This window comes from Photorhabdus luminescens subsp. luminescens (genome assembly GCF_001083805.1).
Taxonomy (GTDB): Bacteria; Pseudomonadota; Gammaproteobacteria; order Enterobacterales; family Enterobacteriaceae; genus Photorhabdus; species Photorhabdus luminescens.
The window spans coordinates 1-180,906 of sequence record NZ_JXSK01000010.1 but is presented as its reverse complement, the minus strand read 5'-3'; the positions used below and the strand labels follow the sequence as shown (position 1 = coordinate 180,906).

At 43.0% G+C, this 180,906-nt stretch carries 154 protein-coding genes, 4 tRNA genes, 2 rRNA genes and 8 pseudogenes; 63 read left to right on the top strand and 105 right to left on the bottom strand.

Annotated elements, in window-relative coordinates; translation table 11 throughout:
* From TI10_RS20535 to pepQ, 7 genes are all read right to left on the bottom strand, one after another.
* A 23S ribosomal RNA gene (locus TI10_RS20535) occupies positions 1-967 on the bottom strand; the annotation flags it as partial.
* Positions 968-1,157: 190 nt separating this feature from the next.
* Positions 1,158-1,233: transfer RNA gene (locus TI10_RS20530), tRNA-Glu, on the bottom strand.
* A gap of 82 nt (positions 1,234-1,315) precedes the next feature.
* Positions 1,316-2,860, bottom strand: a 16S ribosomal RNA gene (locus TI10_RS20525).
* A 376-nt stretch (positions 2,861-3,236) separates the two neighbouring features.
* Complete coding sequence (hemG, locus tag TI10_RS20520; RefSeq protein ID WP_049585184.1) at positions 3,237-3,773, bottom strand: menaquinone-dependent protoporphyrinogen IX dehydrogenase; 537 nt, start codon at positions 3,771-3,773, stop codon at positions 3,237-3,239.
* Positions 3,774-3,796: 23 nt separating this feature from the next.
* A complete protein-coding gene (trkH, locus tag TI10_RS20515; RefSeq protein WP_049585183.1) occupies positions 3,797-5,248 on the bottom strand; it encodes a Trk system potassium transporter TrkH in 1,452 nt (483 codons plus the stop codon).
* 37 nt (positions 5,249-5,285) lie between these two features.
* Positions 5,286-5,897: an IMPACT family protein gene (locus TI10_RS20510; RefSeq protein WP_049585182.1), complete on the bottom strand. Its 612-nt coding sequence runs from the start codon at positions 5,895-5,897 to the stop codon at positions 5,286-5,288.
* Positions 5,897-7,231 carry a Xaa-Pro dipeptidase gene (gene pepQ, locus TI10_RS20505; protein ID WP_049585181.1) on the bottom strand — a complete coding sequence of 445 codons (1,335 nt, stop codon included), beginning with the start codon at positions 7,229-7,231 and terminating at the stop codon, positions 5,897-5,899. The genes TI10_RS20510 and pepQ overlap by 1 nt, the downstream gene beginning before the upstream one ends.
* Positions 7,232-7,506: 275 nt before the next feature.
* On the opposite strand from pepQ, the gene fadB reads away from it, so the two are divergent.
* Together fadB and fadA are read left to right on the top strand one after the other, a co-directional pair.
* Positions 7,507-9,693, top strand: a complete 2,187-nt coding sequence (gene fadB / locus TI10_RS20500; protein WP_049585180.1) for a fatty acid oxidation complex subunit alpha FadB — start codon at positions 7,507-7,509, stop codon at positions 9,691-9,693.
* 11 nt (positions 9,694-9,704) lie between these two features.
* A complete protein-coding gene (fadA, locus tag TI10_RS20495) occupies positions 9,705-10,871 on the top strand; it encodes an acetyl-CoA C-acyltransferase FadA (RefSeq protein WP_049585179.1) in 1,167 nt (388 codons plus the stop codon).
* Between the two features lie 205 nt (positions 10,872-11,076).
* Here the strand turns inward: fadA and fre are convergent, their stop codons facing one another.
* Together fre and ubiD are read right to left on the bottom strand one after the other, a co-directional pair.
* Positions 11,077-11,778: an NAD(P)H-flavin reductase gene (gene fre / locus TI10_RS20490; RefSeq protein WP_049585178.1), complete on the bottom strand. Its 702-nt coding sequence runs from the start codon at positions 11,776-11,778 to the stop codon at positions 11,077-11,079.
* 10 nt (positions 11,779-11,788) lie between these two features.
* Positions 11,789-13,261, bottom strand: coding sequence for a 4-hydroxy-3-polyprenylbenzoate decarboxylase (gene ubiD / locus TI10_RS20485; protein WP_049585177.1), 1,473 nt, complete (start codon positions 13,259-13,261; stop codon positions 11,789-11,791).
* A gap of 600 nt (positions 13,262-13,861) precedes the next feature.
* Between ubiD and rfaH the strand changes: the two genes are divergently transcribed.
* The gene (gene rfaH, locus TI10_RS20480) at positions 13,862-14,350 is read left to right on the top strand and encodes a transcription/translation regulatory transformer protein RfaH (RefSeq protein WP_049585176.1); all 489 of its coding nucleotides are present in this window, start codon (positions 13,862-13,864) and stop codon (positions 14,348-14,350) included.
* Positions 14,351-14,409: 59 nt separating this feature from the next.
* Here rfaH and hemB read toward each other — a convergent pair whose 3' ends face one another.
* The 11 genes from hemB to udp all read right to left on the bottom strand — a co-directional run bounded on the left by hemB (position 14,410) and on the right by udp (position 23,951).
* Positions 14,410-15,414: a porphobilinogen synthase gene (gene hemB, locus TI10_RS20475; protein WP_049585175.1), complete on the bottom strand. Its 1,005-nt coding sequence runs from the start codon at positions 15,412-15,414 to the stop codon at positions 14,410-14,412.
* A 109-nt stretch (positions 15,415-15,523) separates the two neighbouring features.
* Positions 15,524-16,306, bottom strand: coding sequence for a Sec-independent protein translocase subunit TatC (gene tatC / locus TI10_RS20470; protein WP_049585174.1), 783 nt, complete (start codon positions 16,304-16,306; stop codon positions 15,524-15,526).
* A gap of 21 nt (positions 16,307-16,327) precedes the next feature.
* Positions 16,328-16,771 carry a Sec-independent protein translocase protein TatB gene (gene tatB / locus TI10_RS20465; RefSeq protein WP_049585173.1) on the bottom strand — a complete coding sequence of 148 codons (444 nt, stop codon included), beginning with the start codon at positions 16,769-16,771 and terminating at the stop codon, positions 16,328-16,330.
* A 3-nt stretch (positions 16,772-16,774) separates the two neighbouring features.
* Positions 16,775-17,035 (bottom strand): Sec-independent protein translocase subunit TatA, encoded by a 261-nt coding sequence (gene tatA, locus TI10_RS20460; protein WP_011148500.1) that lies wholly within the window; start codon positions 17,033-17,035, stop codon positions 16,775-16,777.
* Between the two features lie 101 nt (positions 17,036-17,136).
* Positions 17,137-18,774, bottom strand: a complete 1,638-nt coding sequence (gene ubiB, locus TI10_RS20455; protein WP_049585172.1) for a ubiquinone biosynthesis regulatory protein kinase UbiB — start codon at positions 18,772-18,774, stop codon at positions 17,137-17,139.
* Positions 18,761-19,411, bottom strand: coding sequence for a ubiquinone biosynthesis protein UbiJ (gene ubiJ / locus TI10_RS20450; protein WP_049585171.1), 651 nt, complete (start codon positions 19,409-19,411; stop codon positions 18,761-18,763). The genes ubiB and ubiJ overlap by 14 nt, the downstream gene beginning before the upstream one ends.
* A gap of 1 nt (position 19,412) precedes the next feature.
* Complete coding sequence (ubiE, locus tag TI10_RS20445; protein ID WP_049585170.1) at positions 19,413-20,168, bottom strand: bifunctional demethylmenaquinone methyltransferase/2-methoxy-6-polyprenyl-1,4-benzoquinol methylase UbiE; 756 nt, start codon at positions 20,166-20,168, stop codon at positions 19,413-19,415.
* A 72-nt stretch (positions 20,169-20,240) separates the two neighbouring features.
* Positions 20,241-21,551 (bottom strand): DNA recombination protein RmuC, encoded by a 1,311-nt coding sequence (gene rmuC, locus TI10_RS20440; RefSeq protein ID WP_387555358.1) that lies wholly within the window; start codon positions 21,549-21,551, stop codon positions 20,241-20,243.
* A 150-nt stretch (positions 21,552-21,701) separates the two neighbouring features.
* Positions 21,702-22,238 (bottom strand): DedA family protein, encoded by a 537-nt coding sequence (locus tag TI10_RS20435; RefSeq protein ID WP_387555350.1) that lies wholly within the window; start codon positions 22,236-22,238, stop codon positions 21,702-21,704.
* 80 nt (positions 22,239-22,318) lie between these two features.
* Positions 22,319-23,101, bottom strand: coding sequence for a tyrosine-protein phosphatase (locus TI10_RS20430; RefSeq protein ID WP_049585192.1), 783 nt, complete (start codon positions 23,099-23,101; stop codon positions 22,319-22,321).
* A 94-nt stretch (positions 23,102-23,195) separates the two neighbouring features.
* On the bottom strand, positions 23,196-23,951 hold the full coding sequence (gene udp, locus TI10_RS20425) for a uridine phosphorylase (protein WP_049585169.1): 756 nt from the start codon (positions 23,949-23,951) through the stop codon (positions 23,196-23,198).
* 700 nt (positions 23,952-24,651) lie between these two features.
* On the opposite strand from udp, the gene pcp reads away from it, so the two are divergent.
* The gene (gene pcp / locus TI10_RS20420) at positions 24,652-25,308 is read left to right on the top strand and encodes a pyroglutamyl-peptidase I (protein WP_049585168.1); all 657 of its coding nucleotides are present in this window, start codon (positions 24,652-24,654) and stop codon (positions 25,306-25,308) included.
* Between the two features lie 244 nt (positions 25,309-25,552).
* Here pcp and TI10_RS20415 read toward each other — a convergent pair whose 3' ends face one another.
* Both TI10_RS20415 and metE read right to left on the bottom strand, forming a co-directional pair.
* On the bottom strand, positions 25,553-26,386 hold the full coding sequence (locus TI10_RS20415) for an intradiol ring-cleavage dioxygenase (RefSeq protein ID WP_049585167.1): 834 nt from the start codon (positions 26,384-26,386) through the stop codon (positions 25,553-25,555).
* Positions 26,387-26,627: 241 nt separating this feature from the next.
* Positions 26,628-28,904, bottom strand: coding sequence for a 5-methyltetrahydropteroyltriglutamate--homocysteine S-methyltransferase (metE, locus tag TI10_RS20410; RefSeq protein ID WP_049585166.1), 2,277 nt, complete (start codon positions 28,902-28,904; stop codon positions 26,628-26,630).
* Between the two features lie 108 nt (positions 28,905-29,012).
* Between metE and metR the strand changes: the two genes are divergently transcribed.
* Complete coding sequence (metR, locus tag TI10_RS20405; protein WP_049585165.1) at positions 29,013-29,969, top strand: HTH-type transcriptional regulator MetR; 957 nt, start codon at positions 29,013-29,015, stop codon at positions 29,967-29,969.
* A gap of 225 nt (positions 29,970-30,194) precedes the next feature.
* Here metR and TI10_RS20400 read toward each other — a convergent pair whose 3' ends face one another.
* The 4 genes from TI10_RS20400 to TI10_RS20385 all read right to left on the bottom strand — a co-directional run bounded on the left by TI10_RS20400 (position 30,195) and on the right by TI10_RS20385 (position 35,885).
* Positions 30,195-31,844, bottom strand: coding sequence for a Na+/H+ antiporter (locus TI10_RS20400; protein ID WP_049585164.1), 1,650 nt, complete (start codon positions 31,842-31,844; stop codon positions 30,195-30,197).
* Positions 31,845-32,116: 272 nt separating this feature from the next.
* Entirely contained in the window at positions 32,117-33,463 is a 1,347-nt protein-coding gene (locus TI10_RS20395; RefSeq protein ID WP_049585163.1) for an NCS2 family permease, read from the bottom strand.
* 388 nt (positions 33,464-33,851) lie between these two features.
* Positions 33,852-35,024 carry an MFS transporter gene (locus TI10_RS20390; protein WP_139180514.1) on the bottom strand — a complete coding sequence of 391 codons (1,173 nt, stop codon included), beginning with the start codon at positions 35,022-35,024 and terminating at the stop codon, positions 33,852-33,854.
* Between the two features lie 108 nt (positions 35,025-35,132).
* A complete protein-coding gene (locus TI10_RS20385; RefSeq protein WP_049585161.1) occupies positions 35,133-35,885 on the bottom strand; it encodes a sulfite exporter TauE/SafE family protein in 753 nt (250 codons plus the stop codon).
* 247 nt (positions 35,886-36,132) lie between these two features.
* Between TI10_RS20385 and TI10_RS24670 the strand changes: the two are divergent.
* Positions 36,133-36,258, top strand: a pseudogene (locus TI10_RS24670) (IS1595 family transposase); the annotation flags it as partial.
* Positions 36,259-36,365: 107 nt separating this feature from the next.
* Positions 36,366-37,373, top strand: a complete 1,008-nt coding sequence (locus TI10_RS20380; RefSeq protein WP_049585160.1) for a hypothetical protein — start codon at positions 36,366-36,368, stop codon at positions 37,371-37,373.
* A gap of 186 nt (positions 37,374-37,559) precedes the next feature.
* Here the strand turns inward: TI10_RS20380 and TI10_RS20375 are convergent, their stop codons facing one another.
* The 3 genes from TI10_RS20375 to TI10_RS20370 form a co-directional block, all read right to left on the bottom strand.
* A complete protein-coding gene (locus TI10_RS20375; RefSeq protein WP_244161675.1) occupies positions 37,560-38,375 on the bottom strand; it encodes a DNA cytosine methyltransferase in 816 nt (271 codons plus the stop codon).
* Positions 38,342-38,659, bottom strand: a complete 318-nt coding sequence (locus TI10_RS26250) for a toxin-antitoxin system HicB family antitoxin (RefSeq protein ID WP_244161673.1) — start codon at positions 38,657-38,659, stop codon at positions 38,342-38,344. Before TI10_RS26250 ends, TI10_RS20375 begins: the two co-directional genes overlap by 34 nt.
* A 246-nt stretch (positions 38,660-38,905) precedes the next feature.
* Entirely contained in the window at positions 38,906-39,382 is a 477-nt protein-coding gene (locus TI10_RS20370; RefSeq protein WP_049585191.1) for a very short patch repair endonuclease, read from the bottom strand.
* A gap of 172 nt (positions 39,383-39,554) precedes the next feature.
* Between TI10_RS20370 and TI10_RS20365 the strand changes: the two are divergent.
* From TI10_RS20365 to TI10_RS26820, 10 genes and pseudogenes are all read left to right on the top strand, one after another.
* A pseudogene (locus TI10_RS20365) lies at positions 39,555-39,745 on the top strand (IS256 family transposase); the annotation flags it as partial.
* Between the two features lie 1,301 nt (positions 39,746-41,046).
* Positions 41,047-41,553 (top strand): hypothetical protein, encoded by a 507-nt coding sequence (locus TI10_RS25295; protein WP_155416500.1) that lies wholly within the window; start codon positions 41,047-41,049, stop codon positions 41,551-41,553.
* Between the two features lie 552 nt (positions 41,554-42,105).
* Positions 42,106-42,627, top strand: coding sequence for a ferric citrate uptake sigma factor FecI (fecI, locus tag TI10_RS20355; protein ID WP_049585158.1), 522 nt, complete (start codon positions 42,106-42,108; stop codon positions 42,625-42,627).
* 1 nt (position 42,628) lies between these two features.
* Positions 42,629-43,594, top strand: coding sequence for a ferric citrate uptake sigma factor regulator FecR (fecR, locus tag TI10_RS20350; RefSeq protein ID WP_049585157.1), 966 nt, complete (start codon positions 42,629-42,631; stop codon positions 43,592-43,594).
* An 85-nt stretch (positions 43,595-43,679) separates the two neighbouring features.
* Positions 43,680-46,040 carry a TonB-dependent Fe(3+) dicitrate receptor FecA gene (gene fecA, locus TI10_RS20345; RefSeq protein ID WP_049585156.1) on the top strand — a complete coding sequence of 787 codons (2,361 nt, stop codon included), beginning with the start codon at positions 43,680-43,682 and terminating at the stop codon, positions 46,038-46,040.
* A 59-nt stretch (positions 46,041-46,099) separates the two neighbouring features.
* Positions 46,100-47,008, top strand: a complete 909-nt coding sequence (locus TI10_RS20340) for a Fe(3+) dicitrate ABC transporter substrate-binding protein FecB (RefSeq protein WP_049585155.1) — start codon at positions 46,100-46,102, stop codon at positions 47,006-47,008.
* Complete coding sequence (gene fecC / locus TI10_RS20335; protein WP_049585154.1) at positions 47,005-48,003, top strand: iron-dicitrate ABC transporter permease FecC; 999 nt, start codon at positions 47,005-47,007, stop codon at positions 48,001-48,003. The genes TI10_RS20340 and fecC overlap by 4 nt, the downstream gene beginning before the upstream one ends.
* Positions 48,000-48,956 carry a Fe(3+) dicitrate ABC transporter permease subunit FecD gene (gene fecD, locus TI10_RS20330; RefSeq protein WP_049585153.1) on the top strand — a complete coding sequence of 319 codons (957 nt, stop codon included), beginning with the start codon at positions 48,000-48,002 and terminating at the stop codon, positions 48,954-48,956. Before fecC ends, fecD begins: the two co-directional genes overlap by 4 nt.
* Entirely contained in the window at positions 48,957-49,724 is a 768-nt protein-coding gene (fecE, locus tag TI10_RS20325; RefSeq protein ID WP_049585152.1) for a Fe(3+) dicitrate ABC transporter ATP-binding protein FecE, read from the top strand.
* 50 nt (positions 49,725-49,774) lie between these two features.
* A pseudogene (locus TI10_RS26820) lies at positions 49,775-49,879 on the top strand (IS982 family transposase); the annotation flags it as partial.
* A gap of 28 nt (positions 49,880-49,907) precedes the next feature.
* Here the strand turns inward: TI10_RS26820 and TI10_RS20320 are convergent.
* Positions 49,908-50,303 (bottom strand): DUF1240 domain-containing protein, encoded by a 396-nt coding sequence (locus TI10_RS20320; RefSeq protein WP_049585151.1) that lies wholly within the window; start codon positions 50,301-50,303, stop codon positions 49,908-49,910.
* Positions 50,300-51,184 (bottom strand): hypothetical protein, encoded by an 885-nt coding sequence (locus TI10_RS20315; protein ID WP_074524952.1) that lies wholly within the window; start codon positions 51,182-51,184, stop codon positions 50,300-50,302. Before TI10_RS20315 ends, TI10_RS20320 begins: the two co-directional genes overlap by 4 nt.
* Positions 51,185-51,648: 464 nt before the next feature.
* On the opposite strand from TI10_RS20315, the gene TI10_RS20310 reads away from it, so the two are divergent.
* The 3 genes from TI10_RS20310 (at position 51,649) to TI10_RS20300 (ending at position 58,627) form a co-directional block, all read left to right on the top strand.
* The gene (locus tag TI10_RS20310; RefSeq protein WP_049585150.1) at positions 51,649-54,960 is read left to right on the top strand and encodes a DEAD/DEAH box helicase; all 3,312 of its coding nucleotides are present in this window, start codon (positions 51,649-51,651) and stop codon (positions 54,958-54,960) included.
* Between the two features lie 167 nt (positions 54,961-55,127).
* Complete coding sequence (locus TI10_RS20305) at positions 55,128-57,230, top strand: RecQ family ATP-dependent DNA helicase (RefSeq protein WP_049585149.1); 2,103 nt, start codon at positions 55,128-55,130, stop codon at positions 57,228-57,230.
* A complete protein-coding gene (locus tag TI10_RS20300; protein ID WP_049585148.1) occupies positions 57,227-58,627 on the top strand; it encodes a DNA-processing protein DprA in 1,401 nt (466 codons plus the stop codon). The genes TI10_RS20305 and TI10_RS20300 overlap by 4 nt, the downstream gene beginning before the upstream one ends.
* Positions 58,628-58,805: 178 nt before the next feature.
* On the opposite strand, the pseudogene TI10_RS20295 reads toward TI10_RS20300, so the two are convergent.
* Positions 58,806-59,643 (bottom strand): annotated as a pseudogene (locus TI10_RS20295) (IS256 family transposase); the annotation flags it as partial.
* Here TI10_RS20295 and TI10_RS26745 point away from each other — a divergent pair.
* The 3 genes from TI10_RS26745 to TI10_RS20285 all read left to right on the top strand — a co-directional run bounded on the left by TI10_RS26745 (position 59,576) and on the right by TI10_RS20285 (position 63,025).
* Complete coding sequence (locus TI10_RS26745; RefSeq protein ID WP_367889018.1) at positions 59,576-59,830, top strand: O-methyltransferase; 255 nt, start codon at positions 59,576-59,578, stop codon at positions 59,828-59,830. The pseudogene TI10_RS20295 and the gene TI10_RS26745 sit on opposite strands and share 68 nt — an antisense overlap.
* A gap of 304 nt (positions 59,831-60,134) precedes the next feature.
* Entirely contained in the window at positions 60,135-61,250 is a 1,116-nt protein-coding gene (locus TI10_RS20290) for a DNA cytosine methyltransferase (RefSeq protein WP_049585147.1), read from the top strand.
* Positions 61,251-61,255: 5 nt separating this feature from the next.
* Positions 61,256-63,025, top strand: a complete 1,770-nt coding sequence (locus TI10_RS20285) for an ATP-binding protein (RefSeq protein WP_049585146.1) — start codon at positions 61,256-61,258, stop codon at positions 63,023-63,025.
* Between the two features lie 3 nt (positions 63,026-63,028).
* On the opposite strand, the gene TI10_RS20280 is transcribed toward TI10_RS20285, so the two are convergent.
* From TI10_RS20280 to TI10_RS20265, 6 genes and pseudogenes are all read right to left on the bottom strand, one after another.
* Entirely contained in the window at positions 63,029-63,511 is a 483-nt protein-coding gene (locus tag TI10_RS20280; protein ID WP_053093486.1) for a very short patch repair endonuclease, read from the bottom strand.
* Positions 63,512-63,598: 87 nt separating this feature from the next.
* Complete coding sequence (locus tag TI10_RS25290; RefSeq protein WP_155416499.1) at positions 63,599-63,763, bottom strand: hypothetical protein; 165 nt, start codon at positions 63,761-63,763, stop codon at positions 63,599-63,601.
* A gap of 167 nt (positions 63,764-63,930) precedes the next feature.
* Positions 63,931-64,367: pseudogene (locus tag TI10_RS20275) on the bottom strand (tyrosine-type recombinase/integrase); the annotation flags it as partial.
* Positions 64,355-64,645: pseudogene (locus TI10_RS26245) on the bottom strand (IS982 family transposase); the annotation flags it as partial. The pseudogenes TI10_RS20275 and TI10_RS26245, both read right to left, overlap by 13 nt.
* Positions 64,646-64,728: 83 nt before the next feature.
* A complete protein-coding gene (locus tag TI10_RS20270) occupies positions 64,729-65,145 on the bottom strand; it encodes a tyrosine-type recombinase/integrase (RefSeq protein ID WP_049585144.1) in 417 nt (138 codons plus the stop codon).
* Positions 65,146-65,309: 164 nt separating this feature from the next.
* Positions 65,310-65,394, bottom strand: a tRNA-Leu gene (locus TI10_RS20265).
* Between the two features lie 406 nt (positions 65,395-65,800).
* On the opposite strand from TI10_RS20265, the gene ampH reads away from it, so the two are divergent.
* Positions 65,801-67,018 carry a D-alanyl-D-alanine-carboxypeptidase/endopeptidase AmpH gene (ampH, locus tag TI10_RS20260; RefSeq protein ID WP_049585143.1) on the top strand — a complete coding sequence of 406 codons (1,218 nt, stop codon included), beginning with the start codon at positions 65,801-65,803 and terminating at the stop codon, positions 67,016-67,018.
* Positions 67,019-67,103: 85 nt separating this feature from the next.
* On the opposite strand, the gene lptG is transcribed toward ampH, so the two are convergent.
* Entirely contained in the window at positions 67,104-68,180 is a 1,077-nt protein-coding gene (lptG, locus tag TI10_RS20255; protein ID WP_049585142.1) for an LPS export ABC transporter permease LptG, read from the bottom strand.
* Positions 68,180-69,280 (bottom strand): LPS export ABC transporter permease LptF, encoded by a 1,101-nt coding sequence (lptF, locus tag TI10_RS20250; protein ID WP_049585141.1) that lies wholly within the window; start codon positions 69,278-69,280, stop codon positions 68,180-68,182. The genes lptG and lptF overlap by 1 nt, the downstream gene beginning before the upstream one ends.
* A gap of 286 nt (positions 69,281-69,566) precedes the next feature.
* On the opposite strand from lptF, the gene pepA reads away from it, so the two are divergent.
* The 8 genes from pepA to TI10_RS20210 all read left to right on the top strand — a co-directional run bounded on the left by pepA (position 69,567) and on the right by TI10_RS20210 (position 81,683).
* Positions 69,567-71,087 (top strand): leucyl aminopeptidase, encoded by a 1,521-nt coding sequence (gene pepA, locus TI10_RS20245; RefSeq protein ID WP_049585140.1) that lies wholly within the window; start codon positions 69,567-69,569, stop codon positions 71,085-71,087.
* A gap of 66 nt (positions 71,088-71,153) precedes the next feature.
* Positions 71,154-71,603 (top strand): DNA polymerase III subunit chi, encoded by a 450-nt coding sequence (locus TI10_RS20240; protein WP_049585139.1) that lies wholly within the window; start codon positions 71,154-71,156, stop codon positions 71,601-71,603.
* A 13-nt stretch (positions 71,604-71,616) separates the two neighbouring features.
* Positions 71,617-74,514 carry a valine--tRNA ligase gene (locus tag TI10_RS20235; protein WP_049585138.1) on the top strand — a complete coding sequence of 966 codons (2,898 nt, stop codon included), beginning with the start codon at positions 71,617-71,619 and terminating at the stop codon, positions 74,512-74,514.
* A gap of 494 nt (positions 74,515-75,008) precedes the next feature.
* Positions 75,009-75,782, top strand: coding sequence for an amino acid ABC transporter substrate-binding protein (locus TI10_RS20230; RefSeq protein WP_049585137.1), 774 nt, complete (start codon positions 75,009-75,011; stop codon positions 75,780-75,782).
* 395 nt (positions 75,783-76,177) lie between these two features.
* On the top strand, positions 76,178-76,879 hold the full coding sequence (locus TI10_RS20225) for an amino acid ABC transporter permease (RefSeq protein ID WP_036782460.1): 702 nt from the start codon (positions 76,178-76,180) through the stop codon (positions 76,877-76,879).
* Positions 76,857-77,621 (top strand): amino acid ABC transporter ATP-binding protein, encoded by a 765-nt coding sequence (locus tag TI10_RS20220; protein WP_049585136.1) that lies wholly within the window; start codon positions 76,857-76,859, stop codon positions 77,619-77,621. The genes TI10_RS20225 and TI10_RS20220 overlap by 23 nt, the downstream gene beginning before the upstream one ends.
* Positions 77,622-77,708: 87 nt before the next feature.
* On the top strand, positions 77,709-78,482 hold the full coding sequence (locus tag TI10_RS20215; protein ID WP_049585135.1) for an amino acid ABC transporter substrate-binding protein: 774 nt from the start codon (positions 77,709-77,711) through the stop codon (positions 78,480-78,482).
* A gap of 393 nt (positions 78,483-78,875) precedes the next feature.
* Entirely contained in the window at positions 78,876-81,683 is a 2,808-nt protein-coding gene (locus tag TI10_RS20210) for an RHS repeat-associated core domain-containing protein (protein ID WP_049585134.1), read from the top strand.
* Between the two features lie 116 nt (positions 81,684-81,799).
* Here TI10_RS20210 and rraB read toward each other — a convergent pair whose 3' ends face one another.
* On the bottom strand, positions 81,800-82,207 hold the full coding sequence (rraB, locus tag TI10_RS20205) for a ribonuclease E inhibitor RraB (protein ID WP_049585133.1): 408 nt from the start codon (positions 82,205-82,207) through the stop codon (positions 81,800-81,802).
* 164 nt (positions 82,208-82,371) lie between these two features.
* On the opposite strand from rraB, the gene argF reads away from it, so the two are divergent.
* From argF to pyrB, 3 genes are all read left to right on the top strand, one after another.
* Positions 82,372-83,388 carry an ornithine carbamoyltransferase gene (argF, locus tag TI10_RS20200; RefSeq protein WP_049585132.1) on the top strand — a complete coding sequence of 339 codons (1,017 nt, stop codon included), beginning with the start codon at positions 82,372-82,374 and terminating at the stop codon, positions 83,386-83,388.
* A gap of 127 nt (positions 83,389-83,515) precedes the next feature.
* Entirely contained in the window at positions 83,516-83,692 is a 177-nt protein-coding gene (locus TI10_RS26240; protein ID WP_244161670.1) for a hypothetical protein, read from the top strand.
* A gap of 3 nt (positions 83,693-83,695) precedes the next feature.
* Positions 83,696-84,619 carry an aspartate carbamoyltransferase gene (gene pyrB / locus TI10_RS20190; protein WP_049585131.1) on the top strand — a complete coding sequence of 308 codons (924 nt, stop codon included), beginning with the start codon at positions 83,696-83,698 and terminating at the stop codon, positions 84,617-84,619.
* Between the two features lie 308 nt (positions 84,620-84,927).
* Here the strand turns inward: pyrB and TI10_RS26740 are convergent.
* Positions 84,928-85,131 (bottom strand): annotated as a pseudogene (locus TI10_RS26740) (DUF819 family protein); the annotation flags it as partial.
* Positions 85,132-85,724: 593 nt separating this feature from the next.
* On the opposite strand from TI10_RS26740, the gene pyrI reads away from it, so the two are divergent.
* The 4 genes from pyrI (at position 85,725) to nrdG (ending at position 89,541) form a co-directional block, all read left to right on the top strand.
* Positions 85,725-86,189: an aspartate carbamoyltransferase regulatory subunit gene (pyrI, locus tag TI10_RS20185; protein WP_049585130.1), complete on the top strand. Its 465-nt coding sequence runs from the start codon at positions 85,725-85,727 to the stop codon at positions 86,187-86,189.
* 92 nt (positions 86,190-86,281) lie between these two features.
* Positions 86,282-86,668, top strand: a complete 387-nt coding sequence (gene ridA / locus TI10_RS20180; protein WP_011148578.1) for a 2-iminobutanoate/2-iminopropanoate deaminase — start codon at positions 86,282-86,284, stop codon at positions 86,666-86,668.
* A gap of 250 nt (positions 86,669-86,918) precedes the next feature.
* Entirely contained in the window at positions 86,919-89,072 is a 2,154-nt protein-coding gene (gene nrdD / locus TI10_RS20175) for an anaerobic ribonucleoside-triphosphate reductase (protein WP_049585129.1), read from the top strand.
* A 4-nt stretch (positions 89,073-89,076) separates the two neighbouring features.
* Complete coding sequence (gene nrdG / locus TI10_RS20170; protein ID WP_049585128.1) at positions 89,077-89,541, top strand: anaerobic ribonucleoside-triphosphate reductase-activating protein; 465 nt, start codon at positions 89,077-89,079, stop codon at positions 89,539-89,541.
* A 2-nt stretch (positions 89,542-89,543) separates the two neighbouring features.
* Here the strand turns inward: nrdG and TI10_RS20165 are convergent, their stop codons facing one another.
* Together TI10_RS20165 and bhsA are read right to left on the bottom strand one after the other, a co-directional pair.
* Positions 89,544-89,975 (bottom strand): YhbP family protein, encoded by a 432-nt coding sequence (locus TI10_RS20165; RefSeq protein ID WP_049585127.1) that lies wholly within the window; start codon positions 89,973-89,975, stop codon positions 89,544-89,546.
* A 123-nt stretch (positions 89,976-90,098) separates the two neighbouring features.
* Entirely contained in the window at positions 90,099-90,350 is a 252-nt protein-coding gene (bhsA, locus tag TI10_RS20160; RefSeq protein ID WP_049585126.1) for a multiple stress resistance protein BhsA, read from the bottom strand.
* Positions 90,351-90,624: 274 nt separating this feature from the next.
* On the opposite strand from bhsA, the gene TI10_RS20155 reads away from it, so the two are divergent.
* The gene (locus TI10_RS20155) at positions 90,625-90,939 is read left to right on the top strand and encodes a GIY-YIG nuclease family protein (RefSeq protein ID WP_049585125.1); all 315 of its coding nucleotides are present in this window, start codon (positions 90,625-90,627) and stop codon (positions 90,937-90,939) included.
* Here the strand turns inward: TI10_RS20155 and TI10_RS20150 are convergent.
* On the bottom strand, positions 90,908-91,411 hold the full coding sequence (locus TI10_RS20150) for a GNAT family N-acetyltransferase (RefSeq protein ID WP_049585124.1): 504 nt from the start codon (positions 91,409-91,411) through the stop codon (positions 90,908-90,910). The genes TI10_RS20155 and TI10_RS20150 overlap by 32 nt on opposite strands.
* Positions 91,405-91,701: a hypothetical protein gene (locus TI10_RS20145; RefSeq protein WP_049585123.1), complete on the bottom strand. Its 297-nt coding sequence runs from the start codon at positions 91,699-91,701 to the stop codon at positions 91,405-91,407. The genes TI10_RS20150 and TI10_RS20145 overlap by 7 nt, the downstream gene beginning before the upstream one ends.
* A 620-nt stretch (positions 91,702-92,321) precedes the next feature.
* On the opposite strand from TI10_RS20145, the gene TI10_RS20140 reads away from it, so the two are divergent.
* The 7 genes from TI10_RS20140 to TI10_RS20110 all read left to right on the top strand — a co-directional run bounded on the left by TI10_RS20140 (position 92,322) and on the right by TI10_RS20110 (position 102,606).
* A complete protein-coding gene (locus TI10_RS20140; RefSeq protein ID WP_049585122.1) occupies positions 92,322-93,266 on the top strand; it encodes a prenyltransferase in 945 nt (314 codons plus the stop codon).
* A 20-nt stretch (positions 93,267-93,286) separates the two neighbouring features.
* Positions 93,287-95,791: a phosphotransferase gene (locus TI10_RS20135; protein ID WP_049585121.1), complete on the top strand. Its 2,505-nt coding sequence runs from the start codon at positions 93,287-93,289 to the stop codon at positions 95,789-95,791.
* A 287-nt stretch (positions 95,792-96,078) separates the two neighbouring features.
* Positions 96,079-98,823 carry a phosphoenolpyruvate synthase gene (locus TI10_RS20130; protein WP_049585120.1) on the top strand — a complete coding sequence of 915 codons (2,745 nt, stop codon included), beginning with the start codon at positions 96,079-96,081 and terminating at the stop codon, positions 98,821-98,823.
* Positions 98,816-99,871, top strand: a complete 1,056-nt coding sequence (locus tag TI10_RS20125; protein ID WP_049585119.1) for a hypothetical protein — start codon at positions 98,816-98,818, stop codon at positions 99,869-99,871. Before TI10_RS20130 ends, TI10_RS20125 begins: the two co-directional genes overlap by 8 nt.
* Positions 99,868-101,454 carry a fatty acid CoA ligase family protein gene (locus TI10_RS20120; RefSeq protein ID WP_049585118.1) on the top strand — a complete coding sequence of 529 codons (1,587 nt, stop codon included), beginning with the start codon at positions 99,868-99,870 and terminating at the stop codon, positions 101,452-101,454. Before TI10_RS20125 ends, TI10_RS20120 begins: the two co-directional genes overlap by 4 nt.
* The gene (locus tag TI10_RS20115) at positions 101,451-102,074 is read left to right on the top strand and encodes a CDP-alcohol phosphatidyltransferase family protein (RefSeq protein WP_049585117.1); all 624 of its coding nucleotides are present in this window, start codon (positions 101,451-101,453) and stop codon (positions 102,072-102,074) included. Before TI10_RS20120 ends, TI10_RS20115 begins: the two co-directional genes overlap by 4 nt.
* The gene (locus TI10_RS20110) at positions 102,064-102,606 is read left to right on the top strand and encodes a CDP-archaeol synthase (RefSeq protein WP_049585116.1); all 543 of its coding nucleotides are present in this window, start codon (positions 102,064-102,066) and stop codon (positions 102,604-102,606) included. Before TI10_RS20115 ends, TI10_RS20110 begins: the two co-directional genes overlap by 11 nt.
* Positions 102,607-102,703: 97 nt before the next feature.
* On the opposite strand, the gene TI10_RS20105 is transcribed toward TI10_RS20110, so the two are convergent.
* The 3 genes from TI10_RS20105 to TI10_RS20095 are packed head-to-tail and all read right to left on the bottom strand — an operon-like array spanning position 102,704 to position 105,973.
* A complete protein-coding gene (locus TI10_RS20105) occupies positions 102,704-103,849 on the bottom strand; it encodes an ABC transporter permease (protein ID WP_049585115.1) in 1,146 nt (381 codons plus the stop codon).
* Positions 103,849-104,994, bottom strand: a complete 1,146-nt coding sequence (locus TI10_RS20100; RefSeq protein WP_049585114.1) for an ABC transporter permease — start codon at positions 104,992-104,994, stop codon at positions 103,849-103,851. Before TI10_RS20100 ends, TI10_RS20105 begins: the two co-directional genes overlap by 1 nt.
* 7 nt (positions 104,995-105,001) lie before the next feature.
* Positions 105,002-105,973: an HlyD family secretion protein gene (locus tag TI10_RS20095; protein WP_049585113.1), complete on the bottom strand. Its 972-nt coding sequence runs from the start codon at positions 105,971-105,973 to the stop codon at positions 105,002-105,004.
* Positions 105,974-106,208: 235 nt separating this feature from the next.
* Between TI10_RS20095 and TI10_RS20090 the strand changes: the two genes are divergently transcribed.
* From TI10_RS20090 to TI10_RS20070, 5 genes and pseudogenes are all read left to right on the top strand, one after another.
* A complete protein-coding gene (locus TI10_RS20090; protein WP_049585112.1) occupies positions 106,209-107,906 on the top strand; it encodes a sensor histidine kinase in 1,698 nt (565 codons plus the stop codon).
* A 2-nt stretch (positions 107,907-107,908) separates the two neighbouring features.
* Positions 107,909-108,624: pseudogene (gene btsR / locus TI10_RS20085) on the top strand (two-component system response regulator BtsR).
* Between the two features lie 170 nt (positions 108,625-108,794).
* The gene (locus TI10_RS20080) at positions 108,795-110,597 is read left to right on the top strand and encodes a carbon starvation CstA family protein (protein ID WP_049585111.1); all 1,803 of its coding nucleotides are present in this window, start codon (positions 108,795-108,797) and stop codon (positions 110,595-110,597) included.
* 121 nt (positions 110,598-110,718) lie between these two features.
* Complete coding sequence (locus tag TI10_RS20075; RefSeq protein ID WP_049585110.1) at positions 110,719-111,000, top strand: AbrB/MazE/SpoVT family DNA-binding domain-containing protein; 282 nt, start codon at positions 110,719-110,721, stop codon at positions 110,998-111,000.
* The gene (locus TI10_RS20070; RefSeq protein ID WP_336431744.1) at positions 110,990-111,367 is read left to right on the top strand and encodes a type II toxin-antitoxin system PemK/MazF family toxin; all 378 of its coding nucleotides are present in this window, start codon (positions 110,990-110,992) and stop codon (positions 111,365-111,367) included. Before TI10_RS20075 ends, TI10_RS20070 begins: the two co-directional genes overlap by 11 nt.
* An 86-nt stretch (positions 111,368-111,453) precedes the next feature.
* On the opposite strand, the gene TI10_RS20065 is transcribed toward TI10_RS20070, so the two are convergent.
* The 17 genes from TI10_RS20065 to rlmE form a co-directional block, all read right to left on the bottom strand.
* Positions 111,454-113,355 (bottom strand): DEAD/DEAH family ATP-dependent RNA helicase, encoded by a 1,902-nt coding sequence (locus TI10_RS20065; protein WP_049585108.1) that lies wholly within the window; start codon positions 113,353-113,355, stop codon positions 111,454-111,456.
* The gene (gene yrbN / locus TI10_RS26735; protein WP_350385507.1) at positions 113,345-113,419 is read right to left on the bottom strand and encodes a protein YrbN; all 75 of its coding nucleotides are present in this window, start codon (positions 113,417-113,419) and stop codon (positions 113,345-113,347) included. The genes TI10_RS20065 and yrbN overlap by 11 nt, the downstream gene beginning before the upstream one ends.
* A gap of 107 nt (positions 113,420-113,526) precedes the next feature.
* Positions 113,527-114,411, bottom strand: coding sequence for a lipoprotein NlpI (nlpI, locus tag TI10_RS20060; RefSeq protein ID WP_049585107.1), 885 nt, complete (start codon positions 114,409-114,411; stop codon positions 113,527-113,529).
* 124 nt (positions 114,412-114,535) lie between these two features.
* Complete coding sequence (gene pnp, locus TI10_RS20055; RefSeq protein ID WP_049585106.1) at positions 114,536-116,665, bottom strand: polyribonucleotide nucleotidyltransferase; 2,130 nt, start codon at positions 116,663-116,665, stop codon at positions 114,536-114,538.
* 247 nt (positions 116,666-116,912) lie between these two features.
* Entirely contained in the window at positions 116,913-117,182 is a 270-nt protein-coding gene (gene rpsO / locus TI10_RS20050; protein ID WP_015836102.1) for a 30S ribosomal protein S15, read from the bottom strand.
* Between the two features lie 124 nt (positions 117,183-117,306).
* On the bottom strand, positions 117,307-118,254 hold the full coding sequence (gene truB, locus TI10_RS20045) for a tRNA pseudouridine(55) synthase TruB (RefSeq protein ID WP_049585105.1): 948 nt from the start codon (positions 118,252-118,254) through the stop codon (positions 117,307-117,309).
* Positions 118,254-118,664, bottom strand: coding sequence for a 30S ribosome-binding factor RbfA (rbfA, locus tag TI10_RS20040; protein ID WP_049585104.1), 411 nt, complete (start codon positions 118,662-118,664; stop codon positions 118,254-118,256). The genes truB and rbfA overlap by 1 nt, the downstream gene beginning before the upstream one ends.
* A gap of 68 nt (positions 118,665-118,732) precedes the next feature.
* Positions 118,733-121,462, bottom strand: coding sequence for a translation initiation factor IF-2 (infB, locus tag TI10_RS20035; RefSeq protein ID WP_049585103.1), 2,730 nt, complete (start codon positions 121,460-121,462; stop codon positions 118,733-118,735).
* 24 nt (positions 121,463-121,486) lie between these two features.
* Positions 121,487-122,995, bottom strand: coding sequence for a transcription termination factor NusA (gene nusA / locus TI10_RS20030; protein ID WP_049585102.1), 1,509 nt, complete (start codon positions 122,993-122,995; stop codon positions 121,487-121,489).
* 21 nt (positions 122,996-123,016) lie between these two features.
* Positions 123,017-123,469 (bottom strand): ribosome maturation factor RimP, encoded by a 453-nt coding sequence (gene rimP, locus TI10_RS20025; protein ID WP_049585101.1) that lies wholly within the window; start codon positions 123,467-123,469, stop codon positions 123,017-123,019.
* Positions 123,470-123,680: 211 nt separating this feature from the next.
* Positions 123,681-123,757, bottom strand: a tRNA-Met gene (locus TI10_RS20020).
* A gap of 58 nt (positions 123,758-123,815) precedes the next feature.
* Positions 123,816-123,904 (bottom strand) — tRNA-Leu (locus tag TI10_RS20015).
* A 56-nt stretch (positions 123,905-123,960) separates the two neighbouring features.
* Positions 123,961-124,299, bottom strand: a complete 339-nt coding sequence (gene secG, locus TI10_RS20010) for a preprotein translocase subunit SecG (RefSeq protein WP_049585100.1) — start codon at positions 124,297-124,299, stop codon at positions 123,961-123,963.
* 176 nt (positions 124,300-124,475) lie between these two features.
* A complete protein-coding gene (gene glmM, locus TI10_RS20005) occupies positions 124,476-125,813 on the bottom strand; it encodes a phosphoglucosamine mutase (RefSeq protein WP_049585099.1) in 1,338 nt (445 codons plus the stop codon).
* Entirely contained in the window at positions 125,810-126,655 is an 846-nt protein-coding gene (gene folP / locus TI10_RS20000; protein ID WP_049585098.1) for a dihydropteroate synthase, read from the bottom strand. Before folP ends, glmM begins: the two co-directional genes overlap by 4 nt.
* A gap of 84 nt (positions 126,656-126,739) precedes the next feature.
* Entirely contained in the window at positions 126,740-128,692 is a 1,953-nt protein-coding gene (ftsH, locus tag TI10_RS19995; RefSeq protein ID WP_139180516.1) for an ATP-dependent zinc metalloprotease FtsH, read from the bottom strand.
* Positions 128,693-128,749: 57 nt separating this feature from the next.
* Positions 128,750-129,379, bottom strand: coding sequence for a 23S rRNA (uridine(2552)-2'-O)-methyltransferase RlmE (rlmE, locus tag TI10_RS19990; RefSeq protein WP_049585096.1), 630 nt, complete (start codon positions 129,377-129,379; stop codon positions 128,750-128,752).
* Between the two features lie 140 nt (positions 129,380-129,519).
* On the opposite strand from rlmE, the gene yhbY reads away from it, so the two are divergent.
* Entirely contained in the window at positions 129,520-129,813 is a 294-nt protein-coding gene (gene yhbY / locus TI10_RS19985) for a ribosome assembly RNA-binding protein YhbY (protein ID WP_049585095.1), read from the top strand.
* Positions 129,814-129,946: 133 nt separating this feature from the next.
* Here yhbY and greA read toward each other — a convergent pair whose 3' ends face one another.
* Positions 129,947-130,423, bottom strand: coding sequence for a transcription elongation factor GreA (gene greA / locus TI10_RS19980; protein ID WP_049585094.1), 477 nt, complete (start codon positions 130,421-130,423; stop codon positions 129,947-129,949).
* Positions 130,424-130,684: 261 nt separating this feature from the next.
* Between greA and dacB the strand changes: the two genes are divergently transcribed.
* The gene (gene dacB / locus TI10_RS19975; protein ID WP_049585093.1) at positions 130,685-132,133 is read left to right on the top strand and encodes a serine-type D-Ala-D-Ala carboxypeptidase; all 1,449 of its coding nucleotides are present in this window, start codon (positions 130,685-130,687) and stop codon (positions 132,131-132,133) included.
* Between the two features lie 57 nt (positions 132,134-132,190).
* Here the strand turns inward: dacB and cgtA are convergent, their stop codons facing one another.
* From cgtA to rplU, 3 genes are all read right to left on the bottom strand, one after another.
* Complete coding sequence (gene cgtA / locus TI10_RS19970) at positions 132,191-133,366, bottom strand: Obg family GTPase CgtA (RefSeq protein ID WP_049585092.1); 1,176 nt, start codon at positions 133,364-133,366, stop codon at positions 132,191-132,193.
* A 127-nt stretch (positions 133,367-133,493) separates the two neighbouring features.
* Positions 133,494-133,751 carry a 50S ribosomal protein L27 gene (rpmA, locus tag TI10_RS19965; protein ID WP_011148617.1) on the bottom strand — a complete coding sequence of 86 codons (258 nt, stop codon included), beginning with the start codon at positions 133,749-133,751 and terminating at the stop codon, positions 133,494-133,496.
* A gap of 19 nt (positions 133,752-133,770) precedes the next feature.
* A complete protein-coding gene (gene rplU / locus TI10_RS19960) occupies positions 133,771-134,079 on the bottom strand; it encodes a 50S ribosomal protein L21 (protein WP_011148618.1) in 309 nt (102 codons plus the stop codon).
* Between the two features lie 251 nt (positions 134,080-134,330).
* Here rplU and ispB point away from each other — a divergent pair, with 251 nt between their 5' ends.
* Positions 134,331-135,302, top strand: a complete 972-nt coding sequence (ispB, locus tag TI10_RS19955; RefSeq protein WP_049585091.1) for an octaprenyl diphosphate synthase — start codon at positions 134,331-134,333, stop codon at positions 135,300-135,302.
* 21 nt (positions 135,303-135,323) lie between these two features.
* Here the strand turns inward: ispB and TI10_RS19950 are convergent, their stop codons facing one another.
* The gene (locus TI10_RS19950) at positions 135,324-135,704 is read right to left on the bottom strand and encodes a DNA-binding protein (RefSeq protein WP_049585090.1); all 381 of its coding nucleotides are present in this window, start codon (positions 135,702-135,704) and stop codon (positions 135,324-135,326) included.
* 76 nt (positions 135,705-135,780) lie between these two features.
* Positions 135,781-136,128: a DNA-binding protein gene (locus TI10_RS19945; RefSeq protein ID WP_049585089.1), complete on the bottom strand. Its 348-nt coding sequence runs from the start codon at positions 136,126-136,128 to the stop codon at positions 135,781-135,783.
* Between the two features lie 185 nt (positions 136,129-136,313).
* Between TI10_RS19945 and TI10_RS19940 the strand changes: the two genes are divergently transcribed.
* Positions 136,314-136,580: a helix-turn-helix domain-containing protein gene (locus tag TI10_RS19940; protein WP_011148622.1), complete on the top strand. Its 267-nt coding sequence runs from the start codon at positions 136,314-136,316 to the stop codon at positions 136,578-136,580.
* A gap of 102 nt (positions 136,581-136,682) precedes the next feature.
* Here the strand turns inward: TI10_RS19940 and mdh are convergent, their stop codons facing one another.
* Complete coding sequence (gene mdh / locus TI10_RS19935; protein WP_049585088.1) at positions 136,683-137,621, bottom strand: malate dehydrogenase; 939 nt, start codon at positions 137,619-137,621, stop codon at positions 136,683-136,685.
* 456 nt (positions 137,622-138,077) lie between these two features.
* Between mdh and argR the strand changes: the two genes are divergently transcribed.
* Positions 138,078-138,548: a transcriptional regulator ArgR gene (argR, locus tag TI10_RS19930; RefSeq protein ID WP_036776550.1), complete on the top strand. Its 471-nt coding sequence runs from the start codon at positions 138,078-138,080 to the stop codon at positions 138,546-138,548.
* Positions 138,549-138,593: 45 nt separating this feature from the next.
* On the opposite strand, the gene mpl is transcribed toward argR, so the two are convergent.
* Positions 138,594-139,964: a UDP-N-acetylmuramate:L-alanyl-gamma-D-glutamyl-meso-diaminopimelate ligase gene (gene mpl, locus TI10_RS19925; protein WP_049585087.1), complete on the bottom strand. Its 1,371-nt coding sequence runs from the start codon at positions 139,962-139,964 to the stop codon at positions 138,594-138,596.
* A 165-nt stretch (positions 139,965-140,129) separates the two neighbouring features.
* On the opposite strand from mpl, the gene fbp reads away from it, so the two are divergent.
* A complete protein-coding gene (gene fbp / locus TI10_RS19920; protein ID WP_049585086.1) occupies positions 140,130-141,134 on the top strand; it encodes a class 1 fructose-bisphosphatase in 1,005 nt (334 codons plus the stop codon).
* A gap of 343 nt (positions 141,135-141,477) precedes the next feature.
* On the opposite strand, the gene TI10_RS19910 is transcribed toward fbp, so the two are convergent.
* Both TI10_RS19910 and TI10_RS19905 read right to left on the bottom strand, forming a co-directional pair.
* A complete protein-coding gene (locus TI10_RS19910; RefSeq protein WP_049585084.1) occupies positions 141,478-141,777 on the bottom strand; it encodes a helix-turn-helix domain-containing protein in 300 nt (99 codons plus the stop codon).
* A complete protein-coding gene (locus TI10_RS19905) occupies positions 141,764-142,144 on the bottom strand; it encodes a type II toxin-antitoxin system RelE/ParE family toxin (RefSeq protein WP_049585083.1) in 381 nt (126 codons plus the stop codon). Before TI10_RS19905 ends, TI10_RS19910 begins: the two co-directional genes overlap by 14 nt.
* Positions 142,145-142,698: 554 nt before the next feature.
* On the opposite strand from TI10_RS19905, the gene ppa reads away from it, so the two are divergent.
* Positions 142,699-143,229: an inorganic diphosphatase gene (gene ppa, locus TI10_RS19895; protein ID WP_049585081.1), complete on the top strand. Its 531-nt coding sequence runs from the start codon at positions 142,699-142,701 to the stop codon at positions 143,227-143,229.
* A gap of 101 nt (positions 143,230-143,330) precedes the next feature.
* Here ppa and TI10_RS19890 read toward each other — a convergent pair whose 3' ends face one another.
* The 3 genes from TI10_RS19890 to tamA are packed head-to-tail and all read right to left on the bottom strand — an operon-like array spanning position 143,331 to position 149,193.
* Positions 143,331-143,678 (bottom strand): gamma-glutamylcyclotransferase family protein, encoded by a 348-nt coding sequence (locus TI10_RS19890; RefSeq protein WP_049585080.1) that lies wholly within the window; start codon positions 143,676-143,678, stop codon positions 143,331-143,333.
* Between the two features lie 2 nt (positions 143,679-143,680).
* Positions 143,681-147,454 carry an autotransporter assembly complex protein TamB gene (gene tamB, locus TI10_RS19885; RefSeq protein ID WP_049585079.1) on the bottom strand — a complete coding sequence of 1,258 codons (3,774 nt, stop codon included), beginning with the start codon at positions 147,452-147,454 and terminating at the stop codon, positions 143,681-143,683.
* Entirely contained in the window at positions 147,451-149,193 is a 1,743-nt protein-coding gene (gene tamA, locus TI10_RS19880) for an autotransporter assembly complex protein TamA (RefSeq protein WP_049585078.1), read from the bottom strand. The genes tamB and tamA overlap by 4 nt, the downstream gene beginning before the upstream one ends.
* Positions 149,194-149,307: 114 nt before the next feature.
* Between tamA and msrA the strand changes: the two genes are divergently transcribed.
* Both msrA and TI10_RS19870 read left to right on the top strand, forming a co-directional pair.
* Positions 149,308-149,955, top strand: a complete 648-nt coding sequence (msrA, locus tag TI10_RS19875; protein WP_049585077.1) for a peptide-methionine (S)-S-oxide reductase MsrA — start codon at positions 149,308-149,310, stop codon at positions 149,953-149,955.
* A gap of 155 nt (positions 149,956-150,110) precedes the next feature.
* Positions 150,111-151,442, top strand: coding sequence for a hemolysin family protein (locus tag TI10_RS19870; protein ID WP_049585076.1), 1,332 nt, complete (start codon positions 150,111-150,113; stop codon positions 151,440-151,442).
* A gap of 115 nt (positions 151,443-151,557) precedes the next feature.
* On the opposite strand, the gene TI10_RS19865 is transcribed toward TI10_RS19870, so the two are convergent.
* Positions 151,558-151,764, bottom strand: coding sequence for a DUF1107 domain-containing protein (locus TI10_RS19865; RefSeq protein ID WP_011148633.1), 207 nt, complete (start codon positions 151,762-151,764; stop codon positions 151,558-151,560).
* A gap of 290 nt (positions 151,765-152,054) precedes the next feature.
* Between TI10_RS19865 and TI10_RS19860 the strand changes: the two genes are divergently transcribed.
* A complete protein-coding gene (locus tag TI10_RS19860) occupies positions 152,055-152,609 on the top strand; it encodes a YtfJ family protein (RefSeq protein WP_049585075.1) in 555 nt (184 codons plus the stop codon).
* 95 nt (positions 152,610-152,704) lie between these two features.
* On the opposite strand, the gene cysQ is transcribed toward TI10_RS19860, so the two are convergent.
* The 4 genes from cysQ to TI10_RS19840 form a co-directional block, all read right to left on the bottom strand.
* The gene (gene cysQ, locus TI10_RS19855) at positions 152,705-153,448 is read right to left on the bottom strand and encodes a 3'(2'),5'-bisphosphate nucleotidase CysQ (protein WP_049585074.1); all 744 of its coding nucleotides are present in this window, start codon (positions 153,446-153,448) and stop codon (positions 152,705-152,707) included.
* A gap of 118 nt (positions 153,449-153,566) precedes the next feature.
* Positions 153,567-154,940, bottom strand: a complete 1,374-nt coding sequence (locus TI10_RS19850) for an MFS transporter (protein ID WP_049585073.1) — start codon at positions 154,938-154,940, stop codon at positions 153,567-153,569.
* Positions 154,941-155,062: 122 nt separating this feature from the next.
* On the bottom strand, positions 155,063-156,166 hold the full coding sequence (locus TI10_RS19845; protein WP_049585072.1) for a hypothetical protein: 1,104 nt from the start codon (positions 156,164-156,166) through the stop codon (positions 155,063-155,065).
* A 568-nt stretch (positions 156,167-156,734) separates the two neighbouring features.
* Positions 156,735-157,355 carry a peptidylprolyl isomerase gene (locus TI10_RS19840; RefSeq protein WP_049585071.1) on the bottom strand — a complete coding sequence of 207 codons (621 nt, stop codon included), beginning with the start codon at positions 157,353-157,355 and terminating at the stop codon, positions 156,735-156,737.
* Between the two features lie 271 nt (positions 157,356-157,626).
* On the opposite strand from TI10_RS19840, the gene TI10_RS19835 reads away from it, so the two are divergent.
* On the top strand, positions 157,627-158,343 hold the full coding sequence (locus TI10_RS19835; protein WP_049585070.1) for a helix-turn-helix domain-containing protein: 717 nt from the start codon (positions 157,627-157,629) through the stop codon (positions 158,341-158,343).
* A 36-nt stretch (positions 158,344-158,379) separates the two neighbouring features.
* On the opposite strand, the gene TI10_RS19830 is transcribed toward TI10_RS19835, so the two are convergent.
* From TI10_RS19830 to TI10_RS19730, 21 genes are all read right to left on the bottom strand, one after another.
* Complete coding sequence (locus tag TI10_RS19830) at positions 158,380-159,741, bottom strand: ATP-grasp domain-containing protein (protein ID WP_244161669.1); 1,362 nt, start codon at positions 159,739-159,741, stop codon at positions 158,380-158,382.
* Positions 159,686-160,816 (bottom strand): MFS transporter, encoded by a 1,131-nt coding sequence (locus TI10_RS19825; protein ID WP_244161668.1) that lies wholly within the window; start codon positions 160,814-160,816, stop codon positions 159,686-159,688. The genes TI10_RS19830 and TI10_RS19825 overlap by 56 nt, the downstream gene beginning before the upstream one ends.
* Before the next feature lie 181 nt (positions 160,817-160,997).
* On the bottom strand, positions 160,998-162,695 hold the full coding sequence (locus TI10_RS19820; protein WP_049585067.1) for a carbamoyltransferase family protein: 1,698 nt from the start codon (positions 162,693-162,695) through the stop codon (positions 160,998-161,000).
* Positions 162,696-162,718: 23 nt separating this feature from the next.
* Complete coding sequence (locus tag TI10_RS19815; protein WP_049585066.1) at positions 162,719-163,522, bottom strand: dimethylarginine dimethylaminohydrolase family protein; 804 nt, start codon at positions 163,520-163,522, stop codon at positions 162,719-162,721.
* Complete coding sequence (gene argG, locus TI10_RS19810) at positions 163,519-164,709, bottom strand: argininosuccinate synthase (RefSeq protein ID WP_049585065.1); 1,191 nt, start codon at positions 164,707-164,709, stop codon at positions 163,519-163,521. The genes TI10_RS19815 and argG overlap by 4 nt, the downstream gene beginning before the upstream one ends.
* Positions 164,699-165,727 carry a PLP-dependent cysteine synthase family protein gene (locus TI10_RS19805; RefSeq protein WP_049585187.1) on the bottom strand — a complete coding sequence of 343 codons (1,029 nt, stop codon included), beginning with the start codon at positions 165,725-165,727 and terminating at the stop codon, positions 164,699-164,701. Before TI10_RS19805 ends, argG begins: the two co-directional genes overlap by 11 nt.
* Before the next feature lie 833 nt (positions 165,728-166,560).
* Entirely contained in the window at positions 166,561-167,013 is a 453-nt protein-coding gene (gene rplI, locus TI10_RS19800; protein ID WP_049585064.1) for a 50S ribosomal protein L9, read from the bottom strand.
* 38 nt (positions 167,014-167,051) lie between these two features.
* Complete coding sequence (gene rpsR / locus TI10_RS19795) at positions 167,052-167,279, bottom strand: 30S ribosomal protein S18 (RefSeq protein WP_000135199.1); 228 nt, start codon at positions 167,277-167,279, stop codon at positions 167,052-167,054.
* A 4-nt stretch (positions 167,280-167,283) separates the two neighbouring features.
* Positions 167,284-167,601, bottom strand: a complete 318-nt coding sequence (priB, locus tag TI10_RS19790; protein WP_049585063.1) for a primosomal replication protein N — start codon at positions 167,599-167,601, stop codon at positions 167,284-167,286.
* 5 nt (positions 167,602-167,606) lie between these two features.
* Positions 167,607-168,002, bottom strand: coding sequence for a 30S ribosomal protein S6 (gene rpsF, locus TI10_RS19785; RefSeq protein ID WP_049585062.1), 396 nt, complete (start codon positions 168,000-168,002; stop codon positions 167,607-167,609).
* Between the two features lie 180 nt (positions 168,003-168,182).
* Positions 168,183-168,917 carry a 23S rRNA (guanosine(2251)-2'-O)-methyltransferase RlmB gene (gene rlmB, locus TI10_RS19780; protein ID WP_049585061.1) on the bottom strand — a complete coding sequence of 245 codons (735 nt, stop codon included), beginning with the start codon at positions 168,915-168,917 and terminating at the stop codon, positions 168,183-168,185.
* A 121-nt stretch (positions 168,918-169,038) separates the two neighbouring features.
* On the bottom strand, positions 169,039-171,480 hold the full coding sequence (rnr, locus tag TI10_RS19775; RefSeq protein WP_049585186.1) for a ribonuclease R: 2,442 nt from the start codon (positions 171,478-171,480) through the stop codon (positions 169,039-169,041).
* Between the two features lie 44 nt (positions 171,481-171,524).
* On the bottom strand, positions 171,525-171,950 hold the full coding sequence (gene nsrR / locus TI10_RS19770; protein ID WP_049585060.1) for a nitric oxide-sensing transcriptional repressor NsrR: 426 nt from the start codon (positions 171,948-171,950) through the stop codon (positions 171,525-171,527).
* A 190-nt stretch (positions 171,951-172,140) separates the two neighbouring features.
* Positions 172,141-173,439, bottom strand: a complete 1,299-nt coding sequence (locus TI10_RS19765; RefSeq protein ID WP_049585185.1) for an adenylosuccinate synthase — start codon at positions 173,437-173,439, stop codon at positions 172,141-172,143.
* Between the two features lie 272 nt (positions 173,440-173,711).
* Positions 173,712-174,722 carry a protease modulator HflC gene (gene hflC, locus TI10_RS19760; protein ID WP_049585059.1) on the bottom strand — a complete coding sequence of 337 codons (1,011 nt, stop codon included), beginning with the start codon at positions 174,720-174,722 and terminating at the stop codon, positions 173,712-173,714.
* 5 nt (positions 174,723-174,727) lie between these two features.
* Positions 174,728-175,948: an FtsH protease activity modulator HflK gene (gene hflK / locus TI10_RS19755; protein WP_049585058.1), complete on the bottom strand. Its 1,221-nt coding sequence runs from the start codon at positions 175,946-175,948 to the stop codon at positions 174,728-174,730.
* Between the two features lie 105 nt (positions 175,949-176,053).
* A complete protein-coding gene (gene hflX, locus TI10_RS19750; RefSeq protein WP_049585057.1) occupies positions 176,054-177,334 on the bottom strand; it encodes a ribosome rescue GTPase HflX in 1,281 nt (426 codons plus the stop codon).
* Positions 177,335-177,430: 96 nt separating this feature from the next.
* Positions 177,431-177,739 carry an RNA chaperone Hfq gene (gene hfq / locus TI10_RS19745; protein WP_049585056.1) on the bottom strand — a complete coding sequence of 103 codons (309 nt, stop codon included), beginning with the start codon at positions 177,737-177,739 and terminating at the stop codon, positions 177,431-177,433.
* A 110-nt stretch (positions 177,740-177,849) separates the two neighbouring features.
* Positions 177,850-178,791, bottom strand: coding sequence for a tRNA (adenosine(37)-N6)-dimethylallyltransferase MiaA (gene miaA / locus TI10_RS19740; protein ID WP_049585055.1), 942 nt, complete (start codon positions 178,789-178,791; stop codon positions 177,850-177,852).
* On the bottom strand, positions 178,784-180,685 hold the full coding sequence (mutL, locus tag TI10_RS19735) for a DNA mismatch repair endonuclease MutL (protein WP_049585054.1): 1,902 nt from the start codon (positions 180,683-180,685) through the stop codon (positions 178,784-178,786). Before mutL ends, miaA begins: the two co-directional genes overlap by 8 nt.
* 9 nt (positions 180,686-180,694) lie before the next feature.
* Positions 180,695-180,906: N-acetylmuramoyl-L-alanine amidase (locus TI10_RS19730; RefSeq protein ID WP_049585053.1), on the bottom strand; the 212-nt coding region annotated here is incomplete at its 5' end.

Here is a 180,906-nt window from a genome sequence, read left to right as displayed (position 1 = left end):
GACGTTAGCACCCGCCGTGTGTCTCCCGTGATGACATTCTTCGGTATTCGCAGTTTGCATCGGGTTGGTAAGCCGGGATGGCCCCCTAGCCGAAACAGTGCTCTACCCCGAAGATGAACTCACGAGGCGCTACCTAAATAGCTTTCGGGGAGAACCAGCTATCTCCCGGTTTGATTGGCCTTTCACCCCCAGCCACAAGTCATTCGCTAATTTTTCAACATTAGTCGGTTCGGTCCTCCAGTTAGTGTTACCCAACCTTCAACCTGCCCATGGCTAGCTCACCGGGTTTCGGGTCTATACCCTGCAACTCATTTCGCCCAGTTAAGACTCGGTTTCCCTGCGGCTCCCCTATTCGGTTAACCTTGCTACAGAATATAAGTCGCTGACCCATTATACAAAAGGTACGCAGTCACCCTGATTCATCAAGGCTCCCACTGCTTGTACGTACACGGTTTCAGGTTCTCTTTCACTCCCCTCGCCGGGGTTCTTTTCGCCTTTCCCTCACGGTACTGGTTCACTATCGGTCAGTCAGGAGTATTTAGCCTTGGAGGATGGTCCCCCCCTCTTCAGACAGGATTTCTCGTGTCCCGCCTTACTCATCGAACTCACAACCACGCCATCTTCGAGTACGGGGCTGTCACCCTCTCTCGCCGGCCTTTCCAGACCGTTCCTCTGATGCTGTGGCTGATGCTGGTTCTGGGCTCCTCCCCGTTCGCTCGCCGCTACTGGGGGAATCTCGGTTGATTTCTTTTCCTCGGGGTACTGAGATGTTTCAGTTCCCCCGGTTCGCCTCATTAACCTATGGATTCAGTTAATGATAGTGCAACGCATTGCACTGGGTTTCCCCATTCGGACATCGCCGGCTATATCGCTTCATATCAGCTTACCGACGCTTTTCGCAGATTAGCGCGTCCTTCATCGCCTCTGACTGCCTAGGCATCCACCGTGTACGCTTAGTCGCTTAACCTCACAACCCGAAACTGTCTCGGACTGTGCAGCTTGAGAGACTCCTCAATAATACCTCGGCGATATTATCGAGTGTTTCAATTTTTCAGCTTGTTCCAGATTGTTAAAGAGCTTATATCGCTAAACCGATTCCGAAAATCCGCTTAAAGATACCTTAACGACAACGCCTTTCACCCGTCATCTTCGCAAGCTGGCGTCCCCTAGGGGATTCGAACCCCTGTTACCGCCGTGAAAGGGCGGTGTCCTAGGCCTCTAGACGAAGGGGACCCGATGGTCAGCTTCGCAGGCGCGCTTGCACTTTACTTTCATCAGACAATCTGTGTGAGCACTGCACTCAACCTATCTCAGGTAAGGAGGTGATCCAACCGCAGGTTCCCCTACGGTTACCTTGTTACGACTTCACCCCAGTCATGAGCCACAAAGTGGTCAGCGCCCTCCTTGCGGTTAAGCTACCGACTTCTTTTGCAACCCACTCCCATGGTGTGACGGGCGGTGTGTACAAGGCCCGGGAACGTATTCACCGTAGCATGCTGATCTACGATTACTAGCGATTCCGACTTCATGGAGTCGAGTTGCAGACTCCAATCCGGACTACGACAGACTTTGTGTGTTCCGCTTGCTCTCGCGAGGTCGCTTCACTTTGTATCCGCCATTGTAGCACGTGTGTAGCCCTACTCGTCAGGGCCATGATGACTTGACGTCATCCCCACCTTCCTCCGGTTTATCACCGGCAGTCTCCTTTGAGTTCCCGCCTTCACGCGCTGGCAACAAAGGATAAGGGTTGCGCTCGTTGCGGGACTTAACCCAACATTTCACAACACGAGCTGACGACAGCCATGCAGCACCTGTCTCAGAGCTCCCGAAGGCACAACCTCATCTCTGAGGTCTTCTCTGGATGTCAAGAGTAGGTAAGGTTCTTCGCGTTGCATCGAATTAAACCACATGCTCCACCGCTTGTGCGGGCCCCCGTCAATTCATTTGAGTTTTAACCTTGCGGCCGTACTCCCCAGGCGGTCGATTTAACGCGTTAGCTTCGGAAGCCACAGCTCAAGGCCACAACCTCCAAATCGACATCGTTTACAGCGTGGACTACCAGGGTATCTAATCCTGTTTGCTCCCCACGCTTTCGCACCTGAGCGTCAGTCTTCGTCCAGGGGGCCGCCTTCGCCACCGGTATTCCTCCACATCTCTACGCATTTCACCGCTACACATGGAATTCTACCCCCCTCTACGAGACTCCAGCCAACCAGTCTTAGATGCCATTCCCAGGTTGAGCCCGGGGATTTCACATCTAACTTAATTGACCGCCTGCGTGCGCTTTACGCCCAGTCATTCCGATTAACGCTTGCACCCTCCGTATTACCGCGGCTGCTGGCACGGAGTTAGCCGGTGCTTCTTCTGCGGGTAACGTCAAAATCCGGCTCTGTTCAAGCTGAACCCTTCCTCCCCGCTGAAAGTACTTTACAACCCGAAGGCCTTCTTCATACACGCGGCATGGCTGCATCAGGCTTGCGCCCATTGTGCAATATTCCCCACTGCTGCCTCCCGTAGGAGTCTGGGCCGTGTCTCAGTCCCAGTGTGGCTGGTCATCCTCTCAGACCAGCTAGGGATCGTCGCCTAGGTAGGCCTTTACCCTACCTACTAGCTAATCCCATCTGGGTTCATCCGACGGCGTGAGGCCCTTTCAGGTCCCCCACTTTGGTCTCGCGACATTATGCGGTATTAGCCACCGTTTCCAGTGGTTATCCCCCGCCCTCGGGCAGATCCCCAGACATTACTCACCCGTCCGCCGCTCGTCAGCAAAAGCGCAAGCGCTTTCCTGTTACCGCTCGACTTGCATGTGTTAGGCCTGCCGCCAGCGTTCAATCTGAGCCATGATCAAACTCTTCAATTAAAAGCTTGATGCTCAAAGAATTGTACTGTTAGTTCGTAATGAATTAACTGTTGTTCACTCTTCAAGACTTTAAAACGTATTTTTTTGTGATACGGTCTTGTGAGTGCCCACACAGATTGTCTGATTAATTGTTAAAGAGCAGGCCGAATCAAAAATTGACATTCTCGTTCAGCCGGGCTGCGTATATTACGCTGTTCGCCCGCAGAGTCAAGCGCTTATTGACTTTCCTCTGCCCGACCTCACAATGTTTATCAGCGTTGTGTCGGTCAGTGGTGGCGCATTATAGGGAGTTCTTTGACGCTGGCAAGTCTTTATTGAAAAAAAATGGCCGTTCGCAGTTTTTTTCAACAATACACTGATAAAAAGAACAAATCAGTTATTTTTCACTCACCATTTTAAGGAAATCGTCAGTAAAACGATCGACTTGTTGCCAGTCGGTATATTCAATCTCTTTAGTTGTATCAATTTCCCCACCAGTCATCTTCATAATCATTTTCACCATTATCCGATCTAACCAATGATAACGAGGATAAAGTAATGCGCCAGCAAAAACACCACACAAATCCGGCTTCCACGGGGTATTAAACAGAAATTTACGAACATACACATTCGTTTCTGGTGTACATTTCTCTGGCTTCCTTGCTGTCAGATTTACACCAAAAAATGCGGTTGGCATTTTATTAAGTTGTTGTTGATGACAGATTGCAAATTTTTTCAGTGCCGAACTGAAATGACCATATCTGATCGAAGCTCCAATCATAACTTTGTCATAAGATTCCAAATTGATCGTTTTTACTGTTGATAAATCTCTGAGTTCGCATACCTCCCCTGATTTGCGTAGATTTTCAGCAATGCGGGTAATGATTTTCTTAGTCTGCCCATCCCGACTGGAATAAAGTAACAAATAATTCATAGCTATATCCCTCTCCCAATAGACTATTCGCGCCAGAAGGTTGGTGTAAATAAAACTAATAAAGTGAATACTTCCAAGCGACCAAACAACATCGTTATAACTAATATCCATTTGGCTGCCGGATTCATTGCAGTGAAGTTATCCGCAACAACACCCAACCCAGGCCCTAGATTATTTAGTGTAGCGGCTATTGCAGAAAACGCAGAAAGCTCATCTACACCAGTTGCGATAAGTAATAACAAACTGATGATAAATACCAAAGCATAAGCAGAGAAGAATCCCCAAACAGCTTCAATAATCCGTTCAGGTAATGCCCTTCGTCCTAACTTAAGGGTATAAACCGCATTTGGATGAACCAATCTCTTCAATTCACGGGAACCTTGCAGGAATAGTAATAAGATACGAATCACCTTCAATCCTCCCCCCGTCGACCCCGCACAACCGCCAATAAAAGCGGAACACAATAGTAGTATTGGCAAAAACGATGGCCAACGAGCAAAGCTATCTGTGCTGAACCCTGCTGTTGTCGCCATTGAAACAACTTGGAAAAAAGCTTGGTTTAACGTCTCTATCCCCGACTTATAAACAGCGTGATGCCATAAGATCAAAGTGCAAATAATAACAAGCACTAATTGAATGGAGATAAACATACGGAATTCAGGGTCCCGCCAATATACTGTCAGGCTACGTCCCGTTAATACCGCGAAATGCAAACCAAAGTTACAACCAGAAATCAACAGAAAAATCGCAATAATGGTATTTATCGCGGGGCTATTGAAATAACCAATGCTTGCGTCATGTGTAGAAAATCCACCAATTGCGATAGTTGAAAAACTGTGAGAAATGGCATCAAAAACTGACATCCCCGCAGCCCATAATGCTAAAGCGCAGGCGATTGTCAGCAACACATAAATCAACCATAAAGTTTTTGCCGTTTCAGCAATTCGCGGGCGCATTTTATTATCTTTCAAAGGGCCAGGCATTTCAGCCCGATAGAGTTGCATTCCCCCAACCCCAAGTAGAGGCAGTATTGCAACGGCTAGCACAATAATCCCCATACCGCCTAACCATTGCAGCATCTGCCGGTAGAAAAGAATCGCTTTAGGCAAGGAATCAAGCCCAATCAGTGTCGTAGCACCCGTTGTTGTTAAACCAGAGAAAGATTCAAAAAATGCATCTGTAATAGAAAGATTTGGCTGTTCAGAAAAGATGAAAGGTAAAGCCCCGACACTACCAAGTACTATCCAAAATAAGGCAACGATAAGAAACCCTTCCCGGGGCTTTAATTCATGTTTTTGTTCCCGATTTGGTATCCAAAGCATCAAACCGATAATTAAGGCAAAAATAAATGTCTGACTAAATGCACGCCCAGCGCCATCACGATAGATAAGTGCTACCAATCCTGGAATTATCATGGTGACAGAGAAAAGAATGACAAGCAGCCCAACAATACGGGTTATGGCACGAAAATGCATTCAGCTGGTTCCTTAGAAATCCAGTTACAGAGAATATTTACAGATCAGGTGTTAAATGCAATACACCACGACTTAGATCACGTAATTTATCACCGACTTCCCCCACTAAGGTAGTTGGAAGTGAAATTCGCAAAGTAACATTCTCTGCATACTCACTGGAAATAATTTGCCCTGATGATTTCTGTAATAACTGTTCAATCATAGAGATATGGGCATATTCACACTGCAAGGAACAAAGTTTCTGTGGAACCTTATATTTTGTTTCCAGCAATTTCAACGCCTGTTGGACACCACTTCCATATGCCCTTACTAACCCACCAGTACCTAATTTTATTCCACCAAAATAACGGACAACCACCGCAGTTATTTCACCAATATTATTTCCCATAAGCTGGGATAGCATCGGCTTACCTGCGGTCCCTGAAGGCTCGCCATCATCTGAAAAACCCAACTGTTGTGAATTATCCGGCGCCCCAGCAACAAATGCCCAACAGTGATGGCGAGCATCAGGGTACTGAGCTTTGATTTGCTGGATAAATTCCTTAGCCTCATCCACCCCGCAAGTATGCTCCAGCAAGGTAATAAAGCGACTTTTTTTAATCTCTTCAGTAAAACTCACTGAAGCTGCGGGTATCAAATAAGGCTTCATTATGGCAATTGAAGATCCCTAGTCATGTTTTCCACTTTATTTTCATGGATCACAATATTGTCTTCAATACGAATACCACCAAAAGGTTTAAGCGTCCCAATTTTATTCCAGTCAAAATGTTTGCTGAACTCACTTTCACGCCAAGGTGAAAGTAGCGATTCGATGAAATAAAGACCTGGCTCAATGGTCAACACCATTCGGGGTTCCAAAATACGGGTGCAACGCAGATAAGGATACATATCCGGGGCTGCTAAATGTGTACCTATATCATCCTGCATAAACCCTGCCGCATCATGGACCTGTAATCCAAGAGGATGACCAATGCCATGTGGGAAGAATGGCGTTGTCAGCCCTTTTTCAACCATGACTTCTTCACTGACATCTTTCACAATACCATGTTTTTTCAATAACTTAGCAATTCTATGATGCATCTGAATATGGTATTCAGTATAGCGAACTCCTACCTTAATTGTACTGATTAACGCTTTCTGTTCAGCATCCATGTCTTTAATTAGAGAGGAAAATTCATTATTACTTTTTGCTGAATAAGTGCGGGTAATATCTGCTGCATAACCATTATATTCAGCACCGGCATCAATTAGGAAACTACGTATCTCCGAAGGTGCGTTGTGCTGCAATACAGTGTAATGCAAAACGGCGGCATTCTCATTCATAGCAATAATATTGTCATAAGGGACATCTGTATCACGATGACCTGTCGCCGTAAGATAAGAGATATTAATATCAAATTCACTCATCCCAGCCTGAAATGCTTCATGAGCTGCCAAATGTCCAACAATAGCCGTTTTTTGTGCTTCACGCATACAGGCCAGTTCATAATCTGTTTTATATGAACGATAAAAATGTAAATAATCAAGAACGGCCTTTGGATTAATATTGTGTTCGGAGAAACCAATCTCTTTTGCTCTTTGTGGAGAGCAACCGATATAAGCAACATTCTGTTTCACATAAGTACTTAACGCTGAATTGATATCTCCAGCATTTGCCAGATGAATTATTTCAACTTCTTTAGTCCAGTAACTGGTCGGTAGCGGTTCTACACTGTGCCAATAATCTACCGGTGAGTAAAACCATAATTTAGGCTTATTAATACCATCCACCCACAACCAGCAGTTAGGCACTTTAGTTACTGGAACCCAAGCTTTGAAGTGAGCGTTAACTTTAAAAGGGTAGTCTCTATCATCAAGAAAAATACGCTGTAACTCACCTGAGTGAATAAGCAAAGCATCAAATTGATTACGGGCCAATGCTTCACAGGTACGTTGCTGCAATGTAGAGATATGTTCGTGGTACAGAGATACCAACTTTTCCATTTCAATTGACCTTTTTTTATTTTATGGGCTTAACCATTAGCTTATCACAGCCATTGATATTTGCAGGTACCACGCAAAAAACCTCTCAATTTATCGGCCCCCGCTAACACCTTATTTATCAAAATATAAAAACAATTATTGTCAATGAGATACAAATCTCACTTGTGATCACCCTTGCAAAAAACTAATCACTCATTTGCATTTACTTAACATAATACCCACAATCAAACCCATCTGGTCATACCAGATGGTATGCGCTCATTTAGGAGAACGACATGCTCTATCAAAGTGAAACAATTCAAGTAAGCTGGCTGAAAGATGGCATTGCTGAACTGGTTTTCAATGCCCCAGTCGCTATTAATAAATTAGATACTAAAACCGTTGCCTCTCTCGATAAGGCTGTTGCCAGCCTGGAGCAACAAACGGGACTGAAAGGCGTTTTATTACGCTCTGAAAAAGCTGCATTTATTGTTGGCGCAGATATTACTGAATTCCTCTCTTTATTCGATTCACCTGTAGAAAAACTGCAAGAATGGCTTAACTTTTCAAATAGCATTTTTAACCGGATAGAAGATTTACCTGTACCAACCATTTCAGCAATAAACGGTTATGCTCTTGGTGGTGGATGTGAATGTGTTCTGTCTACGGATTTCCGTGTAGCCTCCCCAGATGTACGTATTGGACTGCCAGAAACCAAACTTGGTATTATGCCCGGTTTTGGTGGCTCAGTTCGTCTTCCACGCCTGATCGGGACTGATAATGCGCTGGATATCATTGCCGCAGGTAAAGACATTGGCGCAGAAGAAGCCTTGAAAAACGGTTTGATTGATGCTGTTGTTCCCAAAGAAAAACTGGTTGATTCCGCAGTCTCAATGCTAGAACAAGCAATTGCAGGGAACCTTGACTGGAAAGCCGCACGCCAGCCGAAATTAGAGCCTTTGAAACTCAATGAAATTGAACGAGGCATGAGTTTTAGTGTGGCAAAAGGTATGGTGATGAAAGTCGCCGGTCCTCATTATCCAGCGCCTATCACCGCAGTTAAATCCATAGAAAAAGCCGCTACATTTGGTCGTGATGAAGCGCTGAAAATAGAAACCGACAACTTCATTCCTTTAGCACAGACAAATGTTGCCCGTGCTTTAGTGGGTATTTTTCTTAATGACCAGTATGTAAAAGGACTGGCAAAGAAACATCTGAAAGAAGTCGTAACACCTGAGTATGCCGCAGTCCTAGGTGCTGGAATTATGGGTGGTGGTATAGCCTATCAATCTGCCCGCAAAGGGATTCCTGTCATGATGAAAGACATCAGCCAGCAAGCCCTTGAATTAGGTATGAATGAAGCTGCGAAACTTCTAAACAAACAGTTTGAACGTGGCCGCCTAGATGCCATAAAAATGGCAAGAACCCTCTCTTCTATTCAGCCGACCTTAAATTATGCCGGTATCGAACAGGCTCAAATCGTGGTTGAAGCCGTTGTAGAGAATCCAAAGATCAAAGCGGCTGTACTATCAGAAACTGAAACTCTGGTTAATGAAGACTGTGTTCTGGCATCCAATACATCAACAATTCCGATTTCAGAATTAGCAAAATCCCTAAAACGCCCAGAAAACTTCTGTGGTATGCATTTCTTCAATCCGGTGCACCGCATGCCGTTGGTTGAAGTGATTCGCGGTGAAAAAACGTCTGAAAAGACAATTTCAACCGTAGTCGCCTATGCCAGCAAAATGGGTAAAACCCCGATCGTCGTTAACGACTGTCCAGGGTTCTTTGTAAACCGGGTACTGCTTCCTTATCTCCTTGGCTTCGGTCTGCTATTACGTGATGGTGGTGATTTCCGCCAAATAGACAAAATCATGGAGAAAGAGTTTGGCTGGCCAATGGGTCCTGCTTATCTCATTGATGTTATTGGTCTTGATACTGCACATCATGCTCAATCAGTCATGGCCCAAGGGTTCCCAGATCGTATGCAGCGTGACTATAAAGATGCCATTGACACTTTATACGACAATCAACGTTACGGGCAGAAAAACGGTCTTGGTTTCTACAAGTACACTCAAGATAAGAAAGGTAAGCCTAAAAAAGAGCAGGACGAGCAAACAGACCAATTGCTGGCGGCTATCTGCCAACAGAAGAATAATTTCTCCAGTGAAGAGATCATTGCTCGCACTATGATCCCGATGATCAACGAAGTTGTCCGCTGTTTGGAAGAAGGTGTCATTGCCAGCCCGGCAGAAGCTGATATGGCTCTGGTTTATGGCCTTGGTTTCCCTCCATTCCACGGTGGTGTTTTCCGTTACCTGGAAACAATGGGAACAGCAGCCTACGTAAAAATGGCCGAAAATTATGCTCACCTCGGTGCTCTTTACCAGGTCCCGCCTGGTCTGAAAGCCAAAGCTGAACGTAATGAAAGTTATTACCCTACAGCAGCAACGATTGCTGTCAGCACCGGAAAAACAGCGTGAGGTCTGGAAACATGGAAAATGTAGTCATTATTGATGGCATCCGCACCCCAATGGGGCGCTCAAAAGGTGGTGCATTCCGTCAGGTCCGGGCTGAAGATCTCTCCGCTCACCTGATGAAAGAGCTATTTAAACGTAATCCGGCAATACAGAAACATGAAATCGACGATATCTACTGGGGCTGCGTCCAACAAACTCTAGAGCAAGGTTTCAACATTGCCCGTAATGCAGCTTTACTGGCTGATATCCCTCACTCTGTACCAGCTGTGACTGTTAACCGGCTATGCGGTTCATCAATGCAAGCGCTACATGATGGCGCTCGTATGATCATGACCGGAGAAGCTAATGTCACACTGATTGGTGGTGTAGAGCACATGGGCCATGTTCCAATGACTCATGGCGTGGATTTCCATCCTAAAATGAGTCGGAGCGTTGCCAAAGCCGCAGGAGTCATGGGCTTAACCGCTGAAATGTTGGCAAAGATTCACCATATCAGCCGTGAAATGCAAGATGAATTTGCCCTTCGTTCACACCAACGTGCAACACAGGCAACGCAATCGGGCGCATTCTCCAATGAGATATCAGCAATTTATGGTCACGATGCCGATGGCATATTGAAACTGTTTGATTACGATGAGGTGATCCGCTCGGATGCTAATATGAAAGATCTAGCCGCACTGCGCCCTGTATTCGATCCAGTAACAGGCTCAGTCACAGCAGGCAGCTCTTCTGCTTTATCCGATGGCGCATCTGCCATGTTGATAACTAGTGAAAGTTATGCCAAGAATCTGGGCCTGAAACCTCGTGCCCGTATCCGTTCTATGGCAGCTGTTGGTTGCGATCCTTCTATTATGGGGTATGGCCCGGTCCCTGCTACACAAATGGCGCTCAAGAAAGCAGGTTTAGAACTGGGTGATATCGGCGTGATTGAACTAAACGAAGCATTTGCTGCTCAGTCACTTGCCTGCCTGAAAGGTCTGAATTTGCTGGATAGTATGGATGACAAAGTTAACCTGAATGGTGGCGCAATTGCTCTGGGTCATCCTTTAGGCTGCTCAGGCGCTCGCATCACAACAACGTTGTTGAACTTAATGGAACGCCGCGATGTTCAGTTTGGCCTAGCAACCATGTGTATCGGTTTAGGCCAAGGTATCGCCACCATTATAGAAAGAATGGATTAAGAACTTATCTATACCTAATAGATTTCGAGTTGCAGCGCGGCGGCAAGTGAATGAATCCCCAGGAGCATAGAAAACTATGTAACCGGGGTGAGTGAGTGCAGCCAACAAAGAGGCAACTTGAAAGATGACGGGTATATAAGAATTATTATAACTGAGTCGTTGTTGCCGTAATTCCCGCCTGTCAGGGGCGGGTTTTTTTATTATTCTAAATGAATTCGAAAGCATCACCATACATGCTGTCAGCAGAAGCATCACGCTCACTACAAAAGCGCTCGCGAGCAATTTTTGCCATTTCGAATCGCCCTGCAATGTAGATATCATAATTGGCCAAACTACCAAAATCCTCTAGTACTGCTTTAAGCACTGTTCCTGTACGTCCACACCAACCATTATCTGACTGTTCAACAACTGGAATAACCTTCAAATTAGGATAGCGTTCTGTAAGTAACCGTAATTCAGCAAGATCATATAAATGTTGTGATTCTCTGCCCCCCCAATACATAGAGATATGACGTTTTGGTTGTTCTTCCAACGCTGTCAATAATATTGAACGGGTGTAAGAAAACCCCGTACCGCCAGCAATTAATAACAACGGATTAGCGCTGCTTTTACGGAACCAAGCTTTGCCATGAGGGATATCAATATTGATCACTTTCTGATCCAGAATTCTATCCATCACAGCCATTGCATACAAATTCAGTTCAGAAGCACCAATATGTAATTCAATAAACTCCTTTTCTGAAGGCGTTGACGCCATTGAAAACGGACGTTTATCTCTCTCATCCATTACCACCATCAGATACTGACCGGCGCGGAATAAGAACGGAGAATCGGGAAGCAACCGTACCCGATAAACCGTATCAGTAATAGCCTCTACAGAGGTTACTTTACAGCTCAGTGTTGTCATGCGTTCCCTCTTATGGTCCTAAAATATCTAATTCATCCCAGATTTTGTCGACGCGGGTACGCACTTCTTCACTCATCACAATAGGGCGTCCCCATTCTCTCTGCGTCTCTCCCGGCCACTTATTCGTTGCATCCATTCCCATTTTCGAACCTAATCCTGAAACTGGCGACGCAAAATCGAGATAATCTATCGGAGTATTCTCCATTAACACTGTATCTCTTGCCGGGTCCATTCGCGTAGTGATTGCCCAAATCACATCGTTCCAGTCTCTAGCATTGATATCATCATCACAAACAATAACAAACTTTGTATACATAAATTGCCGTAGATATGACCAAACCCCCATCATGACCCGTTTGGCATGACCCGGATATTGTTTCTTCATAGTCACGACGGCGAGACGATAGGAACAACCTTCAGGAGGCAAATAAAAATCGACAATTTCAGGAAACTGTTTTTGTAAAATCGGTACCAGCACTTCATTCAATGCACCCCCTAACACAGCAGGTTCATCTGGCGGACGGCCAGTATAAGTCGAATGATAAATAGCATCATGACGCTGAGTAATATGCGTCACAGTGAACACCGGGAACATATCGACTTCATTATAATAGCCCGTATGATCACCATATGGCCCTTCTGGAGCTAACTCGCCAGGCTCAATATACCCTTCCAATACGATCTCAGCACTTGCTGGTACCTCCAAGTTACTTGAAAGGCATTTCACAACTTCTGTTTTATATCCTCTTAATAACCCAGCAAATGCATATTCCGATAATGTATCAGGGACTGGCGTCACAGCCCCCAATATTGTCGCTGGATCAGCACCCAAGGCAACAGCCACCGGGAAACGCTCTCCTGGATGTGCCTGACGCCACTCCTGAAAATCAAGCGCACCACCACGATGAGATAACCAGCGCATAATGAGTTTATTTTTACCCAGTACCTGCTGGCGATAGATACCAAGATTTTGCCGCTCTTTATTCGGGCCACGAGTTACTGTCAGCCCCCAAGTAATCAATGGCGCAGCATCCTCTGGCCAACAGTGCATGATAGGAATACGGGTTAAATCCACATCGTCACCAACCGAAACATGTTCCTGACAAGGCGCAGTATTAAGCCGTTTAGTTGGCATATTAAGGACTTGCTTAAATTTCGGTAGCTTATCCAGGAAATCACGAAAACCTTTCGGAGGATCGGGTTCTTTCAAAAAAGCTAGCAGCTTACCTACATCATGCAAAGCCTTAACATCTTTCTGCCCCATCCCCATAGCAACACGTTCAGCAGTACCGAACAAATTACACAATACAGGCATCGAATAACCTTTGGGATTTTCAAACAACAAGGCAGGCCCACCAGCGCGAAGGGTACGATCTGCAATCTCAGTCATCTCCAAATAAGGATCAACTTCAAAGCTGATGCGTTTCAACTCACCTTTATGCTCCAATAAGGTTAGAAAATCTCTTAAGTCACGGTATTTCATACTATTCATTTATGCCGGGTTTTAAGGGGGAAAACATTATAAGCCATCCCACTCAGCTTTTTTGTGTTTTTTTCAGAAGACTACAAATTAAACCAATAAGTTACTAAAAAGCAACGGGGTTAATTCAACCTTGCGACCTCAAATTCAAATACAACGAAATGGCCCCCAATAAGTTAATATTTGAGCATCAAGTTACTCAGAAAAATATTTACCGTATTGGAACATCTTGATGTCTCCACTCTCACCACAGAAATAATGCCACACTATCTCTACCTCTGGATTCATCGCACAAAATGCAGCCAATCTCTTACCTCGGCTTTCCCAATGATTACTAAATAGCTATCAAATTTTGCAATTATTCAACAGAAATACTGATATCTTTCTTTTATTAATATTGACCGAACAAATAACAACCAATTTTATATTAATTACTTTATATGTCACTTACCAAGATATTATTCATCACTTTTTTACTGAAAAACATCGGACACACCATTACAATAAATATGTATCATTAAACAATTATCACTAAGATAATGCCTGTAATGCCCTTTTCTATTTTGCTATGCTTAATAGTCATTGGATCAAGGTTAAATAAAGATGGAAAACTGGTACCTCATCTACTGTAAACGTGGGCAAATTTTACGAGCAATAGAAAATCTGGAACGACAGGATGTTGCTTGCCTAACTCCTACCGCGAGAATTGAAAAAATAACCCGTGGTAAACGTACTGTGAATATAGAGCCACTTTTTCCTAATTATCTGTTTGTTCAGTTTGATCCTGAAGTTATTCATACTACAACGATCAATTCAACACGCGGTGTTAGCCATTTTGTCCGTTTCGGTGTGCACCCTGCTATCGTACCGGAAACGCTGATTAAAGAAATCGTCTCCGCAACTGAGCAAGAATATGTATCACCAGATACACCTATGGCTGGTGATACCGTATTAATCACCGAAGGAATTTTTGAAGGACTGCAAGCTATCTACAACGAACCAGATGGAGAAACCCGTTCTATTCTGTTACTTAATATTCTAAATAAACAATTACCTAAAGCGCTTGATAATAAGCAGTTTGTGAAAATTTAACCAAACAAAAAAACGGGCAAAATTTACATTCTGCCCGTTTTAATCAAACTTTAGTATTTCTATTTATTTAACTGTTGAGCAACTCGTTTTGCAAAATAGGTCAGTACGCCATCTGCTCCTGCGCGTTTGAAGCATAACAGAGACTCTATAATTACCTCTTCCTGTAACCAACCATTCTGAATAGCAGCCATATGCATAGCATATTCGCCAGATACTTGATAAGCAAAGGTTGGTACACCGAATGTGTCTTTTACCCTACGGATAACATCCAAGTAAGGCATGCCCGGTTTTACCATTACCGTGTCAGCACCTTCCTGCAAATCCTGAGCAATCTCCTGCAATGCTTCATCGCTGTTCGCAGGGTCCATCTGATAGGTTTTTTTATTACCCCCTTTCAGATTACGATTTGAACCGATTGCATCACGGAATGGGCCGTAATAACTAGAAGCATACTTAGCGGAGTAAGCCATAATTTGAGTATTTACATGTCCTTCCGCTTCAAACAATTCTCGGATTGCACCAATACGCCCATCCATCATATCGCTCGGGGCAATAATCTCTGCACCTGCCTCTGCATGTGATAATGCCTGTTTGACCAAGATCTCTTTGGTTATATCATTCATCACATAACCATCCTGATCGATGATCCCATCCTGACCATGTGTCGTGAATGGATCTAATGCCACATCAGTCAGCAACCCTAGTTCAGGAACGGCATCTTTCAGTGCGCGAACCGTACGCTGAATCAATCCATCAGGGTTATAAGCTTCTTCCGCATCCAAAGATTTTTTATCTGCTTCAATAACGGGGAACAGAGACAACACAGGAATCCCCAATTGAGCAATCTCTTCAGCTTCTTTTAGCAAAAGATCTATTGTCAGACGATACACCCCTGGCATAGAAGGCACTTCTTGACGACGATTAGTGCCCTCCATCACAAATACAGGATAGATTAAGTCATTAACAGTTAATTGATTTTCAGCAACCAGACGGCGGGAAAAATCATGACAGCGCAACCGGCGCATACGTCGACCAGGGAAAGTTCCTGGAAATGTATAGCTCATATAGCTCTCCTAACTCAAACCCAGCGCACTCGCGCTGGGTTAATTAATATGCTATCGCTTCGTGCTCATTATCTTAGCACTACAGAACAACATGTTAAGATTACTATTATTACTTTTCCGTATTCGCTTCCGGCGCTTCCTGCTCATCTTCCTCTGAACGATCCCCTAATTTCCGCTGTCTGGTATAAAAACGGGAGAGCAAAATTCCCAGTTCAAACAGCAGATACATAGGAATAGCCAGCAAGGTTTGAGAGAAAACATCCGGCGGCGTTAACAACATGCCAACGACAAAAGAACCGACCAAAATATACGGACGCTTCTTCTTCAACGATTCAGGTGTGACTACCCCACTCCAGCACAATAAAATAATGGCAACGGGGACTTCAAAAGAGACGCCAAAGGCCATAAACAGCGCCATAACAAAGCTTAAGTAGTTGCTGATATCCGTTGCAATCAGCACCCCTTCAGGCGCCGTTTTAGCGAAGAATCCAAAAGCGATCGGAAATACAACAAAATAAGCAAACGCCATCCCCAAATAAAACAACAGGCTACTGGAAACAAGCAAAGGGATCATCAAACGGCGTTCATGTTTATATAACGCGGGTGCGATAAATGCCCATACCTGATAGAGAACCATAGGCGCAGATACGAATATCGACACCATAATGGTCAGTTTTATTGGCGTAAAAAAGGGAGAAGCAACATCTGTCGCTATCATACTGGCACCTTGAGGCAACTGCTTAATCAAAGGCGCAGAGATCATCTGATAGATGTCGTTAGAAAAATAAACCAATGCTAAAAAAACCACTAATACAGTAAGTAAACTGTTTAGAATTCGCTTACGCAGTTCAATAAGGTGACTGATAAGTGGTTGGGTATCATCAACAGCCATGTTTTAGTGTTCACCATTAACTTAATCAGAAGTTTTCTTCTTCGTTGCAGAAGCCGCTTGATCATCTACTGGAGCAGAAGGCTCAGATGCAATCACAACCTGAGACGCTGTCGGTTTTTGTGCTACCTCATTCATTTCCGATGCTTTCATACTCCCCGCATCAGGTTCATTTTGGTATGCTTTTTTCAAAGACTCAGCAGCTTCTTTTAGCTCATCCATCGAAGCTTTTAGTTCCGGGGATAAATTCTGCAACCCCGCTTCTTCTTGAACTTTTTTCAGGCTTTCTTGAAGCTCCTGCAATTTCAGCTCTTGGGCCAGCTCATTTTGGACGTTAGCAGCTAAAGAGCGCAATGCCCTAATCCAACCAGCAACTGTTTTTACTGCCACCGGTAGCCGTTCTGGCCCCAAAACCACCAAGCCAATGACCATAACCAGCAGCAGCTCACCAAAACCAATGTCAAACACGGTTTATACCTGCTCTTTGTTTTTGCTCTCAGATGTTTCAGATTGAGCTACAGATTGTTTTTCAGTAATGTTTTTAGTCTCAAAATCGGCATCGCTACTGGTTTTTTGAGCCTGTTGAGGCTGATTATCATCCCCTATCGCCTTTTTAAAACCTTTAATAGATGCCCCAAGATCAGAACCTAAAGTACGGAGTTTATTCGTGCCGAACAGCAGCACCACAATGACCGCAATGATAAGTAATTGCCAAATGCTTATACCGCCCATTCTGATTTACCTCTATTTAACAGGAATTATTTTAATAGCTCATTATACATACGACGAGCTATAACCGACCTTCAAAAAAATTTGTCCTAAAACAAATCTTACTAAATTTTACTCAGCCGACACCAGCCAAACAACCACGAAACGGTACCCGCGCCTATAAACAACCAAGGAATATTTGCCAAGTCAGACAGCAAAAACAAGCTCCCGCAGAGAAACAATGTCGCACCAACACCCAGTAAATACTGTGACTGCCGCTGTTTTATCTGTTGCCCTTTCAAATGACCTGATAACTTCTCAATACTCACCTGCAAATGTTTATGCTGCTGAAGACTGTCATACACTAATTCAGGTAGTTCTGGCAACTTTTCTGCCCAATAAGGCGCCTTTTCTTTCAACGCCCGGATAACAGCAGGCAATCCAACCTGACTATGCAACCACTCCTCCAGAAACGGTTTTGCTGTTTTCCACAAATCAAGCTGTGGATAAAGCTGCCGTCCTAATCCCTCTACATACAAAAGTGTCTTTTGCAAAAGGACTAACTGAGGCTGCACTGCCATATTAAAACGACGTGCAGTATTAAATAGATTCAGAAGTACATGACCAAACGAAATTTCCGCAAGCGGCTTCTCAAATATTGGCTCACAAACCGTACGGATTGCAAATTCAAAATCTTCAACATTGGTATCGCTAGGAACCCAGCCTGAATCCACATGCAATTCAGCAACTTTCCGGTAATCACGATTAAAGAAAGCAATAAAATTCTCAGCCAGATAACGTTTGTCATCTTTATTAAGAGAACCAACAATACCGTAATCAATACCAATATAAAACGGGTCTTCAGGATGCTCATAGCTGACAAAAATATTTCCCGGATGCATATCCGCATGGAAGAAGCTATCGCGAAAAACCTGCGTAAAAAAGACCTGTACTCCCCGTTCAGCCAGCAATTTCATATTGGTATTCTGCGCTTCTAATGCTTCAATATCAGAAACAGGGATACCATAAACTCGCTCCATCACTAGAACATTTTCACGGCAATAATCAGCATAAATTTCCGGCACATAAAGCGTTGAACTATTTTCAAAATTACGACGGAGTTGGATTGCATTAGCCGCTTCACGCAGCAAATTCAGTTCATCAATTAACGTCTTCTCATATTCCCGCACAACTTCACGAGGACGTAAACGGCGTCCATCGGGTAATAACATCGGTACCCAATTAGCCAGACGATACATTAACCGGATGTCCGCTTTGATAATCGGCAGAATATCAGGACGAATGACTTTGATAACAATTTCCTGTCCATTCTCTTTTAACCGAGCAGTGTGGACCTGAGCAATTGAAGCAGAGGCCAGGGCAATAGGTTCAAAATCATCAAACCAAGTTTCCAGTGGTCCCCCTAAAGCAGTTTCAATATATTGACGCGCCAGAGCGCCATCAAAAGAGGCAACTCGGTCTTGCAACAATGCCAATTGATCTGCTATTGCGGGAGGAAACAGATCACGTCGCGTTGAAAGCATCTGTCCAAATTTAATCCAAACTGGCCCTAATTCCTGTAAGGCAAGTCGTAGTCTCTCTCCCAGTAGTTTATCTTTATGTCTATTCGGGATCCAAAACAATAAATAACGACCAAAACGAAGAGGCCAGGTTAAGCGAATCCGAGGAATTAGTTCATCCAATCCGTAAGAAAGAAAAACCCGTATGATCAAATAAAGGCGCCTTAATTCACCTGGAGTCATATTTTCCCTCTAATACTGCCAATCGTTGTTCTATTTGCTCAATATCTTTGCCCAACATGCTAACTTCTTCACTGAAATAAGCCACTTCAAGCTGATTTGGGGCCAGTTTCCATTCTTCTGTTAACGCTTCCGCCAGATAATTTTTCTGGCATTCCAGTGAACCTGAAACAAACTGAAATCCTTTGTTAAGGATTTGATTAATACTTTCGGCAGCGATATCCCCGAAATAAGGAGAAAGATAATGGGCCAAATCCCATTCAACCATATCTAACAACGCAGCCCATTGCTGAACAACCTGCATATCCCCTTCAATAACCATTTCACCGCTATTAAGCAACCTGGAAAGTTGTTGGCGATCCCGTAGCTTAAGCAAAGCAGAAAAGTGAGTTTTAACCGTGCAATCGGCAGATTCGCCCCATTGGCTTAATACGTCCACCTGTTTCTCACTAAATACCAATGTGAGTGGTGTATTCATCTCTTTTAATTCGATCGACAAAACTTTGTCTACCAGCCGCATACGGGCTGGCCTTAACACGGGTTCACGGTACAACAGGTAATTCAACGATGTTTCCATCACTGCGGTTAAAACCGGCATAAGTGTGGAATTAATAGCTATACTCAGTGATGGTCTTTCCATCTCAGAATTTAAAACCTCTGTGTAATGCAACAATGCCGCCAGTCATATTGGTATAAGTCACCTGTTCAAAACCAGCCTCTTCCATCATCGTTTTAAGCGTTTCCTGATCAGGATGCATACGGATGGATTCCGCCAGATAACGATAACTGTCAGCATCCTGCACAAAAACCTGCCCAATTTTTGGTAATACATGGAAAGAATAAGCATCATACGCTTTACTTAACGGTGTAAATAAAGGTTTAGAAAATTCAAGCACCAATAAACGTCCACCCGGCTTCAACACCCGAAACATAGAACTCAGGGCTTTTTCTTTTTCAGTAACATTGCGCAAACCAAAAGAGATAGTGATGCAATTAAAATAGTTATCAGGGAAAGGCAACGCTTCCGCATTGGCCTGCACATAGCTGACATTACCAACAACACCAGCATCACGTAATTTCTCACGCCCAACCTTAAGCATGGATTCATTGATATCAGCAAGAACAACTTCACCTTTTTCACCCACTATACGAGAAAATTTGGCGGTCAAATCCCCGGTACCACCAGCTAAATCAAGTATCCTCTGCCCCCGGCGCACACCACTAGCATCAATAGCCACACGCTTCCAGATACGATGGATGCCAAACGACATTAAATCATTCATTAAATCGTATTTTGTCGCAACGGAATGAAACACATCAGCCACCATGCCTGCTTTTTCATCCTTTGCTACAGTACGGAAACCAAAATGTGTGGTTTGTTTCGTTTGGTCTACCATGTTATTTGCCCATTTTTTATTCAAAGCGTTATAAAAGTGTATCAGCCTTTCAGATAAAACCCTATCCTGGTATTAATCATTAGCACAGAATGGTTGGCTAGCTTTATCAACCAGTTCAGGATCAACCGGACGCTTTACCTCAACACCTAAATTACGAAAACTCTCCGCCTGACTTATCAGGTTGCCACGCCCCTCGGTCAGCTTTTTCATTGCCTGTCGGTAACTAAGCTGGGCCTTATCCAAGCTTTGCCCTAAACCTTGCATATCCTCGACAAACAAGCGCATTTTATCGTACATACGGGCGGCCTTATCTGCGATTAAACGCGCATTCTGGCTTTGATACTCATAGCGCCACAAATTATTAATAGTACGTACAGCAACTAACAATGTTGATGGGCTAACTAGCATAATATTGTGTTTAAGTGCTTCATCAAGCAGCTCAGGCGCCTTGTTAAGCGCAACCAGATAAGCGGCTTCAACCGGAATAAACATCAATACATAGTCCAACGATTTCAACCCGGGCAACTGTTGATAATCTTTGCGGCTCAAACCACGAATATGGCCTTTAATTGAATTAATATGTTCTTGAAGGGCTAACTCCTGCTGATGCCGATCGCTGCTGTTAAAATAACGCTCATAAGCGACCAGCGACATTTTGGCATCAATGACCACATCTTTCCCTTGCGGCAAATGAACAATAACATCAGGTTGGAAACGTCGGTTACCCTCTACCTTGATATTTACCTGAGTACAAAACTCATGCCCTTCTCGTAAACCAGAAGCTTCCAGAACACGGGATAACACAACTTCTCCCCAATCGCCTTGAATTTTATTATTACCTTTAAGGGCATTTGTCAGATTGATAGCTTCCTGCGCCATCTGGGCATTCAGTTGCTGTAAATTACGGATTTCATGTGCAAGAGTATGGCGTTCACGGGTTTCCTGACCAAAACTTTCCTGTACCTGCCGATAAAGGCCATCAAGCTGTTCACGAAATGGCGCTAAAAGAGTATTGAGACTTTGCCGATTTTGTTCATCAGTACGGCGCCCCGTTTGTTCAAAAATGCGATTAGCCAAATTCTCAAATTGAGTATTCAAACGTAGTTCACTGTTGATCAGCAACCGCTGCTTCTCTTCAGCCGCAAGGCGACCCTCTTCCAAACGTGTTGTCACTTCGCGCAATTCAGATTCTTGCACGCTATTAACTTCTCTCTGAGCCCGCAATTCCTGGTTCAATTGTTCACATTCACCCCTCCAATAAGCGGATTGTTCAAGTTTTTCATTGGCAACGGCAAGCTGGCTGTCCAATTTCCGTAATTCCAACTCTTGCTGTTGAATACGTTGATGAACGGAGAACCAAACGAGAATACCACCGCCCAACAGGCCGCCAAATGCACCTATCAACGTATATAACAACTGGATACCCACCGGTATTTCCTCTATCTCATGCTTTGACCAGATAAACTAAATTGCCACTGTATAGATGTCCAGAATGATTTATACAGATAATTCAGTCTGCGAAGCCGCTCCCAATTAACTCACCCATTGCACTAACCATTGCAAACCAAACGCGCCTGGAGCTAATACGCCAAAAGACCAGATAAGTGCGGAACAGATGTTAGCTATCTGGAAATAACGCAATGGCATGGCGCAAATACCCGCGACTAATGGCACAATCGCCCGGAACGGCCCAAAGAATCGACCAAAGAAAATGCTCCAAATACCCCAACGTTCAAAGAAACGGTGTACTCGTGTCAGTAGTTGTGGTTTACGGGAAATCGGCCAAATTTTACCAACATCACCCTTAAAATAGGCACCTACAATATAAGATATCCAATCGCCCAAAAAAGCCCCTATTGCGGCTGCCAACCAAATTGGCCAGAAATTAAGACCACTTTCACCTATTAATGCACCCAATCCAAGCAATATGATTGTTGCAGGTAATAGCAAGGAGAAAAAAGCCAGAGATTCACCAAAAGCAAGCAAGAAAACAATCGGCATGATCCAAGTATCGTGAGCTTTAACAAAAGCGATTACCAGATCAACTATTTCATGAAGACTCAAATTCATATTCCTGTATCGATTAATACTACATTTAATACTACATTCAATTTAACCATTGCTGTATTAACCAGAATTAAACCAACCTTTTATTCAAGGAAATAACCTTGTAATTTCTTACGAGCAGCAAAATCAAGGCCAAGATCTTTTTCCAGCCATATATCTACACTGCCATAATGTTGGTTAATACTGTTTAATGCCGTCATTAAAAACTCTTCTCTCACGGAATAAACATAAGCGAATTTATCAACTACATCATCACTCATGATTTTCGCATGCTCATTTAATAAATATTCACGGTAAGGAGCCAAAGTAGAGTGAGTCACTAAATAATCTTCCATTACCGTATTCAAATCAGCCCCCAAAGCAAACAATACCAAAGCAGAACCTACACCGGTTCTGTCTTTACCTACCGCGCAATGCTGGACTATTCCACCTTTTTCCGGTTGTTGCAGTAATTTAACTAATGTCTTATAGGCTGAATTTTTCAGAGGCAGTAATTCATAAAGACGGAACATAAATGTCTGCGGATCAAATTGTTCCAACGTCTCTGACGTCAATTTTTCCAGATTCGCATTCACTTCATCAGATAATGGATTGGCCGGAGCATGATGATAATTAGCGCCATTCCATACCAAATCGGGCTTATCTGCTATCTCACTAGTATCACGATAATCTATGATTTGAAAGAGATTTTTATTCACTAAGAGAGATTGGTCTTTTTCTGTTAAGCGATCCAGAGAACCAGAGCGGAAAAGCAAACCTGATTTGATTTTTCCACCACTCGCTACTTTTTTGCCGCCTAAATCACGAAAATTAATCCCTCCATTGAGGGGAAGCATTGATGGATGCAATAAAGATGTTGTGATCATAATGACTTTTAATGAGTTGTCAGGTATTAAAACATTAACAGATTTCTCTTTAAAATAAGAGTGAGCCGGAATATTCCGGCCCAAAAAGTATGATTTACAACAAACGGCGAGCAGCTTCTACTACAATACCCAACGCGTTACTTTCTGTTTTCTCAAGTAATTCAACATTAGGAATCTCCTGCTGAGTACGGTTAACAATAACACCAGCGACCATACCCGCACGCAGCCCTTGGCTTGCACACATTGTTAATAAAGTTGCCGATTCCATTTCATAATTCATGACCCCCATCGCCTGCCATTCAGCCATTGAACCTTTGAAACGGCTCACAACTCGGCCAGAATAGGTATCATAACGCTCCTGACCGGGATAAAAAGTATCGGAAGAGGCCGTTACCCCGACATGTACCGTTGCCCCCAAATCTTTTGCTGCTTCGTACAAAGCAGTCGTACATTCAAAATCGGCAACCGCCGGGAATTCCATCGGAGCAAAATGCAGGCTGGCGCCATCCAAACGAACAGCAGCAGTAGTCACCAACACGTCACCAACATTGATATTTTCCTGAATTGCGCCTGTTGTGCCGATACGTAAAAAAGTACGCACACCCAATTGCGCTAATTCTTCAACAGCGATAGAGGTTGATGGACCACCGATACCCGTAGAGCACACAATGACAGCTTTACCATCAATTTCTGCCCGCCATGACGTAAATTCACGTAAAGAAGCAAGATGAACTGGGTTATTCATCAATCTTGCGATTTTTTCCACACGTTTCGGATCACCCGGAACAATAGCTAAAGTTGCGCCTTGCAGGTCGCTTTTGGTCAGACCTAAGTGAAATACATCAGACATATCAGACTCCTCAGCAAGAAGAATTTATAATGAAATTAGTTGAGATCTACTTTATTGAGCATTTAGACATCTTTTAGTGATAAATGTCACTTCAAAGTAATATAAAAAAGAAAAACGCACATTATTTTGTGACAAAAATCACAAAATAACCATAAAACGGGTGAAAAACAGAGCGTTTTCTTCCGTCCATAAACTAACTTGAATGAGTACATATTATGGAAAAAACCATCCATTGTTTAGTTATATTTAAAACATGACGAAAAAAATATATCACAGATTATCTCATCGAAATATTTTCTCCCTGAGAGTTAATAAGGGCTAATATCTATCGCATCATAAATAAAAATTTATCTTTTCATAACCCAGTTATAAAACAAAATATTTCCAATAAACTATCAACTTAACCAAATATAAATCACCGTCGTTATTAAAATATTCTCTTAACATTTACAAATCAACAACGCAATAAATTAGACTATTTTTAAAATAAATTTTTCTTATGATGAACATATTAAAAAATTAACTATATTTTACTTCTATAACTAATAAATAATTTTTCTTGCTTATTTACCAATATATTACAATTATATTTTCAACAAAAATAAAACAATTACCAAATATAAATATCACAGTTATCTTTTTATAGGATGCATATTGCTTAGATATATTAAACTCTTTCCACCATATAAGGGCACTGTCTATGAAGACACAAAAAACAGTTTTAATTACCGGTTTCGAGCCTTTCGACAAAGAAAAGATTAATCCATCGTGGGAAGCAGCTAAACAATTACAAGGGCGAGAATTATGTGGTGCCCGCGTTGAAGCGCGTCAGCTTCCATGCGTGTTCGACGTCTCTCTGGCTTGTCTGTATGCTGCTATTGATGATGTGCAGCCTGATCTGGTCATTGCCGTAGGACAGGCAGGCGGTAGACCAAATATTACCGTGGAACGCGTGGCAATTAATATCAATGATGCGAGCATTCCTGATAATCAAGGCAATCAGCCTATCAATACCCCCATAGTCGCAACAGGTCCTGCCGCCTACTTCGCCACTTTACCGATCAATGCGATAGTCAAGGGTTTACATGACGCTGGAGTCCCTGCCTCCATTTCACAAACCGCAGGCACCTTCGTCTGTAATCATGTCATGTATGGCTTGTTGCATCATTTGGCATGCGTCAATCCTGAAATACGCGGTGGTGTTATCCATATTCCTTATCTGCCTGAGCAAGCAGTTCGGTATTCAGGTACTCCGAGTATGGCCCTGGAAACAGTTATAACCGCGCTGGAAATTGCTATCGATGAAGCATTAAAAAACAGTGAAGATATCGCCATTAATGGAGGCGCAACGCATTAATTTGACATTCTGCTTGCGAGACTGAAAGCTTTTCTCTGAGAAAATGACAGGCACAGAAAATATGATCTACTGATAATATCCATCAACCAGTAAAGATAATCCTCTCTGTGCCTGAACAATATCCATATGTAAATATCAAGTACCTGATACTTTATTAAATTATTTATCAGCATACCATTTACATAGGTTACTTTATAATTTAGACTGTTATTATATTGAAATTTAGTTTATTCCACAAAACCGATCATACCGTATGGGAATATAAATCATCTTTAGTTATGAAATTAGATATATTTTCCAAGTCTATCGATAGAACTATTTCACCCAGTATTCCACGGTTAATATCAGACTCATCTATTTTTGTTACTTTTATTTCTGAAAGATGACCATTCATCTCTTTAAAATATTTATCTTCATGATTTTTGGTTCTAATTACCCTCCGTTTTGAATACAGATCATATTTATAAACCTCTGCATTAATTTCTTCTGGAAAATACATTTGACCAACAAAAGCAAAATGCTCTTTGTCAGTGATATCTGTACTCAATTTTCTGATTGCAATATGAATATGAGTCGCTCTACCCGCATAAAACCCAGGATAAATAGTCGTAAAATTAACTATCCCATTCTTATCAGATGGTTGAGCTCCTCTTAGAAAATTTTTATCATCGGTTCTATTGCTAGAACCTATTCCATCAACATTAGGTTCTATATCAGGACTGATATAACTCCAACCAGAATATTTTCCCCGACTATTACAATGCCAGATATCAACAAATAAACTTTCAACCGGTTTACATGTTTTTTTATCCATAACAGTAATTTTCAATAAAAAAGGTATTCCTAACTCTGAATCGGTAATATCCCTTCTTACAATTTTGTCATTGCGGAAATACGGCCCTGATATCTGCTCTGGCGCAAGCGTACATACGCCTATTCCAATTTGTGGGGATAACTTTGCTTCCGCACGAGCTAAACTCATCGGGGCAAGTGCAGCAGTCGCCGTAATAGCAGCGCTACTTTTTAAAAAATTTCTTCGAGAGCTACTTTTCTTACCTTGCAACTTATTAACATCCATATAATCCTCTCTTTAATTATTAAGTTTCTATTACAATGCTTCCATCTTGTTACTACCCGGGTTATTTTGTTAATAAAATGTATTTTTTCAAATACCAATATGGCATATATAAGTTACTAAAAGTTTGGTAATAGAAAAGATCCGCGCGAAGCCGCATCACTATGCGTTACTGCAAAAGAAAGATTATTTTTTGGAAAATGCCCATCACCAATTAATAGTGACAGGCAAATTATGGGATGAGTTATTTCACTGACTCACGGAGGAGTTTAGCCGCTTGTACCATGTTTGCCAGTGACTGGCGAGTTTCCGTCCAACCACGGGTTTTCAGGCCACAATCCGGGTTAACCCACAAGCGTTCAACCGGAATACGATCAGCCGCTTTACGTAACAGTGCTTCAATCCATTCAACACTAGGTACGTTAGGTGAATGAATGTCATAAACACCCGGCCCGATCTCATTCGGATAAGAGAAGTTTTCAAATGAATCCAACAGCTCCATATCTGAACGGGAAGTTTCAATGGTAATCACGTCCGCATCTAACGCTGCGATGGAAGGCATGATGTCATTGAACTCGCAATAACACATATGAGTGTGAATCTGTGTGTCATCTTTAGCAATTGCAGCATTCAATTTAAATGCTTCTACCGCCCAATCAAGATAGGACTGCCACTCTTCCCGGCGCAGTGGTAAACCTTCCCGCAATGCTGGCTCATCAATCTGGATGATACCAATACCCGCTTCTTGCAAATCGTCCACTTCATCACGCAGTGCCAATGCAATCTGCTTAGCAATTGTCTCACGGCTGACATCTTCTCTTGGGAATGACCAACAGAGAATTGTCACTGGCCCAGTTAACATCCCTTTGACAGGTTTTTCCGTCAGCGATTGAGCATATTTAGCCCATTCTACAGTGATCGCTTCTGGACGGCTGACGTCACCAATAATCACTGGCGGCTTAACACAGCGGGAGCCATAGCTCTGAACCCAGCCATTCTGCGTAAAGACAAAACCGTCGAGGTGTTCACCGAAGTATTCCACCATGTCGTTACGTTCAGCTTCGCCATGAACCAATACATCTAATCCCAAACGTTCTTGTTCGTTAATTGCCTGCTTAATATGTTGACAGATATTGGTACGATAGCTGGCGCCATCTACCCGACCTTTTTTGAAATCCAAACGCAAGCCGCGAATTTCCGTCGTTTGCGGGAATGATCCAATTGTTGTTGTCGGCCACAATGGCAAGTTATAGCGCTGGCGCTGTATTTCCGCACGCTGTGGGTATGGCAGATTACGCTCGCTGTCCTGTGGATTAATTGCGGCAAGGCGCTCAGTCACAGCCTGATTATTTACCCGTTTAGATTCACGACGGGCACGGATTGGCGCACTGTAAGCATCCAATTCCGCTTGTTTACCGCCTTCCGGCTGATTCAATGCCGCAGCCAGCAAGGCTAACTCCTCACATTTCTGCAATGCGAACGCAAACCAGCTTTTCACCTCTGCATCAAGCGCAGTCTCATCACTCAGATCGATAGGGCTATGCAGAAGAGAACAGGAAGAACCGATCCACAGTGTACGGCTATCTACCAATGGCTTAATCAACTGATATTTGGTAGTTAAATCAGCACGCCATACATTACGACCATTAATTACGCCAAGGGAAAGCACCCACTCTTTTGGCAGTGATTCATTCAGTTGCGCGATATCATCCTGACCAGCAACCAGATCCACATGTAGCCCTTGTACCGGCAAGGATTTGATCGTTTCTAGATTGTGACCGATGCTATCGAAATAGGTAGTCAACAATAATTTAACCTGCCCTTGAAGGGCCTGATAAGCAACCGGATAAGCTGCTAACCACTCTGCTGGCAGTTCCAGTACCAGCGCAGGTTCATCAATCTGAACCCATTCGATACCACGTTTAGCTAACTCAGCTAATACTTGCTGATAAACAGGAAGGATATCTTCCAATAAAGAGAGACGATCAAATGCTTGGCCTTTCACTTTACCTAGCCACAGGTAAGTCACCGGCCCCAGTAAAACGGGCTTCACCTGATGACCCAGAGCCAACGCTTCATCCACTTCTTCTAGTAACTGAGTCCAACTCAGTTTAAATTCCTGCCCTTGCTGAAATTCTGGCACGATATAGTGGTAGTTAGTATTAAACCATTTAGTCATTTCCGCAGCGGCGGCAGGTTCACCCGTCGGCGCACGACCGCGAGCAATACGGAATAGTGTATCTAGATCAATCGCGCCATCTGGATTCTGGTGACGCGGCGGCACATTACCGAGTAGTAAACTGGTGGTTAGAACATGATCATACCAAGCGAAATCGCCAACCGGCACTAAATCAACACCAGCCTGCTTCTGTTGCTCCCAGTGACGGGCACGTAATTCACGGCCAGTTTCCAATAATTCTTGCTGAGAAATTTTCCCTGCCCAATAATTTTCCTGAGCCTTTTTGAGTTCTCTTTTCAAACCGATACGTGGAAAGCCAAGTGTGTGATTAATAATCGTCATTTCATTATCCCGTCATTTTTAGCCGTCTAGATGTTTACACATCCATAATCAACAGGTAAGGTATAAACCACAAGCGCAATTTATTCATTATCATCCTGAAGGTTTCTCATGATCGAAATAAAACATCTAAAAACATTACAATCATTGAGTCATTGCGGTTCATTAGCGGCGGCAGCCAATCACCTGCATCAGACACAATCCGCTTTGTCTCATCAGTTCAGCGATCTTGAACATCGCCTTGGCTTTCGGTTGTTCATTCGTAAAAGTCAACCGCTTCGCTTCACGCCACAGGGTGAAATTTTATTACGACTGGCAGAACAAGTGCTCCCTCTGGTTCAAAATGCACTGCGCGAATGTAAAGAACCGGGCCAAACCAATCTACGTATCGCTATTGAGTGCCATAGTTGTATTCAATGGCTGACACCGGCCCTCAAGCATTTCCGAGAAACCTGGCCGCAAGTCAATGTAGATTTCAAATCCGGCGTCACTTTTGATCCACAGCCTGCACTACTACAACGGGAATTAGATGTCGTTTTGACGTCAGATATTCTCCCGGAGAGTCATTTGCACTACACACCGCTATTTGATTATGAGGTCAAACTGGTTGTCGCTCCGGATCATCCTCTGGCAAATAAATTGCATATCCAGCCAAAAGATTTAATTGATGAAACATTGATGATCTACCCCGTTCAGCGTCAGCGATTCGATATCTGGCGGCGTTTCTTGCAACCAGCGGGGGTTGCCCCTACATTGAAAAATGTGGATAACACTCTGTTACTGATTCAAATGGTCGCTGCCCGTATGGGAATCGCGGCTCTGCCACATTGGGTTGTTGAAACATTTGAAAGGCAAGAGTTAGTAGTAACTAAAACATTGGGAGAAGGTTTATGGAGCAGGCTGTACGCTGCCGTCCGTGAAGGCGAACAGTATCAGCCTGAGACTGACGCATTTATTCACTCCGCACGCCAGCACGCGATAGATAATCTGCCATTCGTAAAAGGCATTGCAAAATTAAACGTTGATGACCCCAGAACAACGCCGCAACCAACCCCCCACCAATGGTAAATTTTACCCGCCATGCCGCCGGAACCAACATATTATTCATCATTGTCAGGAGGTTCCGGTATCTATGTCTATGAATCTATGTCTATAAATCTATGGTGGAAAAAGAATGCCGCCAGCCAGAAACGAGCAAACACCATAAATCAACCTGACAGGCGAGATATCCACCAATCAGGTTGAATAAAGCGGCTGACAAAATTGTCGTGACAACCAACAAATTACAGGATATCAGTGTTCTTTCTGTACCAATAGAGCTTCCAGTAAATCCAAATCATGCAGCAAGGTTTGAAGTGTCTCATTGCTGATCTTTCTGGTTGCACGCAGATGATACAACTCACCGCGTTCCGCCCTTAATGCGGTCAGACGAAAACGACGTTCCAAATCTTCCACTAGCAGATTATGTTCCATCTCATCCTGCCCCACAGTACGACGACGCAAATAGCCAATTACCCTGGAAGCAACTTCAGTAATAACCTCAGCATCCAATTGCTCTTCGGGACTAGCAGAAAGACGCTCTTCCATCTTATTCATACTGACAATCGCCACTTCCGCCATAGCTGCCCGCGCCATTCGTACCTCACTGATATCAGCCTCTTTATCGCAGGTTTGCATTCCCCGTAACAGGAATGGCAAAGAGAGAACCCCAATTAACAGCGAGAACAGGATGACCCCCGCGGCAATAAAGATAAGCTGATAACGGGCCGGGAATGGCGTACCATCCGCCAGAAACAGAGGAACAGACAGTGCTCCAGCAAGTGTGATGGCGCCACGGACGCCGGCAAAAGATGCCAGCCATAATTCACGAGTGGTATAAGTCGCAAAATTCAGCGGATTTTTTTTCATAAAGGCTTTGCTAATATTCTTCATCAGCCATAACCAACAGAAACGCAGCAGTAATAGTGCCCCATAAATCACTGCAACCGCGGCGAACAGCATCCAGGTTTCAACGGTTGGATCAATTTCTGCCTGTACAACGGAAGTTTGCCAGATCCCCGGTAATTGCAGACCCAACATGATAAACACCAAGCCATTAAACACGAACGCCAGCATCGACCAGACACTATCAGCGCGTAAACGCATCGCTAATGGCGCATTACGGATAACTCCAGATTTACTGATAGTCATACCCGCGGCAACCGCAGCCAAGATACCGGAAACACCAATATGTTCCGCAATCAAATAAGAAGCAAACGGCAGCAGCAACATGAAAACAATTTGGGTTGCCGGATCGCCACCGCTCCAACGATTCATTAAACGCAGGGATTTACTGTACAACCAGGTTACTGCAATACCGGATAATAAACCGCCAATAGCAACTTTGAAGAATTCTATGGTCATGCCAGTAACAGAAAACGCCATCGTTCCCATTGCTATCGCTACAGCGAATTTTAAGGCTACCAGGCCGGAAGCATCATTCATTAACGCTTCCCCTTCCATCACATTCATCATGCGCTTAGGCATGCGCCTTTTTCCAACAATGGATGATAAAGCCACCGCATCTGTTGGCGATAACACAGCAGCAAGGGCAAAAGCAGCAATTAACGGAATGCCAGGCATTAACCAGTAAATCAGATAACCAATACCGACAACAGTCACCAGCACCAATACCAGCATCAGTATGAAAATTTCCCGCCCGTACTGGAAAAACTCTCTGGTTGGCATTTTCCAGCCATCAACGAATAACAAAGGAGGAATTAGCAGAACGAGAAACAGCTCAGGATTAAAAGTAACATGTAAGCCAAAGTGCGGCCAAGCCAGCAACGCTCCCATTGCAATCTGCATTAACGGCAGAGGTATGCGGAACGGAATCACCTTAGTCAGAACACCAGAAACTGAAACCACCAAAATCAAGATCAGAATAGTAAAGAATATTTCCATGTTGCCCTTACAATTTACCTAAGAACCGTTGGTATACAGATTGAAACTCTTTTTCTTCCCGTTAACACAAAACAGTGAGAATAAATCTTAATACTAAAGTAACTGAATCAATCGAAAAAGGTAGATACACACGGAGCCGTATCCAAAAGAATTGCAGGAATATTGTAAACTAATCAGATAAATAGAGGGGAAAATAATTAAGAATTTAAAAGTAATCGCAAGAAACAGCAAAGTGCGCAGGGGTGATCAGACCTTACGCACTTTTTAATCAATCAAATAGCCCAATCACTAGCATAAAATGCTACTAAAGCGATCGTAATTACCACTGTACCGATATTCAATTGGCGCCATTCACCGGAACAGATACGACCAACAACCAAAGAACTGAAACCCAACATAATACCGGTTACAATATTGCAGGTCAGAACAATAAAGACTGCACAAAGCATACCGGACATCGCCCCGACAAAATCATTGAAATCCAGTTTTCTGACATTACTCAACATCAGTAGACCAACATACATCAGCGCCGGCGCAGTGGCATACGCCGGTACAAGATATGAAAGTGGAGAAAAGAACAAAATTAACAGGAACAGGATACCGACCACCGTTGCGGTTAAACCTGTTTTACCGCCTGCTGCGGTACCTGCGGCTGATTCGATATATACCGCAGCCGGAGAAGCACCGATAGCACCGGCAAAAATACTACTAACAGAATCGGCAGTCAGCGCTTTACTGCCATTAATAATCTGTCCACCTTTATCCAACAGATTCCCTTGCCCTGCTACCGCACGGATAGTACCGGTCGCATCAAACACCGCAGTCATTACCAGCGCCAACACACTGGGTAACACAATTGGCTGCAAAGCCCCCATAATATCCATACTAAAAATCAGGGACAGGCCGTCATCTCCCAGACTCGGTACCTTAAAAAACCCTTGATATTTCACTGCCGGATCAAAAATCAGCCCAATAACAGAAATCACAATGATTACCAACAGTACACCGCCGGGGACTTTCAACTTTTCCAGACCAAAAATAACAGCCAGCCCAAGCAGAGTCATCACAACCGGAAAAGAGGTGAACGCCCCCAGAGCAACAGGCAAACCTTCCAATGGGTTCTTAATGACCAGACCAACACCGTTTGACGCAATCAATAACAAAAACAAGCCAATACCAATCCCTGCTCCATGCGCAATACCCATTGGTATATTGCGTAAAATCCAAGAACGAATACCGGTAACAGAAATCACCGTAAACAAGCACCCCATCAGAAATACCGCGCCGAGTACAACCGGAATAGTGATTTGCTGTCCTAAAACCAAACTAAAAGCGGTAAATGCAGTTAACGAAATTGCACAACCAATTGCCATTGGCAAATTAACCCATAGCCCCATTAACAAAGAACCAAAACCGGCAACCAAACAAGTCGCAATAAAGACAGCAGTATGGGGAAACCCTGCCTGCCCTAACATTCCCGGTACAACGATGACTGAATAAACCATCGCCAAGAAAGTTGTGAGCCCTGCCAGAATTTCACGGCGTACCGTTGTGCCACGTTCAGTCAACTTAAAATACTTATCCAGTTTGCATTTAACTGGTGCCTGAGTGCCAGACATGTCGTTCCCCTGCATTATGTTCATGGTACTTCTTCCACTTTCTAATCAAACGAAAACGATTACTTCGCTTAATAACACAACAACATTGCACCAATCGGTTCAACAAATCACAAAAGCAATCGTTTGGCTTTTAGAATAGAAAGCAGTGAGAAAATTTGAGGCGAAAGATTATCCAGTGATCATCGTGTCGAAATCAATAGCTAACCGTATTATTTAGCTAAGTATCAGAAGAATGACTTCTGGAGATTAAACCTTTTACGATAATTAATCGCAATGTTTCAATCTTAGGATTTCACTTACTAACGACTTGATAATAAATAAGATTCACTCAATGCTGACTGCTATTCACAGCCAGTTTTTACGCCTGTACAACTATCAACTGAATATTTCAGCTTTTATCACTTTGCAGGTTAAACCGATCCATTGTTGAAATCATAAACAGTGCTGCAATGATAACAAGTAGAACGGGTAAACCTGATGGCGTCACTGAACTCGCAATACCGGCAAGCAATGGTCCAAACAAACTCCCAATCCCCCACAACATAGCCGCGGCGGCATTAGCCACTATCAGATCATTTCCTGAAAAATACTGACCAATTTGAACCAATGCAATGGTGTAGATAGCCCCGGCAGTTGCCCCCAAAACAATCAACAGGGGCCAAATAAGGTAATGATGCGCAATAGCAAACGGCAATAACGCGCTTACTCCAAGCGTTGCTACACCACAAATCTGGTACAAACACATACGATCCATATGATCCGCCAGCCAACCAAACGGAAGCTGCATCAATGCATCACCACCAAGAACGACACTTATCATCAGTGCAGCTACCGCTTCGGTATACCCACAACTCATTCCGTAGATGGGTAACATAGAAAGAATGGTGCCGTCGAAAAAGGAAAAAAACAGCACACCACCACAGATCGCCGGAGCAACCTTCACAAATTGAACAATAGAGAAATTGGGCTTCTCATTATATTTCGGCAACTTATCGCCTTTTTTCTGATCTACCATGACAAAAAGCACCAGTGAAAAGATATGGATCAGAGTACAAATCAGTATCGGCGTTTTATCTGCAACACCATAAAAAGCAATGATAGAAGGGCCAAGCAACTGGCTGATAGTAAAAACCGTCGTATAAACAGCCAGTACCCTACCTCGTTTATTCTCTTCAGAGAGTTCATTAATCCAAGTTTCACCCAAGCAGATCATTAACCCATTAGCAACACCAGTAATTAGCCGCAGAGGAAAAAGCAACTCCATCGGCAACGAACCCACAAGAGGGAGCAAACTGCCGGCAGAAACCCCAGTTGCAATCATCATGACACGTTTTTTACCTACCAGAGATACAATTTTCTGGACGACCGGAGCACTCAAAAGCACTCCCAATGCCGGAGCCGCAGAAATTAAACCAATGTACAACTCATCAATACCTTGGCTATTCAAGCGTAACGCTATCATTGGGATCGTCAAACCAATGACAATGCCAATAACAGCAACACTCGTGGTAATAGTAAAAATAGCAAAAAAATTATTATCTCTATAATCACGGCTGTTCATTTTATTTATATCCATCCAGCAAAAATAGAGAGAATAAATATGAAATAAACTGAAAACAACAAATTAATAATATTATATGGAATATATTAATTCTGATTAGTGATTATTTTAAAGAGTAAATATATAACGATATATCAACATTAACCCGGAAGCCAGCACAATAACATTGATAAACCTCAAGAATGTTTCTCTGGAGATTTTCAGTGTCACCTGGCGGCCAAAATAGATTCCCAACAACATGGCTGGAATAAATACCAGTATCAATAACAAAAATGAGGTGTCCAGATAAATACCCATGACAACAAAAATAATCACTCTCGTCATAGTACTAAAACCAATCACCGTCGTCTGAGTGATCCTGAAAATTTCCTTATCTGATATCCGCCCGGTTAGATAAATTGCATAAAGAAAACCGCCACTACCAAATAGCGCACTGAAAATACCGCCACCCAAGCCAAATGGAATAGCGGCTTTAGCAGGGAATTGACAGTAGGTTTTACTGAAAAATAGCGAATAAATTGAATAAAAAACAACAAATAACCCCAATACCAGAACTAAAGCATCAGGTCGAGCCATCAATAAAATAGCGGCGCCAATCAAGCTACCGATAATCATTAATGGAATAATTAACTTAATCTCACTAAACTCTGATTTTTTACCCTCTCTGGTAATATTAATCACTGCGGCGGTTAAATCTATCAACGCGAGCATAGGAACAATTTTCGCTACAGGAATATAAAATGCCAGAATTGGACTAGCAATAAGTGCAGAACCAAACCCAGCCATACCAAAAACCAGATAAGCAAAGAAAACGACAAAAATGCAAATAATCAGATCAGACCATGCCAGTAGATGTAACATTTCTATTTCCCTGAAAATAGTTTTCAAACTAAAGTGATCGTTTTCCCGATACTAATAGTTTTTACTATCATTTGTCAGGTCTGTCTGCAAAAAATGGGACGCTAGTTAAAGATGTACTTATGCACATATGGCGATGGTATGGTCCTGTAGAAAAATAATATGTTTAAATTATAATCAATTTAAAATATTTCCTAACAATAAATAATTGGGGCTGCCCTAGATAAGTAATTTGATCTAGGATATCCAAATGAGAAAAAGTCGGATTAGCCAATACAAGCAAAAACATCTTCAGGAACTCTTTGTGGCGGGGGCTACAGCCCGCACTACGGCAGAGTTAGTGGGTGTCAACAAAACGACTTCAGCTCTTTGGTATCTTGCTCTATTTAATGGATTTTTAATCACTTTATTATAACTTGTGACCACGGCACATGTCGTTGTAATCTAATGGTATATATGGATAGAAAAAATATTAGATGAAAAATGATAGAGCGCCAAATTTTTGAGACCTTATTAACTAAGGCAACAGAAAAACTCACTCAAGACTTGAGATCATCAAACGAGCATCATAATTCAAAAAAATTTGAGCAAAGAGTCAGAGAGGTTTTAGGAGAGATATTAACGGACATGGGGTTATTTGTAGATATGAATCCGCCTGCACAAGAGTTTCCAGACATAATTATTGGAAACTTTGGTGTAGAAGTAAAATATTCAGATAATAATACATGGAGATCAATAGCAAATAGCATTTTCGAAGGGAGTCGTAAGCAAGGAGTAGATTATGTATATCTACTTTTTGGAAAAATTGGTGGAGAACCAGAAGCTAAATGGGGGCATTACGAAGAATGTATCATGCATGTAAGAACGTCTCATGTTCCAAGATTTGAAGTGGAAATTAATGCCAAAGAACCACTATTCGATAAGCTCAATATAAGCTATAACGACTTCAGGATTTTAAGTCCGGAAGAAAAAATGCCCTTCATTAGAAAGTATGCAAAAAATAAGTTAAAGCCCGGTGAAAGGCTTTGGTGGATTGATGATCAACCTGATGAAAGAACTCTACCATTGGAAGTAAGGCTATATACAAAACTTTCTCAGCCGGAGAAACGAAAGTATCGAGCAGAATCAGCAGTACTTTGTCCACAAATTGTTAAATCTAGCCGAGTATCGGGAAAATACGATGATGTGACAATGTTTCTTCTAACATATTATGGCATATTGTGTAATCAAGCTAGAGATTTATTTTCTGCTGGAAGTGTCGCAATGAGATCGTCGCCAGAAAGAGGTGGAAATTATATAGAAAGGGCATTAAAAGATATAGAGGTCGAAATGCTTCGAGCGTTTTATGAATTAGAAGATGCCTTATTTGAAGAGTATTGGGGAGTCATTCTTCCCAAAGAAGAAAGAATTAAGTACTGGTTAAAACTGGCAGATACCTATGCTGTAGGATGGAGACCATCAGAAACTCTATTTATAACTGCTAAATATTGAGTCTTTACAACAATACCATGACTGATAACAAATAACAGTCATGGTATTCTAAATATACCCGTCATCTTTCAAGTTGCCTCTTTGTTGGCTGCACTCACTCACCCCGGTCACAGAGTTATCTATGCTCCCGGGGATTCGCTCCCTTGCCGTCACGAAGCATCTTGAAATCCATTAGGTATATATTGTTTATAATTTATCGAGATATTCTTCAACAGCTTGCGCTAAATGCCAAGCTAAAACCGGTGGAACAGCGTTTCCAACCTGTCTTTCGGTTTCCCTCAAGTTCGATTCGAAAACAAAATTATCAGGAAATGACTGGAGACGTGCAGCCTCTCGCATCGAAATACGACGATCTAATTTATAATGGAACTGAATATTACCATGACATTCCGCTCTTATAGTCTGAGATGGCTTATCTTCCTTTAAACGTCTACTTCCTTGATCTGGGCTTTTTTTAGCCTTACTCCAAATATGATTAAGATTGCGATCTTCATCAACGGTTTCTAAATCATGAATCGCATCATAACAAGTCAACCATTCGTTTTTATGGAGAATATCAACAGGTTCTTTGAATAAAGGGTTTCCATGTAATGTTCCAACAATAAAAACTCGCTCTCTCGTTTGGGGTACACCAAAATTGGCTGAATTATATAGTTTATAACTAACATTATAACCCAATTCACTGAAATCCTTTATAACACGGGCTAAAGATTCTTCGTTATACTTCATGAGTAGCCCTTTGACATTTTCAGCAATAAAAATCTTTGGTCGTGAGCGTTTAACAGCGTCGACCATAGCAAGATATAAACCGCTGCGCTTTCCGTCTACGCCAGCTCTTTTACCATTGATAGATATATCTTGGCAGGGGAAACCTCCTATCAGTACATCACATTCTGTAGGGGTTGAATCGATAAGTTCCCATATGTCGCCTTCAACGATATCATGAGAAAAGTTTTTCTTATATGTTTTTACTGCATTGGGGTTGAATTCATTAGCCCAAATAATTTCAAATTTTGTTTTTTATATTCTTTATTCAAGACAGAAAAACCGCCACAGAAGCCTAAATCCATTCCGCCACAACCAGCAAAAAGCGAAACCAATTTATATTTTTCTTTTTGAAAGATATCACTATTCGATGCTAATGCCATCGATATTTTATTTTCAATCCATGCTGCTAAACTTACACCTTGCGCCTCAGCTAAAGCTTTCCATATTTCCTTTTGAGATGGAGTAATCCGTAAATGGATTTTCTCACTTTTAATTTCTGGTGTAATGCTTGTTGTCATTTCTTCACTCTCGTTCTCATCGGCCTTAACCTGATCTTTTATACATGATAAACAAAACCTGATGTGTGCACAACATAAGTTGTCAATAATTTTTTTATTTTTATCTTATTGTTTTTATAGTTTTTTTGTTTATTTAAGTGGGCGTAAAATCGTATAAAAAACGCCATAATGAAGGGTGAAGTGAGAGCTTAATGAGTCAAAGAAAGGAGAGAGGGATGATTTCTCGATCTTCACTGTTTAGGTTTGCTAGCATAACGACTGCATAAGTTTAATCCCTTGATAGTCTATCTCGCAATTTCTAATACCTGTAAAAATCCACTCTTCAATACAATCCTGCAAAATAATGCTGTCCAGTTTTTTCTTCCCTAACAATGCACACTCCCATACAACCAGAACCCTATAACCAAGATTGTTTAAATTAGATATAACACGCATATCCCTTTCTATATTATTTTTGAGCTTTTTGGTCCAATATTCACTTGTAGATTTTGGCGGCCTAAACATGTGGCACGAATGACGGTGCCAAAAACAGCCATTAACAAGTATGGCGGCCTTATGCTCGACACACACAAAATCTGGTTTGCCATATATTTTTTCACATTGGGAGATGTGATTAATCTCAAGATTGTTTAGGATTTTTCCGACAATGATTTCTGGCTTTGTGCTTTTTGAGTGTATAGACCTCATGATATGCGAGCGTTTAATTTTTGATATCGCTTTCATTCCATTTTCCTCCTTAACAAAAGCAAATAGAATTATAACATGTTTCACAAACTAAATTTACCTCCCCTTTATACTATCTAAAAATATCTGACCTCTTTTTTGAGACTGTAATTTAAATTGTGTAATTGCCTGTTTCTGATATATCCCTTCCGACAACGGAGACAGGCAAATTATGGACGAAAAGAAACTTAAAGCTCTCGCTGCCGAATTGACTAAAGGCCTCAAAACTGAAGCCGATCTTAATCAGTTTTCCCGCATGCTCACTAAGCTGACCATCGAAACGGCCTGAATGCTGAACTGACTGACCATCCTGGCTATGAGAAAAATGCGCCAAAATCCCGCTCTAATCAATGGCACCGTTATCAACAAAGCGGTTTTCCTCGCACTGAGTATCAATAGGACTTCAAGACATCCTCATTGCGTGTGTGGACGGCCACTTATAATCAGGTGGCAATTACACAGAATAATGTACAGACTCTTCAACGATTAAAGCAGGATAAAGCAAGTTTAAACTGACGTATTTAAGGTATCACAGAGTTGTATAACAAATGCAATATAATAACGCTGCAAGTAACCCAATTTATATTCGATTAAATCATTTATATGGGGATTTTGTTATGCTTATTTTTTATCATCGATTATTTAACTGGTTTATGAAGAAATTTATTCTCCGATTGAAAACGTTATTAAAACGCTTCATCTTGAAAAACAGATTAACGGATTCATATTTTCATTTATCCTTCCCCCCCGAAAACATAAATATAACCAAACCAATTTTTATTTCTCCATTTCCACTGATAGTTTTATAACTCGCAGGTTTTAAAATATTATCAAAAGTCATTTTTCAACCACTCATTTTAATTAGCATAAAAATTTTAACCGTTGTTTTTACCACTTGTGACTCCTGATTTTTATTAAGATTAATCATCATGGAATATCGTACTTTACGTTTACCTAACGTAAATCATACCCGCTTTTTATCTTTAACTGACACTATTTTATCGGTAATTTAAAGCTGTTTTTATAGATCATAACCCTTTATTTTTTCACATAAATTAACCAGTAAATAATCTGATGATATAAAGATCCCCCTTTGTGTCTTTTCAGACACCCCCCCCTTTTTTCAAAGTCTAAACCCTGCCAAATTAACCGTTTTATCCCTTTTTTACTGCATCATTTTTTACGCATTTTTTCATAAAATAATGGCGAAAAATACTTTAATATAATACTATTACGGCAATATTATTTTACGCACTGGCTTCTTTTTAACTCTTTGTTGATGGATTTAGATTAAATACAATCAACCATTATCATAAATGAAAATTTATTTATAAAAACCAACCAATTAAATAAACCATCACTATGTTTATATTTTTTAAATAGACATAGTCGGTTAGTTGAATATAAAATAATAGAAAATCAGCATCGCCGAAAAATATATTAAACATAGTAGTAAATAGGCCGTTTTTAATTACCCTGTACCTTTTAAAAACTTCGCACTAATGGAGCATCTGTTTTTATAACTCTTATCTGATTAATCACCCCCCAAATTTTCCATCTCCCACCCCTCATTTAAACCTTCCCATTTTCATTAAGTTAATACTTATTTTTTCTTTTTCCTATATTTGATTTTTTTAGGTTTAAAACCAGAGAGTGCAGCAAGTATGCTAATGGTATTAAAATCAACACTTAATGCGGTTAATGCGGTTAATGCGGTTAATGCGGTTAATGCGGTTAATGCGGTTAATGCGGTTAATGCGGTTAATGCGGTTAATGCGGTTAATGCGGTTAATGCGGTTAATGCGGTTAATGCGGTTAATGCGGTTAATGCGGTTAATGCGGTTAATGCGGTTAATGCGGTTAATGCGGTTAATGCGGTTAATGCGGTTAATGCGGTTAATGCGGTTAATGCGGTTAATGCGGTTAATGCGGTTAATGCGGTTAATGCGGTTAATGCGGTTAATGCGGTTAATGCGGTTAATGCGGTTAATGCGGTTAATGCGGTTAATGCGGTTAATGCGGTTAAATGTTTTGATATAACTTCATATTCTTGTCATTGGGTTAACACTGTTATTTTACCACTTTGGTTAATCAATTTAAAACCCGTTTTCTCCGATATTTTCTCTTTCAATATAGCATCAAATTTTTTACCCGCTTTAAAAAATTCTTAATCACCTCTTTTTACCTTTGATGATTTAAGTTTTTACCTATTTACTCATAGTACGCTTGCCTCTTTTTCCAGATTCTAAAACTACACTGATAGATAAAAACGGCTTTTCTTAATACCTGTTTTATCACGTTAAGGATAAGGTATATTTACTTTTACTTGAATAAGTGAAAGTTTCTGTAACCCTTTGCTTTCAGATAGCACGGAAAACGATAAACTACATAATCTAACCTGAACAAATCGGGATCTGCGGAGTAAGTAAAAAGCGCACTTTAGGTTAATTAGCTCGGTGCATAAATCCGCTTTCTAGGTCGATCGTACCAACTTTCGCCTTTTTCTACCGTTCTTTTATAACCGACTTCAGGTTTTTTTCCGGCCGTAGCTCAGTTTTCATTAACTACTTTCTCCAATATCTTAACAAAATAGAAATAAGTCTCCCGGCTACACCAACTTAAATCACGTCAACATGAAATAAAAAACCTTCGTAATGATTGTAATGATAACTATTCTCACATTAATATGATACCGTGATTATTGACTTTTGATGTTATAGGGTATGTCTGACCACATTGTTGTTTCCGCTGAGCTAACACTTGAATCGCTTTACGGCGCGCATCATGGCTGGCTGAAAAACTGGCTCACGCGCAAACTGCAATCGTCCTTTGATGCCGACGATGTAGCACAGGATACCTTCCTGCGTGTGATGGCCGGCGACTCGCTACAAGCTATTCGCGACCAAAAATCCTTCCTCTGCACGATCGCCAAAAGGGTAATGATCGATCTGTTTCGCCGCAACGCGCTGGAGAAAGCCTATCTGGAACTACTGGCGCAACGGCCCGAAGCGTTTATGCCCTCGCCGGAAATTCGTCAGTGTCAACTCGAAACACTCCAGCAAATCGACCAGATGATCGATGGTCTGAGCAATAAAACGCGCCAAGCGTTTTTATTGTCTCAGCTTGAAAATCTAACCTACAGCGACATTGCTTTACGCCTCAATGTGTCCGTCAGTTCAGTGAAAAAATATATGGCCAAAGCCACCGAACACTGTCTGTTGTTTCGACTGGAACATGGACTCTGATATGGACACTATGTTAACCCATTCTCGCCGCCAGGCATTAAAATCAGCATCGCACTGGTATGCAGTACTGAGTAGCGATCAGGTCAGCCCGCTGCAAACTGAAAAATGGCAACGCTGGTACGATCAACATCAAGATCATCAGTGGGCGTGGCAGCAAGTGGAAAATCTGCGTAACCAGATGCTTGTAGTGCCAGGTAATGTGGCAAGCCACGCACTCCAAGAAACTCATCTGTCACGACGCAGAGTGATGAAAAGCATACTATTACTACTAGGAATTGGCGGGGGCTGGCAACTGTGGTGTTCGGAAATGGGAGAGAGTCTACGGGCCGATTACCATACTGATAAAGGGGATATTCAACAGCATCGACTGAGCGATGGCACATTACTTACACTCAATACCGACAGTGCCGTAGATGTCCATTTTACTCCTCAACAACGTCTGGTACATCTCTGGTACGGCGAAATTGCCATCACTACCGGACATGATACCGAAGCAAAGCGGTTGCGTGTACAAACCCGCCATGCGCAACTGACCGCGCTAGGCACCCAATTTACGGTTCGTCAGGAAGCCAACACTACGCTACTTAGCGTGCAACAACATGCCGTAGAGGTGATACTGACTGGTAACAACCACAAATGTATTGTACGTCAGGGTGAAAGCCTAAGCTTCAGCGCCACCGATTTTGGTGAACTGACCGCGGCAACCGCCGAAGACAACACGTGGACGCAGGGGATACTAAGCTTCAGCGATAAACCATTGAGTGAAGTGATAGCAACCCTCGCTCGCTATCGAAGCGGTATATTACGCTGTGACCCGGCCGTCGCCTCACTACAGTTAAGCGGCACTTTCCCGATGAAAAATACCGATACGATATTATCTGTCATAGAGAAAACACTTCCTGTTAAGATTCAATACATTACCCATTTCTGGGTAAATGTTCTGCCCGTAGAAAAATCGTTAACGTAAAAAATAATCATTTTCGATTGTCCTTTTTTGTTTCCTCGTTCGACTTCATAAGTGGATACAGTAATAAAATGATTATGGAGACGTTATGATGCCTTTACGTGCACAGCCATTGCGTGCGCTTCACAAAGCAACACCGCTGGTAATGGCGATTCGTTTGAGCCTGTTACCGGTGGCTTGCCTAACCTCAGGGATAACGTATGCTGCTGTAGAGCCAGCTAGCGTACACTATGACATTAATGCAGGCGAACTGGATAAAGTTCTTAATCAGTACTCCACCCACGCCGGTATTACCCTTTCAGTAGATGCCAGCTTAACCCGCGGCAAACAAAGCAGCGGTCTACACGGCGATTATTCCATCACCGATGGACTGAGCACCTTACTAGCCGGTACTGATTTGCAGGTGAAAACATTAGGCAATAACACGTTCACACTCGAACCCGCTCCTGTTGCGCAGAAAGATGTGCTGACCGTGGTAGGCGACTGGTTAGGCAGCGCACGTGAAGCTGACGTGTTTGAACATGCAGGCGCACGTGATGTCATCCGCCGGGAAGATTTTGCTAAAACAGGCGCAACCACAATGCGTGAAGTGCTGAACCGCATTCCCGGCGTCAACGCGCCAGAAAACAACGGTACCGGCAGCCACGATCTGGCGATGAACTTTAGCATTCGTGGCCTGAATCCACGTCTCGCCAGTCGTTCTACGGTTCTGATGGATGGCGTTCCAGTACCCTTCGCGCCTTATGGACAGCCGCAGCTATCATTAGCGCCAGTATCTCTCGGCAACATGGACGCAATAGATGTGGTACGCGGCGGCGGCGCTGTGCGCTATGGGCCACAAAGCGTGGGTGGTGTGGTGAATTTCGTGACCCGCGCTATCCCGCAGGATTTTGGTATTGAGACCAGTGTAGAAGGACAACTTAGCCCCACATCCTCACAAAATAATCCCAAAGAAACCCACAATCTGATGATTGGCGGTACGGCAGATAACGGTTTCGGCACCGCGCTTCTCTACTCCGGCACACGCGGCAGCGACTGGCGCGAACACAGCGCCACGCACATTGACGATGTGATGCTCAAAAGCCGCTATGCACCCAATGAAATACATACCTTCAACAGTCTACTGCAATATTACGATGGCAGTGCGGATATGCCCGGCGGCCTTTCACGCGCCGATTACGATGCCAATCGCTGGCAATCCACTCGCCCATATGACCGCTTCTGGGGCCGCCGTCAGCTCGCAAGCCTCGGCTATCAGTATCAACCCGATCAGCAGCACAAATTCAATATTCAGGGCTTATATACTCATACCTTGCGCAGCGGTTATCTTGAGCAGGGCAAACGCATTACCCTGTCCCCGCGCGAATACTGGGTGCGTAGCATCGAACCGCGCTATAGCCAGCTCTTCAATTTAGGGCCTTCGGCCCACGAGGTAGGGATTGGCTACCGTTATGTGAATGAATCCAGTCACGAAATGCGTTACTACACCGCCACCCGCAGCGGCGAATTACCCAGCACGTCGAGCCCTTATGACCGTAATACCCGCTCCGGCACCGAGGCACATGCTTGGTACATTGACGATCGCATTGATATCGGCAACTGGACCATCACGCCTGGGATACGATTCGAACATATCAAATCCTTCCAAAACAACAATGTGAAAGGTACCCGCCAAGAAGTAAGTTACAATGCGCCATTGCCCGCATTCAATGTTCTTTATCACGTCACTGATAGCTGGAATCTTTACGCCAATACGGAAGGCTCGTTCGGTACCGTACAGTACAGCCAAATTGGCAAGGCGGTGAAAAGCGGTAATGTAGAACCTGAAAAGGCGCGAACCTGGGAAGTCGGCACTCGCTACGACGACGGCGCATTAGCTGCGGAAATGGGGCTATTCCTGATTAACTTCAACAATCAGTACGATTCTAACCAGACTAACGATACTGTTACGGCACGAGGGAAAACCCGACACACCGGGCTGGAAACTCAGGCACGTTACGATCTTTCCGAACTTACGTCCAAACTGAAGAATGTTTCGGTTTACGCCAGTTACACCTATGTCAACGCAGAAATTCGTGAAGAAGGCAACACCTACGGGAATCAAGTGCCGTTCTCACCGAAACATAAAGGTACATTTGGCATAGATTACAAACCGGGTAACTGGACCTTCAACCTCAACAGCGCATCCCAATCCAGCCAGTTTGCTGATAACGCTAATACCGTGCAGGAAAGCGCCAATGGAAGCACTGGTCGCATTCCGGGCTTTATGCTATGGGATACGCGCGTGGCGTATGACTTCGGTCCACAAATGGCTAATCTGAGTCTGGCCTTTGGGGTGAAGAACATTTTCGACCACGAGTATTACACCCGCTCCTATGATGATAATAACAAAGGCCTCTACGCCGGGCAGCCACGTACGTTCTATATGCAGGGTTCGATAAAGTTCTGATGTTACATTAATCCGTTCGCCGGGCTCTTGCCCGGCTTCGCTATTTCTGGAGTTAGGTTATGTCTGCACTGATTCACGTCATGTTTATCGTCTTGCTCTTCTTCACCAGTCTGCCCCGCGCCATTGCAGTCACGGTGCAAGATGAGCAGGGCAGTTTTACCCTCAATACCATTCCACAGCGCGTGGTCGTGCTGGAATTGTCGTTTGCCGATGCGTTGGCTGCTATCAATATCAGTCCGGTGGGTATTGCCGATGATAACGATCCGCAGCGCATCCTCACGGATGTTCGCCAGCGCATTAAGCCCTGGCAATCAACAGGGACTCGCGCCCAGCCAAGCCTCGAAGCCATCAGCGCATTGAAGCCTGATCTCATCATTGCAGACAGCCAACGCCACGCGGGGATTTATCGGGCACTCAAGGGCATCGCCCCCGTCCTGCTGCTAAAGTCCCGCAACGAAACTTACGCAGAAAACCTGCAATCTGCCGCGATCATCGGCAAAGTGATGGGAAAAGATGATGAGATGCAAAAACGGCTGGCAGAACACCATAAACGCATGAAAGGCTATGCCAGTCAGTTGCCACAAAGCGTTAGTGTGATTTTTGGCACCTCGCGCGAACAGCAATTTAACCTGCACTCCAGCGACACCTATACCGGTAGCGTCTTAACGGCATTAGGGCTGAAAGTTCCCACGCCAGTTAATCATGCGGCAATGGCTTCTCTCAGCCTTGAACAGTTATTGGCACTCAATCCTGACTGGCTTATCGTGGCCCACTATCGTCAGGAAAGCATCGTGAAACGCTGGCAGCAAGATACGCTGTGGCAGATGATGACAGCACAACAAAAGCATCAGATAGCGGCGGTAGACAGCAACATCTGGGCTCGTATGCGCGGGATATTTGCCGCGGAACGCATTGGCAGTGATGCGGTAAAAATCTTCCATCATCAGCCGGTTAATGAAACATCATGAGACGCCGCTATCATCCGGTCTGGCTTTGGGGATTGCCGCTGGTTGCCCTGTTTGGCGCGTTCTGGCTAAGCCTGTTTTGCTATTCCGCGATTCCCATTCCTGCCATCAGCGCGCTCAAAGCGCTGGCGCCCGGTCATACACCGACGCTGCCTGAAGCGCTGGTTATCAATCTGCGGCTACCACGCAGTCTGGTTGCTATTCTGCTCGGCGCAGCGCTGGCATTGGCCGGCGCACTACTCCAGACGCTCACTCATAACCCGCTGGCCTCCCCCTCCCTATTGGGCATTAACAGTGGCGCTGCACTGGCAATGGCGCTGGTCAGCGCTTTCAGCCCGGCGCCGCTGGCCGGATATTCCATTTCATTGGTGGCAGCCTGCGGCGGTGGGATTAACTGGCTGATGGTGATGGCCGCAAGTGGTAGCTGGCAGCAGAAATACGATCGCAACCAGCTAATTCTGGCTGGTATTGCTTTATCCGCCTTATGTATGGCACTGACGCGTATTACGCTACTGCTTGCCGAAGATCATGCTTACGGCATTTTCTACTGGCTGGCGGGTGGGGTCTCCCATGCCCGCTGGCCTGAATTCTGGCAACTATTCCCTTTCGTGATAGTCACTGCACCTGTGGTTTTGTTGTTGGCGAAATCGCTTAATCTGCTCAATGCTGGCGATGTCAGTGCCCATACGCTTGGCGTGAATCTGACGCGACTGCGTATCTTCGTCAGTCTGGCGGTACTGATTCTGGTTGGGGCCTGCGTTAGTGTGGCGGGGCCAATCGTATTTATTGGCCTGCTAATGCCGCATCTGGCGCGTTTCTGGGTTGGCTATGATCTACGCCGCACACTGCCAATGTGCATGTTGCTGGGAGCGGTGTTTATGCTACTTGCAGATTTACTGGCCCGAGCACTGGCCTGGCCAGGCGAACTCCCGGCAGGCGCAGTACTGGCTCTGATTGGCGCTCCCTGCTTTGTCTGGCTGGCAAGGAGGCGAACATGAATCGTCAGGTTATCCCACTTTTAGTAATATCGCTGGCAGTTACGCTGGCGCTAGCGCTACGCATGGGAGCACAACCGCTTCCTTGGGACGCGTTAATAAGCGGCTGGCAACCCAGCGACAAACACCACTTTGTGCTAACGCAATACCGCCTACCGCGTATTTTACTCGCCATCACTGTAGGCGCTGCACTGGCGCTTTCCGGCGTCTTGGTTCAGGGTATTGTTCGTAATCCACTGGCCTCTCCCGATGTACTGGGGGTAAATCATGCAGCAAGCCTGGCGTCGGTAAGCGCGTTGATCCTTTTCCCTTCTCTGCCAGTGCAGTGGCTTCCGCTACTCGCTTTTGGCGGTGGGATGGCTGCGCTAATCCTGCTACGGGCGATTGCCGGACTCTCTTCGCCATTGCGCCTTGCACTGGTTGGCGTGGCACTTTCAGCCACCTGGACAAGCATCACCGACTACCTCATGCTCTCACGCCCACAAGATATCAACAATGCGCTTTTGTGGCTGACAGGCAGTCTGTGGGGACGAGACTGGCAGTTTGTGGCTATAGCCTTGCCAGTATTGATGATACTGATACCACTCAGCTTACGTTTTTGTCGCGATTTAGATTTACTGGCGCTTGGTGATGACAGCGCCAGCACACTGGGCGTTTCGCTTCTACACGTACAATCTTGGGGATTAATGCTGGCAGTAGCGCTTGCTGCAACAGGCGTCGCTGTTTGCGGGCCGATTGGTTTTATTAGCCTCGTGGTACCCCATCTCGTCCGCAAACTTGTGGGAGGACGGCATCGCTGGCTTATACCCGCATCCATGCTTATGGGGGCTCAGGTTCTGCTATTAGCCGATTTGCTGGCAAGGACCATAGCCCCACCGATGGAACTGCCTGCTGGCGTACTGACCGCCATCATTGGCGCCCCTTATTTCTTCTGGCTTTTAGTGAGGATACGTTAAATGCAACTGGCTACGGAAAAGTTATCTGCGGGCTACGGGGAGAAACTCATTCTAAATGACCTGTCGCTCACCCTCCCGACCGGGAAAATCACGGCGCTGCTCGGCCCTAACGGCTGCGGAAAATCGACATTACTGAAATGCTTTTCGAGACTATTAACACCATTATCTGGAAAGTTAACGATAGATAGCGAACCTTTAGCACACTTTTCCTCACGCAAGCTCGCCAGACATCTGTCGCTCTTACCGCAACATCCTCTCACACCAGAGGGGATCGCCGTCCATGAACTGGTTGCATACGGACGCAGCCCCTGGCTTACGTTCTGGGGGCGTTTAACATCTCATGATCGTCGTCTTGTACAACAAGCAATGGAAAAAACGCAGATTAGCCATCTTGCCGATAAACGCGTTGCCGACCTTTCAGGCGGGCAGCGCCAACGCGCTTTTCTGGCGATGGTTCTGGCTCAAAATACGCCGGTGCTGCTGCTTGACGAACCCACTACGTATCTTGACATCAACCATCAGGTAGAATTGATGAAGCTGCTGCGTGAGCTGAACAATGAAGGAAAAACCGTCATGACCGTACTTCACGACCTCAATCAGGCCAGCCGGTACTGTGACCACCTGGTACTACTTTCCCAAGGGCAGGTTGTTGCCCAAGGCTCACCCGAGGAGGTTATGACACCGAAATTATTACAGCGGATATTCAGCATTGAAGCTGAAATTCATCCCGAGCCGGTTTCAGGTAAACCAATGTGTGTGGTGTGTTAAGAGGGAATCTAATGTAACGTGTTGGTCCCCTTTTCCAGTACGGCTTAATATTGTTCGGCTTTTTGTTAGAGATTGTATCGGGATTATTTGTTTATATCTTCCAATCCAAAAAGCCGAGCTTGAATTTACGTGATGCTAAAATTGCTGCTTTTTAGGCAAAACTAATGTTATTCACAAAAATTTTTACTCACATAATTTAATGTCTTTGACATAAGTTGTAGGCGACATCCATGAAATCTTTTCACACACTAAATAGCCGTCACTTTTTAACTTATAACCAACATAAAAAGAGATAGGAAAGCTAACGATAAATGATGCAATCATCAGCATAGTTAAATATCTGACAATCAGCTTATTAGATTTCGGTAATCGATTAAAAACAAAGAAAAAAACGGAGCCTGATATAGCATAAAATATTAAAGGAAATGAAATAAAATACATAACAATAGTGCCAGAAAATATTATTTTTTCTTTCATTAAAATCAATGAAAAAACACAGTCACTCACTAAGTACATTATAGAAGTAACTATTAGCAATAGTATTATCCCGTACGTGATTTTTACATACTTATTATTCATTTTATTTTACCTAAGCTGTTAAATACATGCTGTAAATTTCCTTCTGGCAACCTTGGTTTTCTTTCCATTTTTTCTTTTATTAACTCTATTAACTTTTTACTTATTCCATATCTTGCATCCAGAATTTCCAGACCAATAGCAACCCCCAATCCAACAAGAAGAACAACTCCAGCAGCGGCAATAATACTACCACCTAAAATAGCTGTAGCAGTCACAAATGAACCCGCAGCCCAAGAAGTAGCCGCAATTATTGCTGTTTTAGCCATATCAACAGTTATATTGCCAATGAAATCTGCTAAGGTATATTCATCTTTAAAAACAGCTTCAATCGCTCGATACATAACAGAAAAGATAATGCAGAATTTAACCCCTTTAACAATACTTGAATTAAGACCTTGCTGTCCTATACCCATCGACAGCATTTTAAGATTGTTAGCACCATATCTCGTTCCCGTAATAATACGTCTAAGACCTGCATGACCTGATATTTTTATATAACACTTGCCATTTTTATCAAAATATTCCGTTGCTGTGATCCCTATACTTTTAAACTCTCTGACAATCGCGGAAAATCCAAAAAAATCATGTATATTTCCGGCAAAAGGTGAAATGGGGTCGGTAACATAGAAAACCTTTTCATGGTAATTATTTAATTTTATTTTTGGTCTTGTTGGTGAAAAATGGTTGATATCACTTAAAATACTCACAGCTTCCTCTGGAGTGAGAAGTGCAATATATATGGTATTATCACTTAATACCTTTTCTAACCCTACGGCATCAAAGAATTCATGTTGAGGTTTTAACTGATTAATGCCTACATTACCCCTTAAAAAATCCCCCATGTAACCTCCCACACTGGGATCATATTTTTTATATTTCATATACCCTCTTTACTCCCGTTTAATTTTACTTATTTTTAACATCTTCGTTTATATAACAAACAGGGTCAACAAAAATAATTTAATTCCTGCCAGAAGATACTCCCTGAAAATCTTTTTACATCTCTCAACTGCGCACACTATACACATTTCTCTGTAGGCTTTTATTTATCTGACTTTGTAAGGGTTAATACCGTGTTCCCTACTGACAAAATCCTCTTAAAACGCGGTGAAGTTTTGATTTCCAGCAAAGCGGGGATCTGAGTGGATTTATCGTTATCAAAAGGAAAACTTAGCGTTAAAGAGGAAAATGAAGGTGAATATAAGGAAGATGAATAAAGCATAAGGGGTTTTACTACCAGACTGTGACGTATGTCATAACGCTTAAGCCAAACGCCTACAAAACCCATATTGATTGCTGTACTCTTATCATTCAAGGCATTTGTTAGATAATTCAAAGAGCTATGATGGCCGCAACTTCCCTTTCGAATGATATTCTCCGTACCTGGCAACGTATAGAGTTCTTCCAACCTTATACACTTGAAAAAAAAGATAAAAGTTTACTCATTCCGCTTAAAACACTCTATCAGTTGGGAGATAAGGCACTACCCTGGCTTTCGTCAGAACTCCGTCAACAACATGATATTCCCGATCAAAAAGTCTTATATAACTTGTACGTCGGTTTGTTTGATAAAGCTATCGCTAACACAATCAGCCAAGCGGTGTTCGGTCCAGATGAAGGGTATTATGCAGAAGAATTTGAGCAACGACTGGATAAAGAAGGAACAACCTGCTTTGCCAAAATTCCATTAGGCACGGAAGGAAACCCCGCTCTGGATAAATTTTCAGTGAGTTCTCTTCCCTGGGCTTTAGGACACCTGCGTGATGAACGTTTTGAACAGCTTAATACGAAGATATTTTCAGTCAGTTGCGAGCATCTTAAAAATACCCTCGGCAACTTTAGCGCCTCTCTGAAACCAATACGAGAAAATGGCCCCAGTATTTTAAAGGCAAATGATATTTTAACACTGTTGACAACACATCTGGTCAGTTGGGCGGATTTTGAACCTCAATGGCAATATGCTTTGCAAATAGACTGGATGGTAGGAAATGGCGACTGTACAGAGGCATCACAAGAAAATGACGATGAAATTGAAGAAGAAGTCAGCGTCAATGATAAAACTTTTGCACTCCCTATTTTAAATAGTTTTTTCTTTGAGGACATTGAATACGCTATTACGGCCTTGAAACGAGGAGATAGATGTAAGGCTCTCAGAGCGTATCTTTCTCATCATAATGTTTCAAGGAATCCAGACCTTTATTCACAAGACGGACTTGCCTCCATTATCAAGCAACTGCATCCAGCGAAGATGCCTCTTGGACGCTGGCCTTCCGACCCCAAACACGCCATGTCGCTAATGCAGCAATTTGCTATTAATACGGCGATAGAAGAACTCGCTGACGGTGGGCTGCTTTCCGTCAACGGCCCTCCGGGAACTGGAAAAACGACGCTTCTGCGCGATCTAGTAGCACATAACATTGTTGAACGAGCGAAGATACTTACGCGTTATCAAAAAGTTGATGACACACTGGACAATTCCGGTTTTATCGTGAATGAACTCACTGGGTTCGAAATGATCATTGCGTCATCCAACAATGCAGCAGTAGAAAACATATCAAAAGAATTGCCGCAAAAGAAATCATTGGCTGAAGAATTCCAATCGCTTGACTATTTAGCACCAACCGCAAACCAGATAGCTGCCGAGAACCGCCCGAAGCGCGAACATAAAAAAAGTAAAAATAGTCAGGGAAAAGTTAAAACCTATCACCTCTATCGTCCATTGAAGAAAGAGAAACAATGCTGGGGGATCATTTCCGCTGCTCTGGGCAAAAAACCGAACCGGACTAAATTTTCTCAACGCTTATTTTTCGATGAACATTTTTTACGCGACACCCCAACTGAAGCCTCTCGCCCCGCTGAAGAGAATTTTCTCAGTCTTTGGCGCTGGAGGCATTATCACAACCCCATCTCTTTCGCCACCGCTAAAAAACGTTTCCTCGTATGTCTGGAAAAGACAAAAAAACTTCAACAACAACTAGAAATGTTTGTGCATCTGATAGAAAAACGGCATGACAATTCACTCGACACGTTATCACTAAAGCTGAAGCAAACAGAAGAACTGTACGAAACTCAGCTTAACAGGCTGGAACAGGTGAAAACAGAACAGGACGTATTAGGGAAACAACTCCAACATGCGGAACAGCAGCAAAAAATTATCGAAAGTGATGCACCAGGATGGCTAATGCGTCTGATGAATCGCAAGCGAGTGCATGCGTATAAAGAAACGTTGCGGTGTGCACAACACGAAGTATTAAGACTGATGAGATTGCAAACCGAACAAGCCCAGCGTGTTGCGGAACAACGCAAGTCAGTTAATGACATAGCTGAAAAAAAGCGAACCTCACAACAGGATATCGAAAAAATTATCCAACAACGGGAGAATGACTATCGTTCCCTGCAAACTTTGAAGCAGCAGTTTTCCGATATCACGTTGCCAGATATCAACCAACCTATCACTGATGCAACATTACAACGAACAGCCTTTTGGCAGAACGCACAGATAAATCGTCAACGTTCCACATTATTTATCACAGCGATGGAACTTCATCAGGCTTGGCTTTATGAAGCACTAGTAGTACCTCGTTTTAAAGACTGCATAATATTTAATCTCTCGGCTTTTTTAGCACAACCTCATTCCGAAATCACGCCTATACGCTGGTGGCAAACGCTGTTTATGTTTGTGCCCGTATTATCCACAACTTTCGCATCTATGGGGCGCATGTTTCATGGAGTGGAAAGCGAAGAACTCGGCTGGTTAATGATCGATGAAGCCGGCCAGGCACCTCCACAACAAGCTGTCGGAGGACTCTGGCGTGCAAAACGGGTACTGGTCGTTGGAGACCCTTTGCAGATTGAACCGGTATTTACGACCCCTCCGCCGTTGGTTGAACGTCTTTGCCTGGATGCTCTGAATGAAAAGGCTAAAGACTGGAATCCGGGATTACTTTCAGTGCAGCAGGTTGCTGATCGCGTCAATCATTGGGGATGTGAATTAGAAGTCATGAACAACCTGATCTGGCTAGGTATTCCATTGTGGGTACACCGTCGTTGTATTGAACCGATGTTTAGTTTAGCTAATAGGATGACCTACAATGGCCGCATGATTCATGGGCTTGATGCGGACAAGATTCGCTGCCAACCTGTGAACAGCATTCTGGAAAACCATTGGCTGGCATCGGTTGGAGGGACAGGTGAAAAACAATATCGTAACAGCCACGGTAAAGATTTGCTCAGGCTATTAGACCAACTGCTTGCTGCTAATGTCTCGCTCCATTCGATTTACGTTATTACACCATTCAAGGCGGTTAAATCCGCACTTTGTGAGTTACTGGAAAAACGCGATTTGGCTATCTGGCGGCAATTTATGCCATTGATAACCCGAAAAGAGCTCAAGGTATGGCAAAAAAACTGTATCGGTACAGTGCATACTTTTCAGGGCAAAGAAAACGATATTGTCATTTTTGTCCTAGGCTGCGACGAAAATAATGATGGCGGCGCAAAATGGGCGGCTAGTAAGCCTAATCTGTTAAACGTTGCTCTCACTCGAGCAAAAAAACACATTTTCATAATTGGCGATCCAGCAGTATGGCATCGTTTGCCTTGGTTTCGTGATGTAGCCAGAGAGTTGCCAATGGAGGCATATCATCATTTACAATAACTCCAAGGTGGAATTATCAAAAAACGAGTAACAAAATGAATAAACAGTCCTTATGCTGTTAGGCAACACTGCCTCACAAAGTGCATTATTCGTAACATGAATCTGAAGGTGATTAGGGTTATCTAAGCTAACGAATAGCGAGCTAATTGTATAAACAAGGAGTGATAATGAATCGAGCTCAGGCCCAACAACTACTACAAACTGCACTGGCCAATCCAAATGCTGAGTTTCGCGATGGTCAGTGGGAAGCTATTGATGCTTTGGTTAACCAACGGCAGAAACTGTTGGTAGTACAGCGTACTGGCTGGGGTAAAAGCTCAGTTTACTTTATCAGCACCAAAATTTTCCGCGATCGCGGCATGGGGCCGACAATTATTGTTTCTCCTTTGTTGGCCCTAATGCGTAACCAGATTGAGTCCGCCCAGCGCCTGCACATCGTAGCCGAGACCATGAATTCCACCAATACAGCGAACTGGCAGGCGGTGACACAAAGGATTATAAATAATCAAATAGATTGCCTGCTGATTTCTCCTGAGCGGCTCGCCAATGATAACTTCATTGAAACCGTGCTTTATCCTATTGCTGACCGTATTGCTTTGATGGTGATCGACGAAGCCCACTGTATTTCCGACTGGGGTCATGACTTCCGCCCGGACTATCGGCGTATAGTAAATATTCTGCGCCAATTGCCACCTAATACACCAGTATTAGGCACAACTGCGACTGCCAATAACCGTGTGGTGGCTGATATCCAAACACAACTGGGTAATATCCAGATCCAGCGTGGTCCACTGATCCGTGAAAGCCTCTCGCTACAAACCATAGCGCTGCCCGATCAATCCTCCCGCCTAGCTTGGTTGGCGCAAGTGATTCCCACCTTACATGGTACTGGCATTGTGTACACCTTAACGGTGCGTGATGCCGAACAGGTAGCAAATTGGTTGAGCACCAATGGCATCAACGCCAGAGCCTACCATAGCAGTATTGAGGCTGAGGGTTTTGAAAACAGTAACGATTACCGACAGCATCTTGAAGAGTTATTGCTAACCAATCAACTTAAGGTGCTGGTAGCAACTACTGCATTGGGTATGGGGTACGACAAGCCAGACTTAAGCTTTGTGATTCACTATCAAGCACCGGGCTCCATCGTGGCTTACTACCAGCAGGTCGGCCGCGCAGGGCGTGGTATCGACAACGCTATTGGCGTGTTAATATCTGGTGTAGAAGATCAAGATATTCATGAGTTTTTCAGGAATTCGGCATTCCCCTCAGAAATTCAGGTAAACGAAATTTTGCAAGTACTAGCTAATAGTGATGGTTTATCACTTCGTAGCATTGAAGAGGAAACCAACCTACGCTATGGACAGATCGAAAAGGTATTAAAACTACTAAGTGTAGAAAACACCGCCCCTGTAATTAAAATCGGAAACTTATGGCGCAGAATACCTGTGCCTTATACCTTGGATCGCACCCGTATCGCTCACCTTACCAACCAGCGTAAGCAGGAGTGGGCAGATGTGCAGGCCTATCTGTCAGATACCGGATGTAAGATGACTTTCTTACGCCGTAAGCTAGATGATCACGACCCTACACCTTGTGGCAAATGCTCGTCATGCATTGGCCAACCTGTTGTTAATCAGACTCTTGAGTCAGTATTAGTTCATCAAGCAAGCACTTTTCTTAAACATGCCGAAATGGTTATCCCGCCAAGAAAACAGGTAGCACCTTCTAATCAAGCCTTCCCTACATATCGTTTTCCACGGCAGCTAGGTTGCTTAGTTGCTCAGCCTGGTAGGGCTCTCTCTCGATGGGGAGATGCTGGTTGGGGGAAAACTGTTGCTGAAAATAAACACTCGGGTTATTTTTCTGATGAACTAGTTGATGCTATGGCTGAAATGATCTCACAACGTTGGCAACCTCATCCTAGTCCAACCTGGGTGTGTTGTGTACCTTCCTTAAGACACCCGAATTTAGTCCCTACATTTGCACATCGGCTAGCACAAAGGATGAACCTGACATTTATTGATGCGGTAGCAAAAGTTCAAGATAACCAGCCCCAAAAGAAACAGCAAAATAGTTTTCATCAATGCCATAACCTTGATGGTGTTTTTGAGATAACACAAATTGTACAGAATCAACCAGTCCTCCTTATCGACGACGTCGTTGACTCTGGTTGGACTCTTACCGTTATTGCAGCTTTGTTACAACAAGCGGGTAGTGGTATTGTATATCCCGCAGCACTTGCCTCTTCTTCGGTGAAAGACTCATGAATTTATCGCCAACAGCACAAGCCACATTATTGCTCACTAGTTATTTTTCCAAGACGAGCAGTGATGATGCCAAACCCCTCACTAATGCTGAATGGGGTAGGTTTGCGTTATGGCTGAAAGAAAAATCCACAACACCAGCAGACTTGTTGGTATCTGAGCCTAAGTCAATACTAAGCAACTGGCAAGATTCCCGAATCAGCACAGAACGAATTATACAGTTACTGAATCGTGGCCACAGCCTAGCGTTGGCCGTTGAAAAATGGCACCGAGCAGGTCTTTGGGTAGTTACCCGCTCTGACCCTGAATATCCCAAGCGCTTAAAACAGCAATTGAAAACCGACTCGCCGCCTGTGCTATTTGGTTGCGGTAATAAAGCTTTACTGAATGCTGGTGGTTTAGCGGTTATTGGATCACGTGAAGCCAACGATGCGGACTTGTCTTATACCGAGCTGGTTGGTTCAAGAGCGGCATCAGAGGGCATTGCGATTGTATCCGGTGGTGCCCGTGGTGTGGATGAGACGGCTATGGTGGGGGCAATGCTCAGTGGCGGCCCTGTTATTGGGGTACTGGCAGATAGCCTACTGAAAGCCGCTACCAGCGCAAAATGGCGCAAAGGTTTGATGAATGGCAGCGTAATGCTGATTTCGCCCTTTTATCCAGAGGCTGGCTTCAACACTGGAAACGCTATGGCCCGAAACAAATATATCTATTGCTTGGCAGACAGCTCGCTGGTAATTCACTCGGGAAAAAAAGGCGGCACACTAAGCGGGGCAGAAGAAAACCTGAAAAAGTGTTGGGTGCCATTATGGGTAAAACCAACGAATGACAGTGGCGCGGCAAATACTGATTTAGTTGCAAAGGGAGGGTATTGGTGTGAAGCAGATGTTCACAACCTTAAAGTTTCCGATTTATTCTCCGTCAAAAACTCTACTGCTTCGCAGAAAGAAGCTGAACAGGTTGATCTATTTTCCATGCCAGCACAGTCAGAATTATTTGCGAAATCTGCATCGGAATTTGATCTAGAGGTAGCGGAAAATCGAATAGTTATTGCTCATTCAATCGAGCAAGATGAAATCCAAGGTTCAATCGCTTACGAAGCAGAAGCAGAAGCAGAAGCAGAAGCAGAAGCAGAAGCAGAAGCAGAAGCAGAAGCAGAAGCAGAAGCAGAAGCAGAACAGATCATAATGCAAGCTGTGGATTTTTATCAATTGTTTATTACTGAGCTCCAGCGATTGGCAGTAATCCCAATTACACTTGATACCCTTATCGAGAACACTGGTCTGCATAAATCTCAATTGAAAGAATGGTTGAATCGAGCGATTGATGAGGGACAAGTGAACAAGTTCAGCCGTCCTGTTCGCTATCAAATAGAAAAGAAAAATCAAAAAGTTGTTTAAATGATTGTTGTTGTGACTATAACAAAAGAAACCAATGTTCAAGAGGTAACGGTGGTTTACTTGCTGAATAGATTACAACTGGATGAATCTGCTATGAGCATGTATGAACGGTTGGGCAAGAAATGGATCCTGTAAATAATTCTGTATATTTGTCCTTTGATTAAAGGTGGCCGTTTAATCAGTCACAGAATTCAATCATAAAACGACTCATTGCGTGTTTACAGTTTTGGATTGGCATAGTCCATTTTCTTGAGGCCGATTCAATGGTCAGATAAATCACCTTGCGCACGGCGTCATCGGTGGGGAATACCCTTACGCTTTTTAGTGGCGTGACGGATAACACTGTTCAAGGATTCAATCGCATTCGTCGTATAAATCGCTTTGCGGATATCTCCCAGATAAGCAAAAAATGTATTCAAATTTTCCCAGTAAGTAGACCAACTTTGACTGATTTGCGGATATTTTTTATCCCAAGTTTGAGCAAATTTTTCGAACACATTTAGCGCCGCAATTTCTGTGGGGGCTAGATAAACTGTTTTGAGCCCACCAGTCACTACTTTGTAATCTTTCCATGAAACATATTTCAGGCTGTTACGCAGCATATGGATGATGCACAGTTGGATATGCGTTTGTAGATAAACGCTATTGATGGCATCAGGAACCCCTTTCAATCCATCAATGCAAGCAATCAGAATGTCTTGAACACCACGGTTTTTCAACTCGGTCATAACGCTCAACCAAAATTTAGCACCTTCATTTTCTGCTATCCACATGCCCAAAAGCTCTTTGTGGTCTTCTGTATTAATAGCTAAGGCAAGGAAGACCGATTTATTGATAACGTGACCTTCGTGGCGGACTTTCACCACAATACAGTCAAGGTAAACTATGGAATAAATAGATTCTAAGGAACAATTTTGCCATTCTTGAACCTGCTCTTTCACAGCATCGGTGACTTTAGATATTAATGTCGGTGAAACATCCGCATCATACATTTCTTTAAAAGTGTCGACGATTTCCAATATAATAATAAAATCTATTCAGAGAGCCATTTTAAAAAGTTTAAATGGCGATAATAATATTAAATTTTTACCGCTGAGTAATTTTTGTTATTCAGATGGTCAACAAATGGTAACAATAACAGGTATATTAATAAAACCAGAGGAAGAAGATAACTTAATTAACAATGCGAAATTACTAGAATGATCTTATTTTAATAACACATGGGAAAAACAAAATCATATTGACCTACCGGCGCTATCGACTAAGGAGAGACTTTTCGTTGAAAGTTGTTTACCAAGTTCATCACATGAAGAAATCATTAATGAACTTGGTTACTGAATTGGAGACAAAGAAAGTGATGCACTAGAATCGATGAAAAATTTTATCGACTATTATAGATATAGAACAACTTCCTTAGTTTGGACGCGTTATACTCTGACCATTCAGCGGTCGACAAAACTCCCTATATATGCTAGAATGCACAAAACTCTTTATTTATTAGACAATTATGAAGTTAATAGATCTATTTTCAGGTGCAGGTGGGTTGAGTCTTGGTGCTGCCAGAGGAGGGTTTACCGTTGCAGCAGCAGCAGAACTAGACCCCTTCGCAATGGAAACACATATAAAAAACTTTCCTTTGACACAGCATATTCAAAAAGATGTCAGTACTCTTACCGGAAGTGGCCTGCTAACACTTGGGAATTTAAAAGCCGGCGAGCTAAGTGGATTAGTTGGAGGCCCCCCTTGCCAAGGGTTCAGCACCATGGGGAAACAAGATCCTGATGATCTCAGAAACAATCTTTTTATAGACTTTTTCCGCCTTGTCCGTGAAACAAGCCCCCTCTTTTTCCTTGCTGAAAATGTACCAGGGATCTTAGATGAAAAATATGATCAACTCAGAAATAAAGCATTTTCACTTGTACAGGATGAATACATAATTTTACCGCCATTAAAAGTTAAAGCTTCTGATGTTGGAGCTCCAACGATAAGAACAAGGATTTTTTTCATTGGGTTTAACAACCGCCTTGTAAAAAATATCCCAAAAGAAATTTGTCCGCAGATGAAGACACCGACAATTATAAAGGAAGCCTTATCTGGATTGCCAATTAAGATCGATCCTACTTGGCAAAGTGAAGAACAAGGTAACAGAAAATTATATGATGATAATATTGCAAATGACTATTTTTATCAGCGGCTTATAGATCACATACCTCAGAATACAGGTCACAGCGAAACTATCCGTAAATTACTTGATAAGAGAATAATCACCTCTTGCCAAGGCACACGACATACTCCTGAAGTACAGAGCCGTTACGCTCGATTAAAATATAATGAAGTTGATCGGATTTCAAAGTCGGTAAGATTAAATCCCGAAGGATTATGCCCAACTTTACGAGCTGGTACTGGAAGTGACAAAGGAAGTTTTCAAGCTGTCAGACCCATACATTATATAGAACCTCGTGTTATTACACCAAGAGAGGCTGCAAGATTACAAGGCTTTCCTGATTGGTTTGTGTTTCATAAAACTAAATGGCATAGTTTTAGACAAATTGGAAATAGCGTAAGTCCATTTGTATCAGAAGCAATATTCAGAGAGATTTTTAATATCTTAAATAAGGGTTAGGTTTGATGAAAAATGTCATAAGGGAAGTTACCGTCCATTCAGGTGTTACGGCTGACTTTATAGAATCAACGCTTACTGAAGATATCAGTACTGTTGAAAGCATCTATGATTTGATCGATAATTCTATCGATGCAGCAAGATCCTTGATTCTAGAAAAAAATAAAAGTAATGATTTATATGGCTTACCTGCCAACTACTCTGGCTATAAAATAACAATCCGAATAGATAAAAATAGCATCAGAATTCTCGATAACTGCTCAGGAATTGATGAAGGTACTATCAAGGATGATATGCTTGTTGTCGCCAAACGATCCGCTCATATGTATGGAATAGGGCATTACGGTATAGGGCTAAAACGTTCCTTATTAAAGCTAGGAAACAAATATTCTATGCTATCAGACAATAGTAGCTATTCATTCAAAATGAGCTTTGAAAACAATCAGATTGGAAATGATAGTAATAATTTAACAGCAAAAGAAATTAGCTCTACAGGAAAAAACAAAGCATTGTTTTCTATATCTGACCTAAAAAATGGGATCAGATACGACATATCAAATGAAAAGTGGTTTGATAACTTTATTAAAGGAATATCCGCTCGCTATGCGGCTTTTATTAAGAAAGGATTGCAAATTAAAGTAGTTAATGCCATAAAATGCATAACTAAAAATATCTCTAGTTTTGTTCCTAGCATAAGAGAAAATGCTCTTGTAATGCCATTTAAGCAACAAATAAACATGGGTGATGTAGATGTTTATATTGAGTCTGGCATTCACGAAAGCTATCTTTTCCCTGGAGAGGATGGTCATTCTTTAAGTAAAAATAGAGAGTTGACAGAGCAGTTTGGATTATATTTCACATGTAATGATAGGATAATTGTTTCAGCGAATACATCCAAAGAATATGGATGGGGAGATGCAAAATGGCACTCCGAATATAACGGGTTTATATGCTGGATAAAATTTGTATCCCGCTCACCAGGAAAACTACCATGGAATACAGCCAAAACAGGTCTTCGATTAGATTCTACTATGTTTCTTCAAATAAAAGACATTATTGAACCGATAACGAAAAAATACAGAAAAGAAATTAAAGAAAGATATTTGAAGAAAAAATCACAAGATAATTCTTCTTCAATCACAACACAATCCCAACCAACCATCAACAAACCTCAGGATAGTAATAACCTCAAAAAAAATGTAAATGGTACAAAATCTTCAACTATAGAAAAGGAACAAAATAAAAAAAGAAACAGTTCTACAAAAAATGAAAACCATAGAATTGAGCATCCTGAAAACTGGAAAACACTCCTCCCAAAACATTTTCCCTTTTCAGGCGACGACATTCTTGATGCTTTTATAAAGGAAGCAAAGTGCATTGTGATATCGAATTCATCGCATGCCGCCACTATGTTATACAGGGCAATAATGGAAGCATCCGCTCTATATTTCGTCAGGAAAAATAATAAAGTCTCGGAAGTTAAAGACCTATATTTCCAAACGGAAGGAAAACGAAAAACATTATCTTATGAGCAAAAAGAGCTTATGGATATTAGTCTTGATATGATGATTAAATGGTTTAGAGCTAATAGTAATAATTTATTCTCTAGCAACGAAAGGAAGAGACTTAATACATCTTTAAGGCATTTAGATAACCATAAGTCATATATTAATGGTGTTGTTCACTGCCATCAGATAATAACCAGCGAAAAATTAGTACCTATTAGAAATGATACATATAAATTTCTAGAATTTCTTGTGAGAAGCAGAATAAATTAATCATTAAGGACTCTTTGCTTTATATATCAATGATTTGAAGGAGGAGTCCAATTCTAAATAACGTTCTCCTGATATTAAAAAGCGATAGCATTCAGATGCTAATATATTTATATTATCCTTCCCAAGCCCGCGAAAAGAACACTCCCATATAGTAATAACTCTCCAGTTCAAAAGAAATAGATCCATTATATTTTCAAAATCTCTCTCTTTGTTTCTTTTTATTTTTTCCGTCCAATATTTAATGTTCGTTTTAGGTATAGCTCCGCGTTTACAATTATGGCCATGCCATAGACAACCGTTAATAAAAATAACTGTCTTGTGTTTGGGAATTACTATATCTGGACATCCAGGCAATCGGTTATCATGTAATCGATATCTAATTCCCAAACGAAATATACTTTTCCTTATTAAGATCTCAGCTTTGTTATTTTTTGATAACACATTTTGCATTATCGCTCTTCTTTTTTGTTTAGTAAATTTATCCATAACTCCCCATTAATGTTATTTACTAAAACCATATATCTCATAATGCCTTATTTATGCAACTTTTATAAGAAACTGCAACCAGAGCCTTCAGGTTTCCACCTTTCCCAGTGAGACTAGCCTTTTCGTCCGCTCCGCATCTTCACGCGGACAACACTTAGCGCCTAATACATCTTCTACTCCATCATGCAGGGAATCACTCCCTACCGGGTAGTGCTTCTCTACTTCCATCACCGGAAGAAACACTATGGTCATTTCATCCACACCTAAAGCAAAATCCTTAACGCTGTCTATGAGCTGCCCCCTTCAAGTCTTGTTCTTAACAATACGTTCAATCCACGCCGAGCTATAGCTCTATTCGTACAGAATTGGGTCGGAGTCAACCTGAACTCTTGTTATATACCAATCAACCAATAATAATGTTATTGGATCGGATTATTGAGCTTTGCATAATCGAAAGCCGTAATCGTCTTGCTATGTAATGCGTCCAAACAGTCTGCCCACCATTGCGAAGTCTGCGCTCTCCCAGATTCTCCGCCTTATGGATATACGCCGCACGCACATAGCTACGTTCCTGGTGACTCACTGACGCTCTACCGCTTCCCCTTAACCATAACCCTGACTCAATCAACAAACTACAGGCCATCGTCCTAAAACCATGCCCGCAAACCTCCACTTTAGTGTCATACCCCATAACCCGCAACGCCCTATTTACCGTGTTTTCACTCATCGGCTTACGAGGGTCGTGATCACCAATAAAGATTAAGTCACGATCACCACTGAACTTATGGATCTGTTTAAGGATTACTAATACCTGACGGGACAACAGCACCAGATGGGGTGTACACATTTTTGAACCACAACACTTTGCTTCAAAGTTAACATCCAGATGTAGCTGACTAACCCGGGAAAATCGGCCTTAAGATAGTGTTTAACATGCTGAATATAAAACGTTTTAAAATCACAATAATGGCTCATAGGGAATAAAATGAGGGGAATCAACACTTCACTGAGAGAAAGGGAAGCTGCGCGGTAACGTTTGAGCAAGCCATTTTCAATTAGCTGTTGATGCCAGAAAGGAATAAATTTTTGGCAAAAGTCATCGACGCAGCAGTAAAGTTCTTCTAAATTAGACATGCCTGAGGATCTCCACGATTTTGTTTTCTTTGACAAAAACTTTGATCATGCCTCAGGCGCTTAGTTCCCTTCTTAAGCAAATATCAGGTATCTTTACCAATATGAGAAAAGATGTACTGTTCAAGGCTGCGCAGTACACGCGCCCGGTTATAGTCACCCCACCGCTTATTACTGGCGTGCCATTTCCTAGCAATAGTTTCAAAATTAAATTCGCCAGATACCTCAGCTTGTGCCTCTTTCTGTGTTGCTTTGGGATCTACACCGCTGGCTATAAGTTTTTTAGCCTCATCACGTTTAGCTCTGGCATCAGCAAGAGAAATTACCGGGTAAACACCAAATGCTAACCTGTCTTCTTTTTTATCTGTTGGTCGGCGGTATTTCATACGCCAGTATTTTGAACCTCGCGGAATAATTTCCAGATACAACCCTCCACCATCAGCGAGTTTATAAGCTTTATCTTTTGGCTTTGCTGTCTCTATTTGCCTAGCATTGAGTTTCATTTTGGGGGCATATTCTTAATCGAATCGGAAAATGCCCCTAATTATGCCCCCACAGATATGTGGATTGCAACGGACGATAATAGACCTTGATAGACTATTTTATTTGATTTATAAGGAATTTTCTTAGATAAGTGGACTTTAGTGAACTGCTATGAACATAGCAATGGTGCCGAAGGCCGGACTCGAACCGGCACACCCGAAGGCGGTTGATTTTGAATCAACTGCGTCTACCGATTTCGCCACTTCGGCACTGAAGTAGTATGCGGAAAACGGGGCCATTATACCTGTCAGCGATCTGTTAGCAACTGTTATCCTTCTAACTTTGGTTTAAGTGTTGAAAAAAAGATCAAATCCATCTCTCAACACAAATGTGTGTTCAATTACCGAACACCAAAGCTCTAAATAAATACACCCAGCAATATCTTTTCTACCTGACGTCGATAGACAACCTATAATCACCTTATATAATCTCAGCATGATAATTCGCTATGAGGTAAATGGTTATGACGATTATTAGCTGGATTGGCGCCGGGATCTTTTTGGGCATTGTCATTGGCGCGTTGATGATGCTGTTTAAGAAGAATAAATAACAGCTTTTGCTATCTTTATCCTGTTTGTGAATTCACTGGAAATATGCCTGATTGGTCAATTCAAAATGAATAAACAGTTTTTTAAGATCTTCTCTGTTTCTGCCATAGTGTTGGCTCTTACAGCCTGCTCTTCTTCAAATAAAACATTTTCGGCAAAGTTTTTGCAACCGAAGAAACAACCATTGAAATGGGAAGTGTTCGAAGGTAACGCGAGAACTAAAAAGCTAGCTTCACAGTTGGTTGATCAGTATGCACAGGATATTTTCAACGGCAGCAATGCGCAAGGCATGGCGATGGTGGTGATTGATAATAATCAGACGGTTTACCGCAGTTTCGGTGAAACTCGTCCGGGAAATGGTATCCGTCCGAAGCCCGATTCTATCATCCGAATTGCCTCGCTAACTAAGCTGATGACCAGTGAGATTATGATCAAATTAGAAGAGGATGAGGTTCTGCGCTCCACCGATCCGTTGCAGGACTATAGCTATTATGGCGTGAAAGTGCCCCAATACAGACCTCTTCAACCTATCCGGTTGTTCCACCTAGCAAGCCATACCAGTGGCTTACCTCGTGAGCAGCCGGGAGGTAAATGGGGACGTCCTGTTTTCGTCTGGCCTACACAAGCCAATCGCTGGGTCTGGTTAAAAACAGCTCAATTAGACTCCGCACCAGGCACAACAGCATCTTATTCCAATCTGGCTTACGATTTATTGGCTGATGCACTCTCTAAGGCTACGGGTAAGCCATATACCCGTTTGTTACATGATAAGATCACCGGCCCTTATTACATGAAAGACACTACACTGACACCAAACCGTTCTCAGTGTGCTCGTTTGATGGAAAGTTATAAGCCGAGTCCGTGTCTTAATACGATTGCGGCAGCAGGCAGTGGTGGAATCTATTCAACACCAAAAGATATGCAGCGCTGGATGCAGCAATTTTTATCATCAGACAGTCAGTTACGCAAACAAACCGCGAGTCGCGAGCAAGGTATTTATTTTAAACGTTCCGCTCTGGCTTCAATTAAAGGGATGGATGTTGCCGGTCAGGCAGATGGCGTTGGCCTTGGTTGGGTTTACATGAACGCCCGTGGTGATGTACCGGGTATTTATCAGAAAACCGGCGGCGGCGGGGGGTTTAATACGTATATGGCAATGATCCCCGAACAAAATATCGGGGTGTTTGTGGTGATCACTCGTAAACAACGTAGCCATTTCAGTCGCGTAACAACCGGGGTTAATCAACTGGTAACGGCATTGTCGAGGAATCATCATCAGGCTTGATCCTTATTACATCTTAAAATCGAGATGCTCAGGATAGGGTTCTTAGCCAAAAACCCTATCCCTATGGTGCCTTGATTGCTAAAAGCTACTGTCTCTTAAGGAGTAAATAAATACTCACAATAAGGAACAATAAGCTTGGCAACAGTGCCGCCAAAACCGCTGGCATACTGTACACCAGACTCAGTGGGCCAAAGATCTCATTAAGTACATAGAATAGGAAGCCAAAGCTGATCCCTGTTACTATCCTCACCCCCATCGGCACGGTACGCAATGGTCCGAAGATGAAAGAGAGCGCCATCAACATCATTACTGCAACTGAAAGTGGGGCAAATATCTTTTTCCACATATTCAGTTGATAACGTCCTGATTCCTGCCCACTCTGCTTAAGGTAATTGATGTACTGATATAAGCCGCTAATGGAAAGCGCTTCAGGCTCAAGCGCTACTACATTCAACTGTTCTGGCGTCAGGAGAATTTTCCAGTCAGCAGAAAGGCGTTGTGTTCCAGTGATTTTTTTACTGTCTGTCAGATCGGATTCTTCCACCTGAGAAAGCTTCCACAGGTCGCTATCCTCATCATAAACCGCACTGGCTGCATATTTTACAGAGAGTAGTTTTTTATCATCACTAAAATGGTAGATATTGACGCCTTTAATCTCTGTATCACTCACAATCCGCTGGATATAGATAAAATCGTCCCCATCTTTCGCCCACATACCTTTCGTTGTTGAAACCAGAGAACCACCAAGCATCTTCTGAGCCCGGTAATTACGTGCCATCTGTTCACCTTGCGGCGCGACCCATTCACCGATAACCATAGTCAGGATCACCAACGGAATAGCGGTTTTCATCACGGAGCCAGCAATCTGCATACGGGTAAATCCAGACGCCTGCATGACCACCAACTCACTACGGGTCGCCAGCGTGCCAAGCCCCAGTAAGGCGCCAAGCAAAGCGGCCATCGGGAAGAATATCTGAATATCTTTCGGTACGCTTAACAGAGCATAAAGACCCGCGGAAATAGTGGTATATTCCCCCTGCCCCACTTTTCTTAGCTGATCAACAAACTTAATAATGCCGGAAAGTGATACCAGCATAAACAGCGTCATCAGAATCGTCTGTAGAATAGTCCGCCCGATATAACGATCTAATACACCAAACATCAGGCTACTCCTCTGCCTTTGAAACGAGTCCGAATCCTACGCATCGGCAAGGTATCCCAAATATTAAGAACCAGCGCCAGCGTTAAATAAGCCCCGTTAACTAACCACATCCAGATAAGAGGGTCCAATTTGCCTTTACTGCCGTTAGAACGCAGAGAACTTTGTAGTAAGAAGAAAATGAGATATAGCAGCATCGCAGGCAACATACTGAGTACCCGCCCTTGACGCGGGTTTACCACACTTAACGGTACAACCATCATGGCCATAATCAGTACCGAGAGCACCAGAGTCAGACGCCAATGGAACTCAGCGCGGGAATGCTTATCATCATCCTGCCATAACTGAACAATAGACTTCTGTTCAACTTTATTACTATCTACGATTGAAGTCTGATGCCCGACAATGGCTTGATAATCATGGAACTCAGTGATCCTAAAATCACGCAACATTGCCGTGCCTTCATAACGGGTACCATGATTAAGGATAACCACCTGTTTGCCATCAGGCCGCTCCACCATATGACCGCCATCAGAGATCACCACGGAAGGACGCTGATTATCAACGGGACGAAGCTGGGCAAGGAACACGTTTTCAAATTTATTGCCGTGCACGTTGCCAATATAGAGCACCAGATTACCATCGTCGGAAGGTTTGAACCGCCCTTCCATAATAGCCGCTAAACTTGGATTAGCTTTAGCATCAGCCACCACATGTTCTTGATATTTCGAGGACCACGGCATGGCCCAAATGACATTCACTGCCGCTAACACGGAAGTTAACAACGCCAGAATAAGCGCCGAAACCACCAGCACACGCTTGCCCAAACCACACGCATGCATAACAGTTATTTCACTTTCAGTATAGAGTTTACTGAAAGTCATCAATATCCCAAGAAACAGACTCAGGGGCAAAATCAACTGCGCCATTTCAGGCACGCCTAATCCTAACAAGGATAAAACTAAATTTGCCGGGACGTCCCCTTCCACTGCGGCACCCAAAATTTCTACTAACTTTTGACAGAAAAAGATGAGTAAAAGGATAAAGAGTATCGCAACTTGGCTTTTCAGGGTTTCCCGTACTAGATATCTAATGATGATCACGCTTATTACGCCTGTGAAAACTTGTCTTTTTGCAGGAAAATCGCTAACTTCATTGTATATATACCATTTATTATGTGCATCAGTTTGGCTTCCTCACTGCTAAAATGATATCGAAGCATTCCATATTCAGGTTCCCAATCAGAACATACTTATATAGTTAGCTAAACAATAACAAATAGTGGGTTTAGCTTAACATAAATAGTTAATTTTCTATGGGGTAGATTAATGCGGAACGCTATATTTTAGCGATAGCATCCGTCTTTGTCTTTAAGATTCAGGAGAACGCATGGAGTTTAGTGTAAAAAGCGGTAGCCCGGAAAAACAGCGTAGTGCATGTATCATTGTCGGCGTTTTCGAACCTCGTCGCCTTTCCTCTATCGCTGAACAACTCGATAAAATAAGTGACGGTTACATCAGTGCATTGCTACGCCGCGGTGAATTAGAAGGCAAAGTTGGTCAATCACTGCTGCTGCATCATGTTCCCAATGTGTTATCTGAACGTATTCTGCTTATCGGCTGTGGTAAAGAGCGCGAATTGGATGAACGCCAGTATAAACAGATCATTCAGAAAACTATCAATACCCTCAATGAAACGGGTTCAATGGAAGCAGTTTGCTTCTTAACAGAATTGCATGTTAAAGGCCGCAATAATTATTGGAAAGTACGTCAAGCGGTGGAAACAGCAAAAGAGTCTCTCTATGTTTTCAACCAGCTAAAAAGTAATAAAAATGAGTTGCGCCGCCCGCTGCGTAAAATGGTTTTCAATGTTCCGACCCGTCGGGAGCTAACCAGCGGTGAACGTGCAATCCAGCACGGCCTTGCCATTGCTGCCGGTATTAAAGCAGCAAAAGATCTTGGTAATATGCCACCCAATATCTGTAATGCAGCTTATCTGGCTTCTCAGGCACGTCAGCTCGCAGATTCTGCCAATAGCCATATTACAACAAAAGTGATTGGTGAAGAGCAGATGAAAGAGCTAGGCATGAATGCCTATCTAGCGGTTGGTCAAGGTTCTCAAAATGAATCTCTGATGTCAGTCATGGAATATAAAGGCAGTTCTGATAAAAATGCCAAACCCATCATCCTGGTTGGCAAGGGACTGACTTTTGACTCCGGCGGTATTTCAATCAAATCTGCTGGCGGCATGGACGAGATGAAATACGATATGTGTGGGGCTGCAACGGTTTATGGCGTGATGCGTGTGGTTTCTGAGCTACAATTACCGCTCAATGTCATCGGTGTCATGGCAGGCTGCGAGAATATGCCAGGAGGTCGCGCTTACCGACCTGGAGATATTTTAACCACCTTATCTGGTCAGACTGTCGAAGTACTCAACACCGATGCCGAAGGCCGTCTGGTTCTGTGCGATGCGTTAACTTACGTTGAACGTTTTGATCCAGAATTGGTCATTGATATCGCCACACTGACCGGTGCTTGCGTAACAGCTCTTGGTAACCATTACAGTGGATTGTTATCCAACCATAATCCACTGGCCCATGAGTTACTCAATGCTTCAGAACAAGCCGGTGATCGCGCATGGCGCCTACCAATGACTGACGAGTTTCTTGAGCAAATTGATTCTAACTTTGCCGATCTGGCGAATACCGGCGGCAGTGCGGGTGGTGCGATTACCGCCGCCTGTTTCCTGTCCCGCTTCGCAACAAAATATCACTGGGCCCATCTGGATATCGCAGGTACGGCCTGGCGTTCAGGTAAAGCAAAAGGCGCAACAGGTCGCCCGGTTGCACTACTGTCACAATTCCTGTTAAATCGGGCAGGAAGTGCCGGTATCAATAACGACGATTAATTTGATTCCCCGCTTAGCTTATCAAAAGGGCATTTGACAATGCCCTTTCTCCGTAACAGAGACATTATGAAAAGTGCCACGTTTTATTTACTGGAACAGCCATCACCTCAGGCAGATTTGCAAGCTCACGAATGGCTGGCATGTCAATTTGCGGCTGACCAATGGCGAGCAGGAAAACGGGTGCTCATTGCCTGTGAAAATCAACAACAGGCAGAAAAGTTAGATGAAGCCTTATGGCAACGGGAGCCTCATCAGTTCGTCCCACATAATCTTGCTGGCGAAGGGCCAAGATATGGCGCGCCGATTGAGTTATGTTGGCCGCAAAAACGGGGAAATGCGCCTCGTGATATCCTAATAAATCTGTTGCCGCAATTTGCAGACTTTGCCACCGCTTTCCATGAAGTGATAGACTTCGTTCCTATAGATGAAAATTTGAAACAGTTGGCGCGTGAACGATATAAATCATATCGTAGCGTCGGCTTTAATTTGACCATGGCAACGCCGCCAACATACTAAGTATCAAGATAAAATGGAAAAAACACCCGCAACTCAAACGCAAGCCGAGCCATCTCTCGATAAAACGTACAATCCTAAAGAAATTGAGCAGCCTCTTTATAACCATTGGGAGCAAAGCGGTTACTTCAAGCCTAACGGCGATACCAGCCGTGAGAGCTTCTGTATTGTTATCCCGCCGCCAAACGTGACCGGTAGCCTGCACATGGGCCATGCGTTTCAGCAAACCATTATGGATACCATGATCCGTTATCAGCGAATGCAGGGTAAAAATACTTTGTGGCAGTCCGGTACTGACCACGCAGGTATTGCTACTCAAATGGTGGTTGAGCGCAAGATCGCAGCAGAAGAAGGCAAAACCCGTCACGATTATGGCCGTGATGCGTTTATCAATAAGATCTGGCAGTGGAAAGCAGAATCCGGCGGCACGATCACCAATCAGATGCGTCGTTTGGGTAACTCTGTTGACTGGGAGCGCGAGCGTTTCACTATGGATGAAGGTCTGTCCAACGCCGTAAAAGAAGCCTTTGTCCGTTTGTATCAAGAAAATCTCATCTATCGGGGTAAGCGCCTGGTTAACTGGGACCCGAAATTGCACACTGCAATTTCCGATCTGGAAGTTGAGAACCGTGAAGTTAAAGGTTCTATGTGGCATCTGCGTTATCCATTGGCTGATGGCGTCACAACCGCAGAGGGGAAAGATTACCTTATCGTTGCAACTACCCGGCCTGAGACCATGCTAGGCGATACCGGTGTAGCCGTTAACCCAGAAGATCCGCGCTATAAAGATTTAATCGGCAAAGAAATTATTCTGCCATTAGTTAACCGACGCATTCCTATTGTCGGTGATGAACATGCGGATATGGAAAAAGGTACCGGTTGCGTAAAAATCACACCTGCCCATGACTTCAATGACTATGAAGTGGGTAAACGCCATGCCCTGCCGATGATCAATATCATGACTCTTGATGGCAACATCCGTCATGAAGCAGAAGTTTTCGACACCAATGGCGAAATTTCCGATAGTTACTGTTCTGATATTCCGGCTGAATATCAAGGTATGGAGCGTTTTGCCGCCCGTAAAGCTATTGTGGCTGAATTCGAAAGACTGGGACTGCTGGTTGAAATTAAAGCTCATGATCTGACCGTTCCTTATGGCGATCGCGGCGGTGTGGTTATTGAACCCATGCTGACTGATCAATGGTATGTCCGTACTGCGCCTCTGGCGAAAGTGGCTATCGAAGCCGTTGAAAATGGCGATATTCAGTTTGTACCTAAGCAGTATGAAAATATGTATTACTCCTGGATGCGCGATATTCAGGATTGGTGTATCTCTCGCCAATTATGGTGGGGCCACCGCATCCCGGCATGGTATGACGCTAACGGTAATGTCTATGTCGGTCGCAGTGAAGAAGAAGTCCGTCGTGAAAACAATCTGGACGCAGAGATCTCTTTAAACCAAGATGAAGATGTACTGGATACCTGGTTCTCTTCCGGTTTATGGACTTTCTCTACCCTTGGTTGGCCTGAACAAACTGAGGCGCTGAAAACTTTCCACCCAACCGATGTGTTGGTGAGTGGCTTTGATATTATTTTCTTCTGGATCGCCCGTATGATCATGATGACCATGCATTTCATCAAAGATGAAAATGGCAAACCTCAGGTTCCATTTAAGACTGTCTACATGACCGGTCTTATCCGGGATGAAGAAGGCCAGAAGATGTCAAAATCCAAAGGGAATGTCATTGACCCACTGGACATGGTTGACGGTATTTCTCTGGAAGACCTGCTAGAAAAACGTACCGGCAATATGATGCAGCCACAGTTGGCTGAAAAAATCCGCAAACGTACCGAGAAGCAGTTCCCGGCAGGTATTGAAGCACATGGTACCGATGCCCTGCGCTTTACGTTAGCAGCGCTGGCCTCAACAGGTCGTGATATCAACTGGGATATGAAACGCCTGCAAGGTTACCGTAATTTCTGTAACAAATTGTGGAATGCCAGCCGCTTTGTGCTAATGAATACAGAAGGTCAGGATTGCGGCCAAAATGGCGGTGAAATGGTGTTATCACTGGCTGATCGTTGGATTCTGGCTGAATTTAACCAGACAGTAAAAGCTTACCGTGAAGCACTGGATACATATCGTTTCGATATGGCTGCCAATATTCTTTATGAATTCACCTGGAACCAGTTCTGTGACTGGTATCTGGAGCTCTCTAAGCCAGCAATTAACAAAGGTTCAGAGGCGGAAGTTCGTGGCGCTCGTCATACTCTGATTGAAGTTCTGGAAGGATTATTGCGTCTGGCTCACCCGATTATTCCATTTATCACCGAGACCATCTGGCAACGGGTAAAAGTGGTTAAAAGAATTGAGGCAGATACCATTATGCTGCAACCATTCCCTGAATTTGATCTAGCGAAAACGGATGAGCTGGCGCTGAACGATCTGGAATGGATTAAGGAAGCGATTATTGCAGTACGTAATATCCGTGCTGAAATGAATATCGCCCCCGGCAAACCCTTGGAAGTTTTGCTACGTAATGCCGATGCTGATGCACAACGTCGTGTAGCGGAAAACCTGAATTTTATTCAGGCAATGGGCCGCTTATCTTCTGTCACACTTTTGTCTGCGGGTGAAGAAGCGCCGATTTCTGTCACTAAACTGATTAATAGCGCAGAAGTATTAATTCCAATGGCTGGCTTAGTCGATAAAGAGGCGGAACTAAGCCGCTTGAATAAAGAGATTGAGAAGCTAGATAAAGAGATCGGCAGCATTGAAGGCAAGCTGTCAAATGAAGGTTTCGTCAGCCGCGCACCCGAAGCGGTTGTAGCCAAAGAGCGTGAACGTCTGGCAAGCTGCAATACATCAAAAGAGAAGTTGCTGGCTCAGAAAGAAACGATTGCCGCGTTGTAATATGCTCAAAAAATAAATTTCCACCAAAGCCACTGTAATTCATTGTCAGTGGCTTTTTAGTTTAAATAGTAAACGATAAAATTAATAATAAAATGTAAATTCAACCGATTATATATAAATATTATAAAATATATTGAAAATAACAACATCGACTCTATTAACATGAATAATCATCTGTTTTATTCTTTTCCATATTCATATATCTTAAATGACAATATAATATAATTTTATTTTATATATGAATCATTATATTTAGCATATTATATAGAGAATAAAATCATATAAATATATTATTACAAATAAAAAGGTAAAAAATAATACAACTTTAGTTTAACTCAACATTCAATGAGTTATTGTTCCGAACGATCTATTTCAAGTGGAAATAAATAGTCAATACAGAGTACAAACAGAAACCAAAACAGACATGAAGACCATAAGGATCACACATTTCCAACGCATTAATTCACTAATTTATAACAACCCGGAGAAATAAAATGAGAACAATTCTTACTCTATTACTGGCAAGTACTATCCAATTCGGTCTTGTACATTCAGCTAATGCAGAATCAACCCTTGATAAGATTAAATCCACCGGCACATTCAGAATAGCAACAGAAGGAGCTTATCCACCATTTACTTATCACGATGCCTCAGGTACTTTAACTGGCTTCGATGTCGATATTGGCCGTGAAATTGCACACCGATTGAATGTCAAACCAACATTCATTGAAGGAAAATGGGACGGACTGATTGCCGGGCTGGATGCTGGACGTTCTGATGCGGTAATGAATCAAATTGCGATTACACCCGAGCGCAAGAAAAAATATGATTTCTCCATCCCCTATATCACATCGCAAGCGGTACTTATCATTAATAAAGATAACAATAACATAAGAACATTCAGTGACTTACAAGGCAAAACCTCAGCACATACTCTGACCAACAACTTCGCCCAAATAGCAAGAGATAACGGTGCAGAAATTATTGGCACGAATGGATTTAGTCAGGAAATCGAATTGGTGAGTACCGGCAGAGCCGACGCCACTATTAATGATAACTTATCTTATCTGGACTATAAAAAGCACAAACCAAACGCGCCAGTAAAAATTATCGCCACCAGCCCCAATGCAGGGCAGACAGCGGTTTTACTTCGTCAAGGGGAGTCAGAATTAAAAGTTGCTATTGATAAAGCAATCACTGACATCAAAGCCGATGGTACTTACCAGCGTATCTGGGCTCACTATTTTGGCGATAATCCTCCCGAATAAGTGAAATATTCCCGCTCTCAAATATAAAGTTTCCTGGAGGTTGAAAACAAATTCTGACCAGGGAACTTTATCATTAATCCCGTTGAATTTAATAATCAGTAATTATTTGAATTAAATATAAAACATATTAATTTATAAAAATTATTTTATATATCTAAAATGACAATATGATATAACTTTATTTTATATATACAAATTCACAGCTTGCCATATGATATTTAAAAAAATACATATAAATATATTGTTATACCTAATAGATTTCGAGTTGCAGCGCGGCGGCAAGTGAACGAATCCCCAGGAGCATAGATAACTATGTGACTGGGGTGAGTGAAAGCAGCCAACAAAGCAGCAGCTTGAAAGATGAAGGGTATTATTACACATGATAGGGAAAATATATGGAGCCCTCTTGGTTCAATCTAGTACTCGATTCTTTTTGGCCTATGCTTTATGCGGGCTTTACTTTCACTATTCCACTAACGCTTATTACCTTTACTCTCGGTATTATATTGGGTTTTATCGTAGCGCTTATCCGGCTTTATGGGCCAAAACCGCTTATTGCCGTCGCCAAATTCTACGTCTGGCTGATCCGCGGCACGCCGTTGCTGGTACAACTGTTTCTTATTTTTTATGCCTTACCTAGCGTCGGCATTACGTTAGGCGCATTCACCTCAGCGGTGATTGGTTTCACTTTGAATATTGGCGCCTATACCTCTGAGGTGATTCGCGCGACTTTATTGTCTGTACCCAAAGGGCAGTGGGAAGCGGCTTATTCTATCGGTATGAGCTGGACACAATCATTACGTCGGATCATTCTACCTCAAGCCGCAAGAATCGCGATTCCACCACTCTCAAACACATTTATTTCACTGGTGAAAGATACTTCACTGGCCTCAGTCATCACCGTACCGGAGCTTTTCCTTGCCGCACAACGTATTGCTGCGGTGACTTATCAACCTCTCATTCTTTATACTGAAGCGGCAATACTTTATCTGATAATCAGTTCAGTGTTGTCATCACTACAAGCCCGTCTGGAAAAGAAGTTTTCGCAAAAGAGTGACACACAGGAATTAAAAGATGATCCAACTCTCCGGCATTGAAAAAAGTTTTGACGGGCACAAGGTCCTGAAAAAAATCGATCTCACCATTGAGGAAGGCAGTCTGACTGCACTGATTGGCCCATCTGGAAGTGGCAAAAGCACACTATTACGCTGCATCAACTTATTAGAAACTCCCCAAGCCGGGAAGCTGCAAATAGGCAATGAAAGCATGACCTTCACCGGCAAAGGGCGGATTACTCACAAGGATATACAACGGATTCGCCAACAAACCGGCATGGTGTTTCAAAACTTTCAGCTTTTCCCTCACCTCACAGTCATTGAAAACATTATGGAAGGGTTAATCTGGGTTCAGAAATGGTCACGTGAACAGGCTAAACAGCGAGCGCTTGAACTACTGGAAAAGGTTGACATGTCACACAAGGCCGATGTATTTCCAACCACACTATCCGGTGGTCAGCAACAGCGCGTAGCGATTGCCCGGGCACTGGCGCCTTCGCCCAAAGTGTTATTATGCGATGAACCCACTTCCGCACTTGATCCAGAATTATCGCAGGAAGTTGTTGCCGTATTAAAGCAGTTGGCTAAAGAAGGAACCACGATGTTAATGGCTACTCATGATCTGCGTTTAGCAGCAAACCTTGCCCACGACGTCATATTTTTAGAATCCGGGGAAATTGTCGAATCGGGAACATCGAAAACGATTTTCACCCGCGCTCTTAAACAACGTACGGTGGAATTTGTTTCAACCTTAACCAATACCTTACCGGATTGGGAGATATAACCCACAGTTAAAATAACTTTGCCGTAATTGATCTGAGAATCAGTTGATGACCATCAAATAAATTTTTTAACCGTTTGGAGAAAGAAAATGAAAACGTTGTTTACCACATTATTAGCGGGTGTTATTCAATTCGGCATTGTATATTCTGCGCATGCAGAGTCTGGCCTTGATAATATTAAATCAACAGGTGTATTCAAAATCGCTACCGAAGGAACCTACCCGCCATTTACCTATCACGATGCCTCTGGAACCTTGACTGGATTTGATATTGATATTGGCCGCGAAATCGCACGACGTCTGAATGTTAAAGCCAAGTTTACTGAAGGCAAGTGGGATGGGCTTATTGCCGGGCTGGATGCCAAACGCTATGACGCGGTACTTAATCAGGTCGCGATTACGCCAGAACGCAAAAAGAAATATGATTTTTCCTCGCCGTATATCATATCTAAAGCCGTACTTATCACCCGGAAAAATAATGACAATATAAAAACGTTTAGCGATCTGAAAGGTAAAACCTCAAGCCATAGCTTAACTAGCAATTATGCCCAGTTAGCAAAACATTTCGGTGCGGAAATCGTCCCTACCGAAGGATTTAATCAGGCAATCGATTTGGTTGCTACAGGCAGAGCTGATGCCACTATCAACGATAATCTGTCCTATCTCGATTTTAGGAAACATAGACCCAATGCGCCGGTAAAAGTTGTCGCGACCGAACCTAACGGCGATCCAGTTGGTGTGCTAATTCGTAAAGGCGAACCTGAATTACAAGCCGCTATCGATAAGGCTCTGGCTGATATCAAAGCCGATGGCACCTATCTACGCATTTCCACTCAGTATTTCGGTACCGATGTTTCCAAATAAGAAAATAACCGCCTCTGCTTGCAAGAGGTGGTTTTCTATTTATTAATTAATTATTTCTGCTTTTACATTCAAAAAATTTTAATCATTATTAAATTAATATTTCTTTCGCTCACAATTACTTTAAATATATATTCAAGGCAGTTATTAATTAATTCCCCCTTAATCACAATTAAATAATTAAAATATTTATTTCGGTGTAAAAACATCATTTAATAAAAATAATTTCTTTCCCCTTTATCATTCTATCCCTACCTATTGAAATATTAATTCTCATACTGTCAATTTCAAAAATTACCATACCATTCTGTTAAAGGTTTTACTCATTCCATAGTAAAGTCTCAGGTCGTTACTATAAAACCAGCTAACAGGCTGAACCGCATAAGGAGCTGCAACATGAGTCGTTACAATTCTGCAATTAACCGAAATACCCCATCTGTCAGCGTGCTAGATAATCGAGGGTTGAATATACGTTCGCTGGAATACCTGCGTACCCAAGCTGATGAAACCAATAGCAACGAATTGATCACTCGCTATGAATTTAATCCTCAAGGATTTCAAGTGAAAAGCACGGACCCACGTAGATATAAAAAGCAGAGTGGCTCAAACTTCTCGCGTGTCTTTAACCTTGCCGGAAATACTCTGCATGAAGAAAGTATTGATGCTGGCCGGACAATTACCTTAAATGATATCGAAGGACGCCCAGTACTGACTATCAATGCAACCAGCACTCGTCAGACCCATCACTATGAAGATAATACCTTGCCCGGCCGCTTGCTGGCTGTCACCGAGTCAATACAAAAGAACGAGAAAACCACGGAACGCCTTATTTGGGCAAGTAACACAGAGGCAGAGAAAAACCAGAATCTCGCCGGGCAATGTATACGCCATTACGACACGGCGGGGCTGGTACAACTGGAAAGTCTGTCTTTGACGGGAGCAGCTTTATCGCAATCTCGTCAATTAATAACTGACGATCAGGAAGCTGATTGGCGCGGTGATGATGAAAACAGTTGGCGTACAAAACTGAATGACAACATATTCACTACTCAAAATAAAACTAATGCGATTGGCGCTCTGCTAACCCAAATCGACGCCAAGGGAAATATACAACGGCTGGCCTACGATGTCGCAGGTCAATTGAAAGGTAGCTGGTTAACACTAAAAGGCCAATCCGAAAAAGTGATTGTGCAATCTATTACCTGGTCAGCAGCCGGACAAAAATTACGAGAAGAACACGGCAACGGCGTTATTACGGAATATACCTATGAACCAGAGACCCAACGATTAATTGGCATTACAACCCGCCGGACTAAAGATAGCACAAAACCACTACAAGATTTACGTTATGAATATGATCCCGTTGGCAATGTGATCAATATTCGTAATGATGCAGAAGCAACTCGATTCTGGCGTAATCAAAAAATAGTACCGGAAAATGCATATTCCTATGATTCTCTGTACCGACTCATCAAAGCAACTGGCCGCGAAATGGCTAACATTGGTCAGCAAGGAAGCCAGCTCCCTCCTTTAATTACCCCTCTTCCTACCGATGACAATACCTATACTAACTACACTCGCACTTACACCTATGACGATAGCGGTAACCTAACCCAAATCCGGCATAGCGCTCCGGCAAGCAACAATAACTACACCACAGATATCACTATCTCAAACCGGAATAACCGCGGTGTCCTCAGCACCCTAACCAACGATCCCAATCTCGTTGATACATTCTTTGATGCAGGCGGTCATCAAACCAGTCTGTTATCAGGGCAATCCTTAAACTGGACACCACGAGGAGAACTACAACAAGTGAGCCAGAATGGTAACACCTCACACGAGCGGTATCGCTATGACAGTGACGGGATACGGCTACTGAAAATAAATGAACAACAAACACTCAATGCCACACAACAACAAGTCACTTACCTGCCAGGGCTGGAATTGCATACCACACAAAGCGGCGCCAATATCACCGAAAACCTGCAAGTTATTACTGTCGGGCAAGCAGGGAGAGCGCAAGTACGCGTACTACACTGGGAAAAAGGCCAACCCACTGGCATAGATAACGATCAAATCAGATACAACTACGATAATCTTACACACAGCAGCGAATTAGAACTGGATATACACGGAGAAATTATCAGTTGGGAAGAGTATTACCCCTATGGCGGCACCGCAGTATGGGCAGCAAGAAATCAGATTGAAGCCAGTTACAAGACCATTCGTTACTCCGGCAAAGAACGTGATGCAACGGGACTATATTATTACGGCTACCGCTATTATCAACCGTGGGCCGGTAGATGGTTAAGCGCTGACCCGGCTGGAACAGTAGATGGCCTGAATCTATACCGTATGGTAAGAAATAATCCAATGACTGGTATAGACGAAGATGGGCGTATATTTAAAACCGTAGCAACAGGCGCATTAGGCGTTGGCGGTATGGCATACGAACTTTACAAATACAAAAATCAACAAGTTGAAAAACCTCAGATGCCATCTTCTACCTCTGAATCCTACGGTGATCAACAAGTCAGCAAAATCACCCAAAAAGCGAGCGCGTTAAAAGAAAACTATAGCCCCATTCAGCAAATGGCCCATAACATAGCTGGACGTAAAGAAGCCGCAGAGCACCTTGCACAAGGACAAATCCCTGGTGCTCAGGCAATAAAAGAGGGAGCAAGTTTAGTCGCGGCTGCCGGAGAATTCACTGCGGCTGGCAATGTCGGTGAACTAAACAAAACTGAGCTAACAAAAGCCGCAGGCACCGATGCAATTAATAATTTTAGTCTGACTTTCGAGGGGATAAAAAAGGTATTTAAGGCAGGCGCGGCTACTGCTACCGTCACTCCAGAAAAATTGGAAGAGCTGCAAAAAGCAACTGATGATTTAAAAGAGGTCGCAACAGATACGCTAATTACCGGGGCATCACTGGGTGCGACAGTCGGCGCCACACTGGATACAGCCGCCGCGGTCGTGCCACATCCGGTAGCCAAAGTGGCATTCAAAGGTCTGTCATTGGCATGGAAAGTTACCGGAGTTGTTCACACCGCAGAAGAATTAAGCGAGCTTGCAGAAAAACATAAGGATCTGGTTTCTAATGAGCTAGGACAAGAATTAAAAAGGGAAGTCACCGAAGCAAACCAAATCAGGAGAGGAACTATTCTTTCAAAAGTCAGGGAGCATGGTTTGATAAGATAGTTGATTTAAAATGCAATAGTCCTTATTCGCCAAAGCAGATAAGGACTATTTTGTTTTGAATCACATGCATCAATCACGACCAGAGTTAACACAGGATTCTTAACATACTGATTATACTAATGAAGTCTACTCTCACCCTGCTCCGGCAAATCATCTTCATCTTGCTCATCAGGATCTTCGAAGTAAGTGCCCCAACCGTCATAATTAATGCCGATTTTTTCAGCCAGATTCACCAACTGTTCAACCTGGGCATCAATCATCTCTGCATTCAATCCACACTCACTGATCACATCACAACACATCAGAATCGTACCATCTTCGACTTCCAATTCTTCCGCATCAGTCACTTCATAACCTAGTTTAAAGGCTTCAACCGCAGCCTTTTCCAACAGACTAAAGTCCTCAGCAGAAAAGTGATGCTCAATGGCATAAAGTGCATCAGGATCACTACCATCTTCCAGTAATTCTTCAATAATAAGGCGCGTTTCTTCGCGTTGTTCTTCTAAGTCTCTTTGATTTGCCATACCAAATATCCTCAAGCAGTTGGCCGTCCCAATCCTCATTCTCCCACACCACAGGCAGGCTAACCACTGTTTACATCAAAGAAATCCAATACGGAGTTGAAATTGCATTTTTATAGATATAGATTGAATTTAAATGCAAACAACAAATACGGAGACACCAAACAATGAATCCGTTCTATCAGCGTCATGTCCTAAGGTTACTTGATTTTTCCTCAGCAGAAATTCATGCCTTGCTAAAGCTAGCTGCTGAATTAAAATCGACTAAAAAATCTGGCACAGAAAAAGCCCTGCTAACAGGCAAAAACATCGTGCTGATTTTTGAAAAAGATTCCACCCGTACCCGCTGCTCATTTGAAGTGGCCGCTTTCGATCAAGGAGCAAATATCACCTACCTCGGTTCCAGTGGCAACCAGATTGGTCATAAAGAATCGATCAAAGATACCGCCCGTATACTTGGCCGTATGTATGACGGTATTCAATATCGCGGCTATGCCCAGACAATCGTTGAATCACTGGCAAAATATGCAGGTGTTCCGGTATGGAATGGGCTAACAGATGAATTTCACCCTACTCAGCTACTGGCGGATCTGCTAACTATTCAGGAACATCAACCAGAAAAACCCTTGTCAGAAATCAAATTCGCCTACTTGGGAGATGCCCGTAATAATATGGGTAATACCATGCTAGAAGCCGCAGCGCTAACGGGCATGGATGTTCGGTTGGTTGCCCCTGAAAAGTGCTGGCCCAACGCCGCGCTGGTTACTGAATGTCAGAAACTGGCTGAAAAAACAGGAGGGAAAATTACTCTAACGGAAAATATCGCCGAAGGGGTTAAACATACTGATTTTCTTTATACCGATGTCTGGGTTTCTATGGGTGAGTCAAAAGATGTTTGGCAACAACGAATTAACCTACTAAAACCTTATCAAGTGAATATGGATGTGGTGAACATGACAGGCAATCCACAAGTAAAATTCCTGCACTGCCTGCCAGCATTTCATGATGAAGAAACGATATTAGGCAAACAGCTCGCGGCTGAATTTAATATGTATGGAGGGCTGGAAGTTACCAATGAAGTTTTTGAATCAGAGCACAGCATTGTGTTTGATCAAGCAGAAAATCGCCTGCATACCATTAAAGCGGTAATGGTAGCAACACTAGCAAATGATCTTAAAATTTAATTAGTTGGGATACCGGCAGGATTATGTCTTTAAAGATATGATCCTGCCAATATTATTTTTCTTCGGTCAAATGCTTGCTGTAAGATTTTTCACGAGTATAATGCGCCGCAATTTGCCGGGAGAAATCATGAAAGACAGCGCTTATTTTTGTCATAAAGCACAACTGCCTGAAGGAAGGCAGCCAACCGTCATTGTTTTCCCGTTGCTAAACCAATCATTTAATGCCCCTCAACTGAGGGGCTTTTTTTTGCCCGGTAATCAATTCATGATCGCCACCCCGGATGTCAGCATTAGAGGAGAGTGAAAAATGGCTAATCCGTTATATCGCAAACATATCATCTCAATAAATGATCTGAGCCGCGAAGATCTGGAATTGGTGTTGCAGACTGCTGCTGCACTGAAAGCCAGACCACAACCTGAATTGCTGAAACCCAAGGTTATCGCCAGTTGTTTCTTCGAAGCCTCCACCCGTACTCGCCTCTCTTTTGAAACAGCAATCCACCGCCTTGGCGCTTCAGTTGTCGGTTTCTCAGATAGCAGCAACACCTCTCTAGGTAAAAAAGGTGAAACACTAGCCGATACTATTTCCGTTATCAGCCAATATGTTGACGCCATCGTGATACGCCATCCACAGGAAGGCGCACCACGTCTGGCCTCTGAGTTTTCCGGTGACACTCCGATTATCAATGCCGGTGATGGCGCCAACCAACATCCAACTCAAACCTTGCTGGATCTGTTCACTATTCAGGAAACTCAGCAACGGCTGGATAGTTTGAATATCGCTATGGTTGGTGACCTGAAATATGGCCGCACTGTCCATTCGCTATCACAAGCGCTGGCGAAATTTAATGGCAATCACTTTTATTTTATCGCCCCGGAAGCATTGGCAATGCCAAACCATATTCTTCATATGCTGAATGAAAAAGGTGCGACCTACAGCCAACACGCTAATATTGAAGAAGTATTACCGGAGCTAGATATTCTTTATATGACTCGAGTACAGAAAGAGCGTCTTGATCCATCTGAATATGCCAACGTAAAAGCCCAATTTGTTCTGCGAACTTCCGATCTGATCGGAGCGAAAGAGAACCTCAAAGTTCTGCATCCGTTGCCACGTATTGATGAAATTACTGTCGATGTAGATAAAACGCCCTATGCTTACTATTTCCAACAGGCTGAGAATGGTATTTATGCTCGTCAGGCTCTATTATCTTTAGTTTTAAATGAATGATTAAAGCAGAGAAAGTACTTTTTTATCCATGAATATAATGGGTTATTATTTTCTTCTGGAATAACGATTAATCGGTCTATTTACCACCTTCGGTATCGAAGACAAACTCGGTGTGGCGCCAAAATACGTCTCGCCCAGTCAGTGAGCAAGACCGTATCTCCGGGCAGTAAAGTGCGCACAAAAACCGTCACTTTTGTCTACACATTGCCCGGCTCCCTTCTTTGACAACTAAAGGAGGGAAAATAAAATAATCTAATGAAATAAAATTATAATTTCTTAATATTAACCTGATAATATTATAATTAATTTCACAAAATCTCTGTAACAACAAAATAAACAATCGTTCCAATGTAGTTGCCAATCACATATCCTACCGTTCCAATAACCATAATAGGCCCAATTAAGCCTATCCAACCTCTACTAATCGCTAACGCTGCGGCAGTGGTTGGGCCACCAATATTTGCATTACATGCAAGTATAATTTCCTCAAGGCTAAATTTGAATAACTTTCCAAAACCAAATGTCTAAAGGTTCATCGAAATCATTTATTAAAGTTCTATTAATAATTCTCCAACCAAGATATTTTTCAATAGAAATTGTAAACAATATATTTACTCTCTCACTATTTAAATAAATACTTTAAAGTTTTATTCTTCATTTTATCTAATCGAACAAATCACATTATTAATAGTAATTTAATGGAAAAACATATTAATTTAAAACTAAACTTCTGACATAAACAACCTATTAACCTTTACATTACCAATAAACATTAATTAAATAAAATTTTTTTAAATCAATCTATTATTAACCATTAATTTTAAGACATTAAATTACATTTTAATTTAAAAAACAATAGCTTAAAATAAGATAAACAATTTAAACAAAACAGCCAGAATAAATAAATCCAATATAATATTATTATAATAATGACGGCTAAAACTAAGTATATGAAATAACAACAATAAGATAATATTGATTTGTCTACGTCTCATCTGGATAAACAGGATGACACAGCTTAAAATAGAAGACGTGTCGATTCCTAACAATATTCTGGAGGATGAATACAGAAGGTTGTCACTAAAATGTATTCATACAAAACACTATGACCCAAGATCATAAACTACAAGTCGAAGCCATTAGATGCGGTACGGTGATTGACCATATCCCAGCTCAGGTCGGCTTCAAACTACTCTCTCTATTTAAGCTAACTGAAACCGATCAACGCATTACCATCGGCCTGAATTTGCCTTCCAATCAACTAGGTAAAAAAGATCTCATCAAAATCGAAAATACATTCCTGACAGAACAACAAGCTAACCAGCTTGCTATGTATGCGCCGAATGCAACGGTGAATTGTATCGAAGACTATGAAGTTGTGAAGAAACTTCCTATTAACTTACCTGAGCGTATCGATAACGTATTAGTCTGCCCCAACAGCAACTGCATCAGCCACAATGAACCCGTAGAAAGCAGTTTCCGAGTTAAAGTGACAGTGGAAGATGTGGTGCTAACCTGCAAATACTGCGAGAAAGAATTTGACCGCAACGTAGTAATACTCAACGATTAAACTACCTAATGTCAGTTGCTGAGGCAGAAGCGGACACTATAATAGTACCTTGATGAAATATTCATTTAACTATCACATTAACAGGAGAACCTATGTCATACGAGATTAATACCAATAAAGCCCCCGCTGCAATTGGTCCATATGTTCAGGGTGTTGATCTAGGCAATATGGTCATCACTTCCGGCCAGATCCCAGTCAATCCAGAAACAGGTGATGTCGCAGAAGATATCGCCGCTCAAGCTCGTCAATCACTGGAAAATGTTAAAGCTATCGTTGAAAGAGCTGGTCTCACTGTAGGTGACATTGTTAAAACAACGGTCTTCGTTAAAGACCTGAATGACTTCGGTACCGTTAACGCAACTTATGAAGCATTCTTCAAAGAACACAATGCATCTTTCCCAGCACGTTCTTGCGTTGAAGTAGCCCGTCTGCCGAAAGACGTTAAAATCGAAATCGAAGCAATCGCAATTCGTAAATAATCCCTAGCCTGTTTTCTACAACTCCTTGGCTAGTTGCTGACCAAGGAGTTGTACTTTCCAACGGACCTTAAATATAGGTCTCCATTCTTTGTTTCAGATCAAGTGAGAACGTGATTATTTCACTTCAATTTACTATATATTGTGTTTAAATATAAAAATAGACCAATATATAGAATCACTCACCTTGTAAGCTGAATATCAGTACGAGAATAGTTTGCCTTTTTGGACAACATTCTCAAGGAGTCATATTGTGAAAACTGTTGTGATAAAACGGGATGGCCGTCAGGTACCATTTGATGAAACACGTATCAGAGATGCCGTAAAACGGGCCGCTTCTGCCATTGGCATAACGGATGATGAGTATTGTTCTCAAGTTGCATCCACGATAACGCAATTACTGGCTGACTACAGGCAAATTGATGTACAAGATATTCAGAACGCAGTAGAAAAGCAATTGATAGCAGACAACCATAAGCACCTTGCCCACCGCTATATTCAATATCGTCACGACAGAGATACTGTCCGAGAATTACATAGCCGACTTAATCGAGAAATCAGTGGCTTAGTTGAACAGAATAACGTGTCCCTGCTCAATGAGAACGCAAATAAAGATAGCAAGGTGATTCCAACTCAACGGGATCTGTTGGCCGGGATTGTTGCCAAACATTATGCCAAACAACATATTCTGCCGCGTAATGTGGTATTGGCTCACGAACGAGGTGAAATTCACTATCATGATCTCGACTACTCCCCCTTTTTCCCAATGTTTAACTGTATGTTAATCGACTTGAAAAACATGCTAACCAATGGGTTCAAAATGGGTAATGCTGAAATAGAACCGCCAAAATCTATTTCAACCGCAACGGCGGTAACGGCCCAAATTATTGCTCAAGTTGCCAGCCATATTTATGGCGGTACCACCATCAACCGTATAGATGAAGTATTGGCCCCTTTCGTTAAAGCCAGCTATGAAAAACACTTGGCAATTGCCGAACAGTGGGATATCAGCGATAAAAAATCTTATGCCGAAGCACGAACAGAAAAAGAGTGTTATGACGCTTTCCAATCATTGGAATATGAAGTTAATACACTGCACACCGCCAATGGGCAGACTCCTTTTGTCACTTTTGGCTTCGGTCTGGGGATGTCAAAAGAGTCCCGTCTCATTCAGCAATCTATTCTGCGTAACCGCATTGCTGGTTTGGGTAAGAACCACAAAACAGCGGTATTTCCCAAACTGGTATTTGCCATCCGTGATGGCCTGAATTACAAACTCGGTGATCCTAACTACGATATCAAGCAATTGGCTCTCAAATGTGCCAGCAAGCGCATGTATCCTGATATTCTTAACTATGATCAAGTGGTTAAAATCACAGGCTCCTTTAAAACCCCAATGGGCTGTCGCAGTTTCCTTGGTGTTTATGAAGAAAAAGGCGAACAAATTCATGAAGGACGCAATAACTTAGGGGTTATCAGTTTGAACCTGCCTCGGATAGCTATTGAAGCCAAAGGAGATGAAAAACATTTCTGGCAATTACTAGACAAACGTCTGGTACTGGCAAAACAAGCACTCATGACCCGTATTACCCGCCTGGAAAGTGTCAAAGCACGTGTTGCGCCAATCCTTTATATGGAAGGTGCCTGCGGGGTTCGTTTAAAAGCCGATGATAATATCGCTGAAATCTTTAAGCATGGCCGGGCTTCTATCTCTCTGGGCTATATTGGTATTCATGAGACCATTAATGCTTTGTATGGCAATCAGGTTCATCTATTTGATGATCAACAATTACGTGTAAAAGCACTCTCAATTGTTGATCATCTGCGAAAAGCTACTGATCAATGGAAAAAAGAAACAAGTTATGGTTTCAGTTTATACAGCACGCCAAGTGAAAATCTCTGTAACCGTTTCTGCCGCCTTGATACCGCTGAGTTTGGAGTGATTGAAGGCGTGACAGACAAAGGCTATTACACCAACAGTTTTCATCTCGACGTTGAAAAGAAGGTCAATCCTTATGACAAATTGGATTTTGAAGCCCCTTATCCACCACTAACAAATGGCGGTTTTATCTGTTACGGCGAATATCCTAATCTGCAACATAATCTGAAAGCTCTGGAAGATGTCTGGGATTACAGCTACTCACGTGTCCCTTATTACGGTACCAACACCCCTATCGACGAGTGTTATGACTGTGGATTCACCGGTGAATTCTCCTGTACCAATAAAGGGTTTACTTGTCCACGTTGTGGCAATCATGAACCTTCCAGAGTATCAGTAATCCGCCGCGTCTGTGGTTATCTGGGAAGCCCCGATGCTCGCCCATTCAATGCAGGTAAACAAGAAGAGGTGAAACGCAGAGTAAAACATCTGACAAATGGGAAATTAGACTCATTTAAGGCAGGCTAACAAAGTGAATTACCACCAATACTACCCTGTTGATGTAGTCAACGGCCCCGGAACCCGCTGCACACTATTTGTCGCCGGGTGCGAACATCAATGCCCCGGTTGTTATAACAAAAGTACCTGGCGGGTGAACTCCGGCCAACCATTTACGCAGGAGATGGAAGACCGTGTAATTTTTGATTTACAGGACAAACGCATTAAACGACAAGGACTATCTTTATCTGGCGGCGATCCCCTACACCCACACAATTCACCCGCGATCCTGAAATTGGTAAAACGGGTTAAAGCAGAGTGCCCAGACAAGGACATTTGGCTTTGGACAGGTTATCTGCTAAGGGAACTTAGCGAAATTCAACGGGAAATTGTCAGCTATATTAATGTGCTAGTGGATGGCAAATTTATACAAGATCTTTATGAACCCGGTTTACTGTGGCGTGGTAGCCACAATCAGATTATTCATAGATTAAGATAATTTTATCGCTGCCAACAGATTTTCTTACCAAATCCAAGCGTATTATCAGTCATCTTTATTTCACTGAGATTCAGTTGCCAAATAGGAGTTTCAGCAGCAATTGCCACAGGAAAACGACGGCAATAACGTGCTCTGGCAACTTTATCTTTTTCACCCTCAAGACGAATAACTTCTCCTTTGAACTGAACTCCTTTTATCTGTGCAATATTTCGAATCTGCCCGGCAATGGTACCTGCAACCTGCGGGTTTACCTGCATCATTTCACCGTGGCGAGTATGAAGTTCAGTCATAAACCAGAAAGCGATCTCATCGGCATTGAAAACATAGAAGCAACTTGCACACCAAATATCATCACTCGTTGCTGTACAAAGTGTTAGGACATGCTGTCTTACAAGGTATCTGTGGATAATCTGAAAGTTTTCAGTGGTGTTCACTCTTTCTCCAATAGCAGGATTATATCTGCCTGGAAGCCCAGAACCACGCCGGGATAAACATCATCCTACGGCGTGTTCTGACATCTCCTGACAGAGCCAGGGTTCAGTATGTTCTACTATAAATTAGTTATAGATTTCAGCAACACCTGATAATTGATTCTTACCGCTAGCAGAAATAATACGGAAAGAAGATGCCCCTGCTTTGTCAGCTTTTTTGGACAATTCGGCACTTAGGGTTTCCAAAGTATCAGCCCCCGTTACAGAAACTACACCAACTTTAGGAGAAGAAGAGGTTTGAACTTCTTTTGCCGCCATACTGCCAAAAGAGATAGCACTTAAAGCTAAAGCAACAGCGATATATTTTACGTTTTTCATACTATGATCCTTGATCAATTTTTAGTGGAATGAGTTACTCTCTGTGATATGGATCATAGTATGCTCTAAAGGCCGGAATAAAAATTAGCAATTATTGCTATTCTATTTCAATTTTTTTGAATAAAAAATACAACGTATCGCAAATTGATAAGTAACGGGATTTATAAAACTGTTATATTATAATAAGTTAGACTAAATTATTCAGAAAAATGATATAGAAAAACGTTCGAGTGAAATATAGATATCAAAAATAGAAAATTCAGAAAAAAATTATATGGCCGAAAATCAATGGGTTCTTTACTTACTAAAAACAAAATCAGGCATGCTTTATACCGGGATAACGACAAATATTCACCGCCGTTTTGCACAACATGAAAACGGAACAGGAGCAAAATCACTGAGGGGGAAAGGACCGTTACAGCTAGTTTTCAGTTGTCATGCTGGAAATCGCTCCAGTGCATCACGTCTGGAATATCAAGTAAAACAATTAAGTAAACAGCAAAAAGAGAGGCTGGTTATTTGCCAGCCCGTCTGTATAGCAGAATATTTAGCATCAATTAGAAACGGCCAAAGTGTGGGGAGTAAGTAACCAATCCCTGATGATCAGCCAAAAAACTATCAGCTAATTCATATACCTGGAAATGAGATTCATACGTCGGCCACTGGCAATACAACTGGTGCTCACTGGCAAGCATAAAACCAAACCGGCGATAATAGTGCGGATCACCTAAGACCACGACAACGCCATAACCAAATTCATTCAGGCTATCTAACCCTTCATACACCAGCTTTTCACCAACCCCCTGCCGACGATATTCTTCAGCGACTGCTAGCGGCGCCAGACCAACCCATTGGTGATCTTCACCATTAATATCTACCGGACTAAAAGCCACGTAACCGATTACCTGGCCTTCATCATCTGTGGCGACCACGCCTAACGTCAATAATCCATCTTCCCGCAATTGTTGGACCAATTCCGCTTCTGCCGGGGTATCAAAAGATTTCCGTAATAACCGATCTATTCCCGCTGCATCTACCGGAATTTCTACCCTGATCAACATGATAATCGCGCAAGATCGTGTTGATCCACGCCCTCCGGCAAACTCGCTTTTATACACTCAGCCAATTGCAACAACCCTGCACAGAGAACAATAAGCATGGACTTCAACGCTATCGCATCTACCAAATTTTTAATACACCCCCATAATTCTGTACGGATCACTATCAGAATCAGATTATTGGCTTCGTCGCTGAAACTAACCTCTTCCTGCTTATACTGGTTGACAACAACATAACTATCACGGACAGCAGTAAACCAGCGCAGAGTAAGATTGTGGATTTTTCCTAACACAGCTCAGACTCCTTACTTAATAAAGTAACGTAGCTATTTAGCCAAAATATATCGGCATTCCCCGATCCTACATCAAGAATCCAATACAAACCTAACTGTAAATATTACCTTTCAATTATTGGGGTAATATCTGACTATAAACTGCGCTAAATCAAAACATCTCATCACTCGGTCAATTACAATTACTAATCATTTATTATTTTATTCCGGTATTTTATATGAAGAAACTTTGTCCTACGAAAAATTTATTTACATGGCAAAGTTGTTGTAGATAACAAGCAGATACCCATCAATATCAGCTTAGAATATGATATCGTCGCTTGTCGCTTTTTGATCTAAAGTAGAAATAAAAATTCATATAAACATACAGTTATATAAAAAAATGTAAACATAAGTTGCATACTAAAATTAAAATTTACACATACTGATTATAGCCGACTGCAAACTTTTGGCTTAATGTATGACACAAGTCCATACGTATTTACCAAGTTATTTAGAGAGATAACGCTAAAAAGCACGCATAGACTTTATATAAGATTCACTTCTGGATTGATTATCCTCGGGCTGAATTGTCACGAATGTATATAGTTTAATCTTTATACAAAAAATAGGAATGATGTATGGAAAGCCAAGATATTTATTCAAAATTCATTGGTAAGAGGATAAAGCTATGGATGGATGAGCGCTTCCCGCTACAAAATGCACCGCTTTTCTTTATCTTTTATATCATCAGCTATTCCGTAGCTTTTTATTCAATAGGAGAAAAGCCGGTTTTATCATGGGAGATCCTGCTCGGTTGCCTGATGTCCTTCTCCTATTTTTTACTATTACGGATATTCGATGAGCATAAAGATTATCAACTGGATTGTGAACATCATCCACAGCGAATTCTACAACGCGGTATTATTACGCTGAAAAATCTACGAGTGCTTGGTATCTGTTGTATCGCATTGCAATTAGGCGGAAGTCTATTTTTAGATCGGGGAATTGGTTCAGTTACTTTTGCCTGGCTGTTAGTTTTCATCTGGACCTGTCTAATGGGGAAAGAGTTCTTCATCGGTGAATGGTTAAACCAACACCTTACTTGGTACGCTATTTCCCATATGCTAGTAATGCCACTCATTATCTGGTGGTTGGGCAACGTCGCCAGCCCTGACCTCAAACTGACTTTTCCAATATGGGTTTTAATGGGGTTGTGCTTTTTCTCTGGATTTAGTTTTGAAATTACACGCAAATGTAAAGGCCCAGATGAAGAGCGCCAAGAAATACCAACTTATTCATCTATTTTCGGCAGAAAGGGAGCCGTCGCTATTATCGCAGCCTTACTCACTGTAATGTTGGCGTTACAGATTTGGCTAATCAATATCACCACTGATGGTATAGCGTTATGGGCGTTAATTATCTTGGTCGTTTGTTATGTATTGTGTCTATGGCAATTAGGCAAATTCCTCTATAACCCCACCATCCAAAATCGCAAACGCGATGAAGCTGTCGTGGGAATATTCATGGTGCTAGGTTATTCAGTTTGCACTGCCAGCATCTTAATAAAGCTTGGGTTTGCTTAGGCATTAAAGGAAAGACAGTTATGTTGCAAAAAATTCTCCAATCATATGTACGTGATGCTTCAGATAATACCACTGCTCACATAGAAAACTGTGCGCGAAGTTCTATTCTAGAATTATCGCGCGATATATTCAGTATTAAACACCAAGAAGCAACCCAAATAAAATTATTGCCCCGCCGCCACCTCTATACCTATACCGAGGAAGCCCGGCAAAAACGTCTGGATTATTTAGCAGAACACACCGGACATACATTAGAACACGTGGCAGATACCCATCTAGATGCAACAAAATTAACCAAAACCATTGAGGGATTTATCGGTTCAATAGAAATCCCTGTAGGAATTGCCGGACCTATCTTGATAAAGGGACAATACGCTCAAGGGGTATATTATGCGCCACTTGCCACCACAGAAGGCGCTTTAATTGCATCAATATCCCGTGGTTCCTCGGCCATTATGCAATCAGGGGGTACAACGGCGCGTGTACTTGGCCAACGCATGATACGTGCCCCTCGTTTCGAATTTTACAGTGTTTCACACAGTATTATGTTCAGTGATTGGATCAACGAGCATATCAGCGAACTACGGAATGAAATTGGACGCCATTCTAAACACGCACAATTGCTGGAAATAAAACCACAAATCATCGGACGCAGCGTCCATCTGCAATTCATCTATAATACAGCGGCGGCGGCGGGTCAAAATATGACCACCATCTGCACCTGGTATGCATGTCAGTGGATCCAACAGCAGTTAGTCAAAATGGCGTTTATACCACTGCGTCACTTTATGATCGATGGGAATACTTCGGGCGATAAAAAAGTCGCTTATCAATCTTTCATCGAAGGACGTGGAACACGTGTAGTGGCAGAAGTTTACCTAAATGCTGAATCCTGTCAGCAGATATTGAAGGTCACGCCACAACAACTCGTCACGGCTTATCATCATATCTGCGAGGGGGCGATCGCCTCAGGGATGGTCGGCGTAAATATTAATGCCGCAAATGTTATCGCCGGGATGTTTACCGCTTTAGGTCAGGATATCGCCTGTGTACATGAATCTTCAGTCGCCCATTTGCACATGACATTAACTGCCGACAACCGTGTCTATTGCAGTGTCACACTACCCTCTTTGATCGTTGGCACCATCGGCGGGGGAACCTATTTACCACATCAACGTGAATGTCTGAACATGTTGGGATGCGCCGATGAAAACGGCACTGCCCGCCTGGCTGAGATCATCGCCAGCTATTGCCTGGCCCTTGATATTTCAACACTGTCAGCCATTGCTGCGGATGAGTTTGCTCAATCACATGAAAAACTTGGTCGCTACCGTCCTGCACCCACTAGCAATATTGTTCCGCACACCCCGCAAGAACTTGATTTGTCATTTTTCCAACAAGCAAGTTTTAACCCTGTGTTACAAGGGGCCCATTTGACCACAATCAAACCCAAGTTTTCTGGCGGTGATGGACACAGCATGCTGACACATCTGAGCTCGAATTATGCGGAACGTTTAATTGGTCTATTTCCTTTTTCTATGACGACATCCGCACAGCATGATTTACCCGTGATGCTGAAACTGAAACCTCTGGGAAGTGAGGTCGTTAATATGGTACTGGATATCGCCAAACACTGTTCTCCTGAGTTGTTTGCCGTTTTCCAGGATTTTGAACATCAGCTTGAATTTAACCAAAGTCATAGCCGTGAACTGGCTATTATGAATCAGCAAGATCCACGGTTGATGCACTATATTCCAATTATCTATGGTGTGATTGAAAACGAAGCAACCGGAACTTATGCCCTGATTGAAGAATTGCTCCACGATATGGTGTTAATGAACAATATTAACTTGGAAACACCGTGGGAGCAGTGTCACCTTGAAGCCGCCATCCGAGGCGTAGCCGATATTCATTCTATCTGGTTGGGACGAGAAGAAGAGCTCACGTGGAGGTTCCCACAACTGCAAATTCCGAATGCCGATACGGTTTCGCAAATGAAGCCCCTGTGGCAAAAATTGGGTAATTTTGTCCACCAAGCATTCCCTGAGTTGTTCACCGCCGAAGAAGAGAAAGATTTCCAGTACTGGGTAGACAATGCCGCCACCTGGTGGCAGGAAATCGAACAGATGCCAAAGACATTGATCCACGGTGATTTTAACCCACGCAATATTGCCTTCCGGCAACAGGAAACTGGGTTACGTTTATGCGCTTGGGATTGGGAGTTGTCTACTGTGCATTTACCACAACGCGACCTGGCAGAACTTCTGGCCTTTAGCTTAGACCACCAAAGCGATGCGGATAAGGTGGCCTATTATATTGAACTACATCGGGTTGAGCTTGAGCAAAAATCGGGGCTCTCTCTTGATCCAATACATTGGCGTCGTGGCTATGAATTAGCACTGCGTGATTTATGGATGAGAAGGATTCCGCTTTATATGATGGCACACAATGTTGTCGGCTATCCATTTATGGAGCGCACAATGAAAACTCTCCGCTGGCTTATTTCATTAACACGGAATCAATAATCAACCGAATATACCCTATGGATTTCAAGATGCATCGCGACGGCAAGGGAGCGAATCCCCGGGAGCATAGATAACTATGTGACCGGGGTGAGTGAGCGCAGCCAACAAAGAGGCAACTTGAAAGATGACGGGTATAAACTATTTAATTTACTCTTCCTCTAAAATAAGGGTGCGGCAATAGCTTGTAATACATTCATATCTTATTGATCTATTCACGCCAACAATATTACGTGCAAATAAGACCATGATGTAAGCAAAGTATCCTATTGCTGCATTGGTGGAATAATATGAAATATCTCTACACTCAAGATAACGCTATTGAATTAGCGGAACATTCCTTAGGCGGCAAAGCGGCTAATTTATTATGGCTTACGCAAAACGGTTTTCCTGTACCTAATTATTGGGTCATCAGCAGCGAAGTACTCAATAGCCTACTCATCAAAGATACATTTGCAAGCAACGTCATAGAACAGTTGGCTACCGTACCAGATGATATCAATCAGGAAAAACTCGATGCTATTGCTGCGCCATTACGTCAGTGGATACAGTCGATTCCATTGCCTACTGAATTAGAAGAAGAATTGGCTCTCTTATCAGAAAATCACCCAGATATATTTTTCGCCGTTCGCTCATCAGCCATCGGCGAGGACGCCGCTAATGCCTCTTTTGCCGGGCAGATGGACAGCTACCTATTTCAACGGGGTAAATCCGCACTTGCCAATAGCTTACGTGCTGTGATGGCCTCAGCTTTTAACACGCGTGCATTACAATATCGCCTACACAAGCGGCTACCAATGGGCAATATCAGTAGTGCTGTCATCATTCAGAACATGGTTGCTGGCGAGGTCTCTGGTGTCATGTTTACTGCACACCCAGTTACCGGCAGCAGACAACATTGCCTAATCTCATCTGCCTGGGGTACCGGAGAAGGCGTGGTTTCCGGCGAATGCGATACCGACGAATTCTCAGTTCATCTCACTACATCCGAGATTGAACGTCATATCACACAAAAAGAGACAACAACTGTTTTCGATACCACTAATGGCAGCGGTACAGTAACAATACCCGTCGCGGAAGAAAAACAGTGGGAACCGACCTTACTCGATAATGAAATCTATGCATTACGAAATATTGGCAAAAAAATCGCGGCAGCACGAGGGTGTCCACAAGATATCGAATGGACGATTCAAAACCATAAAATCTTTATTCTACAGACTCGGCCAATAACCCGATTGCCACGCCAGGATGATAAAAGCGAACGCCATATTATCTTCGATAATTCCAATATTCAGGAGTCTTATTGTGGAGTAACAACACCTCTGACTTTCTCTTTTGCTCGTGCAGGCTATGCCACCGTTTATGAACAGACAATACGTGCCTTAGGTTGCTCGGATAAACAAGTTAACCAACATCGTTCCATGTTGGAAAATATGCTCGGTTTAATTAAAGGCAGGATCTATTACAACATCAACAATTGGTATAAAGGGCTATTATTACTTCCCTCTTTCCAAACCAATAAAAAAGATATGGAAAGGATGATGGGGCTAGAAGACCCGGTTGATTTTGTTGAGGATAAAGCACTGCCACTGGGCGATAAAATAAAGAAACTGCCAAAAATGGGGTGGGCGCTTCTGCGCCTGTTATATGCCTTTAGGACTATGGATCAACGGGTAGAACTATTTTTAGAGCAATTCAAATGGCATGCCGCCGCCATAAAACAAACAGAGCCGCATACTTGTAACAGCGGCCAACTGATCGAGAAATTGAAATATCTGGATGAACATCTGCTACGGCGCTGGACGACGCCGATCCTGAACGACTTCTACGTGATGATGTTTAATGGCCGGGTAAATCGTGGACTAATTGCTGCCGGTATTGAGAATTCATCTGCATTACTAGGCGATCTTCTCTCTGGGGATGAAGATATTGAAAGCACCCAACCGACCAAAGTGCTGTTAAAGATGTGCCAATATGTGCGCCAACACCCTGAGTTATGCAACCTGTTAACCCACGGCGATGCTCGTACCCTACTGACCCAAGTACGCCAACTCGATGAATCATTCCACCAGCAGTGCATTGATTATATTAAAAAATATGGCGATCGCACGATGGGTGAATTGAAGCTGGAAACCATCACGCTAAAACAAGATCCCAGTTTTCTATTTCTGATACTAAAAAACTACCTTGCTATTGATACTCTCACACCAGAGACCCTATCTAGCCGGGAAAGAAAATTACGTACTCAGGCCGAAAATACGGCATTTCAACAAATACACGAGCGACTTGGCTCCAGACGTATGAACGCCTTCAAAAAGAATTTGCAGAAATTACGTCAGGCGATACGCCACCGGGAAAATATGCGCTTCACCCGGACCCGTATGTTTGGGCTATACCGGGATATTTTCATACAACTTGGCCAAGCCTATGCTCTAGAAGGTATCCTCGCTGAACCCCGCGATATTTTTTATCTCACGTTAGAGGAGATCTACAGCAGCTACGAAGGAACAGCAATACAAACCCAACTTAAGCCTTTAGTTGCTATACGCAAGCAAGAATATGCCAGCTACGAAACCGAGGATGAACCCGCTCATCACCTTTTCATTAGAGGCTCGCTGTATCAGCAGCAAGATTACAGCTATCCCTATCGGGAAAAACAAGCCCCAACCGATAGCAGCATGCTACAGGGCATAGGTTGCTACCCAGGGCAAGTTGAAACAACTATCCGATTAATTAAAAACCCACAAGATGAAATGTCGCTGGCAGGGCAGATCCTGTGTACTATACGCACCGATCCCGGTTGGGCGCCGTTATTCCCTACAGCAGGCGGATTACTAATCGAGCGCGGTTCCACACTTTCACATTCCGCCGTTGTTGCTCGTGAACTGGGGATCCCCGCCATCGTCGGCATTCCCGCCGTCACACAAATTTTGAAAGATGGCGATCGGGTACACATGGATGGAGCAACTGGGACTGTTGTCCGCTTGCACGACACCACTGTAGAAGAGCTGACATCAAGGAGTGAACATGTCTAATATCTTCATGGGAGAGTGGTCTCCAGCCAATCCACTACCTGAAGGTTTTCTTGACCTTCCGCCCAGTATTTATCGCGATTGGCCGCTATGGCCTGGTGAAGACCGGGAAAAAGTACAACAGCAGTTCAGCCCGAAGAATTCTTGGTTTAATCACAGTAAAGCCTGGATTGGCTGCATTCCAGGGAAAACTCGTCTTGTCGGCTTTTTAGTACCTCATAGAGTTGATGGCCGATCTGCTGCATTTTTCGGCTTTTGGGAAACTGATAATGACATAGCAAGCAACACCATGTTGTTTAGCGCTCTAGAACAATGGGCCAAGGAAAATGGTGCGTGCAATCTCTACGGGCCGATTAACTTTTCAACTTTCGGACACTACCGTGTTCGACTTGATCATTTTGATGTGCCTCCCTTTGAGCATGAGCCTTATAACCCTCCTTACTATCACCTTTTGTTAAAAGAGTTAGGGTTTGATATCCGTTATCGCTATACCTCGATATTCGACGATACCCAAGCAATAGCAGTCAACTTTCAACAAGCTCATCAACGCGCGCAAAAACTTCCTGATATTCAAGCAACATTATTACCATTAACACCAGAATTATGGATGCAAGAGCAAGTTAAACTTTATTCTTTTATCGACTCGGTGTTTGGTGAGAATTTCGCTTATACCACTCCATCTTGGTCAGCATTTCAACAGCACTGTGGTGAGGAGTTTATTAAACCTTTTTGCCGTTACCCTGCATCATTTCTGGCTAAAACTCCTGGTGGCGAAATTGCCGGGTTAATTTTGAGTCTGTCAGTCCTGCAAAAAGGTCAGCCCGCTATCGGACTGTTAAAAACTGTGGCAGTCGCACCGCAATACCGGGGCAGTCAGCTGTACAACACGCTGTATTGCTCATTTGAACAGAGCGCCAAACGTATTCACCCCCGTCTGGGAGGAGCCCTGATGCGTGAAGATAATACCTCGCTCAAGACCGCAGGACGGCTTTTCAACACACCGGCTGCCACCAAACATCAATACGCGCTTTACTACAGGAGGATCGCATGACAAATATTTGTCAGCCCATTGTCGATGCAGCCCAAAAACATCCTGAGCATTTAGCGCTGCAAGCGCCACATTCACGGGATCACGGTAGAGGTTTAAGCTTTCAGGAATTTTTTTCTCATGCCTCCCATTTCCAGCATCAGTTAACCCAAGCCGGGTTCGTCGCTGGCGATCGCTTATTGGTGATTATTCAACCAGGATTAGTACTTTATCCATTGCTTATCGCCATTCTGGGGCTCGGGCTAGTTCCCGTTATGCTTGAGCGCGGGCTTTCCAAAAAGCAACTGAGGGAGATACTGCGCCGCAGCAAATTATCGGCGGTGATCACTCAACCTACGTTAGGAAAATTCTGGTTTTTAATCCCTGAACTGTGGCGAATGCGACGTTTTGTCATCGGACAACGCATCTGGGGCATGAAAGCGCTGGAAGCACCCAGTCAACATTTACCTCTAAATAACTTTATCTGTCGAGACTTACCGCCGGATACAACTGGGTTAATTACCTTTACCTCAGGTTCCACCGGCATACCCAAAGGCGCAAACCGCACCCATGACAGCCTGCTAGCACAACTTTATGCCATAACAGCGCTTTTTTCTGAGGGAAAGAGTGAGATTGACCTACACAGTTTCCCCGTTATGGTGCTGCACTCATTGTGCTGTGGCAACAGCAGTATTCTGCCTGATTTTGACTTTGCCCATCCCGCAACTGTCGATCCGCAGAAGCTCGTCAGACAAGTGCAGGACAAAGGTGTTACATGCCTCAGCGGCGCTCCCGCCTATATGGGCAAAGTCACCGGTTATGCTAAGAGCAAAGGATTGTCATTCCCCAATGTGCGAACAGTCATCGTAGGTGGCGCGCCTGCCAACAAAGCTCTGCTTGAAAACTGCCTGACCGTCTTTCCACATGCTCGACATTTGGTGGTCTATGGCTCCACTGAGGTTGAACCAATCAGTACCGTCGAAATGACGACTCAATTAAACCACTGGGCAACTCATGATGGTTATCTGGTCGGAAAACCGGTGACACAAGCAGAAATATGTATCCGGGAAATAACAGCTAATCCCCAACAAATTACCCCACTGGCCGCCGGTAATGCCGGTGAAGTCTTAGTTGCTGGGCCTCATGTGCTCAAAGACTATATTGATAACCCTCAAGCAACGAAAGAAAACAAACTCCCACGTAAACAGGGAGGCATTTGGCACTGCACCGGTGACGTTGGCTATCTGGATACCACAGGACAGCTCTGGCTACTTGGACGGGTAAAAGACAAAGTAGTGCTAGATGATGGCCGTATCATCCATCCCTACGTATTGGAAAAAAGGATCAATGAACTGCCTGAGGTCACTCAAAACGCATTCGTACCACATCCTTTAGGCGGAGCCGCTCTGATACTGGAAAGCGCCACACTCCCGACAGATTTACCCGCTATTTTAGACGAGTTGGCGCTCACACTAGTTACCCGTATTTATTATGTTAACCCTATCCCTGTCGACATTCGTCATAACAGCAAAATAAACCGCATTGCGTTGATCAATATGCTTGCGAAAGGACAATTATCTTCCATTCCACATAAGGAAAAATTATGAACAATAATCATTTCATCATTCATCTAAACAGAGCAGACTATATTACTATTGGCGGGGCGGTATTTAGCGCTCTCTCTGTAGCAGCCGCATTACAACATTGGTATTATTTAGCTATTGCGTTTTTATATCTTGCCATGCTTGGCGATGCGCTCGATGGCATTCTAGCCAGAAATTTAAATATTGTCCGTCCGTTTGGTCGCTATCTTGATGGATTTATGGATCAACTTATTTACTTGATCTCACCAGCAATTATCCTTTATCTCTCTGGTTATCAATCTTGGTATTCCCTGTTTATTATCTTAATGATCATTAGTGGTTGTCTGCGATTATCTGTATTTAATGAAGTTGGGAATATTCAGAATGAAAATCAACTTTCCTACCTTGGTATGCCCGTATTCTGGAGCTTATTTATTCTCAGTGGTTACGCTTTGGTAAGCTTAATAGTCGAGCCGTGGTTAAGCCATCTCTTACTAACATTAGCGCTTCTTGGATTCAGTATCGCCATGCTATGGGATCGCCCATTTTATAAATTCAAGGGTCTCAATACTATCATCAGCACAACACTCGCAGGGTTTGTTTTATTTACTGGTCTTCATTTCTGGAGTCTTTATGCTCAATAGTTTTTACCACGGATGGATTCTACTGCTCCCCGTCATCCTTGGTGGTTGTTTACATATGGTGATTGTGACGAAAAACTATTTTGCCTGCTTGGCAATCCCAGTACACCAACGTTATTTCGGCCGTAACAAGACCTGGCGCGGTTTTATTGTTGTACCCATTATTACCGCGCTATTTTCGCTATTGTGGTTAGTTCTCGGCACCGGAACCCAAGACTTGATTATTCCCCAGACTATTTCCTCCTGTTTACTTACCGGGTTTCTGGCAGGTTGCGGCTATGTTATTTTCGAATTGCCAAACTCCTGGCTAAAAAGGAAACTCGGCGCACCACCGGGACAACACCCAGAGCAAAATAAGCGATTGTTTATTTTATTCGATCAACTTGATTCCGCCATTGGCGTCACGTTAGTCTATTTTATTTATCTTAATCTTACTTATATCGATGCGCTTTTCTTTTTCCTCTGTTTTTTAATCAGTGCCTTTATTATTAAAAATATATTATTTTTGTTTTCGCTGAAAAAAACGAGATTCTAGGTGGGAAATTCGATGGAAATACCGCAGCAAAATGGCTGCGGTTTCCGCAAATAATATAATAGAATTTAATTGTATGGAAAATAAAAATATGGAATCATCATTTAAACGCCCTACGCAAATAATAGATTATTTTCCTGAATTCACCATGACGCACCATAGCTATCAAAATTCCTAGCAGAGTATAAATCACGCCAAGAACCAGCATCATAGAAATATCTCCCAATACACTCTGTAATGGCAACCCCATCTGGTTAACACCGGCAATCGCTTTTGTCGCCCAAGTAGACGGCAAGGCGGAAGAGATTGCTCTTACCCAATCAGGCATTGCCTGTACCGGCCAAATGGTGCCGGAAATATAGAACACAGGCGTTGTAAGTAGAGCAATCGTCAAATAGATCATTTCTACACTGCGCATACATTCTGTCACTAATTTCCCTAATCCGAGCACCGCTAACATAAACAGGAAAGTCAGCATTAATAACAAAGGAATAGATGCTTCCTGCCGATATCCCAACACCCACGGCCAAAGCACAAAAAATATAATGGAGAGAAAAAGCCAGATTGGCAATAACGCCGACAATGCCCCCAAATAGACAGGCAATGGTGGTTTACCTTTCGGCGTACTGCGTATCGTAATACTGACCCGCACACAAGATATCAATAACGAGTGTTGTAATAACATCACCAACAAACCGGGAAAAACAATTGCAGCAAAGCTGACGCCTGGGTTAAATAACCCCACAGTTTCACTACGAATCGGCATTAATAATAACTTTGTCTGTTCAGGACTAAAACCATATTTTAGTAGTAATTCACTGTTATATTCATTCAATAATTGCCGGTGAGCAGAAGTCAATTCTTGCTGAATTTGTCCATTAGCAAGACGGCTGGTTGCATCGCCATAAATCGGAAAGGTGATATTTTTTCCATTCAGGATATTTTTCTCCAAGTCCGTAGGAATAATAATGATTGCAAAAATTTCACGGAGGAGTAGATCGTGACGAGCATCAGCCAAATTATCATAACTGTGGACAGCAATTTTAGCCGTAGAGTTGAGTTGACGTATCAAAGCACGGCTAGCAGAACTATGATCTTGGTCGATTACGGCAACCGGCAAATCCCATACTGTCGGTCGAACATACACCAGACTCATCATACACAAGGAAACCAGCATCAACATCCACATGGGTTTTTCCAACATTCCCATTAATACCCGACGAAAAGTTTGCCAATACATCTGCATTATTCATCACCTTGTGGCAGGTTAAGTCGTTTAAATAACCGGTTTCGTACTAGCAGAAAGCAAACGATCGGATAAATAAGCAATAACGCACAAACAGATAAAATACCCAATAAAGAAACCTCGCGTAGAAAAATATCAAACATCGCATTTAGCGCATGCGTCAAAGGCTCAATATTGGCAATTATCCGCGCCGGTAATATCATTGATAATTCTGGCACTGACATACCTGAAAAAGTTGTCGCAATACTTACTAACACCCCAATTAAACTGTAAGCCGTCAGTACGCTATTAGTGAAAGTAAACAGCAACAGGCCAACACTTTGAGCAGCAATAACGTAGAAGAAACCCACTATCACCATATATATTGGGTTACCATTCACTTTTGCATCAAATACACCAATCAGAGCGGCCAATTCAACAATCAACAACAGAGTAAAAAACAGAGTATAAGGCGCCAGTTTTCCCAACAGAGCAAAAGTAAATGGTTTCATTGTTATCAACATTTTGCTACGTGCCATGCTATAAATCGTGCAAGTTACAACAAAAAGCTGGAGCAAATGGATTGTGGCCGCAAACTGCTGATAATAGATGTAACTACCACTGGCATTAAAAAGGCTGTCATAAACGAGCGTAACATTAGCTAATGGAGGCAACTGATGACCCATTTCTGTCGCCAATATGGAACGGTACTTCGCATTAATCTCTGCCATTAATCCACTAAGATCTTGAATAGAATAACTTCCGGCACCATAAAACAACGCGTTGTAATACATACGCACTGTTGGCTGGCGCCCTCTGAGCGCATTAGCTTCAAAATCGTGTGGGATATAAAGTAAGGAGTAATCCTTAGCACTGCCAAGCCGTTCAAGAGATTCCTGTAATCCCCCATCATAAGATTTAATCTGCGCATGAGAAGCCGCATCCAGGTTACGTATTAGATGACGTGACAGCGGGCTCTGATCATTATCAACCACCGATACCGGCAGATTGAGCAATGTCCCTTCTGAGAAATTAGCGCTGATCAGCACAAATAGCATCAACGGAAATAACCAGCTTAACCAGTGAAAAACTGGACTACGAATCACCGCCCGAATTTCTTGGCTAAAAGCGCGTTCAAAACCACGCCATGCAACCTTGCTCCGCATCAGTCACCTACTTATCCCAACGCCACAAGGCACTCATACCAGGACGTAAACCTTCAATAGGCTGTAAGGGATACAAGCGCACCTCAAAGGTTCTTAAATCGAAATCACCGGTAGCACGAGTTGCGCGTTTAGTCGCATAATCCCCCATCGCAGAGATATAACGCACTTCGGTTTCGATCTCTTTATCACCTAGCGCAGGAATACGAAGTTTGACTTTTTCCCCTTTGCGCACCTTTGCCAGAATGTCTTCTCGTAAGTTATAAATAAAATAAGCTTCTGGCACACGGACTAGTGTCACCAAGGGGCTATTAGCATTAAATAATTCACCAACTTCTGCCGGAATCGGCCCAACTTCCCCAGCGACAGGTGCTTTGACCTGTAAATCATCACTCTGGGTTTGTAACTCAATCAGTTGCTGTTCAGCCTGACGTAAAGCTGCTGTATATTTCTGGCGCAGCTCAATCCTGTCACCATGCATACCTTCATCTAATACCGCTTTCGCGCTCTGCATCTTTTGATAGGCAACATCCCTGCTTCTGTGAGCATTATCCAGATCGTTCCGTGAAACATAACCTTTAGATGCTATATTCTGAATACGATCATATTCACGAACCGCATTATCATATTCGGCCTGAGCTTGCGCCAAACCTGCTTCCAAATTCCGAATACCCTCTTCACGTGTTCCATGAAGAGATTGCTCCAATTGAGCTTTGGCTTGATCACGAGCAGCTTCTAGTGAAGCAACTTGGGCCAGTAATTCCGGGCTTTCGAGTGTAATCAGCAATTGCCCTGCCTTAACATCATCTCCTCGTTCAACGTGACGCTCAACCACTCGCCCCTTCGCTTTAGATGCCACAATCACTTCCGGTGCATCAACTTCACCTTGCAACAATAAATATTGGTTATGGGAACGAAATAACACAGCCATTGCTGTGAGCAAAATAACCAGTAAAATCGTAAAAAATGTGCTTTTTTTCATGATGTCTGACACATCCAAAATTACCCGACCTGAAACTAACGCTATAGCTTCGCATTGTTCTACGGAAATTTCTTATATGTTTGTGCGTATAATCACTGACAGAAAGGAAAACGCTTTACAATAGTGTAGTGGTTCATGATTCTTGTCAAATATTAACCTACTTAAACTAAACTCTTAATAATATTATTAGCTGTTTCTGTAAACTAACAACATTCACAATTCTCTCGGAAAGTCTATGTACGCATTTAATCTTGTGTTGTTATTACTACAACAGATGTGTGTCTATTTAGTTATTGCCTGGCTACTAAGTAAAACACCACTATTTATTCCACTGTTACAAGTTACTGTGCGTTTATCTCATAAGCTGCTGTGTTATGTCACTTTTTCCATTTTCTGTATTATGGGAACTTATTTTGGTCTACATGTAGGTGATTCCATTGCCAATACCCGTGCTATTGGCGCGGTCCTTGGCGGACTTCTAGGTGGGCCAGGCGTCGGCGTGCTGGTGGGATTAACCGGTGGACTGCACCGCTATTCTCTTGGCGGGATGACTGCTTTCAGTTGCATGATATCGACGATTATTGAAGGTTTAATCGGTGGTATTATTCACAGCTATCTGACGAAACGTGGTCAGATAAACCGACTGATTAATCCCTGGACAGCCGCTGTCGTTACGTTTTGTGCTGAAATAATACAAATGGGCATTTTACTACTGCTCGCTCGTCCATACAGTGAAGCATTAGCGTTGGTTAAAAATATCGCCGCCCCCATGATCGTCACCAATAGTATCGGCTCAGCAATGTTTATACGTATCCTACTTGACCGGCGCGCGATATTTGAAAAATACACCAGTGCATTTTCTGCTCAAGCGTTGAAAATCGCTGTCTATACGGAGGGTATTCTGCGAAAAGGATTTAATGAAAATAACAGTATGAAGGTAGCAAAAGTTATTTACCAACAACTGGAAATAGGCGCTGTGGCTATTACAGATAGAGAAAAACTCCTGGCGTTTATTGGTATTGGTTCAGATCATCACCTCCCTGGAACACCTATTTCTTCGGAACAATCCCGTCGAGCAATTGAAAATAATGAAGTGGTTTATGCCGATGGCAATGAAATACCTTACCGTTGTTCAATTAATCCAACCTGCAAATTAGGTTCCACACTGGTCATTCCGCTACAGGGAGAAAATCAGCAAGTTATCGGCGCAATCAAACTTTATGAAGCTAAAAATCGTCTATTTAGCTCAATCAACCGCCCCCTAGGGGAAGGTATTGCCAGCCTGTTATCCGCCCAAATCCTCGCAGGACAATATGAACGTAACAAACAATCACTGCTGCAATCAGAGATTAAGCTACTTCATGCGCAAGTGAATCCTCACTTTTTATTTAATGCCTTAAATACCCTGCAAGCAGTAATCAGACGGGACAGTTATCAAGCGGGTCAATTAGTACAATATCTCTCAACTTTTTTCCGTAAAAACTTGAAACGACCAGAAGAGATTGTCACGCTGGCTGATGAGATAGAGCATGTGAATGCTTACTTACAAATTGAGAAGGCACGTTTCCGTGAACATCTGCAAATAAACATTGAACTGCCGGAATCTCTGCTTCACACCGAATTACCGGCTTTTTCTCTCCAGCCAATAGTAGAAAATGCGATCAAACACGGCACATCACAGTTATTAGAAACCGGTAGGGTTACTATTCGTGCTCATCAACAGCATCAATTGTTAATACTGGAAGTGGAAGATAATGCCGGTCTTTATAAATCGGCCTCTATGGGGGATGGACTAGGAATGAGCCTGGTAGATAAACGACTACGACTTCGCTATGGTGAAAATTATGGCGTGCAAATAGATTGCCAACCAGAAAAATTTACCCGCGTAATTTTACGCTTACCACTCATTAAAGAGGCTAATAAAACTGTGTGAATATGAATATATTAATTGTCGATGACGAACCGCTTGCACGAGAAAACCTACGTTGTTTGCTAGAAGAAGAACATGATATGCAAATTATTGGCGAATGCGCCAATGCCGTTGAAGCCATTGGCGCCATATATCACCTAAAACCCGATGTTGTATTTTTGGATATCCAAATGCCACGTATCACCGGATTAGAAATGGTTGGCATGCTCGATCCAGAACATCGTCCCTATATTGTTTTTCTGACCGCATTTGATGAATATGCAATACAAGCATTTGAAGAGCACGCATTTGACTATTTATTAAAACCACTGGAAAGAAGCCGTCTAACTAAAACCTTACAACGATTACGGCAAGGACATCAGAAACAGGATATTTCCCCCTCAAAGCAGAAGAGCCGCTGAAATATATCCCATGCACCGGCCACAGCCGAATCTGGCTTGTGCAATTGGATGAAATCCTTTACGTCACCTCCCGTCCAAGCGGAGTGTATGTTATGTGTACCAATGGGCAAGAAGGATTTACTGAACTGACACTTCGCACATTGGAAACCCGCACTCCATTGATGAGAAATCATCGTCAATATTTGGTCAATATGACCCATCTGCGCGAAATTCTATTTGGTGATCACGGACAGGCCGAACTAATTCTACGCAATGGTAAAACTATTCCTGTCAGCCGCCGTTATTTAAAACCACTAAAAGAAGCACTAGGATTGAAGTAACCGTGACATTTATCACATTTTCAGCAGGTTAGTTAGTTCTTACTCACCGCTCACCTGCTGAATCTGACCACTTAACCCACCATACAACCACTCACTCAGACACTCCCTTATAGCTTCCTTTACCTATGACAAGATACGAGTAAAAATTTATAACTCTCAGGAGAAGAGAAATGCAACACGCTCTCACATTTGTCATTGCAACGTTGTGTATTCTAGTTATCTGCTACCGATTGTACGGCGTATTCTTCGTTAAAAAGGTACTGAAAGCAGATGACAGCGAAGTTACACCTTCCCATTTACTGGAAGACGGCAAAGATTATGTACCCACGAAAAAATGGGTCAATTTTGGTAGCCACTTCGCGGCAATCGCAGCCGCAGGACCGCTGGTTGGCCCTGTGTTAGCCGCTCAATACGGTTACCTGCCAAGTATGTTATGGCTGTTAATCGGCTGTGTTATCGGCGGTGCCGTACATGACACGGTTGTTTTATTCGCCTCAATGAAACATAGCGGTAAATCCCTGTCAGAAGTTGCCAAAACAGAACTTGGCCCAATTGCTGGTTGGTGCACCGGCCTTGCAATGTTGTTCATCATTACGATTACTATGGCAGGCCTATCTATGGTGGTCGTTCATGCGCTAGAACGTAATCCCTGGGGAACATTTGCAGTATTTATGACCATTCCGGTCGCAATCGGAGTCGGTCTATGGGAGCGCTTCACAGGTAATATGCGCGGAGCAACTTGGGTAGGTATTATCACCATTATGGCTTGTGTGATTGCCGGCCCTTACATTCAGGCATCTGCTTTCGGTGAATGGCTGAGTCTGCGTACATCAACTGTCAGCTTAGCACTGCCAATCTATGCGTTTTTTGCCACCGCTCTGCCTGTATGGATGTTATTGACTCCCCGTGGTTATCTTTCCAGTTTTATGAAAATCGGTGTATTCGGCGCACTGGTTGTGGGTGTCATCTGTATTAACCCGGAGATCCAATTCCCGGCAGTCACTGAATTTATTCATGGCAATGGCCCTGTACTGGCCGGTCCAGTGTGGCCGTTTATCTCCATCACCATTGCGTGTGGCGCTATTTCTGGTTTTCATGCATTTATCGGCTCTGGCACAACGCCAAAACAAATCGATAAGTGGAGTGATATTCTTCCTGTTGGTTTCGGTGCAATGTTGGCGGAATGTGTCGTTGGCGTCATGGCGTTGATCGCGGCCACTTCCCTATATCCTGCTGACTATTTCGCTATTAACTCCACCCCAGAGGTCTTTGCCACACTAGGTATGGATGTTATCCATCTACCACAACTGAGTCAGGAAATTGGTCTGGATTTGTATGGCCGCACCGGTGGTGCAGTGACATTAGCGGTTGGTATGGCAGATATTTTCACTCGTATCCCTTGGTTCAGCCAGTTAGCATCCTACTTCTTCCAGTTCGTCGTCATGTTCGAAGCTGTATTTATCCTGACAGCGGTCGATTCTGGTACGCGTGTTGCCCGTTACCTGCTGCAAGATTTTCTGGGCGATATCTGGGCGCCTCTGAAACGCATTAACTGGTTACCAGGTTCCATTGGTTGCAGTATCGTTGCTTGTTTACTGTGGGGCTACCTACTAAATTCCGGCGATATCAATTCAGTCTGGGCGCTATTCGGGGTATCCAATCAACTGATGGCCTCCATCGGCCTGATGATTGGCGCAACCATTATCCTACGTCTGTCTGAAAAACGCTGGTATATGCTGACCTGCCTGGTACCACTGGCTTACCTGTACGTTACTGTGAACTACGCTGCTTACTGGATGGTGAAGCATGTTTACTTCAACCCCGCAGCAAAAGGTTTCAACATCTTCAACGGAACGATCTCCATTGTGATGGTTATCCTCGGCGTTGTGATTACGGTCTCTTCCATTATGCAGTGGCTAAAACTGTGGCGCTCCCGCAGTGCAGGTAATTCAGTTGAAGTACTGAATCACTGATTTTCCTTCCACGTATCAAAAGCTGCCCTCCGTATAGAGCAGCTTTTGCTGTTATAGACATGAATGAACATGTAATTTGTGCTATAATGTGCTACATAATGCGTCTTTTTAAGGAGCAGTTATGACTACATTGACTCGATTAAGAAAGCAAGGTGGGGCTGTTGTATTAACTATTCCCAGCGATATAGCTCAATCATTGGGTTGGCGCCCCGGTACAGAAATAGAGCTAAATAAACAGGGGGAATGTCTCAATATAATATCTGCTAAAAGGCAACGGAGAGGGAGAAAAACCCTATCCCAGCTTCTTACAGAAATCAATCCTCAGGAAATAAAAGTACTAAATCAATCAGTGGCATCCTGGAACGAAACTCCGGCAGTTGGTAAGGAATACAATGATGACTAAAAGGAAAAAATTCCCAGGACGAGGAGAAATCTGGTTTGTAGATCATGATCCAGTGACTGGCCGAGAATTAAAGGGAAAACATTACTTCATTGTTATCACTGAAACTATATTGAATAAAGCTTTAGGAACTGCAATTTGTTGTCCAATAACAACAGGTGGGAGCAAGCCACGCTCATCAGGTACAACAGTTGTGGTTGATGGCCGTAGTACACTTTCTGGAGAAATTACGGGTGTCGTATTATGTCACCAAATCAGAGCACTGGATTTAGAAGGAACGAAAGCGACATATGCTACAGATGTAGAGGCTGAATTGCTCGATGAAATCATTGGCAAAGTAATTGATTTAATTGATCCCCAAGAAGACTGAATCATACCGCAATTGATACAATTAACTGATAAAAAAACGGCTCCTGTAAAAAGAGCCGCTTTATTATTTAAATATTAATCAGACAATTACTGCGCATTACTGTTGTTATAACGACGGCGTGGAGCAGATGAACCATGATCATCGCCACGACCACGGAAATTGCTACGGCTTTGGCCTTCACCACGACCTTCTCCACCGCGGCGTTCACCATTGAAGCGACGGCCACCACCATTAAAATTTTCACGATCACGACGAGGACCATTGCCATTACCGTTACGTGGACCACCGCGACGTTCGCGGCGCTCAAATGGCTGTGCATCACCCAGCAACTGCATATTCATTGGCTTATTCAGAATGCGGGTACGGGTAAAGTGGGACAACAAATCACCTGGCATACCTTTTGGCAGTTCAATCGTGGAATGCGTTGCAAACAATTTGATATTGCCAATATAACGGCTGCTGATATCACCTTCGTTAGCAATCGCACCAACGATATGACGAACTTCAACACCATCGTCGCGGCCCACTTCAATACGGTACAACTCCATTTCACCGACATCACGGCGTTCACGACGAGAACGATCACCACGTTCGCCACGATCATCCAAGCCATTACGACGACGATCATCACGTTCATTGAATTCACGGCGAGGACGACGCACTGGATCTGGAGGCAGAATCAATGGACGCTCACCTTGTGCCATTTTTAATAATGCGGCGGCCAGCGTTTCTATATCCAGATCTTCCGCAGGTTGCAATTTAGACAACAGAGTACGGTACTGATCCAGATCGCTACTTTCCAATTGCTGCTGCACATTAGCGGCAAATTTTTCCAGACGACGCTGACTCAACAACTCAGCATTTGGCAACTCCACTTCTGGAATAGTCAGCTTCATTGTACGTTCAACGTTACGTAACAAGCGGCGTTCACGGTTTTCTACAAACAACAACGCACGACCAGCACGCCCTGCACGACCAGTACGGCCAATACGGTGAACATAAGATTCGGCATCCATTGGAATGTCATAGTTAACAACCAGGCTGATGCGCTCAACATCCAGTCCACGCGCTGCAACATCAGTTGCAATCAAAATATCCAAACGGCCATCTTTCAGACGTTCCAATGTCTGCTCACGCAGTGCCTGGTTCATATCACCGTTTAACGCCGCACTGTTGTAGCCATTACGCTCCAGTGCTTCCGCCACTTCCAACGTTGCGTTTTTGGTGCGCACAAAAATAATCGCGGCATCAAAATCCTCTGCTTCAAGGAAACGCACCAAAGCTTCATTTTTACGCATACCGTAAACAGACCAATAGCTCTGGCTGATGTCAGGACGAGTCGTTACACTCGCTTGGATACGCACTTCCTGCGGATCGTTCATAAAACGACGAGTAATACGACGGATAGCTTCTGGCATAGTTGCAGAGAACAACGCAGTCTGATGTTCTGCGGGGATCTGGCTCATGATGTTTTCAACATCTTCGATAAAGCCCATACGCAACATTTCGTCCGCTTCATCCAAAACTAAACCGCTCAGATTAGACAGATCCAAAGTACCACGCTTCAGATGATCCAGAAGACGCCCAGGCGTACCCACAACAATTTGCGGCCCTTGACGCAAAGCGCGTAACTGAACGTCATAACGTTGCCCACCATACAGCGCAACAACATTCACGCTACGCATATGTTTAGAAAAATCTGCGCACGCTTCGGCTACCTGTACCGCCAGTTCACGGGTCGGCGCCAACACAAGGATCTGCGGAGCTTTCAACTCAGCATTGATGTTATGCAGCAAAGGCAGACTGAATGCCGCTGTTTTACCACTCCCCGTCTGCGCCATACCCAGTACGTCACGACCATTTAATAAATGGGGAATACATTGTTGTTGAATTGGAGATGGCTTTTCATAGCCAAGATCTTCCAGTGCAGAAAGGATAGGTGCTGATAAACCCAGATCAGCAAAAGAGATTTCAGTCTCAGTGGTCATGTAATGGTGCCTCATTAGTTATGGCGGCCAGTCTACATAACGCATCGAAAAAAATTTCGGTCATTTTCATTTAAAATGTGAACTGGCTCAAAGTATTTAATTAAACGAACAAATAAGCCCTCATCGATCAAGATGATGGACTTTGTTAATCGATCTCGAAATGTTCGTCAGCTATTGCTGGTCCGATTCTGATAGGTCATCTTGTTCCTGGCCTAACAGCGCCAATTCCAACAATGCATAGCGGTGCTCAACAAAGTTATGTGCGTTGTTAGCTACCGTCAGCTTGAATAACGCAGATGCGCTATCCTTGTCCCCCAGACTTAGGTAATGCTTACCTAAATAGAAGTCAGTTTCACTGAGATGCTCAGCGAGCGAAGTGTTATCCGTTGCATTCTCTTTCAAGCGGTCCATTAATGTATATTCACTAATTTTGCCTAAATAGAATTCAACTATATTCCAGCCCCATTGCCCCCGGTTCGCTTTTTCGTAGTGTTGCGATAAATTCAACATTGCCCCTTTAGGATAAAATTCTTTTTCCACCAGGTACAACCACAGCGAACGGAAAGGATCATTTGGATCGTCTTGATAAAACGCCTGCAGATCATCCTGCGCTAACTTATACCTACCACCGTAATACAACGCGATGCCACGGTTAAGACGCGCGTAATTGTAAGTTGGATCAAGCTCTAATACAGAATCAAACGCTTCATAGGCAGCATCAAAATTGCCAGCCTGTGTGAAGTAAATTCCCAGATAATTAAAAATCTCTGGAATATTAGGCCGAATAGATAAGGCAACAGAAAAATCATTTCGTGCCAAAGCTCTCAACCCGAGACTATCATACAGCACACCTCTCTCATATAAAAGCTGTGCGTACTCATCTTCTGTCAATGACCGACTCGCAAGAATCTGTTCCATGCGAGCCAGAATGACTTCTTGTTGCAATGAAGGTTGTAACGGAATAGCAAAAACTTCGTTTTTACGCCAATCCTTGCTGCTGCATCCTGCCAAAAGAAGTATTGCTACAGCATAACACCAGCGCAGAAAAAGATTCATTTCCTACTCCCGAAAGTCAGACATTAAATTAAGAATGCCCTATCACCCATATTGCATTTATTGGGCCTCCTGCCCTGAGTCTATAAACGGCGCCTTTTTAAAGACACCGTTTATAACATCAAATTTATTCTGCTGATTGTGGCGCCACGGGTATATCCTCGACAATTACGCCGGCTGTCGCTTCTTTAATGCTTAGACGAACACGACCCTGGCGATCAATTTCCAGAACTTTAACTGAGACTTCCTGACCAACCTGCAAATAATCTGCCACTTTCTCAACACGCTTATCAGCAATCTGAGAAATATGTACCAGACCTTCTTTACCACCACCGATAGCAACAAATGCGCCAAAATCAACGATGCGGGTTACTTTACCAGTGTAAATACGAGCAACTTCGATTTCAGCAGTGATTTCTTCAATACGACTGATGGCATGTTTTGCTTTTTCACCATCAGTTGCAGCAATTTTCACTGTGCCATCATCTTCGATCTCAATGGTAGTACCGGTTTCTTCTGTCAGCGCACGGATAACTGAACCACCTTTACCGATAACATCTTTGATCTTATCAGGATTGATCTTAATAGTGTGAATACGTGGCGCAAATTCAGAAATTTCATTACGTGGGCTGTGAATTGCCTGCTCCATTACACTCAGGATGTGCAAACGCGCACCTTTTGCCTGATTCAGAGCAATTTGCATGATTTCACGGGTAATGCCTTCAATTTTGATGTCCATTTGCAGCGCGCTGATACCTTCACAACTACCCGCAACTTTAAAATCCATGTCTCCCAAGTGATCTTCATCACCCAAGATGTCAGACAGAACAACAAAATTATCGTCTTCTTTGACTAACCCCATTGCAATACCAGCAACAGCAGCTTTAATCGGCACACCTGCGTCCATCAACGCAAGAGATGCGCCACAAACAGATGCCATTGAAGATGAGCCGTTTGATTCCGTGATTTCAGAAACGACACGAACGGTATATGGGAATTCGTTAGCTTTCGGCATAACTGCCGCCACACCACGTTTCGCCAAACGACCATGACCAATCTCACGACGCTTTGGCGAACCCATCATACCTGTTTCACCCACAGAATATGGCGGGAAGTTGTAGTGCAATAGGAAACGATCTGTGCGCTCTCCCATCAACTCGTCAATGATCTGTGCATCACGTTCTGTACCCAAAGTCGCAGTAACCAAAGCCTGAGTTTCACCACGGGTAAACAGAGCAGAGCCATGAGTTCGGGGCAGAACACCAGTACGTACATCCAATGCACGAACCATATCTTTTTCACGGCCATCAATACGTGGTTCGCCACGTAAGACACGACTACGAACAACTTTTTTCTCTAAGCTACCCAGAATCTCATGGATTTCGGCTTCCTCTAAAGCTTCATCCTGTTCCAACAGCGCTGCCGTGACTTCCTCCTTGATAGCATCAACCTGAGCATAACGCTCCTGTTTTTCAGTGATACGATAAGCATCACCCAGACGGCTTTCTGCCAATGCAGCTACACGGTCATGCAACACTTGATTAACAGGTTCCGGTGACCAATCCCATTTTTCTTTACCTGCTTCCGCAGCCAACGCATTGATGTTATCAATGACTACCTGTTGTTGATCATGGCCGAATACTACCGCACCTAACATTTGCTCTTCAGTTAGAATGTCTGCTTCCGATTCAACCATCAAAACAGCACCAGCAGTACCTGAAACCACCAAATCCAAACGGCTGTTTTTCAGCTCATCACTGGTTGGGTTAAGCACATACTGATCATTGATATAACCAACGCGAGCAGCGCCAATTGGACCATTGAACGGAATACCAGATAGTGCCAAAACAGCAGAAGCCCCAATCATTGCAACAATATCTGGGTTAACTTGCGGGTTAACAGAAACAACTGTTGCTACAATCTGCACTTCGTTCAGGAAACCCTCAGGGAACAGAGGACGCAGAGGACGATCAATCAAACGAGCGACTAATGTTTCACCTTCACCAGGGCGACCTTCACGACGAAAAAAGCTGCCCGGAACACGACCAGCAGCATAAGTACGCTCCTGATAGTTAACAGTCAGTGGAAAGAAATCCTGACCCTCTTTTACTTTTTTCTGACCAACAACGGTAACAAATACAGCCGTGTCATCCATATTGACCATGACAGCAGCAGTGGCCTGGCGAGCCATCATACCTGTTTCGATAGTAACGGTATGTTGACCATATTGAAATTTACGAACAATCGGATTAAGCAAAATAATATCCTTTCGTTAACATTGCCTGTTATATTCAACAGACAACAATGAATAATCTCTTCATGCCACATCCTCGCGACTAACGACAGGTCTTACTCCCTTAAGCACTCTCATTAGCCGCGCGAACCTCTGTAACTGAAGAGCCTTAACAAAAACCACCACCAGCATTTTTTGTGCTGTTGCCTATGATGGGCTTCTCAGAAGAAAAGGGGCCATATATGGCCCCTTTCCACTGAAACTTGCTTGATTAGCGACGCAGACCAAGACGCCCAATCAGCGCAGTGTAACTTGTTACATTTTTACGCTTCAGATAGTCCAGAAGTTTACGACGCTGAGAAACCATGCGCAGCAGACCACGACGGCTGTGGTGATCTTTTTTATGCTCTGAAAAGTGGCCTTGCAGGTGGTTAATCTGTGCAGTTAACAAAGCAATCTGTACTTCACTGGAACCACTGTCATTCGCATCACGACCAAACTCAGCAATAATTTGCGCTTTTGCTTCAGTACTTAGAGACATAATTACAACTCCAAAAATATATAAACTAAAATTACGGATGGCCGATCTCTAATTCAGCTACCCAACATATAACTGCGCCATTCTACGCTGCAAATAAGTTAAGCGCAAGATAGCCCCAAATACCCTAATCCCGGCTTTCAACAACTAAACGGCGGGGAGCAACAAGCCCATCGTCATTGATAACAGCAATGCCAATGAATTTCCGTTCATCACCTTCAGTTACACGTACCATACTTTCAACCAGAGCCGGGGATTTGGCACTGCGCACCGCCTGACCTTGTTTAAAATAAGCCGCAACTACTGGAATCAAATTAACCTCAGGGAAATGAGCAATTGCACTATCCATTGGTAATAGTAATGAATCAATTAATTCGCCCACAGGTATTTCCTGATCTTTGGCCTGCTTTTGCAATTCATATAATTGCTCAAGTGTCACCATGCGATCATTTGGATAATTCGCTACCTGTAAACGTCTTAAATAAATAACGTGAGCGCCACAGCCTAATAATTCACCTAAGTCATCAATAATAGTGCGAATATAAGTTCCTTTCGAACAGTGTATTTCTAATTCCAGTTCATCATCTTCCCAACGGATAAACTGTAATTCATAGACTGTAATCGGCCGTGCTTCGCGTTCTACCTCAATACCCTGACGAGCATACTCATACAATGGTTTTCCCTGATGTTTCAGTGCAGAATACATGGAAGGAATTTGCATGGTATTACCACGGAATTTATCCAAAGCTGTATCAAGTTGTGCCTGATTTAACAGGATTGCTCTTTCACTGATGATTTGCCCGTGTGAATCAGATGTGTCAGTTCGCTGACCAAGACGAGCTACCACTCGATAACGCTTGTCAGAATCAAGTAAGAACTGGGAAAATTTCGTGGCTTCACCAAGGCAAATCGGTAGCATACCCGTTGCCAGTGGATCCAACGCGCCAGTGTGACCAGCTTTGCTGGCGCTGAAAATACGTTTTACTTTTTGTAACGCATCATTAGAAGAAATATCCTGCGGCTTATCCAGTAACAACACACCATGTATATCACGACCGCGACGACGACGCCCCATTACTTCTCCTCTTTGTGATCCGCAGAAGCCCGGCGCTGTTCATCATTCTTTACAACATTAGTAACCAGATTAGACATCCGCATCCCCTCGACCAGGGAATTATCGTAGGAGAAAGTCAGTTCTGGTACGACACGCAAACGCATTGCTTTACCCAACAGAGAACGAATAAAACCAGAAGCTTCATTCAATGCCTTAATACCATTCTTTACCACATCAGAATCATGTTCTTCAGTCAACACATTCAGAAAGGTGACGAATACTTTGGCATAAGCTAGATCACGGGAAACTTCAACGCCAGAAACAGTCGCCATACCGATTCGGGGATCTTTCACTTCTCGCTGTAAAATGATGGCAATCTCTTTTTGCATTTCCTGTGCAACGCGCTGAGTACGACTGAATTCTCTTGCCATTGTTATATCTCCTGACATTTGGGGGGCAAAAGCCCCCCAATAATAATGAAATTAACTAGTGGTGGGAATTAAGCGATAGATCGTTTAACTTCAATAATTTCAAATACTTCGATCATGTCACCAACACGAACATCGTTGTAGTTCTTAACACCGATACCACATTCCATACCATTACGGACTTCGTTAACGTCATCTTTAAAGCGGCGAAGGGATTCCAATTCACCTTCGTAAATCACTACGTTATCACGCAATACGCGAATTGGATTATTACGTTTAATAGTACCTTCGGTTACCATACAACCTGCAATCGCACCAAATTTTGGTGACTTAAACACATCACGAACTTCTGCTAATCCCATGATCTGCTGTTTATATTCAGGCGCCAGCATACCACTCATTGCCTGTTTAACTTCGTCAATCAGGCTATAGATAACAGAGTAATAACGCAGATCCAAGTTTTCATTTTCAACAACCCGGCGTGCAGAAGCATCGGCACGAACATTGAAGCCCAGAATAATTGCATTAGAAGCAGCAGCCAGTGTTGCATCAGTCTCGGTAATACCACCTACGCCAGAGCCGATGATTTTCACTTTCACTTCATTGGTAGACAATTGTTCCAATGCTTCGCGGATCGCTTCACATGATCCCTGAACGTCAGATTTCAGAACAATATTCAATTCAGAAACTTCACCTTCTTCCATGTTAGCAAACATGTTTTCCAGTTTAGATTTCTGCTGGCGAGCCAGTTTGACCTCACGGAATTTACCCTGACGATACAGAGCAACTTCACGAGCTTTCTTCTCATCACGTACAACAGTCGCTTCATCACCAGCCGCAGGTACGTTGGACAGGCCAAGGATCTCCACTGGAATAGATGGGCCTGCGGAGAACACTTCGCGGCCTAGCTCGTCACGCATTGCACGAACTCGTCCATATTCAAAGCCACAAAGTACAATATCGCCTTTGTTCAAAGTACCTTCTTGAACTAGCACTGTCGCAACCGGACCACGGCCTTTATCCAAGAATGATTCGATAACAACGCCGCTTGCCATACCAGAACAGACGGCTTTTAGTTCAAGAACTTCAGCTTGAAGTAAGATTGCGTCCAGCAATTCATCAATACCAATACCAGCTTTAGCAGATACATTGATAAACTGTGTTTCACCGCCCCATTCTTCAGGCTGAACACCGTGCTGAGAAAGCTCACTCTTCACGCGATCCGGATCAGCTTCGGGTTTGTCAATCTTATTAACCGCAACAACCACAGGCACATTCGCTGCTTTTGCATGCTGAATAGCTTCGATAGTCTGAGGCATCACGCCATCATCGGCAGCAACAACCAGGACCACGATGTCGGTAGCTTTTGCACCACGTGCACGCATTGAAGTAAATGCAGCATGCCCCGGTGTATCCAAGAAAGTAATCATGCCACTTTCAGTTTCAACATGGTAAGCACCAATATGCTGAGTAATACCACCCGCCTCACCAGAAGCAACTTTCGTAGAACGAATGTAATCCAGCAGAGAAGTTTTACCGTGGTCAACGTGCCCCATGATAGTCACAACCGGTGCGCGAGGTTCAGCAACAGCTTCACCTGTATCGCGGTCGCTCATCAACGCTTCTTCCAGCTCATTCTCACGACGCAGGATAACCTTATGACCCATTTCTTCAGCAACTAGCTGTGCAGTTTCCTGATCGATCACCTGGTTGATGGTTGCCATTGCACCCATTTTCATCATGGCTTTGATGACCTGAGAACCTTTGACAGCCATTTTATTAGCCAACTCAGCAACAGTAATAGTTTCACCGATCACAACATCACGGTTAACAGCCGCTACAGGCTTATTAAAACTTTGTTGCAATGTACTGGTTTTACGCTGCTTGCCTTTTGTACGGCCAACTGCGCGGGCTTCTTCACGATCTGCTTTAGATTCAGAATGCTTATTATTTTTCTTCTGGCGAGTAGCCTTACCGCTACGACTACGAGCACGACGATCACCTTCAACTTTAGCATCGTTTTCGTCTTCTGCTGCACGGGCATGACGGGAGGTAGTGACATGATAATCGTCGTTATCAATGGAATCTGAATCACTTGACCACTTGTCCTGATTCTCTTCAGCCATACGACGAGCTTCCTCAGCAACGCGTCTAGCTTCTTCCTCTACCTTACGACGCACCTCTTCTTCTGCTTTACGCTTAAGATCGGCAGCTTCTGCTTCACGACGTGCTTTTTCACTTTGGGCTGTTTTGTCAGTCTGGACTGGCTTTTGCTTATGTTCGGTATGTTGATTGGTCACTTTTTCATTTTCCGCTGCCTGGCGCTTAGCTTTTTCAGCTGCTTCACGTTTGGCTTTTTCTTCTGCCTCACGTTTAGCCTGCTCTTCAGCGAGTTTCTTCGCTGCTGCTTCGGCTTCACGTTGCGCTTTTTCTTCTGCTTCGCGCCGTGCTTGCTCTTCCGCTTCACGCTTCGCCTGCTCTTCCGCTTTAGCCTGTTCAATTGCATCACGGTTCACATATGTACGCTTTTTGCGGACCTCAACGGCTACCGGTTTGCTTTTACCATCGGTGCCTGAAACATTCAGCGTACTACGAGTCTTACGCTGCAATGTTAATTTATCGGGCTTACCAGCCGAACCACCTTGTTCGCGGTTCAAATGCGCCAGTAAAGCTTCTTTTTCTTTCTGAGAGACAAAATCAGTTTCGTTTTTTTTAATCCCTGCATCAGCAAATTGCTGTACCAGGCGATCAACCGAAGTCTGGATCTCTTCTGCCAGTGATTTTACGGTTACATCTGTCATGCTGTTCCTTCCTGCTACGGTTTATTACGCATCATCGCCAAACCAACAGATATTTCGGGCTGCCATGATGAGCTCGCCTGTCTTCTCATCATTCAAACCTTCAATATCAGATAGGTCGTCGATACCCTGCTCGGCAAGATCTTCCAGCGTACAGATGCCACGGGCAGCCAGGTCAAATGCCAGAGTACGGTTCATACCAGTCAGATTTAACAACTCTTCAGTTGGTTGTTTATCACTGAGGCTCTCTTTCTGAGCCAGTTCCAGAGTAGTTAAAGCAGCTTTCGCACGTTCACGCAGGACTTCGATAGTTTCCTCATCAAGGCCTTCAATTTCCAGAAGTTCCTTAATTGGTACATAGGCCAATTCTTCCAGAGTTGAGAACCCTTCTTCGACTAGAACAGTAGCGAATTCTTCATCAATATCGAGATGCTTAGTGAATGTATCAATAGAAGCGTGAGCTTCTGCCTGATGTTTTGCTTGTAGCTCTTCAGCAGTCATGACATTTAATTCCCATTTGTCATCACTACGGTGTCTTTTCAACAACTGCGCAGCCAGACGCACGTTTTGGCCATTACGGCCGATAGCCTGCGCTAAATTGTTGCTTTCAACGGCAACATCCATCGTGCACTTGTCTTCATCGACAACAATAGATGCAACATCAGCCGGAGCCATAGCATTAATGACAAACTGAGCAGGATTATCATCCCACAATACGATATCGATTCGTTCGCCGCCCAGTTCGCTGGAAACGGCCTGTACTCGCGCACCACGCATACCAACGCAAGCACCAACCGGATCAATACGTTTGTCATTTGTTTTTACTGCAATCTTGGCGCGAGATCCCGGATCGCGAGCAGCAGCTTTAATTTCAATTAGTTCTTCACCAATTTCCGGAACCTCAATACGGAACAATTCAACCAGCATTTCCGGACGGGAACGGCTGACAAACAGTTGCGCACCTCGCGCTTCAGGGCGAACATCATACAGTACACCACGCACACGGTCACCTGGGCGGAAATTTTCCCTTGGTAACATATCTTCGCGAAGGATAACTGCTTCAGCATTATTGCCCAAATCAAGAGTGATATTCTCACGATTGACTTTTTTAACCACACTGGTGATGATCTCACCTTGCTGTTCGCGGAACTGGTCAACAACCATAGCGCGCTCAGCCTCACGTACTTTTTGTACAATAACCTGTTTAGCGGTTTGCGTTGTAATACGATCAAATGTCACTGATTCAATTTGATCTTCGGTATAGCTACCCAAATCGATTTCAGGCTCTTCAAATCTAGCCGCTTCTAGCGTAATTTCACGAGTCGGCTGAGTCACTTCTTCAACAACTAACCAACGACGAAAGGTGTCAAAATCGCCAGATTTACGGTCAATGCTGACACGAACATCAATATCTTGTTCATATTTTTTCTTGGTGGCTGTGGCCAATGCTGTTTCCAGCGCCTCGAAGATCTTTTCGCGTGGAAGGGATTTTTCGTTGGAAACCGCTTCCACAACAGCCAGAATTTCTTTATTCATCCTAGTTGCCTCATCCGAACTTTAAAAGTGGGGTACCAGGTTCGCTTTCTGGATGTTGCTCAGTGCGAACACTTCATCTTTTCCATCCACCGTAACCGTGATCATTTCGCCGTTGACAGTTTTGATAATGCCCAGCCATTTCCGACGGTTTTGCATTGCTATACGTAAAACCAGACTGACTTCCTCACCAATAAAACGCTGGTAATGTTCAGCCGTGAACAAAGGACGCTCTAAGCCAGGTGAAGAAATTTCCAGGTTATAAAGCACTGAGATAGGATCTTCGACATCCAATACCGCACTGACCTGGTGGCTAACATCAGCACAATCATCAACAGTGATACCATTCTCACTATCAATATAAATCCGCAGTGTAGAAACACGTGCACGAATAAACTCCAAGCCGACTAACTCAAAGCCTAAAGCTTTAACTGGTGCTGAAATCATCGCTGTTAATTTTTGCTCTAATGTGGACAAGCCCACCCCCAAGACATAAAAAAAGGGCTAATTAGCCCAGTAGTTCTGTTGTCAAATAACAAAAAACCCCGAAATTCGGGGCTTTATGCAACTGGACCCTATTTGCTGCCAGTGGCTTCAACCACTCACTTCATGCCCCTTTAAACCAGAATCAATATTTCAAATATTGCTGAATTATTTCGTTCAAAAAGGTGCATCTTAATTTAAGAAGTGGTTGCGGGAGCCGGATTTGAACCGACGACCTTCGGGTTATGAGCCCGACGAGCTACCATGCTGCTCCATCCCGCGTTCGAAAACGTGGCAAATATTACGCTGATAACTGCAAAAACGCAAGCTATCCGAATAATGGTACCGAGGACGGGACTTGAACCCGTAAGCCCTAGTATGGGCACTACCACCTCAAGGTAGCGTGTCTACCAATTTCACCACCTCGGCACTACGTGAGGCTATCGCTGATTAAACAGCCTCATCTCAATTCTTTCTTGTGACGATTACTGCGGAATATCACTATTTGGTGCTGCTGGCACCGCTGGAATCTCCATTGATTTCTCAGCTTTAGCAGGCTCGCTAATGTTTTCCCACTTGCTGCTTGTACCAGTTTGATTACTGGTCAGATTACCAAGCACCAAACTAATAATGAAAAACAGAGTAGCGAAAATCGCAGTCATACGAGTCATAAAGTTACCAGAACCCGATGAACCAAACAGCGTTGCAGAGGCACCCGCACCAAAGGAAGCACCCATATCAGCACCTTTACCTTGCTGTAGCATAACCAAGGCAACTAGCCCGATAGCAACCAGCAAGAAAACAACTAAAAGAGCTTCATGCATATGTTGTACCTATGTCCTCGTGGGGTTTACCACAATCTATGTGGCTACCTTATACCATATCACCCACTCAAACAGGCTAATCGCCTGACCGAGTGGGTGTGAATACTAACCAAACCACATCTGATACGCAAGGTTAATTTCAATAATCAGAATCACTTGAGGAAAAAAACAACAAATTAACCCGCATGTTTCACTGCATCAGCAATACGATGGGCCAAAGCAGTGACTTGCACATCATCTTCACCCTCGACCATGACACGAATCAATGGCTCAGTACCAGATTTACGTAACAATACCCGTCCACGACCATTTAATTCAGCTTCAACAGATTTAGTAATATTAATTACATTTTCCGATTTAAGTGGATCGTGTGAACCGGAGAAACGAACATTTACCAGCACCTGCGGCAAAAGTTTCATACCACTACACAAATCGTGCAAACTCATATGATTGCGAACCATAGCACTCAAAACCTGAAGGCCAGCAACAATACCATCCCCCGTAGTTGTTTTATCCAGCAAGATAACATGACCAGAATTTTCGGCACCTAAGCGCCAACCTTCTTCTTGCAATTTTTCCAGCACATAACGGTCCCCCACTTTAGCACGCAAAAACGGGATACCAAGCTGCTTCAATGCCAGTTCCAATCCCATATTACTCATCAGCGTACCAACAACTCCACCACGCAGTTGCCCTTGTCTCAATGCTTCACGGGCAATAATATAAAGGATTTGGTCGCCATCAACTTTCTGCCCTAAATGATCAACCATAATAACGCGGTCACCATCACCATCGAATGCCAGACCAACATCCGCCTTCTCTTCTACAACACGTTGTTGCAATAAACGAACATCGGTAGCACCACATTTTTCATTAATATTGATACCGTTCGGCTCACAGCCAATCGTCACAACATTAGCTCCTAGTTCTCTGAGCACATTTGGGGCAATGTGGTAAGTCGCACCGTTAGCGCAATCAAGTACAATTTTCAATCCATTAAGACTTTGCTCACTTGGAAATGTACCTTTACAGAATTCAATATAACGGCCAGCCGCATCAACAATACGATTTGCACGTCCCAACTCTGCTGATTCCACGCAAGTCAGCGGTTTTTCCATTTCAGCTTCAATTGCCTCTTCCACATCATCCGGCAGTTTCGTACCGTCAATAGAGAAGAATTTAATACCATTATCATAATAAGGATTATGAGAAGCAGAGATAACAATTCCAGCTTCAGCACGGAAGGTACGAGTCAAATAAGCAACAGCAGGTGTCGGCATAGGGCCAGTGAACGAAGCCGACAAACCAGCCGCAGCTAAACCTGCTTCTAAAGAAGATTCCAGCATATAGCCAGAAATACGGGTATCCTTACCGATAATGATCTTACGAGAACCATGACGAGCCAATACCTTACCCGCAGCCCAACCAAGCTTTAACACAAAATCTGGCGTAATTGGGCTATTGCCCACTTTGCCACGGATACCATCAGTACCAAAGTATTTGCGGTTACTCATAATTTCTTTTCTTCCTTTGCTGAAAGTGTTGCTTCGACAATTTGCATTGCCTGCACGGTTTCTTTGACATCATGCACCCGGATAATTTGCGCTCCTTGCATAGCAGCGATAACAGCGCAAGCTACACTACCGACAACCCTTTCTTGCGGCGGCACATGAAGCAACTGACCTATCATAGATTTACGTGACATTCCTGCCAGCACAGGTAAACCAAATTGATGAAATTGGTTTAAATGTGCTAGTAACTGATAATTATGCGTCAAGTTCTTGCCAAAACCGAAGCCCGGATCAAGAACAAGTTTATCTTTTGTTATCCCTGCCATCACACAACGTTCAATTTGCTCAGTAAAAAATTGTTTCACTTCACTCAACAAATTTTCATAATGTGGCGCATCCTGCATCGTCCGTGGTTGGCCTTTCATATGCATCAAGCAAACGGGTAAGCCAGATTTAGCCGCGCTTTCCAAAGCACCAGGCTCTTGCAATGCACGAATATCATTAATCAAATGAGCGCCCGCTTTTGCTGATTCACTCATCACCAATGCTTTCGAGGTATCAACAGAAATCCAAATATTAAATCGTTGGGCTAAGGCCTCAACAACCGGAACAACACGCTCTACTTCTTCCTGTTCACTGACTTCATTAGCTCCCGGACGGGTAGATTCCCCACCGATATCAATGATTGCAGCCCCTTCATTAATCATCTTTTCAGCATGTCGTAAGGCCATATCCAGAGTATTATGAGCACCACCATCAGAAAATGAATCTGGAGTCACATTCAAAATACCCATTATTTGTGGACGAGAAAGATTGAGAACATTATCTCTGACTCTGAGGTTCATATCAGGCTACCTTCAATGTCAAAACCCCAGGACTTACCTGGGGTTTCATGAATATATCAATCAGATTACGAAACAATGGAACAATTACTGATCTTTATTTCCTGACTGCCCTACTTGTTCACCACCTTGCGCCAATGTATTGATATCACCAGTTGGTTTTGTAGTCTGCGGAGGAGGTGTATTGCCTGTTGGGCGACTGTTATTATTGCTACCATTATCGCTTTCCCATCCAGCTGGCGGACGCACATTTGTACGATTCATTAAGTCATCAATCTGGGGAGCATCAATAGTTTCGTACTTCATCAATGCATCTTTCATCGAATGCAGAATATCAAGATTGTCCATCAGAATCTGACGAGCACGTTGATAGTTATGATCGATAATTGCCTTCACTTCCTGATCAATAAGACGAGCAGTTTCATCAGACATGTGCTTGGCTTTAGCAACTGAACGGCCAAGGAACACTTCTCCTTCTTCCTCTGCATAGAGTAATGGGCCGAGCTTTTCCGAAAAACCCCACTGTGTCACCATGTTACGGGCAATTGATGTCGCCACTTTGATATCGTTAGATGCACCAGTAGAAACGCTATCTGGACCGTAAATAATCTCTTCCGCCAGACGACCGCCATATAAGGTTGAAATCTGACTTTCCAACTTCTGACGACTAGCACTGATCTGATCTCCTTCCGGTAGGAAAAAAGTCACACCCAAAGCGCGGCCACGTGGAATGATGGTAACTTTATGAACAGGATCATGCTCAGGAACCAGACGACCAATAATGGCATGACCTGCTTCATGATAAGCAGTTGATTCTTTTTGCTCTTCCGTCATCACCATCGAGCGGCGTTCTGCGCCCATCATGATTTTGTCTTTCGCTTTTTCAAATTCAACCATAGACACTACGCGTCTGTTACCACGAGCAGCAAACAAAGCAGCTTCATTCACCAGGTTAGCCAAATCAGCGCCAGAGAATCCCGGAGTACCGCGAGCAATAACAGAAGCATCAACATCAGTATCCAAAGGAACCCGACGCATATGAACTTTCAGAATCTGTTCGCGGCCACGTACATCTGGCAAACCAACAACAACCTGACGGTCAAAACGACCTGGACGCAGCAACGCAGGATCAAGTACGTCGGGACGGTTAGTCGCGGCAATAACGATAATACCTTCGTTGCCTTCAAAACCATCCATCTCAACCAGCATCTGGTTCAGAGTCTGCTCACGTTCATCGTGACCTCCGCCCAAACCAGCGCCACGCTGACGGCCCACCGCATCAATCTCATCAATAAAGATGATACAAGGTGCTGCTTTTTTCGCCTGCTCGAACATGTCACGAACACGGGATGCGCCAACACCAACAAACATTTCAACAAAGTCGGAACCAGAGATAGTAAAGAACGGCACTTTTGCCTCACCAGCAATTGCTTTTGCCAGTAAAGTCTTACCCGTACCCGGAGGCCCAACCATCAGAATACCTTTCGGAATTTTTCCACCCAACTTCTGGAAGCGGCCTGGCTCTCGCAGATATTCCACTAGCTCACCAACTTCTTCTTTCGCTTCGTCACAACCAGCAACATCAGCAAAAGTGGTTTTAATCTGATCTTCTGTCAGCATACGAGCCTTGCTTTTACCAAAAGACATTGCCCCTTTACCGCCGCCGCCCTGCATCTGGCGCATAAAGAAAATCCAGACCCCAATAAGCAATAACATCGGGAACCAGGAAATGAAAATAGAAGTTAGCAGACTTGGTTCCTCAGGGGGTTCACCAACCACTTTTACGTTTTTATTCAGTAACGTATCTAGCAGTTTTTCATCCTGTACTGGTAGGTAAGTGGTGTATCTGCTGTTATCTTTCCTACTAACGTTAATTTCACGACCTGTGATACGAACTTCGCGCACCTGATCCTGGGCTAATTCATTGATGAAGGTAGAATAATCCACCCTACGACTATTGGAATCGCTGGGACCAAAACTCTGGAATAACGACATCAGCACAACTGCGATAACTAACCAGAGAATCAGGTTTTTCGCCATGTCACTCAAGGGATTAACCTCATATTACAACTGTGTTAACAAATAGCATTCAGGGTACTATAGTTTCCGCCCTGTCGCTACAATGTATACTTCACGCGATCGTGCCCGCGAAGCGTCTGGCTTACGAATTTTCACGTTCGTAAATAGGGAGCGAATTTCCCTCAGGTATTCATCAAAGCCCTCTCCCTGAAACACTTTGACAATAAAACTCCCCCCGGGGGCCAGCACATCACGACACATATCTAACGCCAATTCAACCAGATACATGGATCGAGGAATATCGACCGCAGGTGTTCCGCTCATATTGGGTGCCATATCCGACATGACGACCTGGACTTTATTATCACCAACTCGCTCAAGCAATGCTTTCAATACAAGTTCATCTCGAAAATCACCCTGAAGGAAATCGACGCCAACAATGGGATCCATCGGTAAAAGATCACAGGCAATCACTCGCCCATTATCATTAATTTGACTCACTGCGTACTGAGACCATCCACCAGGAGCTGCGCCTAAATCGACAACGGTCATGCCAGGCTTAAAAATTTTGTCACTTTGTTGAATTTCATCAAGTTTAAACCAAGCGCGAGAACGAAGCCCTTTTTTCTGTGCTTGCAGAACATATTTATCACTAAAGTGTTCTTGTAACCAGCGACTGGAGCTTGCCGAACGTTTTTTATTGGCCATTGTCCTTTCCAACTATACTACGAATAAAGAGCCAGATATCTATTGCTCCATACACCAAAACCACAACACACTATTTATGGTGATAGAGATGAGATGGCGGTAGAATGTCCCGTTTTCAATCCTAACTAAGCAAAAAAACAATGACTCTTAACAAAAAACAAGTACAACACCTGAGAAGTCTCGCTCACCCGCTAAAACCTGTCGTCATGATTGGTAATAACGGCCTGACCGAGGGTGTGTTGGCCGAAATTGAGCAAACTCTGTCACACCATGAGCTTATCAAAGTCAAAATCGCAGGCGAAGATCGTGAAACCAAAAATTTGATCGCCGATGCAATTGTCCGCGAGACCGGTGCATATAATGTACAAATTATCGGTAAAACCCTAGTTCTTTACCGCCAATCGGAAGAACGCAAAATTATTTTACCTAAATAATCAAACCTCATTTATATAAAATGCCGTGCGCATATCATGATAAAAAAGGCCACATCCGGCCTTTTTTACTTTCTCCACGATCCTTGTGCAACTTTACCTAACGTAAATCAATCGCAACAGGCCAATCCTGAAGTTAAATATATTCAACTTTCAGGATTTCATATTCAACTTCACCACCTGGTGTTTTGATAATAACAACATCATCAACTTCTTTACCTATCAAACCACGGGCAATTGGTGAATTCACAGAGATTAAATTTTCTTTAATATCTGCTTCATCATCACCCACAATCCGGTAAGTCTGCTCTTCATCAGTATTTATATTCAAAACCGTAACTGTAGTCCCAAAAATAACACGGCCAGTCTTAGGCATTTTTGTGACATCAATCACTTGTGCATTAGAAAGCTTAGCTTCAATTTCCTGAATACGACCTTCGCAGAAACCTTGTTGTTCACGAGCAGCATGATACTCAGCGTTTTCTTTCAGATCACCATGTTCACGCGCTTCAGCAATATCTGAAATAATTTTTGGACGGCGTACGTTCTTTAAATAATCTAACTCTTCGCGCAACTTATCCGCGCCACGTACCGTCATTGGAATCTGTTTCATTTATTAATCCTCTAAATCTTTCCTGAGCAAAAAAACAAGCATCATCCTGATGTTTTCAGATAACAGCACAATGAGCACACCTTGTCGGGCGGGCTTCCAGACAATAAACAATGGTGCAAACTACAGGGCTACCCAGAGTTCACAATCATATTTTACATATTAATATATCATTCTAACGTAGACTTGGTGATGGGTCATCGTTTACTTTTCCCCACTTTGCGCCTTAGTATTGTGGTACGTCTACATCCATATGCGAAATTTATGTCCTTCTTTAAAATTGCCAGCAGATTAGTTTGCGTTACCGCTCTGTATTTAATTACACTCAACGCAAACGCCACACCCGTTGAGGAATATACGCAATATCTGCCTGATGGTACTAATCTGGCGTTAATCGCTCAAAAAGTTGGTGCCAACACCCCGTTAATTGATTATCACGGACAGCAAATGGCGCTACCAGCGAGTACGCTGAAAGTTGTCACAGCTCTCGCCGCATTGTTACAACTGGGTAAAGATTATCGCTTTATCACCACACTGGAAAGTCATGGGAAAATTTCAAGCGGTGTCCTGAAAGGGAATTTGATCGCTCGTTTTGTCGGAGATCCAACACTGACCCGTCAACAGCTTCGCAATATGGTTACCGCTCTAAAACAATCTGGCGTGGAAAAAGTTGACGGCGATCTTCTAATCGATGTTTCCGCTTTTGCCAGCCACGATAAAGCTCCCGGTTGGGTATGGAATGACATGACCCAATGTTTCAGCGCTCCCCCCGCTGCCGCAATTGTAGATCGAAACTGTTTTTCAGTTTCGGTATATAGTGCTGAACGCCCCGGAGATACTGCATTTATCCGGGTAGCATCCTTTTATCCTGTGAATATGTTCAGTGAAGTTAAGACGTTGGCAAAAGGCTCTCCCGAAAGCCAGTACTGTGAACTGGATGTCGTTCCCGGAGAACTTAACCGTTTTACACTCACCGGATGCCTTACCCAACGCAGTGAACCGTTGCCACTGGCTTTCGCGATTCAAAATGGCACCAGCTACGCAGGGGCAATTCTCAAAAATGAATTACAAATTGCAGGAATTGAAATCACAGGTAATCTCAAACGCCAAAGCTTACCAACTGAACCGGGAGAAATTCTGGCTCAAAATCAATCAGCACCATTACATGATCTGCTGAAAGTTATGCTAAAAAAATCCGACAATATGATTGCTGATACCGTATTTCGGACAATAGGCCGACAACACTTTGATATACCAGGAACCTGGCGTTCAGGCTCTGATGCGGTACGGCAAGTGTTAAAACAAAAAGCAGGTATCGATCTAGGAAATACCGTGATGGTGGATGGCTCAGGATTATCCCGCCATAATCTGATTACTCCTGCAACCATGATGGAAGTATTACAGTTTATCGCTCAACATGACCAAGAATTAGACTTTATTTCCATGCTGCCATTGGCAGGTCATGACGGCACATTAAGATACCGGGGAGGGCTGGATGAGGCAGGAGTAAACGGAAAAGTTTCGGCTAAAACCGGTGCCCTGCAAGGAGTTTATAATCTGGCTGGCTTTATAACCACGGCTAGCGGACAACGAGTTGCTTTCGTGCAATTTATTTCTGCTTACGCCGTACCGCCAAAAGAACATCGCAACCGTCGTGCTCCTTTGATTCGATTCGAAAGCAGGTTATACAAAGACTTATATCAGTACAACTGATAAAATTGGCGCCATTTCAAATATGGCGCCCTTAACTATGGTGAGAAAATGAAAGAATCAGCGTTTATAAATAACCTCAACACCTTCATCGTCATCTTCGTCCCAATCGTCATCCCAGTCATCGTCTATTTCCGAAACCTGTTCCAATTGCTTTTTATGGTAGTCATCCCACATAAATTCAACTTTCTCAGGGTGGGTTTCACCTTCTGTTGTGCTAATATTACGAGGCTGAGTTTTCATAAACTCCATAATATCCCAGCAAAGCGCTTTAACACCCAGACGATTTATCGCTGAGATCATATAAAAGTCGCCTTCCCAACCCAATTCATCAGCAATAGCTTGGGCACGCTGTTTAGCTTCTTCTGGTTCCAACAGATCAACTTTATTGAATACCAACCAACGCGGTTTTTCTGCCAATTTTTCACTGTATTGTTGTAGCTCGTTGACAATAATCCGAGCATTTTCAACAGGATTTGATTCATCAACAGGACAAATATCGATTAAGTGCAGTAATACCCGACAACGTTCCAAATGTTTCAAAAAACGAATACCCAAGCCAGCACCGTCGGAAGCACCTTCAATGAGCCCTGGAATATCAGCCACAACGAAACTCTGCTCGTTATCCATCCTTACTACACCCAAGCTTGGCACTAGAGTGGTAAATGGATAATCTGCAACTTTCGGTTTAGCAGCAGAAACAGCACGGATAAATGTGGATTTGCCCGCATTTGGCATCCCTAGCATACCAACATCGGCCAACAGCATCAGCTCCAGCATCAATTCACGGGTTTCACCTGAGGTCCCCATCGTTCTTTGACGAGGAGCCCGGTTAACAGAAGATTTAAAGCGGGTATTGCCAAGCCCGTGGAATCCACCTTTTGCTACCATTAGACGCTGTTCATGACGAATCATATCGCCTAGAACCTCACCGGTTGCCGCATCACGGACACGGGTCCCAACAGGGACTTTAATCGTGATATCCTGACCACGCTTGCCTGTACAATCACGGCTTTGACCATTTTGTCCACGTTCTGCCCGAAAGGATTTTTCAAAACGATAGTCAATCAGTGTATTGAGATTTTCATCTGCTAGCAGATAGACATCTCCACCATCTCCACCATCTCCACCGTCTGGCCCACCTTTCGGAATATATTTTTCACGACGGAAGCTGACACAACCATTGCCACCATCCCCCGCAACAACCAGTATTCTGGCTTCATCTACAAATTTCATATTTTTCTCCGTATGATAGCCATTACAGTGCTGGACGGCCGTTGTTACCCAGAGATGGCGTATTTTAGAATATAAAAAGCCCCGCAACACATGCAGGGCTTCTGATTCGGTTTATAACTCGAAAAACTTATTCAGCTTCGATGCTGATAAATTTGCGGTTTTTCGGGCCTTTAACTTCGAATTTAACTTTCCCGTCAGCTAATGCGAACAGGGTGTGATCGCGACCACAACCAACGTTATTGCCAGCGTGGAATTTAGTGCCACGTTGACGAACAATGATGCTGCCTGCTAATACAGACTCGCCACCAAAACGTTTTACACCCAGACGTTTGCTTTCAGAATCGCGGCCATTACGAGTTGAGCCGCCAGCCTTTTTGTGTGCCATTAATCTGCTCTCCTAAATCTTAAGCGATGCCAGTGATTTTAACATCGGTGAACCACTGACGGTGGCCTTGCTGCTTACGGCTGTGTTTACGACGACGAAACTTAACGATTTTAATTTTCTCGCCACGACCGTGGGCAACCACTTCAGCTTTGATTTTAACGCCTTCAACGACAGGAGCGCCGATTTTGATGTCATCACCATTAGCGACCATCAGAACCTGGTCAAACTCAACAGTTTCACCCGTTGCGATGTCCAGCTTTTCCAGGCGAATTGTTTGACCTTCGCTGACTCGGTGTTGTTTACCACCACTTTGGAAAACCGCGTACATATAAACTCCGCTTTCCGCACGCCCCCTTAAATATCATTCCAGAGCGCACTATAAATATTCATAATAGGGCGCGAATTCTACGCAAAAAAGCCTAAGAAGACAAGTGCAGAATTAGAGCAGATGATAAAAAAACATAGTTGCTGAATTGTCATTTATTTAGACTGTTTTTCGAGTACAATCAAGACACAGCAATAACTATTTTAATGTTAATATGAACACAGCTCTGCATTAAAACCCATAGCCGAAAAAATATGAATTTAGAATCTATTATCAAGCTAACCGCTGATGATATGGCAGCGGTAAATGAAACCATTCTTAGTCAGTTGAATTCTGACGTTACTCTTATTAATCAGTTGGGCTACTACATCATCAGCGGCGGTGGAAAACGCCTCCGGCCAATCATTGCCATCCTAGCTAGTAGAGCATTGGGTTATCAGGGTGATAAGCATATTACTGTTGCTGCATTGATTGAATTTATCCACACAGCGACTCTGTTACATGATGATGTTGTGGATGAATCAGACATGCGACGTGGCAAAGCAACTGCCAATGCCATGTTTGGTAATGCAGCAAGCGTACTGGTTGGCGACTTTATATACACGCGCTCTTTCCAGATGATGACAGCTCTTAACTCCATGCGAGTTCTGAAGTTGATGTCAGAGGCAACCAATATTATCGCCGAAGGCGAAGTTTTACAGTTGATGAACTGCAATGATCCAAATATTTCTGAAGATGATTATATGCGGGTGATTTACAGTAAAACAGCCCGATTGTTTGAAGTCGCCGCCCACTCTTCCGCAATTCTTTCTAGCGCCACCCCAGAGCAAGAAACAGCTTTACAAAATTACGGATGTTATTTAGGCACTGCATTCCAATTAATAGATGACTTACTCGATTATGATGCCGATAGCGATACATTAGGCAAAAACACTGGAGATGATCTTAATGAAGGTAAACCGACATTGCCTTTGCTGCACGCTATGAATCATGGTACTCCAGAGCAATCAGCACTTATTCGTGAAGCAATTGAAAAAGGTAATGGCCGCCATTTACTCGAAACCGTGCTGGCAACCATGAAACAGTGCGGCTCACTAGAATATACCCGTAAACGAGCAGAGGAAGAAGCAGATAAAGCAATAGCTGCTTTGCAGGCGTTGGAAAACTCCCCATACAAGCAAGCACTCGTGGGGTTAGCCCATATTGCCGTACAACGCCTTTCTTAATCGATAGAACAAAACCTGGGGTTAATCTGACTCCAGGTTTTTCTCTGCGTCTTCAACACCTACATCAATATAACCAATAAGTTTTGCCAGTCCCTCTCGAAGGATAAATTTCACAATTTTTTCCCGCTCAACTTTAGTTAGTTGATAGTAAGCCTCAATCCAAATTAAGAATGGGTCTTGCCGTTTGTTTGCATAATCGATCGTGCTTTCCCCTACGGATAACACATTAAGTACATCTTCAGGCAAACTATTTATATGATATTCAAGAGCCTTGCCCTGAACACCCCGTTTACGTCTATATTCCCATCCTTCCCGCCTTGCCATCAGATTTATTCCCTGTGGCGAAGAAGGAAGTCCGGCAATACCAACCAGCTCTTTAGCTGAGTACCATTCTTTTTTCATACTTTTCTTCTCACTTTGCACCGGGATAATGAAGAAGAATCCAAGTTAGTTGGCATTTTTAATTTCCAAAAATGGATTAAATAACAGAAAGCTTTTCTAAAAAACTTCTGATACCATCCCGTAAGATCATGGCTGTCACAGCCTGTTTCTCAGATTCTGATAACTGATGAAAAGCTCCAACCCAAATCGATAAAGGATCTTGCTTCTGCACCTGATACTCAGAAGATGATTCATGAAGTTCCAATGCTGCAATGGTCGTTTCCGGGAAACAGGAGTAGTGATACTCGACTGCTTTACCTTGCACACCTCGTCTTTTCTGACATAACCACTCCTCGCGTTTTGCTCTGGCATTAACTCCTTGTGGTGATCCAGGTAACTCACCCACGCCGATTAACTCCCTGGCCGAATACCACTCTTTTTTCATCACGTTTCTCTATTTTTGTTACCAAGTTCAAAAAAGAAGCTTTTAAGAAAAAATTTGGAAATATTTTTAGAAAAATAATGCTATTTTATTTCTCAATAACAGGTTTAAGTTCGTTATTGCTCTCATGCGTACCTGTTATTTATACCACTAAGATAGCATCAAATTTAATAAAAAAAGGATTAAAAATGATTTCAAGGAAATCTGATTGGCATCCTGCCGATATAATTGCAGCTTTACGCAAGCGGGGAACAACTTTAGCGGAGGTATCACGCAGAGCGGGGCTTAGCTCGTCGACCCTAGCTAATGCACTATCTCGCCCGTGGCCAAAGGGGGAATGGATAATTGCGAATTATCTGGAAATACATCCTTCAGAAATTTGGCCAAGTCGTTATTTTGATCCAAATACTGGAGAATTATTAGAAAGGAAAGTACGCGAACAAACAAATAATTAGCTAACGAATTATATTAGTTGAATAAAAACCGCCGGTAATTCGCTATACCAGCGGTTTTTATTATTTCATAGATATATATTTTTTATTTATAAAATATATTAATTAGTTATTAATAAATTTTTCACCTAATTCTATATCTTTTCTCAATACATCTAGCATGCCTTCCAGTGCTTTCTGTTCAAAATCACTCAATTGACCAATGTCCAAACGTTCTTCTACACCATTTTTACCCAAACGAATCGGCTGAGCGAAGAAGCGAGCATATTCGCCATCACCTTCAACATAAGCACATTCCACAACATCACTTTCGCCTTGTAAGCCGCGAACCAAGGAGAGACCCAGACGAGCCGCAGCTTGCCCCATAGACAGAGTTGCAGATCCTCCCCCCGCTTTAGCTTCAACCACTTCAGTGCCGGCATTCTGGATACGTTTAGTTAACGAAACCAGCTCTTCATCAGTAAAGCTCACATCAGGGATCTGAGACAACAGAGGTAAGATTGTCACGCCAGAATGACCACCGATAACGGGTACTTCGATTTCTTGTGGCTTTTTACCTTTCAATTCAGCAATAAAAGTATTAGAGCGAATCACATCCAGGGTTGTGACACCAAACAGGCGGTTTTTGTCATATACACCCGCTTTTTTCAGCACTTCGGCTGCAATAGCTACAGTTGTGTTAACTGGGTTAGTAATAATCCCAATCAGTGCTTTCGGGCAAGTTTTAGCCACTTGTTCTACCAGGTTACGAACGATCCCCGCATTAACATTAAACAGATCTGAACGATCCATACCTGGTTTACGGGCAACCCCTGCAGAAATCAATACAACATCTGCTCCTTCTAATGCGGGAGTTGCATCTTCACCAGCAAAACCTTTAATTTTCACTTCCGTTGGAATGTGGCTCAGATCAACAGCCACCCCAGGTGTCACCGGAGCGATATCATATAAAGAGAGTTCTGAACCTGAAGGAAGCTGGGTTTTTAGTAGAAGAGCAAGAGCCTGACCAATACCACCGGCTGCACCGAGAACTGCAACTTTCATCCTGATACTCCTTAAATCGTTTATACTTTAAAATGCCATGAATTCATCTGGTTACGAACCATAGATTGCTACGTTTTTGAAAACAATCTGTTAACAGCCAAATTGTGGACTTACGCTCTAATAGTGGGACGCAAAAGTCGCCGTATTCTAGGCAAAATGCTTATCTGTTAATGAGATAACGGACACTATTTTGAGAATTTTCCTATAATTTTACGAAATAACCTGCTAAATACCTTACACCCAACAACAACGCCAAACAACATCATTTGATTAACAATATATTTACCTGATAACCAGCTAAAAAAAGCAAATTTCCATATTCATATTTTATGAATTTCTATATAACATAAGACCAATTTTTCACGGTTCAAATTAGCTATAAAATCATTATTATTGCATAAAAATTCATTCATATGCATAATAGCAAGCTTCATAGCTGATTGAATATGGTGAAATATGCGTACTCCCTCTAAACAGGAAGATTTAGTAAAAGCTTTCAAGGCGTTATTGAAAGAAGAAAAATTTAGCTCTCAAGGTGAAATTGTCACCGCTTTACTGGAAGAAGGTTTTGAGAACATTAACCAATCCAAAGTTTCCAGAATGCTCACTAAATTTGGTGCTGTTCGCACCCGTAATGCCAAAATGGAGATGGTCTACTGTCTACCTGCTGAACTTGGCGTCCCAACAGCCACTAGCCCACTAAAAAACTTGGTACTGGACGTTGATCACAACCATTCAATTGTTGTCATTCGCACAAGTCCCGGTGCCGCACAGCTTATTGCACGTCTGTTAGATTCTCTTGGTAAAGCAGAAGGTATACTTGGCAGTATCGCTGGTGATGACACCATTTTTACCACACCGGCTAGAGGTTTTACGGCAGAACAGCTACGTGAAGCAATTCTTGGGTTATTCGAACAAGAACTTTAAATGAACGCGCCAACAATGGCGCGATTCATTTTCCCGCAGTTATTTTCAGGATCGACAAGCTTTTTTATTTAGTGCAAATAGCAATTTTTCATGAATACCACCGAATCCACCATTACTCATAACCAGAATATGATCACCCTGTTGTGCCTTATCAACAATCATATTTACCAGAGAGTCGATATCAGCACTCCAATAAGCAGGCTGAACACAGCGATCTGCAATTTCTGATACATGCCATTTAATATTAGCTGGCTGAAATAAGAACACTTCGTCAGCACGCCCTAATGCTGGTGCAATTTCATTCTTGCTGATGCCCATTTTCATGGTATTTGAACGCGGTTCCAACACAGTAATAATACGCGCAGTTCCACCAACCTTACTACGCAGAGCTTCTAACGTTGCCAGCATTGCTGTCGGGTGATGTGCAAAGTCATCATAAACAGTGATGCCATTCTCCTCGCCACGTAACTCAAGGCGACGACGCGCATTAATAAATCCGCTTAAAGCACAGCAGGCATCTGCTGGCTGGACACCAACATGATGCGCAGCAGCAATTGCAATCAGCCCATTGCGCATATTATGTTCGCCCACCAGCGACCAGCTCACTTCTCCAACAACTTTGCCATCATAAAACACCTGATAATTACGGCTGTCTGTACTGATCTTTTTTGCCTGCCAGTTACCGGTTTCACCCACTAGCTCCAATTCACTCCAGCAACCCATAGACAAAACCTGTTTCAGGTTAATATCGTTATCCGGGGCAAGGATCTTACCACTACCCGGAACGATCCTGACAAGATGGTGGAACTGTCTCTGAATCGCCGCCAGATCGCCAAAAATATCGCCATGATCGAATTCCAAATTGTTCATGATCAGAGTACGTGGGCTGTAATGCACAAACTTAGATCGTTTATCAAAAAAAGCGCTGTCATATTCATCAGCTTCTATTACGAAAAACGGACTTTCCCCGATCTGAGCTGATGTTTCAAAATTTCCCGGAGCACCACCAATTAAGAAACCGGGTTTATAACCACAAGCTTCCAAAATCCAGGCTAACATACCCGCAGTTGTTGTCTTGCCATGCGTCCCCGCAACCGCCAGCACCCAACGTTCAGGCAAAACATAATCATGCAGCCATTGTGGACCAGAAGTATAAGGGAGCCCACGCTCCAGCACAGCTTCTACACAAGGATTCCCACGGCTCATAATATTACCGATGATGACCATATCTGGCTCAGAATCCAACTGTGCCGGGTCATATCCCTGAATCAGATTAATCCCATGTTTTTCCAGTAAGGTACTCATTGGTGGATAAACATTGGCATCAGAACCAGTCACTTCATGGCCGAGAGAACGTGCTAAAATTGCCAGTCCACCCATAAAAGTGCCGCAGATACCAAGAATATGAATACGCATTGATTTCCTATTCCATAGCATAAAGTTAGCCACTATTCTAACCATCAAAAGCAAGATAAGAAATGGAATAGCCTATGAATCATCCCTTTCTTTGGCTAAACTGCCCGCGTAAGAGTGCAATGGACACTCTAAAACCACTATCAAATCACATTCAGGACTTTCGTCATGAAAACATTAGGCGAATTCATCGTCGAAAAGCAGCACGATTTTTCTCACGCTACAGGTGAACTCACTGCATTGCTTTCCGCTATTAAGCTCGGAGCAAAAATCATTCACCGTGATATCAACAAAGCCGGTTTAGTGGATATTTTAGGAACCAGCGGTGTGTCCAATATCCAAGGCGAGGTGCAGATGAAACTGGACCTGTATGCTAATGAAAAACTCAAAGCAGCACTGAAAGCACGCGGTGAAGTTGCGGGGATCGCTTCAGAGGAAGAAGATGATATCGTTATTTTCGAAGGAGACCGCGCTGAAAACGCAAAATATGTTGTTTTGATGGACCCATTAGACGGTTCTTCAAATATTGATGTAAACGTTTCCGTTGGTACTATCTTCTCTATCTACCGCCGTATTACCCCAATCGGCCAGCCAGTGACTGAAAAAGATTTCCTGCAACCAGGTCATCGTCAAGTTGCCGCCGGATATGTTGTTTACGGTTCTTCAACTATGCTGGTCTACACCACCGGCTGTGGGGTACACGCCTTTACTTACGATCCTTCCTTGGGAGTATTTTGTCTTTCCCATGAGAAAGTTCAGTTCCCACCCAACGGCAATATGTATTCCATCAACGAAGGGAATTACATCAAATTCCCTATGGGGGTAAAGAAATACATCAAATATTGCCAAGAACAAGATGAAGCGACTCAGCGCCCTTATACCACCCGTTATATTGGTTCGCTGGTTGCTGATTTCCATCGCAATTTGCTGAAAGGTGGAATCTATATCTATCCAAGTACTGCCAGTCATCCATCAGGAAAATTACGCCTGCTGTATGAATGTAACCCAATGGCATTCCTGGCTGAACAAGCCGGAGGTAAAGCCAGTGATGGCGTCAACCGCATTCTGGATATCATCCCATCCAAACTGCACCAGCGCGTACCTTTCTTTGTGGGTAGTAAATCGATGGTGGAGAAAGCCGAGAGTTTTATGGCTGAGTTCCCAGATGAGTAATTTCATCAGTTAATTACGGATAAGCGGCGGGATTTTCGTCGCTTTTTTGGTTTTAACTAATGAAGCTAAAATACTCCAGCAATCCTTTTCCATAAATCTCTCAACAACGTCATCCAAACATTCCACAAAAAACGCAAAATGTTCGTCAGATGATTCTTTAAAATCTATGGTCACCAACTGGTAACCCAAGCCACCTCGAAGAAGTGAACGATACTACTATGTGATTGACGTTATAGTGATGAATTACTTTATTACTGATTGGTAACCACCTAACAGATCACCTTCAATAAAATGGCGACTACACAAAATCGTGCGCAGGCTCGAGGAGTAGTCACCACTTCTGTTAGATATGAAAAATTCGCCCATCTCCAGTCGGGAGTTCTACGGTTAGGCTGAGTTTGCCTCCCATAGCTTCAACATAACGCTTTAACGTAGCCAGTTTTATATCATTACCCCGCTGTTCTATTTGCGTAATTGCAGGCTGACTAATACCTAAACTGTCCGCTAGTTTTTTCTGAGAAATATTCAGCTCTTCTCTCATCAGCTGCAAACCAGTTTCTAAAATCATTTCATCAGCCATCTGTTTTATATCTGCTCGATCTTCAACAGAAAATTCTCGTATCTTATCTTTAAGAGTTTTCATTTTTACCCTCCAAACTCGCTAAGTGAGTTTCATACTCAGCATCAGCCACCGGGATCATTTCTTTGTAAAAATGCTTTTCGTTCCCTGCCTTATCACCAGCACATAGAACAATAGCTCGTCTTAATGGGTCAAAGGCAAAAAATGCTCTTATTGGCCTCCCCTTACACTGAATTCTTAACTCTTTCATATTGTTAAATTTTGAACCATACAAAGAGTCAACAGCAGGACGACCTAGTTGAGGACCAAACATTTCTAACACACTAAGATCTGCCAATATTTTTTTCTGGGTGCTGATATCTTGCTCATCAAACCAATCTTCAAATCGACGAGTTAAAATTATAGTCCACACAACAACCTCATAAGTCATGACTTATAATAACATTATATAATCCACAGCTTATATATCAATATGTAAATACAAAAAGTGCCCTAGTACAGGAGCTAACGCACCTTTGTCATGTGTGGTAATGAGCATGTCACTGGTTTTATGCTCTCACCAGTAGCAGCGTTAAACGACCTTTTGCTCTAGGTTTTATCGCAAGGAATGAATATGGTTGAACCAACTCCTGTGATCATGCCAAGTCAGAATAATGATCATCAGAAACGTGGGTTAGGAGCAGCTTTATTAAAAGTTACATTTCAATAGATTATCAATTATACTTTTGAAAAAAATTATCCTAAAAATTTCAGTATATACAGCAAAATTAATATACCAGTCCAAATAGCAGGGAAAATCTGACCTTATCGAGAGCTAAGAAGAAACCTGTACTATCCGTTAGTGACTGCACTACGGGACTATCACCAAACTCAGAGACAGCATCAACCAACAAGCTACTTGTCAGAAAAATGGAGAGTACTTTAAAAAATGTTTTGGCTATAATACTCGCCACTCTATTCTGGTTTGAAATAAAGGAAACTTTCATGAGCCTGAACTTAGTACCGGCAGGAAAAGAACTGCCTGAAGATATCTATGTCATTATTGAGATCCCTGCCAACGCCGATCCGATTAAATATGAAATTGATAAAGAATCCGGTGCGCTGTTTGTAGACCGTTTTATGGCTACCGCGATGTTCTATCCATGCAACTATGGTTACATCAACAACACTCTGTCTCTGGATGGTGACCCAGTTGATGTTCTGGTTCCCACTCCATACCCGCTACAACCAGGTTCTGTAATCCGTTGCCGTCCGGTTGGCGTCCTGAAAATGACTGATGAATCAGGCGAAGACGCGAAACTGGTTGCAGTTCCACATAGCAAACTAACCAAAGAGTATGATCACATTAAAGATGTGAACGATTTACCAGAGCTACTGCGCGCTCAGATCACTCACTTCTTTGAGCACTATAAAGATCTGGAAAAAGGCAAGTGGGTTAAAGTTGATGGTTGGGATAATGTTGAAGCTGCTAAAGCAGAAATTATCTCCTCTTTCGAACGTGCCGCTAAGAAATAACTTTTCTCTGTTTAAATAATTAAAAAACCTCTGGGGAACATCACCAACAGAGGTTTTTTAAAACCTACTCCCTTTTTGTTATGACAAAAAAGGATTTTTATTTACTCTTCCGCGTGACGCTTCAACCAATCACCGCTTTTTATCCGCCGCAAACCAGCTATCGGAAACTGATAAAGATATATCCATGCATTGCCATACGGTGTCTGAATCAACTCCCTTACATACTCCCGCGAATTATCTTTCAAATCATCTAATTCTGTCAGGATAGTAGAATTGATTCGATATACCTCACATTCAATACTTCCGTCACCACGGATAACCGCAGGATAATGCCCAAGGTCATATAGCTCATAGCCTTCCAGCCGATGATCACCTAACCATTGAGCATCGGTCATCCAGTGATGATTGCCCTGTTTGCGCCGTAAGCTGCCATAAACAATAATTCGCATTTTTAAAACTCAAACTGATAGAGCAAATCCAATGTCTGATCAATACCAGACACCGCTTCCAGATACAATCTAGGCATTAACCTATAACGTAAGGTTAATGTTGCCAGTGAATCAAATATACCAACACCATACTTAACTTGCAGATCTTTTGTAATCTTTCCGCTAACAACTACCTGTGATTTATCACCAACCCCCTGAGTATCCAGCGCCAAATCGGAAACACCAAATATTTCACCGATCTTACCCACCAATTGACCACTCTGCGCAACTCCCAAACCTATTAATATTGCCGTCATCTGTGAGTTGTCCGAGTTACTATTCTCTAACCCTTCACCACGCAATAGATAAGAAAGTGCTTCCAATTGTGATCTAACAGGCTCTGAGAAAATTTCCACTTTTGGCTGATCCGCCAAACCGATCACCCTTACCCCTGCAATAACTTGCCCATCGGTAGAATCTGGATTACGGATAGCCTCAATGTTAAGTAATGGCTGATCAGGTGGGCCTGAGAACATAATCAGCCCTTTGCGAACGATCAGATCCTGCCCATAAGTATGGAAACGACCATCAAGAATATCAACTTGACCATTCAAACCTAGGCTCTGTTTATCTTGAACAACCTTCAGATCGCCTTTAAGTTGCGCTTTAAGGCCGAAAGCACTGAGACGAACATCGTCTCCGATATGAATCGTCAAGTTACTTTGAATCGGGATCGACGCTTTTTTCTCTTGTAATGGCTGAAGATTCTCATTCAATATAACTTCATCCGGGGAAGCCTCAACTGTCGATTCTGGTAGCTCCTTCACAGTAATATGCGCCCAAGGAATACCAACGCTACCATCCAATTTCAGCAACTGAGGAGAAGCCTCAAACACCAGAGCAGGGCTAACATCAATTTTCACCATTGGCGGCACAGTTACCCTCAACTTATCACCATTAGCCGCCACTCTTGCATGCCATGCATCCACATTGCGCCAGTCTGCATCGCCATTTAGGTTAAGCTGCCCTTTAGGCGTTTTAATAACACCATCAAGAACAGAGCGTATTCCATCAAAATTCACACCAATTTGCCCTTGAGTAACATCAAATGGGATCCAATGACCCGAAGCTTGCAGCGCACTCAAGTTTAACCGACCAAACAATAATGGATTTTTGGCATTACCTCCCAGACGCAAGTTGGCATACAAATGACCTTCAGCCTTATCACCTTGCCCAAGGATCGGCTCGATCAACGCCAGTGAAATATCCTGAATATCTACATTGCCTGATAGATTACGATGCCCTGCAAGATCAGCAACCTGTACGTCACCGTTAAACTGACCATTTCCCATAATCTTAAACAACCAATTCAGCTTTGCTGTGCCATTCTTCAAGCCTGCATTGAGTGTCAGCGTCTGGAAATCTACCGGTAATGCAGTGCCATCAACCATCTGCTTAACCTGCACTCCATCACCGTTCAGATTAATGTTGGCCTGAGGTAATCCGACTTCCGCGCCCCATTTAACGTCAGCATTACCACTGAATACACCTTTCAAATGTGTTTCAGGCCCCAATAATGGCTGAATCATAGCAAGATCAAAGCGTTCAAGAACAATGGATGCGCTACCGCTGGCGCCTGCTTCAATAGGTTTTGGTACGCAGAGCCGCGCATGTGGATTCAGCCAACAATGTGTGCCCACAGTGACTTTTTGTTGCTGATTAAGATAATCGAGAGTTATTGCTTTAGTTAAACGCCATTCTCCAACCGGAGTGTCAAAACGGGTATTATCAATACTTCCTTCCCATCGCTGTTGCTTACGATCAAAACTACCATTAAGTGAAAGTTGACCAGCAATCGGCTCACCGTCGATCTTCAATTTCAAATTGTGCTGTTTCTCATTGCCCTTTGCATCCAACGTCAAATTACGGACAATCAAATCAGCCTGTTTTAGTTGACTGACTTTAACAGCAAGATCCCCGTGGATTTGTTCAGCAGAGCGTACATTCCCCTTTACACTCACACGATCAATGCGTAAATCCTGCCACTTCAACCCGTTAGCATTAAGATCAGTTAAAAGCTGAGGCGCTTGCCTATTACCACGCAGTTTCAACGTCCCATTCACGACACCGCCAAGCCCCGGTAATATGCCATCCAGCTTCGGCGCACGAATATCGCCATCCAGTTTCCACTGTTTGGATAACTGTCCCTGGAGATTCATTTTATTGCGCCCTAAAGCCAACTCAAATTGAGGAATATTCCACTGACCAGCCGCATTACCAGAAATCTTACCTTTGGCTTTCACTAAGTTCTGTTTTACGTTACCGTCCAGCGTAATTTCCGGGATCTGGAGCTGCCAACTACCACCGTGTAAACTACCACGGGTCACTATTTTTCCATCTATTTTGGCAGGCCATTCCGGCCACTGTTTAGCAGTATTAATCCCAGAGAGCGTCAGCACCGTATGCCAACTTACCGCCTTACTCCAATCTGCCACACCTGCCAGTTCAGCTCTTCCCTGCAAAGCAGATAGACGTAAACGAGTTAACCTAAACTGCTCTTCATTGCCTTTCGCATCTAACACGAGTAATGCCGATGGGATTTCATTACCCTTAATACTGGAACGCAATGACAGATCATAACCACTGGCCTGACCATTCAGGCGCATTTTTACGCCATCAAGCTGATATTCAGGCTCACCCGTTAAAGGCCAACTTAGTTGCTGGCTTTCAAACGTCATCCGCACTGGCAAACCTGTCTTCGCCAGCTCCGTTTGAGCATCAAGTTTAGCACTGACAGGCCCTGACAAATTCAGCCCCAAACTGAGTTGTTCCAATAAAGCGCCATTAAGTTTTACATCAACCTTTTGCCCTTGGATCTCCTGTCGATTTAACTCGCCTTTTATTACCAGTTTTATCGGCCACTGCTGCGCCAGAGTCGCAGAACCATTAATGGTAAGAGAACCTTCCGGCATTTTGACATTCAATTTATTGAGCTGAATCTGCTGTCCCTGATTGCTGAGTTGCAGTAAAAACTCATTAATTGTGATATTGGTATCACCCGTCAGCCTTAATTGTTTGCCACTGATCCCTGTAATAGTCACATCCAGTGGAATAGGCACTTCTGGTAACGTTGCCAATAACGGTTGAGAGAACAATTTTTTCAGAATTTCTGCCAACGATTTTTCCGGTCCAGTCCCTCGTTTCGCTTTCTCCTCTGCTTCCGCTGTTTTCAGCCGTTCAGGGGTAGTTTTTGGCAGTCCCACCAGCAATCCGTTAATTTTTGTTGGCTTAAGCGTTAATGCTTTCTGCTGCCAGTAAGCTGCGGTCCTCAATTCATCAAGGGCAAATACCGTATCATCTACGGTGACAGTGACATTTTTAACAGATAGCAAATCAAGTGAGACTGGATACGGCGTCCTCAGTTCAGTCAAAGGCTCTGACTTTGGCGACGATTCTCCCGCAGAGGGCAATTGGCTAGTATTAATCGCAACTTCTACGCCTTCCGTTGTCAATGCATTAACACATAACTGACTATCTTTAAGACAAGAAAGACGTAGAGAAAGGTGGAATTGATTAACATTGACATTCACACCAGGCATTTGATACTTAACGCCTTTCAGAGTCAAATCCCGCCAACCACCACTGACGCTGGCTATATCCAGCCCCGGCACCCAACGGGCAGCACTGTTAATCATAAAATGCAGGCCAGATTGCGTTCCTACCAACCCGGCAACCGCAATAGCCAACAAAGTCACCATCAGCAAAAAAACAATACTGACCTTTTTAATCCATCTCATAATTCAGATCCTAACCCGATGTAAAACTGGATGTTACGGGATTCTGAATCCCCTATTGGTCTGGCAAGGTCAAATTTAATGGGGCCGACCGGAGAAGCCCAACGCACACCAACACCTACGCCGGTTTTAAAATTGCTCTTTCTAATGTCATTAATGGCTTCACCAGTATCAACAAAAACAGCACTCCACCAATTGCCGGTTACGTTATATTGGTACTCAAGCGAACCCACAGCCAACGCGGATGCACCGGTTAATTTTCCTTTTGCATCTTTAGGAGAGATTTTCTGATATCTGTAACCACGGACACTATGATCACCACCAGCGAAAAAGCGTAAGTCAGGTGGAACTTTGTCGAACGCATTGGTTTCTATCCAACCCAAATTACCCCGAGCAACAAAACGGTGATTATCCCAATAAGTTCTGATCCAGACGTTTTGTGCCTGTAACACCAAGAAATCAACATCAGAACCCCAAAGGGTATCGGAGATATCAATAGAATAGCGCTGGCTATCGCCCCAATAAGGCATCGTTCCCCCACGCTGGCGGATACGGCTAACATTCGCGCCCGGGTACAATAACATTGCCGTATTGGTGACATTAGCCTGAGTAAAGTGGCTGAGACTCCAACGCATATTGATCCCATACTGCCAGCCCGTTGAAAGATCCCAATTACGGGAAAGATTTACTGTCGCGGTATCTGATACGGTATCGTTGATGTCTTTACGCTTATAACCTGTCTGCAATGCGTAATATTGCTCTAACGGGTTTACTTTCAGCGGCATTTTATAGGTGGCATCAATAACCTGTTCAGGTGCAGAAAGGTTGATACTAGAGCTAAGGCTGTGTCCACGGGAATTAAGCCAGGGTTTTGTCCATTTCGCCTTTACCCGTGGTCCTACATCAGATCCATAACCCCCACCCAGTTCAACATAATTTTTGGAACGTGGAGTTAATACCGCTTCAAGAGGAAGCACTCCGTCACCATCTTTTCTAGCGGTATTAAAATCCGGCGTAACTACCGCTGAATTAAACCAGCCCGTTTCTGCTAACCGTCGATTCAATTCGGACAATTGCTCAGAGGTATAAAAATCCCCTTCTTTGAATGGAACCAAATGATTCAAATAATCTTCGCGGATCTGTGAACCACGATAACGTATCTGACCAAAGTGATAACGCTCACCGCTATTAAAAACAAAGTCCCAGAATGCCTCATGTCGCTCCTTGGAAACCCCCAATTGGCTCTTTTTCATAACAGCATCAAAATAGCCTTTCCTAATCGCAAGCCCAGTCAGAGAACCTTTAAGGCTTTCATACTCATCATGATTAAGAATCGTTCCTTTCTTTGGGCTTTTGCTTTTTACCAGTTTGGCATAATCTCCATCTGTCTTCGCCCCACCTTCCAAAACAACATTAACACCGGCGATTCGCACAGGTTCACCTGCGGTAACTTTTGCCGTTAATACCGAGCGAGCCGGCGGTTTATTTTCCCGATAGGTAAATTCGATAATGGGTTCATAATAACCAAGCGGGCGCAAGCCTTCACGAATCGCTTTATCTACACGAGCTCGGAAACGGCCATCTGGCGCAACTTCATCAGTGCTGATAGTGGAAAGATGAATTCGGGCATTTTTTTCTAAACTGCCTGTTAATCCTGCTATTTTCAGACGAAGATTAGCACTATGAGCAATGGGAGCTGCGATAGACACACAAAGAAAGCATAAAACGGGGTATCTCGACACGCGAACTCCTAACCTGATCGGAATAATTTGACTATAATAAATTTATCTTGAGTAACGTTTATAATATATACAATCTATTAATATCTGAAAACTTAATAATTACGGGAGTGAATTGTGTCAACTTCAGCGAATAAAAGCCTATCTATTGATCCTCAAAGCGCATTACCAGGCAGAACCGAGCCACTTAAGGTTTCACCTAACCATGCTGTTACTGATCATGCGATAGAACCTGTCCCAGAAAATATGGAAGTTGCTTATTTTGGCATGGGGTGCTTCTGGGGCGTAGAGCGCCTATTCTGGCAACAACCCGATATTTACACCACCTCCGCAGGCTATAGCGGCGGTACAACAGCGAATCCAACTTACGAAGAAGTTTGTAGCGGCCTGACCGGACATGCTGAGATTGTTAGAATTGTTTACGATCCAGCAAAAAACAGCTATGAAAACTTATTAAAACTTTTCTGGGAAAACCATGATCCCGCTCAAGGGATGCGCCAGGGCGGGGATATTGGTACTCAGTATCGCTCCGCGATTTATACCGTGTCACCTCAACAACATGAACTGGCATTAGCCAGCCTTGAACGTTTCCAACAAGCAATGCAACAACAAGGGGATAACCGCCCTATTACAACGGAGATCACAGCAGCGGGGCCATTCTATTTTGCTGAAGACTATCATCAACAATATCTATTTAAAAATCCTGAGGGGTATTGCGGACTAGGCGGTATTGGCGTCTGCCTACCCAAAATGAACAAAAACTAGTCGTTACATTTTATTAATGTTATAATTACTACACTGATCAATGGTTTTCTAAGTGTTTGTTATCACTTTTTATTTTATATGATTTTTATTGTTCCCTCCGGTGCTCTTCTAAATAGCAACCTACCCTACCACCGGAGGTAAAACACGGATTCCTTATGTTAAATAGTTTCTTAATAGTGTTTCTATTGTGCGCGATAAGCGCCTTTTTTTCGTTATCTGAAATCTCTCTTGCAGCCTCCAGACGAATCAAACTAAAATTGATGGCAGATGAAGGTAATGTCAACGCAGCTCATGTCCTCAAATTACAAGAAACACCAGGAATGTTTTTTACCGTAGTGCAAATCGGCCTAAATGCAGTGGCAATTTTGGCAGGTATTGTCGGTGAATCCGCATTCTCTCCTTCACTGAAAGCTTTTTTCACGAAGTTTATGCGCCCCGAATGGGCAGAACAATTGGGCTTTATCTGCTCATTTACCATTGTGACCAGTATATTCATTTTGCTCGCTGACTTGACACCAAAACGTATCGGTATGATTAGGCCTGAAGCCGTCGCAGTAAAAATCGTAAACCCAATGCGTTTCTGTCTGACAGTTTGCCGTCCACTAGTTTGGCTCTTTAATGGCCTGTCTGATCTTATCTTTAAGATTTTTAAAATTCCGACAGCACGTAATGAGGACATCACATCTGATGATATTTTTGCGGTCGTGGAAGCAGGCGCCGTTGCTGGCGTACTGCGTAAACAAGAGCATGAACTGATTGAAAACGTGTTCGAACTCGAATCCCGCACAGTACCCTCTGCCATGACCTCAAGGGAAAGTATCATCTACTTCGACAAGAATGAAAGTGAAGACAGCATCAAACAACAGGTTTCCAGCCAGCCACACTCCAAATACCTGATATGTGATGGAGATATTGATCACGTTATCGGTTATGTGGATTCCAAAGACTTGCTCAACCGGGTCCTCAGCGGTCAAAGCCTAAGCTTCAATCAAGGTGTCCAGATCCGCAACGCGCTGATCATTCCAGATACTTTGACACTTTCCGATGCCTTAGAAAGCTTTAAAGCGGCGGGTGAAGATTTCGCTATTATCCTGAATGAATATGCGCTGGTAATGGGTGTGATTACCCTGAATGATGTTATGACCACCCTGATGGGTGATTTAGTCGGCCAAGGGCAGGAAGAGCAGATCATCATCCGTGACGAAAATTCATGGTTAGTAGAAGGAGGAACACCTATCGATGATGTACAAAGGGTACTGGATATTGATGATTTTCCTGATTCAAGTAACTATGAAACCATTGCAGGTTTCATGATGTTCCGGCTGCGTAAAATTCCAAAACGTACCGATTCAGTCAAGTTTGCTGGTTACAAGTTTGAAGTTGTCGATATTGATAACTACAAAATCGATCAGCTACTAGTTACAAAAATCACTGATGTTCCTACCGCGACGCCAACGCAAAACCCACTTATCAGTGATGATAGATAAATAAAAACGGCCTATTCTTGAACTAAGGCCGTTTAGTATTCTCGTGTTAAGCGCCACTCATTATTATTTTGTGGCGCAGATTATATCAGTACGCAACCCGACTCTTTTTCGTTTTCTATCCTATTTCGGCTTGCAAACGTAGCACTTGCTGATTGACTTCGCTCATTACACTAAAATGACGCTTATCTCTCACCTTCGGCGGTAAAATTTTGCCGCAGTCGAATTCAAAAGCCCCCATGTCTTTAATGTATAAACGTCCACGGAATAAAGTTTTAACGTAGAGAGCAATTTTCAGTGGGTTATATCGGTGAAAAATTTTCATCTCTGCTTTTTTCCTCCTAAATGCTTCTTACGGTTACGTTTGGTGAACCAACTCCATACACCATACCGTTATGTAGAATAATAGACTGAATTTATCCGATTTTGTTCCCTCCATTTTTAGTTTTATGCACCGAATTTACATAAAATGACAGATATTTAGATATACATAACTATGTAACTTTATCTCTTACTTAATGTTAAAAATTTGATCTTCTTTAAAGAGATAAATCAGTTAATACCCGCTATGCTAGAGATCCATGTATTGTCACATTAACCTACAAAGGAAAAACCATGATAAAGAACTTTATGCTATATGCTGTGCTACTTTGTTCTCCTGCTTTAGCATTCGCTCACAACATCACTCTGGAACAACAAGTTCCTGCGATCAGTGTCTCTGATAAAGGTGAGCTGCTACTCAACAATAACAAGTTTAGCTACCAAAATTGGGATAGTGGAAAACTGATTGGTAAAGTGAGAGTCATACAACATATTGCAGGTCGCAGCGCAGCTAAAGAGATGAATGCTCCACTGATAGAAGAAATAAAACGCGCTGATTTTTCAAAAGAAAAATACCAAACAACCACTATCATCAATGTCAGTGATGCCATATTCGGTACTGGACCATTTGTCCGCAGTAGTATTGAAGATAGTAAAAGAGAGTTCCCGTGGTCTCAGTTTATCGCTGACAGCAACGGCGTGGCCAAAAAAGCCTGGCAGTTAGAAGCTAAAAGTTCTGCCATTATTGTCCTGGACAAAAATGGCGCAGCGAAGTTTGCCAAAGAAGGTGCGCTAAACAGTAGCGAAATCAAACAGGTCATTGAATTAGTTCGTAAAGAACTACAGTAAAAATATCCGTGGTGATAACGACTTGCAGGTATGTTTTCGTTTGCCCTTATCACCACAATTCTGCTGAAAAACGACTCTGCTAAAAACCATCACAATTAAAAAATCGTTACTCTAAATCCCGGATTCAAGAATGATTCACGAGGCGTATAATCTAGCGTCTGACCTTTCCAGTTCGTCACATGAGCGCCAGCAGCAATAGCTATAGCGTGACCCGCCGCAGTATCCCAGATATGAGTGGGCCCAAAGCGAGGATAAAGTTGCGCTTTTCCTTCCGCCACCAAACAGAACTTTAGCGAAGATCCCACAGAAACCGTCTGATGTTCACCTAACTGATTGAGATAATCTTCTAATTCCGTATCCATATGGGAGCGGCTAACGACTACTATGGGTGGATTAGCATCACGAATTTTAATCGGCAAACATTGACCACCACAGGTCTTTTTCCATGCCTGCCGCCCTTGCCCAAAATAAAGCGTATTCTGCACAGGAGCATATATGACTCCCATCACAGGAACGCCCTCGTCAATCAAAGCGATATTAACCGTAAATTCACCGTTACGATTAATAAATTCCTTGGTCCCGTCCAGAGGATCAACTAACCAATAGCGCTTCCAATCACGCCTCTCTTCCCAAGTGGGAAGCTCTTCTTCCGACAACAATGGAATTTCCGAAGCGATACGGGATAATCCGGCTTTAATGATTTTATGAGCCACAATATCAGCCATAGTAACCGGTGAATCATCTTGCTTATGATCAACTTTCAGAGGATGTTCATCCTGATAAATTGTCATAATAGCCGCACCAGCTTCCTTAGCCAGTTGGCAGATTTGTTCTAGCATCATACACCTCTGCGGTTAGTCATCCGTTATCATTTTAGACTATATTACCAATTGATCTTTTTATTGGAACGGTAAGAATTTTATTACCCCTCTTAAACTAAGCATTAAAAACCTTATGTTAATACCCACGACTTCGTTGCAAACCCATGCATACCGCAAGCGCCACCAAAGACAACATAGCGGCTATCAGTAACGCCATAGCTTCCGAGATATGGATGACAGATTCCCTGCTGTATTGCGTCAACAATGAAAAAAAAGCGACTCCTGCGGCAAACCCGGTTTGACGCAACGTGCTGGTAAGGGCTGCCGCCAATCCTGAATTCTCAGGAGCAACATTATCCATCACCAACCTTGCCATTAATGGATTAAGTACTGCCGCTCCCGTACCCAACAGCAACAACCCAGCCGCCAACAACCAGACATTCCCATCAACAACCGGACTAAAGATACCCGCGAGCAACACCAGTCCAACCGTTAACATCAGGAATCCCTCGGTAGCTTGAAGATTGAAACGCTCGGCAACCCTCAATAAAGGCACCAAGGTTAACGGCAAAGAAAGCAATAGCATTGTCATAGCCAGATACAATGCATCAAAACCCAACTTCACCGCGAAATATTGCGGCAACACCACAAATAGGCTCCAATAGGCGATAGAAAAAATAATCGGCAGAACCAATGAGATAAGAAAAGCACCATTTTTAAGCTCAGGTAAGCGAGTGAAACTACGTGCGGAAAAACGGTGACACAACCAAACGCTTACTACCCCGAAGATAAGTAACATTGCCTTGACGATAGTGCCACTTTGCCCCGGAAGCACTTGCTCGATGTATTGATACATAGTGACCAATAGCAGAATCGCCGTCACTGGTAAGGTACTAAATAACGAAACACGGCTTAACGCTCCACCAGCAGACAAGGCGCTGCCTTTTCTTTTCAACATCAAGAATACAACCAGCCCCCCTAAGGGCAAGTTGAGCAACAATATCCATGACCAGTCTAGCATCCTGATTATCAAGCCCCCCAGAGGCGGCCCCAGAGAAAAACTCAGCCCAAGTATCATTGACCAAGTTTTGAAAACCTGTGAGCGATTACTACTTCCCATTGGAAACAGGAGATTCAGCAGCGCCATCGCCGCTGTATTTAAAAAGGCGGCAGCAATTCCTTGAATTAAACGAACAAAAGTAAAACTGTCAAGAGAGACACAACTAACGGACATATAAGAAGCAACAACGAACACCAACAAGGCGGAAATCAGTGTCCTCATAGCTCCCAGACGATCAGTGATTATTCCGGCAGGTAATAAGAAAGCGGCGAAACCCGCCGTATAAGAAATACTGAGCCATGCGCCTTCTTTAACACCGAAACCAAGTTCGGTTGCGATCACCGGGATAGCAACCCCTAAGCCAGTTGTATCAAAACCGATCATAAAGGTGACGATCATGATGGCGATAAATATGGCTCTGTATTTCGTATCTTGATTAGAAGAATTCATATAGTCCTATGATTAAGAGGGTGAATATAGCCACGCTTTTCCATACATAATTAATGTTTCAGACAACAATAATTTAGGGCTCATTATCATCTGAAACATATGGCAATATCGTATCAATTTACCTAAGCAAGAATTGAACCTTCAAGATATTTGACCACATTGCGATCAATCAGACATTTACACTGTTCATCCATCACACCAAGCGCTGTTATCCACATTTCCTCCATCCGTGCCCTCGCCATTTCAGGACCCTTTTCATGCGCCAATAGCGCTAGCATATAAGTTGTGCCAGAGACCGTATAACCAGCCATTTTGATTCGGGAGCATTTCAGTGATAGCTCAAGAGGAAATGCATTCATTTCCACCAGGCTTTTGGCGACAAAGGCATTTTTTTCGGCCATATCCTGAACATCAGGAGAATTCAAAAATTGTTTGCGAGCAGTTTCATTCTCAATGAGGTAACGCAACGAACTCATCAGATGAAAACTTTCCATTGGTTTAATCACCGAGACATCGGTACCATGCCAAATATCGAGGAGCGCCCACAAATCCATCTCTTTTACATTGCCTTGCATGATTTTCTGGCCGGTATTATGGCCTATAGTATCCAAATAAACATAGGCAGTGCTGGTCTCACTATTTTGGGAGAACGAATAAATTTTCGTATAATCCCCCGCCTTACTGATCCCCTTTTTCGTCAACATCACTTCCTCTGGTAAACGCCCCAACGTAACCACTCCATGAACATAATTGTGCGAAAGGATAAAGCCTATTTTTTCCAACAGATTATGAGTTTGTTCCTTATCAAAATTACCGTTATTATCCTGCACTCCCCATTGCCCATCCTCCGTTAACGCCAGACCAAAAGGATCGACAATCATTTTTACTGGCACAGAACCAATCGAAGCCAGTATATTTTGCAGTGTTTCTTCAAATAATATTAAGCCAGCCTCAATATTATTATTTCTATTTGCCGACGAGATAAATCTCAGAGAAATATATTCCACTCCGAGTGTATTAGCGTGAATTATTCGGTCGACAGCGCTACGCCAACCATAAGCAAAATAGCCAGGTATCCCCTTTGTCGGCTTACGTTCTTCTTCTCCCAGATCAATACTAACATCAATAGCCTGTGCCATTTTTTTCGGGGAAATTCGGTAAAGACTTTCAGAATTAATACGGCGAGAAAAATAGGGTATTAATGACGATATTTCAATTGTATTCATTTCCATTTCCTTGTATATCAAGATAACATTCCTGACTTATTAATCCGCCAGACCTTTTACAATCGTTGATGCAATGTGCAATGAAGTAGTCACACTATTCTTCAATATATTTAATAAATCAACATTGTCTTTATAATAAAAACAAACAAAACATTATTTATTTGTTATTAAAGTTACTAAAGAAATAAAAAATACCTTAAAATGACTGAAAATCAGGCAAAGTAAATAAGAGTTAACAAGAGAAAGGAGAAAATGGAATCTAGACTTGCCAATGCGAAACAGAACTATGATCATGATTAAGGTCAGAGAGAACCCAAATATTGACGGCAACAGCACGAAATACCAAGAAAATAGCGTTACCATCTGCTTTTTAGGTAAAAGCGAAAATTAATCAGACCAAAAAACCCATTTAAGAAAATAACTGGGACATCAAGAGAAAGCCAGTTAATCAGCAACATACTAGCTGAAATTTTCGATAATCTGAAAACACTTCCCACTTTTTGAATGGGTTTATCAGTAGTCTGAAGCGAGTATACCGGCTATTCTTAATCCTACTGCTGGATAAAACTTACAGAATATCCAATAATTCCACCTCAAAAATCAGAGTACTATATGGGGGAATCGATGCGCCAGCGCCACGCTCGCCATAGGCCAAATTATAAGGGATATAAAGCTCCCATTTAGAACCGACAGGCATCAACGTCAATGCTTCAATCCATCCGGCAATCACACCATTTACAGGAAATTCAGCAGGTTCGCCGCGCTGTACTGAGCTGTCAAACACGGTGCCATCAATCAGACGCCCCGTATAATGAACACTCACGCGGTCAGTACGGGCAGGAATTGCACCATCACCCTGTTTCAGTACAGAAAACTGTAAACCAGATTCTGTGGTACTTATACCATCACGCTGGGCGTTTTCTGCCAGGAACTTCTGACCCTCTTCTGCCATAGCTTGTTGACGTTCACGACGCACACCATCTGCACGTTCATGCATTTCACGTAAGGCACGATGTAATATATCGACCGGCACCGCTGGAGAATGATTTTCCAACGCATCACACAACCCTGCCAACAGCGCTTCTGGTTCCAGACCTTGCAGGCCAGATTCCAGTAATTGCTGACCAACTTGCAAGCCAACCCCATAACTTGCTTGTGCTTCGATAGAGTCAAAAGAAAGTTTTGCCATGAAAATACCTGTGATCAAATTAAAATTAGGCCTGTAAGCATAACAGCGCTATGCAGTAGGGTAAACCAAAGATATCACTAGAAAAATACATGTCGACGAAATATATAAGAGCTAATAATCGATATAATTCTAAGTAGCATATTCACTCCTTAAAGGTTACAATATAAAAATCCAATTTTTATATATTTTTACTTATAATTGATTATATGAATAAAATATTTTTTATATAAAATTAATTTTATTGCAAATATTACATAATGAGGAAAATCTTATGAATACATTATTTAATGAGATTTTATCTGAAATTAAAAATTCCAAAACCATGCCAGAATTAGAAAAGAGGCTATTAAACGCGATAAATTATCTGGGTTTTGAATTCTACTCAATTTATCAGGAAGAAAAATATCCATTCACGACCAAAAAATATGTTCTAATAACCAACTTAAATATAGAAACCGCAAACAATTATAATCAAGATAATAATCACGACAGCGACCAATTAATGAATGGTGATTACACATTCTCCATTCCGTCAGTTTGTAATGATAAAATATCAGAAAACGCTGATTTTATGATTGAAAAATCAAATCAAAATAAAAACGAAGTGAAAAATAGTCTTTCAATAAAAATCAAAGGTTATCATGGCGAAAGGTCAATCTTTTCAGTTGCCAGAAAAGAAGGCACTATTTCCCACAATGAAATACTTAATAAAGCAGGCGTGCTAGGCATATTGGCAAATGAATGCATAAAAACATTCAATAACCTAAAAAATAAAAAGGATAAAATCATTGTCCCAACACTTTCTACCAGAGAGGTTGAAGTCATAAGATGGACCTGTGAAGGAAAAACCTCTGCTGAAATAGCCGATATACTGGATATCTCAACAAGAACAGTTAATTTCCACATTAACAATGTTATGGAGAAATTAGTAGTTCCCAATAAAGTCGCAGCAGTTGCTAAAGCAATAGCATATAATCTAATTATATAATCATTAGAGCCAAAATAAGGCTCTAACTATACGAAACTATAAAATATAATTAGACAATATGTCCCTCCATGCATCATTAATTTCATTCATCAGGGATTCACATTTGACGTGCTCATCATTAATATGCACACAAACGTAACCACAGAAATCATTATTGCTTTTTGGTATTTCGTAAACCAATGAATTCTTCTCTAAATTAATTTTTATTGCAATAATTTCGTAATATAATTTACTCAGAATATTATCAACAGATGCTAATAATACTTTATTAACTTCTGTTTTATCAAATTTGTCATTAATCTTTCCATCTTTACCTGCCAGCAAATTAATTAAAAATGCTCTTCCCCTCGCTTCAGGCAATATCATTCGATCACTAAATCCTTTGACTAAATGGTCAACCCAAATTTCCTGCAAACTTATACCATATACCCGGTTAGCCATATCCCAAATACGCATACCCGCAGGTCTACGATTAGTTTCAACCAGAAAAGTTTCTCCCGTTTTACTATCTTGCTTAATCTCATTATGGAATGCGCCAAGAGTCTGCCCTGAGATCAGATTCATTGCCTGCCCTGCTTTATGTAATGCAATCGTATTTCTGCCATCACATTGCGCCGGCACTATTTGCCCTATTTCAACAGGATATTCCCCTTTCTGAGAAACTTTTTGCGTTAAAAACGCCATACAACCAATACCATCGTACGAATATTCTGTATCGAAAATAATAAGTTCTTCTGCAAGAATTTGATTACCACCAGATTGCTCAACAGATTGAGCAAAAGCCATTGGGATTTTACTTCTATCTTTAACCGCTACCACACCTATATTTGCTCGACCACAATTAGGCTTAATAATCACACCATATGGAACAGAGTCATAAAATTCTTCTAATTCTTTAATCTCACTAATGAAAGTATATCGAGGTGTCTTAATATGTTGTGCCGCAAGCAGTGGTAATATCCGAGTTTCTTGTTGGCGGAATTGATATTTCTCAATACCTGCGAAACTTAATTCGGGATCATCGCCATAAACGTTTAATTTCTTCGCGATAACAGCCGCACACCCAGATACCGCATCCATAAAGGGGAGAATAGCCGCACATGTCATATTAAGTTCAGCAAGAACAGCCATCACACTATCAACATAATTTTCTGCTCGCACAGGAATATGATAGACAAATGGTGTAATATCTTTCTCCTCACCGGACAACATATCGCTAATAATCACTAATTCAAGAGAGTAATGATATCGAATATAATCACGAATATTAACGATTTCACTCAGCCTTGCCGGAAGATAATCAAGCACTAACAAATATTTTTTCGAACTCATATTTCCTCCATTATTGACTATTATGCAGATTAAATTTAAGCGAACGATAAGGATTAATAATGACAAACATCAATAAAACAAATGCAGAGAATATCAGATAAATACTATTGTAGGAAAAATAATTCAGTAAATTAGCACAAATGAAACTGGTTAAAGGTGTCGCTAACTGATTCAAAACCAACACCACACCAAGATACTGGGAAAAACGCTGCTTCGGAATAAGACTTGCTCGATAAGAGCGGGAAAAAAGATTAAAACAACCTTCCGCACCAATGACCAGTAAGAAACCTAATGTGTAAATCACAAATAACGGCCCAGTAGCAAATAGTGTTAAACCACATAATGCAATCAGAAAAGCCGTTACACCAACGACACGTACATCAAAAATTCGACACAATTTTGGCGCAATAAGAAACACACAACAATTCACCAGCCCCGCATAAGCCAAAAGCTGAGCATAACTTCCTTTCGGCTGTGAAAAAACGCTAGTGATAACATAAACTGCCGTTGACAAAATAGCGCCTTGCATCACATTCATCAAAAATGTCAGGCTAATGACGCGTAACAAAGATGGGTTTCCCATCAGAAATTTAAAAATGGCCGGCAGATTATAACTTTCTCTATTAGCGTGCTCTTCAATCTGGTTTTTCCTTTGTAGCTGAAACCATATCAAGCTACTAATCAGGAAAGGAAAAAATGCAAATGCAAATACTGCATAGACACTGAATTTATAAACCAGCACACCAACAACCACCGGAGCTGCAATATAGGTAAACTGTTCAACGAATTGCAAACGAGAGTTAACAGAAGGTAATTCTATTGAACTCATGTTCTTAGAGACAAAACCTTCAAGGTTGACATATCCCGCCCCACTAAAAAAGGATAAAACACATGAGAGAGGAATAATGATATATACGATGTTATTATCAGAATATATAAATGAAAGGATAAAAAGAAATAAACAAACTAATGATCGAAGAATATCACTCAGGAATAACATAACCAATGTATGCATCCTGTCGCCCATCCAACCAGAAATGGGGAGTGAAATCACCCTGAATAACCGTTCAAGCCCAAAAGCAAAAGACGAAAGTGAAGCGCTATTAGTTGAGGTAAATACTAATACAGGCACAGCGAACATAACAAATGCCTCTGAAAAAACAGAAAAAAATCGAGCCAGTATGATCCTATATATCATTAATATTACCTCAACCTTATTATCTATCCCATTAGGCTATTTTATTTATCAATTTGATACTAAGCAAGGCTCAAACTGATTCCATCCACTATGCCTACTGGGATAGATTTTTACTATGCAATAATTAATGAATAGATTTAACCAAATAGTTCCCCAAAACTAAATAATCAATATTTGTTTTCATGAAAGTTTTAATGGCATCATCAGGTGAACAAACGATCGGCTCGCTATCGTTATAAGAGGTATTCAGCAGCAAAGGTACACCGGTTTTCCGATAAAATGCCTCAATCAACTGGGCATAACCTGGATTTGATGCACTATCGACAACTTGAACCCTCGCAGTACCATCTACGTGAACTACCGCCGGAATTTGTGATGCTTTATCCACTTTAGCATCCATTGCTAACAACATATATTTTGCCGCTTCCGGTAATTCTTTCCGAACATGGAACCAATCAGCAACATGTTGACGCAATACACTAGGCGCAAATGGTCTAAACATTTCACGATGTTTAACTTTACGATTCATTAAATCGCGAATATCTTTATTTCTCGGATCAGCCAACAAACTACGATTACCTAATGCTCGTGGCCCAAATTCCATTCTCCCCTGGAACCAGCCAACGACATTATTTTCAGCCAGCAAGCCTGCGACAACTTCATGAATATTCTCTTCATATGTCCAGTCCAAACCATAAGCCTTCAAACTACGCTGGTAATCATCTTCGCTATATTCCAGACCCCAATAGGTATGAGTCAGAGGATAGCGTTGATTATTCTCAAGAATTTGATGCCAAATAAATAGTGCGGCACCTGTAGCAGTCCCGCCATCATGTGCAGCAGGCTGAACAAAGATATCCTCGATATCCAACTCTTCATATAATCGCTTATTGGTTATGCAATTCAATGCAACACCGCCCGCAAGGCAGAGTTTATTCGTTGCGGTTTCCTGCAAATAATGACGAGCCATATTTAACACTATTTCATCAGTTATTTGCTGGAGAGAAGCGGCAATATCATAATATTCCTGCGCCACCTCCCCACCCGGAACTCTTTTCGCAATACCAAACAGGGATTCTAATTTAGAAAATTCTTGGCTGCGGAAATTGAGAATGGTGTTATCGATAGTAAACTCACCTTTCTCATAAATTTTAACGAATTGTCGGAACGCCGGTATAAAACCTTCAGGCTTGCCATAAGCTGACATTCCCATTACCTTACAGGCATCGTATACAGAAAAACCTAGGAACTCGGCTAATTTCTCCCACATAAAACCAATTGAATGAGGATATTCAATGGTTTTAATTTTTTTCAGACTATTGCCATCGCCCAGATATACCCCTGCGGTATTATCCTCTCCAACACCATCAAGTGATAAGGTTAGCGCTTTATCAAATGGCGAAACAAAATAAGCAGATGCCGCATGCGCTGTGTGATGCGGAACCCAATGAAATTGCCCACGGAATCCCATTGATTGCAAAATTTCTGGTACTGAAGTGGTTTTACGATAGAAAATAGATTCACCCGATACACTTCCCCAACTTCCTTCATGGGTGACTTCATCAATAAAGATTGATTTTCTTCGCTCTATCGGATCGATAGAAAACCCAATATGACTCACATCCTCCAAGCTAATACCCGCGAAGTCTAATGCAACTTCAATAGAAGCTAATGGCAACTCATCAGGATTATCAATATTTGCTGGTTTTCCGTGTTTTCTTCTATTTAAACGCTCTTCTTCGATGGCAAAAATAGTTTCGCCATCTTTCAACAAACAAACTGCTGATTCATGGTAAACCGAATTTATACCTAAAATATACATGACTTATTATCCTCCCATTATAATTATTTAATTTTTAATACTAAGCAGCGCAGACTACCACCACTCTTTAAGAATTCACTCATATCGCATTTAACCACATTATAACCATAATTATTTAATTGACGCTCTACCTCTATAGAACAATCATGCATGAAAATATCTTTACCTACTGGGATATTATTACAGGAAAATAATTCCCTAGCGTCATGTTCTGATATTGATATCCGACGTTCAAACGTTTCAATAATATAATCTTGGCTCTCTTTAGTAAATGCCTCTGGATAGTAAATAACCGTATCTTTGTCAATAAATGAGAATGCTAAAGCCACATGAAAGAAAGTCTTATCCTGAATATGCAGTTCACCTTTAACTTTAAGTTCTGGGTAGACTTTCTGAATGGTATTTATTGCTTCTTTATCTGAGCGAGGACCATAACCAAATATGATATCATTCTCCCAATAGATAACATCTCCAAGCCCTTCAAAATAGATACCTTCATCAACACGATGTATCTCGTAACCTAGATTTTCCAAATAATCAATATAATACTGACTTTCCCCTTGGCGTTCAGCGTGCCGGAAATTACTAGCAAGGAATTTATTATTATGTACCATGCCACAATCACCTGAGAATGTCATATCAGGCAAACCATTAACAGGATCGATAGTGCGAATAGTGATACCGCGTTCAGTCAGCCGTTCATAAAGAAAGTCCCATTGTTGTTGCGCCAACTCTTTATTAACTCTATTATTAGGGTCCATCCAATCATTAATAACGTATTCAATATCGTAAAAGTCAGGTTTACACATTAATAATTCTTTAATCATAATATTTGCCTCATCTTAGATTTAGCACTTTGCTTAGTATGAATATTAAATATTTTTGCAAATCCCTCCGCATCGTTTTGACTATATAAATGTCCACAATTATATATTGCTAAATTATCATCATAGATAGTCGCCTTTGAAGTACGGGAACAAACGTTGGCATATTTATAGCCTAATTCAAGCCTAATCTCACCATTGACATTCTGATTCATGCTATCAATAAAATGGTTTAAATGAGTTAATAAAGGATCATACCAAAGCCCAGAATAAACTAATTCAACCCATTTTTTATCGATTGTCTCTTTGAACCAATTCTCGTTACGATTACTACAGTAACATTCCAAATCACGATGAGCGGTAATTAAGATATGTGCAGCAGGTGATTGATAAATTGCGCGTGTTTTCAAACCGACAATGCCATCTTCAACAATATCAAAAATGCCAATTGACAGCTTTTTACCAATTTCATTTAATATTTCAATAATTTCATATAATGATTTCTTTTCACCATCGATCGATACCGGTATTCCATTCTCAAAACCTAATGACAACAATATTGGTTCAGTGGCCGATAATGCATGCTCAAATAATTTCTCTTTGACATCTTCAGGAATTAACATTTCTGGTTCTGCCAACGGACCACATTCGATACTTAATCCCCATATATTTTCACTGGTAGAATAAGGGTTATTACAACCAAATTCTTGAGGAATACCATAATTCATAGCATAATTATTTACGACACTTTCGTCGTATTTAAAATCTCTCAACGAAGCAATAGGTATTTTATTCAGAATTTCTATATTCATATCCATTCTGACTTGATCATTACCCCTAAATTGATGGGCAATATAATCAATATTGAGCTCATTAGCTACTTCAACTGCCGCCTCTGCAATCGCAGGCCGGGAAAGTGCAGCACTGAGAAAATAACCATTTTGATAAATAGCATTCGCTTTTATCGCTTTTGTAAGGAAGTGTTCAGCATATTGTGCTCGATAGTCTTTATAGATAAATTTATCAGCACCCGCAACCATGCATTCCAACTCAATATCTTCAATATCTCTTACCTGACCTTCATCAATATAAAGAGCAATCACCTCTTTATATTTAGATTTAAGACTCCTTATGATAAGAGGATTATAGAGGCGATTATAGTAAATCACCAAAACACGATCAGAACTCATTTAGTGTACACCCCATGTTTGTAATAATTTCTTCTAGTTCAGGTTCTGCTTTACTCTCCTCAACTAATTCTGAGAAATTATTTTCAAATAACCAAATATCATTATAAATTGTGTCGATATAACGTTCTCCACTATCAGGAATAATGACAACAATATTATCTCCAGGTTTAAAATCATCCAGGTGATTTAATGCTGCGCTTACCGCACAACCTCCCGTTCCACCAATTAAAATACCTTCATTTCTGGCTAATTTTCTTGCTATACGGAATGCATCAATATCTGCAACCTTCAAGGTGATATCAATGTTGCTACAATCCAGAATAGAAGGTATAAACGTCAGTCCCGCGCCTTGTACCAAATATTTTCCTGATTCACCACCGAAAATAACCGACCCTACAGGTTCAACACCATAAATTCGCACCTGTGGATTTTTCTCTTTCAAATAACGGGAAATCCCAGTAAGAGTTCCACAACTCCCTGCCGTCGCAAAACAAGCCGTCAAATTATTGCCAAAGGTTTCATACAACTCACGCCCCGTGGATTGATAATGCTCATCAGGATTAACTTGATTTTCAAATTGCATGGGACTAAACGCATTCGGATAGGCTTTGATAATCTCTTTAGTTAAATCAATGCGATATTTGACAGTATCCGTTCCCGCTTCAAATTCTGGCAGGAAAATAATTTCCGCACCAAATGCTTTTATTTTATCGCGTTTCGCTGCCGGCACCATGCGGTCCAAAACCGCAATAAATCGATAACCTTTAACCGCGCACGCCATTGCCAAACCAATTGCCGTATTACCCGATGATGGTTCAATAACCACCATTCCCGGTCTTAATTCTCCCTGAGCCTCAGCCCTTTCCAACATAGCAACTGCAATACGATCTTTAATACTCCCGCTGGGGTTAATATTCTCCATCTTGAGAAAGACATTAATACCTTTAGTATATCTACCATTCAACATAACTACTGGAGTATTACCTATAGTTTGTAATATGTTTTTACCAAGTTTCATACCCGCTTTATCCCTTATGTCTGGGTTAATATGAAGAACATATAATGATGACAAGGTATTTTTATTAACAAATAAGTCAATCAATTCAATATTTAATGCATCTATTAATTTATTAATGAAATCATTCACTTTATAAATAACTATGGAGAATAAATTTATTCCTATTAACAATAAGCATATCTATTTGTGTTCTCACACAAGGGTTAATTAACAAAAATTATAATTATAAAATTACACTTAAAAGTCTACTGTCAACTCTGACAGTTATATCAATAAAATCCAATATAAATTTTTGATATTATCATTTAATAATAAGGATATATATTATCATCATTAAATATTCTTATATAAAATCATATGAAATAAATTATCATTATGAAGAAAACAACAGCGGTTATATAAGAATATATTTTTAATTATTATGAAATAATCATGCATGTAATTAACTGGATTTATACGTAGATATATCAAAATATTCGATGAAAAATTCTCATATCACAAAAGAATTAACAATACCGATATTATCTAATAATAAAAAATACGAATCAGATTATTTACAGATAATAATCTGATAATGAATAATATTTTCAATATAAAAACGCAAAATCAACAATAATAAAGATCAACCAAAAGGCAATATTACAGAAGGATAGACAAGAGAAACCAGAATTCTATAAACCACAAAATAAGAGCAACAAATGTAAAATAAATCAGGTCACACTGCGAATTATCGACAAAAGCCTTATAGATTAACGAAAGAATGGTGCGTTGAAGCAATAAAAAACGCCAGCATTGCCAGCGTTTTTTACTTGTTAGCATCAGTTAATCAGAGATTAAGCTTCAGCAACAATGTTAACGTTCAATTTAGCGAATACATCGCTGTGTACCTGGAAGTTAACTTCGTGTTCACCAGTAGTACGCAGAACGCCATTAGGCAGACGAACTTCGCTCTTAGAGATTTCAACGCCTGCGGCAGTAACTGCATCAGCGATATCACGAGTACCGACAGAACCGAACAGTTTACCTTCGTCACCCGCTTTAGAAGCGATAGTAACGGAACCCAGTGCATTAATTTTCTCAGCGCGAGCTTCTGCTGCTGCCAGAACGTCAGCCAGTTTAGCTTCCAATTCAGCACGGCGAGCTTCGAAGAATTCAATGTTTTTCTTAGTTGCAGGAACAGCTTTGCCCTGCGGCACTAAGTAGTTACGGGCATAGCCCGGTTTAACGTTAACTTGATCACCCAGGCCACCCAGGTTTGCTACTTTATCAAGCAGAATAATTTGCATTACCTTATCCTCTCAGAGTCGTTAATGGACTGTGCCGATTACTGATGACGATCAGTGTAAGGCAACAAAGACAGGTAGCGCGCGCGCTTGATAGCACGAGCGAGCTGACGCTGGTATTTTGCACGGGTGCCAGTGATACGGCTTGGTACAATTTTACCACTCTCGGTGATGTAGTTTTTCAGCGTAGCGATGTCTTTATAATCAATCTCTTGAACGCCTTCCGCGGTGAAACGGCAGAACTTGCGACGACGGAAATAACGTGCCATTTGGCTAGTCTCCAGAATCTATCAATTCAATCTGCTCGGCATGAAGAACCAGTTTGTTAAGACCATTGCGACCTTGATGGCAACTAATGAATCCTGAAACGGTTAATCGACTGCCGACCGTTATACTGTGAGTTAAAACTTGTAACAATTGTCCGCTGGCAATAATGGGCATTCTGCACCATGCTTGCCTGCTCAGACCGGCTTCCTGCTGCTGTGAACGGTGCTCAAGCACAAACTGGCAATGAGGAATGCCGGCAGGACTGACTTTTCGAATGGGAACTTTGCACACTGTGCCAGAAAGCACCAAACGATTAGTTGTCACAGTTATTACTCTTCAGAATCCCCAGCTTCTTCAGCATCCATATTGGCGTCTTCCAGAGAGTAGTCGCGGTTGCGACGTTCATCTTTGGCTTTAACCATTGGAGATGCTTCAGTTACCGCGTGCTTAACGCGCATAATCATGCTGCGGATAACGGCATCGTTGAAGCGGAAGTTAGTTTCCAGCTCATCAATCACTTCCTGCGGCGCTTCAACGTTCATCAGAACATAGTGAGCTTTGTGCAGTTTATTGATTGGGTAAGCCAGTTGACGGCGGCCCCAGTCTTCCAGACGGTGAATCTGACCTTGCGCACTAGCGATAGTCGCACTGTAACGCTCGATCATGCCCGGAACCTGTTCGCTTTGGTCAGGATGGACCATAAAAACGATTTCGTAATGACGCATTAGAATTGCTCCTTACGGATTATTCAGCCTCCTGTCAGGGTCAACCGCGGCCCGTGGAGGCAAGGAACTTGTTTAAGTGCGGCTGAAAAATTGACGCGTAACTATACCTACCCTACATAAAAAACTCAAGGAATGAACAACGCAAAAGCATTTTTGTTTCATATGTGGGATAAGGGGTTATCACGAGCCGCGCTGACGTACCGCCTCAAATAGGCAAACTCCCGTGGCAACGGAGACATTCAACGATGAGACGGAACCCGCCATTGGAATGCTAATCAATTCATCACAGTGTTCGCGAGTCAGGCGACGCATACCTTCCCCTTCCGCCCCCATCACCAATGCCATAGGACCGGTTAGTTTGCTCTGATACAGCGTATGGTCAGCTTCGCCCGCTGTACCTACCACCCAAATATTGTACTCCTGCAATAAACGCAAAGTACGGGCAAGGTTGGTGACACGAACAAGAGGTACACTCTCCGCGGCACCACATGCCACTTTCTTCGCCGTGGCATTAAGCTGAGCCGAACGGTCACGGGGAACAATAACAGCATGTACGCCTGCTGCATCCGCGCTACGCAAGCAAGCCCCCACATTATGAGGGTCTGTCACACCATCAAGCACCAGTAAGAAAGGGGTTTCTGTTTGTGCCAATAAATCCGGCAGGTCGTTTTCTTGGTACTGACGCCCAGGCTTCACTTTAGCAATAATTCCCTGATGCACCGCACCTTCCGTTTGATTATCCAGCCACTGACGATTTGCCAGTTGGATAGTCATCCCGATACTTTCCAGCGTGTGAATCAATGGTGTCAGGCGGCGATCTTCACGTCCTTTCAGGACATAAACTTCAATAAAACGCTGAGGATCGCGCTCCAATAAAGCTTTAACGGCATGAATACCGTAGATAATTTCACTCATAATCTTCTTATTTTCACTGTTATACAGCACTGACAATACTGTGAGCCTATTGAATAAGCTCCATCTATTCAGGGGGAGATTAAAATATTCAGGCTATCCTGCTAATAGGATAGCCCTTTGATTATTTATCTGCGCTTTTCTTAGCCCGTTTGGCTTTGAATTTAGCGGCAATTTTCTGAGTCTTAGCAGAAAGCGTTTTACCCTTTTTCTTCTCCACTTTAGGTTTATCCGCTGATCTCTTTTTACGGACAGCGCCATCAAGCTCAGAGTGCATCTCTTTGCGATAACCACGCCCTGTTTTCTTACTATTTCCTCGTCCAGGTTCTACTTTTTTCGCTCTATCACGCGCTGTCTTGCCGACATTCCGGGCTTTTCGGGTGGTAGAAAGCAGCTTAAAGTCAATATTACGTTCATCCATATGAACCGCTTCCACACGAATTTCAACTTCATCCCCTAAGCGGAAAGTTTTACCCGAGTATTCACCCACTAAACGCTGACCGACATTATCGAAATGATAATAATCATTACTCAGTGTGGAAACATGCACCAAGCCGTCAATAAACAGATCATTCAAACGAACAAAGAAACCAAAACCCGTCACACTCGTGATAATCCCAGTAAAAGTATTGCCCACCTGATCCTGCATAAAATCACACTTAAGCCAATCGGCAACATCTCTCGTCGCTTCATCTGCGCGGCGCTCTGTCATGGAGCAGTGTTGGCCTAGTTGCAACATCTGTTCCATATCACTGTGCCATCCGCCGGTCGGTGTTCCACACTGCTCAACAATACCTTGCTGTTTCGCCAGCAGATATTTAATCGCTCGATGCAATACTAGATCAGGGTAACGGCGAATAGGTGAGGTAAAATGCGCATAAGAATTTAATGACAGACCGAAGTGCCCTCGGTTTTCCGGATCATAAATTGCCTGCTTCATTGAACGTAGCAATAAGGTTTGTAATAGCTCATGATCCGGGCGTTCAGCCACTTGATGCATCAGTTGCGCATAATCTTTTGGTGTTGGTTGCATGCCGCCAGGCAACGTCAATCCTAATTCGCCGAAAACCGAGCGCAGGTTAACAATGCTCTCTTCTTTTGGCCGATCATGAATACGGTACAGCACCGGCTCCCCGTTTTTTTCCACGAAGCGCGCCGCAGCAATATTCGCCAAAATCATACACTCTTCAATCAGCTTATGAGCATCATTACGAACAATCGGTTCAATTCGCTCGATACGACGTTCAGCATTAAAGATAAACTTCGCCTCTTCTGACTCAAACGAGATTGCGCCACGTTGCTCACGGGCATTTTCCAATGCCTGATACAACTCATGTAAATGCTCAATATGCTGAACCAGTGGCTTGTAGTGCTCACGCAGCTCCTCATCACCCTGCAATATACGCCATACTTTGGTATATGTCAGACGGGCGTGAGAATTCATGACAGCTTCGTAAAATTTATAAGATGATAATCGCCCCTGCGCTGAAACCGTCATCTCACACACCATACAAAGGCGATCAACCTGTGGATTCAGAGAACAGAGGCCATTAGAAAGCACCTCCGGCAACATGGGCACAACCTGAGATGGGAAGTAAACCGAATTACTCCGGTTACGTGCTTCGGTATCTAACGCCGTTTGTGGACGCACATAGTAACTGACATCCGCAATGGCAACCCATAAACGCCAACCACCGCTTCGCTTCCTTTCACAATAAACGGCATCATCAAAATCACGGGCATCTTCACCATCGATTGTCACCAACGGCAGCGCACGCAGATCAACACGGCCTTTTTTCGCCGATTCTGGTACCTGCTCATCCAAAGAAGCGACCTGGTTTTCCACTTGCGGCGGCCAACTGTGGGGAATTTCATGAGTACGCAGGGCAATCTCCACCGCCATGTTCGTTCCCATCTTTTCACCCAACACTTCAACAATTTTACCGACAGCTTTTGTGCGGCGCCCCGGGCGTGTAATCAACTCGACTACCACCACATTTCCCATGCGAGCGCCACCGCTTTCATCTTTCGGGATCAGGATATCAAAGCTTAAACGGCTATCATCCGGCACGACAAATCCCATACCAGAATCAAGAAAATAGCGACCAACAATCTGGCTGGCCTTAGGCACCAATACACGAACGATACGCGCTTCATTACGCCCTTTGCGATTCATAGATAATGGTTGCGCCAGCACAACATCACCATGAATCGCCATTTTTAGCTGCTCAGCAGAGAGATAAAAATCATCTTTGTGGCCTTCCGCTCGCAGAAAACCATAGCCATCTCTATGCCCAATAACGGTACCTTTCAATAAATCCAATCTTTCCGGCAAGGCATAACATTGGCGACGAGTGAAAACCAGTTGACCATCACGCTCCATTGCCCGTAAACGACGACGTAATGCTTCAATCTCCTCATCGTTAATCAGGTTCAACTCTCGTGCCAGTTCTTGGCGACTTACCGGTACAGTATGTTTAGCAATAATGTCTAAGATGTACTCACGGCTTGGAATAGGTGATTCGTATTTTTCTGCTTCGCGCCCTAAAAAAGGATCTTGTGACATGGCTGTTCCTCCGTTGTCATCAGCAGGCTGTTTGCGCCATTTCTTCATTCGGTCAGAAGCAGCTTATAAAGGGGGACATTATCTTCAATCATATCAGCTAAAGTATGCTTATCTAGCTCTTCTAAAAACCTTTCTATTGCCTGATTTAAGACTACCTTCAGGCGACACGCAGACGTGATATGGCAAGATTCCTGACTACAGTCAACCAACGATAATGGTTCAAGAGCGCGAACAACATCGCCAATTCTGATATCCTTCGCTGGCTTACCTAAACGGATACCGCCGTTTTTACCACGAACAGCATCCACTAATCCTAAGTGGCTCAATTGGTTAATGATTTTTACCATGTGGTTACGAGAAACACCATAAATATCAGTGACCTCAGAAATACTGGTCATCCGGCTTTGCGGTAAAGAAGCCATATAAATTAGCGCACGCAAGCCATAATCTGTAAAGCTCGTTAACTGCACATCAACCTCTGGATAATAAGATATAAATTAATATATCCGAGAACAAACTGAAAAAATAAGCACTTGTTCAACTTATATACCATGAATCGGCCAAAATCATGTTGATCTCCTAATCATTAAGCAAAAAAGACCACAACAAATAGCAAAAAACCGGGCTGAAAAGCCCGGCTTTACCTGATCATAGGTACCATCAGGCATCAAACGGATCACGCAGAATCATAGTTTCTGAACGATCCGGGCCTGTAGAAATAATATCAACCGGAACACCGGTCAGCTCTTCTACACGTTTGATATAGTTCAGTGCTGCCTGAGGCAATTTGCTATGCTCTTTCACACCGAAAGTGCTTTCATTCCAGCCAGGCATGGTCTCATAAACAGGTTCAATACCTTCCCAGTCATCCGCAGCCATAGGCGTAGTTTCAATCACGCTGCCATCAGGCATACGGTAACCAACGCAGATTTTCACTTCTTTCAAGCCATCCAGTACGTCCAATTTGGTCATACAGAAACCTGACAGTGAGTTGATCTGTACTGCACGACGGATAGCAATGATATCCAGCCAACCAGTACGGCGGCTACGCCCCGTCGTCGCACCAAACTCTTGGCCTTTTTCGCGCAAGTAACTGCCCGTTTCATCAAACAGCTCAGTTGGGAATGGACCCGCGCCGACACGAGTAGAGTATGCTTTTATGATCCCCAAAACATAATCAACATAGCATGGACCTAAACCAGAACCTGTTGCAACGCCACCCGCCGTAGTGTTGGAAGAGGTCACATACGGGTAGGTACCGTGGTCAATATCCAACAACGTGCCCTGTGCGCCTTCGAACATAACCAATTCACCTTTCTGAGTTGCTTTATACAACAAATCAGAAACATCGACGACCATATCCGTCAGAATATCGGCAACAGACATGATTTCATCCAGGGTTTTCTGGTAATCAACCGCCGGTTCTTTGTAGTAGTTAACCAGTTGGAAATTGTGATATTCGATAATTTCTTTCAGCTTAACTGCGAATGCTTCCTTATCAAACAAATCACCAACCCGCAGACCACGACGAGCAACTTTGTCTTCATACGCAGGACCAATACCGCGACCGGTTGTGCCAATTGCTTTTGCGCCACGCGCTTTTTCACGGGCATTATCCAATGCAACATGGTATGGCAGAATAAGTGGACAGGCTTCTGAAATGAGCAGACGCTCGCGAACAGGAACACCACGGGATTCTAACGCGTTCATCTCTTTCATCAGCGCATCAGGCGCTAATACGACGCCGTTTGCAATGATACTGATAACATTTTCACGCAGGATCCCTGATGGGATTAAGTGGAGAACGGTTTTTTCACCGTTGATAACCAGTGTATGACCAGCATTATGGCCCCCTTGATAACGAACAACATACTTAGCTCGTTCAGTCAGCAAGTCGACGATCTTGCCCTTGCCCTCGTCACCCCATTGGGTGCCCAATACGACAACGTTCTTACCCATTTCAAAATTCACTCGGTTGCTTAAAAATGGATTCTAACATCTCATCCCACACCTTTCAGTAATTTTTATCACATCCGTTATTTTTGTTGACCACCAGACATGACAAGGCCCGCCGGATGCGGGCCTGACTTATATACCCGTCGTCTTTCAAGTTGCCTCTTTGTTGGCTGCGCTCACTCACCCCAGTCACATAGTTATCTATGCTCCTGGGGATTCGCTCCCTTGCCGTCGCGACGCATCTTGAAATCCATAGGGTATAGATTCAGCATCTATTAGTGCTGAACCGCACGCTTTTCAGGCGCTTTCATATAGCGGAAGAAATCAGCTTCTGGACTTAATACCAAAACATCTTTCCCGTCTCCACTAAAGCTTTTCTCGTAAGCGCGTAAACTACGGATAAAGGCATAGAAATCCGGCGCTTGGCTGAATGCATCAGCAAACAGTTTAGCGGCTTCCGCATCACCAGAGCCACGCAAAGTAAGCGCTTCACGCTCCGCTTTTGCACGGATTTCAATAACCTGCTTATCTGCTGCTGCACGCAGTTTTTCTGCTTCTTCCAAACCTTGTGAACGATGACGACGAGCTACCGCTTCACGCTCAGCGCGCATACGCTGGTAAATCGCTTCTGAAACTTCCAATGGTAAATTGATTTGTTTGATACGCACATCAACAACTTCAATACCCAATGCCGCCATACTGTTCGGATTGATAGCAGGCTGTTTATCTGCCGTTTCTTGCTCTACACGAGCCGCCGCCGATGCAATAGCATCATCCGCTTCAGTTGTACTCGCTGTTTCCTTATCCGTTGTACCTTTGTTCAGCGCATCACGAACATCTGTGGTCAATTGACCACGGGAATCCGTTACAATACCACGCACATCCTTACGGCCAATTTCAGAACGCAGGCGGTCACTGAATTTACGCTTTAACAATACTTCTGCTTGAGAAATATCACCATTACCGGTTGCCAGATAATAACGGCTGAAATCGTTAATCCGCCATTTCAGGTAAGAATCAACTATCAGGTCCTTATTTTCACTGGTCAAGAAACGGTCGGCCTGAATATCCATCGTCTGAATACGAGCATCCAGGGTTTTCACTGTTTCAACAAAAGGTATTTTGAAATGTAGCCCTGGCTCATAAACAATCGGTTTATTTCCCGCATCACGCAGAACCTTGCCAAAACGCAGTACAATGCCACGCTGCCCTTCCTGCACAATAAATAGAGAGGCATAGAGAGCAACTAATACTGCGACAATAACAACGACTAATGATTTACGCATGATTATTATCTCCCTACCCTGATAATGTCATTACGCAGATTATCTGTTCGGTTATAATTCGCGCCCCGGCCTGAATTTGAAGGCAGAGTTGGACGAGTAACCCGCAGATCAGAAGCTACCGTATTATCTGATTGCACTGTTCCCTCTTTTTTAACACCAGAAGCATCGCCGCGTAACATTTGCTCTAATGGCAATACCAACAAATTATTGTTGTTATCATTAACAATAACTTTGCGGGTACGGCTCAACACTTTTTCCATTGTTTCAATGTACAGACGTTCACGGGTAATCTCAGGCGCCTCTTTATACCTAGGCAGCATTTTGGCAAAGCTTGCCACTTCCCCCTGCGCTTCCAATACTACACGAGCCTTATACGCTTTCGCCTCTTCAATGATACGTTGAGCATCACCTTTCGCACGCGGCAAGACTTCGTTCGAATAAGCCTCCGCTTCACGAATAGACTGCTGTTCATTTTCACGAGCAGCAATAACATCGTCAAAGGCAGCCTTAACTTCTTCCGGCGGGCGAGCAGCCTGGAAGTTAACATCCAACAAGGTTATTCCCATTCGATACGGAAGAATCGTCTTTTCCAACTCACGCTGAGTGTCATCACGGACAATCATACGGTTTGCCGTCAAAATTTTATCCATCGTATATTTACCAACAACACCACGTACCGCGCTATCCGTTGCTTGACGCAAGCTATTATCAGGACTTGTCACACTGTAAAGATAAGCGGCAGGCTCAGTCACACGATACTGCACGTTCATCTCCACGCGAACAACGCTTTCATCTGATGTCAGCATCACGCCGGCGGTTGCCAATTCACGAACAGATTCCACGTTAACTGGAACAACTTCATCAATGAATGTGGGTTTCCAGTTTAGACCTGGCTGCACAATATGGCTAAACTTACCCAAACGGGTAACAACACCACGTTCTGTTTCTTTAATCGTATAAAAACCGCTAGCGGCCCAGATCACGACGACAGCAACAGCGACAAGGCTAACAATACGCCCGCCAAATTTTGCCCCTTGGTCAGAACCATTACCGCCCTTGTTCCCACCAAAACCCCCGAGTTTACTGCTCAGCTTACGGAACAGATCGTCGAGATCAGATGCCCCACGGTTTCGACCACTTTTGTTCCCGCCGGAATTGCCGCTATTATTGCTGCTCCCCCACGGGTCGCGGTCTTGTCCGTTGTTCCCGGGCTGATTCCACGCCATGTTTTAGCTCCATTCTTTTATGATTGGTTTTTCAGGCCAAGAGTCTCTTATCAACAAGCCGACTCTCAATCACATAAGTTTTCTGATATTCACCTGATAGGCACATCAGACAACATAATCAAACAAATCCTGCTCTTGTTTGCATAGACGGCGCCAGTCAACAATCGGCATTCTCACTTCGATACCAACCTTACCGTCCTCTTCTATCCACTCTTTCTCTATTGCTTGCAGTTGATAGAAGCGGCTGCGTAAACGACCAGCTTCCGGCGGCAAACGCAATTCGTAATGTGCAATTTCACCCGAAAGACGCTCCGTTAACGCTTGTAACAATAACGGGATACCTTCACCAGTTTGCGCAGACAACCAAACTCTAACCGGTAAGTTATCTTCGTTGCGATCAATACGCGGCGTAAAGCTTTCCAGCATATCAATCTTATTCATCACCAATAGCACCGGAATTTGATGCGCTTCAATTTCTTCCAGTACGCTGTCAACAGCAGCAATATTTTCGTCAATGCGACTATCCGCAGCGTCAACAATATGCAGCAACAGTGTTGCCTGCCGAGTTTCTTGCAACGTCGCTTTAAATGCCGCCACCAGATCATGAGGCAGATGACGAATAAAGCCAACTGTATCAGCCAGTACTACCGTACCAACATCATTAACTTCAATCCGTCGCAACGTTGGGTCCAGCGTAGCGAACAATTGATCAGCCGCATAAACCTCAGCAGCCGTCATGCGATTAAACAAACTCGATTTACCAGCGTTGGTATATCCCACCAATGAAACCGTCGGTATATCCGCTTTATTTCGCGCTTGACGCCCCTGTTCGCGCTGTTTCTCAACCCGGCTCAGACGACTCAGGATCTGACGGATTTTATCCCGTAATAAACGCCGGTCCGTCTCAAGCTGCGTTTCCCCCGGCCCTCTCAGACCAATCCCACCTTTCTGACGTTCAAGGTGAGTCCATCCCCGGACAAGACGGGTAGAAAGATGACGTAACTGCGCCAACTCTACCTGTAACTTCCCTTCGTGAGTCCGCGCCCGTTGGGCAAAAATATCCAGAATCACGCCGGTGCGGTCGATAACTCGACACTGACAGAGCCGCTCAAGATTGCGTTCCTGTGCAGGGCTAAGCGCATGATTAAACAACACAACATCAGCACCACTAGCCTGCACCGCCTCAGCAATCTCTTCCGCCTTACCTTCTCCGACAAAATATTTCGGATGAGGGGCTTTCCTGCTCCCCGTGACAATTTGCACAGGAACTACACCAGCAGAAGTTACCAGTGATTCAAACTCACTGAGATTATCTGTGTCTTTATCCTGCGAGAAAAAAACATGCACCACAACGGCTTGTTCGCCGCCTTCATAACGTTCAAACAAAGGTGCGACCTCTCAGGCTGAGTAAAACGCTACAGGAAAAAACATAGGTAAAACCCCCTACCTATGTTTTTCTTCATTTTATTACTGCTCTCAAGCTTATTCAGCGCCATCACTTTCCTGTTGTGCTGCCGGAGCAGAAACGCCGCCAGAATGATAATTACCTACGCTCGCCCCTACACTCGTATTGCTACTGTGATGAGAAACTGGACGAGAAGGTACAACAGTAGAGATGGCATGTTTATAAACCATCTGGCTAACCGTATTCTTCAGTAAAATGACAAACTGGTCAAAAGATTCAATCTGACCCTGCAATTTGATGCCGTTGACCAAATAAATAGAAACCGGGACCCTTTCACGCCGCAATGCGTTCAGGAACGGATCTTGCAAAGATTGCCCCTTAGCCATTCTATATTTTCCTTATTTTGTTGTTTTTAACTAAGAACCTAAAGGTTCGAAAAAATGAACTACTCAAAAATTGCGCTTTGGTACTCATCAATTGTACACAATCAATAAACCTATGCACTAACAACCTGCATAACTGTGCTTAAAGCTTGCTCTGGTTGAGAACTATCCAACCAATGAGCCGACTTCCAACCTCTGAGCCAAGTTATCTGACGCTTTGCCAACTGGCGCGTCGCACAAATACCGCGATAAATCATTTCATCGTAGTCAATTTCGCCGGAAAGATAAGACCACATCTGACGATAACCAACACAACGAATAGAAGGTAAATCCACATGCAAATCATGACGAGCATAAAGTGCTTTAACTTCCTCTTCAAACCCTGATTCAAGCATTTGATGAAAACGCGCCTCAATACGTTGATGAAGGATCTCGCGTTTCACCGGCGCAATAGCAAATTGATGAACATGATAAGGCAGCGATTCTCCTGACAATTTAGTCAATTCAGTGAGAGTCTTACCCGAAATAAGAAAAACTTCCAGTGCCCGAGAAAGCCTCTGTGGATCATTAGGATGAATTCTTAACGCCGCCACAGGATCAATCTGCTGTAATTGCTGGTGCAATGCATCCCATCCCTGCTCTGCCGCTTGTTGTTCTATTTGCGCCCGAATAACGGGATCAGCAGAAGGCAAAGGCGATAAACCTTCAAGTAACGCCTTGAAATAGAGCATCGTTCCTCCAACCAACAGAGGAATACGACCAGAAGCGGTAATTTCTGACATTTCCTTCAATGCATCGCAACGGAAATCAGCCGCAGAATAAGGTTGAGAAGGGTCCAGAATATCGATTAAACGATGAGGCGCCAACGCTTGCTCTTCGGTTGTTGGTTTGGCGGTACCAATATCCATTCCACGATAAATCAGCGCAGAATCAACACTGACCAGTTCCACCGGAAGATGCTGGCGTAAAGCAATAGATAAAGCTGTTTTGCCTGAGGCCGTCGGCCCCATAACAAAAATTGCCGTTGGTAGATGTTGAGTTTTCTGATCACTCATGAGTAAGAGATGCCACCACTGCTTGTAAATCAATTAATTGTAATAGCCCATCTGGTGGAGATTTTACCAGTTGTGGGCAAAGACGCTCAACATCAGCTAATAACTGTACCGCCTGCGCAACATTCCACGTTTCATACTCACTGCCAATATGACGAGCAAGCCAAGTTACAACCTGTTCTGTCGATGCTGATGGCTGTTGTACTAAGTAACCTAGCAACTCAGGAATTAATTTAGGCAGATTTTGTTGACGTAATGGTAACGATACCGCACGTAGTGTCGCTTTTCCATGAGATACAGAGGCTTCAATACCAAAAGAACCCAATAAGTCACTATAACGATTTAAAGCGTCAGCTTCCTCTTTACTAAGAGCTAGTTTCAGCGGTATCAACAGCGGCTGTGATTTCAGCCCCAGCTCTGTTGGTGTTAACTGTGCTTGCCTTAACCAGCGTTCAGCTACTGGCAAAGATAACAACCCAATTCCCAATGGAGATTCAATCAGAGCATAGCACGTTGAATAGATGCTCAATACCTTACCAAAACTATGGCTGCTATTTTTAACCTGAACAGGAACAGAAGTCACCTTTTCTGCCATAACTGGAGCGGTTCTTGCCGGAAACAATTCTCTTTTTTCTTCCAGTTCAGGTACAGACTGCATCAATTTCTGATACACCTCACCCTGACGTTTCTGATAATGGTCTGCATGATATTGACGATTTTCACCACCGCGAGAGCCCCCTGCACTTCCTTTACTTGACAAAACCTCTTTTGGTGACGATGTTGCCGTGGGTATGGCATTGTTTTGCCGGGAAAAATGATTTTCCCCTGCTGATGGGCGGTTTTCCGGCTCCCATACCGGAGCAGGTTCACAGCAAGCCATATCCAATTCAGCGCCGCTTCCGCGCTGTTTTAATACGGCTGTTACACCCTGATAGATGAAATCATGTACCAAACGGGCTTGATGGAAGCGAACTTCATGCTTTGCGGGATGCACATTCACATCTACCTGATGCGGATCAACTTCCAAATATAAAACATAAGCAGGCTGCTGTTCTCCTCGGAGCAAATCTTGATAAGCCTGACGTATAGCATGATTAATTAAGCGATCACGCATCATGCGTCCGTTTACATAACAATATTGAATATCTCCACCCGCTTCAGCATTCATCGGGTCAACAACCCATCCTTTAATCGATAAATCGTCGTGCTGCCAAGAAAGAGAAAGCGCCCGTTGCATAAAAGCGGTACCACAAATAGAGGCCAACCGCCGCTCATACTGTGATTCATCTTTCGCTGGCCGGTATTGACGCATCAACTTACCGTTATGATGTAAGTTGATCAATACATCCAGACGCGCCAGTGCAATACGTCTGACAACTTCATCAATATGACCAAATTCCGTTTTTTCTGTTCGCAGAAATTTACGTCGCGCGGGTGTGTTATAAAACAGATCCAGCACTTCGACAGTACTGCCTACCGGATGTGCCGCCGGCTTCACCGTCACCGCCATATCCCGCCCTTCCGCATAGGCCTGCCAAGCTTCATGCTGTTCTTCCGTACGGGAAGTCAATGTCAGACGCGAAACTGAGCTGATACTCGCCAGCGCCTCCCCCCGGAATCCCATACTGATAATGGCTTCCAAATCATCAAGTGTGGCAATCTTACTGGTGGCATGACGCGCCAACGCTAGCGCAAGATCTTGATGGTTGATGCCACAGCCATTATCACGAACACGAATAAGTTTTACTCCACCGCGCTCAATTTCAATATCAATACGGCTAGCGCCAGCATCAAGGCTATTCTCCACCAACTCTTTTACTACTGATGCAGGGCGCTCTACGACTTCGCCAGCCGCAATTTGGTTTGCTAATTGAGGAGGTAGGATCTTAATCGCCATATTTAACCTTTACTTCTTTGCTGTTTTAGGGGCAGCCTGTAATGGATTCTCTAGAAAATAGTTACGCAATCCCCGATGGATAGCACTTGCCAGCTTATCCTGAAAATCATTGGAACCAAGTAACGCTTCTTCTGCCGAGTTACTGATAAATCCCGTTTCCACTAAAATTGAAGGGATATCCGGTGAACGTAACACACCTAAGCTGGCATGTTCTGGCGAAC

What these genes read in the sequence shown, in the direction of transcription:
- hemG (WP_049585184.1), bottom strand. Translation starts at nt 3,773, where the DNA reads ATGAATTATTTGTTACTTTATTCCAGTCGGGATGGGCAGACTAAGAAA.
- trkH (WP_049585183.1), bottom strand. Translation starts at nt 5,248, where the DNA reads ATGCATTTTCGTGCCATAACCCGTATTGTTGGGCTGCTTGTCATTCTT.
- TI10_RS20510 (WP_049585182.1), bottom strand. Translation starts at nt 5,897, where the DNA reads ATGAAGCCTTATTTGATACCCGCAGCTTCAGTGAGTTTTACTGAAGAG.
- pepQ (WP_049585181.1), bottom strand. Translation starts at nt 7,231, where the DNA reads ATGGAAAAGTTGGTATCTCTGTACCACGAACATATCTCTACATTGCAG.
- fadB (WP_049585180.1), top strand. Translation starts at nt 7,507, where the DNA reads ATGCTCTATCAAAGTGAAACAATTCAAGTAAGCTGGCTGAAAGATGGC.
- fadA (WP_049585179.1), top strand. Translation starts at nt 9,705, where the DNA reads ATGGAAAATGTAGTCATTATTGATGGCATCCGCACCCCAATGGGGCGC.
- fre (WP_049585178.1), bottom strand. Translation starts at nt 11,778, where the DNA reads ATGACAACACTGAGCTGTAAAGTAACCTCTGTAGAGGCTATTACTGAT.
- ubiD (WP_049585177.1), bottom strand. Translation starts at nt 13,261, where the DNA reads ATGAAATACCGTGACTTAAGAGATTTTCTAACCTTATTGGAGCATAAA.
- rfaH (WP_049585176.1), top strand. Translation starts at nt 13,862, where the DNA reads ATGGAAAACTGGTACCTCATCTACTGTAAACGTGGGCAAATTTTACGA.
- hemB (WP_049585175.1), bottom strand. Translation starts at nt 15,414, where the DNA reads ATGAGCTATACATTTCCAGGAACTTTCCCTGGTCGACGTATGCGCCGG.
- tatC (WP_049585174.1), bottom strand. Translation starts at nt 16,306, where the DNA reads ATGGCTGTTGATGATACCCAACCACTTATCAGTCACCTTATTGAACTG.
- tatA (WP_011148500.1), bottom strand. Translation starts at nt 17,035, where the DNA reads ATGGGCGGTATAAGCATTTGGCAATTACTTATCATTGCGGTCATTGTG.
- ubiB (WP_049585172.1), bottom strand. Translation starts at nt 18,774, where the DNA reads ATGACTCCAGGTGAATTAAGGCGCCTTTATTTGATCATACGGGTTTTT.
- ubiJ (WP_049585171.1), bottom strand. Translation starts at nt 19,411, where the DNA reads ATGGAAAGACCATCACTGAGTATAGCTATTAATTCCACACTTATGCCG.
- ubiE (WP_049585170.1), bottom strand. Translation starts at nt 20,168, where the DNA reads ATGGTAGACCAAACGAAACAAACCACACATTTTGGTTTCCGTACTGTA.
- TI10_RS20435 (WP_387555350.1), bottom strand. Translation starts at nt 22,238, where the DNA reads ATGAATTTGAGTCTTCATGAAATAGTTGATCTGGTAATCGCTTTTGTT.
- TI10_RS20430 (WP_049585192.1), bottom strand. Translation starts at nt 23,101, where the DNA reads ATGATCACAACATCTTTATTGCATCCATCAATGCTTCCCCTCAATGGA.
- udp (WP_049585169.1), bottom strand. Translation starts at nt 23,951, where the DNA reads ATGTCTGATGTATTTCACTTAGGTCTGACCAAAAGCGACCTGCAAGGC.
- pcp (WP_049585168.1), top strand. Translation starts at nt 24,652, where the DNA reads ATGAAGACACAAAAAACAGTTTTAATTACCGGTTTCGAGCCTTTCGAC.
- TI10_RS20415 (WP_049585167.1), bottom strand. Translation starts at nt 26,386, where the DNA reads ATGGATGTTAATAAGTTGCAAGGTAAGAAAAGTAGCTCTCGAAGAAAT.
- metE (WP_049585166.1), bottom strand. Translation starts at nt 28,904, where the DNA reads ATGACGATTATTAATCACACACTTGGCTTTCCACGTATCGGTTTGAAA.
- metR (WP_049585165.1), top strand. Translation starts at nt 29,013, where the DNA reads ATGATCGAAATAAAACATCTAAAAACATTACAATCATTGAGTCATTGC.
- TI10_RS20400 (WP_049585164.1), bottom strand. Translation starts at nt 31,844, where the DNA reads ATGGAAATATTCTTTACTATTCTGATCTTGATTTTGGTGGTTTCAGTT.
- TI10_RS20395 (WP_049585163.1), bottom strand. Translation starts at nt 33,463, where the DNA reads ATGTCTGGCACTCAGGCACCAGTTAAATGCAAACTGGATAAGTATTTT.
- TI10_RS20390 (WP_139180514.1), bottom strand. Translation starts at nt 35,024, where the DNA reads ATGAACAGCCGTGATTATAGAGATAATAATTTTTTTGCTATTTTTACT.
- TI10_RS20385 (WP_049585161.1), bottom strand. Translation starts at nt 35,885, where the DNA reads ATGTTACATCTACTGGCATGGTCTGATCTGATTATTTGCATTTTTGTC.
- TI10_RS20380 (WP_049585160.1), top strand. Translation starts at nt 36,366, where the DNA reads ATGATAGAGCGCCAAATTTTTGAGACCTTATTAACTAAGGCAACAGAA.
- TI10_RS26250 (WP_244161673.1), bottom strand. Translation starts at nt 38,659, where the DNA reads ATGACAACAAGCATTACACCAGAAATTAAAAGTGAGAAAATCCATTTA.
- TI10_RS20370 (WP_049585191.1), bottom strand. Translation starts at nt 39,382, where the DNA reads ATGAAAGCGATATCAAAAATTAAACGCTCGCATATCATGAGGTCTATA.
- TI10_RS25295 (WP_155416500.1), top strand. Translation starts at nt 41,047, where the DNA reads ATGCTAATGGTATTAAAATCAACACTTAATGCGGTTAATGCGGTTAAT.
- fecI (WP_049585158.1), top strand. Translation starts at nt 42,106, where the DNA reads ATGTCTGACCACATTGTTGTTTCCGCTGAGCTAACACTTGAATCGCTT.
- fecR (WP_049585157.1), top strand. Translation starts at nt 42,629, where the DNA reads ATGGACACTATGTTAACCCATTCTCGCCGCCAGGCATTAAAATCAGCA.
- fecA (WP_049585156.1), top strand. Translation starts at nt 43,680, where the DNA reads ATGATGCCTTTACGTGCACAGCCATTGCGTGCGCTTCACAAAGCAACA.
- TI10_RS20340 (WP_049585155.1), top strand. Translation starts at nt 46,100, where the DNA reads ATGTCTGCACTGATTCACGTCATGTTTATCGTCTTGCTCTTCTTCACC.
- fecC (WP_049585154.1), top strand. Translation starts at nt 47,005, where the DNA reads ATGAGACGCCGCTATCATCCGGTCTGGCTTTGGGGATTGCCGCTGGTT.
- fecD (WP_049585153.1), top strand. Translation starts at nt 48,000, where the DNA reads ATGAATCGTCAGGTTATCCCACTTTTAGTAATATCGCTGGCAGTTACG.
- fecE (WP_049585152.1), top strand. Translation starts at nt 48,957, where the DNA reads ATGCAACTGGCTACGGAAAAGTTATCTGCGGGCTACGGGGAGAAACTC.
- TI10_RS20320 (WP_049585151.1), bottom strand. Translation starts at nt 50,303, where the DNA reads ATGAATAATAAGTATGTAAAAATCACGTACGGGATAATACTATTGCTA.
- TI10_RS20315 (WP_074524952.1), bottom strand. Translation starts at nt 51,184, where the DNA reads ATGAAATATAAAAAATATGATCCCAGTGTGGGAGGTTACATGGGGGAT.
- TI10_RS20310 (WP_049585150.1), top strand. Translation starts at nt 51,649, where the DNA reads ATGGCCGCAACTTCCCTTTCGAATGATATTCTCCGTACCTGGCAACGT.
- TI10_RS20305 (WP_049585149.1), top strand. Translation starts at nt 55,128, where the DNA reads ATGAATCGAGCTCAGGCCCAACAACTACTACAAACTGCACTGGCCAAT.
- TI10_RS20300 (WP_049585148.1), top strand. Translation starts at nt 57,227, where the DNA reads ATGAATTTATCGCCAACAGCACAAGCCACATTATTGCTCACTAGTTAT.
- TI10_RS20290 (WP_049585147.1), top strand. Translation starts at nt 60,135, where the DNA reads ATGAAGTTAATAGATCTATTTTCAGGTGCAGGTGGGTTGAGTCTTGGT.
- TI10_RS20285 (WP_049585146.1), top strand. Translation starts at nt 61,256, where the DNA reads ATGAAAAATGTCATAAGGGAAGTTACCGTCCATTCAGGTGTTACGGCT.
- TI10_RS20280 (WP_053093486.1), bottom strand. Translation starts at nt 63,511, where the DNA reads ATGGATAAATTTACTAAACAAAAAAGAAGAGCGATAATGCAAAATGTG.
- TI10_RS25290 (WP_155416499.1), bottom strand. Translation starts at nt 63,763, where the DNA reads ATGACCATAGTGTTTCTTCCGGTGATGGAAGTAGAGAAGCACTACCCG.
- TI10_RS20270 (WP_049585144.1), bottom strand. Translation starts at nt 65,145, where the DNA reads ATGAAACTCAATGCTAGGCAAATAGAGACAGCAAAGCCAAAAGATAAA.
- ampH (WP_049585143.1), top strand. Translation starts at nt 65,801, where the DNA reads ATGAATAAACAGTTTTTTAAGATCTTCTCTGTTTCTGCCATAGTGTTG.
- lptG (WP_049585142.1), bottom strand. Translation starts at nt 68,180, where the DNA reads ATGTTTGGTGTATTAGATCGTTATATCGGGCGGACTATTCTACAGACG.
- pepA (WP_049585140.1), top strand. Translation starts at nt 69,567, where the DNA reads ATGGAGTTTAGTGTAAAAAGCGGTAGCCCGGAAAAACAGCGTAGTGCA.
- TI10_RS20240 (WP_049585139.1), top strand. Translation starts at nt 71,154, where the DNA reads ATGAAAAGTGCCACGTTTTATTTACTGGAACAGCCATCACCTCAGGCA.
- TI10_RS20235 (WP_049585138.1), top strand. Translation starts at nt 71,617, where the DNA reads ATGGAAAAAACACCCGCAACTCAAACGCAAGCCGAGCCATCTCTCGAT.
- TI10_RS20230 (WP_049585137.1), top strand. Translation starts at nt 75,009, where the DNA reads ATGAGAACAATTCTTACTCTATTACTGGCAAGTACTATCCAATTCGGT.
- TI10_RS20225 (WP_036782460.1), top strand. Translation starts at nt 76,178, where the DNA reads ATGGAGCCCTCTTGGTTCAATCTAGTACTCGATTCTTTTTGGCCTATG.
- TI10_RS20220 (WP_049585136.1), top strand. Translation starts at nt 76,857, where the DNA reads ATGATCCAACTCTCCGGCATTGAAAAAAGTTTTGACGGGCACAAGGTC.
- TI10_RS20215 (WP_049585135.1), top strand. Translation starts at nt 77,709, where the DNA reads ATGAAAACGTTGTTTACCACATTATTAGCGGGTGTTATTCAATTCGGC.
- TI10_RS20210 (WP_049585134.1), top strand. Translation starts at nt 78,876, where the DNA reads ATGAGTCGTTACAATTCTGCAATTAACCGAAATACCCCATCTGTCAGC.
- rraB (WP_049585133.1), bottom strand. Translation starts at nt 82,207, where the DNA reads ATGGCAAATCAAAGAGACTTAGAAGAACAACGCGAAGAAACGCGCCTT.
- argF (WP_049585132.1), top strand. Translation starts at nt 82,372, where the DNA reads ATGAATCCGTTCTATCAGCGTCATGTCCTAAGGTTACTTGATTTTTCC.
- TI10_RS26240 (WP_244161670.1), top strand. Translation starts at nt 83,516, where the DNA reads ATGAAAGACAGCGCTTATTTTTGTCATAAAGCACAACTGCCTGAAGGA.
- pyrB (WP_049585131.1), top strand. Translation starts at nt 83,696, where the DNA reads ATGGCTAATCCGTTATATCGCAAACATATCATCTCAATAAATGATCTG.
- pyrI (WP_049585130.1), top strand. Translation starts at nt 85,725, where the DNA reads ATGACCCAAGATCATAAACTACAAGTCGAAGCCATTAGATGCGGTACG.
- ridA (WP_011148578.1), top strand. Translation starts at nt 86,282, where the DNA reads ATGTCATACGAGATTAATACCAATAAAGCCCCCGCTGCAATTGGTCCA.
- bhsA (WP_049585126.1), bottom strand. Translation starts at nt 90,350, where the DNA reads ATGAAAAACGTAAAATATATCGCTGTTGCTTTAGCTTTAAGTGCTATC.
- TI10_RS20155 (WP_049585125.1), top strand. Translation starts at nt 90,625, where the DNA reads ATGGCCGAAAATCAATGGGTTCTTTACTTACTAAAAACAAAATCAGGC.
- TI10_RS20150 (WP_049585124.1), bottom strand. Translation starts at nt 91,411, where the DNA reads ATGTTGATCAGGGTAGAAATTCCGGTAGATGCAGCGGGAATAGATCGG.
- TI10_RS20140 (WP_049585122.1), top strand. Translation starts at nt 92,322, where the DNA reads ATGGAAAGCCAAGATATTTATTCAAAATTCATTGGTAAGAGGATAAAG.
- TI10_RS20135 (WP_049585121.1), top strand. Translation starts at nt 93,287, where the DNA reads ATGTTGCAAAAAATTCTCCAATCATATGTACGTGATGCTTCAGATAAT.
- TI10_RS20130 (WP_049585120.1), top strand. Translation starts at nt 96,079, where the DNA reads ATGAAATATCTCTACACTCAAGATAACGCTATTGAATTAGCGGAACAT.
- TI10_RS20125 (WP_049585119.1), top strand. Translation starts at nt 98,816, where the DNA reads ATGTCTAATATCTTCATGGGAGAGTGGTCTCCAGCCAATCCACTACCT.
- TI10_RS20120 (WP_049585118.1), top strand. Translation starts at nt 99,868, where the DNA reads ATGACAAATATTTGTCAGCCCATTGTCGATGCAGCCCAAAAACATCCT.
- TI10_RS20115 (WP_049585117.1), top strand. Translation starts at nt 101,451, where the DNA reads ATGAACAATAATCATTTCATCATTCATCTAAACAGAGCAGACTATATT.
- TI10_RS20110 (WP_049585116.1), top strand. Translation starts at nt 102,064, where the DNA reads ATGCTCAATAGTTTTTACCACGGATGGATTCTACTGCTCCCCGTCATC.
- TI10_RS20105 (WP_049585115.1), bottom strand. Translation starts at nt 103,849, where the DNA reads ATGCAGATGTATTGGCAAACTTTTCGTCGGGTATTAATGGGAATGTTG.
- TI10_RS20100 (WP_049585114.1), bottom strand. Translation starts at nt 104,994, where the DNA reads ATGCGGAGCAAGGTTGCATGGCGTGGTTTTGAACGCGCTTTTAGCCAA.
- TI10_RS20095 (WP_049585113.1), bottom strand. Translation starts at nt 105,973, where the DNA reads ATGAAAAAAAGCACATTTTTTACGATTTTACTGGTTATTTTGCTCACA.
- TI10_RS20090 (WP_049585112.1), top strand. Translation starts at nt 106,209, where the DNA reads ATGTACGCATTTAATCTTGTGTTGTTATTACTACAACAGATGTGTGTC.
- TI10_RS20080 (WP_049585111.1), top strand. Translation starts at nt 108,795, where the DNA reads ATGCAACACGCTCTCACATTTGTCATTGCAACGTTGTGTATTCTAGTT.
- TI10_RS20075 (WP_049585110.1), top strand. Translation starts at nt 110,719, where the DNA reads ATGACTACATTGACTCGATTAAGAAAGCAAGGTGGGGCTGTTGTATTA.
- TI10_RS20070 (WP_336431744.1), top strand. Translation starts at nt 110,990, where the DNA reads ATGATGACTAAAAGGAAAAAATTCCCAGGACGAGGAGAAATCTGGTTT.
- TI10_RS20065 (WP_049585108.1), bottom strand. Translation starts at nt 113,355, where the DNA reads ATGACCACTGAGACTGAAATCTCTTTTGCTGATCTGGGTTTATCAGCA.
- nlpI (WP_049585107.1), bottom strand. Translation starts at nt 114,411, where the DNA reads ATGAATCTTTTTCTGCGCTGGTGTTATGCTGTAGCAATACTTCTTTTG.
- rpsO (WP_015836102.1), bottom strand. Translation starts at nt 117,182, where the DNA reads ATGTCTCTAAGTACTGAAGCAAAAGCGCAAATTATTGCTGAGTTTGGT.
- truB (WP_049585105.1), bottom strand. Translation starts at nt 118,254, where the DNA reads ATGGGGCGTCGTCGTCGCGGTCGTGATATACATGGTGTGTTGTTACTG.
- rbfA (WP_049585104.1), bottom strand. Translation starts at nt 118,664, where the DNA reads ATGGCAAGAGAATTCAGTCGTACTCAGCGCGTTGCACAGGAAATGCAA.
- infB (WP_049585103.1), bottom strand. Translation starts at nt 121,462, where the DNA reads ATGACAGATGTAACCGTAAAATCACTGGCAGAAGAGATCCAGACTTCG.
- nusA (WP_049585102.1), bottom strand. Translation starts at nt 122,995, where the DNA reads ATGAATAAAGAAATTCTGGCTGTTGTGGAAGCGGTTTCCAACGAAAAA.
- secG (WP_049585100.1), bottom strand. Translation starts at nt 124,299, where the DNA reads ATGCATGAAGCTCTTTTAGTTGTTTTCTTGCTGGTTGCTATCGGGCTA.
- glmM (WP_049585099.1), bottom strand. Translation starts at nt 125,813, where the DNA reads ATGAGTAACCGCAAATACTTTGGTACTGATGGTATCCGTGGCAAAGTG.
- folP (WP_049585098.1), bottom strand. Translation starts at nt 126,655, where the DNA reads ATGAACCTCAGAGTCAGAGATAATGTTCTCAATCTTTCTCGTCCACAA.
- ftsH (WP_139180516.1), bottom strand. Translation starts at nt 128,692, where the DNA reads ATGGCGAAAAACCTGATTCTCTGGTTAGTTATCGCAGTTGTGCTGATG.
- rlmE (WP_049585096.1), bottom strand. Translation starts at nt 129,379, where the DNA reads ATGGCCAATAAAAAACGTTCGGCAAGCTCCAGTCGCTGGTTACAAGAA.
- yhbY (WP_049585095.1), top strand. Translation starts at nt 129,520, where the DNA reads ATGACTCTTAACAAAAAACAAGTACAACACCTGAGAAGTCTCGCTCAC.
- greA (WP_049585094.1), bottom strand. Translation starts at nt 130,423, where the DNA reads ATGAAACAGATTCCAATGACGGTACGTGGCGCGGATAAGTTGCGCGAA.
- dacB (WP_049585093.1), top strand. Translation starts at nt 130,685, where the DNA reads ATGTCCTTCTTTAAAATTGCCAGCAGATTAGTTTGCGTTACCGCTCTG.
- cgtA (WP_049585092.1), bottom strand. Translation starts at nt 133,366, where the DNA reads ATGAAATTTGTAGATGAAGCCAGAATACTGGTTGTTGCGGGGGATGGT.
- rpmA (WP_011148617.1), bottom strand. Translation starts at nt 133,751, where the DNA reads ATGGCACACAAAAAGGCTGGCGGCTCAACTCGTAATGGCCGCGATTCT.
- rplU (WP_011148618.1), bottom strand. Translation starts at nt 134,079, where the DNA reads ATGTACGCGGTTTTCCAAAGTGGTGGTAAACAACACCGAGTCAGCGAA.
- ispB (WP_049585091.1), top strand. Translation starts at nt 134,331, where the DNA reads ATGAATTTAGAATCTATTATCAAGCTAACCGCTGATGATATGGCAGCG.
- TI10_RS19950 (WP_049585090.1), bottom strand. Translation starts at nt 135,704, where the DNA reads ATGAAAAAAGAATGGTACTCAGCTAAAGAGCTGGTTGGTATTGCCGGA.
- TI10_RS19945 (WP_049585089.1), bottom strand. Translation starts at nt 136,128, where the DNA reads ATGAAAAAAGAGTGGTATTCGGCCAGGGAGTTAATCGGCGTGGGTGAG.
- TI10_RS19940 (WP_011148622.1), top strand. Translation starts at nt 136,314, where the DNA reads ATGATTTCAAGGAAATCTGATTGGCATCCTGCCGATATAATTGCAGCT.
- mdh (WP_049585088.1), bottom strand. Translation starts at nt 137,621, where the DNA reads ATGAAAGTTGCAGTTCTCGGTGCAGCCGGTGGTATTGGTCAGGCTCTT.
- argR (WP_036776550.1), top strand. Translation starts at nt 138,078, where the DNA reads ATGCGTACTCCCTCTAAACAGGAAGATTTAGTAAAAGCTTTCAAGGCG.
- mpl (WP_049585087.1), bottom strand. Translation starts at nt 139,964, where the DNA reads ATGCGTATTCATATTCTTGGTATCTGCGGCACTTTTATGGGTGGACTG.
- fbp (WP_049585086.1), top strand. Translation starts at nt 140,130, where the DNA reads ATGAAAACATTAGGCGAATTCATCGTCGAAAAGCAGCACGATTTTTCT.
- TI10_RS19910 (WP_049585084.1), bottom strand. Translation starts at nt 141,777, where the DNA reads ATGAAAACTCTTAAAGATAAGATACGAGAATTTTCTGTTGAAGATCGA.
- TI10_RS19905 (WP_049585083.1), bottom strand. Translation starts at nt 142,144, where the DNA reads ATGACTTATGAGGTTGTTGTGTGGACTATAATTTTAACTCGTCGATTT.
- ppa (WP_049585081.1), top strand. Translation starts at nt 142,699, where the DNA reads ATGAGCCTGAACTTAGTACCGGCAGGAAAAGAACTGCCTGAAGATATC.
- TI10_RS19890 (WP_049585080.1), bottom strand. Translation starts at nt 143,678, where the DNA reads ATGCGAATTATTGTTTATGGCAGCTTACGGCGCAAACAGGGCAATCAT.
- tamB (WP_049585079.1), bottom strand. Translation starts at nt 147,454, where the DNA reads ATGAGATGGATTAAAAAGGTCAGTATTGTTTTTTTGCTGATGGTGACT.
- TI10_RS19870 (WP_049585076.1), top strand. Translation starts at nt 150,111, where the DNA reads ATGTTAAATAGTTTCTTAATAGTGTTTCTATTGTGCGCGATAAGCGCC.
- TI10_RS19865 (WP_011148633.1), bottom strand. Translation starts at nt 151,764, where the DNA reads ATGAAAATTTTTCACCGATATAACCCACTGAAAATTGCTCTCTACGTT.
- TI10_RS19860 (WP_049585075.1), top strand. Translation starts at nt 152,055, where the DNA reads ATGATAAAGAACTTTATGCTATATGCTGTGCTACTTTGTTCTCCTGCT.
- cysQ (WP_049585074.1), bottom strand. Translation starts at nt 153,448, where the DNA reads ATGCTAGAACAAATCTGCCAACTGGCTAAGGAAGCTGGTGCGGCTATT.
- TI10_RS19850 (WP_049585073.1), bottom strand. Translation starts at nt 154,940, where the DNA reads ATGAATTCTTCTAATCAAGATACGAAATACAGAGCCATATTTATCGCC.
- TI10_RS19845 (WP_049585072.1), bottom strand. Translation starts at nt 156,166, where the DNA reads ATGAATACAATTGAAATATCGTCATTAATACCCTATTTTTCTCGCCGT.
- TI10_RS19840 (WP_049585071.1), bottom strand. Translation starts at nt 157,355, where the DNA reads ATGGCAAAACTTTCTTTTGACTCTATCGAAGCACAAGCAAGTTATGGG.
- TI10_RS19835 (WP_049585070.1), top strand. Translation starts at nt 157,627, where the DNA reads ATGAATACATTATTTAATGAGATTTTATCTGAAATTAAAAATTCCAAA.
- TI10_RS19825 (WP_244161668.1), bottom strand. Translation starts at nt 160,816, where the DNA reads ATGTTCGCTGTGCCTGTATTAGTATTTACCTCAACTAATAGCGCTTCA.
- TI10_RS19820 (WP_049585067.1), bottom strand. Translation starts at nt 162,695, where the DNA reads ATGTATATTTTAGGTATAAATTCGGTTTACCATGAATCAGCAGTTTGT.
- TI10_RS19815 (WP_049585066.1), bottom strand. Translation starts at nt 163,522, where the DNA reads ATGATTAAAGAATTATTAATGTGTAAACCTGACTTTTACGATATTGAA.
- argG (WP_049585065.1), bottom strand. Translation starts at nt 164,709, where the DNA reads ATGAGTTCTGATCGTGTTTTGGTGATTTACTATAATCGCCTCTATAAT.
- TI10_RS19805 (WP_049585187.1), bottom strand. Translation starts at nt 165,727, where the DNA reads ATGAAACTTGGTAAAAACATATTACAAACTATAGGTAATACTCCAGTA.
- rplI (WP_049585064.1), bottom strand. Translation starts at nt 167,013, where the DNA reads ATGCAAATTATTCTGCTTGATAAAGTAGCAAACCTGGGTGGCCTGGGT.
- rpsR (WP_000135199.1), bottom strand. Translation starts at nt 167,279, where the DNA reads ATGGCACGTTATTTCCGTCGTCGCAAGTTCTGCCGTTTCACCGCGGAA.
- rpsF (WP_049585062.1), bottom strand. Translation starts at nt 168,002, where the DNA reads ATGCGTCATTACGAAATCGTTTTTATGGTCCATCCTGACCAAAGCGAA.
- rlmB (WP_049585061.1), bottom strand. Translation starts at nt 168,917, where the DNA reads ATGAGTGAAATTATCTACGGTATTCATGCCGTTAAAGCTTTATTGGAG.
- rnr (WP_049585186.1), bottom strand. Translation starts at nt 171,480, where the DNA reads ATGTCACAAGATCCTTTTTTAGGGCGCGAAGCAGAAAAATACGAATCA.
- TI10_RS19765 (WP_049585185.1), bottom strand. Translation starts at nt 173,439, where the DNA reads ATGGGTAAGAACGTTGTCGTATTGGGCACCCAATGGGGTGACGAGGGC.
- hflC (WP_049585059.1), bottom strand. Translation starts at nt 174,722, where the DNA reads ATGCGTAAATCATTAGTCGTTGTTATTGTCGCAGTATTAGTTGCTCTC.
- hflK (WP_049585058.1), bottom strand. Translation starts at nt 175,948, where the DNA reads ATGGCGTGGAATCAGCCCGGGAACAACGGACAAGACCGCGACCCGTGG.
- hfq (WP_049585056.1), bottom strand. Translation starts at nt 177,739, where the DNA reads ATGGCTAAGGGGCAATCTTTGCAAGATCCGTTCCTGAACGCATTGCGG.
- miaA (WP_049585055.1), bottom strand. Translation starts at nt 178,791, where the DNA reads ATGAGTGATCAGAAAACTCAACATCTACCAACGGCAATTTTTGTTATG.
- mutL (WP_049585054.1), bottom strand. Translation starts at nt 180,685, where the DNA reads ATGGCGATTAAGATCCTACCTCCTCAATTAGCAAACCAAATTGCGGCT.